The following is a 226,423-nucleotide window of genomic DNA, read 5'->3' as shown; positions in this document are numbered from 1 at the left end:
GGGCGATGCGCTTGACCGACAGGTTTTCGGTCAGCACGAAGGAGACCTTGTCGGCCCAGGTCAGCGCCAGGCGCGTGCATTGCTTGCCGGCTTCGATGTGGCGGCGGATGTCTTCCGCTTCCAGCGTATGGCGCACGTAGCGCACGGTGGCCTTGCTCTCGGCGGTGGAGCGCAGCTCGGTATCCTGGTCCACGGTAAAGCCGTTGGGCGCTTCGTCGCTGGCCAGCCAGTCGGTCATGGCCGCTGCCGGCGACATGACGGTACGCAGCGTTTCCAGCGGGAACTTGGGGATGGCCTTGAACAGCAGCTTCAGCACTTCCTCGGCCTTGGAGGGCGAGCCGGCGTCCACCAGCAGCCAGCCATTGACCGGATCGATCCAGACCCAGGTGCTGCGCACCACCGAGAAGGCGCGCGGCAGCAGCTCATCGGTGACCTGTTCCTTCAATTCCTTGGTCTGCTTGCGGCCGGGCGGGAAGCCTTGCTGTTCTTCCAGCTCGGCAGCACGGGCCTTGGTGACCTGGTTGATGACGGTCGAGGGCAGCAGTTTCTTCTCGGTATCGAGTTTCATCAGCAGCTGGCGGTTGACCACGTGCACCAGCTTTTCATTGTTGCGCGGCGGTACCCAGCCCTGGCTCTGCATGTCCAGGCTGGAGCAGGCGGTGAAGGCCTGCGGTGCGAGATGGGATTCGAGTTCGTCGGCGCTGATGGCCCACGGTGCGGGCAGACGATAGATCTGTAGATTCTTAAACCACATAAGCTTCCGGGGCAGGGTGCAAAAAGGGAGATTCTACACGTCCGCCCCTGTGCAAGCGATGTCGGATTGTCCATGCCGGGACTTAAATTTTTCACTCCTGCAGTGTGGCAACTTGCTCAGGAAGCAAAGGGCAGTTCCGCCTGCACAGCATGGCTTGCGGCGGCCAGCGCATCCTTCTTCGACAGCGCGCCCACGCGCACGCCCAGCAGGCGCAGTTTCTTGTCCAGCGGTACGCGCTTGAGGCATTCGCCTGCGGCCTGCCGGATGACGGCGGCGTCGCCCGTGGGCGAGGGCAGGGTGACATCGCGGGTGACGCCACGGAAGTCGGCGTACTTGAGCTTGATGCCGATGGTGCGTCCGACATAGCCCTTGCGGTCCAGGTCGGCGGCCAGCTTTACGCACAGCGCGGTAAAGATTTCCGACAGTTGCGCCCGGTCAGTACGTGCATGCAGGTCGCGCTCGAAGGTGGTCTCGCGGCTGATGGACTTGGGTTCGGAATAGGTCTGCACGGGCCGGTCATCGACGCCCTGCGCCACGCGGCCCAGCCATTCGGCATAGCTGCGGCCAAAGTGGGCGCGCAGCATGTCCGGCGCTGCACGCGCCAGGTCGGCCACGGTGTCGATGCCCAGCGCGCTGAGCTTCTCGGCGGCCTTGGGGCCGATGCCATTGATCTTGCGCACCGGCAGCGGCCAGATGCGGCGCTCGATGTCGGCGGGGGTGAGGATGGTCAGGCCGTTGGGCTTGTCCAGCTCGGAAGAGATCTTGGCCAGCATCTTGTTGGGCGCTACCCCGATGGAGCAGGTCAGCGAGGTGGCCGCATGCACGGCGTCCTTGATCTGCCGCGCCACCTCAGGGGCGGTGTCGGACCAGGCCGAGAGGTCGATGTAGATTTCATCGATGCCGCGGTCTTCGATCAGCGGTGCAATGTTGCGCACCGCTTCCTTGAACAGCCGTGAGTATTTGCGATAGGCCTCGAAGTCGGTCGGCAGCAGGATGGCGTCCGGCGCCAGCTGGGCCGCCTTCATGATGCCCATGGCCGAGAAGACGCCCAGGGCGCGCGCCTCATAGGTGGAGGTGGTCACCACGCCGCGCCCGGCATAGTCGCGCATGCGGAAATACTGGCGCGTGCCGTCGGGCAGCTCCACCGGACGCGTGGCCGAACCACCGCCGATGACCACCGCTTGCCCGCGCAGGTCGGGATAGCGCAGCAGTTCCACCGAGGCATAGAAGGCGTCCATGTCGAGGTGGGCGATGCGGCGGTCGTTAGCCATGGTCTTGCCGGGCGTGATGAGGACTTAGTAGTGGGGCGGCTTCTCGTTGGCCGCGGCGCGGTCCTGGCTGGTGTCGGACAATTCCTTGAAACGCTTGGCCAGCGCATGCAGCAGCATCTCCAGTTCCTCGATCTTCTTTTCCTGACGATAGACGGTGCGGTTCAGTTCTTCCACCAGGTCTTCCTGGTGGGCGATCTTCATCTCGATGTCGATGAGGCGGTCTTCTTGGTTCATGGTTGTCTTTCTTCTTGCGAGGCGTTCAGGCCAGCCTGTTGGCCCTCGGCCTTGAGCCATTGCACCACGCCATGGCCGGCGGCATGGCCGGTGGCGAAGCAGGCGGTGAGCAGGTAGCCGCCGGTGGGGGCTTCCCAGTCCAGCATTTCGCCGGCGCAGAATACGCCAGGCAGGGCGCGCAGCATCAGCGCATCGTCGAGGGCTTCGAAGCTGACGCCCCCCGCGCTGCTGATGGCCTCGGCAATCGGACGGGGGCGCAGGACCGTCAGCGGCAGCGCCTTGATGGCGCGGGCCAGCTTGTCCATGTCGGCGAACGTGTCCTTGTCCAGCAGCTCTCGCAGCAGCCCGGCCTTGACGCCCTTGAGATGCAGGCGGCTTTGCAGATGGCTGGAGAGCGAGCGCGCCCCGCGTGGATGAGACAGTTCGGCGCTGACCTTCTCCAGCGTCCAGTCCGGCAGCAGGTCCAGGTACAGGCGCGCCGATCCTTCGCTGGCGATGGTCTCGCGCAGCGCCGAAGACAAGGCATAGACCAGCCCGCCTTCGATCCCCTGCGCGGTGATGACGAATTCGCCGCGCCGGTTCTGCATGCCGCCGCTGGGCAGCGCCACGCTGGCCACCACCGGCTTGACCGGCGCGCCGGCAAAGCGCTCGCGGAAATGCTCGCTCCAGTCCAGCTCGAAGCCGCAGTTGGCCGGCAGCAGCGGCGCGACTTCGACCTGGCGCGCCTGCAGCAGCGGCACCCAGCTGCCATCCGAACCCAGGCGCGGCCAGCTGCCGCCGCCCAGGGCCAGCACGACTGCATCGGCGCGCACGCTGGTTTCACCGTCGGGATGGGCCAGGCGCAGTGTCCCGTCTTCCTGCCAGCCCAGCCAGCGATGGCGCATGTGCAGGCGTACGCCGGCTTCGCGCAGGCGGTGCAACCAGGCGCGCAGCAAGGGCGCGGCCTTCATCTCGCGCGGGAAGACGCGGCCGGAGCTGCCTACAAAGGTCTCGATACCCAGGTCATGGATCCATGCGCGCAGGCGGTCGGCATCGAAGCGGCGCACGAAGGGCGCGACCTGCTCGCGATGCTTGCCGTAGCGTGGCAGGAAATCCGGTTGCGGTTCGGAATGGGTGATGTTCATGCCGCCCTTGCCGGCCAGCAGGAACTTGCGGCCGGCCGAGGGCATGGCGTCATAGACGTCCACGGCCAGGCCATGGGCGGCCAGTACTTCGGCCGCCATCAGTCCGGCCGGGCCGGCGCCGATCACGGCCACGCGCGGGCAGCCGGTGGCGGAGGGAGTAGGGGTCTGCATCTGTGTCATGGGCGGGATGATACCGCCGGCCTGCGGTGAGCGCACGCGCCAGTTGCGGCCGCGTGCGCGGTGAGGGGATCAGCGGCGGTGCGGCGTGCTGTACTTGCTCTCCAGCCGGGCCACGACCAGCGCCAGGCAGATGGTCATGGAGAAATATAGCACGGAGATGGTGATATACGGTTCCCAGTAGCGCGCATAGGTGCCGGCCACGGTCCGCGCGGCATAGGCCAGTTCGGCCAGGCCGATGGCCGAGACCAGCGAGGAATCCTTCAACAGCGTGATGGCTTCGTTGCCCAGCGGCGGCAGCATGCGGCGGAAGGCCTGCGGCAGCACCACATAGCGCATCGTCAGGCCATAGTTCATGCCCAGGCTGGCGGCGGCATAGGATTGGCCGCGCTCGATGGACTGGATGCCGGCGCGGAAGATTTCAGAGATATATGCGCCCGCATTGAGCGACAGCGCCACGGTGCCGGAGAGGAAGGCGCCGTAGTCCTGCTTGATGGTGCGCGCCAGTTCGCCCGTGATCAGCAGGCCATGTTCCTGCTGCACCAGCACCGGCATGACCGCGAAGTGGATCAGCATGATCTGCACGAACAAGGGCGTGCCGCGGAAGAAGGCCACGTAGAAACCGGCCAGCCAGCGCATGCCCTTGAGCGGCCATTTCCAGGGACCATGCTGCACCTCGGCCAGTCGCAGCATTCCCACCAGCAGGCCGATCACGGTGCCGATCAGGATGCTGATCAGGGACACCTGCAAGGTCATGAGAACGCCCTTGGCGAACAACGGCGCATAGCCTTGGATGATGCTCCAGCGGAAATCCATGTCGGACTCGATTGGTGGGAGTGGGTGGAAAAATCAGTTTCTGCAAAGACAGGACGGCGGCATCCGCCGCCGTCCTGGTGTCATGCCGGGCGCATGGCTCGGCAAGCCTGGTGCCTGCCCATTTTCTGCTTGCTTGCCGGCTTACTTGCCGAAGTATTGTGCACTGATGGCGGCGAAGCTGCCATCGGCCTTCATCTCGGCCAGACCCTTGTTGATCTTGGCCAGCAGTTCCGGATCATCCTTGCGCACGGCGATGCCGTAGTCTTCCTTCGGGAAGCTGGGATCGGTGACGGTGCGCAGCTTGCTGTTGGGGTTGTTGGCGATGTAGTTCTTCACCACCGGCTCATCAGCCACGACGGCATCGACGCCGCCGCTTTCCAGTTCCTTCAGGGCCAGCGGGGTCGAATCAAAGCGCTTGATCTTGGCGCTGTTCTTGCCCAGCACCTGCTGCACCAGCTCGTCGCCGGAGGTGGCGCTCTGGGTGCCCACGGTCAGGGGCTTCAAGTCTTCCATCTTGCTGACCTTGGTGTCAGCGGCCGGCAGGGCGATGGTCTGGGTGGCCACGAAGTAGGGCTCGGAGAAGGCCACCGACTTCTTGCGCTCGTCGGTGATGGTGATGGCCGAGATCAGCAGGTCACGGTCGCCCTGCGCCAGGAAGTTGAAGAAGCCTTCGAACGGGGTCGGCACGAACTTGACTTCGATACCGATCTTCTTGGCCAGCGCCTTCATGATGTCGATGTCGAAACCGACCACGTCCTTCTGTTCGTTTTCCGAAGAGAAGGGGGCATAGGCCGACTCCACGCCGACCACGTAGACGCGTGCCGGTGCGGCGGCCTGCGGTGCGGCAGCGGCGGTGCTCTTGTCTTCCTGCTTGCCGCAGGCGGCCAGGCCCAGCATGCCGACGAAGCCGGCGGTCAGCGCCAGCGCGCGGGCGTGACGGGTGAACATCTTGATCATCTTGTGGATTTCCTTGTCTGGAATGGTTGGGCGGAACAGGCCTGGTCACGCGGCTTGTGTGGCGACCAATATTGCTCCGGTGAAACTCGGGGATTTTTTTGCAGGCCGCATTGTAAACCGCGATGCGGTCGGGGCGCGCATTTCGTGGTCAAATCGCACAATAAATGCGCGTGCAAGCCGTTTTTTTGCCACGGTGCGGCCCTTTGCGGCCGCTGCTGCTCAGTTTTCTTCCGCCGTCGGGCGCGGTTTCTGCAGTAGCGCCTTGAGATTGGCCAGGCGCGCCTGGGGCGTGATCTTCTCGCTTTCCTGCGGCACCGCCTCGCCTTCGTCCAGGCGCATCTCCTTGACGAAGCGTGAGATCTGGCATTCGATCACTTCCTTGGCGCGCTTGCGGCGCTTGCACCAGGACAGGTGCAGCGAGCGCTGCGCCCGGGTGATGCCCACATACATCAGGCGGCGCTCTTCTTCCACCCGCGCAGCCGCTTCCTCGGGCGGCGTATCGGGGTCGCCCTTGTGCGGCAGGATGCCTTCTTCCACGCCCACCAGGAACACATGCGGAAACTCCAGTCCCTTGGAGGCATGCAGGGTGGACATGCGCACCGCATCCTGCTCCTCGTCGCGGCCTTCGAGCATGCTCATCAGCGCCACCATCTGGGTGATTTCCAGCAGGTTCTTTTCTTCGCCGTCGCCATCGCGGCCACCGCAGGCGCGTTCCTTCAACCAGTTGATGAAGTCCACCACGTTCTGCCAGCGCGCCTGGGCGGCGCGTTCCTCGAAGCTGTCGTAGAGGTAGAACTCGTAGTTGATCGCTTCCATCATGTCGTCCAGCACCTTGCCGGCCTCGGCGCCGCTGCCGGACGGGCCGGGGCGGGTGGCGCGCGACTCCAGTGCGTTGATGAAGTCGCAGAACTTGCGTAGCGGCAGCAGCTGGCGGTCGGTCAGCTTGTCTTCCAGGCCGCCCTTGTAGACCGCCTCGAACAGCGAACACTGCCACTGCCCGGCCAGCGTGCCCAGCACTTCCAGGGTTGCCTGGCCCACGCCACGGCGCGGCGTGGTGACGGCGCGGATGAAGGCGGGGTCATCGTCCTGGTTGGCGATCAGGCGCAGGTAGGCAATGATGTCCTTGATCTCGGCGCGGTCGAAGTAGCTCTGGCCGCCCGACATCACGTAGGGAATACGTTCGCGCCGCAGCGATTTTTCCAGGATGCGCGCCTGGTGGTTGCCACGATAGAGGATGGCGTAATCGGCAAACTTGGCGCGCCGCTCGAAGCGGTGCGCCGAGAGGGTGATGGCGATCTGGTCGGCTTCGGCTTCCTCATCGTCCATGGCCATGACCGTGATCGGATCGCCCAGGCCGTGCTCGGACCACAGGGTCTTGTCGAACAGCTTGGGATTGTTGGAGATCACCGCGTTGGCCGCCTGCAGGATGCGCGTGCTGGAGCGGTAGTTCTGTTCCAGCTTGATCAGGTGCAGGTTGGGAAAATCCACGCCCAGGAGTTTCAGGTTCTCGATGGTCGCGCCGCGCCAGGCATAGATGGCCTGGTCGTCATCGCCCACGGCGGTGAACATGGGTTTCTTGCCGATGCCGGTGACCAGCAGCTTGACCAGTTCGTACTGGCAGGTGTTGGTGTCCTGGTATTCATCGATCAACAGGTAGCGCAGCTTGCGCTGCCAGCGGTCGCGCACTTCCTCGTTGCTGCGGAAGAGCTCCACCGGCAGGCGGATCAGGTCATCGAAATCGACCGCCTGGTACGCCTTCAAGGTCGCCACGTAGCTGCGATAGATGCGCGCGGCCTGGGCTTCGTCCTCGGTGCGGGCATTCCTTTCGGCCAGGTCGGGATCGACCAGACCGTTCTTCCATAGCGAAATGGCATTCTGGATGCCGCGGATGATGGCCTTGTCGGTCGTCACCGCCAGTTCTTGCACGAGGGAAAAACAATCGTCGCTGTCCATGATGGAAAAGCGGTCCTTGAGCCCCAGATGCTTGGACTCCTGCCGCAATATCTTCACGCCCAGCGAATGGAAGGTCGAGACCGTGAGGTGCTTGGCCTGCTTGGGGTCCTTGAGCAGCTTGGCGATGCGTTCCTGCATTTCCAGCGCGGCCTTGTTGGTGAAGGTCAGCGCGGCGATGTTGCGCGATTCGTAACCGCAGTTCTCGATCAGGTGGGCGATCTTCTGCGTGATCACGCGGGTCTTGCCCGAACCGGCGCCGGCCAGCACCAGGCAGGGCCCGGCCATGTAGTGGACGGCTTCGCTTTGCGGCTTGTTCAGGCCGAAGGAGGGGGCGGACATACGGATGGAATCGGCGGCGGCAGGGGAAGGAAAGAGGCGTCATTGTAGCAGCCCGGCTCCACCCACCGGACGTCCCTGTGGGACAATGCGCGCATGGGGCCGCCTGGGGCGGCCGGACTAAGCGAGTGCAATCATGAAATTCAATCACCTCATCCAGATCAACGATCCGCTGAACCCGCTGATCGATTCCCTGACCCGCGAACAACTGTGGCGCGGCCTGGTCATGCGCGCCGAGTCGCCGCGCCTGTTCATGCCGCACCTGGACGACTGCCGCCTGTCCGAGAAGAGCCTGGACAGCGTGCGCCGCGAACTGCGTTATGGCGAGCTGGTCATCATCGACAAGGTGACTTACCTGCCGCAGATCCAGGTGCTCTACGAAGTGCCGGCGCAGGGCGAGATTCCACCCTCGCGCATGAGCATGACCATCGAGGAGCCGCAGGCCGAGGTGTTGTTCGTGCGCTTCGAGTACGACGATGGGCAGCCCGAGGATGTCACCGGCGAAGAGGCCTTCTATGACAACTTCCGCCGCTCGGCCTACCAGGAAGCCGATATCGATACGGTGCGCATCATCCGGGAACTGACCCAGCGCGGCGAGTTGCATTGAGTCCGACAGGCGCTGTTCTCACGTAAAAAAGCGCGGGCCGTCTGGTCCGCGCTTTTTCGTTATGGATGGCGTATCAGGCCAGCAGACGTCCCAGCGCGCCATTGACCAGCGCACCACCCACCACCAGCCAGGCAAACAGTACCGCGCCCAGGATCATCGGCTTGATGCCGGCGCTGCGCAGCGCCGAGAGGTGGGTGGACAGGCCCAGCGCGGCCATGGCCATGGCCAGCATCAGGGTGTCGGCCTGCAGCAGCAGCTGGTTCAGCGCAGCGGGCAGGGGGAAGAAGGAGTTGAACACCACCACACCGATGAAGGCGAAGGCGAACCAGGGAATCGACAGCTTGTTGTGCTGGTGCTGGTGACCCGAGGTGGTGGGCGCGGCCTTCATCGACAACATCAGCAGGAAGGGTGCCAGCATCATCACGCGGACCATCTTGGTGATCACCGCCACGTCGGCCGTATGCTGGTCGATGGAGCGGGCTGCAGCCAGCACCTGGGCCACTTCGTGGACGGTGGAGCCGATATAGACGCCAAAGTCCGGCAGGCGCAGGCCCCAGGCCGGCTCGGCCTGCAGCGTATGCAGCAGTGGGTAGAGGAAGATCGCCAGCGAACCGAAGATGACCACCGTGGAGACCGCCACGGTGACCTGCTCGCTGCGCGCACGCAGCACCGGTTCGGTGGCCATCACCGCCGCTGCGCCGCAGATGGAGCTACCGGCCCCGATCAGCAGGGCGGCATCGCGGTCCAGCTTCAAGACCTTGGTGCCGACCAGCCAGGCCAGGCCGAAGGTCGACAGCAGCATGGCCGCGTCGATCACCACGCCCGCCAGGCCGACGTGGGCGATGTCCTGGAAGGTCAGGCGAAAACCATAGAGGATGATGCCGGCGCGTAGCAGGGTCTGCTTGGAAAAGCGCACGCCCTCGCCGCAGGAGGCGCCCAGGCGCGGGTAGATCGTATTGCCTAGGACGATGCCCAGCACGATGGCCACCGTCAGGGCCGAGAAGCCGTGGTCCTGCAGCCAGCCGATGTTGCCCAGGCTCATGGCCGCCCAGGCGACCGCGCCGGACAGGGCCAGGCCGGCCAGGGCCGGATGCAGGGGGGATGTTTGGGTTGCGGTGCGCATCTTGCTCTCCACGCGATGAGGTGCTGTCGATGGCTGCACTGTACGCGTGGCGGCTATAAAAGAAAAACGCGTTATTTTGCTAATATCTACCTGTTGAATTGGTAGATCGAGTTGTCTTCCCGGAGCGCAGGACATGAAAATCACATTGAGGCAGTTGCAGATCTTCCTGGCGGTGGCGCAGTCCGGCTCGACCACCGCGGCGGCGAACCTGGTGGCCTTGTCGCAGTCGGCGGCCAGTGCGGCGCTCAATGAGCTGGAGCATCTGCTGGGCGTGCAGTTGTTCGATCGCGTGGGCAAGCGCCTGGTGCTCAATGACAGCGGCCGCCAGCTGTTGCCGCAGGCGCGCCACATGCTCGACGCCGCGCAGACCATCGAGCGCCAGTTCAGTGATCCGGAGGCAGGCAGTGAATTGCATATCGGCGCCTCCACCACCATCGGCAGCTACATGCTGCCGGCCATGATCGCGGCCTACCGCAAGGATCACGCGGGTGCGCGGGTGCGCGCGCTGGTGGCCAATACGGCTGACATCGTCGATGCGGTGGTCAATTTCGAGGTCGATGCGGGTTTGATCGAGGGGCCTTGCCACGCCGATGATGTCGAGGTGGAGCCGTGGATGATGGATGAACTGATCGTCGTGGCGGCGCCCCGTCATCCGCTGGTGAAGTCGGGCCGCAAGATCACCCTGAAGCGGCTGCGCGAAGCCGAGTGGCTGCTGCGCGAGGCCGGTTCCGGCACGCGTGAGGCGGTCGAGCATGCGCTCATTCCCTACCTGCACCATCTGCCCTCGTCCTTCGAGTTCGGCAATTCCGAGGCGATCAAGCGCGCCACAGCCGAAGGCTTGGGGATCAGTTGCCTCTCGCGCGCGGTGGTCGAGGACATGATCGAGTCGCGCAAGCTGGTCGAGCTCGATACGCCGCTACCGACCTTGCGCCGGCATTTCTACATGGTGGTCAGCCGCCACCGTGCCCCTTCGCCCAGCCTGGGCGCGCTGCTGGGTTTTTGCCGCGCCTGGGCACAGCGCCAGCAGCCGGGTTGAGATGGCGTCGAGGCGCTCGTCAGAGCGGCTCGAACACGCCCGCGCTGCGGTTCTTGGCCACCTTGTTCCAGGCAAAGATGCGGCCATTCATCGCCACATAGACACCCTCAGGTAACACCTGCGCCACGCCGCAGGCGAAGCCGAAGTTGAACAGCGCATCCGAGTTGGCGATTTCATAGGGGATCATCGCACCGGTCAGTACCACCGTCTTGCCGCTCAGCGCCTGGCCCAGCACCTGGGCGGTCTGCTGCATGGTGTCGGTGCCGTGGACGATGACGATGGCTTGCTGTGAGGCGGCCTGGCAGGCTGCCAGCACACGCTGGCGGTCGCCGTCCTGCATTTCCAGCGAATCGAGCAGGGGCAGGATTTCCAGGGATACCTCCGCAGTGATGCGGGCGCGGGCGATGACGTCGGGCAGGTGGCTCTCGCCAAAGCCAAGCTGGCCTGCGATTTCGTCGTAGTGCTTGTCGAAGGTGCCGCCGGTGGCGATGATGCGCAGGCTCATGGGTTTCCTATCTTCCTACTGTAGATGCTGTAAAAAATGCACGACATGCGGGCGGCCCGAGATGCCAAGCGCGTAGCCTCCCCGCTGGGATAGCCGCTATCTTACACGCAGCGGTGGCGGTTTTCGGGGGGCGTGAGGCGGACGCCGGAGCGATTACGCAAGGACATTTATAATGGGCTGGATATGAAACCATTGGCACCCGGCACCGTCATCTTTCATCGCCATCGCGGCTATGGCGTGATCGTGCTCGTCAACTTGTTGACGGGGTGGATTTCTGCGCGCTTCGGTAGCGAAGTGCGTACCCTGGACCTGAACCTGTCCTCGGATGAAGTCCAGCACGCCGACGGTACACCTATCCTGTTCCGTCGCACGCCACCTGACCGCATGCCGCATGCACGCTTGATGGAGATGGTGCGCGAACTGCACCGGGCCGGTTACCAGAAACTTTACCTGTACAGTTGGCCCAAACCGTCCGGACTGCACTGGCGCTGGCATCTGTTTGGTGGTCCGCGCAACTGGATCGAGCGCCCGTGGCGCGAGGGCTGGTATGGCTCGGGCGCGGACTACAACTTCAATCCGGTCATGGGCTGGGGCGATGTGCCTTCCTCGTCGCCGCAGGAGCTGGCGCGTCTGCTGGCGCAGTTCGATCCGCAGGGACTGGCGCAGGCGCTGGGCGAAGACCAGGAGCACGCTAACTGGTTCGAACTGGTCTGCGCCACGCTGTTGCCCGACTATGCCTTCAGCCTGGGCTGGCACTACAACGGCGTCATGCCGGAGCACCTGCCGGTGATCCCGGTGCGGCGCAATGTGCCTGAATATGCCGGGCCGCCGCTACCCTGGCCGCCCGGATGGCGGCAGCTGTGGAAGGGCGCGGGGCCGATGCCCCAGCAGGCCTACAACCCGCCTGTGCGCACCATCCACCGCATCACCCCAGAGCCTCAGGATTGAGGACATTGGTGGGCGCGCCGGCCGCGTAGGCCGCGATGTTCTGGAAGGCGGCGCGGAAGTACAGCTCATAGCCATCCTTCTCCACATAGCCCAGGTGCGGGGTAGCCACCACGTTATCCATCTTCAATAGCGCCGACTCCACCGGCAGCGGTTCGCGCTCGTAGACGTCCAGCGCAGCCAGGCCGGGGCGGCCTGAGGTGAGTGCGGCTTCCAGGGCGTCAGGCTCGACCAGCTCGGCGCGGCTGGTGTTGACGAAGCAGGCGGTCGCTTTCATCCGCGCCAGGTCGCTGGCCTTGACGATGCCGCGGGTGGCGTCATTGAGCCGCAGATGCAGGCTCAGCACATCGGCCTGGGAGAAGAATTCGTCCTTGCTGGCGGCGGCCTGGTAGCCATCCTTGATGGCTTGCTCGCGGCTGGCGTCGCGTCCCCAGACCAGCACCTGCATGCCAAAGGCCCGGCCATAGCCAGCCACCAGCCGACCGATCTTGCCATAGCCCCAGATGCCCAGCGTACGGCCCTTGAGCGCCGTGCCGATCAGGTTGTGGTGGGGCGTGGGCGAGACCTGTTGCCAGGCGCCGGCGCGCAGGGCGCTGCAGTATTGCGGCACGCGCCGCATGGCCGCCATGATCAGCGCCCAGGTCAGTTCGGCCGGCGCCGTCGGGTCGCCCACGCCTTCGACGATGGCGATGCCGCGCTCGGTGCAGGCGGCTACGTCGACATGGCCGCTGACCTTGCCGGTCTGCGACACCAGCTTGAGCAGCGGCAGCTTTTCCAGCAAGGGACGGGTCAGGGCGGTGCGTTCGCGGATCAGCACCACGGCGTCGAAGGGTGACAGGCGCGCAGCCAGCTGGCCGACGCCGCGGATGGTGTTGTTGAATACCTTGACGTCGTGGCCGTCGAGCAGGCTGAAGCAATCGAGGTGACGCACTGCGTCCTGGTAGTCGTCGAGGATGGCGATCTTCATCTGGGTCTCCGTGGCGGGTAGGGGGCCGGGTGCCGTCCGGGTAGGCCGGCGGCGCATCGGCGTCATCATAAATCGATTGCGGACCGGCGGTGCGCCGGCCTCATGAAATGACATATCACTCGCATCTGTAGGAAGAGTGGAGGGCGACGAATGCGCCGCTCGCTGTCAGACGATGTCAGCAAAGTGACAACCCTTGTTGCTGAGCGGGTCAGATGAAAAATTCTGTTCGTTTTTTGTCTGTGATATTCATATGGTGAATGACAAAAACCCCGCTATCCCGCGCAGATCCACTATCAATGCGGTTTTCGCTGAAAATGCTGTTATGCGCCATGGTAATGAAAAAACAGATTTTTTTTGATTTGTAATTACCTACTACATAAGTCGGGTATTTTTCGCTACAAATTTTAGTAAATTCCCGGCAATGGGGGTACAATCCCTGCCACTTTCCTGCACTCTCGCCTGTCGAAGAGTGCGTAATGCCCGCCGCCAGCATCGGTGACGGGCAAGGCGGTCGGGCCTCTGCGAGGTCGCCGCTATCGACAAGACCGCCGTATTGCTGGCTGGTGGCGTGTTTTGCCCGCCGGTTCCGAGCAACGACGATCCTGCCGTGCCAACCGAATTCATCAACTTGTGGCATTGGAGGTAGCATATGAACCAACCCCTCATGGCAGGCATTCCCGCAGTGAATGCTCCCGCCCACGTCAAACACCAGAAACTGATCAACTGGGTTGCCGAAATCGCCGCGCTGACCAAGCCGGCTCGCATTTACTGGTGCGATGGTTCCCAAGAAGAATATGATCGCCTGTGCGCCGAGATGGTCGCCGCCGGCACCATGAAGAAGCTGAACCCGGAAAAGCGTCCCAACAGCTACCTGGCCTGCTCCGACCCGTCGGACGTGGCCCGTGTGGAAGACCGCACCTTCATCTGCTCGCAGAACAAGGAAGACGCCGGCCCGACCAACAACTGGACCGATCCGGCCGAGATGCGCCAGACCTTGAACGGCCTCTTCGACGGCTGCATGGCCGGCCGCACCCTGTACGTGGTGCCGTTCTCGATGGGGCCGCTGGGTTCGCCCATCGCCCACATCGGCGTGGAACTGTCGGATTCGCCTTATGTGGCGGTCAACATGCGCATCATGACCCGCATGGGCAAGGCCGTCTATGACGTGCTGGGCACTGATGGCGAGTTCGTGCCTTGCGTGCATACCGTGGGGGCACCGCTGTCCGCTGGCCAGAAGGATGTGGCCTGGCCGTGCAACGCCACCAAGTACATCGTCCACTATCCGGAAACCCGCGAGATCTGGTCCTATGGTTCCGGCTATGGCGGCAACGCACTGCTGGGCAAGAAGTGCTTCGCCCTGCGCATCGCCTCCACCATGGGCCGCGCCCAGGGCTGGCTGGCCGAGCACATGCTGATCCTCGGCGTGGAATCGCCCGAAGGCAAGAAGCACTACGTGGCAGCCGCCTTCCCCTCTGCCTGCGGCAAGACCAACTTCGCCATGCTGATCCCGCCCAAGGCTTTTGGCGGCTGGAAGGTCACCACCATCGGCGACGACATCGCCTGGATCAAGCCGGGCGCCGATGGCCGCCTGTACGCGATCAACCCGGAGGCCGGCTACTTCGGCGTGGCCCCGGGCACCAACGAGAAGAGCAACTACAACTGCATGGCCTCGGTCTCGGCCAACACCATCTTCACCAACGTGGCGCTGACCGATGATGGCGACGTCTGGTGGGAAGGCATGACCAAGGAAGCCCCGGCGCACCTGATCGACTGGCAGGGCAAGGACTGGACCCCGGAAATCGGCAAGGAAACCGGCCGCAAGGCAGCGCACCCGAACGCCCGCTTCACCGTGGCCGCGACCCAGAACCCGGTGATCGACCCGGCCTGGGATGATCCGGCTGGCGTGCCGATCTCGGCCTTCATCTTCGGCGGCCGCCGTTCCACCACCGTGCCGCTGGTGACCGAAGCCCGCAACTGGGTCGAAGGCGTCTACATGGCCGCCACCATGGGTTCGGAAACCACCGCTGCGGCCGTTGGCCAGCAGGGCGTGGTGCGCCGTGACCCGTTCGCCATGCTGCCCTTTGCCGGCTACAACATGAGCGAATACTTCCAGCACTGGCTGGACATCGGCAAGAAGATCGCCGCCTCGCCCGCCGAGCTGCCCAAGATCTACTGCGTGAACTGGTTCCGTACCGATGCCGATGGCAAGTTCGTCTGGCCTGGCTTCGGCGACAACATGCGCGTGCTCAAGTGGATGCTGGACCGCATCGAAGACCCGCAAGGCGTCAAGACCGGCGGTGTCGAGCACCTGTTCGGCATCACTCCGCGTTTCGAGGATCTGCAGTGGGAAGGCCTGGACTTCAGCGCCGACCAGTTCGCTACCATCACCTCCATCGACAAGGCCGCCTGGGCCAAGGAACTGGAGCTGCATGCCGAACTGTTCGACAAGCTCAAGCACAAGCTGCCGGCCGAACTGCAGGGCGTGAAGGACAAGCTGGAGAAGAAGCTGGCAGCCTAAGCTGACCGGCTCGGAGTAGACAGGAAGCGCCTGCCGCAGCGATGCGGCAGGCGCTTTCTTTTGCGCTACCGGTTGGGCCTCAACCCGGCATCAGCAGGGTCAGCGGCATGAGTGCCGCGCGCAGCGCTTCAGGCAGCGCCACCGGACGGCGGCTGGCGCGATCCACGTACACATGCACGAAATGGCCCCGCGCGGCAGCGCTCTCTTCCCCGGCCTTGAAGATGCCCAGCTCGTAGCGCACGCTGCTGCGCCCCAGATGCGCCACGCGCACGCCCACCTCGATGAGGTCGGGGAAGGCCACCGAGGCGAAATAGTTGCACTGCGTTTCGATGACCAGCCCGATCACTTCCCCATGCTCGATATCCAGCACGCCCTGCTGCACCAGGTAGTGGTTCACGGCGGTATCGAACCAGCTGTAGTAGACGACGTTGTTGACGTGGCCATAGACGTCGTTGTCCATCCAGCGCGTCGGGATCGCGTGGAAATGCAGGAAATCGGCGCGACGGCCGGGTTGGGGACGGGGTTCGCTCATCGGGTCATCGAGGTCAGGATGGATCGGCTTGTGCGACTGCACAAGAACGGCTTGCTTGCAGTAACATTGCTCCCACTTCCGATCGCGCCCGCCGTGGCGTGGCCGGAAGTGTTCCATCTTAAGCGATCACGGTCGGATGTTGGCCAGCGCCGTGCTTGCATCTGCGCCAGCCGGCGCCATGTATTCCGGGTGACCGCGCCGTTCTGCGATCACCGGCGCTGCCGATAGCCTGATCCTCAAGACCGATAGTTAAATCCAATCAAAAACATTGATTAAATAAAATTGATCTATTTTGTTTGGCGTTCTACTATTCAACCCATCGCTTCACTCAACCCCCCTTTTAAAGGAAATCGACAATGTCCCTGATCAACACCACTATCAAGCCGTTCAAGGCAACCGCTTACCACGATGGCAAGTTCGTCGACATCACCGAAGCCACCCTGAAGGGCAAGTGGTCCGTCTTCGTGTTCTACCCGGCCGACTTCACGTTCGTGTGCCCGACCGAGCTGGAAGATCTGGCCGACAACTACGCTGAATTCAAGAAGCTGGGCGTTGAGATCTACGGCGTGTCCACCGACACCCACTTCGCTCACAAGGCATGGCACGACACCTCGGAAGCCATCAAGAAGGTGCAATACCCGCTGGTGGGTGACCCGACTGCCACCCTGGCACGCAACTTCGAAGTGCTGATCGAAGAAGAAGGCCTGGCCCTGCGCGGCACCTTCGTGATCAATCCGGAAGGCGAAATCAAGGTCATGGAAGTGCATGACAACGGCATCGGCCGTGACGCTTCGGAACTGCTGCGCAAGGTCAAGGCAGCCCAGTACGTCGCATCGCACCCGGGTGAAGTCTGCCCCGCCAAATGGGAAGAAGGCGCCGCCACCCTGAAGCCGTCCCTGGACCTGGTCGGCAAGATCTAAGCCCGAGCAAGCAAGACGTCGCGCCGGCAACCCGGCGCGACTGCAACGATCCCCCTGTAGTACCCGTCCCGACCGGCTCTCCCCCGGGCAAGCGGCCGACCCTCACAAGGGCTAGGCCGTGGTCAGGACGACTTTGAATCTCTCAACGAGGAAGTAATCATCATGCTGGATGCCAATCTCAAGACCCAACTGAAGGCCTATCTGGAAAAGGTCAGCCACCCGATCGAGATCGTCGCGTCGCTCGATGATGGCGCCAAGTCCCGGGAGATGCAGGAACTTCTGCAAGACATCGTGCTGCTGTCGGACCGCATCAAGCTGGTCGAGCAACGCGGTGCCGATGCCCAGGGACGTACCCCGTCCTTCAAACTGAACCGCCCCGGGACCGATATCAGCGTCGAATTCGCCGCGATCCCGATGGGCCATGAGTTTACCTCCCTGGTGCTGGCGCTGCTGCAAGTGGGCGGGCACCCGGTCAAGCTCGACGACAAGGTCATCGAGCAGATCAAGAACCTGGACGGCGACTATCGCTTCGAGACCTACGTCTCGCTGACCTGCCAGAACTGCCCGGAAGTCGTGCAGGCGCTCAATGTGATGTCCATCATCAACCCGCGCATCCAGTCGGTGACCATCGATGGCGCGCTGTTCCAGGGCGAAGTCGAGCAACGCCAGATCATGGCCGTGCCGACCGTCTACATGAATGGCGAAGTGTTCGGCCAGGGCCGTACCGGCGTGGAAGAGATCCTCGCCAAGCTCGATACCGGCGCTGCTGCACGCAAGGGTGAGGAACTGAGCGCCAAGGAGCCGTATGACGTGCTCATCGTCGGCGGTGGCCCCGCCGGTGCAGCTGCTGCCATCTATGCAGCGCGCAAGGGTATTCGTACCGGCGTGGTGGCCGAGCGTTTCGGCGGCCAGGTGCTCGATACCCTGGCCATCGAGAACTTCATCTCGGTGCAGGAAACCGAAGGTCCGCAATTTGCTACCGCGCTGGAACAGCACGTCAAGGCCTATGACGTCGACATCATGAACGTGCAGCGCGCCGAAGCACTGGTGCCGGGCGACAAGCTGATCGAAGTGAAGCTGGCCAACGGCGGCGTGTTGAAGGGCAAGACCGTGATCCTGTCCACCGGTGCGCGCTGGCGCAATGTCAACGTCCCAGGCGAGCAGGAATACAAGAACAAGGGCGTGGCCTATTGCCCGCACTGCGACGGTCCGCTGTTCAAGGGCAAGCGCGTGTCGGTGATCGGTGGCGGCAACTCGGGCGTGGAAGCGGCCATCGACCTGGCCGGTATCGTCGCCCATGTGACCCTGATCGAGTTCGCCGCCGAACTGAAGGCCGATGCGGTGCTGGTGCGCAAGCTGAAGAGCCTGCCCAATGTGACCATCGTGACCTCGGCGCAGACTACCGAGATCACCGGCGACGGCCAGCGCGTCAATGGCATCAGCTACAAGGAACGCGAGACCGGCGAGATCAAGCACGTGCCGCTGGAAGGCGTGTTCGTCCAGATCGGCCTGGTGCCCAACACCGAATGGCTCAAGGGGACGCTGGCCTTGTCCAAGCATGGCGAGATCGAGATCGACGCCAGGGGGCAGACCTCGATTCCGGGTGTCTTCGCCGCTGGCGACGTGACCACCGTGCCTTACAAGCAGATCGTCATCGCCGTAGGTGCAGGTGCGACGGCGGCACTGTCGGCCTTCGATCACCTGATCCGCTCGTCGGCCGATGACGTGGCGCCGGCTGCGACCAAGGAAGCAGTGGCCGCCTGAGCCGTACATCAGCAGTATTAGCAGGCGCTAGCAGCGCTGGCAGCAAGAAGCGGAAACGCCACCGGTCTCATCAACCGGTGGCGTTTTTGTTTGTATCGTTTTCTTGTGCGGTGCTTGCCGCTGGCCAGGCAGGCCAAGCATCAAGCAGAGTCCATGAAAAAACGCCATCGGTGTTGATCCGATGGCGTTTTCCTTGAAGCCTTACTACGGAGCGGCTGGCGCTTACTTGAACATCAAGCGCAGCGAATCCCAGGCGCGTCCGATGAAGCCGGCCGGGCCGACGGACTCCAGCGCCACTACCGGCAGCTCGGTCACGGTCTTGTCGTCGATGGTCACCTTCAGGGTGCCGACCTTGGCGCCTTCGGCGATCGGGGCGATCAGCGGATCATTGCGGTCCAGCTTGGTCTTGACCTTGTCAGCCGTGCCCTTGGGGATGGTGATGTAGACGTCGTTCTTGAAGCCCACCTTGATCTTGCCCTGCGAACCCTTCCAGACATCAGGCGTATCGACCGGCTGGCCCTTGGCGTAGAGCTTGACGGCGTCGAAGTTCTGGAAGCCCCAGTTCAGCAGCTTCTGGCTTTCCTGCGTGCGGACCTGGTCGGACACGGTGCCGATCACCACCGAGATGAGGCGGCGCTCGCCGTTGGGCACCGGGCGGTGGGCCGAGGTGATCAGCGAGTAGCCGGCGCTGGAAGTGTGGCCGGTCTTCATGCCATCGACCGTCGGATCCAGCCACAGCAGGCGGTTGCGGTTGGGCTGGGTGATGTTGTTGTAGGTGAACTTCTTCACCGAGTAATAACGCTTGTAGTACTCGGGGAAATCGTTGATCAGGTTGCGGCACAGGATGGACAGGTCACGCGCGGTGGTATAGGTGTCCGGGCTGGGCAGGCCGTGCGGGTTGCTGAAGTGGGTGTTGGTGAGGCCCTGGCGCTGCGCTTCTCGGTTCATCAGCTGCACGAAGGCGTCTTCGGTACCCGAGACCGCTTCGGCCACGGCCACGGCAGCATCGTTGCCCGAGACCGAGATCAGGCCGTAGAGCAGGTTGTCGATGGAGACCGGCTTGTTGGGTTCGATGAACATCTTGGAGCTGCTCGGATCGACCTTCCAGGCATTGACCGAGACGCTGACTTCCTGCTCCAGGCTCAGGCGCTTGTCGCGCAGGGCGGCGAAGGCCAGGTAGGCCGTCATCAGCTTGGTCAGCGAGGCCGGTTCCACGCGCGTGTCAGGGTCGCTGGAGGCGATCACCTGGTTGGCCGAGGCATCGAGCAACAGCCAGCTCTTGGCGGCCACGGTCGGCGGCGGCAGGCTCTGGGCGGAAGCGGTGAGGGTGGAAATGGAAAGGACGGTTGCGGCGAGCGCCGCGAGAAGCTTTTTCATCGGTGCCTAAGAAAAATTGCCAGCACGGGGGAACATCGTTGCTGTGGGTTTGAAAAGAGATCGAGGCCGGGCGGGTCAGTCTGTGAGGACAGCGTGGCGTAGGCGCGCAAGGGGCCTGGCTGGCTGCTCGGACTGAATTATAAACGTGTACGGCTTCGTTCCCAATTGAATGGATCTTCACCCCAGGAAAATCCCCTCACGAAGCCTGCATGCCGGCGTTTGCATCGTTGCGCCGTCGGTTGCGGTGTTCAGGCCGGCAACTGGGCCGGGCGGCGATGCCAGCTTTGGACCACGACGTTCTTGATATGTTGCAGTTTGCGGTGGAAAAAGTGATCCGAGCCTGGGATCACCACCACCGGCAGCTCCTGGGGACGGGCCCAGTCGAGCACGGCGGTCAGCGGAATGGTGTCGTCCTGCTCGCCGTGGATCAGGATGGTATCGGCCGGGGCTGGCGGCATGGGCCACTTGCCGGCGGCCGTGCCCACCAGAACCAGGCGTTCGGCGGCGCTGGCGGGGTCCTGTTGCAGCAGGCGTTGTTGCAACTGGGCCTGCACGAAGGTGCCGAAGGAAAAACCGGCCAGCGCCAGCGGCAGGTCGGGATACTGGCTGCGCATGTGCTGCAGCAACAGGGCCATGTCGTCGGTCTCGCCGGCGCCATGATCATGCACGCCTTCGGACTTGCCCACGCCGCGGAAATTCATGCGTACCGCCACATAGCCCAGCGCCAGGAAGGTGCGGGCCAGGGTCTGGGCCACCTTGTTGTCCATGGTGCCGCCGAAGAGCGGATGCGGATGGGCCACCAGGGCCAGGCCGACGGGCGTGGAAAAGGTCTCGGGATCGGGCAGGTCGAGTGCGCATTCGAGCGCGCCGACGGCGCCGGTGATCATGAAATTCTGGGTGTGTGCATTCATGGCTTGCGAAACATGTACTGGGAAGAGGGGAGAAGCTGGAAACTCAGATCTTGAGGCGATCCACGACCTTGCCGCCGACGATGTGGCTGTCGATGATCTCGTCGATGTCTTCCTTGTCCACGTAGGTGTACCAGGTGCCTTGCGGGTAGATGACCACGACTGGGCCTTCCTCGCAGCGCTCCAGGCAGCCGGCCTTGTTGATACGGACCTTGCCGGGGGCGGACAGGCCCAGTTGCTTGATGCGTTTCTTGGCGTGTTCCTGGGCGGCCTGCGCGCCCTTGTCGGCGCAGCAGGTGCGCTCGCCCGGCTGGCGCTGGTTCAGGCAGAAGAAGACGTGGTGTTCGTAGTAGGGTTGATCGCTCATGGGGATGACCGGTGGAGGTTGGCGACACGCCGGCCGGGGCTGGCCGGCAAAGCGTCAATGATACACCCCGGTCAGCTTTGTTTCCGGTGCGCCGGATGGTAGAGCACCCAGAGTGCCAGGAAGGGCCAGATCACCGACAGGAACTGCGCGGCACCATCGAAGTTGAGGAACTTGCCCTGCACCCAGGTCTCCAGCGTGGAGAGGTAATAGGGATTGGCCGGCACCGCGTTGGTGACCACCAGGCTCAGGAACAGCGCCAGCCCGGCCACGTGCCGTTGCGCCGTGGGCGGCGCCCAGGACAGGCCGGCAATCATCATGGTCCCCAGCATGATGCCGCCCACGGCACTGGGCGAGATCCAGACGAAGGCATTCTGCGGAGCGAAGAAGAGCGCACAGGCCAGCGACTTGGCGGCGATGCAGGCCAGCAGGTAGAGCGCCACCAGCCGCCGGCGCGGCGCCTGGCGGCGCAGGAGCTGCAGCACCAGCAAGGCTGCACCGGTCAGGCCGCAGGCCGTGACGATGACGTCGGCCAGCCAGTATTGCTCGGCGCTCAACTGGGCATTGTTGAGCCAGGTCGTGGCCAGGTCGATGGGCGTGTCGAGCAGGTCCGAAAAGAATCCCGACAGCGGCGGCACCAGGTTGCCCAGCCCGAACAGGTGGTTCTGCGGATAGATCAGCGCCAGCGGCCACAGCCCGGCCACGGCCAGGCCACGGCTGGCTTCAGCGGGAAACCAGCGCTGCCGCACCAGCAGGAAGCGGCTCTCGTGCAGGAAGGTGCGGCTGCAGGCCGCGCCCAGCAAGGCGCCCAGCATCACGCCGGCGGCATTGGTGAGCAGGTCCAGGTTGGAGGGCACGCGCGTGGGCAGGTAGGTCTGGCCCGCCTCCATGCAGGCCGACAGCAGCACTCCGGCCAGCGTGGCCGGCAGCACCGCCCACCATGGGCGGATGTGCGGATGCATGGCCAGCACCAGCAGCAGGCCCAGCGGCGCATAGCCGGCCACATTGGTCCAGACGTCGAATCCAGTCCAGTAATAGGGCAGGTGCGCCCACAGATAGTCGAAGGGCTTGATGCCCAGGTCGCGCCAGCCGGAGAAGGGATACCAGCTGGCATAGACGATCAGCAGTGCATAGACCAGCAGGCTCACGCGCGCAAAGGCCGAGCCCGTGCTGGCGCCGGGCGGCGCGGCGGCAGGGACGGCGGTGGGGGAGTCTGGCGGGGCTGGCATGGGCCAGAGGGTAACCGATTTCGCTCATGGTTGCCGGTGGGCAGAGCGAACCTGATCCTCTCAAGCCGCCCGTAGCGCGCTGCCTGCCTTACAATGCGCGCTATGACCATGACTTCTCGCTCGCCCACCGGGCCGCTCCCGTCGCTGGACGACTTTGCCGCGATGGCCGATGAACATACCCCACTGGTGCGTCCCGAACGCATCGGCATGCTGCTGGCCGGTTCCGACAGCCAGGGCCAGCAACGCATCGATGTCGAGGCGGTGGCCTGCACCGGTTCCACCAACGTCGACCTGATGCAGCGCGTGACTTCGCTGACCCGTCCGCTGTTGCTGGTAGCCGACCGCCAGACTGCGGGCCGTGGTCGCGCCGGTCGTCCGTGGCGTGCTGCGCCCGAGGATTCGCTGACGTTTTCCCTGGCCTGGCGCTTCGAACGGCCCATGCATGCCCTGCTGGGCTTGCCGCTGGCAGTGGGCGTGGCGCTGGCCGAGGCGCTGGAAGTGTTCGGCGTGCGGCCCCAGCTGAAATGGCCCAACGATGTGCTGCGCGAGGGCGCCAAGCTGGCCGGTATCCTGATCGAGACGGCGTCCGATGGCCGTCGTGGCGATGCCACCTGGGCCGTGATCGGGATCGGGCTGAACCTGGGTGTGCCGGAAGGGCTGGAGCAGGAGCTGCAGCGCGCCATCGCCGCCGTCCCCGAACTGCGCAAGCCGCCGCGCGAGACCGTGCTGGCCATCATCGCCAGCGCGCTGGCCGAGGTATTGACCGAATTCGAACAGCGCGGCTTTGGCGCGTTCGTCCGCCGCTGGGAAACCTTCCATGCCTATGCCGGCCAGGCCGTGAAGATCGTCGACAACGGCCGTCTCTTGCATGAGGGGACGGCGGTGGGCGTGGACATGATGGGCCGCTTCCTGCTCGATACCGAGGCCGGGCAGGTCGCGGTGATGGTCGGCGACCTGTCCTTGCGCCTGCAGGACGGATGATGCTGCTCATCGATGCCGGCAACACCCGCATCAAGTGGGCTGTGCCGTCGGACCATCCGCAGCGCGAGGGCCGTTGGCGGCAACAGGGCGCGGTGGCGCGGGGAGAGGTGCAGTCCCTAGTGCAGGCCTGGGCCGCGCTGGACAGGCCGCAGCGCATCTGCGTTTCAAATGTAGCCGGGCCAGCCCTGCGGGAGAGCCTGCAGCAGCTCCTGCAGCAGGTCTTCGGTAGCGCCCCGGTGATCGAATGGTTCGCCTCCACCCTGGAGCGCGCCGGGGTGCGCAATGGCTATCGTGATCCTGCCCGCCTGGGCTGTGACCGCTTTGCCGCCGCCATCGGCGCCCGTACACTCTACCCGGATGAGGAACTGCTGGTCGCCACCTGCGGAACCGCCACCACCATCGACGTGGTCAGCGCCCAGGGTGTCTTCGAGGGCGGGATGATCCTGCCCGGGTTTGGCACCATGGCGACCTCGCTGGCGCTCAATACCGCCCAGTTGCCGCAGATCGATGAGGTCACGCCGCTGGCCGGGATCTTTGCCGACAATACGGTAGAGGCGATCGTCTCGGGCTGCATCGCCGCCCAGGTGGGCGCGATCGAACATGCGCTGGCGGCCCGTCAGCGCGCCCATCCTCATACTGCGCGCCGCTGCCTGCTGGCCGGAGGCGCGGGACTGGTGCTGGCGCCCTATCTGGTGCTGGGCGAAACGCCGCTGGAAAAAGTGGATAATCTGGTGCTCATCGGCTTGCATACGGCCATGAACCATGCGGGCTGACGCAGGTCCATCGATGCAAGAGAGTCAACACAGGCAAGGAAAGACAAGGCGCGGATGAAGCTGAAACTGCTTTTTTGGCTGTTGCTGGTGGGCAATGTGATCCTGTTCGGATTGCCGCGCGGCTATTTTGGCGCCAATGCCACCGAGCGCCGCGAACCGCAGCGCCTGGCCGAGCAATTGCATCCGGAACTGCTCAGCGTGCTGCCGGCCAATAGCGAGAAGCTAGCCTCACAGACGCGCTCGCAGGCGCCCGCATCTGCGCCGACTACCCCAACTGCCGCTCCCGCCGCTGGCGAGCCGGCTGCCGCGGCCAACGCCGCTGCCCCGGCGACCCAGCTGCCCGCCGCCCAGGTGGCGGCGGTCACCCCTTCCTGTACGGAAGTGGGTAATTTCACCGTCGCCGATGCCAAGCGCTTCTCGGAACAACTGGCCAGCCTCAATCTGGGCGACCGTGTGGCGCAGAAGCTGACCCAGGATGTGACCAGCCATATGGTCTACATCCCTCCCCAGGATGGCCGCGAGGGCGCCGAGCGGCGCATTGCCGAACTGCGCCGGCTGGGTATCGGTGATTTCTACGTCATTCCTGACAGTTTCCCCAATCCGGCGCTGCGTTCCGGCGTCTCGCTGGGCATCTTCCGTACCGAAGAGGCGGCCAAGGCCTACGTGGGGCAGTTGATCTCGCGCGGGGTGCGCAGCGCGCGCATCATTGCGCGCCGTTCTGGCGCTGGCAAGCAGGTGTTCCAGCTGCGCGACCTGAGCCCGGAAGCGCGCACCGCCCTGGACAACATCAAGAGCGCCTTCCCCGATCAGGAAATCCGCGCCTGCAGCGCCTGAGCGGGCCGACGTTGCCTGGATCGCACACGCTGCATGTTGCGCTGCGAAGCCGGGCGGCTTTCCATGTAAAATCCCGTCCCTAAACGCATCCCCATCCCATCGACCCACAGGACATTGCCATGACCACCGACCTGACCCACGTAGCCCCCCAGATCAAAGCCGAAATCCTGGCCGAGGCGCTGCCGTATATCCGCAAATTCCACGGCAAGACCATCGTGGTCAAGTACGGTGGCAACGCGATGACCGAGGAAAGCCTCAAGCACGGCTTCGCCCGTGACGTGATCCTGTTGAAATTGGTGGGCATGAACCCGGTGGTGGTCCACGGTGGCGGCCCGCAGATCGACGCCGCGCTCAAGAAGATCGGCAAGCAGGGGACCTTCGTGCAGGGCATGCGCATTACCGATGAAGAAACCATGGAAGTGGTCGAATGGGTGCTGGGCGGTGAAGTGCAGCAGGACATCGTGATGCTGATCAACCATTATGGCGGCCAGGCGGTGGGCCTGACCGGCAAGGATGGCGGCCTGATCCGCGCGCGCAAGATGCAGATGCCGGACAAGGAACATCCGGGCGCCTTCCTGGATATCGGCTACGTGGGCGAGATCGAGGCGATCAACCCGGCGGTGGTCAAGGCGCTGCAGGACGACGCCTTCATCCCCATCATCTCGCCCATCGGCTTTGGTGACGACGGCCAGGCCTACAACATCAATGCCGACGTGGTGGCCGGCAAGATCGCCGAGATCCTGCATGCCGAAAAGCTGATCATGATGACCAACATCGCCGGCGTGCAAGACAAGGCAGGCAAGCTGCTGACCGACCTGTCGGCGCGCGAGATCGACGAGATGTTCGCCGACGGCACCATCTCCGGCGGCATGCTGCCCAAGATCTCCTCGGCGCTGGACGCCGCCAAGTCGGGCGTGAACACGGTGCACATCATCGATGGCCGCATCGAGCACTCGCTGCTGCTGGAAGTGCTGACCGAGCAGGCCTTCGGGACCATGATTCGTTCGCACTGATCCACCAAGGACCAGGCAGGACAAGCAAAAAGGGATGAGCGCGCTCATCCCTTTTTGCATTGGTGTAGCGCACGCTTAGCGCATGCTGGCGCGACCGATCAGTAAAGTTGCCGGATCTGCAAGCCTTGTTTGGCCAGCAAGGCCGGTACGCTGTCGGGGCCGGTCAGATGCAGGATCCCGATGCCGGCCACCGCCTTGTCCTGCCGGCGCAGCAGGGCGGCAATGCCGGTGGCCAAGCCCGGGTTGCGATCCTGCAGCAGGTTCTTCAGCGTGAAACGGCTGGTGAAGCTGTCGTCTTCCTGCAGCTCGCGCAGCGCGCCGGCCAGGCCGGCGCTGTCGGCATGCCGCCAGGCGTCTACCAGGGTATCGATGCGGCGGTTCAGTTGGCTGTCCTGCAGCTCTTGCACGGTATCGTCCAAGAACTGCACCTGCTGGGCGTCGCTGAGCTGGCTGAACAGGTGCATCTGACGCTCTGCGCTCTCCAGTTCCACTATCTGGCCGCCATGGGCGCGTACGCTGGCGGCCAGGTGGCTGTCCACCGCCAGTGCGCTCTGGTAGCCGTGGCGGGCATATTCCTGAACGGTCAGAGCCAGGGCCAGCATCCACGGACGCAAGTTCTGCACGCCTTGCTCCGGCAGACCCAGGCGCTGCAGGGTCGCCATGGTGCGCTGGCGCAGCGGTGGCGCCAGCTGGTCCAGCAGATGCTGGCCGGGCGGATAGAGGCCATGGCGCTGGACCGCTTCCTGCATGGCCGCGGTATTCTGCGGATCCAGCTCCAGCGCCAGCACCGGGGCGGCGGCCAGCGCCTGGCGCAGCCGCGGTTCGAGCGGATAGAAATCGGGCGCGCCCACATGGATGGTGCCGAACAGCAGCAGCGTGTGGCGGCCGTCGGAGACTTCATAGAGCGCTCCGCGGGGCGGGGCATCGGTGGCGGTCTCGCCAGCCTGCGCCGGAGAAAGCCAGTTCAGGCAGGACAGCCAGGTCAAACTCACTATAATCAGTCGTTGCATCAATCCGGTCACTGCTGGCCTTTCATTCATTCCTTGCTTGCTCATGCGCCCACGGACAGATCCGCTGTGTGCACCCTCGATTTATGGCGTCCAATACTACACCGCTCTGGCTGTTCGACCTCGACAATACCCTGCACAACGCCTCCCACGCGATCTTTCCGGCCATCAACGCCAACATGAACCGCATCATCCAGCGCGTGCTGGAGAAGGATGGACTGCCCAGCGACGAGGCAGCGGTCAACCATATGCGGCGGCACTACTGGAAACTCTATGGCGCGACCCTGCTGGGATTGGTGCGTCATCACGGCGTGGGCGTGGATGAATTCCTGCATGAGGCGCACCTGTTCGACGATCTGACCGGCATGGTGCGCGCCGAGCGCGGCATCGGCCGGTGGCTGGAGCGCTTGCCGGGCCAGAAGATCCTGCTGACCAATGCACCGCGCCGCTACTCCCGCGAGCTGGTCCGCCACCTGGGATTGCACAGGCATTTCTCGCATCACATCTCCATCGAATCCATGCATGTGCATCGCCAGTTGCGGCCCAAGCCCTCGCGCCTGATGCTGCGCAAGCTGCTGGCGCGCCACAAGGCCACGCCACGCCGTTGCATCCTGGTCGAGGATACGGTGGACAACCTGAAGACCGCACGGGAGCTGGGGGTGCGCACGGCCTGGGTCACGCAATATCTGCGCGGCAGCCAGGCCTTGCTGGGCCATATCGGCGGGCAGCGCGTGCTGAGCCGCCGGCCTGCGTTCGTCGATGTGAAGGTGCGCTCGGTGCGGCAGTTGCCGCGCCGGCTGGCGGCGCTCGGCGCGGGAAGTTAAGCGTTTAGTCAGCGCAGTCGGCGCACCAGCCCTTGATGGTTAGTTCCACCTCGTGGCTCTGGAAGCCCTTGCCCAGCGTCCTGCGCAGCGCCGACTGCAACTGGGCGGCAGTGGAGTGGTGGCCTTCGGCGGGGGGAAGGACGGTGGCCAGGAAGTCGGTACCGTCGCTGGCATCCAGGCAGAACACGCGGTTGCAGCGGGTGCATTTGAAATGGCCGTGCTGGTGCTGCTTGCCATGGCTGTGATCATGCAGGCCATGCTCGGCATGGTCGGTGCCGGCGCTGTAGCGGAAGATGCGGTCGTCGCTGGAGATCTTGTGCGCCAGTCCGGCTTCGGTCAGGCAGTCCAGGGCGCGATAGAGGGTCACCCGGTCCATGTCGGCAAAACGGTCCTGGATGTCCTGGTGCGAGGCCGCGCTGCGCGTTTCCAGCAAGGCCCCCAGCACATTGACCCGCGCCTGGGTCACGCGCACGCCGGCTTCCCGCAGTTGCGCCTCGGCCAGGGCGGCCATGGCGGCGGCCTGGGCATTGCTGCTGGCGGGAGTGGCGGTGGCTTTGACTTTCATGATGGGCATGGGCAGGGACATTCACGGGGGGAAGGGCGGTGGCTTGCGCTTCCTAGGATAGCGGAACGCCCTATTTTAGCCCATGCCGCCCTTGCTTTCGCGCCGCGCTTGCCCAGGCCCCCCTATCCTATTTGCCGCCGTTCTTGCGCGCCCGCGGATGGGCCTGGTCGTAGACCTGGGCCAGGCGCTGGAAATCCAGCGCCGTATAGACCTGGGTGGCGGTGATGGAGGCGTGGCCCAGCATTTCCTGCACGGCGCGCAGGTCGCCCGAGCTTTGCAGTACATGCGAGGCAAAAGAGTGGCGCAGCATATGGGGATGGACGTCGCTGGCCATTTCCAGCGCCCGGCCGTGGGCCTTGAGCCGCAACTGCGCCACCCGCGACGAGATGCGCGCGCCGCGTTCATTGAGGAACAGGGCGTGGCCGTCGGGGCCGCCATCGGCCTTGCGCAGCCTGGCGCGCAAGGGCAGCCAGTCGGCCAGGGCAGCGCGGGCGGCCTGGCCTACCGGGACCTTGCGCTTCTTGCCGCCCTTGCCGGTCACGGTCACTTCTGCTTCTTCCAGGTCGACCCAGCCGGCTGATTCGTAGGCGTCCTCGCGCACATCGGCCACATCGATCCCCACCAGCTCCGAGACCCGCAGGCCACTCGAATACAGCAGTTCGAACATGGCCCGGTTGCAGGCCGCCAGGGTGGAAGCGGGATCGCGCACGGGATCAGGCTGGGAGACCAGCCGGATAGCGTCATCGGCAGCCAGGGCCTTGGGCAGGGGTTTGCTTTTCTTGGGGGCCTTGACGCCATCGACCGGGTTGGCCGGCAGGTCCATCTGCATCGACAGCCAGCCGAAAAATCCACGCCAGGCCGACAGCTTGCGCGCAATGGAGCGTGCATTGAGGCCACGCGCATGCAGGCGGGCGGCGCATTTGCGGATCTGTACCTGGGTCGTCTTGCGCAGGTCGACGTCGGCATGTTCCTCACCGGCCGGGGCCAGCAGGGTGCGCAGCTCCTGCAGGTCGCGCCCGTAGTGTTCGACGGTATGGTCCGAGAGCTTGCGCTGCGTGCGCAGGAAGGAGAGATATTGCCCGATCAGGCCGGTGGTCGCATTTTCCACGTTGTGCTCCATGAGACGGGACGCGGGCAGCGAGGACGGGCCTGGGCGCGTTTCAGCGCAACAGGCAGGCCAGCGCCGCGCTGCCAGTTTCGCCGATGCGGGTCAGGAAGTCGGTGCCCATGTCGGAGGTGAAGCGGTTGGGATCGGGGGAGCCCAGCACCAGCAGGCCGAAGGCTTCCGGTGCAGCGCCCACGCGCAGCGGCAGCATGGCTACCGACTTGACGGTGGCGGCGTCGTCCAGCCAGGTAGCCGCCTCGAAATCCTTGTTGGGACCGCAGAAGGGTGCCGACAGGCCATTGGCGAAGATGCGGGCGTCGTCCGTGACTTCCTGCACGGCCCAGTTGTCCGCATGGGCAGCGCCCAGGTTCCAGAGGCGCACCGTCACTTGCGGGACGTGGAAGATATCCTGCAATTGCTTCACCAGCACGGCCGGCAGGTCCTCGGCATCGCGCGTCAGCAGCAGGGCGCGGCTCCAGGCCTGGAACTTGTTGGTGATTTCGTCGTTTTCCTGGGCGATGCGCATCAGCTCTGCCATGCGCAGTTCCTGCACGCGGATCTTCTCGCGCAGAATTTCCATCTGCCGTTCCTGTAGGGAGACGGCGCGGCCCATGACCGGGCTGGTCAACTTGACGGTCGAAAGCAGTTCTGCGTGTTCCTCGAAGAAGTGAGGGTGTTCCAGCAGGTATTCGGCGATCAGGTCGGAATCCAGTTCGGTGTTCATCGTGAATTTGTCGAGGGCAAAAGGACGGGCCGGCACAGCGCCTGGCTGGCAGGCCGGAAGTTGGGCGAGATTATCCTCGCTATCGGACAGGCTGACAATCGCTGTTGCAGTCCGGAAAGAGAAACGGGCTTGCATAATTGCTCATGCAAGCCCGAATCGGTTCAATTCAGGTTGTGGCCGGTATTTGTATACCGGCTTCAGGTCCTGGAATTAGAACTTGTGACGAACGCCAACGGTGACAGCGGTTTGGCTGGCATCGTTGCCGGTGGTGTCGCCAGCGACGCCAGGGTTCTTCATGTCGGTAGCACGCAGGTTCGACACGAATGCGTACAGGTCGGTGCGCTTGGACAGGAAGTAGTCAGCACCCAGGTTGTACTGGGTCAGCTTGCCCTTGCCATCCAGGCCAGCGAAGTCAGCACGGGTGTACTGAACCGAACCCAGCAGCTTCAGGGACGGGCTCAGGGAGTAGGCGGTACCCAGTTCGTACATGTCAGCCTTTTGCGACAGGGCCAGGGTAGCAGCGGTGGTGCGGGTAGCAGCGGTCAGGCCGGTTGCAGCAGCGGTGTTCAGGTCTTGCTTGACGCGCGACCAGTTACCGTACACGCGGGCCGGGCCGAACTGGTAGGAAGCAACCACGTTCAGGACCTTAGCAGCGGTGTTGCCGGTGGAAGCAGCCACGCCTTGGCCAGTGGTGCCAACCAGCAGGCTGGTGTCAGCCGGGGTCGAGCCTTGCTTGGACTGGTAGTAGTTGATGCCCAGACCCAGAGGACCGTTGTCGTACTTACCACCCAGACCGAAGGCTTGGCCGCCGGAGGTCTTGCCAGCTTCTTCGCCGAAACCGTACATCAGGTTACCGGTGAAGCCGCTCAGGTTAGCGGTGGTGTAGCTGACCGAGTTGTTGGTACGGGTGCCTTGCAGACGGTTCAGAGCCGAACCGGAGTTCTGCACAACGCCACCGAAGTCAGCGACGGAGGTGTAAGCGGAGATGGTGTCAGCGAAGTCGGTTTGACGACCCAGCAGGACGGTACCGAAGCCACCAGCAAGACCGACCACGGACTTGCGGCGGAACAGGGTGTTGGTGCTCTTGGAGTCATCCAGAGCGCCGGTGTCGTTCTTGAAACCGGCTTCCAGGTTGAACACTGCGGACAGGCCGCCACCCAGATCTTCAACGCCCTTGAAACCAATACGCGAACCTTGGATCACGCCGGAGTTCATGGCGAACTTGCTGCCGGTGTTGGTGCCGCCAGCTGGGGTTTGTGCCTTGCTGGTGTAGGTAACACCGGTATCAACGATACCGTAGATAGTAACGGAGCTTTGTGCTTGAGCAGCACCTGCGAACGCGCCGAGGACGGCCAGTGCCAGCAGAGATTTTTTCATTTGACATCCTTCTATAAAAATAGTCTTGAGGATCCGTACTTCTGGTCGGATGGTGAGACATTAAGGGTTCTCATTTGGCGTGGCCGCAGATTGGTCACGTGGAGGCGGGAAATTTGGTTGAAAGCGTCAAACAGCACGGCTAGTGTTGTTTTTTTCAAACGTTTTCGAGGGCGCATCGGTCCCCGACGGGAAATCAGGCTTGCAACCCGTCACTTATTATCGGCCACAAGTGCAGAAACTTGATCCGGCACGTCTCGTCAATGCGCCTGTTGTTAAAACGATGCATTTCGTTGGATTTCGAGACAATTTTAAAAAAATGTCGATTGTGGGGCATAATTTTGGCTTTCTGACCGATCGTGGAGAGCTGATGGCCAATCGCGAAGACCTCGCAATCATCCGCGCCGCGCGCGCCGGACAAGCCGCCGCGCAACTCACCCTGGGCAAGCGTTACCTGTTTGGCGGCAATGGTTTGCCGCAAAGCCTGAGCACGGCATTCCACTGGCTGGAGCGCGCCGCGCGCCAGGAATTGGCGGATGCCTGGATGCTTATTGCCGAGCATATTCCGTATGAAGTTGTCGTCACGCTGACCCGCCCGCAAGAAGCGGCGCAATGGTATGAGCGCGCTTTCGAGGGCGGCATGAACAAGGCGGGGCTGGTGTTTGCTCGCCTGGTGCTGGAAAGTGCAGGCGAGCCTGATGCCGAACTGAAATCCCGAGCGATACGTGTACTGCAGGTGGTGGCGCGCGAGGGCGATCCCGATGCGCAGTGGCTGCTGGCGCGCCAGGGCAGCCAGCCTGCCGATCCCTCCGCCGGCGTGGCTCCGGTGGAGTCCGCGCCGCAGGCGCCAGCCGAGGATCTGCGGCAATGGACACAGAAGGCCGCTGACGCAGGGATCGAGCAGGCGCAACATGCGCTGGCCGACGCCGCCTGGCAGCAGGCCGACCTGGTGCAGTTCCGGCAGCGCGCGCAACCGCTGGCCGACAAGCTGCTGCGCCAATACGAAGCGCTGGTAGCGCAACTGAACGGGCCGGCCGAGTCGCTGGCCAATGTGCTTGGGCCGCAGAATATCGTCCTGCTGCGCCGCCTGGCCCAGGTCCATCTGGGCGAGAAGCGCGCCGACCTGCAACAGGCCCAGCAATTGCTGGAATTGGCCGCGCTGGCCTGCGACCGCGATGCGCAACTGGCGCTGGGCCTGTTGTATGGACGCCTGGACGAGCAGGGCGTGCGCTGCTTCCCCGGCCTGGGTTCGGCCAATTACAAGAAGGCCATCCGCTGGCTGACCCTGGCCGGTGAGCAGGGGATGGCGGCGGCCTGGTACGTACTTTCGCGCATCTATCTCAAGCCCGAGTTTTCCCAGCGCAATCTGGCCGATGTGCAGCATTACCTGGAACGGGCGGCCGAGATGGGCCATGTCGCCGCCCAGCTGGAATGCGGCATCGGCGCCTGGCGCAATCGCCGGGACGATGCCGGCAATGATGTGCGCGCCTTGTACTGGTTGCAGAAGGCCGCCAGCCAGGGTGACGAGCAGGCGCAGGCCTTGCTGGACAAGGTGGCCGACCGCCCGCAGGCGGCTGCCTGGGCGGTGCTGGCGCGTGCCCAGCTCACCCGCGAACAGGTCAATGCCCATCCCTTCCTGGCTGCGCGCATCGAACTGGCGACACTGTTCGGGCTCACGCGTCCCGAGGCTCTGCTGATCGACCTCAAGCAGGCCGATCGCGGTCATTGCCTGATGGTGGATATCCGCAGCCAGTACGCACGCAGCAAGCGTCGCCTGATCATGGTCGAGAATGGCGAGCAGCGCGGTGCCCTCAATCGCATCGGCCGCCTGTTCGAAGACGTGGACTGCGGGCCCAGCGGCCCCGAAGGCAACTACCGGCAGCGCTTGTATCGCCTCAAGACGGTCCTGCCGCAGTCGGCCGAGGAAGATGAACGCGAAGAGCCGCAGGATCTGGCCGCCTGAGTTCGAGGGCTCCGGAAAGAAAAACGGCTTGCTGGGTCATCCGACCAGCAAGCCGTTTCTTATTGCGCTTGCAAGAGGGCGCTTCAGAGCTGATCGGGCAGCTCGATCTCGCCTTCATACACCGAGACCGCCGGGCCGGTCATCATGACCGCTTCGCCGGGGCCGGACCAGGCGATGTTCAGTACGCCGCCATGGGTCTGTACGGCCACGGGGGAGTCCAGCAGGCCACGACGGATGCCCGCCACCACGGCGGCGCAGGCGCCGGTGCCGCAGGCCAGGGTTTCGCCCGCGCCGCGTTCATAGACCCGCAGGTTCACATGGTGGCGATCCACCACCTGCATGAAACCGGCGTTGACGCGCTTGGGAAAGCGTTCATGACGCTCGATCAGCGGCCCCTCGGTCAGCACCGGGGCTGCCTCGCTGTCCTCCACCACCTGTACTGCGTGCGGGTTGCCCATCGAGACGACCGAGATCCAGGTGGTCTTGCCGCCTACCTCGAGCGGCCACAGCGTGTCCTCGGCTTCGTTGCGGTGTTGCAGGCCGTGGCTGTCGAAGGGAACGTCGGCCGGGGTGAGGATGGGAGCGCCCATGTCCACCGTGATCTGGCCATCGTCTTCCAGGCGCGGTTCGATCACGCCTGACATGGTTTCCACGCGGATGGCGCGCTTGCTGGTCAAGCCCTTGTCGGTGACGAACTTGACGAAGGCGCGGGCGCCATTGCCGCACTGTTCCACTTCGCCGCCATCGGCGTTATAGATGCGATAACGGAAATCGACCCCCTCGCCATGCGCCTTCTCCACCACCAGCATCTGGTCGGCGCCAATGCCGAAGCGGCGGTCCGCAATGAATTGCCATTGCGCCGGGCTGAGGGAGATCGATTGGTTGATGGCGTCGAGGACGACAAAGTCGTTGCCCGCGCCATGCATCTTGGTGAATTTGATTTTCATGGACACATTATAAGAGAGGGCGGAGAGGGCGCCAGGCCCACGCTCAGGCGTCGTTGCGGCCGTAGACGTCGGGTTCGCCGGGCGGGCGCGTCTTGAAGCGCTTGTGCGCCCAGAAGTACTCTGCCGGATGTTCGCGCACGCGGTCTTCGATGAAGGCATTCATGCGCCGGGTCGCGGCGACGATGTCCTCGCCCGGATAGTCGGTCCAGGCCGGGTAGTAGGTGGCCTTCCAGCCTTTGTAGTCGGGCAGGAAAGTGCACACCACCGGCACCACGGCAGCTCCGGTGGCCGCGGCAATGCGGGCGGTGGCGGTGAGCGTGGCGGCAGGTACGCCGAAGAAGGGGACGAACTCGGCATCGCGGATGCCGAAGTCCATGTCGGGCAGCATCAGGAAAGGCAGGCCCTTGCGCATGGCGCGGATGATGGGCTTGACGCCTTGCTCGCGCGCCAGCAGCGTTGCCGGGCGGAAACGCAGGCGGCCTTTGAGCAGGGCGCGGTCAATGACGTCGTTGCGCTGCTTGGTATAGATGGTGCAGGCTGAATATTCCGAAAACACGCCCAGGGTCGCTCCGGGAATTTCCAGGCAGACGAAGTGCGGGGCCAGCAGAATGGTGGGTCCCTTGGCAAAGGTGTCCAGCGGCATGCCCGGTTCGACCTGGATCAGCCGGCGCAGGCGCGAGACCGGCGCCCACCAGAGGATGCCGCGTTCCAGGGCGCTGCGGGCGAACAGGCGGAAGTGCTCGCGGGCAATGCGTACGCGCTCTTCTTCGGTCTTCTCGGGGAAGCATAGCCGCAGGTTGGTCAGCGTGATGTGACGCCGGGGCCGCATATAGAGATAGAGCAGCGAACCGATGCCTTCTCCCAGTCGGCCCAGAATGGGCAGGGGCAGCCAGTGCAGCAGCCACATGATGGCCAGCAGGAATCTCATGCCGAGGCCTCCCCGGGACGGCTGACCCCGGGCGGAGTCTTGTAGCGGTTGTAGCTCCAGATGTACTGGGCCGGACAGCGCGCGATCAGGGCTTCCATGGCGGCGTTGATGGCCTGGGCCTGTTGCTCGGGCGTACCTTCCAGCGTTCCCTCGAAGGGCACGTAGTGGATGGCATAGCCGCGGCCCCAGGACAGCCGTTGCGCATAGGTCAGCAGGAGGGGCGCGCCGCTCATCTGCTGCAGCTTGGCCGACAGCGTCATGGTGTAGGCCGGCTTGTCGAAGAAGTCGGCCCAGACGCCTTCGCCATTCTGCGGCACCTGGTCGGGCAACAGGCCGATGGCCTGGCCGGTTTTGAGGGCTTTCAACAGGATGCGCACGCCCGCCAGGTTGGCCGGGGCCAGATGCAGGTTGGCGCGCGCGCGGGCGCCTTCGATCAGGGGCTTGAGGGCGGCCTTGCGGGGCGGACGGTAGAGCACGCTCAGGCTGGTGTGGCGGGCCACGACCTGGGCCGCGATCTCGAAGCAACCCAGATGGGGTGTCAGCAAGATGACCCCGGTCTTGGCTTCCAGCGCTTGCTGGACCAGCTCCCAATTGACGATGCGCGCAGTGCGCAGCACCCGGCGGGGACTTGCACACCAGATGAAGGGCAGCTCGAACATGCCCTTGCCCGCCTCGCCTACGGCCCGGTACAGGCTGGCACCATGCCCGGCCTGCGTGATGTTGCTGCGCAGACGGCGGCGATAGGAAGGCGAGAGCAGGAACACCAGCCAGCCCACCACCACGCCGATGGCATGCAAGGCTGGCAAGGGCAGGAAAGAGAGCAGGCGGAATAAAGAAACGAGCATACTTGCCGATAACGGTTGGGCGGGGTGCGTCCGCCGCCAAATTGCAGAAAATTGCAAGAGGCGTAAAATAGCACAAGCCGTCGAGTTAATGACAACTTGCGAGACGGGGTACAAATATCGCTAAAGCGTCGCAGGCACGACTAACGATGGGCCGCGACATGTTGCTAAATCGTTTTCAGTCAGAGGCTTGCAATGTCCAACGAATATCTCTTCACCTCCGAATCCGTCTCCGAAGGCCATCCCGACAAGGTTGCCGACCAGATCTCGGACGCCATTCTGGATGCCATCCTCACCCAGGACCCCCAATCCCGCGTCGCCGCCGAAACCCTGTGCAACACCGGTCTGGTGGTGCTGGCCGGTGAAATCACCACCCGCGCCAATGTCGACTACATCGATGTGGCCCGCGAGACCATCAAGCGCATCGGCTATGACAATGCCGACTTCGGCATCGACCACAAGAGCTGCGCCGTGCTGGTGGCCTACGACAAGCAATCCCCGGACATCGCCCAGGGCGTGGATGAAGGCCGTGGCGTGGACCTCGAACAAGGCGCCGGCGACCAGGGCCTGATGTTCGGCTACGCCTGCAATGAAACCCCGGAACTGATGCCGGCCGCGATCTACTACGCGCACCGCATCGTCGAGCGCCAGTCGCAACTGCGCAAGGATGGCCGCCTGCCCTGGCTGCGTCCGGACGCCAAGTCGCAGGTCACGCTGAAGTATGTGGATGGCAAGCCGGTGGCCATTGATACCGTGGTGCTGTCGACCCAGCACTCGCCCGAGATGGAGCAGAAGGCCATCCATGAGGCCGCCATCGAGGAAATCATCAAGCCGGTGCTGCCGGCCGAGTGGCTCAAGAACACCCGTTTCCTGATCAACCCCACCGGTCGCTTCGTCATCGGCGGCCCGCAGGGCGACTGCGGCCTGACTGGCCGCAAGATCATCGTCGATACCTATGGCGGCGCAGCGCCCCACGGCGGTGGCGCCTTCTCCGGCAAGGACCCGTCCAAGGTCGACCGTTCGGCCGCCTACGCCGGTCGTTACGTGGCCAAGAACATCGTCGCCGCCGGCCTGGCCGAGCGTTGCCAGATCCAGGTGTCCTACGCCATCGGCATCGCCAAGCCGACCTCGGTCATGGTGACCACCTTCGGCACCGGCAAGATCAGCGATGAAAAGCTGGCGCAACTGGTGCAGGAACACTTCGACCTGCGCCCCAAGGGCATCGTCCAGATGCTGGACCTGCTGCGTCCGATCTACGCCAAGACCGCCGCCTACGGCCACTTCGGCCGCGAAGAGCCGGAATTTACCTGGGAGCGTACCGACAAGGTCGCCGCCCTGCGCGCTTCGGCCGGTCTGTAATCAAGGCCATCCGGCGCGGGCCGGGTGATGGGCGGGGGGAACCCGATTTCCCAGCCTGTTCGGAGGATTGACTAACGCCCGTCCCGCGCTACAATGCTGTTCCCGTGGCTTCAGGGCCACGAACCGTACCGACGTTGGCATTGCGTCTGGCACGTGAATCTCACAATGCCTCACCGCTGCAAGGAGCGTTGCGACAGGGACATCCCCTGCCAGGCTTGAAGCGGTGAACAGGCGCACGTCGCCTGGCAACTGCGCTCACGTTACTTTTTTTCTGGCTTTTTCATGAAAGGAGGGCGTGAACAGCGCCATTGCCATGACTACTCAAACGAATCAACAAGACTACATCGTCGCCGACATCAAGCTGGCCGACTGGGGCCACAAGGAAATCAAGATCGCCGAAACCGAAATGCCGGGCCTGATGGCGATCCGCGAGGAATTCGCCGCCTCCCAGCCGCTCAAGGGCGCGCGCATCACCGGTTCGCTGCACATGACCATCCAGACCGCCGTGCTGATCCAGACCCTGGAAGCACTGGGCGCGCAAGTGCGTTGGGCTTCCTGCAACATCTACTCGACCCAGGACCACGCTGCTGCCGCGATTGCCTCCAACGGCACTCCGGTCTTCGCCATCAAGGGCGAGACTCTGGATGAATACTGGGAATACACCCACCGCATCTTCGAATGGACCGACGGTGGCTATTCCAACATGATCCTGGATGACGGCGGCGACGCCACCCTGCTGCTGCACCTGGGTTCGCGTGCCGAGGCCGATATCTCGGTGCTGGACAAGCCCGACTCCGAAGAAGCCGTGTGCCTCTTCAACGCCATCAAGCGCTATCTGGCCAAGGACGCCAACTGGTACTCCAAGCGCCTCAAGGAAATCAAGGGCGTGACCGAAGAGACCACCACCGGCGTGCACCGCCTGTACCAGATGCACAAGGAAGGCAAGCTGGCCTTCCCGGCCATCAACGTCAACGACTCGGTCACCAAGTCCAAGTTCGATAACCTCTACGGCTGCCGCGAATCCCTGGTGGATGGCATCAAGCGCGCCACTGACGTGATGATCGCTGGCAAGGTCGCCATCGTGGCTGGCTACGGTGACGTCGGCAAGGGCTCGGCCCAGGCCCTGCGCGCGCTGTCGGCGCAGGTATGGGTCACCGAGATCGACCCGATCTGCGCCCTGCAGGCCGCCATGGAAGGCTACCGCGTGGTGACCATGGATTACGCCGCCGAACACGGCGACATCTTCGTCACCTGCACCGGCAACTACCATGTGATCACCCACGAGCACATGAAGAAGATGAAGGACCAGGCCATCGTCTGCAACATCGGCCACTTCGACAATGAAATCGAAGTCGCCGCCCTGAAGCAGTACACCTGGGAAAACATCAAGCCGCAGGTCGATCACGTGATCTTCCCCGATGGCAAGCGCATCATCCTGCTGGCCGAAGGCCGCCTGGTCAACCTGGGTTGCGCCACCGGCCACCCGTCCTACGTGATGAGCTCGTCCTTCGCCAACCAGACCATCGCGCAGATCGAACTGTTCGTCAACACCAAGGACTACCCGGTCGGCGTCTACACGCTGCCCAAGCACCTGGACGAAAAGGTCGCCCGTCTGCAACTGAAGAAGCTCAACGCGCAACTGAGCGAACTGACCGCAGAACAGGCTGCCTACATCGGCGTGAAGGTCGAAGGCCCCTACAAGCCTGAGCATTACCGTTACTGATCCCTGTGCGGGCCGGCCCTGTGTCGGCCCGGCAGTTTCAGCATCGTCTGCCGCCCGTGCACTTGCATTGCCGTTGCCGGTGATGCAAGCTCTGCGGGTGGCGTCATCATTCCCCGACGGGGTCGAAAGGATTTTCCGTGCGTCTGCTGCTGACCTGGCTCATCAATGCCCTGGCCTTGCTGGCCGTTCCCTACCTGATGCACTCGGTGCAGGTCGACAGCTTCGGCTCGGCCCTGTTGGCCGCGCTCATCCTGGGTTTCGTCAATACCATCGTGCGCCCGGTGCTGGTCGTGCTGACCCTGCCGGTGACGGTGGTGACGCTGGGCCTGTTCATCCTGGTCATCAATGGCCTGATGTTCTGGGTAGTCGCGCAACTGGTGGGCGGTTTCCATGTGGCCGGATTCTGGTCGGCTGTAGGCGGCGCGCTGCTCTATAGCATCGTCTCCTGGGCGCTCTCGACGCTGTTGCTGAAATCGGGTCCGAATCAATGAGTACAAGTACACATAATTTCAGTATCGAATTCTTCCCGCCCAAGACCGCCGAAGGCGCGGAAAAACTGCGCGCCACCCGGGCCCGGCTGGCCGCGCTGCAACCCAAGTATTTCTCGGTGACCTTCGGCGCGGGTGGTTCCACCCAGCAGGGCACGCGCGACACCGTGCTGGAAATCGTCAGCGAAGGCCATGAAGCCGCGCCGCACCTGTCCTGCATCGGCAGCTCCCGCGCCAGCCTGCGCGCCATCCTGGAAGACTATCGCGCCAATGGCATCAAGCGCCTGGTGGCGCTGCGCGGCGACCTGCCCAGCGGTTATGGCGCGATGGACCAGGCCTCCAGCGAATTCCGCTATGCCAACGAGCTGGTCGAGTTCGTCCGCGCCGAGACCGGCGACTGGTTCCACATCGAAGTGGCGGCCTACCCGGAAATGCACCCGCAGGCGCGCTCGCCCCAGGACGATGCGCAGAATTTCGCGCGCAAGGTCAAGGCCGGCGCCAACTCCGCCATCACCCAGTATTTCTACAATGCCGACGCCTACTTCCGCTTCGTGGACGAGGCTGCCAAACTGGGGGCGAACGTGCCGGTGATCGCGGGCATCATGCCCATCACCAACTATTCGCAGCTGATGCGTTTCTCGGACATGTGCGGCACCGAGATTCCGCGCTGGATCCGCCTGAAGCTGGCCAGCTATGGCGACGATACCGAATCGATCCGCGCCTTTGGCCTGGACGTGGTCACCCAACTGTGCGAGCGGCTGCTGGCCGGCGGCGCACCGGGCCTGCATTTCTATTCACTCAACCAGTCCGGGCCGACCCAGGCCATCTGGCAGCAACTGGTGGAGTAAAGAGACAGGGCAGGCAAGCCTCCAGGAAGCCGGACACCCACGTGGTCCGGCTTTTTTTATTGTTCAGTCAGCATCGGTCAGGATGGCCTCCATCGGCATGTCATGCGCCTGCGGCTCAAAGGCCGCCAGGCCGAAGCTGTAGCACACACCCACCGCCCGGGGGCGGGGCAGGCCCGCCAGGGTACGGTCATAGAAGCCGCCGCCATACCCCAGCCGGAAACCGGCGGCATTGAAACCTACGCAAGGAATCAGCAGGGCTTGCGGCTGGACCTCCGGCGCCGAGGGCAGGGGCGTCAAGGTACCCAGCGCATCCTTTTGCAGCGCATCGCCTGGCTGCCAGGCGCGAAACAGCAGCGGCGCGTCCTTGTCCACCACCACCGGCAGGCACAGGTGCACGCCACGCGCGGCCAGCGCGTTATAGGCGGCAGCCAGGTCGGGCTCGCCCCGGATCGGTTGATAGACCGCCAGACTGCTCACGCCGGCCCGCATCGTCCAGTCCAGCACGCGCTGGCTGATGCGGGCATCGGCACGCTCGCGCTCTCGGACGTCCAGCGTTTTGCGGCACGCCAGCAGCGCTGTGCGCAACTGCTGCTTGTGCAGCACAAGACTGGCTGTTTCCGACGACGGGGCTGGGGTGTCGCGTGCTATGCTTGGGTTCATTATCTGTTTCATCAATCTGTATGAAGAAGCTTGCATGAGTATGCGTCCGAAGAATCATCCGTTCAAGCAGCGCCTGCGCGCGCTGGCCGCCTCCGTGGCGCTCCCCCTGGCCCTGGCAGGCGTGGCCGCGTTCGCCGTTGCACCGGCCGCCCAGGCGCAGAAGCGTCTGGCCCCGGACGCCGCACCCGACGACATCTTCCTGGCCCTGCGCCAGGCCGCCGCCACCGACAATGCGGCGCTGGCGCAAGACCTGGCGTCGCGCCTGTCGGGCTATGAACTGGCGTCCTATGTCGATTACTACCGCCTCAAGCCGCGCGTGCGCGACTACAGCGCCAGCGAGCAGGAAATCCGTGATTTCCTGGCCCGCTGGGACGGCCAGGCCATTGTCGATCGCCTGCGCAATGACTGGCTGCTGGCCTTGGGCAAGACCGGCAACTGGGCCGTCTTCGATGAGCAATATCCCAAGTTCGTGCTCAACGACGATACCCAGGTCAAATGCTTCGCGCTGAATTCGCGCGCCCTCAAGGGCGAGAACGTGGCCGAGGAAGCGCGCGCCCTGCTCACCAATCCCAAGGATTACGGCCAGGGCTGCAGCGACCTCATCGCCACCCTGGCGCAGAACGGGCAGTTCAGCCAGGCCGATGTCTGGTTCCAGATCCGCCAGGCCGCCGAGAACGGCAACGCCACCGTGGCCCGCCGCGCTGCCGTGCTGGTTGACAGCGGCGATGTCAGCGTGACCCAGGTGATGGACCGTCCGGCGCTGATGCTGGCCAAGGGACCGGGCAAGGGCGTGGCCAACCACCAGCTCTACATCATCGCACTGGGCCGCATCGCCAAGAGCAATCCGGCCCAGGCCGCCACCTATCTCAATGACGCCGGACGCAACCTCACCGCGCAGGAAGCCACGCAGGCGTGGGCGCAGATCGCCCTGGCCGCATCCTACAAGCTGGCGCCGGAAGCCTCGGATTACTGGCGCCGCGCCAAGGATACGCCGCTCACGCAAGACGCCATGCAGTGGAAGGTCCGCATGGCCCTGCGCGATGGCGACTGGAAGACCGTGCGCAAGACCATCGAAGCCATGCCCGCGCCGCTGCGCAGCGATACCGCCTGGGTCTACTGGCTGGGCCGCGCGCTCAAGGAAGACGGCCAGCATGAAGCCGCCCGTCGCCTGTTCGAATCCATCGCGCCCAACTTCAGCTTCTATGGCCAGCTGGCGCTGGAAGAGCTGGGCCAGAAGATCACCATTCCACCCGGCCCGACCCCGCCCGGTGCGGGCGAAGTGGCCCTGTATTCGCAGAATGCCGGCTTCAAGCGCTCGCTCAAGTTCTACCAGCTGAACCTGCGCTTCGAAGCCATCCGCGAATGGAACTGGGAACTGCGCAACATGACCGACCGCCAGTTGCTGGCTGCTGCCGAATACGCCCGCCAGAACGACGTGCTGGACCGCATGGTCAACACCTCCGACCGCACCAAGAGCGAGTTCGATTTCACCCAGCGCTTCCCCGCGCCGCACCTGCCGGAGATGAACGCCGCCACCAAGCCCCTGGGCATGGAGAACGCCTGGGTCTATGGCCTGATCCGCCAGGAATCGCGCTTCATCAAGTCGGCCCGCTCGCATGTGGGCGCGTCCGGCCTGATGCAGTTGATGCCGGCCACTGCCAAGTTCGTCGCCCGCAAGATCGGCATGAGCGAATTCACCGCCGACCAGGTCAACGACATCAATACCAACCTGCTGCTGGGCACCAGCTATCTCGATATGGTGCTGAACAACCTGGAAGGTTCGGAGACCCTGGCCACGGCCGGCTACAATGCCGGCCCCGGCCGCCCGCGCACCTGGCGCGCGACCTTGCCCAGGCCGGTGGAAGGAGCGATCTTCGCAGAGATCATTCCTTTCAATGAAACCCGGGGCTATGTCAAGAACGTGATGTCCAATGCGACTTACTATGCGGCCATGTTCGAGAACCGTCCGCAATCGCTGAAGCAACGCATGGGGACCGTGGCGCCCAATTCCAACGTGGCCACCGACCTGCCCTGATTCCCATGCCCGCCTGGCCGCGCTCCTCGCATGGCGACCAGGCGGAAATCGGAGAGTGACAAATGGCATTCAAGAAGATCCTCGTCATCGGTGGCTCCGGCTTCATCGGCACACGCCTGGTGGAGCTGCTGGGCAGCAGCACCGATTACCGTGTCATGGTCCCCACGCGCCGCTACGAGCGCGCCAAGCACCTGCTGGTGTCGCCCGTGGTCACGGTGGTGCAGGCCAATATCCATGACGATGCAGTCCTGGCGCGACTGGTCGCCGAAGCCGATGTGGTCATCAACCTGGTCGGCATCCTGCAATCGCGTCCGGCACGCGGCGGCGCAGCCTATGGTCCCGATTTCGAGCGCCAGCATGTGCTGCTGCCGCGCCGCATCGTCGCCGCCTGCGTAGAGCAGGGTGTGAAGCGTTACCTGCACATGAGCGCGCTGTGCGCCGATGCCAAGGGACCGTCGATGTACCTGCGCTCCAAGGCGGCCGGTGAGCAGGAAGCCTTGTCGGCGCCGTCGCTGGATGTGGCCATCTTCCGGCCCTCGGTGGTGTTCGGCGAGGGCGACAATTTCCTCAACATGTTCGCCGGCCTGAACCGCATGTTCCCGGTGATCCCGCTGGGCAGCCCCGATGCGCGCTTCCAGCCGGTCTACGTGGGCGACGTGGCGCAGGCCTTCGTCAATGCCCTGGCGCTGCCGCGCCTGGGTGGCAAGGTCTTCGAGCTGGGCGGTCCCAAGCAGTACACGCTGCGTGAACTGGTGCGCCTGTCAGGATGGTACAGCGGGCATCCGCGTCCCATCGTCGGCCTGCCTGATGCGCTGGGCTGGCTGCAGGCCTTCGCCCTGGAACACCTGCCGGGCAAGCTGATGAGCCGCGACAACGTCGCTTCCATGCAGGTGGACAATGTGCTGCACGCGCCCCTGGCCGCCGAACTGCGGCTCACGCCCAAGTCGGTGGAAGAGGTGGTGCCTGGCTATCTCTGTCCGCGCAGTCCGCAACAGCAGTTTGATCTCTTCCGCAGCACGGCGCGGCGCTGACGGCGATGTCCTTCGCCGCGCCTTCCGATCCTCAAGAAACGAGCCCACATGCAAGATACTGAACTTGATCCGGTATTGTCCGAAACGCTGCAAAAAGCCGGCCGCCATCTACCCACGCTGGTGATCGCCAACAAGAATTACTCGTCCTGGTCCATGCGTCCGTGGGTCGCCATGGTAGCCTTCGACATTCCCTTCAAGGAAGTGCGACTGCTGCTGGACCAGCCCGAGACTGCCGCCGAGATCGCCCGCTACACCGGTTCGGGCCGGGTGCCCGTGCTGCTCGATGGCGACATCGCCATCTGGGATTCGCTGTCCATCTGCGAATACCTGGCCGAGCAATTCCCCGACCGCCACCTGTGGCCGGCGCGCACCGATGCGCGCGCCATCGCACGCAGCATCTGCGCCGAGATGCACTCCGGCTTCAGCGGCCTGCGCAGCGCCATGAGCATGGATATCCGTGGCCGCTACCCGGGCCAGGGCCGTACCGCTGCAGCCCAGGCCGATATCGCCCGCGTTTGCGAGATCTGGGAAGAATGCCTCTCGCAATTCGGCCACCATGATTTCCTCTTCGGTGATTTCTCCATCGCCGACGCCTTCTACGCCCCGGTGGTGATGCGCTTCATCAGCTACCAGGTGCCACTGGCCCCGGCGCTGCAAGCCTATGCCGACCGCGTGCGCGAACACCCGGCCGTGGCGCGCTGGATCGCCGAAGCGCTGGCCGAGAAGGAAATCCTTCCGGACCACAAGTGAGGCGCAGCCGATGAAGACCTACACCGTCGGCGGCGCAGTGCGCGACGGCTTGCTGGGCCTGCCGGTGAAGGACCGCGACCACGTGGTGGTGGGTGCGACGCCGGAGCAGTTGCTGGCGCTGGGTTTCCGCCCGGTGGGCAAGGATTTTCCGGTGTTCCTGCATCCGCACACCCAGGAGGAATATGCCCTGGCCCGTACCGAGCGCAAGACCGCGCCCGGTTACAAGGGCTTCGCCTTCCATGCTGCACCCGATGTGACGTTGGAAGACGACCTCGCGCGCCGCGACCTGACCATCAACGCCATTGCGCAGGATGAAGATGGCACGCTGGTCGATCCCTATCATGGACGCGCCGATATCGCCGCGCGCGTGTTCCGCCATGTCTCCGAGGCCTTCATCGAGGACCCGGTGCGCATCCTGCGCGTGGCCCGCTTTGCGGCGCGCTTCGCCGATTTCACGGTGGCCCCCGAGACCAATGCGCTCATGCAGCGCATGGTCGAGCAAGGTGAAGTCGATGCCTTGGTGCCGGAGCGCGTCTGGCAAGAGCTCTCGCGCGGCCTGATGGAGCAGAAGCCTTCGCGCATGTTCGAGGTCTTGCGCGTCTGTGGCGCATTGCAGCGCATCCTGCCTGAGCTGGATGCGCTATGGGGCGTACCGCAGCCGGAGCAGTGGCATCCGGAAATCGATACCGGCATCCACGTGATGCTGGTGGTGGACTGGGCGGCGGCGCAGGGCTTTGCCTTGCCGGTCCGTTTTGCCGCCTTGCTGCATGATCTGGGCAAGGGGACCACGCCACCCGAGATGTGGCCGCGTCACCATGGCCACGAAGCGCGCAGCGAGCGCCTGGCCGAACAGGTCTGTACGCGCCTGAAGGTGCCCGGCGAATGTCGCGATCTCGCGCTGATGACGGCCCGCGAGCATGGCAACGTCGGCCGCGCCTTCGAGATGCGCCCGGATACGCTGGTCAAGTTCTTCTCGCGCTGCGACGCCTTCCGCAAGCCGCAGCGCTTCATCGACATGCTGCGTGCGGCCGAGTGCGATCATCGCGGTCGCACCGGCCTGGAGCAGCAGCCCTTCCCGCAGGCTGCCTACCTCGAAGGCGCGCTGCAGGCAGCGCAGCAGATCGATGCCGGCGCGATCGCCCAGGCGCAGTCGCAGCCGCAACGCATTCCCGAGGCCATCCAGGCAGCGCGTACCGAGCAGGTGGCGGCCTTCGTCGTTCAGCACGGTGCGCAAGCCATGAGCAAGGAGCGACGATGAGCAATCCTCTGGCCCGGCTGATCCGGCGCCTGCGCGGCGGCAAAGCGGAGCAGGACGCACGACAGGAAAAGCCGCACGTGTTCGTCAAGGAACTGTCGCCGCGCTCGCGCCGCCACCTGCTGCGCCACTTCCTGGCGCTGGAAGAAAAGGATCGTCTGCTGCGCTTCGGCTCCAAGCTGTCCGACGACATGGTCACGCGCTACGTCGAGGGTATCAATTTCGAGCGCGATACCGTCTTTGGCGTCTACGACCGTCGCCTGCGCCTCTTGGGCGTAGGACATCTGGCCTTTGCGCCCAAGGAAGCCACGCGCATCAGCGGCGCGACCATCAAGCCGGTGGTGGCCGAGTTCGGCGTATCGGTCTCGGCGGCGGCGCGCGGACTGGGTGTAGGCACGCGCCTGTTCATGCGCGCCTCGATGCACTGTCGCAATGCCGATGTCGATACGCTGTACATGCACTGCCTCTCGTCCAACAAGGTGATGATGCACATCGCCAAGAAGGCCGGCATGGAAATCCACCGCGACTATGGCGAGGCCGACGCCTACCTCAAGATCAAGCCCGCCAATTCGGCCACGGTCTTCCAGGAAGCCCTGGAAGAGCAGGTCGCCATGCTGGACTACATCGTCAAGGCCAACTTCAAGGCCTTGCTCAAATGGGGCGCACGCGTGACCGGCCTCGGCGCCAGGAAGAAGGACGACGGCGCACCGCCTCCGGCCGCCTGACGCGCTTCTTGCGCAAGCGCACATGACCATCCGGGCGAGGGGGCGCATAATATGCGCCTCACTTTGATAACGGGTATGCCATGAGCACCAATCCCAACACCGATGATTTCTTCGCCACCGTCGCCACCAAGTCCGATAGCGGAGCCTTGCGCGGCGACTACAGCCAGGCCGACGCCAACTACGTCGTGGCCCAGAACTGGGAAGGCTACACGCCGGCCCAGCACGCGCTGTGGCGACGCCTCTACGAGCGCCAGGCCAGGCTGATTCCCGGCCGCGCCTGCGATGTCTTCATCGATAGCCTGAAGGCCCTCGACGTCTCGCAAGGCATCCCGCGCTTCGATCGCACCACCGACGCCCTCTACAAGGCCACTGGTTGGGAGTTGGTGGCCGTGCCGGGTCTGGTGCCGGACCAGACCTTCTTCGAACACCTGGCCAACCGCCGTTTCCCGGTCACGGTATGGTTGCGGGAGGAGCATGAGTTCGACTATATCGTCGAACCCGATCTCTTCCACGACTTCTTCGGCCACGTGCCGCTGTTGTTCAATCCGGTCTTCGCCAATCACCTGCAGGAATACGGCAAGGGCGGCCTGAAGGCCCTCAAGCTCGACGGCCTGGCCTATCTGGCGCGCTTGTACTGGTACACCATCGAGTTTGGCCTGATCCAGAGCGAGGCCGGCTTGCGCATCTACGGCGCGGGCATCCTGTCGTCCGGTGGCGAGGTGGAATATTGCCTCTCCAGCGACACGCCGCGCCGCGTGCCTTTCCAGGTCGAACGCATCATGCGCACGCTCTACAAGATCGATACCTACCAGGAAACCTACTTCGTCATTCGCGACTTCGAGCAACTCTTCAACGATACCGCGCCCGACTTCACGCCCTTCTATGAGCGCTTGAAACAGCAGGAGCCCTTACCGGCCCATACCTTGCTGCCAGGCGAACCGAATCTGGGGCCTAAGCGCTCGGCCTGAACGCGCAATCCTTGGCGCCTGCATCGAATCATCGCTATGTTTGTGGTCAGTTTGCTGACTGATGGCGACATGGGTGATGCAAGTCAAGAGGGCCCCACCTGGTCTGCGGACAATGAAACGCTTCATTGTCCGCCACCTAGGAGCCCGCCATGTCATGCCAGCCCATCCTGAGCATCCTGTTGCTCGCCGCCAGTACCCAGTTCATCCTGCCCGCCAATGCAGCCGGCCAGGAGCCGATTATCCCCATCCAGCCGGCCCGGGTCAGCAATCCCGCCATGGTGGAACTGGGCAAGCAGCTGTTTTTTGATCCGCGCCTGTCCAGATCCGGTTTCATCTCCTGCAACTCCTGCCATAACCTTTCCATGGGGGGGACGGATAACCTGAAGAGCTCCATCGGCCACAACTGGCAGCAAGGTCCGATCAATTCGCCGACGGTGCTCAATGCGAAATTCAATGCCGCCCAGTTCTGGGATGGACGCGCTGCCGATCTGAAGGCCCAGGCCGGTGGTCCGGTCGCCAATCCCAAGGAGATGGCGTTTTCGCATGCGCTGGCGGTGGAAGTATTGCAGTCCATTCCGGGCTATGTCGCCGCGTTCAAGCAAGCCTTTGGCAACGACAGGCTGGGCATGGACGAAGTGACGCAGGCCATTGCGTCCTTCGAGGAAACCCTGGTCACGCCCGATTCCCGCTTCGACAAATGGCTCAAGGGCGACCGGCGCGCGCTCACGCGCAAGGAGCTGGAAGGCTACCGGCTCTTCAAGGAGTCCGGTTGCGTCGCCTGTCACAATGGCGCTGCCGTGGGCGGAAATTCCTTCCAGAAGATGGGCCTGGTGGCGCCCTACCAGACCAGCAATCCGGCGCAGGGGCGCGCCGACGTGACAGGCAAGGAGGCCGATCGCTTCCACTTCAAGGTGCCGACCCTGCGTAACGTCGAGCTGACCTATCCGTATTTCCATGATGGCGCCGCTGCCACTCTGTCCGAAGCGGTCGATACCATGGCGCGCATCCAGTTGGGCAGGCAGTTCAGCGCCGAGGAGAACGCCAAGGTGGTCGCCTTCCTCAAGACCCTGACTGGCGAGCAGCCGCGCTTGCAGTTGCCGGTCTTGCCGCCCTCGGCCGAGAACACACCGCGTCCGCAACCCTTTGGTCATCCTTGAAACGCAATCGGCGAAAAAAAAGCGGATCTGACAGGGGGAGCCAGATCCGCGAGCTAGTGGTGCTTTCAACACTAGAGGGGAGGAACCTTGCACAGTAACGGATACCAATCAATCGCTGTTCAAGTGAGGCCTATTAAACGTCAGCGTCGAAGCGGGTCCAATGGCTTTTACTGGATGTTACATTCGCGTCTTGCTTGTAACACTTGAGCTGGCTGCAGCTCTTTTTTTTCAGCCGGAAATATTGTTGTTTTTGTCTTTCCGGCATTTTCTTCTCTGCCCGGGCATAAACGCCGCAGGACTTGCGGAAAGTGTTTCCTGCATGCCAAAAACGCCCGGAAACCCTGCTGCGGCGCGCGTAGCGGGTGGCCCACCCTTGTGCTAACTTGAAGTACAACCTGAAGAAGACCCGGCCCACAAGGCTGAGGTGTTCCCCATCCCGACAGGAAAGTCTGCCGGGAGCATGTGCAGGCAAAAACAAGATTTTTGGCACGGAGACCACATGAACGCACCCCTACCCGCCGGGCAGCGCCTGCTGCTGGACGATGTATCCCTGGACGACAAGTACACCCTCGAACGCGGCCGCGTCTTCATGACCGGCATCCAGGCGCTGGTGCGCCTGCCGATGTTGCAGCGGCAATATGACGAGCGCGCCGGCCTCAACACCGCCGGCTTCATCACCGGCTATCGCGGCTCACCCCTGGGCGCGGTCGACCAGACCGCCGAAAAGGCGCGCAAATACCTGGAAGCCAAGCAGATCAGGTTCCACCCCGGCATGAACGAAGACCTGGCCGCCACCAGCGTATGGGGCACGCAGCAGGTCAATCTCTTCAAGGGCGCGCAATACGATGGCGTGTTCTCGCTATGGTATGGCAAGGGTCCCGGCGTGGACCGCTGCGGCGATGTCTTCAAACACGCCAACATGGCCGGCACCTCCAGGCATGGCGGCGTGCTGGTGATCGCCGGCGATGATCATGCCGCCAAGTCGTCCACCGCGGCGCACCAGAGCGAACACATCCTCAAGGCCTGCGGCATTCCGGTGCTCTATCCGTCCTCGGTGCAGGAGTATCTCGACTACGGCCTGCATGGCTGGGCCATGAGCCGTTATACCGGCTTGTGGGTGGCGATGAAATGCGTGACCGACCTGGTCGAGTCGGGCATGTCGGTGATGATCGATCCGGAGCGCGTGCAGATCCAGCTGCCGCAGGATTTCGAACTGCCGCCCGATGGCCTCAACATCCGCCAACCGGATACCGTGCTAGGGCAGGAAGCACGGATGATCAACTACAAGTGGTACGCTGCGCTGGCCTATGCCCGCGCCAACAAACTGAACCGCATCATCTGGGACAGTCCGCGCGCACGCATCGGCATCATCACCGCCGGCAAGTCCTACCTCGATACGCGCCAGGCGCTGGAAGACCTGGGCATCGATGAACAGGCCGCACGCGACATCGGCATCCGCCTCTACAAGGTCGGCATGACCTGGCCGCTGGAAGCCGAGGGCGTGCGCGAATTCGCCCAGGGCCTGGATGAAATCCTGGTGGTCGAGGAGAAGCGCCAGATCCTCGAATACCAGTTGAAGGAAGAACTCTACAACTGGCGCGACGACGTGCGTCCACGCGTGGTCGGCAAGTTCGATGACACTGGCGAGTGGAGCGGTTCGCAGCGCGAAGGCCACGGCAACTGGCTGCTGCCCGCGACCTATGAATTGAATCCGGCGCAGATCGCCCGCGCCATCGCCACCCGCATTTCGCGCTACTTTGCAGGCCACCCCGTGGAGCAGCAGGTGCGCGCCCGCGTGGCCTACCTGGAAGCCAAGGAAGCCACGCTCAACATCAGCAGCAAGCCTGATCCCGACAAGGACCGCATCCCGCATTTCTGCTCCGGCTGCCCGCACAATACCTCGACCAAATTGCCCGAGGGCAGCCGTGGCCTGGCCGGCATCGGTTGCCACTACATGGTGACCTGGATGGATCGCGAGACCAATCTGTTCACCCACATGGGCGGCGAAGGTGTGACCTGGGTCGGCCAGGCGCCATTCACGGATGAAAAGCATGTCTTCGCCAACCTGGGCGATGGCACCTACTTCCACTCGGGTCTGCTGGCGGTGCGCGCTTCAGTCGCAGCCAAGGTCAACATCACCTACAAGATCCTCTACAACGACGCCGTGGCGATGACTGGCGGGCAGGAGTTCGATGGGCCGCTCGACCCGGCCATGATCTCGCGCCAGCTGGCGGCGGAAAACGTGCGCCCCATCATCGTGGTCACCGACGAGCCGGACAAGTATCCGGCGGGGACCCAATGGGCCGAAGGCGTCACCATCCGCCATCGCAGCGAACTCGACGCCGTGCAGCGCGAGCTGCGCGAACAGCCGGGCGTGTCAGCCATGATCTATGACCAGACCTGCGCCTCCGAAAAGCGCCGTCGCCGCAAACGCAATGCCTATCCCGATCCCGCCAAGCGCGCCGTCATCAATGAGGCCGTCTGCGAAGGCTGCGGCGATTGCAGCGTGCAATCGAACTGCCTGTCGGTAGAACCGCTGGAAACCGAATTCGGCCGCAAGCGCCAGATCAACCAGTCGTCCTGCAACAAGGATTATTCCTGCGTCAATGGTTTCTGCCCCAGCTTCGTGACGGTGGAAGGCGGGCAACTGAAGAAGCCGGCCCGCGCCAAGGCTGACGCTGGCCCGACCCTGCCCAGCCTGCCCGAGCCGGTGCTGCCGGGCTTGGCGCAGCCCTATGGCATCCTGGTCACTGGTGTCGGCGGTACCGGTGTCATCACCATCGGCCAGATCATCGCCATGGCGGCGCACGTCGAAGGACGCGCCTGTTCGGTGCTGGATATGAGCGGCCTGGCGCAGAAGGGCGGCCCGGTGATGTCGCACGTGCGCGTGGCCGAGGATGCGGCGCACATCCATTCGACCCGGGTGGGAACCGGCATGGCCGATCTGGTCATCGGTTGCGACGTGATCGTCACCGCCAGCCGCGATGCCCTCTCGCGCATGGGCGAAGGACGTACGCACGCAGCCGTCAATTCGACCCAGATGCCGACGGCGGCCTTCGTGCGCAATCCCGACTGGCAATTCCCCACCGCCTCCAGCGAGGGCGAGATTGCGCGCGCCTGCGGGCGTGACAACCTGTCGCTGGTCGATGCTGGGCGCATCGCCACGGCCTTGATGGGCGACGCCATCGCGACCAACATGTTCATGCTGGGCTATGCCTGGCAAAAGGGCTGGGTGCCGCTGTCGGAAGCGGCGCTGCTGCGGGCCATCGAACGCAACGCCTTGCAGGTCGAGTTCAACAAGCAGGCCTTCGCCTGGGGACGGACCGCCGCCCATGATGTGGCGTTCGTGCTGGCCGCAGCTGGCCGCAATGGCATGAGCGCGCAGGTGATCGAGTTCAAGCGCACGCCTAGCCTGGATGAACTGGTGGAGCGCCGCGTGGCCGTCCTGACGGACTACCAGAACGCCGCCTATGCGCGCAGCTATCGCGATTTCGTCGAGCAGGTGCGTGCCCGGGAAAGCGCCTTGGGCGAAGCGGGACGTGCTCTCAAGCTCAGTCGTGCCGTGGCGAACTATCTCTTCAAGCTCATGGCCTACAAGGATGAATACGAAGTCGCGCGCCTGCATGCCGATCCGGCCTTCCGGGCCAAGATCGCCGGCATGTTCGAAGGTGACTACAAGTTACGCTTCCACCTTGCTCCACCGCTATTGGCCAAGCGCGATGACAAGGGCCATCTGCGCAAGCAAGCCTTCGGCAGCTGGATGATGCCGGTCTTCGGCGTGCTGGCCAGGCTGCGCTTCCTGCGCGGCACGGCCTTCGATCCCTTTGCTTATACCGAGGAGCGTCGGCAGGAGCGTGCGCTGATCACCGAGTATCGTGCGACGCTCTCGCGCTTGCTGGATCGGCTCACGCCGGAGAACCTGGAGCAGGTCACCGCCGTGGCCCGCATTCCGGAAGAGATCCGTGGCTATGGTCACGTCAAGGAACGCCACCTGAAGGCCGCCATGGAAAAGCAGGCGGCCCTGCTGGCGCAACTCGGCCAGGGAACGGCACAAGCTCAGCCGCAATCACCGCCAGGAGGCGGCCAGCAAGCTGCCTGAGCGTAGCCGGTGGCTCAGCCCAGGCGGGCGCCGCTGACCCGCTCGATGCCGGCCAAGTCGCGCCAGCTTTGCACTTCGCGCCAGCCGCTGCCGGTGAGCAGGGCACGTACGGCGGCGGCCTGGTCGTAGCCGTGCTCCATCAGCAGCCAGCCGCCGGCCTTGAGATGGGCCGGTGCGCCTTCGATGATGGTGCGCAGGTCGGACAGGCCATCGGCGTGATCGGTGAGCGCATCGACGGGTTCGAAGCGCAGGTCGCCTTGCGAGAGGTGGATATCGCCGGCGACGATGTAGGGTGGGTTGGAGACGATCAGGTCGAATGGCTGGGCTTCTTCCAGCGCGCCATACCAGTCACTTTCGAGCAGCCGCACGCGCACCTGATGCGTGCTGGCGTTTTCTCTTGCGATGGCCAAGGCGGCGGGGCTGGCGTCCAGCGCCGTGACCTGGGCGTCCGGGCGCGTATGGGCGATTGCCACGGCGATGGCGCCGGAGCCGGTCCCCATATCGAGGGCGCTGCCGCCCTGGGGCAGCCGTTCCAGCGCCAGCTCCACCAGCAGTTCGGTATCCGGGCGCGGGATCAGCACGTCCGGCGAGACGCGCAAATCCAGTCCATAGAATTCACGCTGTCCGACGATGTAGGCGATGGGCTCGCCGCGCAGACGCCGCGCCAGCAGCGCTGCGAGCGTCTCGGCTTCGGCGGCGCTGAGCTGGCGCTCGGACTGGGTGATGAGCTGCACCCGCGTCAGGCGCAGGGCGTGGCATAGCAGGATGCGGTTTTCCAGCGGATCCAGCGGTGCGGTCTTCAGTACCGTGGCCAGCGTGCAGCCCGCATAGGAGGGCAGGATGGGCATTACTTCCAGATCGTGGTGCGTGGCGCCGGGCGCAGCATCTGCACGATCAGCACCAGCGCCAGCACCACAAACCAGATCAGCGACCAGGTCGGGATCTGCAATCCGAAGACCGGCGGCCAGGGCGCCGAGCAAAAGCCGTCAGCGGTAAACATCTGCGGCCACAGCTTGGCCGTGGGCAGCTGGTTCAGCGCTGTTTCCAGCGGATCGGTGGTGCAGGAGACGCCCGGATGCGCCTTCACATACAGATGCCAGATCGCCGTGCCTGCGCCACCCAGCGCCGCCAGGGCGGCCAGCGCCGCGCTGGCGCGCCGCGCCGCTTCCGGCAGGAAGGCGCCGATCAGCGCGAAGGCTGCGACCAGCACGAACATGTAGCGCTGGATCACGCACAGCGGGCAGGGCTGCATTTCTTCCACGATCTGCAGGTACATGGCAAAGCCCAGCAGGGCGATGCAGACCAGGGCGACCAGCAGGAAAACCGGTTTGGATGATTTCATGTTCTTTCTCTGTCTTTTTCGTCAATGGGAATAGCCCCGACCGCCAGTCAGGCCGTGACGGGATTGTAGTAGACACCCGTCCCGGCTGCATCTTGCCCCCTCAGGCAGTACCGCTGGGTCCGCGTACGAGTCTCTGAACCGCTGTGCCGGCCTTGGTTCCTGGCTTCAGTCGTCGCCCAGTTGCGCCAGCAGCTCGGCCTGGTGCTCGGTGATGAGGGCATTGGTCAGTTCATCGAGGTCGCCGTCCATGATGAAGTCCAGCTTGTAGAGCGTCAGGTTGATGCGGTGATCGGTCATGCGTCCCTGCGGGAAATTGTAGGTGCGGATGCGCTCGCTGCGGTCGCCCGAGCCGATCAGCGACTTGCGCGTGGCCGCTTCCTCGGATTGCTGTTGACGCAATTGTACGTCCTTGATGCGCGCGGCCAGCACCTTCATGGCCTGGGCCTTGTTCTTGTGCTGGCTGCGGTCATCCTGGCATTCCACCACGATGCCGGTGGGCAGGTGGGTGATGCGCACGGCCGAATCGGTCTTGTTGATGTGTTGCCCGCCGGCCCCGGAGGCGCGGTAGGTATCGATGCGGATGTCGGCCGGGTTGATCTCCACGTCACCGACCTCGTCGGCCTCGGGCATCACCGCCACCGTGCAGGCCGAGGTATGGATGCGGCCCTGGGTTTCGGTAGCCGGCACGCGCTGCACGCGATGCCCGCCCGACTCGAACTTCAGGCGCGAGTACGCACCCAGGCCGACGATGCGGGCAATCACTTCCTTGTAGCCGCCCAGTTCGGATTCGGATGCGGAGACGATCTCGACCTGCCAGCGCTGGCGCTCGGCGTAGCGGGTGTACATGCGCAGCAGATCGCCGGCGAACAGCGCCGACTCGTCGCCGCCCGTGCCCGCGCGGATTTCAAGGAAGATGTTGCGCTCGTCGTTGGGGTCCTTGGGCAGCAGCATCTTCTGCAGGTCCAGCTCCAGGCCCTCCATGCGCGCCTTGGCGCCGTCGATCTCTTCCTGGGCGAAGGCCTTCATGTCGGGATCGGCCAGCAGTTCCTGGGCCGTGCGGATGTCGTCGGCGGCCTGCACATATTCGTGATACAGCGCCACCAGCGGGCCGAGTTCGGCATGTTCACGGGTCATCTTGCGGAAGTTGTCCATGCTGGCAGTGGCGTCTTCCTGGGCCAGCAGGCTGTTGAGCTCTTCCAGCCGCTCGGCGAGCTGGTCGAGTTTGGCGAGCATCGATGGTTTCATGGGTATTCGAATCCGGTAGCAAGGGGAGAACAAGGGAGGACGACGGCGGCCGGCAAGTTGCGGCGCAGGGGGCCGGCCACGCGCGGTGGCCGACGAGAGGGGAACCGCTAACGCTTGGCGCGGAACAGCTGCGGCAGCAGCGCCGCCAGCTGGCTGCGCTGTTCGCCCTGGGCGTGGTGCAGGGCCTGTTGCGGGCCGTGCAGGAACTTGGCGGTCAGGCCGCGCGAGAGCGCATCCAGCACCGCTTCCACATCCTCGCCCTTGGCCAGCATGCGGCGGGCGCGTTCCAGTTCGGCCAGGCGCAGGGCCTCGCCGGTTTCGTTGAGGTCCTGGATCAGCGGCACCATGGCGCGGCTGTCGATCCAGTGCATGAAGGACTGCACCCGGGTCTCGATGATGGCTTCGGCCTGGGCCACCGCCGCCTGGCGGTTTTCCACACCGGTCTGCACCACCGAAGCCAGATCGTCCACGGTATAGAGGAAGACGTCGTCCAGACGGCCGACTTCGGCCTCGATGTCGCGCGGCACCGCCAGGTCCACCATGAAGATGGGTTTGTGGCGACGCGCCTTCACCGCCCGTTCCACCAGCCCCAGGCCGATGATGGGCAGCGACGAGGCCGTACAGGAGACCACGATGTCGAACTGCGCCAGCTGCGCCGGCAGGTCGGCCAGGCGGATGGCCTTGCCGTTGAAGCGATGGGCCAGGGTTTCGCCGCGCTCCATGGTGCGGTTGGCCACCGTCAGGGTCTTGGGATTCTGCGCCGCGAAGTGGGTCGCGCACAGCTCGATCATTTCGCCCGCGCCGATGAAGAGCACGTGCTGGCCCGAGATCGTATCGAAGATGCGTTGCGACAGCCGCACCGCCGCCGCCGCCATGGACACGCTGTGCGCGCCGATCTCGGTGGTGCTGCGCACTTCCTTGGCCACCGCGAAGGTGCGCTGGAACAGCTGGTGCAGGTAGGTGCCCAGGCCGCCAGCGGCATCGGCCTGGCGCACGGCATCCTTCATCTGGCCCAGGATCTGCGGCTCGCCCAGCACCATCGAGTCCAGTCCGGAGGCCACGCGGAAGGCGTGGCGCACGGCGTTGTCCTGGGGCAGGGAATACAGGTAGGGACGCAGATCGGCGTAGGGGATGTGGTGATAATCGGCCAGGAACTGCGCAGTGCGGTCGATGGCGAACTCCACGCCATCCTTGCCGGCCGCCGCGGCTGCATACAGCTCGGTGCGGTTGCAGGTGGACAGGATGGCGGCTTCGCCCGAGGCCACGATCTTGTCGTGGCCGCCAAACCATGCGCGCGCCGACGCCACCGCCTGGCCGATCTGGTCAGCGGGGAACGCCACTTTCTCGCGCAGCGAGACCGGCGCGGTAGTGTGGTTGAGTCCGACGGCAAGCAAATGCATGGAGTACGCGGCAGCAGGGCCGTTGAGCAGGGATGGTGCAGATTCGGGCGGAAAAATGGACAGATTCAGCCCCGGTTTTGGGAACAATTATACTCTTTGCCCGATTCCCGGTTGGGGCCGGTGCGGGAGAAAGCATCGTTGTCCCTGATATGGATCAGTGTTGCGCCCCGCGTCATGGCGCTGCTGCAACACCCTGCGGGGCGTCAGTCCAGCCGTTCCAGCTGGTAGCCATAGCCATAGACGGTCGCCAGCCGGTAGCCGTGGCCGGGTTGCAGGCCCAGCTTGGTGCGCACCCGCGAGACATGGGTGTCGATGGTGCGGGTGGGCAGTTCGGGCTCGGCGCCCCACACCTTTTCCTGCAGGAAGGCGCGTGACAAGGGCCGGCCCAGGTTCTGCAGGAACAGCAGCGCCAGCTCGGCCTCTTTGCGGGTCAGGCTGGCCTCCAGTTCAGGGCGCTGCGGATGGGTTACGCGCAGTCGCGCCAGGTCAACCAGGAAGCCGCCCGCGGCGATCACCCTCACTAGCGCCTCTTCCGGCTGGGCTGCACGCAGCAGCAGGTCCATCCTCAAGGCCAAGTCCTGGCGCCGCACTGGCTTGACCAGCACCTCATCCGCGCCCGCCTGGCGCAGCGCCCATAGCCAGTCCTGGTGCGCCGGGGTTGCCAGCAGCAGCACGGCCTGCGCTGGCCGCGTCGCCAGCGGCCGGCGCAGGCGGTGCACCAGCTCGACCAGTGCGTCGGCCTGCGGCAGCAGGTCATCCAGGTCCAGCACCAGCAATTGCGCCCCTGCGGCGCTCAGCGAGGTCAGATCTTCCAGGCTGGCGCAGCGCGTGCAGTCATGCGGATAGCCTAACTGGCTGACCAGGCTCACGGTATCGGCATCGGAACTGAACAGGCCTATCTTCATGGCGGCAAGCGCGGGCAAGGGAGAGCGGAAATAACGGAAATAGGGGGAATAACGTCAATAGCGGCAGACAAAGCAAAGGGCAGCCGGGGCTGCCCTTGCCGAGAGATCAGGCCACCGCGCAGGCGGCCTCAGGCGGCCGGGACGTCGCTGTCAGGCAGCACCACGTTCACGTCCAGCACCTCCAGGTTGCCCTGGCGGTCCAGCGAGATCTTGATGTCGTCGGCGTTGACCTTGGTGTACTTGGAGATCACCTCGATGAGTTCCTTGTGCAGCGCCGGCAGGAAGTCCGGCCCCTGGCGGCCATTGGATCGTTCGCGGGCGATGATGATCTGCAGCCGCTCCTTCGCCGCCACCGCGCTCTTGGGCTTGCTGGGGAACAGGAAAGAAAGCAGGGACATGTCACTTACCTCCGAAGATGCGCTGCAAGAGACCCGGCTTTTCGTAGGTGGTGAAACGCAGTTCGACGGTCTCGCCGAGGAAGCGCGACACCACGTCCTGGTAGGCCTGGGCCACGTCGGAATCCTTCAGGTGGATGGCGGGAGAGCCTTGGTTGGACGCCTGCAGCACCGATTCCGACTCCGGGATGATGCCGATGAGGGGAATGCGCAGGATTTCCTGGACGTCGGTATAGGACAGCATCTCGCCGTCTTCCACGCGCTTGGGCGAGTAGCGGGTAATGAGCAGGTGTTCCTTGACTGGCTCGCCGCCGGCGGAAGCGCGGCGCGACTTGGCCTGGATGATGCCGAGGATGCGGTCGGAGTCGCGCACCGAGGACACTTCCGGATTGGTCACCACCACCGCTTCGTCAGCAAAGGTCAGGGCCATCACGGCACCGTGCTCGATGCCGGCGGGGGAGTCGCAGATGATGTATTCGAAGTCCATCTTGGACAGGTCGTTCAGGACACGCTCCACGCCTTCTTCGGTCAGGGCGTCCTTGTCGCGGGTCTGCGAGGCCGGCAGGATGAACAGGTTGTCGCAGTGCTTGTCCTTGATCAGGGCCTGGTTCAGCGTGGCTTCCTTGTTGATCACGTTGATCAGGTCGTAGACCACGCGGCGTTCGCAGCCCATGATCAGGTCCAGGTTGCGCAGACCGACATCGAAGTCGATCACGGCCGTCTTGTGGCCGCGCATGGCCAGGCCCGATGCGAAACTGGCGCTGGACGTCGTTTTGCCGACGCCGCCCTTACCCGAAGTCACAACGATGATTTTTGCCACGAAAAACTCCTTAAGAAGAACAGTACGCCGGCTTGGTCCGGCTGGATTCGTTTAAATGCTTTAAATGATTTACACCGAGGCTTACCACGACGACATCGGCAGCACGTCGATACGTTCGCCTTGCAGGCGCACCTGCACCTGCTTGCCTGCCAGCTCCGGAGCATGACCGTTCTCGAAGGTCCGATAGACCCCGGCAATGGAAACCAGTTCCGCTTCCAGTGATGTGGCGAAGATGCGCGCCGCGGTATTGCCCGAAGCGCCGGCCAGCGCACGCCCGCGCAGCGGCGCGTAGACGTGGATGCAGCCGTCGGCGATCAGTTCGGCGCCATTGTTGACCACCGCCAACACCACCAGGTCAGCGCCGCGCGCATAGATGCGCTGGCCGGCGCGCACCGGGGTGTCGATGACCACCGTATTGGCGGCCGGTGCAGCAGCAGCGGGCTGGGCCGCCGCAGTGGCAGGGGCGGGCGTCGGGGCGGCGGCCTGGACCGGCGCCGGTTCAGCTTCCTGGGCGGCGGCTTCTTGCGCGCGGGCATTGGCCGCGCCCGCACCCGCTACAGCCGAGGTATCGATGGCCAGGCCATGGGCGACGATGCCCTCGTGCAACTCCTGCGGAGCATTGCGCACGGCCACGGTATTCAAGCGGAAGCGCTTGAACAGCGCCACCACGGCGCTCCAGTCGATGCCTGCGGCAGCGTCGGCCTCCAGCGTGCCGATGTCGAGCACGGCGAATTCGTCCTCGAAGAAATCCGCCACCCCGCCCGTCATTTCCTTCAGGGCCTGTTCCAGCGAAGTCGGATCGGTTTCATGCAGAATTGCCGAAATGGCAACCACTGTGGAAATTTTTATGTCGATCGGTTTGCGCGCTTTTTGCATAAATCCTGTAGTTCAATGCGGCGGAAAGTGAACGAAAACGCCATTTCTCCGCCCGGTTTGGCTGTGCATTATACAGGCAGGATGCGGCTGTGATAGCGCTGGAGCGGGGTTTTCGGCGGTGGATGGTGGAGTAGCAGAAACGTGAGATGAAGCAATACATCGTGTTGCCAAATGGCAAATCAGGGGCGTTGGCGCACAGATCAGCGGGAAGGCTATCTGCAGGATCTTTTTGACATGGATGCAGCGTGCAGGGCTGTCCTGAGCACAACAAAAAACCGCCGACGCTGCAACGCGCCGGCGGTCTTCAAGCAACATCCATCCATGCATCAGGCGCGCCAAGCCGCGCCTGCAAGCAGCCGGGGATCAGCCCGGCACCTTGCCATCCACGCCCTCGACGTAGAACTTGATGCCATGCAGGAAGCCGTCATCCGCCACGGCGTCCTTGCCCAGCACTTCCTTGCCGGCGTTGTCCTTGATCGGACCCTTCCAGATCGGCGCGGAGCCATCGATGATGCCCTTCTTGCGCTCTTCCACCAGGGTCTTCACATCAGCCGGCAGTTCCGGATTGAAGGCGCCCAGATCGATGCCGTTTTCCTTCAGACCGATCCAGCTGGTGCTGGTCTTCCAGGAGCCATCGAGCACGGCTTGCACGCGGGCGTTGTAGTACACGCTCCAGTTGATCATGGAAGCGGCCAGGTGGGCCTTGGGGCCGAAGCTGGTCATGTCGCTGTCCCAGCCGAAGGCGTAGACACCCTTTTCCTGCGCGGTCTGCACCACGGCGGCCGAGTCGGTGTTCTGCATCAGCACGTCCACGCCCTGGCCGATCAGGGTGGTGGCGGCTTCACGTTCCTTGCCCGGATCGAACCACTTGTTGACCCACACCACGGCAGTGGTGGCCTTGGGGTTGACCGAACGCGCGCCCAGGGTGAAGGAGTCGATGTTGCGGATCACTTCAGGAATCGGTACCGAGGCCACCACGCCCAGCTTGCCGGACTTGCTCATCTTGCCCGCGACCACGCCGGCCAGGTATGCGCCTTCATAGGTGCGCACATCGTATTGCGCCAGGTTGTCGGCGGTCTTGAAGCCGGTGGCGTGTTCGAACTTCACGTCCGGGAATTCCTTGGCGACCTTGAGCATGGCTTCCATGTAGCCGAAGGTGGTGCCGAAGATCAGCTTGTTGCCATCGGTGGCCAACTGGCGGAAGACGCGCTCGGCATCGGCTGCCGACTCGGGGATGTTTTCCACGAAGGTGGTCTTGACCTTGTCGCCGAACTTTTCTTCGACTGCCTTGCGGCCCTTGTCATGCGCGAAGGTCCACCCAGCGTCACCAACCGGGCCGATGTAGACGAAGGCGACCTTCAGCGGATCGGCGGCAGGCGCAGCGGCAGCCGGCGCAGCAGCGGGCGCGGCGGCAGCAGGTTCTTCCTTCTTGCCGCAACCGATCAGGGTTGCAGCGGCCAGGGTAGCAAGCATCGTCAAGGATGCCCTGCGCGAAATCTTCATTGTGTTCTCCCTCAAGGTCAGTGGATAAATGCAAGTGCAGCTACAAAAACGGACTAAACGATATAAATGATATAAATAGTTCAGGAAGCGCCCGGACGGAACGGCTTGCCCAGCGAGGCCGGCATGTTCAGGCGGATCCAGTCGGGGTTGCGCGAGATCAGCGCCAGCACCACGATGGTGGCCAGATACGGCGCCATCGACAGGATCTGCGACGGCACCGTCACGCCCATGCCTTGCAGGTAGAACTGGGCGATGGTGACGCCGCCGAACAGCAGCGATCCCAGCAAGACCCGTGCCGGACGCCAGGTGGCGAAGGCGGTGAGGGCCAGCGCGATCCAGCCGCGTCCAGCCACCAGGCCCTCGACCCACATCGGGGTGTAGACCAGCGACATGTAGGCCCCCGCCAGGCCGCAGCAGGCGCCGCCGAACAGCAGCGCCAGATAGCGGATGCCGCGCACCGAATAGCCCAGCGCATGCGCTGATTCGGGCGACTCGCCCACCGCGCGCAAGACCAGCCCGGCGCGCGTGCGATACAGGAACCAGATGCTGGCCAGGCACAGCGCGAAGGCCACATAGCTCATCCAGTGCTGATGGAACAGCGCCTGGCCGAGGAAGGGAAGATCGCCCAGCAGCGGCACCGACGTGGCCTGCGCCGGCAGCGCCAGCCCGACGAAGCGCTGACCCACGAAGGCCGACAGGCCCGCACCGAAGATCGACAGCGCCAGCCCCGTGGCGACCTGGTTGGTGGCCAGGCGCAGCGCCAGCCAGGCGAAGAGCGTGGCCATGAGCATGCCGCAGACCGCGCCTGCCATGAAGCCCAGCAGCGGGCTCTTGGTCGTATAGCCGACCGCAAAGCCAGCGATGGCGGCCACCAGCATCATGCCCTCGGCGCCCAGGTTGAGCACGCCGGAGCGTTCATTGATCAACAGTCCGATGGCGGCCAGCAGCAAGGGGGTGCCGGCATTGATGGAGGCTGCGATGAGAGGAGCGAGTTGTTCCATGTCCTGTCCTGATTCCTTAGACTTTCTTGTTCCACACCAGGCGGTAATCGATGAGCGTATCGCAGGCCAGCAGCAGGAACAGCAGCATGCCCTGGAACACGCCCGTGATCGCCGAGGGCAGCCCCAGGCGCGACTGCGCCAGCTCGCCGCCCAGGTACAGCAGCGACATGATCAGTCCGCCCAGAATCGCGCCGATGGGATGCAGGCGGCCAATGAAGGCCACGATGATGGCCGCAAAACCATAGCCCGGCGACACCGAGGGCAACAACTGACCGATCGGACCGGCGATCTCGAAGGCTCCGGCCAGTCCGGCAAAAGCCCCCGAGATCAGCAGCGACACCCACAAGGCCGAGCGCGCCGAAAAGCCCGCGTAGCGCGCCGCATGCGGGGCCACGCCGCCGACCATGAGGGAGAAGCCGCGCAGGCTGCGCATCATGAAGATGGCCATCAGCACCGCCGCCACGATGGCCACCGCAAAGCCGATGTGCAGACGCGTGCCCGACATCAGCATGGGCAGCATGAACTCGCTGGAGAACACCTTGGACTGCGGGAAGTTCATGCCATTGGGATCCTTCAGCGGGCCATTGACGGCCCACATCAGCAGCAGTTGCGCCACGTAGGTCAGCATCAGCGAGACCAGGATTTCATTGGCGTTGAACTGGTCGCGCAGGAAGGCCGTGATGGCCGCCCACAGTGCGCCGCCGATCACGCCGGCCACGATCATCAGCACCAGCCCCATGCCGCCGGAGATGCCGTGCCCCGGCACATCCAGCCACACCAGCATGGCCCCCGAGCACAGCGCGCCGACGGTGAATTGACCCTCTGCGCCGATGTTCCAGATGCTGGCGCGGAAACACACCGCCAGCCCCAGCGCACAGAGGATCAGCGGCACCGATTTCAGCAGCAGTTCGCTGATGGCGCGCTTGCCATTGAAGGGATCGATCAGGAAGACTTTCAGCCCCGCCAGCGGGTCCTTGCCCAGCGCCAGGAACAGCAGTGCACCGAGCAACAGCGTGGCGACGATGGCGATCACCGGCGACAGATAGGTCATGGTCCGGGACGGCGCACCGCGCAGTTCCAGACGCAACGGGAAGCTCAAGCGCTCAGCCATTGCCCACCTCCGTCCCTTTGTCCAATGCCACCGGTTCGTCCCACAAGCCGCTCATCCACACGCCCACCTGCTCACGCGTGGCCTGCTCGATGGGAATGGAAGGAGACAGACGCCCCTTGGCGATGACGTGCAGGCGATCACATAATGCGAATAGTTCGTCAAGTTCTTCCGAGATCACCAGCACTGCACATCCTTCCTGTTTCAGTTTCAATATTTCGCCATGGATCTGGGCGGCTGCGCCCACGTCCACGCCCCAGGTCGGCTGGGCCACCACGAAGACAGCGGGTTTGCGTTCCATTTCGCGGCCAACGATGAATTTCTGCAGATTGCCGCCCGAGAGACTCTTGGCCGGCGCATCGGGACCAGCGGCCTTGACCTTGAAGCGCTCGATGATGGACGCCGCCGCACGACGGGTAAATCCGAAATCGATCATGCCGCGCTTCACATAAGGCGCCTTCTGGTGCGACAGCAGCATATTGGCGGTGAGCGACAGGGTCGGCACCGCACCGCGTCCCAGGCGTTCTTCCGGCACCAGGCCCAGGCCCGCCGCGCGGCGCGGGTTGGGCGAGAGGTCGCCCACGGCCTTGCCGCCCAGCATGATCATGTGAGGGGCGGCACGCTGGTCTTCCCCGGACAGCGCCGCCAGCAGTTCCTGCTGGCCATTGCCCGAGACGCCAGCGATGCCGACGATCTCACCGGCCCGCACTTCGCATTCGATGTCCTTGAGTTCGGTGGCAAACAGATGCGCCTTGGGCAGCGAGAGACGATTGACGTGCAGCTTGCGCTCATTGCGCATGGACTCCGGATTGCGTTCGCGTTGCAGGCGCACCAGTTCGTCGCCGATCATCATGCGCGAGAGGCTGGCGCTGCTTTCATTGCGCGGATCGCAGTTGCCGGTCACACGGCCACCGCGCATGACGGTGGCGCTGTGGCACAGCGCGCGGATCTCGTCGAGCTTGTGGCTGATGTAGAGAATGCTGCAGCCCTCGTCGGCCAGGCGACGCAGGGTGACGAAGAGTTTTTCCACCGCCTGTGGTGTCAGTACCGAGGTCGGTTCATCCAGGATCAGCAATTGCGGTTCGGTCAGCAGGGCGCGCACGATTTCCACGCGCTGGCGCTCGCCCACCGACAGCGTATGCACGTGGCGCTGCGGTTCCAGCTCCAGGCCGTATTTCTCGCCGGTGCGGGTGATGCGCTCGGCCAGTTCCTTCAGATCGGTCTTGGCGTCCAGGCCCAGGGCGATGTTTTCGGTCACGGTGAGCGTGTCGAACAGCGAGAAATGCTGGAACACCATGGCAATGCCCAGCTTGCGCGCCACCTGCGGGTTGGCGATCTGCACTGCCTCGCCGTTCCAGCGGAGTTCGCCCGCATCGGGCTTGACCGCGCCGAAGATGATCTTCATCAGGGTGGACTTGCCCGCGCCGTTCTCCCCGAGCACGGCGTGGATCTCGCCGGGCGCCACCGCCAGGCTGACATCGTCGTTGGCCAGCACGCCCGGATAGGCCTTGCGCACATGGCTGATTTCAAGACGGAGTGGAACTGCGCTCACGTGATTTCCCTGTGGTGTGATGTATCGTCATGTCGGATTGCAAGGCGGTCTGCGCTGGCGCTGGCCTGCCGCCAGAAGCGCGTCCCAGGCGGCTTGCACGCGCGACATGATAGTCAAATTGGGCTGCGCCGCATACCGCTTTTGCAGGGTTTTCCACCCGCACTGCGCCGCAAAGACCGATTTATCTCATTTTCCGCGGTGCGCCCAGCCGGTGGTGCGCTTCTCGATGATGGCGAAGAGCTCGTACATGGCCATGGCCATCGCACCGATCACCACCAGTCCGGCAAAGGCCAGCGGCATCTTCATCGAGGAACCGGCCGACACCAGCAGGTAGCCAATACCCTGGTTGGATGCATTCATCTCGGACACCGTCGACCCCACGAAGGCCAGCGTGATGGCCACTTTCAGCGAGGCAAAGAAATAGGGCATCGAACGCGGCAGGCCCACCTTGAGCAGGATATCCATGCGGCGCGCGCCCAGCACGCGCAGCACGTCTTCCAGTTCCGGCTCCAGCGTGGCCAGGCCGGTGGCGATGTTGACCATGATGGGGAAGAAGGAGATGAGGAAGGCCGTGAGGATCGCCGGCCCCGCGCCAATGCCGAACCAGACCACCAGCACCGGCACGAACGCCGCCTTGGGCAGGGCGTTGAAGGCCGTCATCAGCGGGTAGGCGGCGGCATACAGCATGGGCGACGAGCCGATCACGAAGCCCAGCGTCACCCCCACCACCACGGCAATGGCAAAGCCCACCATGGTGACCCAGAAGGTGGAGAGCGCATGTTCGGTGATCGGGCCGGCATAGTCCACCATGGCCTGCAGGATGGACGCCGGGCTGGGGAAGATGAAGTCCGAGACCTGCCACACGCTGCAGATGAATTGCCACACACCCAGGATCACCAGCAGCAGGAACCAGGGCGCCAGCGTGGTGGCAGCGCGGTTGAGTTTGCCTTGGAAGGGAGTTTTCATGAGTTTCCTTGATCGGGCTTGCGGTCGTCAGGTATTGCGCACGTGGCCGATGTGCTCGCGCAGTTCGTGCACCAGCGCATTGAAGCCGTCGGTATAGGTGGTTTCCAGCGGGCAGGGGCGCGGCAGCGGATTTTCCCGCCGCACCACGATGCGGCCGGGGCGCTTGCTCATCACGTAGATGGTGTCGGCCAGGAAAGCCGCCTCGCGCAGGTCGTGCGTGACCAGGATGACATTGAAGCGGCGCTCCGCCCACAGGTCGCGCAGCACGCACCACAGTTCTTCGCGGGTAAAGGCATCGAGCGCGCCGAAGGGCTCGTCCAGCAGCAGCATCTTGGGTTCGTGGATCAGTGCGCGGCAGATCGAGGCGCGCTGCTGCATGCCGCCCGAGAGTTGCCAGGGGAACTTGTCGGCATAGCCGTCCAGGCCCACGGTCTTCAAGAGACTGAGGGCGCGTTCGGTGTACTCGGCCTTCTTCTGCTTGAAGTCGCGCCGGTAGGGCTCGACGATTTCCAGCGGCAGCAGCACATTGTCCAGCGTCGTGCGCCAGGGCAGCAGGGTCGGCGCCTGGAAGGCCATACCGACGAACTTCAGCGGGCCGGTGACGGTCTGGCCGTCGATGACGACACTGCCGCGATTGGGCTGCTTCAAGCCCGTGGCCAGCTTCATGAAGGTGGACTTGCCGCAGCCGGACGGGCCGACGATGGCGATGAATTCGCCTGCGCGGGTCTGCAGGTCGATGTCTTCCACCGCAAACTCGGCGGCGTCATCATAGGCCAGGTAGACGTGGCGGAAATCGACGAAGGGTTCGCTCATGAATGCATTCAGGTTGGGGCTACCGGTCCCGGCTGGCCGCGCTGCTTCCGGCCTGCCGGGGATGGATAGGTATAAACGATATAAATGAAATAAAGGATTTACTTGGGGAACACGTCCAGCTCGGCCTTGGTCGGCAGGAAGCTGCCGTTCCAGATCTTGTCGGCATTCACGCGCGTCTTGGTGCCATAGGCGTCCGAGACCTGCGAGGCCATGAGCGTGAGGCGTGGACCGTAGACCTGGCCATAGCCTTCCGACCTGGCGTGGGGCGTGGCGATGGCGCTGGCGATGGCCAGCTTCAGGCGGCGCAGCTCCAGTTTCTCGTCGATGAGGCCGTCACGTTCCTTCAACACCTTGATGGCCGCTTCCGGATTGGCCATCACGTCGCGGCTGGCCTTGGCGAAGGCGCGCAGGAAGCCCTTGATGGCCTCCGGCTTGTTCTTGACCATGGTGTCGGAAGCGATGATGGTATTGCCGTACAGGCGCACGCCGTAGTCCGGATACATCATCACGTTGATGTCTTCATCCTTGATGCCGCGCGCATTGAGGTTCAAGAGCGAGGTGAAATAGAAGCCGGTGATGGCGTCCACATCGCCGCGCGCCAGCATGGTTTCGCGCAGCGGCGGGTCCATGCTGGTCCACTGCGCCTTGGAAGCATCCAGGCCATTGGCCTTGGCAAAGATGGGATAGGCGCGGCGGCCAGCGTCGAACACCGGCGCGCCCAGCTTCTTGCCGGCCAGGTCGGCCGGTTTCTTGATGCCGGATTTCTTGAGCGAGAACACCGCGGCCGGCGTGTCGTTGTAGACCATCATCACCGCCACCGGCTTGCCCGGTGCATCGGGATTGTTGGCCGTGAATTCCATGAGCGCGGCCATGTCGGCAAAGCCCATGTCATAGGTACCCGAGGCCACGCGATTGACCGCATTGCCCGAGCCATTGCCGGCATCGATGGTGACGTCCAGTTTTTCCTGGGCGAAGTAGCCCTTGGACTTGGCCACCAGGAAGAGGGCTGCCGGACCTTCGAAACGCCAGTCCAGCTGGAACTTGATGCGGGTGTCCTGGGCGAAGGTGGACGAAGCCGATACCAGGCCCAGCAGCAGTGCCGCCGAGCAGCCGAGGAAGCGGAAAGAACGCATGGGGAGATCTCCCGAAAAGCGATGTGATTTAAAAAGAGGGTGGAAACCGCAATGCGCACATGCCAGGCCGATGGCGCCATCACGCATGCGGCGCATTCCGGTAAGGCGGTTCCCACCGAACACAGACTCAAGACCACGTCCCGGCTAGAAGGAGTCGCCGGGCCGCGTACAGCGGGTGATGCAGACCGGCTACAGCAGCCGGTGCGCGGAGACCAGCGCCCAGATGGGCGCGCCGGACTCCGCTTGGGCGCTGGCCTGGGGGCGCAGCGCGCAAGCCGATCTCATGCAATCAGAAACGATGACGCATGCCCAGGCCGAAGGAAACGGCGTTGCTCTGGGTAGAGATCTTGTCGTTCATGACGATGGCGTACAGGTCGGTACGCTTGGACATGAAATAGTCATAGCCCACCGAAGTGGTATTGCGCGACACATCGCCACCGGCCAGCAGGTCGCCGCTGCGCTTGGTGCGGGCAAAGCCGGCCAGGATGGAGCCATTGCCCACCGGCGCCGACAGGCCCAGGCTGAACAGCTTGTCCTTGGCTTGCGGATTGCCGGCGGTGGTGTCCTTGCTGTTCTGGTAGGTGCCGTAGAGCTTGACCACCTGGAAGTCATAGGTCGCGCCCAGCATCCAGGTCTTCTGGCGGGTGATGCTGGAGAACGGCGAGGTGGCGTCGATGATGGCCGCGCCCGAGTTCGGGTTGCTGACCTGGGCGTCGAAGTACAGGCCGGTCAGGGCCAGGCCGCCGTTGAAGTAGAGGGCGTTGACGCCAATGTTCTTCTTGCCGCTCTGGCCGGCGACTTCGCCGAACTGGTAGTGGACGTTGGCTTGCAGGCCGCCGAACTTGGGTGTGGTGTAGACGACTTCATTGCTCCAGCCGCTGTCGGCGGCGTTGGCCTGGGTCCAGGTGCGCGAGCCGAAGCTGCCCGACGGGGTGTAGACGTGCAGCACCAGCGGCGAGAAGGTAAAGGAATCGCCGAAGGGGTTGAACAGCACGGTGGGCAGGAAGCTCGGCGCCAGGCCACGGCCCAGCGAGACGCGGCCGAAGTCACCGGCCAGGCCGACATTGGCGTCGCGCGAGAACAGGTTGTCACCGCCGAAGCGGCCATAGGCGCCGGTATCGGCCTGGAAGAACGAGGTCAGGGCGAATTCGGCCTTGAGGCCGCCGCCGAGGTCTTCAACACCCTTGAAGCCGATCCACGAGGTGGTCATGCCGCCGGAGCCGACCGAGGCCTTGCTACCGGTATCGCCGCTGTTCTTCATGCTGCCGACGTAGGCGTCCACCAGGCCGCTGACGGTGACCGACGATTGCGCCATTGCGCTGCCAGCCACCATACAGGACGCCAATGCCAGTGCCAAACGAGTTTTCTTCATTACGCTCCCCTTGTTGAAAAAAATGGGCGCCGGGCGGATTGCCCGGCGGTTTCACCATGTTTCGCATGGCTGGCGGTGTTGCTGCTCTCCCGTGCCGCTGGCCGTGCGAATTCAGGCAGCATGTTTAGCAGATATCGTGCCAATGCCATCCCGGCGAATAAATGGTTTTGTCCGCGTTGTTCCGTGGCGTGAGTGCGCAGGGTGGTCTGTTGGGCGCAGCGGTGCAGGCAAGGCCTGGCGCGGTTCTTCGGGATGCTGCGCAATGCCAGTGCTGGTGCGGCTTTGCGGGCGGCATGGGCGGTGCTGCCGGCTGGCGGTGGTAGCGGGTAATAGGGCGGGGCGGCAGGGCTTCGATAATCGAGGGGCGTTGCTTGTCGCCAACGTGATGTCATTTTGTTGACAATGATTTCTGCGCATTTGCGACAAGTTGGTGCTGGGCTGCACTGAATTGGCCGCCTGCACTAAAAGCGATGCCGGCCGGCGGGCCGTGCCAGTGGCGGCTTGTGGCTTATCTGGTCGGGCCACTGTCGGGTATCAGCGTTGGCGAATATTGTTGACAGGCTTTGTTGGTATTGTGCTCGATCGGCTGTGCGTGGCTGGCGAGCGTGCATGCGCAGAAGGAGCCTCGCCCGGCATCATTTATGCTAGAACCCGTTTCATCACCAGACAACAACCTAGAGGACGTATTTCGGACATGGAAGCCTATATTCTTGATTGGCTCAATTTGCTGCTGCGGTGGCTGCACGTCATCACGGCCATCGCCTGGATTGGCTCTTCCTTCTATTTCGTCTGGCTGGACAACAGCCTGGTGGCGCCCACCGATCCGGAGTTGAAGGAGAAGGGGGTGGGCGGGGAGTTGTGGGCGGTGCATGGCGGGGGCTTCTACAATCCGCAGAAGTACCTGCTGGCGCCCAAGGTCTTGCCGGAGCATCTGCACTGGTTCTATTGGGAATCCTATAGCACCTGGCTGTCGGGCTTTGCCTTGTTTTCGCTCTTGTATCTGTTCAATGCCAATGTGTTTCTGGTGGATCGCAATGTGTTCGATATGTCGGCGTCGATGGCGGGCGGGGCGGCGATTGCCTTCCTGATCTTCAACTGGCTGATCTATGACGCGATCTGCAGCACCATCGGCGATCGGCCGGGGGCGGATCGGTTGGTCAATCTGCTGGTGGGCTTGCAGGTGGTGGTGTCGGTGTGGGCGGCCTGTCATCTGTTTTCGGGGCGGGCGGCTTTCCTGATCAGCGGGGCGTCGCTGGCGACGATCATGAGCGCTAATGTGCTGGTGTGGATCATTCCTGGGCAGCGCAAGATGGTGGCGTCGATGCGGGCGGGGCAGGCGCCTGATCCGATTCATGGCAAGCGGGGCAAGCAGCGTAGTGTCCATAACACTTACTTTACGTTGCCGGTGCTCTTTGCGATGCTGTCCAATCACTACAGCATGACCTATAACGCGCCGCATAACTGGGTGGTGCTGTTGGTCATCATGGCGGCGGGGGCGTTGATCCGGCAGTTCTTTGTGTTGCGGCACAAGGGGGTCTATAACTGGTGGTATCCGGGGATTGCGGTGGGGTTGTTGCTGGGGGTGATTGTCTGGATGAGTCCTTTGATGCAGGCCAGGCCGGTGGTGGCTGCTGCTTCTTCTGTTTCCTCTTCTTCCTCCTCTGAGGGTGGGGCGTTTGCTCAGGTGCAGCAGGTTATTCAGGCGCGCTGCATTCAGTGTCATGCGGCTCAACCTACCTTGATGCCTGTGCCGGGTAAGGGCGTTCTGCTCGATTCGCCTGAACATATCTCTCAACATGCTCAGCAAATCTATCAACAGGCTGTTGTGCAGAGGGCTATGCCTCTAGGGAATATGACCCATATTACCGAGGAGGAACGGGCTGTTATCGGGAAATGGTTCGAGGCTGGGGCTGCTGTTAAATAATTATTTATCTAATTATTTTCTGGTCTGTTGTTTTGCCGGGGGCGGGCTATTTGGGCTTGGGTTTTTTTGTTGCGCTCCTGGGTAGTCTGCACGGAATTTCTTCCTGCGCTCTAGCTTAATTATTATCTTTCTCCGGTCGGGAGGACGCGCCGGGGGCGGCCCGGCAGCCGCTCACTTTTCTTGTCTCGCCAAGAAAAGTAAGCAAAAGAAGGCGACCCCTAAGATCCAGCCCTCCTTCGGAGGGTCCCCGCCGCAGTGAAGCGAAAAGTGGGAAAAATAGAGTCGCTTCGCTCCGACTATTTTTCTGATCCACTTTTCGCTCCACTGCGGCGGCTGGCTCTAAGGGGAAAAACCTGAACGGGCTCGCCTTCGGCCTCGCACTTCTCCTACTCGCCTTCGGCTTTGGCTTGGGACGGGGCGCCTTCGATACGTCGCTGCGCGACTACTCAGTCCGAACGGGGGGGAATTATTTAGAAGAAAAACAAAGGCAGGAGAGCGAAAGAGGAAGAGGAAGAGGAAGATAAAACTAAAAAGTACGGAAAGTATGTGATCGAAGAAAGCCGAAGCGCCAGCGAGCCCCCAGCGATGCCGAAGGCGAGCCGGACAAGCCGTCCGCTTCTGACCCGCCGCGTCAGCGCACATAAAAACGGATCAGAAAAATAGTCGGAGCGAAGCGACTCTATTTTTCCCGTTTTTATGTGCGCTGACGCGGGGACCCTCCGAAGGAGGGCGGGGCAGTAGCGGTCGCCTTCTTTTGTTTACTTTTCTTGGCGAGACAAGAAAAGTGAGCGGCTGCCGGGCCGCCCCCGGCGCGTTCTCCCGACCGGAGAAAGATAAGAATTAAGCTAGAGCGCAGGAAGAAATTCCGTGCAGACTACCCAAGGGAGCCCACCCCCATCTCCTACCGTAACCAAAAACAAAATCAGCGCTCCGAATAAGGATGCACCTTCCTCCAGTGCTCAGCGATATCAATGCGCCGACAGATCCAGACCCTGTCATGCGACTGCACATAATCGAGGAAGCGCTGCAAAGCCCGGAACCGCCCAGGCCGCCCCAGCAAGCGGCAGTGCATCCCGATGGAAAGCATCTTGGGCGCCTCTTCTCCCTCTTCGTACAGCACATCGAAGCTATCCTTCAGATACTGGAAGAAGTGCTCACTGGTATTGAACCCCTGTGGCGTAGCAAAGCGCATATCGTTGGAATCCAGCGTATAAGGCACCACCAGATGCGGCGCCTTCACCCCCGCCCCCGTTTCCACCTCCGTCCAGAACGGCAGATCATCCCCGTAGTAATCAGAGTCATAGGCAAAGCCGCCATGCTCCACCACCAGCTGCCGCGTATTGGGCGAATCCCGTCCCGTATACCAGCCCAGCGGCGCGCTCCCCGTCAGCTCACGGAAGATCTGCACCGCCTCGCGCATGTGTGCGCGCTCGGTCTCGATATCCATGCTCTGGTAGTGAATCCAGCGCAAGCCATGACAAGCGATCTCATGCCCCAGCTCCACAAACGCCTGGGTGACCTCGGGAGAGCGCTGCAACGCCATCGCCACACCAAACACCGTCAACGGCAAGCCACGCTTCTCGAACTCGCGCAGGATGCGCCACACACCCACGCGTGAACCATATTCGTAGATCGATTCCATCGACATGTGCCGCGCCGGATAGGCCGCTGCCCCCACGATCTCGGAAAGGAACTGCTCGGAAGCCGCATCGCCATGCAGCACGCAGTTCTCACCGCCTTCTTCATAGTTCAGGACAAACTGCAACGCCACCCTGGCCTGCCCGGGCCAGCGTGCGTGCGGAGGATTGCGGCCATAGCCGGCCAGGTCGCGTGGATAGGTCTGTTGCTGTGACATAGGGTCTTCAATAGCCTCAATAGGCCCAATAAACGGTCAAAAATGAAAAACGCAGCGCCTGCGCCCGGCGCTGCATCGGAAATCAACTGCGCGCAAACTCGCGCAGCAAGCCATGGTAAGCCTTTGGCAAAGGCCTTGCCAACTCGCCCCGCTTGGCCGTGCCCAACCCCAGCGCCACCAGCGATTCGGCCAGCTTGACCGCAGCGGTCACGCCATCGATCACCGGTGCGCCAATGTCGCGCCCAATCGCGGCACAGAGCTCGGCCATGCCAGCACAACCCAGTACGATGGCCTCGGCGCCATCCTCGGCCAGCGCGCGCCGGCATTCGTCGATGATGCGTGCGCGGGCGTCGGAGGCGGGGTCTTCCAGCTCCAGTACGGCAATCTCGCAAGCGCGTACATTGCGGCAGAAACGCTGCATCCCGTAACGCTCGGCCAGATGCCAGGCCATGCCGCTGGTGCGCGCCAGCGTGGTCACCACCGAGAAGGACGGTGCGATCAGGCTGGCCATGTGCATGGCCGCTTCGGCAATCCCGATCACCGGCCCCTGCGCCAGCTCCCGCGCGGCCGACAGGCCGGGGTCGCCGAAGCAGGCGATGACGTAGGCGTCGTAACCATCCCGCTCCCCACGTTCGATTTCCTGCAACAGGCCGGGAACGGCCAGCGCTTCGTCGTAGTGGCTTTCGATGGAGGCCGGCCCCATCTCGGGACTGACGCCGGTAATCTCGGTTCCCGCCGCTGCGACCTGGCGGGCGCAGGCGGTCATGGCCTCGGTCATGGACCAAGTGGTGTTGGGATTGATGAGCTTGATACGCATGTCTTTTCCTTCAATACGATGTCGCCGTGCTCAGCCTTAGCCTCAGCTTCAGCCCTTGCGCGCAAACATCAGATAGAACATCGCGCCCAGCGCTGCGCCGATGAACCACGAGAAGTCGGCAGCGGCGCGCAGCTGAGGCAGCATCACACAGGCCACGCAGACGGCGGCGGCCAGCACCAGCGCCTTGACCGCGTCGCGGTTGACGCCGTTGGTGTACCAGTAACGGCCTTCGGGACGCATGGTGTAGAGGTCTTCCACCTTGACCTCGCGGCGCTTGATCAGGTAGTAGTCGGCCAGCAAGATGCCATACAAGGGACCGATGAAGCCCCCCAGCACATCCAGCGTGTAGTGGATCACTTCGGGATTGCCGAACAGGTTCCAGGGCGTGATGAAGATCGAGGCGGTCGCGGCCATCATGCCACCGGCGCGCCAGCTGATGCGGCTGGGCGAGAGGTTGGAAAAGTCGAACGCGGCCGAGACGAAGTTGGCCACGATGTTGATGCCGATGGTGGCGGTCAGGAAGGTCAGCGCGCCGATCACCGCGGCAGTGGTGCTGTCGATGCGCGAGACCGTTTCCACCGGATCGGTGATCAGCTCACCAAAGACCGCAATGGTGGCCGAAGTGGTCACCACGGTGACGATCGAGAAGGCCAGGAAGTTGACCGGCAGGCCCCAGAAGTTGCCGCGCTTCACATCGGCAAAGGTGTGGCAGTAACGCGAGAAGTCGCCGAAGTTGAGCATCGGCCCGGAGAAGTAGGACACCACCAGCGAGATGGCCGTGATCATCACCGATACCGCTGCCCAGCCGCTGTACTTGATCTCGCCCAGGTTCAGGCCGACGTTCTGCCAGCCGGCCTTGTAGATCATCCAGCCGGCCAGGATGAACATGACCACGTAGACCGCAGGTCCGGCGAAGTCGATGAACTTCTTGATGGTCTCCATGCCGTTCCAGAACACCAGCGCCTGCAATACCCACAGCAGCAGGAAGCCGCCCCAGCCCAGCGTGGAGAGGCCCGCGAAGGAATGCACGTGGACATCGGCATAGGGCTTCAATTCAGGGAAGAACTTCAGCACCACCACCACGAAGGCCGCCGAGGCCAGGTAGGTCTGGATGCCATACCAGGCCACCGCGATGAGGCCGCGGATCATGGCCGGCACGTTCGCGCCCAGGACGCCAAAGGACAGCCGGCTCATCACCGGATAAGGCACGCCATGCGCCTGGCTGGGACGCGCCACCAGATTGCACAGCAGGTAGACGATGCTGATGCCGATCAGCAGCGAGATCAGCACCTGCCAGCTGGTCAGGCCCAGCGCGAACAGGCTGCCGGCGAAGACGTAGCCGCCCACGCTGTGCACGTCGGACATCCAGAAGGCAAAGATGTTGTAGGAACCCCAGGTCTGCTTCTTCAGCGGGGCGAGGTCTTCATTGGTGAGGCGGGCGTCATCGGCGCCGGCCAGGTAGCTGCTGGCTGCGGGGGAAGAGTCGGTAGTCATGGCCGGTCTCCATCAGAGAGAAAGGTTGGGTGAAGCGAACCGCATCCGGCGGCGGCCGGGCAGTTCGATGGACTTCCTGCATGCTCTTGGCGGCATGGTGGTGGTCACACGGTCGGTATTGCTGCGAGCCGCGCGACATGGCCCTTCTGTTTCCAGTTTCTTTCTATCTCCTGACTTTCCCGGTGGCGAAAAGTCAGCGTGCGCGCCGGCCTGTGGTTACAGTCCCTTGCCAAGCACGGCGCGCAGATCGAATTGGTCATCCGCATCCGGCCGTACCCGGTCCTCGCACAAATGCAAGTGGTGTGCCATATGCGCCTGGGCGGCCTTGATATCGCCTTTTTCCAGGGCTTCCAGCACGGTTTCGTGTTCGTCGAAGGAGCAGGCGTTGTGGCCCGGCGCCTCCGTCTTGGCGATCATCAGGGTGGTGCGCGAGACCAGCTTGCGCAGCGTCTCCACCAACAGGGCATTGCCGGTCAGCTCGGCCAGGGCCAGGTGGAACTGCGCGGACAGCCTGATCCAGCGCGGCCGGTCGCCATTGAGGTAGCAGTCCCGCTCTTCTTCCACCATGCGCCGCAAGCCCGCGATCTGGCGCGTACCGGCGGTGCGGCCCAGCTTCTCCAGCACCGCATGTTCGAGGATGTTGCGCAACTCGAACATGTCGCGCACCTCGGCCGGCGAGGGGCTGGCGATGAAGGCGCCGCGGTTGGCTTCCAGGTCCACCATGCCTTCGGCAGCCAGCCGCGCCAGCACCTTGCGCACGGTATGACGGGCCGTGTCGTAGATCTGGCACAGGGTCTGTTCGGTCAGCTTGGTACGCGGCGGCAGCCGGTGTTCCATGATGGCGTCATAGATGTCCTGATACATCCTTTCCTCCACCGCCACAGCGTTGTCGCGCTCGCGCGCAGGCGCGCGGGCAGGAGGGGCGGGGCGGCTGGCTTTGTTGGCTTTGTTCATGAGGCTCGTGCTCTACGGATTCAGGTTGGAAGAGGCATGACTGGTCAACAACCGACTGCAACGATCGTCAACAATCCGGAAAGCGATTTGCAACAAAATGGGGCTCATTCTGCACCAAAAAGACGGGGCGTGTCCCGCTTTGGGTCACCGTCTCACCAGGTTTCGGTGCTGCAATGCAGCGTCCTTCCTGGGGAATCGCCCGTTTTGCCAATAGACGGCAGGCTGTTGCGTTGCGTAATCTTAATTCCAGAAATTGTCGTCAATCTGCGCCGAGCTTTGTCGTCTTGCCCGGATGGGCGGCGCGTTGCCAATCCTGCCACTGCATCATGCAAGAAACGTGCTTGGGGATTGTTGACGGAAAAGTAAGACGCCCGGGCGGGCCGGGCGTCTTGGGTGCAGCGTATGGCCTGGAGCGGCTCAGTGCGCGGCCGCGTACTGCTCCAGCTCCTGATGCAGGGTGGCCTTCTCTTCATCGGCGAGGAAGCAGGCGTCGATGCCATTGCGGGCCAGTTGCAGCACCTGCTCGCGGGAGAGGTCCAGCGCACGGGCCACGGCGTGGTAGTTGGCGTTCATGTAGCCGCCGAAATAGGCCGGATCGTCGGAATTGACCGTGACGGCCAGGCCGGCGTCGAGCAGGCGGGCCAGGTTGTGCTCGGCCATGTCCTTGACCACGCACAGCTTGAGGTTGGACAGCGGGCACACCGTCAGGGGCGTGCGCTGTTGCGCCAGGCGCTGCATCAGGGCCGGGTCTTCCTCGCTGCGCACGCCGTGGTCGATGCGTTCCACGTGCAAGGTGTCGAGCGCCCCGATGACGTAGGCCGCCGGGCCTTCTTCACCGGCGTGGGCCACCAGGCGGAAGCCCAGTTCGCGGCAGCGGGCATAGACGCGCTCGAACTTTTCCGGCGGGTTGCCGCGTTCGGAGGAATCCAGGCCGATGCCCAGCCACAGGTCGGCATATTGCTCGCGCAGCGGCAGGGCCGCTTCCAGCGTGGCGAAGGCGTCTTCTTCGGAGAGATGGCGCAGGAAGGACATGATCATCACGCTGCCAAAGCCATCGCGGCGGCGCGCATCGCGCAGGGCAGCGGCGATGCCGGCGAACACGGTAGCCATCGGAATGCCGCGTTCGGTGTGGGTCTGCGGATCGAAGAAGATCTCGGCATGACGCACCTGGTCGGCTTGCGCGCGGGCGATGTAGGCGGCCGTCATGTCATAGAAGTCCTGCTCGGTGCGCAGCACATTGGCGCCGGCGTAGTAGAGGTCGAGGAAGGATTGCAGGTCGCTGAAGTTGTAGGCAGCGCGCAAGGCTTCCACCGAGGCGTAGGGCAGGGCGATCTGGTTGCGCTGGGCCAGCGCGAACATCAGTTCGGGCTCCAGCGTGCCTTCGATGTGCAGGTGCAATTCGGTCTTGGGCATGCCGGCGATGAAGGCATCCAGCGCAGCGCCGGATGCGGAAGAGGGAGTGACAGCAGTGTTCATGGCGACGACCCTTCAATATTGGCGAGAACGGTAAAGACAAGGGAGGCAGGCAGACCGCCTTGGCGCATCGCGCCCCTCCCGGACCCGGCATTATCCCGCAATTCGGGCCCGCCCCTCCAGCGCGTGCCGCCTGGCTGAACCATTGAGGCGCATTGTGCTCTGAGCTACAGCCCGGCCGGAGAGCATCCCGCCGGATGGGAGGAAGGTAAAGATTCGATGATTTTTCGCTTCTCGCCGCAAAGGCATGATTAAATGCCAAGCTTCTTGGGGGAAATACCATGCGCAAGACGATCAGGGTTTCAATGCAGTGGATGCTGGCGGCCGCCACGATGGTCAGCGCCGGTGGTTGTTCGATGATGCCGTGGAGCGAGCAGGAAGATCCCACGGTGATCCCGTTCAAGACCGTGCTCAGCGGTTCCTACCAGGGGTTCGTGAAGAACTGGGATGACCAGCGCCAGCCAGTCTTCTGCACCCTGATCCGCAGCCGCGCCGAGTGGGACGAGTGGATGCAGCCAGCCCCCACCATGGGCGACCGCCGCCCCACCGGTCCCTCGTCCGATCACTTCGAGCGCAAGCAATACCTGCTGGTAGCGCGCACCATGAGCGCCCCGGATGCCGCCGAACGTCCCCACGTCTTCACGCCGCTGTCGGTGCGCCTGCGCGATGGCACGCTGCGGCTGAACTACCTCTATCGCGCCCCGGCTTCGGGGGCTTCTTATCGGATCAAGGATTACCTGATGGTGTCCATTCCCAAGGATCGGTATACGACTGGGCCGGTGGTGTTCTATGAGAATGATCGGAAGGTGTGTGAGATAAATCGCTGATTATGGTTCCTGCTCGCGAAGGATTGCCGGCGCGTGCGTTCAGCATGGGGTTTCGTTGTTACCGAATTAGGGCGCGAGAGTATTCGAACTTTGCTGCAATTCGCTAGTTGGCGCACCTAATGTTTTCTTGGCCGTTCTTGCATTTAAGCTCTACCAGCGTTACTCAGCCGGCAATCCTCGCTCCCTATACCTTTTTCACGGTGCTGGAAGCTGTTGGCGTTGCAGTGCATCTTGTAGGGTTTCTCTGTCGGCGTGCCATTCCCAATATTGACCAGGGTATTCGGCTGCGTAAATAGCGCGTTTCTCTTTTTTACGGGCTAGATAAACTTCGGTGTTCATACCGTAGACTTCAATCATGACCGGGGGAGAGCAATCTTGTAGGATGAAGTCGGGAAATAGACGGTCATCAATGCTAGCTTCGGAGGAAAATGGCTTCTCATAATGGCGTCCTGCATTTACCAAGTGGTTGGCTAGTTGGTGTTCATAACTGGATTCAAATGGAATAAGTTGTGATGTCACAGGCATCGCAACCATCGAGCGAACCTTGGAGTAATAGGTATCGCTTTGTTCCTTTGAATCAGCCTTCATAACGCAGACTTCTGCGCGTCCAAAGACTACTACCTTGGCATTATCTTTGACTTGACTGCTGAAATTCGGAAACTGGTGCGTCAAGTTATTGTAAATATCCATCGCCTCTTCCTTATACACGCCGACCTTCACCTTGAATCGGTTGGTAGTGCCTCCGATCTTAGTGCTGTGACTGAAAACGTAAGGTTGCTTGGCCGCTAGAGTGACTAACATGGACTTGTATTCATCTCCATCAATAATGTCGATGTAAATTACATAGTGCTTGTTGATCGCGTTTTTCAGCGCGTACCAATTGCGGCCGCCCTGCTTATCGTCGTCAGAGAAATGCGGAAGCAAAAGCATCTTCGATAGCTCAAGTCCATGATTTAGCTTAAGGAACTTGGCCGCGCCGCGAATTGCTGACCAAGGTTCCTTGTTTAGGATGGTCGGTTCATGTGAGGTTAAGTTGGCACGAGCCCACAAAAGACGAAGGGCTCCGAGCTCCGTAACGCGATTAGAGATTTTCCGCGCGGTGGTGCATTTGCCATCATTCGATTTAAATGTGTGAGAGGTTTGAGTAAGTGAAGGAGCCGTCTGAGATCGTTTCAGCGGGACTGAGAGGCTGATAACCAGATTGTCATTATCATCGGTACGAATGGCCTCCAGCGAATAACCGAAAAAGGCAGCAGTCTCTGCATTTAGTGAGCGGTGTCGGCAGCCAATTTTATGCGTTTCTCCTGTTCCAGACGTTTTTCGCAGATAAAATTTTCCATTTCGATTGAAGGTGTGAAGTACGAGCTTTTCGGCCGGACGACATCCGCAATGAATTGTGCTCTTCTTCGTTTTGTCTTCATGATGCTTGCCCAACGTTCTTTGAATTTCACTGCCACTCAGTGTTGCAAAGTCTGCGGATTCCCCGTTGATGATGTATTTGGCCATCTCGAATGATTGGAAGTTTTGGAAATTGCGTAAAGTGCGCGACCTGTGAAATAGGCGGCACTGACTCCATGTGTAGCTTTAACTATATCGACGGTAAGCAAGCCTTGCAGAATAACCTACCGATTCCAGTCAATTCGATGAACCAAAAATCGAAAGAAGCCGGCTTTCCGTTTCTGAACTCACGCTCCCATGGCTGGTTGGTATAGGCGACCAGACCAAGAGAGACCAGATGCTCAATGTATGTATACAGCAAATCTGGCTGTGCCATTTCTTCAGGTTGAACGGCGACAGCAAGAAGAATTTCCGCTGCGGCATGGGCCAATTCGGATTGGCTAATGAGGTTTACTCGCTGGCTCTCCAGAAATACATTCGATCCCTTTTGAAGAGGGCGAAGGTACGCAGCAGGGCGATTTTTATGTGCTCCAATCTGACGTATCAAAACCGCCTCATCCGGTGCCAACTGTCCGATAATCTGCACGAAAGCAGGATGAGCTTCGCTTATCCTTTCTTTATCCATTGCGCGCGAAAGAAGATTCACAAACATCTGTCCAGCTAAGCTTGTGTCATCGTGGTACTTCAACTGCTCTACGATGGGGAGCGCAAGGGATTCGATGGGAGGAATGCGATTATCTTGTGGTACTTGCTCAATGGATTTCTTAAGATGTTTTGCCAGGCGGTCCTGTAGCGTAGCCGTGTACTGAGTTGGAAACAATACAAGCCGGACGGTCTTAATCACATCTTCGCCGAATTCTCCGAGCTGTTTAAATGCCGGAGATAGCGCATCTTTGTATGCCTCTTTCAATACCTCTGTGGGAATGAGCTTTGTGGTATTAATTGGGTCCATGTCGTGATCTGGCTAGGTAAAGGATAATTACGTGGTTATAGCGTGCTCCAGATTAAGCAGGATAGCTCTTTATATCCGACTAGGGGATATTTTCAAAGAGGCATAAATAGCGCCTTGCCGGGGTAATTGCCGTCATTAGATATAAAAACACCCCAGGCCCGGAAAATCTTCCAGACCTGGGGTGTCATCCCGCCATAGCACTACAGCATGACTGGACCGCAGTCAGCAGTAGCCTCAAGCCCCTTGCGTCATCCCAATGAACTGCTGCAATTCCGGCGTCTTGGGATTGCCGAACAGTTCTTCCGGCGGGCCGATCTCATGCACCTTGCCCTGGTGCATGAACACCAGCCGATTGCAGACCTCGCGGGCAAAACGCATTTCGTGGGTGACCATCAGGAGCGTCATGCCTTCCTTGGCCAGCCCGCGCATGACGGTCAGCACTTCGTTGACCAGCTCAGGGTCCAGCGCCGAGGTGATCTCGTCGCACAGCAATGCCTGCGGACTCATCGACAGCGCGCGGGCGATGGCCACGCGCTGCTGCTGGCCGCCGGAGAGCTGGTCGGGATAGGCGTCGAACTTGTGGCCCAGGCCGACTTTTTCCAGGTTGGCCTTGGCCGTCTTCATGGCCTCGGCTTCGCTGACGCCCTTGACGATCATCGGCGCGACCATCACGTTGCGTCCCACCGAGAGATGCGGGAACAGGTTGAACTGCTGGAAGATCATGCCGACCTTCAGGCGCAGGTTGCGCAGTTCCAGTTCGCTGGCGCCCAGCTTGGCGCCGGCCACGCTGATGTTGCCTTCGTCGATGCTCTCCAGGCCGTTGATGCAGCGTAGCAGCGTGGACTTGCCCGAGCCGCTCTTGCCGATGATGGCGATCACTTCACCGGGTTCGACGTCCAGGCTGATGCCCTTGAGGACTTCGTTGTCGCCGAAGCGTTTCTTGACGTTGTCAATGGCGATGAGCGGCATTGTATTTCCTTTCTAGAGACTGGCTGTACTTGGACAGCGGCCAGCAAAGCACGAAGTAGAAGGCGCCCACGATGGCGAACACCGTGAAGGGGCGGAAGGTGGCGTTGGTGATGACGGTGCCGGCCTTGGACAATTCGATGAAGCCGATGATGGAGGTCACGGCGGTGGACTTGATGATCTGCACGCCAAATCCCACCGTCGGTGCGATGGCGATACGCAAAGCCTGCGGCAGCACGATGTAACGCATCTGCTGGAAGTAACCCATGGCCAGCACCGAGGAGGCTTCCCACTGCCCCTTGGGAATGGCTTCCACGCAGCCGCGCCAGATCTCGGCCAGGTAGGAGGCGCTCCAGCACATCAGCGCCAGGCCTGCCGCCAGCCACGCCGGCACTTCGATGCCGAACAGCGCAATGCCGAAGAAGACCAGGAACAATTGCATCAGCAAGGGCGTGCCCTGGAACAGTTCGATATACAGGCGCGCTACCTGGCGCAGCCAGTTCTGGCGCGAGGTGCGCATGAACAGGATGACCAGGCCGAGCGCGCCGCCGAGCACGAAGGTGACCAGCGACAGGACGATGGTCCAGCGCCAGGCCAGCATGAGGTTGCGGACGATGTCCCAGGTGGTGAAGGTGATCATGCGGTCCTCCGGGCGGTGATGAAGTAGTGGCCGATCAGGCGCAGCACCTGGCGCAGCAGGATGGCCAGCACCAGGTAGATGGCGGTGGCGACGATGTAGGCTTCGAAGGCGCGGAAGTTGCGGCCCTGGATGAAGTTGGCGGCGAAGGACAGTTCTTCCACGGCGATCTGCGAACACACCGCCGAACCCAGCATGACGATGACCACCTGCGAAGACAGCGCCGGCCAGATCTTCTGCAGCGCCGGGCGCAGGATGATGTGGCGGAAGATCTGCATGCGCGACATCGACAGCGATTGCGCGGCCTCGATCTGCCCGCGCGGAATGGCTTGCACGCCGGCGCGGATGATCTCGGTGCTGTAGGCGCCCAGGTTGATCACCATGGCGAAGATGGCGGCGGTGATCTCGCTGATGTGGATGTTCAGCGAGGGCAGGCCGAAGAAGATGAAGAACAACTGCACCAGGAAGGGCGTATTGCGGATGATCTCCACATAGCCGCTCACCACCGGCTTGAGCCAGCCCGGCCCCTGGGTGCGCGCCCAGGCGCCGAAGATGCCCACGGCCACGCCGAGCACGCCGCCGATGGCGATGAGCTCGATGGTGGTCGCTACCCCTTTGACGATGACGTCGGTGTAGTCGAAGGTGGAAAGGAAATCGAATTGATAAGCCATGATGTCGTGTCTGCCCTGCCTTGGAAATGCTGCGTTTGCCGGGTGTCCGCCTGCGTGCCGCCTTGGTGAAACCGTATTGCTGCTGTATTGCTACTGTATTGGTGCTGTAGTGCCAGTGGTCGATGTCAGCTTGATACTGTATTGGAATACACCTGCCACTGTATTGCCGCACACCCTTGCAGGTGTGCGGTCACTGCAGCAATTTACAGGCCAGCCGGCAGCGGCATGCCCAGCCACTTCTGCGAGATGGCGCTGAGGCTGCCATCCTTCTTGGATTCGGCCAGGATGGCGTCGACCTTGTCCTGCAGCTTCTTCTCGCCCTTGTTCAGGCCGATGAAGCAGGGCGAATCCTTGATGAGGAACTTGGTCTCGGGCTTCTTGGGCGGGTTGCGGGCGATGATGGCGGCTGCCACCACGTTGCCGGTGGCGACCAGTTGCACCTGGCCGGAGAGGAAGGAGCTGATGGTGCTGTTGTTGTCTTCATAGCGCTTCACGGTGGCCGAGGCCGGGACGATCTTGCTCAGTTCCAGGTCTTCCACCGAGCCACGGGTCACCGCAATGGTCTTGCCGGCCAGATCGGCGGCGCTCTTGACCGACAGGTCAGCCGGACCGAACACGCCATTGAAGAAGGGCGCATAGGCGGCGGAGAAGTCGATCACCTTTTCACGCTCGGCGTTCTTGCCCATGCTGGAGATGACCAGGTCGACCTTCTTGGTGCTCAGGTAGGGGATGCGGTTGGCGCTGGAGACCGGGATCAGTTCCACCTTCACGCCCAGCTTCTTGGCGATCAAGGTGGCCACGTCGATGTCCAGGCCCTGGGGCTTCAGGTCGGCATCCACCGAGCCGAACGGCGGGAAGTCCGCCGGCACCGCCACGCGCAGCGTGCCGTGCTTCTGGATATCGTCCAGGGCGTCGGCGCGGGCGACCGAAGCAGAGAACATCATGGCGCCGGCCATCAGGCCGAGCAGGAGTTTGGTCAGTTTCATAGCAGTTTCCCTAGGGTTGACGACGTTGATGAGTGGGCTTGCGCATGCTGCCGGCGCTTACAACGGCCCTTTGCCAGGCGGGCGCACGGTCTTGGCGTCGCTCGCAGCCCCCTGCAGCGATACCGAGGCCAGCGCCTGTCGCAGCGGTTCCAGCGGATCGCTGCTGCGCACCTGGTTGAGCCCTGATTCCACATGTTGCAGGTGGTCATGCATCAGTTGCTCTGCCTGTTCCAGATCGCCGCGTTCCAGCGCCTCGACGATCAGGACATGTTCCGAACAAGAATCCTCTGCCTGCTCCGAGGACTGGTGCAGCATCGCCGTGAGCGTGGTGCGCGCGGTCAGGTCGCGCAGCGTCTCGGCCAGCAGCGAGTTGCCCAGGCATTCGGCCAGGCAGACATGGAAGTCGCCCAGCAGATAGCTGCGCACCCCCACATCGGCCCCGGCGATGGCCGCTTCTTCGCGGGCGATGTGCTGGCGCAACTGGCCGATGGCGGTATCGCCCACCGGACGCAGGCGGGCCTGGCGCAACAGCCCCAGCTCGATCACCCGGCGCGCCTCGAAGGCTTCGCGCGCCTGCGCCGGCGTGGGTTCGATGACGAACCAGCCGCGCCGCGCGCTGACGGTGACGATGCCGCGCGCCATCAGGTGCGTCAGGGCTTCGCGCACCTGGGTGCGCGAGACCTTGAAGAGATCGGCCAGCTGCTGCTCGCCCAGGCGGGTTCCCGGCGCCAATTGCTTGGCGAGGATGGCCTCGGTGATGCGCACGGCGATCTGCGACGACGACTTGGGGGAAGGATGGGTGCTCATGGCCTCTCATCAGCAAGTTGTGTGCCACGCTGATATACAAGATTGGCATACAACATCTGGCAACGATTATTGGCGGCCCAGGCCTTGTCTGGCAAGGCTTGCGCACGCCAGGCGGCGGGCGCAGGGTGCGGGTGCCACGCGCATGCGGCGCAGCAAACGGGCGGCTGGCCCCGGGCTGGGGCGCTGCCTGTGGCCTTTTGGTGCAGACCAGGGCGGACGTTCATGCACCTGTTTTGTGCGAAGGATGAAAAATTGTGGTCAGATGCCGACACCGGGCCGGTTCATTACGGTGAATTGTTTGTTATTGTTTTATTAACTATATAAGCTCACGCTAACTCACGCTAACTCACGCGAGCTCACTTTAACTCACTAAAAGTTGTCAGAATGTGCAAAAAATTGGGCAAAGGAAAACTTTACCCAGTGAATCTCGTTAGAATTTGATACAAATTGCTAACACTTCTCTTTAAGCGGCATCTGGCCTGTTTTTTCCTCTTTCTTTTGCCAGGGGAACGCCGGATACCGGTCCTGCAGGCCCTGTGGTTTCATGCGGCTTGGCGATCAGTCATCTAGGAGCGCGCATGGCGGCGGCGATGGGCAACAAGAAAACAGTCATCCGGCCAAGCTCGGCCTGGCGCATGGTGCGCACTTTCGTCTGGACCCTGGCGGCGGCGGCCGCGGCACTGCTGACCGGCTCGGCCCCTGCCCAGGGCACGGCGGGGACAGCGAGCGCGCCCACCTCGGTGGCTTTCTATTACGGCGTCAATCCGCCGCTGGCCGACTTGCAGGCGTTCGACGTGGCCGTGGTGGAACCGGAGTTCGTCCGCAATCCCGCTGCGCGTACGCGTTCGGCGGCCGATGGCATGCACCAGCTGTTCGCCTATGTGTCGTTGGGGGAAGTCCAGCCCTCCCGCCCTTATTACAAGCAACTGCCGCCGGGCCTGCTGCGCGGCGACAATGCCGCCTGGGGCAGCCGGGTGATCGACCAGAACGCCCCGGGCTGGCGTGATTTCTTCCTCGACAAGATCATTGCCCCGCTGTGGGCGCAGGGCTGGCGCGGCTTCTTCCTCGATACCCTGGATTCCTACCAGCTCTTTGCCAAGACCGACGCCGAACGCGCCGTGCAGACCCAGGCCATGATCGCGACCCTGCGCGAGTTCAAGCGCCGTTATCCCGAGGCCAAGCTGATCCTCAATCGCGGCTTCGAGCTCCTGCCCGAGATCGCGCCGCTGACCTATGCGGTGGCGGCCGAATCCCTGTATCGCGGCTATGACGCCGGCCGCCGCAGCTATGGCCCGGTCAAGGACAATGACCGCGCCTGGCTGATGGGCCAGATGCAGACAGCGCGTGACCGCTATCACCTCCCGGTCATCGCCATCGACTACGTCGATCCGCAGCAGAGCGGTGCGCGTACGCTGGCTCGCGAGACGGCGCAGAAGATCAGCGCCGACGGTTTCATTCCCTGGGTGGCCGATGGCGGCCTGGTCTCCATGGGCGTCTCCAGCGTCGAACTGGTGCCGCGTAATGTGCTGGTGCTGCTGGACGTGGCCGAGGGCGACGACTTGCATACCACCGAGGCGCAGCGCTTCCTGGGCATCCAGCTCAATCACCTGGGCCTGCGCTACGAGTTCCGCGATGTCGGCCGCGAAGGCCTGCCCACCGAGCCGCTGGCCGGACGTTACGCGGGGGTGGTGACCTGGTTCCGCAGCGGCACCAACCATCAGCCGCTGGGGCCATGGATAGGCCAGCGCATCAAGGAGGGCGTGCCGGTGGCCATCTTCAGCGCCTTCGGTTTCCAGATGACCAAGCTCAGCGCGGGCATGCTGGGCCTGACCAGTTTTGCCGCGCCGGTTCCGGAGCAACTGGATGTGACCCACTACGATCCCGAATTGATGGGTTTCGAGACGCGTCCGCGCGTGGACCGCACCCAGTTGGAAAACGTGCGCCTGAGCGATCCCGCCGCGCCGGTCCTGCTGCGCATGAAGGATGGCCGCGACAACACCTATGACGCCGCCGCCATCACTCCCTGGGGCGGCTTTGCGCTGGCGCCCTTCGCCATCACGACGGCCCCGGTGATCGATCCGCCGCGCTGGGTGCTGCAGCCCATGCTCTTCCTCAAGCGCGCGCTGCGCCTGCCCGATATTGCCGTCCCCGATGTCACCACCGAAGGCGGCCGTCGCATCCAGACCAGCCACCTTGATGGCGATGGCTTCCCCTCCAAGGCCGAATATCCGGGCTCGCCCTTCGCGGTGGAAGTCCTGCAACGCGAGATCTGGGACCGTTACCGCTTCCCCGTCACGGTCTCGGTGGTGGAGGGTGAGCTGAGCCCGCAGGGCGTCTATCCGCAACTGTCGGCGCAGACCACGGCGCTGGCGCGCAAGATGTTCACGCTGCCCTATATCGAACCGGCCAGCCATTCCTTCTCGCATCCGTTCAACTGGGCCGATGCCATGCATGACACCCGCACCGCCGACATCACCCAGATGGATGGCGATGCCTCGCGTACGCTGGAAATTCCGAACTACAAGTTCAATCTGCAGCGCGAGATCAAGGGCTCGATGGACTACATCAACAACACCCTGCTGCCGCCGGGCAAGAAGGCCGAAGTCTTCCTGTGGACCGGCAACTGCGTGCCGCCGCCCGAGGCCATCGCCCAGACCTATCTGGACGGTTATCTGAACATGAACGGCGGCGACACCATGATCACCAAGAGTCGCAACACCTGGACCGACATCGCCGCCCAGGGCGTGCGCAAGCAGGGCTGGTACCAGGTGTTCGCGCCCAACCAGGACGAGAACGTCTATACCGGCAACTGGACCGGCCCCTTCTACGGCTTCGAGCGCGCCATCGAAAGCTATGAACTGACCGGTGAGCCGGTCCGCTTCAAGGCGGTCGATATCTACTATCACTTCTACGCCGGCACCAAGCCCGCCTCGGTGGCGGCGCTGCACAAGATCCATCGCTGGGCGCAGGCGCAGCCGTTCACGCGGCTGTATGTCTCGCAATACATCCGCAAGGTGATCGATTTCGAAAACACCAGCATCGCCCGCACCGCTGACGGCGCCCTGGTCTATCGCACCGGCGCGCATCTGCGCACCTTGCGCCTGCCGCCTGGCACGCCCGACTATGACCTCAGTGCGCCCGGCATCGCCGGCATCGCCCCGGGGCCGAGCGGACGCTACCTGATCACCTCGGCCGCCGAAGTGCGCCTCAAGCCGCCTGCGCAGCCTGCCGCGCAGGCCTTGCCGATGCTGCTGGAAGCCGGCGGCCAGGTCGGCGACTTCCAGCGCAGCGTCAATGGCAACAAGGTCGAGCTGCGCTTCAGCCTGCTGGCCAATGGGCCGTCCACCTTCAGCGTGGCCGGCGCGCGCAGCTGCAGCGCCTCGGCCGATGGCGCGGCGCTGCCTGCGGGCAAGTCGGTCAGCATCACTGGGCAATCCTGGTTCAAGAATTTCACCGCAAAGTCTGCAGTTCACCAATATGACATCGGCTCCTCAACCGCCAAACTCGCGACAACACGGCACCTGGTACTCGTTCAATGCACCTTATGAACGGCTGAGGCTGTTTTCGCCGTGGACGATCGCCGGTTTTGCGCTGGCGGTCGGGACCGTGTTCGCCCTGGTCTATCCGAAGGTGTCGCTGCAGCAGCGCCTGGAAGTGGCCAATGCCAGCGGACGCGGCGACCAGTTGACCATCGAGTACCTGAAGGTCTTCCTCAAGGCCAAGCCGGGCAATACCGTGCTGCGCGCCGAACTGGTCAAGCAGATGATCGACCTGGGCCAGTTCGCCGAGGCGCGCCAGCAACTGGCCTTCCTGCAGATGGGGACCGAGCCGGCTGCACGGCTGGCGGCGGCCTGGCTGGAATACCGCATCCGCCAGCAGGAAGCCTTTGCCCTGCCGGCGACGTCGCCCGAGCGCACGCGCCTGCTGGCCGAGCTGCGCATCCAGTTGCAGCAGCTCATGACCTATCCCCTGAGCGCACAGCAGTGGCTGGGTCTGTCCCAGGACGCCCTGGCGCTGGGTGACGTGGAGGCCGCGCGGGTAGCGTTTGAGCGCCTGCTGGCCGAGCGCTCCACCCGCGACTTGCCCTATGGCGAGGCCGTGCGCCTGGGCCAGCAGAGCCTGGGCATGGGCGATTACCGCAGCAGCGCCTCCTTCTACCTGCTGGCGATGCAGCATGCCGGCTCGCTGGAAGCGCGCCGCGACAATTTCATCACCGCCTTGCGCAACCTGCAGGCCGGTGGCCTGTACCAGGAAGCGCTGGAGGTGGCCGACGCCAACCTGGGCCCCTTGGCCAACGACAAGGCCACGCTGCTGTTCCTGACCCGGCTGGCGCAGGCGGCCAACCGCCCCGAGGCCGCCGAGCGCTATGTGCGCCAGCTGCTGCAGTTGTCCATGGGACGCGCCGCCGCCACGCTGGCGCGGGCAGGGCAGGGGAGCGGCGCGCTGGCGACGGTGCATTTCCAGCAGCTGCGTGAATTCACCCGCTCGCTACGCCTGACCCAGGCCTTGCTGCTCCAGCCGCAGCAGCCGCACCAATTGCACCAATTGCAGCAGCCGCACCAATTGCACCAATTGCAGCAGCGCATGCAGATGGCGATGCGCCAGGCGCGCGTCATCCGCGTGGCCGGCGCCGATCCCTCGCAGCCGCCAGCGGCAGAGGTCAACGCCAGCCGCGAACTGGCGCACCTGCCCTTCGATGACGAGATCTACACCCTGGCCTACAACGTCTTCCTGGGTAATCGCAACCTCACCGATGCACGTCTGCTGGCGCAATCGGCGGTGCGCCAGCGTCCCGATGACCCGGTCTGGCGCAAGCGCCTGGCCGAGGTGTCGGAATGGAGCGGCGTGCCGGAACAGGCCACCCCGCACTGGCTGGCCTATGCGCGCCTGACCAATGACGAGGGCGCCTGGGATAACGTCATGCGCATCGCCGCGGGCACCTTCGAACAGGACATCCTCACCGAAGCCTTGCAGCACAAGATGCAGGTGGAGCCGGGCGACCCCAAGTGGGTCAACCTGCTGGTGGCGCAGTACGAAAACGTCGGCCAGCCCGAGCGCGCCGCCGCACTGCTGGAAGCGCGCCTGCGCCAGAGCCGGCCAGCCGACGCCAACGCCAACGCCAACGCCAACGCCAACGCCAACGCCAACGCCAACGCCAACGCCAACGCCGCCACCGAACGCAATGGCGAGATGGATGCACTGGCCAAGCTCTACCTGCGCATGGGCCGCGATGATGAGGCCAACGCCGTTTTGGTCCGCCAGCGCCAGGAATTCGGCCCCTCGGCCGCCAATGCCCTGATGGCCGCCAACCTGCTCTACCTGCGCGGGCGCGGCGAGCAGGCGCTGGAACTGCTGCGCCAGGCCGCGCCGGTGGCGCCGCCCGGCAACGCCGACTTCTGGCGCACCTATGCAGAACTGGCGCGCTACCTGGGCCTGGATGAGGAAGCGCGCCGGGGCTATGACCAGCTCCTGGCCACCAACCAGGCCGCCGAAGGCGACATGAGCAACCTGATGGTGGTGATCCAGGAGCACGAACCGCGCGCCGCCGCTGAGCTGGCCGAGTTCGGCTTCCGCCGTACCGGCGTGGCCAACTTCGCCGTGCAGGCGCTGACCTACCGCATGCGCCTCAATGACCTGGACGGTGGCCAGCGCTTCCTCGACAGCATCACCCCGCAGCAGAATGCGGCGCTGGAAAAGTACGTCCCTTACCTGAGCGTGCGCTCGGCCTTCCGCCAGATGAAGCACGACTACGCCGGCGCGCGTGCCGACATGCGCCTGGCCTTGTCGCTCAGTCCGCGCTCGGCCGAGGTGCGCGCCGAAATGATCTGGATCCTCATCGCCACCCGCGATACCGAACTGCTCAACCGCGCGCTGACCCTGTGGGCCGCCGATGCCGAGACCGCGCCGCAACTATGGGGGCCGTTTGCTGCGGCCAACATCTCGCTGAACCGCCAGAACGTGGCGCTGCACTGGTTCCGCAAGTCGGGCTTTCCTCAGAACGATTACCTGTGGCTGCTCAGCTATGCCGAGGCGCTGGACGCCAGTGGCCAGCCTGACCTGGCGTGGCGCATCCGCCGCCGCGCCTGGATCGAGTTGCGCGATCCGGCGCGGCTGCGCAATATTCCGCCGGCCCAGCTGCGCGAATGGCGCGATCGCCTGGCCGCGCTGGCGCCCCTGTTCATGCCGGCCGACGCCAGCAACAAGGTCTTGCGCGCCCTGCTCGACAGCGATGTCACGCGCCTGGTGCGTTCCGATGCAGTGGCGCCGCCGGCCGACGGCCCGGCCCTGCTCAAGGTCATGCAGGCCGCCGCTCGCAGCGACGCCAGCCAGCGCGCCCAGGACCAGGACTTGTCGGCGCGCCTCACGGGCGGACCGGCGGGGCTGTTCGCCCCCACTGCCGACACCGGCCAGCGTCCGCGCGACGATGCCCGGCTCTCGGCCAGTGCGCGCGAGCTGGCCTTGGCCTATGCGATGAACCAAGGGAACTCCGACCTGGCGCGCACCTGGCTGGCCACGCGCTTTGCGACGCAGCTGGACAAGCCCTTGTGGGGCGAGCTGGCCATGGCCCTGGGCAATGATGACCGCCAGGGCCTGAATCGCCTGCTCGACAACCTGGCCGACTGGCTGCCCATGTATGACCGCATCGAAGCCGCCCGCGTGGCTGGCCGGGTGCCGCTGGCGCAGACGCTGGCCTTCGACCAGCTGCAACGCCTGCCGGGCGACGACGAGTTGCATGCCCGCCTCACGGGCCTGGTCACCGATGACCCGGCCAAGTTCAGCGCCGGCTACACCGCCACCCGCGAGTTCCCGCTGGCCAGCAAGCTCTTTACGCTCAGCAGTGGCGTGAACCTCACGCCTGGCACGCGCTTTGACTTCGGCTATATCGAACGGCGCCAGAGCGTCGACGACAGCACCTTGCTGGGCGATGTGCCGGCGGTGGATCGGCTGTATTCCTTTACCCTGCGTCGTCGCATCGAGGATGGCTTCGTCAGCGCCGCCTTGCAGCATCGCCAGGCGATGACCAGCTTCAACGGCCTGCGCCTGGAATTCTCGCGCCAGCTCACGCCCAAGCTGACGTTGTCGGGCAATGGCGGTATCAACCTGAGCGCGACCGACTCGGCCTTCATGCGCGTGGGCGCCAAGCGCGATGGCGGTGAACTCAACCTGAACGTGCAACTGAGCCGCACCGAATACCTGCGCCTGGGCGGTGGTCTGCAACACTACGCCAGCCAGTCCGGCACCTCCCTGGGCCGGGGCCGCACCCTCAATGCCGAGGTCGGCACCCACTTCCGGGTGGAGTATCCCAACCTGACCCTGCGCGCTTTCGTCAACGACGCCAAGTTCACCGACTACGGCAACAGCGACAGCCTGATCGCGCGGCTGGTGCCGGTGGGAACGGACCCGGCAAGTTTTCGCTACATGCCGCTGGATTCGCGCTCCTGGGGTGCTGCGCTGGGCGCGGGCACGGTGGTGGAAAACGCCTATACGCGGGCCTGGCGTCCCTATGCCGAGTTCGGCATGACGCGCACCTCCGACATCGGCTGGGGCCGCAACCTGCGCGCCGGCATCGCCGGCAGCGTGGTCGGCCAGGATGTGTTGTCCATTGGCGCGCAGAGCACCGCCGCCACGCCCAACAATCCGCAGCGCGGGTTTGAATTGAATGTGCTGTACCGATGGTTCTACTAGCCTCCAACATGAATCGCAGCAAGACCTCTTTACCTTATCGCTAACCATTGCATGACACGGTGACCAAGATGAAAAAACTGACCTTCTCCCGCCTGCTGCGCCTGGGCGCGGCTGCCCTCCTGGCCCTGGGCCTGGCCGCCTGCTCCACCACCGACATCGGCAACGCCCCCACGCTGCCGGCCAATGCGCGCTGGGGCCTGCTACCCTTCGCCAATCACACCGAGACGCCGCAGGCCGGCCTGCGCGCCGAGGCAATTTCCGAAACCATCCTGCGCACCAATGGCATGACCGAGCTGCAGCACTATCCGGCCTCGCTGAACAATGAAACCCTGTTCGAGCCGATGGACCGCAAGCAGCTCGACGCCGCCCTGCAATGGGCGCGCAGCGAAAACATCGCCTATGCCCTCACCGGCAGCGTCGATGAATGGCGCTACAAGGTCGGTATCGATGGCGAGCCGGCAGTGGGCATGACCTTGCAATTGATCGAAGTGGCCACCGGCAAGGTGGTGTGGGCCGCCGCTGGCGCCAAGAGCGGCTGGAGCCGCGAGGCGCTCTCGGCGGTTGCGCAGAAGCTGGCGCGCACGCTGCTGGCGCCGCTGAGTTCTACGATCTCCGATACCACGCCGGCCGTCCCGGCGACCGGTGCGCCCTCGGCGTTCAACGGCGGGGCCTGATAGGCCAGCGATGAGGATGATGACGTGAGCGATACTCCAAGGCAGGGCCGCGGCGCCACGCCCCAGCGCCCCTGGGCCGCTGGCATGAGCACCACCCTGACGGCCGGCCAGAAGCGGCAGAAATTCTGGTCGCGCTTTTTCACGCGCTTCGATACCGACAGCGGCTCCCCGCGCAAGGCCGCCTTGCGCATCGTCGAGACCGTAGCGCTGGTGGTGGCCGCGCTGGTGTTCGCCCATTGGGTGGCGCCCGAGGATCCCCTGGGCATTCGCGCCCAGTTTCCCTGGCTGTGGCTGGTACCGGCCATCCTGGCCATGCGCTATGGCAGCACCCTCGGGGTGGTCGCGGTGGCGACCATGATGGCGGGCTGGTATCTGCTGGTGCATGGCCACCAGAGCAGCGAAGCCGACGCCGTGGCGGCCGCCGCCCAGGCCTTCCCGCAATCCTATTTCCTGGGCGGGCTGGTGCTGACCCTGCTGTGCGGCCAGTTTGCCGAAGTCTGGAACGCCCGCAGCCGGCGCTTGCGCGCCATCAATGCCTACCTGGATGAGCGCCTGAGCATGCTCACCAAGAACCACTTCCTGCTGCGCCTGTCGCACGAGCGGCTGGAGCAGGATCTGCTGTCCAAGCCGCTGACCCTGCGCGAATCGCTGGACCGCATGCGTGCGCTCACGCTCACGCAGATCCTGCTGGACCCGTCGCGCATGCCCGCGCCGGACGCCTTCCTGCAGCTGCTGGCGCAAAGCTGCCAGGTCGCCTCGGCAGCGGTCTATGTGTGCGACGCCGCCGGCCACATCACCCCTGAGCCGGCCGCCAGCGTGGGCAAGGTCAGCGAACTGGCCGCCGACGATGCACTGGTGCGGTACTGCCTGGCGCAGCGCAAGCTCGGGCATATCCAGACCGAGAGCCTGAACCAGAACCTGCGCAACCAGAGCCGCTACCTGGTGTGCGCGCCGCTGCTCAATTTCGATGGCCGCCTGTTCGGCCTGGTGGTGGTGGAGCAACTGCCTTTCATGGCGCTCAACGAAGATACGCTGCAGCTCATGTCGGTGCTCATCGACTACTACGCCGACGGCATCGAGGTCGGCGGCACCGCCCGTTCCATCCTGCAGCAACTGCCGACCTGCCCGTCGGAACTGGCGGTGGACGTGGTGCGTCTGCATCGCTTGAAGCGCAGCACCGACATCGATTCGTCCCTGGTGGCGCTGGTGTTTGGCGACGACGAACTCTCGCGCGACATGTTCGACCAGATCCGTCGCCTCAAGCGCGCCGCCGATGTGGTCTGGACCTACAAGGCCGGTGGCCGCAATGTGTTGATGACGCTTCTGCCGCTGGCCGGCGCGGCCGCCGTGGACGGATATCTGATGCGGGTGGAGGCGGCCTCGCAGGCGCAGTTCGGCGCCAAGTCGCTGGCCAACTATGCGGCCATCCATACCGCAGCCATTGGCGGTGAAGAGCCGTCGCGATTGCTGCCCAACCTGGTGGAACGCTGTGCTGCTTAAATTCTCCCTTGCCGGCCTGAGCTTCGAGGTCGCCTCCATTGCCTTGCTGCTCGATGGCGGCAACGGCCTGGCCGTGCTGGGCGGCTATCTGCTGCTGCACATGGCCTCTTCGGCCCTGTTCGCGCTGGCCATCGCGCTGGTGGCGCCGCAGCGCTACCAGCGGCCTCGCGCGGGCTTGCTGGGCTATCTGTTCTGCTTCAATTTCTTCATTCCGGTCGGCGGTGCGCTGTGCATGCTCTCGGCCTTGCTGGTGGCCATGTTCTGGCCCAAGGACCAGACCGAGGATTACTTCGACACCGCCGAAGCGCCCGCCTTCGTGACCGCGCGCCGGCGCGAGGGCAGCGGCTTTTCCGGCAATCGCGTGCGCGCCCAGCTGGGCAATGTGGCCACGCCCCTGGACAAGCGCCTCAATGCCCTGGTGGCCATCCAGAGCACGCCCACGCGCGCCAGCGGTGCGTCCCTGCGCAGCCTGCTGGGCGATCCGGCCGATGACGTGCGCCTGCTGGCCTATGGCATCCTGGACAACAAGGAAAAGAAGATCACCCAGCGCATCGTCGATATCCGCCATCATCTCAAGACCGTCTCCGATCCCGAGACCCTGGCTGTGCTGCACCAGCAAGTGGCCGAGCTGTATCAGGAACTGATCTACCAGAATCTGGTGCAGGGCGACCTGTTGCAGTATTCCTGCACGCAGATGCGTGAGCACGCGCGCGCTGCGCTGGCCATCGATGAAGGGCAGCCGGGCCTGTGGTTCATGCTGGTGCGGCTGGAGCTGATGAGCGGCAATGCACCCGGCGCAGCCGAGGCCTTGCGGCAGGCCTACGAGCATGGCTTCTCGCGCGTGCGTCTGCTGCCCTACCTGGCCGAGCTCAGTTTCCTGGAGCATGACTACGACCAGGTGCGCAAGCTCTTCATCGAGATGCAGTACGACCCCAGTGTTTCTTCGCAGCCGCAACTGCACCGCTATTGGCGGCATGGCCGGCGCACCATTGCCAATCGGCCCGATTCCTTGCCGCGAGCCCGTTCATGAGCCAAGTCACTTCTTCTTCCCCGTCCCAGGCCGATGCCGATCGCTACCAGCGCCGCGCCGACTCCTGCGATGTCATGCTGCTGCTCGAAGGCACGTTTCCGTATGTCAGCGGCGGCGTCTCCAGCTGGGTCAACCAGATCATCCGTGGTTTCCCGCACCTCCGCTTTGGCCTCTGCTTCATCGGTAGCCGGCGCCAGGACTATGGCGCGCCCAAGTATGCGTTGCCGGACAATGTGGTGCATCTGGAGACCCATTACATCCACGAGAACCTGTCTGCCACGCAGGTCGTGCGCTCACGCGGCGACGCCCAGGCCTTCGCCATGATGGGCCAGCTGCACAGCATGTTCCGCGCCTATGACCGCAGCGACAGTACTTCGCATTCGGCACTGGCGGCCCAGCTGGCCGAGCTGATCCCGATGATGGCCGACGGCGGCAAGCTGGACCAGGACGCCTTCCTGTTCAGCAAGCAATCGTGGGACTACCTGACCGCGCAATACCGCATCTTCTGCACCGACCCGTCCTTCGTCGATTATTTCTGGACCGTGCGCATCATGCACCAGCCTGTCTGGACGCTGGCGCGGGTGGCGCGCAATCTCATTCCGGCGCGCTGCTATCACACGGTCTCGACCGGTTATGCGGGCTTTCTGGGTAGTCTCATGAAGATGCAGACGGGCCGTCCGCTGATCCTCTCCGAGCACGGCATCTATACCAAGGAACGCAAGATCGACCTGTTCCAGAGCGAGTGGATTCGCGACAACCGCAATGTCTTTGAAAAGGACGCTTCGCAGATTCCCTACTTCCGCGAAATGTGGATACGCTTCTTCGAGGCCCTGGGACGGATGTGCTACCAGGCCTCCAACCAGATCGTGGCGCTCTACGAGACCAACCGCCTGCGCCAGATCTTCGACGGCGCGCCGCCGGAGCGTACCCGCAATATTCCCAATGGCATCGACCTGCCGCGCCTGTCGGCGCTGCGCGCGCAGCGCAGCGAGAAGATCCCGCCGGTCCTTTGTCTGCTGGGTCGGGTGGTGCCGATCAAGGATGTGAAGACCTTCATCCGCGCCATGCGCACGGTGGTCAACCAATATCCCGAAGCCGAAGCCTGGATCGCCGGCCCCGAGGATGAAGATACCGCCTATGCAGAGGAATGCCACGCCATTGCCGAGGGACTGGGCCTGGTCGACAAGGTCAAGTTCCTGGGCTACCAGAAGATCGATGAGTTGATGCCCAAGATCGGCCTGGTTGTGCTCTCCAGCATCAGTGAGGCGCTGCCGCTGGTGCTGCTGGAGGGATTTGCCGCGGGCGTGCCGGGTGTGGCCACCGATGTCGGTTCCTGCCGCCAGTTGATCTACGGCCTGTCCGAAGAAGACCAGGCGCTGGGCGCGGCGGGCGACGTGGTGGGCATCGCCGAACCGCAGGCGCTGGCGCAGGCGGCCCTGAAGCTGCTGACCGATCCGCAGCGCTGGTACGCCGCGCAGGCCGCCGGCATCGCCCGGGTGGAGCGCTACTACACCCAGGAGATGATGTTCGGCGCCTACCGCGAACTGTATGACAACGCACTGGCAGAGCAGGGCGCGGCGGCGGCGGGTGCTGCTGCCACCGCGCTGCGTTGCCCGGTGCAGCACTGAGCACTGACAAGGAAGAACATGGCCGGTATCGGTTTCGAACTGCGCAAGATATTGAAGCGCGACAGCCTGCTTTCGTTGATGCAGGCCTATTCCTATGCGGCGCTGATCAGCTCGGGACCATGGATCATGTCCATCGTCGGCATCCTGGTCATCGGCATGCTGAGCTATACGGTGATCACGCCCAAGAATGTGATCGTGCAGTTCCAGGTCAGCATCACCTATGTGATTTCGCTGTCGCTGATCTTCACCGGCGTGTTCCAGCTGGCGCTGACCCGGTTTGCCGCCGACCGTCTGTTCGTCAAGGACAACCATGCCATCCTGCCCAACTTCCATGCCGTCTCGCTGACCGTGACGGTGGTCGGCGGCGTGCTGGGGCTGGCGGCGGTGGCCTTCCTGTTCCCGCACCAGAGCGCCCTGTACCGGTTGTTGCTGCTGGCGGCCTTCATCATCATGTGCAATATCTGGATTGCCACCATCTTCCTCTCGGGGATGAAGCAATACCAGGCCATCTTCTGGATCTATGCACTGGGCTATACCATCACCGTGGCAGCGGCGCTGCTGTTGCGCCCGCTGGGGCTGGAAGGCCTGATGGGCGGTTTCGTGATCGGGCAGGCGGTGCTGCTCATGGCGATGATGGCGCTGATCCTGCGCAATTTTCCCTCGGACCGTTTCATCTCCTACGAATTCTTCGACCGCCGCAAGCTCTATCCTTCGCTCATGGCCATCGGCCTGCTCTACAACCTGGCGATCTGGATCGACAAGGCCATGTTCTGGTACACCGCCGAGACCAGCCAGGCCATCATCGGTCCGCTGCGCGCCTCGGTGATCTATGACTTGCCGGTGTTCCTGGCCTACCTGTCGATCATTCCGGGGATGGCGATCTTCCTCTTGCGCATGGAGACCGACTTCGTCGAAGACTATGACGCCTTCTACGAAGCGGTGCGCAGCGGCGCTTCGCTGGAAACCATCGAGAAGCATCGCAACGGCATGGTGGAAACGGTGCGCCTGGGCCTGTTCGAGATCATCAAGATCCAGGCCATCGCCACCCTGGTGGTGATGGTGGCCGGCGAATCACTGCTCAAGTGGCTGGGTATTTCCACGCTATACCTGCCGCTGCTGTACATCGACGTCATCGCCGCCAGCCTGCAGGTGGTGCTGCTGGGCGTGCTCAATGTGTTCTTCTACCTGGACAAGCGCCGCATCGTACTGGGCCTGTGCACGGCCTTCGTGGTGCTCAACGTCGCCTTCACCGCTATCTCGCTGCAACTGGGGCCGACCTTCTACGGTTTCGGGTTCGCGCTGGCGGTGTTCGTGGTGGTGCTGGCGGGCTGCGTGCTGCTCTCGCGCAAGCTGGAATTGCTCGAATACGAGACCTTCATGCTGCAGTGAGCGCCGCCGCGCCGGCGGCCCTCTCCTGTCTTGTCCAGCCTTGCCCTGCCTTATCGGGGCAGTTCCTGCGCCTGCCATTTCTTCCACAGGCGCCGCGTATGCGCATGGCCATCGCGCGTCTGTCCCGCCAGGAAGCCGCGCACCCAGGCGATGCTGGCGGCGTGCCGCGTCTGTCCCTGCTGGAGCTGCTGCAGCAGTGCATCGGCCACCACCAGATCGTTCTGCTGGCCCAGATGATCCTGCAGGCGGGCCAGCGCCTTGAGGTAGGCGCGGCTGTTCTTCTCTCCATACAGGGCCTGGAAGAACTCGACGTCGTAGCGCATCTTCTTGGCGGCGATGCGGGTGCGATGGCGGGCGCGGTCACTCTCTTCCAGATGGGCGCCGCGCTTGCTCAGGCGCTTCTGGTCCCGTTGCAGCATCTGGCGGGCAAAGCGCGCCAGTGGCTGCGTCAGCGCTGGCTGGTCGGCCTGGTCCTGGCCCTGGCCTTCGCGCCATCCGCTCTGCAGCAGCCAGCGATTGAATTGCAGCACCAGCACGGTATAACGCGGTGATGCTACTGCATGCACCGCCAGCGCATGTTCCTTGCCGGCCTGGATCAGGGCGGCCTTGCGTACAGCCTCCAGATCAACGCCGGCTGCTGCCGGCATGTTCAACTGCGGCAAGGTCTCTGCGGCCAGCACATCCCAGTCGCGCGCCGTGCCGATGGCTTCGGCGATCCATTCGAATTCGCTCTCCAGCGCAGCGGGCAGGGCGATCACCTGGCCAAACAGGGCAAAGGCCGAACGCAGACGGCGCAGACCCACGCGCATCTGGTGCAGACGCTCGATGTCGCCGCTGTCCTGGTCGGCGATGTCGTTGGCCTGGATCTGCGCAACGCAGTTGCCGATGACGGCCAGGAAGGCTTGCTCCACCGGCATCTTGCGGGTCAGCTGCAGGGGCTGGGCGCGCGTGGCCGAAGAGCTCGCTGCCGCGTCGCCCTGGCGCGCCTGGTGGAACAGCGTGTAGCCGCGCTGGGCCTTGCTCTGGATGCCGATGCGCAGGGGCAGGTCCTGCAGCAGCCGCAAGGCGAAGCCAAACAGCGAGGTGGCCTCGCCGCTCTTGAGTTCCAGCTCGATCTCGCAGACCTCCGTCTGCAAGGCGCCGTGCTCCACCGTTCCCTGGTCCAGCACGCACTCCACTTCAGCGCCGTCATCCAGCTTCAGGTCCCACACCATGCGCTGGATGCGGGTGCTGAAGATGGGCGTGAGGCGGGCGGCGGTCTGTCTGGAAAACACCTTCCTGGCCCAGGGCGCGTCACTGTCGACCAGCTCGCGCAGTACCGCCAGGTCAGGCTGTTCGCCTTCCACCAGCGACTCCCATTCATTGCGCTGGTGCAGGCCGCCGGTGACACCGCCGCCGGCCTTGAGGGTCTGGATGAATTCCTTGCCGGTGCGGCGCACCCGCAGGCCGGCATCGTTACAGCGCAAGAGTAGGTCGGGCGTGTCGAAGTAGGTGCCGGTCTGGTCCTTGATGCGCGGTGCGGCCAGCGCATAGCGCTTGATCAGCGGATGGCGGATGAAGGCCTTGGTGTGGGCCGGGGCGATCAGCAGTTTCAGTTCGGTTTCCATGAGGCGTGCCGTGTCGGTTGGAAGTAGGGCGCCGCTGCGCGGGCAGGCGGCGTGGACGGGGAATGAGCCGCAGGCGAGGCCTGCCGTTGCGCCCGCCGTTGTGCCATATAGCGCGCGGGCGGCTTGCCCAGGGTCTTCCTGAACATGGTGATGAAGGCGCTGACCGAGTCATAGCCCAGGTCTTGCGAGACGCGCTGCACCGAACTGCCCGAGGCCAGCCGCTGCAGCGCCAGCATCAGGTGGATCTGACGCCGCCAGCGGCCGAAGCTCATGCCGGTCTCGGCCTGCACGAAGCGGGCAAAGCTGCGTTCGCTCATCGCATGGCGCTGCCCCCATTCTGCCACCGTGCTGCGATCAGCGGGATGCTCGGCCAGGTGGCGCGCGATGGCGCGCAGGCGCGAATGCTGCGGCGCCGGTAGGTGTAAGGGCAGGGCGTGGCGCTGGCTGTGTTCCAGTTCCTCCACCAGTACCGCCGCCAGCCGCGCGGTGCGTTCGTGCGGGGCGTAGTCCTGGCGCTGCTCGGCCAGGTGGCAGATCATCTGCACCAGCAGCGGCGACAGCGCCAGGGTGCAGCACTGCTCCGGCATGCAGGCCGCCTGCGGGGCGATGAAGAGGAAGCACAACTGGCCATCCAGCGTGACGCGGTTGCTGTGCGGCACTCCCGGCGGAATCCACACTGCTGACTGCGGCGGCACGATCCACATGCCTTGCGCCGTCTCGCAGGTGACCGCGCCGTGCAAGGCCACCACCAGCTGGCCCTTGCGATGGCTGTGCAAGGGCGTTTCGCGCTCGTCCTGGCTGGTGTGGACGCGCAGGGCCGTGACCGCGGCGTCGAGGCGGTCCGGATCGTGTTCGACCAGGCTGGCGTAGAGGGTGGCCATAGGGGCGTCCGGGTTGACCGTTTTTAGCAATATCCTGGCATTGTAGCCAAATACGCGCAGGCCGCGACTGGCTAAGCTGAGGGCTTATCGTCCCAGATCAAACTTCGCCCAGATGACGCTTCCCACGCCCGCCACCCACCCCCATGAGGTCCGCCCTGTTCATCGCAGCCTCTGGCTGATCGTCGGCATCCTGCTCATTGCCGCCAACCTGCGCGCCCCGGTCACCGCCGTGGGCCCGGTGATGGGCTTGCTGCAACAGACCTTTGCATTGTCGGCCGGCGCGGCCGGACTGATGCTGACCTTGCCGCTGCTGTGCTTCGCGCTGGTCTCGCCGCTGGCCGCGCGCACGGCCCGCAGCCTGGGGCTGGAGCGCACCTTGTTGCTGGCCCTGCTGTTGATCGGCGCGGGCATCCTGTTGCGTTCTTCCGGCACGGTGGCGGGCTTGCTGGCAGGGACCTGCATCATCGGCTGCGGTATCGCCGGCGGCAATGTGCTGTTGCCCAGCCTGCTCAAGCGCGACTTTGCCGACGACCTCACCCGCATGACAGCCATTTACGCCCTGACCATGAACAGCGTGTCGGCCCTGGGATCGGTCTGCGCCGTGCCCCTGGCGGCCCGCCTGGGCTGGGCCTGGGCGTTGGCGGCCTTTATCGCCCTGCCGCTGGTGGCGCTGCTGGCCTGGTTGCCGCAGTTGCAGCGTGATACCCGTCCAGCCACCGTTCCTGCGCGGGCGGCGTCGATTTGGCGGCAGCCGCTGGCCTGGCAGGTGACCTTCTTTCTCGGCACCAATTCACTGGTGTACTACGTGGTCACGGCCTGGCTGCCTTCCATCCTCGCGGCCAATGGCTACAGCGCAGTGCAGGCCGGCAACCTGCATGGCTTGATGCAATTGGCTTCGGCCTTGCCGGGCCTGCTGCTGGTGCCGCTGGGTCCGCGCATCCGCGACCATCGACCAGTCGCGGTCAGCATGTCGGCCGCCACCGTGCTGAGCCTGATCGGCTTGATCGCCTGGCCGCAGGCATCTCTCGTGTGGGTGCCGTTGTTTGGCTTTGGCACCGGCGCGGTGCTGATCCTGGGCCTGGCCTTCGTCGGCACGCGCGTGTCGACGCCGCCGCAGGCGGCCGCGCTGTCGGCCATGGCGCAGAGCGTGGGATATCTGCTGGCCGCTACCGGGCCCATCGTGATGGGACGGCTGCATGACGTCAGCGGGGGATGGACGTTGGTGCTGGCCTTGTGCGCCGGCGGGGCGGTGTTGATGGGACTGCTGGGATGGCTGGCGGGGCGGCCAGGGAGGGTGATCGGGGCGCCGCCGAAGTGAAGTGATCATCGTGTGCCGCTATCTCCGCTGAACAGTCGCAGCTTGGGCAGTCGAGGGGCGCGGCAGTGCTGGTAAAAAAGGCCGGGCTGTCGGATCATGGGAGGCTGTTTCCGCCACCCTTGACCATACCTTGACCGCCCATCATGAATGACTCGCTGTTCGTCCCCGTGGATCTCTACTGCGAACGGCTCAGCCCCGCGTTCTGGGCTGAGCCCGTCAATGCCTTGTCGAACCTGGGGTTCATTGTCGCGGCCTATTGCGTATGGCGTCTGCTGAAGTCGCGGGGAATGCGGACTTCTTCGATGGCCGGGATCCTGGCGCTGATGATCGCCGTGATCGGCATCGGCAGTTTCCTCTTCCACACCGTGGCCGTGCGCTGGGCATTGCTGGCCGATGTCATTCCGATTTCCATCTACCAGGTGCTGTTCCTGGCGTTCTATCTGCGCCAGGTGGCGCGGCTGTCCTTGGCGGTGGTGGGGGCGTGGCTCCTGGCCTTCTTTGCGACCTCGTACGGGATGGGCATGCTGCCCGATCAATGGCTCAATGGTTCGTTGTCGTCATACGGCTCGGCCTGGCTGTTCATCGCCGGCCTTGGGGTGTATCACTGGCGCCAAGGCAAGCACGAGCCGATGACATTATTGCTGGCCTTGGGCGTGTTCACGCTCTCGCTGGCGTTCCGCTCGGCGGATATGGCGGTGTGCCACTATGTCAGTATCGGCACGCACATGTTCTGGCATCTTGCCAACAGTATCGTGCTCTATCTCACCACGCGGGCGTTCATCGTGAATCTGCAGCCGTTGCAGCCGTTCGGCGGCGAGAAAGAATGACGCCCCTGCCGCGTCATGGCGTGCTGGACTTGCCGGTCCGCATGCGCGCCCCGCGCGCGCCTTCGAGCGTGCCGCCCTTGTAAGGCACCCGTCCGGACGGCACCACCACGGCTGCCTTCTGCACATGACCTTCCTGGTCATCAAAGAACATGTGCGCCCCGAAGGCCTGCAGCACCTCGGCCTTGTTCAGACCACCCAGGAAGAAGGCCTCATCGACCGTCACATTCCAGGTCCGCAATGTATGGATCACACGCTGGTGCGCCGGGCTGTTGCGCGCCGTGACGATGGCAATGCGCACCGGACATTGCGCCGGCGGAAACTGTTTCTGGATCGCCGACAAGGCCAGCAGCAGCTTGGCGAACGGGCCTTCCTTCATGGCCTTCTTGCGGTGGCGCTGTTCGTGGCGGGCAAACGCTTCCAGCCCCTTCTCCGCAAAGATGCGCTCGGACTCCGCCGAGAACAGCACGGCGTCGCCGTCGAAGGCGATGCGGATCTGCTTGTCCGGCGCGCTGTAGTCCAGCGGGGCGGCGTACAGCTGCGCAGCGGCCACGCCGGCGTCAATGGCTTCCTGCACGTCGCCGGTATCGCGCGAGAGGAACAGGTCGATCTTGAAGGCTTGCAGATAGGGCGCGGTGGGCCCGCCACCGGTGAAGGCGGCGCGGCTGATGTCGAGCTTGTGGGCGGCAATGGCGTTGAAGGCGCGCAGCCCGGTGTCGGGCGTGTTGCGCGAGATCACCACCACTTCCACCAGGCGGCGATCCGCAATCAGTTCATTCAACTGCAGCAGCGCCTTGACCAGCGGAAAGGCCGTGCCGGGCTGCAGCGGATCGTTCTCGTGGTCGCGCTGGTATTGCGCATACGCGTCCACGCCTTGCTGGTCGTAGATGGCGTTTTCGACTTCGAGGTCGAACAGGGCGCGGGAAGAAATCCCGATGACCAGCTTGTCGGAGAGATCGTAGGGCATGCGGCACATCCATGGCGGGAAAGCCATGATTGTAGAGCCCCCGGCACGCTGGCGCAGCCTTGCCGCAGATATTCGCATTCTTGATGTCTGGAGCGAATTGCGCCATATATCATTCCAAATGTCTTCATCTGCTTCCAATTTTCATCAAATGAGGCTGTTACTCCGCGTAAAGACAAAAAATCGGATTGCCGGCCTCAAAATAAATTTGTATGATGACCGGATAACTTTACGATAACGACCGCGAGACAGCATGTTTCAGAAGATCCCCGCACAGGCGCTCAGCGACACTGTAGCCAGGCAATTGCTGGAGAACATCGATGCCGGTGCTTTCCCCCGAGGCAGCAAGCTTCCCACCGAAGCGGTGCTGGCCCAGCAATTCGGAGTGAGCCGCACGGTAGTGCGCGAAGCCATCGCCCGACTGAAGCATGAAGGCGTGGTCGAACCGCGCCAGGGCAGCGGTGTGTTCGTGACCGAGCAGGCAGGCATCAAGCCTTTGCGCATCGATTACACCGAGGTCAGTTCACCCGAGGCCGTGTTGCAGATCGTCGAGCTGCGTCGCGCCATCGAAGCCGAAGTCGCGGCGCAGGCGGCCAAGCGCCGCAGCGCTGAAGACCTGCAGGCCATCGAGGCGGCGCTGGCGCAGATCGGTGTGGATGTCGCGGCAGGCGGGGATGGAGTGGCGGCCGATGTGGCCTTCCACCGCGCATTGGCCCAGGCTACGCGCAATCCCTACTTCATCAAGACGCTGGAGTTTCTTTCCCAGTATCTGGAGGCGGCCACGGCGGTCACGCGCGGCAATGAAGCGCGCTATGAGGATTTCTCGCGCCAGGTGCGCGAAGAACATGAGGCCATCGTCCAGGCCATCCGCGCCGGTGATGAGATGGCTGCGCGCAATGCAGCGCAGACGCACATGTTCAATGCAGCGCGGCGTTTGAGCCAGGGGCAATCCTGAACAGGATCGGCCCAGGCTTGAATGGCAGTAAATGATCTAAATGATTTATCGGATTTAGAAGATTTAAAAGATTTAAGCGATTTACGTAACTTGAAATTCCGACGCCGGCCCCTGCCGGCGTTGCATCATCAACCCGGCGCAAGGTCCTGCCATCACCATCGGGCAGCGGCGCCATCAATGCGGAGGCAATTATGTCCAGGAATGTAGGTGTGATCGGTTTGGGTGCCATGGGTTATGGCGTGGCCAGCTCGCTGTTGCGTGCCGGCTTCAACGTGCATGCCTGCGATGTGCGCAAGGAAGTCCTGGACAAGTTCGCCGCCGCCGGTGGCGTGGCCTGCGCCAATCCGGCCGAACTGGCCGGCAAGGTCGATGTGGTGATCACCCTGGTGGTCAACGCCGCCCAGACCGAGACGGTGCTCTTCGGTGACAACGGTGCGGTGTCTGCGATGCAGCCTGGCAGCGTCGTGATCTCCAGCGCCACCGTGGCGCCGGACTTCGCCATCGAACTGGGCAAGCGCCTGGCCGAGAAGGGCCTGCTGCTGCTGGATGCACCGGTCTCCGGTGGCGCCGCCCGCGCCGCTTCCGGCGAGATGACCATGATGACCTCCGGCCCCGCCGAGGTCTACGCCAAGATCGAAGACGTGTTGGCTGGCATGGCCGGCAAGGTCTATCGCCTGGGCGACACCCACGGCATCGGCTCCAAGGTCAAGATCATCAACCAACTGCTGGCCGGTGTGCACATCGCCGCTTCCGCCGAAGCCATGGCCCTGGGCCTGCGCGAAGGCGTCAATCCGGATGCGCTCTACGAGGTCATCACCCACAGCGCCGGCAACTCCTGGATGTTCGAGAACCGCGTGCCGCACATCCTCAATGGCGACTACACCCCGCTGTCGGCCGTGGACATCTTCGTCAAGGACCTGGGCCTGGTGCTCGATACCGCCCGCCGCAGCAAGTTCCCGCTGCCGCTGTCGGCGGCTGCCCATCAGATGTTCATGATGGCGTCCACCGCCGGTCATGGCGGCGAGGATGATTCGGCCGTCATCAAGATATTCCCTGGCATCGACCTGCCGCCGGCCAAGGCAAAGTAACCAGCGTCGTCCCTGCATCTGAATCGAGGAGTTTCCATGTCCACATCCCGTCCCTTGCTCGGCTGTATCGCCGACGACTTTACCGGCGCGACCGACCTGGCCAATATGCTGGTGCGCGGCGGCATGCGCACCGTCCAGACCATCGGCGTACCGGCTGAAATGCCCGCCGTGGCCGCCGATGCGCTGGTGATCGCACTGAAGTCGCGCACCATTCCCGCTGCAGAGGCCATCGAGCAATCGCTGGCCGCGCTGCGCTGGCTGCAACAGCAGGGCTGCACGCAGTTCTTCTTCAAGTACTGCTCCACCTTCGATTCCACCGACGCCGGCAACATCGGTCCGGTCACCGATGCGTTGATGAAGGAACTGGGCGTGGACTTCACCATCGCCTGCCCGGCCTTCCCGGAAAACGACCGCACCCTCTATCGCGGCTACCTGTTCGTGGCCGATGCGCTGTTGAACGAATCGGGCATGGAAAACCATCCGCTCACGCCCATGACCGACGCCAACCTGGTGCGCGTGCTGCAACGCCAGACCGAGTCCAAGGTCGGCCTGGTGCGCTATGACACCGTGGCGCGCGGCGCTGCCGCTACGCAGGAGCGTTTCACCGCGCTGCGTAGCGAAGGCGTGAAGATGGCCATCGCCGACGCCGTCTCCGACAAGGACCTGTTCACCTTGGGCGAGGCCTGCGCAGAAATGAAGCTCATCACCGGCGGTTCCGGCGTGGCCTTGGGCCTGCCGGAGAACTTCCGCCGCGCCGGCCTGCTCACCGCCGTGGGTGAAGCCGCGCAACTGCCCAAGGTCGACGGCCTCTCGGTGGTGCTGGCCGGTTCCGCCTCCAAGGCCACCAATGCCCAGGTGGCCGAATGGAAGGCCAAGCGTCCTGCCTTCCGCATCGACCCGTTGGCGCTGGCCCGTGGCGAAGATGTGGTGGCGCAGGCGCTGGCCTTTGCCGATGAACGCATCAAGAACGAACCGGTGCTGATCTACGCCACCGCCACCCCCGATGAAGTCAAGGCGGTGCAAAAGGAATTGGGCGTGGCCAAGGCTGGCCATCTGGTCGAACAGGCCCTGGCATCGATTGCCGCAGGTCTGAAGCAACGCGGCGTGCGCCAGTTCGTGGTGGCCGGCGGCGAGACCTCCGGTGCGGTGGTGCAGGCGCTGGATGTGCGCGCACTGCGCATCGGTCCGCAGATCGATCCGGGCGTGCCGGCAACCGCCACCCTGGATGACCAGCCGGTCGCCTTGGCGCTGAAGTCGGGCAACTTCGGCAGCGTGGACTTCTTCGAGAAGGCGCTGCGCACTCTCGACGGGAAGACCGCATGAGCCGCCACACCAACGAAAGCGCATTGCGCGAAGAGATCTGCCGCATCGGCGCCTCGCTCTACCAGCGCGGCTACACGGTCGGTTCGGCGGGCAACATCAGCGCCCGTCTGGAGGATGGCTGGCTGATCACGCCGACGGACGCCTGCCTCGGTTTCCTCGATCCGGCCGCCATCGCCAAGGTCGATGCAGCCGGTGAATGGGTCTCGGGCGACAAGCCCTCCAAGACACTGGTCCTGCATCGCGCCATCTACGACAACAATCCCGAGATGCATGCGGTGGTGCATACGCACTCCACGCATCTGGTGTCCTTGACCATCAATGGCGTCTACAGCGAGCAGGACGTGTTACCGCCAATTACGCCCTATTACGTGATGAAGGTTGGCCACATCCCGCTGATCCGCTATGCCCGCCCGGGCGCACCGGAAGTGGCCGAGCAGGTAGCCAAGATCGCCACCCAGGTGCGTGGCGTACTGCTGGAGCGGCTCGGCCCGGTGGTGTGGGAAAGCTCGGTCTCCAAGGCCGCCTTTGCACTGGAAGAGCTGGAAGAAACCGCCAAGCTCTGGCACCTCGCCGGTGGCCGCGCCACGCCCCTGGAAGAGCCCGCGCTGCAGGACTTGCGCGCTACCTTCAAGGCGCGCTGGTAAGGACAGCAGCAGTCTCAGGCAGCCTCAGCAACCCTTAGCAACAACGCGTCATGGCGGTCGCATTCAGACCGCCATGCCCCGCTTGCGCCCAACGGAAGGTGGTGGGCGCAGGCGGTACCCAAGCCGGCAGCAGACCGGCCCGTCAATGCCCTGCGTTCGCCTCTTCCAGGAAAAGGCGCGGACGCTGCGATTGAATCCACAAATTGCCCGTCAGACCACGGGCGCCAAGCAACCAGTGGCTGCACCAACAGCCGCGCCACTCTTAGGGAGATGTAACACCATGACCACCGCAAGCACTACCGGCGTCGGCCTCGACGTCAACGACAAATCCAAGGACGGGCTGTACAAGAAAGTCTTCTGGCGCATCATGCCCTTCCTGATGCTGTGCTATGTGATCGCTTATCTGGATCGCGTCAACGTCGGCTTCGCCAAGCTGCAGATGTCGCAGGACCTGGGCTTTTCCGAGACCGTTTTCGGTCTGGGCGCGGGTCTGTTCTTCATCGGCTACTTCCTCTTCGAAGTGCCCAGCAACATCCTGATGCACAAGGTCGGCGCGCGCATCTGGATCGCCCGCATCATGATCACCTGGGGCATCCTCTCGGCGGCCTTCATGTTCGTGCAGAACGCCACCCAGTTCTACATCCTGCGTTTCCTGCTGGGCCTGGCGGAAGCCGGTTTCTATCCCGGCATCATCCTCTACCTGACCTACTGGTTCCCCTCGCACCGCCGTGCCAAGGTGATCGCGGTCTTCATGTCCGGCATTCCGGTGGCCGGCATCCTGGGCAACCCGCTGTCGGGCTGGATCATGGATGCGTTCCACAACAATGGCGGCCTGGAAGGCTGGCAGTGGATGTTCCTGATCGAAGCCATTCCTGCTGTCCTGATCGGTCTGGCCACCATCATGTACCTGGACAACGACGTCAAGAGCGCCAAGTGGCTCTCTGACGAAGAAAAGGCCAGCCTGCAAGCCGACATCGACGGCGACGCCAAGGGCAAGGAAAGCAAGCACGGCTTTGGCGCCATCGTGAAGGATGCGCGTGTCTGGCTGATGTGCCTGATCTACTTCTCCTTCGTCATGGGCCAGTACGGTCTGACGCTGTGGATGCCGACCCTGGTCAAGGCCACCGGCGTGAAGGGCAATCTGGAAATCGGCCTGCTGTCGGCCATCCCGTTCGGCTGCGCCATCATCGCCATGAACCTGATCGGCCGCAGCGCCGACCGCATGCGTGAGCGCCGCTGGCACCTGGTGATCCCGGCCCTGATGGGCGGCGTGGGCTTCGTCGGTGCGGCGCTGTTTGCCGACAACACCGCCATCTCGATCGCTTCGCTGTCGCTGGCCGCCGCTGGCGTGCTGACCTGCGCACCGCTGTTCTGGTCGCTGCCCACCGCCTTCCTCTCGGGTGCGGCTGCTGCCGTCGGTATTGCCGCCATCAACTCGGTGGGCAACCTGGCCGGTTTCGTCAGCCCCTACCTGATCGGCTACCTCAAGGACCTGACCCACAACAACGCCACCGGCATGTACATGCTGGCGGTGATGCTGGTGGTGGGTTCCATCGCCACGCTGGCGACCAAGCCCGGCATGGTCAACAAGTAAGTCGATGTCTCGTCCAAAGCCCGCATGCCTGTGCCTGCGGGCTTTGACGTTTTCTGCACCATGGCCGGTGTGGACGCGCCCGAGCGGGTTCGCGCTACACTGGTCCCTTCGTTACCAAGGAGAACCCGATGCTGCGTTTTGCCGCTAACCTGAGCATGATGTATGTGGAACACGATTTCCTGGACCGCTTCGCCGCCGCCGCCAAGGATGGCTTCCCTGGCGTCGAGTTCCTGTTCCCTTACGACTATCAGCCTGAAGAGATCAAGTCGCGCCTGGAGGCCAACGGCCTGACCCAGGCGCTGTTCAACGCACCCCCGGGCGACTGGGCCGCCGGTGAGCGTGGTATCGCATCGCTGCCGGGCCGCCAGGACGAATTCAAGCGCAGCATCGAGACCGCGCTGAAGTACGCCGCGGTGATCGGCAACCAGACCTTGCACGTGATGGCCGGCCTGATCAAGCCGGGCCAGGATCGCGCCCAGCATCGCGCGGTCTATCTGGACAACCTGTCCTATGCCGCCCACCAGGCCGAGTCCGCTGGCCTGACCGTGGTGATCGAGCCGATCAATACCCGCAACATTCCCGGCTTCTTCCTCAATCGCCAGGATGATGCGCAAGCCATCTGTGCCGAAGTGGGCGCGCCCAACCTGAAGGTGCAATTCGATTGCTACCACTGCCAGATCGTCGAAGGCGATGTGGCCGTGAAGCTCAAGCGCGACATGCCCGGCATTGGTCACATCCAGATCGCCGGTGTGCCCGAGCGCCATGAGCCGGACGTGGGTGAGCTGAACTATCCGTATCTGTTGAAGCTGATCGATACCCTGGGTTACCAGGGATGGATCGGTTGCGAGTACAACCCGGCCGGAGCGACCTCGGCTGGGCTGGGGTGGTTGAAGGCGCTGGCGGAGCAGGGTTTGACCAAGCTCAGCACCTGAAGACAGCGAGCCCCATCTCGTATCAGCGCCAAGATAAAAAAGCGGAGCACGTTTGATGTGCTCCGCTTTTTTTCGTTGTTCGATTCAAATCAGAACAGATCAATCTCCCCACCCACCGGCTTGGCCTGCAGCTTGGAAGCATATTCACGCTCACGGCTGGCCAGGTCGGCGCCGGCCTCCTTGAGCTTCTTGACCAGTACCTTGCCGGTGCGCGGGAAGAAGTGCACCTTGCGCGGCCAGATGTCGTTGAGGTCTTCGGCCACCACACGGATCTTCTCTGCCGAGAGGAAGCTCCTCACGAAGGCGGCATTGCGCTCGCCCACGTTCATTGCATTCATCCCGCGCAGCACCGCGCCGCCGCCAAAGACCTTGCATTCCAGGTTCTCGCGTCGTGCGCCGGCCTTCAGGACATCGTTGATCAGCACTTCCATCGCATAGGTGCCATAGCGCATCGAGGCCGAGACCGGACTGTCGGCCTCGCCGCCGCCGTCGGGCAGCATGAAGTGGTTCATCCCGCCCACGCCGCTGACGCGGTCGCGCAGGCAGGCCGAGACGCAGGAGCCCAGCACGGTGACGATCATCATGTCTTCGCCGGTATAGAAATACTCGCCCGGCAGGATCTTGGCGGTCGCGCAGTCGAAGGCCCGGTCGTGATAGACGTAGGATGCGAAGTTTTCCGGCTTGTTGACAACGGTCTGCATGGTGCGCCCCTGACGGTTCTGGTCTGCGTCCCTGTGAGAGACGGTGATTGTTATGTTCAGGGGGCATTGTCAGCCCGCCATCGCTTTGTGCCTATCGGGGAATTCCCTAGCCGGAAACAGGCGCGCGGGCAGGCGTGAATGAGGGATATCCGCAATCGTCAGCGGTATCGGCGCATGGTACGCTGCGCCCCCTCGACATGACCCGATCCCGGTCCGCTCTGACGGAGACGATTTGTACAGGCATTCCCCAAATGCCGGAGACAGGTATCGGACAGGCAGTTGAATCCGGCAGGCATGGCCCAGGCAGATGACCTGGCCTGTGCGCCGTGGCCCCGCGCGGCCACGCCCGGTCGTCCTTGTTGCGCTTGTTGCGCGCAGGCAAGGCACGCGGCGTCTCGTCTCGCGTCTGCTCTCCACCAGCAGGCGTGGTCCGATGCGTCTCGCACCGGTTGTCCGACTCCCCGCTGATGCAGGGGAGGCAGCCCTCTCTCCACCACAAACGGATTAGACAATGTTGAAAAAATCCTTCCTGGCCTTGCTGGGATTCGTAGTTGCGCTGGCCACTGCGCCAGCCTCGCAGGCGGCCGACGTCAAGAAGGTCGACGTGCTGCTGGTCGGCGGCGGCATCATGAGCACCACCCTGGCCGTCTGGCTCAATGAGCTGGAGCCGGGCTGGTCGATGGAAATGATCGAACGCCTCGATGGCGTGGCCGAAGAAAGCTCCAATGGCTGGAACAACGCCGGCACCGGCCACTCCGCCCTGGCCGAGCTGAACTACACCCCCGAAGACAAGGACGGCAAGATCCAGATCGCCAAGGCCATCGAGATCAACGAAGCCTTCCAGATCTCGCGCCAGTTCTGGTCGTGGCAAGTCAAGAGCGGCGTGCTGAAGAACCCGCGCTCCTTCATCAACACCACCCCGCACATGAGCTTCATCTGGGGCGATGACAATGTCACCTACCTGAAGAAGCGCTACGAAGCCCTGCAAGCCAGCCCGCTGTTCGCCGGCATGCAGTATTCGGAAGACCATGAGCAGATCAAGAAGTGGGTGCCGCTGATGATGGAAGGCCGCGACCCCAATCAGAAGCTGGCCGCCACCTGGACCCCGCTGGGCACCGACGTCAACTTCGGCGAGATCACCCGCCAGTTCGCCGCCTACCTGCAAGGTCGTCCCAACTTCGCGCTCAAGCTCTCCAGCGAAGTGCGCGAGATCACCCGCAACGCTGACGGCACCTGGCGCATCGGCTACAAGAACCTCAAGGATGGCAGCACCACCGAGACCGACGCCAAGTTCGTCTTCATCGGCGCGGGCGGTGGCGCCCTCAAGCTGCTGCAGAAGTCCGGCATCCCCGAGGCGCGCGACTACGCGGCCTTCCCGGTCGGCGGTTCCTTCCTGATCACCGACAATCCCGCCATCGCCGAGCGCCACCTGGCCAAGGCCTATGGCAAGGCCTCCGTGGGCGCGCCGCCGATGTCGGTGCCGCACCTCGACACCCGCGTGCTGGACGGCAAGCGCGTGATCCTGTTCGGCCCCTTCGCGACCTTCTCGACCAAGTTCTTGAAGCAAGGCTCACTGTGGGACCTGTTCTCGGCCACCACCACCCATAACGTCTGGCCGATGGCCCGCGTCGGTATCGATGAATACCCGCTGGTGGAATATCTGGCCGGCCAGCTGATGCTGTCCGACGACGAGCGCTTCGCGGCCCTGAAGGAATACTTCCCCAATGCCAAGAAGGAAGACTGGCGCCTGTGGCAAGCCGGCCAGCGGGTGCAGATCATCAAGCGTGACGACGTCAAGGGCGGCGTGCTGAAGCTGGGTACCGAGATCGTTGCCTCTGCCGACGGCAGCATGGCTGGCCTGCTGGGTGCATCGCCGGGCGCGTCGACGGCTGCACCCATCATGCTGTCGGTGCTGCAGAAGGTCTTCAAGGACAAGCTGGCCACACCCGAATGGCAGCAGAAGGTGCGCCAGATCGTGCCCAGCTATGGCACCAAGTTGAATGACCATCCCGACCAGGTCGCCAAGGAATGGGCCTATACCAGCGAAGTGCTGCAACTGGCCCCGCCGCCGGTGATCGCACCCAAGGCGACCGGCAAGGACGCCGCCAAGGGCAGCATGGAAAAGCCCAAGGCCAACGCATCGGCCGATATGGCGCTGTAAGCAGCAGCCCCGCGCAGCAAGCCACAAGTGGCTTGCAAGCGATCAGAACGCCAGGTCTCGCGCCTGGCGTTTTTTTTCGTGTTTTCACATTTTGATGCGGACAGGCCTTCCGGCCGAGGCCGATGCTGTGGTCTTTCTGATAATCTTCATCCTTCGCCAGCGCGCAAGGCGCAGGTTCTGACAAAGGGGATGGGATGTTGCAGATCGGAATGGAGGCGGGAGCACGTCATGGATAGATCGATTTTGGGTTTCCTGCTGCCGCAATGGCAAGCCGCAGGAGAAGGCGGCCTGCAGTTGGTGTTCGCGCTGCTGTTCGTGCTGGCGCTGATCCTCATGCCCTGGCTGGTGCGCCGCGCAGCGACACCGGCGCAATGGCAACAGCGATTGGCCGGCGTGAGCGAGGATCCGCAAAGCCTGCCCTCACTGATCACTCCCGAAAAATTGAGCCAGATCGTGGCCACCGCCCCCGAACGCTGGGCGCAGGTGGTGCCGGGGTTGTTGCTCATGGTCGGCCTGCTGGGGACCTTCATCGGTCTGGGGCTGGCGCTGGGCGAAGCTTCCGGCGCACTCGATGGCGCCCAGGCGCCCACGGTGCTGGCCGCCGTGCTCGACACGCTGGGAGCCAAGTTCCGCATTGCCGCCTGGGGCATTCTCAGTTACCTGATCCTCAGGCTCTGGTGGGCGGCCAGCGCGCATGAGCAGGCCAGGCTGGCCTGGAGCGCCGCCGCCTTGGGCGCCCTGGCCGCGCAGGCGGCGCAGCGCCAGGTGCAGCACGAGCAGGCGCAGCAGCAGCGCCTGATCGACGCCATCAGCCACAACGGCCAGGCCTTGCTGGCGGCGCAACAGGCCGAGGCGCAACGCGCCCACGTGCGTCATGCAGAGCTGGTGGATGCCTTGCAGCGGCAGGTCGCGCCATGAAGGATGCGCATGGCGAATGGGTGGTCGTGGCCAACCTGATGGCCGCCGTGGCGGCCGTGCTGACGGTGTTGCTGGTGGTCGCCCGGGCAGGTGGTCCGGCTGCTGTGCAAGCGGGCGCAGCCCAGGCGCGGCCCCAGGCTGCCGCAGCCGCCCCGGTTCCGGCGCCGCCGCCGTTGCCACCGGCTGCGGTCGCGGCCGCACCTGCGCGCGCGCCTGCCCCGGCTGTATCAGCGCCGCAGGAGAGCACACAGGGACCGGGCCTGACGGTGGTGTTGCGCCAGGTGCAGACGGTGTTTGCGCAACAGGGGGCTGCCAGTCTGGTGGCGGTGGATACCGAGGCCGGCAAGATCACGTTGAAGGAAGGCGCGTTCCGGCGCGGCAGCGCCTGTGTCGAACCCGAGGCCAAGGCCGCCTTTGCCCAGGTCGAGGAGCGCATTGCCGAGTATCTGCAACAGAATCCGGCCGGTCGCATCTACGTCGAAGGCCATACCGACGACAAGCCCGTCAAGGCCCCGGTCACGGACATACGCGCCTTCTGCACGGTCTACGACGACAACATCACCTTATCCGCTGCCCGCGCCCGTCAGGCGCGTCTGCTGCTGGTGGGCCGCAGCAGCCCGGAGGCGGCGCGCCGCGTGATCGTGGCCGGCTATGGCGATTCGCAGCCCTTGCCGGGGCTCGCTGCCAGTGATGAGCGTAATCGGCGGGTGGAGGTGAGGTTTGTCAGCGGTGCGCAGAAACCCTAGCGCTTACGCGTCCGGCGATCCTCATCGCCAGTGAAACACCCAAAAAAAACGCCAACCCGAGGGTTGGCGTTTTCGTGACTGCCGCAGATGTTGCTGATTCAACTGGCCAGGCCCAGCGCTTGCGCTTCTGCTTCCTGCTCCAGGTAGACCCAGTCGACGATTTCATCGGAGGGCGTATAGCCGGTGACCAGCTTCTCCATCATCAGGCGGATGACTCCTACGTCATTCACATTCAGCGCCATTTCCAGCGCACTGAGCTTGGCTTCCAGCTCGGCCCAGGGAATGAACTCCTCATGCGCCTTCATGATCCGCGAGTGCGAGGTGGGCTTGGGGTTGTCGCCGATCAGCAGTTCTTCGTACAGTTTTTCACCCGGGCGCAATCCGGTGATCTCGATGGCGATATCGCCTTCCGGATTGAGCTCATCCTTGACCGTCAGGCCGGACAGCTCGATCATGCGCCGCGCCAGGTCCATGATCCTGACCGACTGGCCCATGTCCAGCACAAAGACGTCGCCGCCCTTGGCCATCGCACCGGCCTGGATTACCAGTTGCGACGCCTCGGGGATGGTCATGAAGTAGCGCGTGATGTCGGCGTGGGTCAGCGTGATCGGACCGCCATCACGGATCTGCTGCCGGAACTTGGGCACCACCGAACCGGAAGAGCCCAGCACGTTGCCGAAGCGCACCATGCTGAACTTGGTGCCGGGACTGGTGGCCGCGATGGCCTGCAGCACCATCTCGGCCAGGCGCTTGCTGGCACCCATGATATTGGTGGGGCGCACCGCCTTGTCGGTGCTGATGAGCACGAAGTCGGCCACGCCGTTCTCGGTGGCGGCCTGGGCCGTGCGCAGTGTTCCGAGGACATTGTTCTTGATGCCTTCGGCCGGGTTGTGCTCCACCAGGGGAACGTGCTTGTAGGCTGCGGCGTGATAGACGGTATCCGGATGCCAGGTCGACATGATCTCGCGGATGCGTTCGCTGTCCTGCACCGACGCCAGCAGGGGAACCAGCACGATGTCACGGTCGGCCAGTTTTTCTTCGAGCTGCTGGTGGATGGCGTAGAGCGCGAACTCGCTCTGCTCGATCAGCAGCAGCTTGCTCGGACCCACCGCCAGGATCTGGCGGCACAGCTCGCTGCCGATGGAGCCGCCTGCACCGGTGACCATGACCACCTTGCTGCGTACGTTCATGGCCAGCAGGATGTGGTTGGGCATGACGGGTTCGCGGCCGAGGAGGTCATCGATATCCAGCTCGCGCAGATCGGAGACGCTCACGCGCCCTTGGGCCAGGTCGGTGACGCTGGGCAGCGTGCGCACGGCCACTCGGGCGGTGCGGATCTGCGCCAGGATTTCATTGCGGCGCTTGCGGCTCAGGCTGGGCATGGCCAGCAACACGTTGCTGATGCTCAGGGTGGAGGCCAGGCTGGACAGGTCGGCCGGGTTGTAGATGGGCTGTCCATTGAGGACATGGCCGTGTAGCCTGTCGTCATCATCGAGGAAGCCGACCACCTGCATCTCGTGGCTGCTGGCCATGGCGGCGACCAGCTGGCGTCCGGTACTACCAGCGCCGTAGATAAGCACCTTGGGGCGGCTGGCCTGCTTGAGGATGCTCAGGTACTGGTCTCCCAGCCACACGCGCGCCAGCGCGCGCGACGCACCCACGAACAGCAACAGCAGGATAGGCTGGATGATGCCTACCGTGCGCGGCACACCTGGCACGCTGATGGAGGTGAAGATGGAGGCATACAGCAGGCCGTAGATGCCCACCGCCCGCGCCACTGCCAGCAGGGCTGGCCAGCCGCTGTAGCGGAAGATGGCCCGGTACAGCCCGGAGACGATGAAGATGGGCAAGGCCAGCATGACCGAGGCGCCGGTTGCCCACAGAGCAGTGCCTGACAGCGCCACGAATTCGCCCAGCCGGAGGTAGTAGGCCAGCCAGACGGTCAGCACGCACAGGCCCATATCTACTGATACGGCAACCAAGCGCTTTGTGGCCCGAGGCAATGCCAGTATGGGTATGGCCAGTTTGAAGAGAGGTTGTTTCATGGCATGCTGTTCACAGAGTCCTGAGCCGTCGAATTTGTCGTCTATTTTTTTAATGTGACACACCTTGCCGTGCCAATACTTTCACGGCTGTCATCCAGAGAATCTTCAGGTCGAACAGAAACGACCGTCGCTGGAGATATTCGGCATCGAGCTGCACTTTATCCGGGATGGGCAACTCATCGCGGCCATTGATCTGCGCCCAGCCAGTCAGTCCTGGAACCAGTTCGTGCACACCTTTGCTGGTTCTCAACGTGATCAGATCGTCTTGATTAAATAATGCTGGACGAGGACCGACCAGGCTCATGTCGCCGCAGAGGATGCTCCACAATTGGGGCAGCTCATCCAGGCTTGACTTGCGCAGGAATGAGCCGATCGGTGTCAGCCATTGCTCTGGATCCTGAAGCAGGTGGGTCGCCACGGCCGGCGTATCAATGCGCATACTGCGGAACTTCGGCATCTTGAATATGCGGTTGTGGCGCCCGACGCGCTCACTCCAGTATAGCGCCGGACCTGGGGAGGTCAGGCGCACAGCCAACATCACCATGACAATGGGAATGGCAAGCAATACTGAGGCAACCAGGGCCACTGCAAAGTCGAACAGACGTTTCATCTTTGAATCCCCGGTGCCAGAGGGCTGCGTTTGCAGCCGCCTTTCCTATCGCTCAGCAGGGAACTGGTTGCAAAGGAACTCATGGTTCAGGAAGGCTTGCGCCAGACAGTGCGATTGACGTAGTCGGTATAGCTGAGCACGATACGCAGAATCTTCTTCGATACCGCCAGCGCTTCGTAGTCCTCGACGGCAGCAACCACGCGCGTACCGCGCTGGTACTGTGCGATGATCACGGCTACGGCATCCAGAACGCGCTCTTTCTTGAGGCCAGCCATGATCAGGGTGCCAACGTCCATGCCTTCCGGGCGCTCATGTGCGTTGCGGATAGTGACGGCGGGAAGGTTCAGCAGGGAACCTTCTTCAGTGATGGTGCCGCTGTCTGAAACGACACACAGAGCTTCCATCTGCAGCTTGACGTAATCGCAGAATCCGAATGGTTTGAGGAACTGGATGCGGCTATCCAGATTGCCGATATTGAGCGCATCCAGACGCTTTTGGGTGCGCGGGTGCGTGGAAACGATGACCGGCACCTGGTATTGCTGTGCCAGGGCGTTGAGGGTCTCCACCATGTCGGTGAGATTCTCGGGCGTGTCCACGTTTTCTTCCCGGTGAGCGCTGACGATGAAGTAGCGGCCCTGTTCCAGTCCCATGCGCGACAGGACGTCAGAGGACTGGATCTTCGGCATGTAGTGGTCCAGCACTTCACGCATGTGCGAGCCGGTCTTGATGATGGTCTCGGGGCGGATACCTTCGGCAATCAAGTAACGGCGAGCATGTTCGGTCAGTACCAGGTTGATGTCGCTGAGATGGTCCAGGACCTTGCGATTGAGCTCTTCCGGAACGCGCTGGTCGAAGCAGCGATTGCCCGCTTCCATGTGGAATACGGGGATCTTGCGCCGTTTCGCAGAGATGACCGCCAAGCATGAATTGGTGTCTCCATACAGCAGCACTGCGTCTGGCTTTTCTTTTTCCATGACTTCATCGGCTTTTTCGATGACGCGGGCAATGGTCTGCGCTGCATTATCGCCCACAGCTTCCAGGAAATGATCAGGCTTGCGGATCGCCAGATCTTCAAAGAACAGCTGATTGAGTTCATAGTCGTAGTTTTGTCCGGTATGAACCAGGATATGCTGGGTGTGCTGGTCCAGTTCCGCGATCACTCTGCTCATCTTGATGAGTTCAGGGCGCGTTCCAACAATGGTCATGACTTTAAGCATTGAGTTCTTCCTTGATAAATTCCAGCCCCAGTAACAGTTGCTTGATTTGTTCTACATTGAGGCGGCGGGTGTTGTGCGAAGTGTAGTCATCAAACAAGGAAATATCCTGATCTCCCTCGCTGAAATACTTCGCATAGTTGAGGTCTCGGTTGTCGGCGGGTATACGGTAGTAGTCGCCCATATCCTGCGCATGTGCCATTTCTTCGCGGGAGATGAGTGATTCGTAAAGCTTCTCTCCGTGGCGTGTGCCAATGGTCTTGACCACGGTATCGCTGGAAAACAGTTCCTTGAGCGCCGATGCCAAATCTGCCACAGTGGATGCGGGCGCTTTCTGCACGAAGATATCTCCCTGCTGGCCGTGCTGGAACGCATATAACACCAGGTCTACCGAATCTTCCAGCGACATGAGGAAGCGCGTCATGTTCGGATCGGTGATCGTGATGGGCTTCTCAGCCTTGATCTGTGAGACGAAGAGGGGAATGACCGAACCGCGAGAAGCCATGACGTTGCCGTAACGGGTGGCGCAAAATACAGTCTCGCCTTGCCGCTGCGTTCGTGCCGCTGCGACCATGACCTTTTCAGCCATGGCCTTTGAGATTCCCATGGCATTGATCGGATAGACCGCCTTGTCGGTGCTCAACACCACGACCCTTCGTACTCCGCATTCAGAGGAGACCCTAAGTACGTTTTCAGTACCGATCACGTTGGTCTTGACCGCCTCCATGGGATAGAACTCACACGACGGCACCTGTTTCAGCGCAGCTGCGTGGAAAACATAATCAACCCCCTTCATGGCCGCACGGAGGCTGTCCGGGTCGCGGACATCGCCGATATAGAAGCGCAGTTTCTCGTTGTTGAGGGCGATGCGGAGGTCTTCTTGTTTTTTCTCGTCGCGGCTGAATACGCGAATTTCACGGACGCCAGTGTTCAGGAAACGATTAAGCACGGTCTGTCCAAAGGAGCCGGTGCCCCCGGTGATCATCAAAACACTGTCGTCAAACATGGGATTGCTTCCTGGAAGTGTGGTCTTTGTACATTGCCTCTATCAGTACCGGCCAGGCCGGCGCCCGATATCCCGTCGCCGCCGCAAACTTGTCGGCATTCAGGCTCCGGTCAATCCGGAACTCTTCATCGACGGTGATGGCAATGTCCCTCTTGTAAATGCGTGCGATTGTCTGTAGCAGGCTGAGTTTATCGATGGGGCTGGCGCCGACATGATATAGCCCCTTCAGTGAGGAGTCGGGGATGACGATATCCCTTACCACGCGCGCGAATTCTACCGATGGCAATCCTGAGAAGATGGCATGCCGGAATCCCTTGCACCGGGTCTGGGCCAGGAACCATTCCAGCAGGCCGAATTGGGTGCCATGCTCGTGTCCGATGGTGGAAGTGCGCAGGGTGAGGGCATTGCCGCCTGTCACTTCGCCCAGTGCTTTGGTCCTGCCATATACGTCAGTGGCGTCGGTTGCGTCCTGCTCCTTGTAGTTGCCGGCGTCGCCTGAAAATACGCAGTCCGTGCTCACGTGGATCAGCCGCGCATTGGCAATGTCGCACAGTTGCGCAAGGCGATGCGGGAGCAAGGCATTCATGGTAAGGGCTGGGATGTGGGCATTGCCCTCGGGCAAATGCTTTGTCAGGCCTGCGCAGTTCACCACGACATCCGGGCGCACCTGGGCAAAGAGACGTTCCATATGATCTTGGTTGATCAGGTCGATGCCTGTCACAACCTGTGCCCCAGCCTCGAATGTTTTTGCGCGCACGGTTGCATAGACTTCCCATCCGGGACGTTGCGACAGGACGTGGAACATGGTGCGGCCGATCATGCCGCTGGCGCCGAGAACCAGTACTTTCATTTGTTTACTTTCATCATCTTGGTCAAATGACCAATTAAGTCATCCACTAATTGTTCATGGTCGAAATTCTGACGGTAGTATTGCTTGCCGTTCTCGCCAAGTTGATCACGATCAGCTTGAGACATCGCATGCAGTCTCAGGACCGCGTCCGCCATAGCGGCCCCGTCTTCGGCTGCAACCGCGATTCCCGCGTTGGCTTCCTGCACAATCCTTGCTCCCTCTCCGTTCATCGATGCGATGATCGGACGACCCACGGCCATATATGCCTGGATCTTGTTGGGAACGGTTTGAGCAAAAATCTTCCGGTCGGCCAGCGTGACCAGCAGGGCGTCGGCACGGGACAACAGGTTGGGCATCGCCTGGACAGGGAAGCGCCCGGCCAGGAACAGATTGTCCAGTTCCCGCTCTTCGATCTGGGTACGCATCCACTCGAGCTCACTTCCCGAACCTAGCACCACCAGCCGGATATCGCGATGTTGCTTCAGTCGTTGCGCCGCATCGACGATGACGTGTACCGCCTGTGCGGCGCCCACATTGCCTGCGAAGATCACGCAGAAGCCTTCATCCAGGGCGGGAACATCCGGTTTGAGTCCGCTTTGTGGGTCGCAGAAGGAAGCATCCACAGAGTTGGGATAATAAACAATCTCCGCCGAAGGTGAAAATCGTTGTATGGAGTCTTTGAACGGTCGCGAAGATACCAGAATCAGATCGGAGCGGCGATAGATCAGCTTCACCACCCACTCGACCATGCGGATGGCAAGCCGGTTGCGGACATAGCCCGTGGCCTCCAGGCTTTCCGGCCATAGGTCCTGAACGTAGAGCACCACCGGGATGCGTTTGAACCAGCCGATGAGCAAGGCCGGGAGCGCTTGCAGCAGCGGGGAAGGGGCGTATACGAAGATGACGTCGCTCTTGATACGGCGAAGTTGCCAGGTGCCTGCGATTGCGGCCGAGAAGATGAACGACAGATAGTTGAGGGCCAGGCGCATTGCGCTTCTGAAACCACGTGGAAACAACGGAACCCGGAAAATATTGGCGCCTTGCCAGGATTCCCGTACGCAGCCACCGGCCTTATATCCTTCGTATATCTTGCCTTCGGGATAATTGGGTTTGCCGGTCAGCACATCGACATCAATGCCGTGTTGGACGAGCGACTCTGCCAGCTCGTTGATGCGAAAGCCTTCAGGCCAGAAATATTGAGAGACGATCAGTACACGCATAACTGTTTTACTGCTTTCTTTCGTCTTTTGATCGCAGTCGCCGATAAATCGCCATCATGGTGCTGGCACTGCTTTCAATGGAAAAATTACTGATCGCCCAGTCGCGCGCCTGGCGGCCCAGTGTCTGACGCAAGACGTGGTCCTCGGCTAGCCGTTGCAGTGCATCGGCAATCAGCTCGGGTTCGGGAGAGGGGATGGCAAGACCGGTATGTTCGTGCAACACGGCGTCAGGCAACGGGTCTTTGACGGCTACCACGCTGGGAATGGAATAGAACGCGGCCTCGAAGACGGGACGGCCTGCCGCATCCAGGTGCGACGGGAAGCAAAGGATATCCAGCGTCGGATAAAGGGAGCGAACGTCCTTGACGAATCCGAGCAGCTGGACGTGTTCTTCCAAACCGTAGTCGCGGATCATTTGTTCAAGGTCCGCCCTTACATTTCTTGCAAAACCGAGCTTGCGCAGGACCCAGGCGCGCAGGCCTCGCAGGTTTCGCGCATTTTCTCCAGCGATGATGCACTCGATGGCGACCCCCCGACTCTTCATGATACGCATTGCCTCAAGCAGTTCGTAAATTCCCTTAAGGGCGATCAGAACGCCCATGAACCCCACCCTGACCGGGCCGCGCGCTTCTTGCGCTGCTCTCTGGAGGTGCTTGCCGGCATCCACACGCAAACCGTTGTGAACGATCTCCAAGGGCAGATCGCGGCCAAGTGTTGCCGCCACGGTATGATCGATTGGAACGATCACGTCGGCATGACGTGCTAACCAGCTGTTGACGAGACGCGTACGCCAGTTACCGGGCGGGACGCATTGCAGCGAGCGCACATGTATCACCATCGGCAGTCTGAAGATCTTCTTGGCGATGATTCCCAGAGGCAGCAGGGTTATCTCATTGACATGAATGACATCGAACTGCTCCTTTCGCATGCGCCATAGCGTCCACAGCGATCCTGGCAGGAACAGCAGCTCGCGCAAGAGGATGATCCAGCGCAAACGGCGGTAATGCCCGTAACGAGTATTGTCAAACTGGCTTAGGCCGCGAACCGGAACCACTGACATGCCGGCATCGGCGAATGCACTGGCTGCGCTGCCGCCGGGAGTCAGTACAGTGCCGTCAATCCCGGATTGACGCATCAGGCTGAACAGCTCGATGAGGCTCTTGGAGGCGCCGCCATAGGCGCCCGCGGGGTGGAGATAAAGAACGCGCAAGGAAAACCCTAAGCAAAGAGACCTAGTTCAGGCCTTTATACCAACGAATGAAATTGATCCAGCGCCACACTTGCCAGGTGTAGGGACGTTTGCCGGCGAGGATCTGCTCGAAGTGTTCGCATATTGCCGCTTGATCAAGAAAAGGCAATCCCGTGTCGTCGGCCAGCCACTGGCGGACGGTGCTTGCCATACTGAACATCCAGGCTTTTTCGGGAGTGGCAAAACCGATCTTGTCCCGGCGGTCCAGCACTGCATCAGGAACGATGCCCCGCATTGATGCACGTAACAGCGCCTTGGTTTCTCCACTGGGCGAGACCAGATATTCTTCTGGTTGGCGTAGCATGAATTCAACCAGTCCAGTCGTCAGGAACGGGACGCGACTTTCGACGGAGAAACGCATCGAATTGCGGTCACCGTGCCTTAGAAGTCCCAGCAGTCCACGCTCGGTCAAGGATTGCGCCAGGAACGCCATCATCCTGCGCCCTTGATTGGGCGTAATTGGCTGCGCTTGCGGGTAGCTCAGGTGTACACCTGCTTCGCGCAATGGCCCGGGGCGTATCCAGTCAGGGGTGTTCTGCATTCCGTTGAGTCGACGCAGGATGCTGTTAAATCGCCCCGAACTACCTGCGCCAACAAGGCGTTTGAGGCCTTCGATCGGGCTTCTTCCCGGCCAGGCTGCCCAATTGCGCAGGAACGTCAATGCCTGGACATAAGCACCTTTATCCAGCAGGCTCAGCAGTCGCTGTCCTGGATAGCCGTTATAGCCGCCCATCATCTCATCGGCCCCCTGACCGTCCAGCGTGACGGTGACACCGTTCTGTTGTGCCAGCTTGAAGACGCGGTATTGCGCATAGATGCTGGTGCTGCCGAAGGGCTCGCCCTGGGTGTCGATGAGACTCTCCAGGTCATGGGCAAGCTCTTCTGGTGTCACGTGTACTTTGTGCGCTATTGCACCAACATGCTTATTGACCAGGTCCACCCAGTGTTCTTCGGATACGGCGCTCTCGCTGGCGACGAAGCTGAACGTATGGATGGGCAGATCAGGTTCGATCTCTCGCATGGCGCACACGATTACCGAGGAATCAATACCGCCCGATAATGCGGCGCCCAAAGGCACATCGCTGCGCAGATGAAGTTTCACACTCTCCAGCAGCAGCTCGCGCAACTGCATGCTGGCTTCGTCGAAGGAGCTTGTGGAGTCCTTGGCGATTGAGGGTTTCCACCAGCATCGCGGTAACATTGCACGAGTCTGGTCCAGAGCCACTTCGATCAGGTGTCCGGGACTGAGACTGGAGAATTCGTTGAAGAACGTTTCGTTGCCGAAATCGTATTCACCGTGCACCAGATAATCGTAGGCACGCTGCCAGTTCAGGGTTGGCGAGCTTGGGGCCAGCGCACGCATGGCGCGGGTGTCCGACGCAAAGTAGAATCCCTCTCCCGTGGATGCGTAAAACAATGGCTTGATGCCGAATGCATCGCGCACGAGCGTACAGGTCCGGAGCTGGAAGTCGAACACGGCAAAGGCGAACATGCCGGTAAGACGTCGTAGTGTCGCCTGTCCCCATGCTTCCCATGCAGCAAGCAGGACTTCGGTGTCGGACTGAGTGTGGAAATTCCTGCCGTAACGCGCCAGTTCTTCCCGCAATTCAATGTAGTTGTATATTTCGCCGTTGAAGATCAGCCCGTAGCGGCCGTCTGGCGAGTACATCGGCTGGCTTGCCTGTTCCGACAGATCGATGACCGACAGGCGAGTCTGGCCAAGCAGGGCGCTACCGCCAGCGATATCGTGACGGCGGTAATCCTGGTGATTGGGGCCGCGCTCCCGCATGATCTGCAAGGCGCGCTCCATCCTGATGTTGGATTGGAGGTCGGAGCTTTTCCAGTAACTGCCAGCTATGCCGCACATAAATAATCGAGTTCAGTTGTTTTCGCGGGCCGCAATTATCCGGTATTTCCGAAGAGCATGCGGATGATCAGCATGGCGACCCATACACCTACCAGCCAGACGAGGGTGCGTCCACGTATCAGTGTTGGATTGACGAAGATAATAAAAGGTGAGAACAACGAAATAAAAACGCGCTTATCGACTGTCTGTTCAATTGAACCGTACATGATCAGTATCCCAATCGCACCCATCCACAGGCGAGGAATATAGGTGTGCCGGTATTGCGTCCAACGCAACGCCAATGTCATCTGTGCGAAGACAAGGAACATGCAGAACGAGCCAGATATCGTCAGGCAGGCTTCCAGATAACTTCCGTTGTTGAGATGAAAATTCAGGCTTGCCAGCGGATTGATATTGGCTAGGGTGATCAGCGTGAGAGGGGTGCTTGTTTTTATTAAATGAATATTGCCCTCTGATAACGCCATGTCGATTCCTGGATGCTCAGCCGCATACAAATGGCGCATGAACAGGAAGAAATACGCCACCAATATGACCGAGATCCTAAGCGGGAAAAAGAGCAGCAGTGCCTGGGGACGAATCAGTACGAGCGGAAGCTGGGCGAGATACCTGCGAATCAGGCTGCCTGAATCAGCACAGGAGACCGCCAGCAGGACAAAAAGGAAAATCAGGCCATCGCGTAAAAAATGCCCGTTCAGAAAGCTGAAGGCGAGATAGAGGAGTACAAAGGGCCGATATCCATACTTTCGCACCAACATGGGTTGGAAGAGCAGGAATGCTGCCAGAGAGAGCGACTTGTGGAGCACCGCCACCCAGAATGGATCGCTCACAATGAGGAAGTAGATCCGGACCAGCAGTGAGAACAGACCGTACCTCAGTTCCGACATGATGGCGCCGCGTGCGCCATAGGAAAGATACAGTCCCTCGTCATTGCCAAAAAGCGCGGAGGAGGGATCCCGGATGGGTAGGGACGAATAGAAGGCGTACGCCAGGCCGAGTGTGGCCAGACATAACATCAGCCAGCCATCTTTTTTGCGCTGCTCAAACACGTAACGCTCCGATGATATGTTCTAGCCCAGAGCCTGTTCTGAAGTGCGTCTCAGCAAAGTCGCGGCGAAAGTGAGAGCCGGAGCGGATTTCGTCAAGTTGGGAGAGCGCGTGCTTGATCGTCTCTTGTAAGCGCTGCACATTCTGTTCGAATGAGTCGCCCAGTTCCGTGCTGATGCCCAGGCGGGCATCTTGCTTCAAAAACGCGTAGGGAGGAAGCTCACTGTAGAGTGGCATCGAGCCAAGCGCCAGCGTTTCCAGGATGGTATTGGACAAGCCGTCATAGTCCGGTACGCTGATGCATAGATCGGCTTGGGCTATTTTCGTCCACAACAGATTCTGCGGCGGAGCTTCCAGAACCTCGTCTGCGGCACTAAGGTCGTCCAGCGCAAAGGTTGGATTGAAACGTACGTAGATAAAGCGGAAGCGTTGACCTTCCTTCTTGAGTCTGGCTACAGCGGCGAAAATGACCTGAATATTGTATTCGCGCTGTGTTGCGCGCGGGGAAATGAGGATAGGCTCTGCCTGGCGCGGCGGGAAAGGAACGTCGAACAGTTCCTCTTTAAGACCCCAGTTCACGATTACACAGCGCTCGGGTTGAGCTTCGCCTAGCTCGACAGCGAGCTTGCGTTGAGCCTCATTGCGGCAGACCACCAGCGCGGAGCGCCGCAAGATAAGTGTAATGAGGCGAGCGCGCAGTCCGGTGAAGTCGACATTGAGTTCGGAGCCTTGCAGGATGGAAACCACGTGTACTCTGCGCAGCAGCAGCAGCAACCACAGTACGGGACTGTAAGCGCCATGCAGGAGAATCTTTGCTGGCGCAGGAGATAGCAGGACCTTGATCATCAGGCAGGCGCAGGCAATCAGGAATCGCAGCGTATCAATCCGTTTGCGACGACCGGTATCAAGCACCGTATGGGACGGCTGGCCGAGCAACTCCTGAACACGGGCCACTCGCTGGCGAAACAGGACGGAGTCGAGATTGCCGACATAGATAAGACGCTGACGCCGAGAGGTCACAACGCTTCCTTCACGTCAGCGCCTGCCTGTTGAGTGCGGAACCATAGCTCCAGCCAGAGCAGCAGCCAAAGCCGCGTCGCTTCCTTACCACTCTGGCGGTGCCGAGCCAGCGTGGTTTCAAATATCCCGGGGGCCACATATCCGGACGTAACTGCCACGCTGTGTTCGAACAGACTGGCGCCGTACTCCCCCAGCTCCCCTTTGAACCATTTGTCCAGAGGGCTTGCGAAACCCATCTTTGGGCGATAGACGACATCCCTTGGTACGTGCCGGGCGGCGATTTCCTTGAGCAAGGCTTTGCGGTTTCCCCACTTCAGCTTGGTGCGATCGGGCAGACTCCAGGCGAATTCCAGCAGGCGCGGGGTGAGGAAGGGTTCGCGTACTTCCAGCGATGCCGCCATGCTGGCGACATCCACTTTTGTCAGCAGGGCATCGGGGAACTGAATCTGGATATCATCGTAAAGCAGGCGTTGCACGATGCTGGCCTCGGGACGATTTGTCGCCTTGCCTACTCGTGCGGCGACCAGTTTCTCCATGTCGAGGGCCGGCAACAGGCTCGGACCTGCGACCTGCTGGAGATGATTGAACCAGCTTTCCGAATTCGTATATCCCGATCCGGCTTCGGCCAGGGACAAGGTGTTCATCGCGTCCAGGCGCTGTCCGAGCCGGCCTAGACGCGAAGCCACGGCCGGCACGGCATGGCGCCTCAGCCACGCGGGAACCAAGGCGCCATAACGCGCGGCATAGACGCCTGCCTGCAGGCGCCAGTAGCCTCCGAACAGTTCATCGCCGCCATCGCCACTGAGGCAGACCTTTGCATGTTGGCGCGCCAGCCGCGATACCAGATAGGTCGGTAATGCCGATGCATCGCCGAAAGGTTGCCCATATTGGCGGACCAGATGAGGCAAGGCGTCGATGATATCGTCGCAAGTGACGATATGGACGTGCTGCTCGATACCCAGATGCTTTGCGACGGCCTCCGAGTAAGGCAACTCGTTGTACTGGACTTCAGCGAATCCAATCGAAAATGCCTTGACCCGCTTGTTGTGCCGAGCGGCCAGGGCAGCGATCAGTGATGAATCGACGCCGCCGCTGAGGAATACGCCGACCTCGACATCGGCGTCCAAAGTGCGCTGGACACTGTCGTCCAGAATAGACTCGACTTCGGATAGCGCATCTGCCCAGGCGATCGGCTTGGGCGATGTCCGGGGGAAATCCCAGTAGCGGCGCTCTTCGATGCGTCCATCAGCATGCGCCAGCAGCCAGGTGGCCGGAGCAAGCACACGCAGGCCGGCCCAGCCTGTATGCGTGGCCGGTATGAAGGTGTGAGAAAGATGGCAGGCGATACCCATCGGATCGAGCGGCAATGGCCCCGTTGCGTGCAGGACGGCTGATGGCGAGGAGCTGAAGGCCAACCCTTGGTCAGTCCGGGCATAGTACAGCGGCTTCTCGCCCATGCGATCACGCGCCAGGAACAAGCTGCCTGCCTGGTCATCCCAGACCGCGAGGGCGAACATGCCCTCCAGCCTGGCTATTACGTCGGTTCCCCAAGCGTTATAAGCCTGTAGCACTACTTCCGTGTCGGACTGACTATGGAACACCTGTCCCATGGACTCGAGTTCAGCACGCAGTTCGCGCCAATTGTAGATTTCGCCGTTGAAGACCAAGGTATAACGACCATCGGCGGTGCTCATGGGGCAGTGGCCGGCAGAACTGAGGTCGCGGATTGACAGACGCCGATGCACCAGGCCAATGGATGGTGCGACGTGAATGCCTTCGTCGTCCGGGCCACGGAATGCCATGGAGGCAGCCATGGCGCGCAGTACCGATACGTCGGGCAACGCAGCCTGGTTCATCAGGATGCCTGCTATTCCACACATAAGTGAATCTCTCTCATACTTGTTGATTGTTAGGCGCGTTCACCGTGGTTAAGCCGCGATCAGATCAAGCCATTGACGGGCAAGTCCGCGGCCGTTGTAGCTATCGAACCAACCTAGTCCTTCTTCTCCTAGCCTCGAGCGCAACGAGGGGCTGTCGCCAAGTTGCAGTAGCCAGCGCGCCAGATCTTCCTGGGTGCGTACGCCACACATTGGTGGTGGTGCAGAGCTGTAAAGAGACTGGAATTCACCGTCGTCAAAAACAAAGCCCTGCACCAGCGGTTTTGCACATGCCAGGATCTCGAGGGCTGTGCCGCCCCAGATCATGCGAGGCATGGAATAAAATTCTCCGATTCCTACATCACAGGCATTGATGACTTCCAGCAGTTGCATGCGCGGCATACGTTCTATCCACAGCACGTTATCCGAGATTCCCAATTCCTGGCAAAGCAGTCTGGACTTGGGCGCGTCGGTACCATAGTCAAGCAAGACCAGTACTGAGCGCACATGCGGACGCTGTCGCCGGAACTGCGCGAAGGCATGGATGATCCAGTTGTTATGCTTCGAGTACCTGAATTCCCACTCGTCATCCGGGAAATCGCCGGTATTGCACCAGCGATGTCGGGCATGCGAGATGAAGCGCAGGTCGTAATGACTCAATTGCTCCAATAGTGCAGAAAGTTGCGGAGGGTAAGTGGCCGGCGACGCTTCCTTGTAGAGCATCGGCAATTGCATGAGAAGGGGGGAAATCCCCATCTCTGCAAAGACGTTGGCCGTGTAGCCGATGTCGCTGGAAACGACATGCCTGGAGGCCCGTATGCCAGCGATCTGTTTGTCGCGCACGCGGAGAGCGCCGGCGCGCTTGAGCCGGTCTTGACCCTTCATCAATGCAGTCACGTCGGGGTCGCCGACCCATTCGACACCAGAAGAATATGGGTAGAACACGTCCAGGCGGCGCCCGGCCGACATCAGCAACGCAGGTGCTATCCCGGAGCCGACTAGGCGCTCGTAGGGGCGCAGCGATCTGCGCAGCCGGGAAGGAGAGAGCGGGCGGGTTAGTGCGGGGTGGGAATTGCCGCGCGCCACGGACAGTACGTGCTTCGCCCAGAACATGAGGTTCCAGGGAAACTCGTTTCCGATTGCCGAGATGAACCGGTTGGGAGCGTCAAGCTGTCGAATGCGCGCAGCCCAGCGGCTGAGGTCCCAGGTGTCGCTTTCAGGTGAAAAATGTGCCAGGGCGCCGATCCCATCATCGGCCATGAGCAGCAACTCAGCGTCTGCACCCAGATCCAGCAGATGGCGCAACAACGCGAAGTTGTTATTGTTCATGTTTCCAATAAGACCGATTTTCATTCGGAGGGATGTACTTTACTAGATGGAGTTTTATTTGTCGGCGCGTGACAGCATGGAGGCGATGCGCATCTTTGCCGAAGAGCTCAGTTGCCTGCGCCAAAAGTAGACACACAACGCCGTGCTGGCAAGCAGGTAGAGCGGCGCGACACTCCACGATCCTATCCATCTTGCCAGGACGCCGTGCGCGAGAAGGCCGGTGACAAATGTACAGGCAACCACTTTGACGACCCAGCCATAGATCCAGGGCAGCGGATAGACGCGCTGTGCCAGCCAGCTGGCTGTAACGGAGCGCAGGATTTGCGCCACCATCATTGACAGCGCTGCACCGGCCAATCCTAGCAATGGAATCAGAAGTAACATTGCGCCAGCGATGGCGGCGATATAGATCAAGTGGGGATATACGCTACGGGAGGTCCGCTTCGACAGCCCGATGCCGATCTCCGTCACCCAGCTGATTGACTGTACTGCGGTTGCCATGGCCAGTGGAAACACCACCACGGTAGCGCCAGCATAACGTTGCGAGGCCAGCAGGGTCAGCAGGGGTGTGGCCACGCTATCAAGCATCATGGTCAAGACGCAGACCAGCAGCGAGAAGAAACCCAGGACGAGGTTGTAGGTCTGTGCGGCATCCTGCTCGCGATGAATCGCTGTTGAGAAAGGGGCCCAGGCCGTCTGGAAGGAGCCAATGACGAGGGTCAGCAACATCGCCAGTTTGGAGCCGGCCGCATACAGTCCAAGTCCTTCCACACCCAGCAGCTTTTCCACCGATTGACGTTCCAGCATGGGAACCGCTGCACCCAGCATGCAGATGATGCCGATAGGAAGCGCGAAGCGTAGCAAATCCCTGGCAAGATACAGACTCCTTGGCCGCACCAGCCAAGTGCGGACCATGAACAACCCTAGCACGCCAAATAGCATGTTGGTGATCAGGTTGACTACCAATACCGTCTCCGTGCTGACATCGAACAGGAAGACGGCGATCGCCAGGCCACTTGCCTGCGCCGCCGAATATCCGATCGACATGATCAGGAAAGCGCGCCGCGAAAAAGTCCACTTCAACAGGTTTTGGGCGAAGTTGATCGCCAACGTGAATGGCACCTGCGCGAGGACGATATTGAAGTAGCGTGTTGAGCCGTCGGCAGTCGAGACCAGTGTCGCGACCCGACCGGACAGCAAGAATAGGAGCACGACGGCGCCGAGACAGACGACAGCCTGGATCACCAGGGATTGCGAGATGACCTGCTTGCGCTGCTCCAAGTCTTCATAGTCGTAGAAAAAACGTCCGACCGCCGAATCCTGTCCGAAGATCAGTGTGGTTACCAGGAAGCCCGCGAGCACAAGAAACAGGTCCAGCGTGCCATATTCGGCCACCGACAAGTGGCGCGCAACCAAAGGAAACGTGATCAGGGAGAACGCGCGACTGACGGCCATGGCTCCGCCATAGACGACGGAATCCTTGAACAGGAAGGAGAGACGTTCGTGTTGGGCAAGCTTGGCGGGATTGATGATTTTCAAGGGGGGGATGCTCAGACAACGAAGATGCCGGCGCGGGCAGGCCGGCAACACCGTTCAAGGACTGCGAGGATATGTTTCGTAATTCGTGTTGATGCCGAGAGCCGTCTTCAACAGTATCAGCGCGAATTGATGAGCTTGACGATATCGGCCGCGCTACGGATTTCGTTGGACTCCTGTTCGGAGAACTTGACGTTCAATTGTTCTTCGATCGTCAGCAGCACCGTAAATACATCGAGAGAATCAATGCCGTTCTGCTTGAACGTTTTTTCGGGATCAAAGGCGGAAATATCCTGGGCCAGGCCCGACTCTTTGATGATGTTGATGATGGTTTCAGTGGTTACCATGAGTTTTCTCCGTTCTTTGACAAATGCAGCTGGCCCACGACAGGCCTACGCCGAAACCGCACAGCAGGATGCGTTGTGCGCTGGTGTTATGCAATTCTTTAGCTAATAGCAAGGGAATCGATGACGATACCGTATTACCGGTGTCGCTGATGTCGATGCGGACCTTTGCCGGATCCAGTTTGAGTCGCTTGGTCAGTGTTTCAACAATGTAGCGACTGCCTTGATGGAATAGATAGACGTCGATATCTTCACGGTCCAGCCCCGCCTTCTCAAGTGTGGCCGTCACGCTCCCCGGGACCACAGTTGCAGCGAAGTTGAATACGTCGCGGCCATTCATGTGCAGGCGGCCGTCGCGCTCGTGAAGTGCCCCGGTGGCGTCGCCTTGTGATCCGAAGTCGAACGAGGCTGGGACCAGCACCGGGTCGGCTCCCACCAAGGTAGCGGTGGCGGCGTCGCCAAAAAGCAGGACGGTGTTCTTGTCTTCGGGGTCGACGATCTTGCTGTAGGGATCGCAGGTGATCAGCACACCCTTCTCCAGTCCGTTGGCTTGCATGAACGAGGTCAATACGGAAAGACCATAGACATATCCGGAGCAGCCAAGCGAAAGGTCGAAGGTCGCGCACTGTTTTGGCAGCGCTGCACGCGCATGCAGCAAGCCAGAGACGTGGGGCAGGCGGGAATCTGGATTCTGGGTCACGACGATCATGACCTGGATTTCATCGCGCACTACCTTGCCTTGGCGCAGCAACTGTTCCAGGGCCTCAAAGGCCATGTCGCTGGTTTCTTGACCCGGCGAGCGCGTCGTACGATGGACCACACCGATCTTGTTGGCGAGGAAATCTTCTGTTACGTCGAACCGGCTTGCAAGATCGAGATTGGATTCCCGTCCGGAAGGCAGATATGCCGCGATGTCCTTGATTCCGATAGCCATGGCGTCACACGATGCTGAAGTAGATTTCACCAACCTTGACGCCATCGCGCATTGCTTCGCAACGGGTCAGTTTATTGTTGAAGTTGGACTTGAATGCCAGTGTGCGAAAACCTTTTGCATCCGGGGCATAGTGCTCGAAGCGGGCGCGGACGAATAGCCATTTGCCGTTGAGTTCTGGAAAGAGCGCTTTGTGCAGCGCCTTGGTCATGGAGACCCACAGCTCCATGTCCGTAAAAGGCAGATCAATGTCGAGAGCACAGGTCCGCTGGTCAGTATCAATACTCATCCGCTCGATGATGTCTTCTTCAGGATAAGGATGGCGCTCGACAATCTCTGTCCCTGTCTCGACCACGAAAGCCTGGCGGCGTACGCCGTCGATACTGTACTGACATATCGCCACAGGATCCATGGCGCTCCCCTGATCGTCATTGATCAGTTCCACTGCGTGACGGGCCAGTCGATGAAACGCGACATCAATCTGCGCAACTCGGGTCGTTTCCGCACCTGCGCACAGCGCTTGAATTACCGCGTCGAATATATCGGGTCCCTGAATATAATCACGCTCACCTTTGAAGGACAGCGTGAGAGGGTATCGTTGGATGCTCATTAGCGTCCCCATTTGAAATTGTGTACGAATTGCGCCAGCTTCTGCAACCTGATCGCTGGTAGCGTAGCGACTGTCTGGCCCGGAAGTACATCATGATTGACGAGAGCCCCCATGCCTACGGTTGCGCCGGCTCCGATACGTACTCCGTCCTTGAGCGTGCAGTTCGCCCATAGCTTAGCCTCATCTTCGATAACGACGCTTCCACTCAAGTGGCTGCGCCCAGCGATCTGGCAACGCACGCCGATCACGCTGTTGTGCCCGATATTGACCTGCGGACCGATATGGGTGTTGTTGCCGATGACAGTATCGTCTATGGTGCCACGTCCCACTGCGCACAAGGCGCCGATCTCCACGTCATCGCCAATGCGCACATTGCCCAGATGGCGCACATTGCGCAATTGTCCATCGGCCGTCTCGAAACTGCCCAAGCCTTCATTGCCGATCACGGTGCGGGCGCCGATGCGGCTGCGGGCCCCGATACGTGAGCCACGGCCAATTAATGCTCCGGTCTCGATACGCGTGTTCTCACCGATCTGCACGTCATCTTCGATGATGACGCCCTCGCCTATGCTTACTCCTGGAGCGATGGTCACCGAGTTTCCTATCAGCGCGCTTGATGCGATGCCGGGCACAGTTGGCGCCAGCAGTTGCTCCACGATGTGCGCATAGGCCTGGCGCGGATGGGGAGTGATGATGACACTGAGCCCCTCTGCCTCGCCAGAAGGCGTTGCGGACGCCAGTATCAATATCGGACGGGGTAGATGTCGAGCATCCCAATCGCTGATACGGAAGCTGAGGGTGCCGGCACGAGGATTTGACAGGGACGATACGCCCCTGATGACCAGATCCGGCCCGCTCAGTGCGGCGCCGAGAGCGCGGGCAATATCAGACGCGCGCAATTCATTCATAGAAGTGCTTGTCGAAATAGGTGTCGGAGTGAATCAGCAGATAAATCAGTGGAGGCCGCTCGGTAACATGTTCGCCGAAGCTGCGACGGTCGCCGTCCCGGAGAATTCCGTTCTCATAACATTTCCAGCGCGTCCATTCAGAGTCGCTGATATAAAGTGATCGATTGAAAAGATTGAATCGTTCACCGTTGTCGTAGGCTTCGTACTTCAGGCTAAACTCATCGGGTATGTGATTTTTCCAGAAATCGAGGTTGTTCAGCCCGGTCATCCCACCGTGGCTGGCGACGCCTTGAATGTCGATGTCCAGCATGCGATTGAGGATATCGATATCACGCCGCAGGCACGCCGATGCGTCTTCATTCCAGATGGCCGACTGATCTACGATTTCGCTGTGGTAGCCGATTTCGTGGCCGCTATCACGGATCGCCTTGAGTACGCGGTAGTTTTCAAAGGAGAATGGATTGTATTCGGGCGCATGCAGGCGAACAAAGAACGAGGCCTTTATACCAAGACGGTCATATATATCCCTAAGACGATCCGCCTTTTTCGCCGAAAAATCGATGTCTACTCTATTGACCACTGTCAGTGGAGGAAGCAAGTCCTTTTCGCGGGCATATTGCTCACAAGTGAGGAATGCATAGCCAGCATCGAGAGCTTGCCGGTATTGGGCTTCGAGCTTGGCAAATGTAAATTCGAATTCCGCCTTCATGCCAGGGTAGCCTCTAGCTCTTTTGTTTCGGGGAAATGCACCAGGATGCCATTCCCCTGCTTCTGGTAAACCACCATACTGCCAAGTGCCACGGCAGACGCCCCAGCTTGCTTGACCACCTTGCCGATATCGGCGAGGCTGCCGGCTCCACCATGCGCGATCACAGGAATGCTGACCGCATCGGTGACTTTCTTGACCAGTTCCATGTCAAAACCGGACCACGTTCCCTCGCGGTCAATGGCTGTCAAAAAGAGTTCGCCAGCGCCCAGCCGTTCGGCTTCCTGCGCCCAAGCGACGGGGTCGCGCCCGGTATTATGCCGCCCGCTGTGGCTACGCACCGTCTGGCCCCCGAGCACGCCCCCCTTTACATCGACGGATACGACCACGGCCTGACTGCCGTATTCGGTTGCGATCTCGCTGATAAGGCTCGGATTTTCCAGGGCGTGGGTATTCACCACCACTTTCTCGAACCCGATACTGAAGACTGAACGAGCATCTTCCAGGCTCCGGATCCCTCCGCCATAACCGAGCGGCATGAAACATTCATTGGCAATATCAGCCAGCAGTTGAAGGTTTGGCCCTTTCTTTTCGCGCGAAGCTGCGATGTCGAGGAAAAAGAGTTCGTCTACTTCGAGCTCGTTAAAGATTCGGACCGTGTTGCAGGGGTCTCCCACATAATCAAACGTAGAAAACCTCTGGGTCTTCACTAGACTCTCATGTTGCAACAGCAGCGCTGGAATAACTCGGGTACGCAGCATATTCAGAGCTCCGCGAAATTCTGTAGGATTTTCATGCCAAAGCGATGGCTCTTTTCCGGGTGAAATTGCGCGCCATAAATATTGTCACGGCCAATCGCCGAATCGAACTCGACTCCATACTGCGTACGCATCAGCGAATGCACCGGATTGTCGACCTTCACGAAATAAGAGTGCACGAAGTAGTAGCGTGGCTCGATGCCTATATCGTTGGTGAGCGCACTTGGCGTGGCGGGATGCGCTACATTCCAGCCCATATGGGGTACTTTGAGACCATCAATTCGCGGGAAGCGTATAGCCTCCCCGTCAATCCAGCCAAGGCCGGGCAACTTGCCTTCCTCGCTGGAGCGGGTGAGCAACTGCATCCCCAGGCAAACGCCGATCACAGGAACACACTCTATCAGCGCTTTGTGGTCCAGTGCTGCACGCAGCCCTGGAGTCTCATTTATTCTATGCATGGCCGCATCAAAGGCGCCGACGCCTGGGAGCACAAGCTTCTCTGCATCCCGGACGGCCTCGGGATCGGATTCGATACGTGCCTTGACCCCGATACGCTTGAACATGTTCAGCAAGGAACCAAGGTTTCCCATTCCGTAGTTGACGATGGTAATCATGTTGGAGCTTTGGCTGGGAAACAGTACTTGAGATAGAAGCTCATCGGGACGAGGTTCGCCTTGGCAAGCATGTAGAAGAGCGGTCGCAGGCGCTCGAACCGTTTCTTGTAGGTGGGATACTGTGTCCAGTTCTTGGCTGGCGCTTGCATGATCTGTTCATACATCTTATCGCTCAGGCCGAGACGTTTTTTGAAATAGCTGACCAGTTCATCTTCGACCAACGGGGGCGAGTTATATTCGGCCCATGCTTGCTCACGCGACATGTTGCCGTTTCGTGCACGCGCCGAAAGCGTATTGTTGCGCATGTCGCCACCGAATTTTTGCGGTAGGTAGACACCGTGATAGAAGGCGGTCATACGGTTCTCCAGATGATGTCCACCGTAGTAGCGCCATCCGAATGTTTCGGAGAGAAACTTCTTTGCGTCTTCCTTGGAGTAATTTAGATACCAAAGCGGCCGGATGAATTTCACCTGATTGAACAATGCAGACTTCAGGAAGCGCGAAAACGTCATCAGCGGATATGTCTTCATCGGCATGGATCCGAACTGCTGGTGAATAGCCTGAATATAGCGTCCGTCAAAATAGTTTCGTCCCAGAGGAGTGATGCCCTCTTCAACGAACGAGTGGCCCTCCAGGATGTACTTGATCGAATACTTGGCCGCCACCTTGCGCAGCAGATAGGCATAACCCAGGTCGGTTGATGCCTCAATTTCTGCGACGCCGGAGAGAAAGAACGACCGGAAGATGTCATCTGCCTCCTTGTTGGCCACCACGTGGGTATATAAATCCACACCCAGGCCGTCGAGGACCTTGTGGATATTCATGGTGGCAATGGCGGAGTTCCATGTATTGTCATAGTGCACCGCAAGCGGTCGCAAGCCCCATTGCTTGGCGAGGTGGACAAGGTAGGATGAGTCTGTACCACCGCTCACGCCGACGATGCAATCATATTGCTTGCCTCGCCCATCGCGGCGAATATCATCGAGAATGCGGGCAAACTCGGCTTCACCTTTCGGACGGCCCGTACCGTACTGATTGATCAGGCTCTCTACCTGGCGGCAATAGTTGCATACGCCTTGATCATCGAAGTGGATGGCAGGTACTCGCTCATCGTAGATGCAGCGAGAACAGATTTTAAGATCGACTTGGCTGATATCAGGATTTTGCAGCACGTTCAACTTTCTTCTGGATGAGGGACCGGCCCACGCAAGCGGGCCGGGCTGCCCCATGCCTTCATACCTGAGGGAATATCACGATTGACGAAGCTATTGGCGCCTATCACGCAACCGTCACCAATAGATACTCCTTTGCTGATGATTACGTTGGGGCCGATATAGCAGCGGTTTCCGATGCGAACAGTTGCGCGCTCAGGTCCCCGTTTCCCACCGCTGACAGCCCACTGTACAGTATCGTGGGTGTATATCTGTACCCCCGCGCTGACAGAGCAGTATGCCCCGATTTCCAGGCCACCTGATCCGTCAAGTACGGTAAATGGGCCAATCCAGGTATGGGCTCCTACCTTTACATTTCCCAGGATCAGCGCGCTGTCATAGACGCTGCTACCCTCACCGAATCCAAGAAGGCGGGCTTTTTCCCAGCGGTCTACGATATAGTCGGCGAAAGGCAGGGCCCGATTCCACTGGTTCCGTACTACCTCCATTTCGCGGGTGAACAAAGCCCGTAAATCAGAAATGAGATCTGACGGCTGGCCCATATCGGGAGCAGATGGCGTTGATGAGTCTGCGGGGGTGTTTGACGTGCTCATAAAGAGACCTTCATCCATTCATCCACGTTCAGTAGAGACCAGATCAGTAGTCTACGATTCTGCTCGCCCTTCAGATGCTGCTCGACCAAGGGCCTGACGGCGCCATAGTCAAGCACCCCATAGATATCGGAGTTCTCGTTGAGCAGTGTGCGTTTCACGAATTCAATGCTGTCGCCCTTGAACCAGCTGGCGTCTGGCGAGGAGAAACCTTGTTTCTCCGCCTTGGTGACGTCGTCGGGTATATAGCGAGCCATCATGTCCCGCAGCAGCTGCTTGCCGTCGTTGGTCTTCTGGAAGAAGGCCGTTTGCTTGTCGCCGACATCGTTTTCGTTGATGCGCAATACCTCTGCGAGGTTGTTGAGCTTGAGGTTCACAGGACATTGCATGGCAAAATCAACCAGATCGTTGTCCATGAATGGAACACGGCTCTCCAGCCCGTGCGCCATGGAAAGCTTGTCTTCCACCACGAACAGCCCGTGCAGGAATGTCTTCGCTTCGAAGTAGAGTGAATGATTGATATAGTCTTCGGGACGATCCAGCGCATTGTCGTGAGTGGCGAACACGTCACGGAAGATGTCGCGCGTCCATACTCCGTCGACCTGCTGCTTCACTGGAGCAAACATCTGCTTCAGGTGCCGGTTATCTACCAGCCTCTGCCAGTAAAGATAATACTGATCAACGTAATGTTCGAAGTCCTGGCTCATGGCAGCACGGTAATAGCGCCACGGATAGCCGCCGAAGAGCTCGTCCCCACCGCTACCAGACAAGACCACCTTGACGAACTTGCCAGCCAGTTTTGCCGCGTAGTAATTGGGATAGCTCTGTCCTACCCGCGGTTCCTCCAGGTGCCATGCAAGTCGTGGGAGACAGCGCTCCATATCGCCGGCCTTGAGCACCATCTCATAGTGCTCAGTCTTGAAGCGTGCAGACATGGCTTCGGCTTTGGTACGCTCATCAAAGGCCAGCTCGATGCCCGAGGCGGAACTGAGATCGAAGCCGCATGTGAAGGTCTTCAGATTCGGGAAGGACTTTGATGCGATGGCGGTGATCGATCCGCTGTCCATCCCACCGCTAAGATATGCGCCCAATTCGACGTCACTGACCAGTTGTCGGTTGACTGCCTGCTTGAAAAGGCGGTCCAGCTCCTCCAGGTAGGCTTGTTTATCAGCTGCAACCTCTGGTTCGCGGAACCGGTAGTCCCAATACCTGAATAGTTTCAGATCGTTCTGGCCTTGCTTGAGAACTGCATAATGGCCGGCGGGGAGGATGCGTACATCTTCCAGCAGCGTACGATCAGTGAAGATGTTCTGGAACGTGAAATACTCGAGCAGCGCCGGCAGATCCAGCTTGCGCTGGAAGGCTGGTACCGCGGTGATGGCTTTCTGTTCTGACCCGAAAGCCAGGCAGCCTGCCTGACGCGCATAGTAGAGCGGCTTGATACCATACCGATCTCGCGCCAACAGGAGCTCGCGCTCTTTGCGGTCCCAGAGCGCCAGGGCGAACATGCCATTAAAACGAAGCAGAGCGTCGCGTCCCCAGCACGCTAATGCATGCAGGACTACCTCTGTGTCGGTCTGCGAACGGAACCAGTAGCCCAAGGCTTCCAGTTCGGTGCGCAGCTCGCGATAGTTGTAGATTTCCCCGTTGTAGGTCAGCAGAAACCGATGATCGGTGCTGATCATCGGTTGATGCCCGGCCGAGGACAGGTCGATGATGGACAGCCTTCGATGCCCCAGCCCGACATTGCCCTCAATCCAATGTCCTTCGCCATCCGGTCCGCGATGCATGATCGCGTTGGTCATGCGCTTCAGTACCTCGGGCGCGACGGGGCTGCCGTCGAAATTGATCAGGCCAGTGATGCCGCACATCAGATTTGACGGCCCCGTACCTGCTCGATCACGAAGTCCTGTTCCGCCTGCGTCATGCCATGGAACAGGGGAAGCGAGATGCTGCAATCATTGGCAGCCCAGGCGTTGGGGAAATCAGCGGGCTTGAGTGCGTACTTCTCGCGATAGAAGGTCAACATGTGAACCGCGTGCGTTGCAGGTCGGGTCGAAATACCTGCTTGCTGAAGCGAATCCATCCAGGCATTGCGCGCGGCATTGATGCGTTCGATGGAATCGGCATTGACCGGTTCAGGCTGGAACAGGCACGGATAACTCTGGTAGCCATGTTCCAGGCCTTCCACATGCGCTGGCGTACGGAGCCAGGAGAGGTCTGCGAACGCTGCATCATAGCGCTCGGCCAGGCGGCGGCGCTCTGCGATGATGTCATCGGCCCGCTCCATCTGGGCTGCGCCCAGGGCTGCCTGGATATCAGTCATGCGCTGGTTGTAGCCGGCGTCAGGATGGTCTGCCAGCAGGTACGGGCGAGCGCCCAGATGCCGCTGGAGATCGGTCATGGCGGCGCCGTGGTCACGCAGGCGGCGCAGCTTCTCGGCCAGGGCGTCATTGTCGGTCGTGATCATGCCGCCTTCCCCGGTGGTGATGGCTTTACGAGGATGGAAGCTGAAGCATCCGGTGTCGCCTAGCACGCCGACGTGCTTGCCGTGGTAGCGGCTGCCGAAGCCGCATGCTGCGTCTTCCACGACCCACAGGCCATGCTGCTTGGCGACTTCGTTGATCTGATCCATTTCTGCAGCCAGGCCGAACAGGTGGACGGGCAGGATCGCCTTGGTGCGGGAGGTGATCTTCGTGCGCAAGGCTGCCACATCCAGATTGAACGTATTCAGATCAATGTCGCAGAACACAACCTTGCCGCCAAGGTGTTCGATCACATTGGCTGTCGCGATCCAGGTGAATGCCGGAACGATGGCCTCGTCTCCTGGACCAAAACCCAGTGCAGCCAGCGACAGGTGCAGAGCGGTGGTACAGGACGTGACTGCGATGGAATGGCGCGCACCGGTGAAGGCCGACCATTTTTCTTCGAATTCGCGGACCTTTGGTCCCTGGACCAGCCAACCGTTGGACAGCGGCGTCAATACACTCTGGATCTCGGCCTCGGTGAGACTGGTACGTGCGATAGGGACATTCATCTTGGTAGGAGTACTCATGCGGACAACCCCACTGCTTGGCGGCGTACGGCGACTTCTGCCTTGTGATTCGCACGCCACTCAATAAGACGTTTGAGGCCTTCGCGCAGGTCGATGGTAGCCGTGAAGCCAATTTCCGACGAGGCCTTCTTGGGGCAGCCGATGCGGTTACGCACAAGGGTGGCCTGGCTACGCGGGGCGAAAGTGATGGGCTTGTTGCAACCAGTGATTTCGAGGAGCAACTCGGCCAGTTCCTTGAGCGAGGTGCGCTTGCCGGTGCCGACGTTGTAATACTGGTCAGCAGTTTCAGCCTTCATGGCGCATACGTTGGCAAGGCCACAGTCTTCCACTGCGACGAAGTCGAACGCTTCCGAACCGTCACCCATGATGGTCGGGCTTTCTCCTTTGTCGATTGCGTCCAGCATTTTCATGATCACGGCGATGTAGGCGCCATGGTAATCCTGGCGTGGGCCATAGACATTCATGTAGCGCAGACCGACATAGTTCAGACCATAGCGATGATGGAACGAGCGCAGCATGGTCTCGCCGGCGATCTTGGTTGCGCCATAGAAGTTCTTGTTGTTGTACGGGTGGTCTTCGTCCATGGGTTCGCGTACTGCGTCGCCATAGACCGAGGCAGACGACGAGTAGACCAGTCGCTTGACGCCCTTGGCCACGCAGGCTTCCATGACATTGAAGGTGCCGCGGACGTTGACATCGAAAGCGCTGCGGGGGTATTCGTGGCATTGCAACAGCCAAAGCGCTGCAAGGTGGAAGACGCCGTCCGCGCCTTCCAGCGCGGATTGCAGGATGTCGGTCTGCATGATGTCACCGCCCACATCGTAGATCTTGACGCGCGGGTCTTTCAGCGCGTTCTGCAGATTTTCGCGGCTGCCGCGCAGGAAGTTGTCATAAATCAGGATTTCCTTGACATCTTCCTTTACCAGGTGATCCACCGTGTGGGAGCCGATGAGGCCTGCTCCGCCGATAACAACGATTTTCTTTCCAGTCAAATCCATTTGACGTATCCCTTCAATAAAGTGTGATCACGAAGTTGGCGCTACTCACAGCGCGCCAGAGAAGGCTGAACTGCATTCGGTCGAATTTATACGCTGCGCAGCGCAGCAACGATGGAATCTTGCGCGGTGTGCTCAAGGTCCGGTGACATCGGCAGCGACATTACCCGGGCGGCAAGTTGATCCGCTACTGGAGTCTGGTCGGGATCGCCGAGATGCCTGTACGCCGGTTGTCGGTTCAGCGGGACCGGGTAATGCACCGCGGTTGGAATGCCTGCACTCTGCAACGCTGCCTGCACTGCTTCACGATTGTCGAGCAGCACAGTGTATTGAGCAAATACGCTGTCGCGGTCCGGGCGCTGTTGGATGCGCGCGATTCCTGCCGCATCGAGGAGCGAATTGTAGCGGCTGCCCAGGGCAAGGCGTTGTTCAATCTCCCAGTCAAAACGTTCGAGTTTTGCTAGTACGATGGCACATTGCAGGGTATCCATGCGACCACCTACGCCAACGCGCGTATGGACGTAGCGCTGACTCTGCCCGTGGACGCGGATTTGACGGCAAGCGAGGGCGATTGCATCGTCATTGGTAAAAATCGCTCCGCCGTCTCCATAGCATCCCAACGGCTTGCTTGGGAAGAAACTGGTGCATCCTATGCTGGACAGATTCCCGCTCTTGCGTCCCTTGTAGGTCGCTCCGAAGCTCTGTGCGGCATCCTCGATGACGGGGAGATTGCCGTGGCGCGCCGCAATGGCGTTGATTTCGTCCATATCCGCAGCCTGGCCGTACAGGCTTACGGGCATGATTGCTTTTGTCTTGGAGGTGATCCTGGCTTCGATCAGGCGGACGTCGATATTGCCCGTATCCGGCTCCACGTCCACGAACACCGGCTTGGCGCCCAGCAGCACCATGACTTCGGCGGTGGCGACGAAGGTGAAAGGAGTGGTGATGATTTCATCACCGGGTTTGATGTCGAGCGCCATCAGGCTAATCAGGAGCGCCTCTGTACCGCTTGCTACGGTAATGCAATGTTTAGCGCCCGTATGCGCTTCCAGCGCAGCTTCCAGCTCTCGAACTTCTGGGCCCATGATGTACTGACCGTGATCCAGCACTTTCTGAATGCGAGAATCGATCGCATCCTTCAGGGCGCGATATTGGGATTTCAGGTCGATGAAGTCGATCTTTTGGCTCATAGTGGCTCGCAGGAGGAATCGCTGATTTGATATCGGGAGTTGCATTCGCTGCAGATGGCTACGTTCTCCGTAGTGGATAGACGTTCGCCGCAACGGCACATCCAGCCGATGCGGCGTGCAGGTGTTCCGACCATCAGTGCATAGGCTGGCACGTCACGCGTGACGACAGCTCCGGCGCCGATGAAGGCATATTCGCCTATCTCATGCCCGCAAACGATGGTGGCATTGGCGCCGATGGATGCCCCGCGCCTTACCAGTGTCCGGCGATACTCATGCTTGCGGCTGACTGCCGAGCGCGGATTGTTGACGTTGGTAAAGACCATGCTTGGCCCACAGAAGACGTCATCTTCCAGGGTGACTGCATCATAGATGGAGACGTTGTTCTGCACTTTGACATTGTTGCCGATCAGAACGTCATTGCCGACAAAGACGTTCTGGCCAAACGAACAACGCTCTCCGATACGGGCTCCAGAGCAGATGTGCGCCCAATGCCATATTCGTGTTGCGTCACCGATCTGCGCGCCCTCATCAACGAGCGCAGTTTCATGAGCTTGATAGGTCATAGATCAATATTCCAGTGGAAGGGATACCGTGGTTCCATCGCGCGCCGACAAATAAGCGGCGATGAGCAACTCCAGCGACTTTAGCCCTTCACGGCCGTCGGTTTCGGGGGCAGCCGATCCGCGCATGACGTCGATGACGTTCTTGTAATACAGAGGATGGCCGAACCCATAGACCGACGTGGTCTCGTAGTTCGCTTCCTGGATCTGATGATCATAGTCTCTGGGTTCTTCGAATTGCCACAGCTGGATGTCATTGACTGCCACGCCGCCCACCCGTACGGTACCTTTCTCGCCCAGGATGGTGATGCTGCCCTCAAGATTTTTTGGGTAGGTCAGCATGGTGACGCTCATGGAACCCAATGCGCCGTTACGCCATTTGACGTTGAGTACGCCTGTGTCCTCCACCTCGATGTCCCGGGTGGTGCTCATCATGGCCTGGACTTTCTCTACGGGGCCGATAAGCCAGTCCAGCAAGTCTACATAGTGGCTCGCCTGGTTCATGAACGCTCCGCCATCGAACTCCCAGGTTCCGCGCCAACCGTTGCCCTGGTCGTAATACGACTGCGGGCGTGTCCAGAAGACGTTCAGGTGGACCATATGAATCTTGCCGAAGCGCTTCTCGGTGACGGCGCGCTTGAGCAACTGAAGTGTCGTGTTGCGGCGGTTCTGTTTGACTACAAACAGGTGAACGCCGGCCTCATCACATGCCTTTACCATTCTCACGCCATCTTTCCAGCGCGTGGCCATGGGCTTTTCAGTCATGACGTGGATACGATGCTTGGCCGCCAGCACCGTTTGTTCCGGATGGCTTCCGCTGGGTGTACACAGTGCTACCAGATCGAGTTGCTCTTTTTCGAGCATTTCTTCCATGGTGCTATAGGCCGGCACATTGTATTTTTCCGCATGTTCGGCCAAGGTGATCGGATCGATATCGCAGATAGCAATCAACTCCATCTCATCAGCATGTTTCTCGATCGATCCAAAATGGTTCTTCGATATGCGACCGCAGCCGACGATACCGATCCTGATTTTTCGGCCTGTAATCTTGGGATAATTATTCATTAACTTTTTCTCCGCCTATCGGTTTTCTACGCCTTGATTGCGCAGTTGCTGTACGTACCAGTTCATGGATTCCTTCAGGCCACGGCCAATCCTGTGGCTGGGTTCATAGCCCAACAGGCGCCTGCCCTTGCCGATGTCGGCTAGGGAATGTCGGACGTCTCCTGCTCTGAACTCCCGGAAGATGGGCTGAGCGTCCCTGAGATGAGGGAAGGTGACACTGAGATTGTCTCGCAGGAACTCGTAGAGCTCCTTGAGCGTCGTGCGATCACCCACAGCCACGTTGTAGACTTGATTGGCCGCCTCATCCTGGAGGGTGCATGCGGCCAGCAGATTGGCCTGGATTGCATTGTCGACGTAGCAGAAATCCCGACTTGTTTCGCCGTCGCCGTTGATGTAAATCTGCTCACCCTTGATGGCTGAAGCGATCCACTTGGGAATCACCGCAGCGTAGGCTCCATCCGGGTTCTGTCGGCGTCCAAAAATATTGAAGTAACGCAGACCTATGGTTTGCAAGCCATAGGTCCGCGCGAACACGTCGGCGTAGAGCTCGTTGACGAACTTCGTAACCGCATACGGGGAGAGTGGTTTGCCGATCCGGTCTTCCACCTTGGGCAGGCCAGGGTGGTCACCGTAGGTCGAACTGCTGGCCGCGTACACGAAGCGTTTGACGCGCGCATCTCGCGCAGCAACCAGCATATTGAGGAAACCGTCGATATTGTTCTGATTGGTGGTGATCGGGTCTTCAATACTGCGCGGTACTGAACCTAGTGCAGCCTGGTGCAGTACATATTCAACGGTATTGCTGTCGAGGGCCTCGTGATGCATGGCCGCGCGGCAGTCGTCCAGCTTGCGAATGTCGCCCTCGATAAAGCGGAAATTCGCCCATTGCTCCGGAGTCACCAGCGCTTTGACTTCATCAAGGTTGTGTTGGAAACCGGTACTGAAGTTGTCGAGGCCAACGACGCGCTGGTTCAGCTTGAGCAGCGTCTCCAGCAGGTTGCTGCCGATGAATCCGGCCACACCCGTGACCAGCCAGGTTCGCGGGGCCAGGGGGAGTTCTTGCTGCAACGTCTCGTAAGCGCTTGTCATTACAGCCTCAAATCTGATTCAGTCGTGCTGAGCACATATTTCAGGTCGTATAAGACAGTGCTGGTCTTGCCGAGGGCGCGGATCGCTTGTGCTCCCATTTCCTTGAATTGTTGGTGAGCCACTGCAAGGATGATGGCATCGTAGCTACCGGGGTGAGGAGCAGCGATCGGAGTGATGCCGTACTCATGCTCGGCTTCTTCGGTGGTGACCCAAGGATCGTAGACGTCGACCTCACAGTTATAGTCCTTGAGTTCGGCAACAATATCCACGACTCTGGTGTTGCGCAGATCCGGACAGTTTTCCTTGAAGGTAAAGCCCATCACCAGCACCTTGGCGCCTTCGACCTGTATGCGCTTCTTGGTCATCGCCTTGACCAGTTGCGCTACGACATAGGTCCCCATGCTGTCGTTGAGTCGCCGTCCTGCGAGGATGATTTCGGGGTGATAGCCAATTGCCTGGGCTTTATGCGTGAGGTAATAGGGATCGACACCGATACAATGGCCGCCCACCAGGCCCGGGCGGAAAGGCAAGAAATTCCACTTGCTGCCTGCAGCCTTCAGAACGGCTTCTGTATCGATCCCCATCTTGTTGAAGATCAGGGCGAGTTCGTTGATGAGCGCGATGTTGAGATCGCGCTGGGTATTCTCGATGACCTTCGCAGCCTCCGCGACCCTGATGCTTTCGGCCTTGTGTGTGCCGGCGATAATAATTTCGTTATACAGGGCATCGACTATATCGGCGACGGTCGGCGTGGATCCCGATGTTACCTTCTTGATCGTGGTGACCCGATGCTCCTTGTCGCCGGGGTTGATGCGTTCGGGGCTGTATCCGCAGAAGAAGTCCTCATTGAACTTCAGGCCGGAGTGCTGTTCCAGTACCGGTACGCAGTCCTCTTCGGTACATCCGGGGTAAACGGTGGACTCGTAGATCACGATGTCCCCCTTTTTCAATACCTTGCCAACTGTTTCACTGGCCTTTATCAGGGGGGTCAGATCGGGACGCTTATATTCGTCAATAGGGGTTGGAACCGTGACGATGTAACAGCTGCATGTCCGCAAGTCCTCAAGACTGGTGGTAAAGGAAAGCTTTGTCGCCGCGGAGAGTTCTTCCGGGGTGGTTTCCAGAGTAAAGTCATTTCCGCTCTTTAATTCATCAATGCGGCGCTGATTGATGTCGAAGCCGATCACCGGGCGCTTTCGCCCGAACTCAACCGCAAGCGGGAGGCCAACGTAACCAAGGCCGATGACGGCCAACTTGATATTTGCAGAAGTCATGAGAACTGTCGTCTTTTTCAGTTCGAGAAAATCAAGCCCCGACGTCTCTAGGAGCGGCGCGGCCAGGCTTGAAAGGTCGAGATTGATGCGTAAGGGGCTCGTGAGGCTGTCATCTCGGCCAGCCTTTGCTCTTCGCTTTGCCAAACGGAGAGCGAGCTTCGGGGCGAGCAGGCTTTTGATTCGCCAGCGCGAGGAGAGTACCAGTGCTCCGGGCAGGCTACCGCCGTGCTGTGGTGCGGTCAGCAAGCGCGATGGGTGAGCCTCACAAGTAGGGCAGCGTTCCAATGGAAGCTGATCAAACGTAGTGTCTTTTGAGACGGGCTAAATTGTGCCACATTTGGTGCGGCTTTCAAAACTCACCCAATGAGAATTCATGTCCACTTGCAGCAGTTGACGCGCTTGCGCCTCGAATCCTCCATATTATTGGCCTCGAGGCATTACGCCAATCCCAATATTTGGGCGCCCAAAGCAAAAAAAGCCCGACCTCTTCAGGTCGGGCTTTCGGATCTTGGTGGCCCGGGGCGGAATCGAACCACCGACACAAGGATTTTCAATCCTCTGCTCTACCAACTGAGCTACCAGGCCAAGACGGACAAGTATAGACGCTTTGAAAAATTATGCAAGTCCTTTTTGAAAAATAGTTTTCGCCACCCCGTTTATAATCGCCAGCATGACTACCCACGCACACCCCAATTCCTCTTCGTCGGCCGGGGCCGGCACTGATATCTGCATCGTCGGCGACGGCGCGGTCGGCAAGACGGCGGCGCTTGGGCTGGCGCAGGCTGGCTTCAAGGTGACGCTGCTGGCGCCGCCGCCCAAGGCTGCGCCGCCCGATACGGCCAGCTGGGATGTGCGCGTCTACGCCCTGAACCATACCGCCCAGCGGCTGCTGTCGTCGGTGCGGGTCTGGGATGCCATGGAGGGCGAACGTATTGCTGCGGTCGACAACATGACCGTCCACGGCGACGGTGTGCCCGACAAGGCCCGCCCAGGCCTGCTCAGTTTCGATGCCTATGCGGCGCGCACCGATGCCCTGGCCTGGATCGTCGAGGATCGCAACCTCGACCAGGCCCTGGACGCGGCGCTGCGCTTCGCGCCCAACATCCGCGTGGTCCAGGGCCGCGCCACCGCGCTGGCGGTGCTGGGTGAAACCGCGACCCTGACGCTGGAATCCGGCCAGTCGCTGTCGGCCTCCCTGGTGATCGGGGCCGATGGCGCCAATTCCTGGGTGCGCGGCCAATGCGATATCGGCCTGGATTACCGCGCCTACGGCCAGAACGCCATCGTCACCAATTTCTCCTGCGAATTGCCCCATCGGGGCGTGGCCTATCAATGGTTCAGCCCGACCGAAGGGGTGATCGCGCTCTTGCCGCTGCCGGGCAATCGCGTCTCCCTGGTCTGGTCGGCGCCGCAGGCGCTGGCGGATCAACTGCTCAAGCTCCCGCTCTCGGCCCTGGCCGAGCGCCTGGCCCAGTGGGCCGCGCCGGTGCTGGGCGCGCTCACGCCGCTGCAGCCGGAGGTGGCCAAGGCCTTCCCGCTGCGGCTGATCAAGCCGCATGCAATGATCGCGTCGCGTGTGGCCTTGATCGGCGATGCTGCCCATGTGGTCCACCCGATGGCCGGCCATGGCATGAACCTGGGCTTTGGGGATGTGGCCGCGCTCATCGATATCCTGCTCAAGCGCGAGCCCCAGTACGACTGCGGCGATGAGCGCGTGCTGCGCCGCTACGCCCGCGCCCGCAAGGAAGAAGTGCTGCTCATGCAGATCGCCACCGATGGCCTGCACCGGATCTTCTCGACCGAGGCCGAGCCGGTGCGCCTGGTGCGTAATCTCGGGATGAGCCTGCTCAACCGCCTGCCCGTCCTGAAACGCCGACTGATTGCCCATGCGTTGGGGCAGTAAGCAGCGGCGATTTCAGGTAAGGTAGGGCCCCTGGCCAAGCAAGAGGGCACCGGGATGGCATCGATGCCCTGCTTGGCCGGAAAACACCTCCCCCTACATTGTTGAAAGACATCTGCAAGTCCAGTGCTGGCGCGGCTTTGCGGTCGATGCCCGAAAGATTGGATGCGCGTTTGATTTGAATCAGGACGAGTATGAAAAATTTTTTGACCGCAGGTGCGAGCTCCTTGCGCCATCTGAGCATGGCGGCATTGCTGCTGGCCTCCACCGTCGTGGGCGTGAGCGCCCATGCGCAGGCCGAGGCCGCTGACAGCACCGAGGCCACCATCAAGAAGCTGATCGAGCCGCGCCTGGGCAAGGATGCCAAGGTCGACGCCGTCACCAAGACGCCCTATGCCGGCCTCTATGAAATCCAGATCGATGGCGACGTCATCTATACCGATGCCAAGGCGCAGTATCTCTTCATCGGCCGCGTGGTCGATTCGCAGACCTACCGCGACTACACCAAGGAAAAGATCGAGTCGCTGAACCAGATCCCGTTCTCGGGGCTGCCGCTGGACAAGGCCATCAAGACCGTCAAGGGCAATGGCAAGCGGGTGATCGCCATCTTCGAGGATCCCAACTGCATCTATTGCAAGCGCCTGCACAAGACCCTGCAGGAAGTGGACAACATCACCTATTACACCTTCCAGTACAACATCCTCTCGCCGGACTCCATCGTGAAGTCGCGCAACATCTGGTGCGCGCCCAATCCAAGCCGTGCGTGGAACGAGTGGATGGTCAACGGCAAGGAAGCGCCGGCTGCCGCCACCTCCTGCAATGCGCCGCATGAAGACGTGCTGGCGCTGGGCAAGAAGCTCAAGGTCACTGGCACGCCGACCATCTTCTTCACCGATGGCTCGCGTATCCCGGGGGCGGTCGACGCCAAGTCGCTGGAACAGAAGCTGTCTTCGCTGAAGTAAGCAGATCAAGAAAAAAGGCGCTCGCGTTGCGGGCGCCCTTCGTCTATCTGCGTGAGCGCAGTGGGTAGGTACTCACTTTCCGGTATGCAGTTCCATCATGGCCTGTTCGAACTTGCCTTGCACCAGCAGTGGAATGACGTTGAGGCTCTGGTCCAGTGCTTCGTTGATCAGGGCTTGTTCTTCCTTGCGCGGCCGGTGCAGCACGAAGTCGGCCACGGGCTGCTGCAAGCCCAGCGTGCGTGGATGGCCGATGCCCAGGCGCAGGCGCCAGTAGTCCTGGGTGCCGAGGGCGGCGGTGATGTCCTTCAAGCCATTGTGGCCGCCCGAGGAGCCGCCTTTCTTGATCTTGGCCGCACCCGGAGGCAGGTCCAGTTCGTCATGCACCACCAGCACTTCGTCCGGATTGATCTTGTAGAAGCGCGCCAGCGCGCCCACCGACTGGCCGGAGCGGTTCATGTAGGTCTGGGGTTCGAGCAACCAGACTTCGCTGCCGGCAATGCTGGTCTTGCCGGCCAATGCATTGAAGCGCTGCTCGCGCGTCAGGCGCACCGGGCCGGCGAGGTTGTCGACCAGCCAGAAGCCGGCGTTGTGGCGGGTTTGTTCGTATTCGGGACCGGGATTGCCGAGGCCGACGATGAGACGGATGGACATATTGCAACAATGAGGGGACGCGTGAGGTCGAAGCGGCGATTATCGCGGCTTTGACGGCTGCCGTCCAATCCCCGCCGGGCCCGATGGCGCCCGCTATGGCGGCCTTCCCGTGTAATCTGGCAATGTCAAGATTGGCGCGGGTGGCCGAATTGCGTATCATCCATCGCTTGTTTTTCCTCACCGCATCACTGCGTAATTGCGTAATTGCTTAACTGTTGACTGGGTTTCACCATGCTGCCTTCTATCGAACAACGACTCGCCCTTGAACTCGCCGCCAAGCCGGTTCAGGTCGCTGCCGCCATCGCCTTGCTGGACGAAGGTGCCACCGTTCCCTTCATCGCCCGCTACCGCAAGGAAGTCACCGGCGGCCTCGACGATGTCCAACTGCGCCTGCTGGAAGAACGCCTGCGTTACCTGCGCGAGCTGGAAAGTCGCCGCGCTGCGATCATCGCCTCCATCGAAGAGCAGGGCAAGATGACGCCCGTGCTGCTGGACGCCATCACCCACGCGGAAGACAAGACCCGCCTGGAAGACCTCTACCTGCCCTACAAGCCCAAGCGCCGCACCAAGGCCCAGATCGCCGCCGAAGCCGGCCTGACCGAACTGGCCGACGCGCTCTTGAACGATCCAACCCTGAACCCGGAAGAAGAAGCGGCCAAGTTCATCAAGCCCGCCTTCACCACCGACAACGGCGACAACCCCGGCGTGCCCGATACCAAGGCCGCGCTGGACGGCGCCCGCCAGATCCTCATGGAGCGCTTCTCGGAAGACGCCGAACTGCTGCAGAGCCTGCGCGAATACATCACCGAGCATGGCGTGGTCGAATCCAAGGTAATCGAGGGCAAGCAGGATGCCGGTGAGAAGTTCGCCGACTACTTCGATTACTCCGAGACCTACTCCACCATCCCCTCGCACCGCGCCCTGGCACTGTTCCGTGGCCGTCGCGAAGAGATGCTCAACGTCATCCTGCGTCTGGACAGCGAAGAAGAGAAGCCCAAGTGGGACGCCCCGCACAACCCCTGCGAAGGCCGCATCGCCTCGCGCTTTGGGGTGTCCAACAAGGGCCGTGCCGCCGACAAGTGGCTCTCCGACACCGTGCGCTGGGCCTGGCGCGTGAAGGTCTTCATGCACCTGGAAACGGAGCTGATGACCAACCTGCGCGAGAAGGCCGAAGCCGAGGCCATCAACGTCTTCGCCCGCAACCTGAAGGACCTGCTGCTGGCCGCACCGGCCGGCCCGCGCGCCACCATGGGCCTGGACCCGGGGCTGCGTACGGGTGTGAAGGTCGCCATCGTCGATGCGACCGGCAAGGTCGTGGCCACCGACACCATCTATCCGCACCAGCCGCGCAATGACTGGAACGGTTCGTTGCACACCCTGTCGCAACTGGCCGAGAAGCACAATGTCTCGCTGATCTCGATCGGCAACGGCACCGCCTCGCGTGAAACCGACAAGCTGGCGCAAGACCTGATCAAGCTGCGTCCGGAATTGAAGCTCACCAAGATCGTGGTCTCCGAGGCAGGTGCGTCGGTGTATTCGGCCTCCGAATTCGCTTCCAAGGAATTGCCGGACCTGGACGTGTCGCTGCGTGGCGCAGTCTCGATTGCGCGCCGCCTGCAGGATCCGCTGGCCGAGTTGGTCAAGATCGATCCCAAGTCCATTGGCGTGGGCCAGTACCAGCACGATGTGAGCCAGTCGCAACTGGCGCGTTCGCTCGACGCCGTCGTCGAAGACTGCGTCAACGCCGTGGGCGTGGATGTCAACACCGCTTCCGCGCCGCTGCTGGCGCGCGTGTCGGGTCTGAACGCGAGCGTGGCGCAGAGTATCGTGTCTTACCGCGACATGAAGGGCATGTTCAATTCGCGCGCTGCGCTGCGCGAGGTGCCGCGCCTGGGCGAGAAGACCTTCGAGCAGGCTGCTGGCTTCCTGCGCGTGATGAATGGCGAGAACCCGCTGGATGCATCGGCGGTCCACCCCGAATCCTATCCGCTGGTGGAAAAGATCCTGGCCGACATCAAGAAGGACGTCAAGAGCGTGCTGGGCCAGACCTCGCTGTTGAAGGGCCTGTCGCCGGCCAAGTATGCCGATGAGAAGTTCGGCGTGCCCACCGTCACCGACATCCTCAAGGAACTGGACAAGCCGGGCCGCGACCCACGTCCTGAATTCACCACCGCCACCTTCAAGGAAGGCGTGGAAGAGATCAAGGACCTGCGCCCCGACATGATCCTCGAAGGCGTGGTCACCAACGTGGCGGCCTTTGGCGCCTTCGTCGATATCGGTGTCCACCAGGATGGCCTGGTGCACATCTCGGCGCTGTCCAACACCTACGTGAAGGATCCGCACACGGTGGTCAAGGCCGGTCAGGTGGTCAAGGTCAAGGTGCTGGAAGTGGACGAGAAGCGCAAGCGTATCGCCCTGACCATGCGCCTGAACGACACCGCCCCGGCGCCGGGCGCGCGCAACGAACAGCGTGGCGACCGCACTGATTCGCGTCGCCTGTCGCAGCACCAGAACCAGCGCGGCCGCGAGCAGGCTCCGGCCAACAATGCGATGGCGGCGGCGTTTGCCAAGCTGCGTGGCTGATATGATCGCTTGATCGTGTTATCCGCCGCATTCGCTTTTGTTGGGGCGGATGCTGAAAGAGCTGAAAAGTGAAAATGGCTGCCCCTTGCAGGGGCAGCCATTTTTTTACGCGGTTCGTAATTGAGATCGCGGAAGTGTTGCGTCTCCAATTATTTTTATTTGTGGAACTTAAACCATCGCGTTTATGAGCGCTTGCATTGCTTTTAATTACTATGGCTGCCCTCGTGTCTGTGCTTGGTGAAGAGTTGAGGTCTCGCTCCACTCCTTTTGCGGGCCGGCGATTCAAGGTCATGGAAAGGAAATTGCGATGCGCTTTCAGACGGAATACAAACTCAACTACCCGGCCCTGCTCTTGGGATGTCTCGGCGTGTCAATAGCGTTGCAGTTCGTGTCTGTGGCCTATTGGTCGAATAGCTACGACTCGGACGATAGGTGGCTAACGCTGATCATTGCAAGTATTCCTAATATCACACTTATCCTTCATTACCGATTTCCGACCCGCAGAGGCGCCATTGTTCTTCAGGTGTTCACTGTGCTCTTGGGGTTGTTCTCCCTTGCTCAAGGTGCGATGGGGTACCTCTTCGTCTCGAACTCGGCGCATATCCAACTGCTGATTCAAATAATTGCCATGACCCTGGGTGTGTTGCTCTTCCATGTGCTGCTTTTCCAAGCCTTGCGTGTCACACGAGTGATATAGCAAGCGTCATCGAAGAGATGAGCTGCCGTGGTCAGACTGCGCGAGACACCAGCACAGATGCACACCATCATCCCCGAGGCCAGCGATGGCAATGGCCACGTTAATCGCCTGCTTCAATTTATATCAAGGAGTGTGACTTGGAATCAAAGCCCGTGTATCAACTTGATCATCCCCGCCGGCTGAAGGCTTTGGTCGTGCTCATTGCTTTCTCGACGCTCAGTTCAATCATGGGTTTGATTCGAAAGCCATATGAGCCATGGATCGGTATTAATTTTCTGGTGCTGATGGTGACGGGGGTCGTACCCTGGATTCATTATCTGGAACCTAGCCGTATCGGCGAGGTTGTAATGAAGATTCTTTGCGTCGTCCAGGCACTGGCGAGCGCGGTGTATTTCTTCTTTGTCTTCGAGCCCGAGTTTTATGTTTCCAGTGGTCCGGGAAAATGGTTACTCCTTTTCTTGGCGCAGATACTTTCACTGGTTTATCACTGGCTGTTGTTTAAGGCGGTCAGCGTGCATGCGGAGAACAGCGATGTTCATGAGACGGTGCAATGACTTTAGCGCACCGGAAAGATAGATAGATAAAAGAAACGGTCGCCTGTTGGCGACCGTCAAGGATCTGTTTCTCAACGTGCACTGCCGGCGGTCAAGCTCTTGTACTGATTCGCGTCTGGCTGACCGATATCGAAACACTTACCGTCGTCTCGCTGGCCACCACGGTGCCACCCTGGCCATCGTTCTGGCCCTGGCCTTCTTCCGTATCCGGCTTGGCGCCCTTGACCTTGTTGATGAAGTCGTTCAGGGACTTCTGCACCAGGTCATAGGTCTTGTCGATGTTGCCGGCGATATCGCCTTGCAGCACGCTCAAGCTCTCCAGGATGCCGCGCGCTTCCTTGAAGCCTTGATCGACGCCCTTGAAGATGAGCTTCATGTAGTCGTCGATGTTGCTGCTGTCGTCCTTGTCCGGATTGCTTTTCTTGAACAGGTCGAACATGTTGGTGATGAAGGAGACGATGCGGCCCGCCGTCGCCTCAGGGGTATTGTCCTGCGAGGCAGTATTCTGGATGGCATTGTCGCCCAGTTGCGGGCGCAGCACATCGTTGATGTTCTCGATGGCGGTCTTGTAGACCAGCGAGAGCGGATCATTCTGTGTCTGCAGCGAGACCTCCAGCGAGGCCTGCACGATGGACAGGTTGAACTGCGCTTTGGCGCCGGCTTCGGTGAGCAGGTTGGCCTTCCTGGCCTCGGCGATCTTGTCGCTCACGGCCGGGCTGCCTGCATTGCCGGTCTGCTTGCCGGACTCGCCGGTAGAGCCTGCGCTGACGCTGGGGAGGTTGTTGCTGGTGCTGGGCAGCAGGGACTTGGTGTCCACGCCGTTGGTGTTGCCGATAGCCATGACGATCTCCTGGAAAGAAAGAGGACCCTGGCAGCAAAAGGGGGAAGAAGGGTCCGCTGGCGCGGCAGCGTCGCATGACGTTCGCGCCATTCCTGCATTACGGCGGCTGCGAAGCCGACTTGATATTGACAGAAATTTACATCTGCCAGTTTCGCCGGGGAGTGTCTTGCCGTCTTGGCATTGCATCCGCGCAATCTGCTGCAAAGCCTTTTCCGGAAAGGCTTTGCGGCGATCCGGTGCGGGCCGTCTCGCGTCTGGTCACGAGAAAATAATTTGCAGAAAAAATGTAACGAAATGTCTGTCCGGCGAAGGATGAGCTCATTTCCTTTTATTTCATTGCATGCCTGCAACGAAAGCGGCTTGCGGAAAACGCAGCGTATCGGAACGCTGCGTTCAGTGCGGCCGGCAGAGCTGGCGCACGCGGCGGCTCATTCCATCACGAACAAGCGACGGTGCTCGCGGATGGCGTAGCGGTCGGTCATGCCGGCGATGTAGTCGGCCACCTTGCGCGCCTGCTTGTCCTGGCGCAGGGCGTCGTCGGCGATGCCGTGGACCTGGTAGTCCGGCGGCAGCAGGTTGGGCTGGCCGACGAAGGCCTCGAACATCTCGGCGATGATGCGGCGCGCCTTGGCCGTCATGCGGTTGACCTGATAGTGACGGTAGAGCTTTTCGCGCAGGAATTTCTTCAGGACGGCCGCCTCTGCCGCCATCGGATCGGAGAAGGCGATGAGCTGCGGTGCATTGCGTACATCCTCGATATCGCGCGGGGCGATTTCGGCAATGCGGCTGCGCGAAGTCTGGATCAGGTCGACGATGAGTGCATTGATCATGCGTCGGACCGTCTCATGGATGACGCGACGACCGGTGATGCCGGGATAGGCTTGCTCCACCTCGCGCAGATGGCGCGCAAAGAAATCCACCTCGCTCATCAGTTCCATGGTCAGCAGTCCCGAGCGCAGGCCATCGTCGATGTCGTGGTTGTTGTAGGCGATCTCGTCGGCCAGGTTGGCCAACTGGGCTTCCAGCGAGGGCTGCTTCTTCTCCAGGAAGCGCAGGCCGATCTCGCCCAACTGGCGGGCGTTGTGCAGCGAGCAGTGCTTGAGGATGCCTTCGCGTGTCTCGAAGCTCAGGTTCAGGCCATCGAACGCGCCGTAGTGCTGTTCCAGCTCATCGACCACGCGCAGGCTCTGCAGGTTGTGTTCGAAGCCGCCGTGATGCTTCATGCAGTGGTTCAGCTCATCCTGGCCGGCGTGGCCGAAGGGCGTGTGGCCGAGGTCATGGGCCAGCGAGATGGCTTCGACCAGGTCTTCGTTCAATTGCAGGTTGCGCGCGCAGGAACGGGCGATCTGCGCGACTTCGATGCTGTGGGTGAGGCGGGTGCGGAACAGGTCGCCTTCGTGATTGACGAAGACCTGGGTCTTGTATTCGAGCCGGCGGAAGGCGGTGGAATGGACGATGCGGTCGCGGTCGCGCTGGAATTCGCTGCGCGATCCGGGTGGGGTTTCACTGAAGCGCCGGCCCCGCGAACTTGCCGAGTGGGCGGCATAGGGAGCGAGATGGTCGGGCGCTTCAGTGTGCATGTCATTCTCCGGTGCAGGCCGCCAGGGTTTGCAATAGCAAGTCCTGCGGCACGTTGGTGATCAGGGGGCTGCCCAGCGGCCGGATCAGGATGAACTTGATCTGGCCACCTTCGTTCTTCTTGTCTACTTCCATCAGTTCCAGCCAGCGCGCCACGCCCAGGTCCGGCGCCACGGTGGGCAGGCCGGCCGCAGCCGTCAGCGCACGCACGCGATCCCGCGCGCCGGCGTCGATGTAGCCCAGGCGATGCGACAGGTCGGCCGCCATCACCATGCCACAGCCGACGGCTTCGCCGTGCAGCCATTGGCCATAGCCCAGGCCGTTCTCGATGGCGTGGCCGAAGGTGTGGCCGAAGTTGAGGATGGCGCGCAGGCCGCCTTCGCGCTCGTCCTGGCGCACCACCTCGGCCTTGATCTCGCAGGAGCGCTGGATGGCGTAGGCCAGGGCGGCGTCATCCTTGGAGACCAACTGGGCGATATTGGTTTCGATCCAGTCGAAGAAGGGTGCATCGATGATGGCGCCGTGCTTGATCACTTCGGCGATACCGGCCGACAGCTCGCGCGGCGGTAGGGTGTGCAGGGTGGCGGTATCGGCGATGACGGCCTGCGGCTGGTAGAACGCGCCGATCATGTTCTTGCCCAGCGGATGATTGATGCCGGTCTTGCCGCCCACCGACGAATCCACCTGCGACAGCAGGGTCGTGGGGACTTGCACAAAGGGCACGCCGCGCATGTAGGAGGCCGCCGCAAAGCCGGTCAGGTCGCCGATGACGCCGCCGCCCAGGGCGATGAGCGTGGTCTTGCGATCACACTTGTCGGCCAGCAGGCGATCGAAGATCTTCATCAGGCTGGCCCAGTTCTTTTCTTCTTCGCCATCGGGCAGCACGATCTCGGTCACCAGCTTGCCGGCGGCGCGCAGCGGCTGGGCGACCTTGTCCAGATAGAGCGGACCGACCTTGTCATTGGTGACGATGGCCACGCGCTTGCCCTTGACGTATTGCGGCAGCAGGCCGGCGTCGTCCAGCAGGCCGCGGCCGATGTGGATGGGATAGCTGCGCTCGCCCAGATCGACGTTGAGGGTGATGGGCGCGGGAGCGGAAGCGGTGTTCTGGTTCATGCGGGCAAGAGTCGGTTCGGCGCTGGCCGCGCCATGGAAAGTCTGGGAGGAATGGCTGGTCGATACCACCACCGCGCCATCGGCGGCGCTGGTCACCAGTGCGCTGCTGCGTTCGATGACGATGGTTTCGTCGGCGGCCGGCGCGCTCTGCCAGCTGCTGTCCGGAGGCGACAGCTCCAGATGGCTGATGATGGTCTGCACCAGGAATTGCACGTTGGGCCGGTTGGTCTCGATGACGAAGTCCGCCACATCGCGGTACAGCGGGTCGCGCTGGCGGGAGAGTTCTTCGAGCTTGCGGCGCGGATCGGCAGTCTGCAGCAGCGGGCGGTTCTTGTCGCGACCGGTGCGCTGCAGGATCTGGTTGATGCTGGCGCGCAGGTAGACGACCGTGCCGCCCTTCTTGAGATTGTCGCGATTCTCGGCACGCAGGATCGCGCCACCGCCAGTGGCCAGCACGATATCGGGCAGGGCGGTCAGTTCGCGGATCACCTCGGCCTCGCGGCGGCGGAAGTTGTCCTCGCCCTCGATCTCGAAGATCACCGGAATGGTCGCCCCGGTGCGTGCTTCGATCTCGTGGTCCGAGTCGATGAAACGCTTGTTCAGCTTCTTGGCCAGGGCCCGGCCTATGGTGGTCTTGCCGGCTCCCATCAGGCCGACAAGGAAGATGCTTCCAGTCATATCTCAGAATTGTGCGCTGTGCGCCACTGGCAAATGTCCATGGTGCTGCGCATCTGCCGGCGCAGTCACCCGAGCCCGGCGGGCGAGGTCCGGGCCGCTGGCCGGCGGACTTGCCGCCCGCCGGCACTGGCCTGGAACAGCGATTTTACCGTCCTTGCCCGGCTGCCGGGGAAAAAATCCCGGCCGCCCCCCCGCGCGGGCTCAATATGGGCGCGGCGGGGCGACGATGCGCGGGGTGAGGAAGATCAGCAGTTCGGTCTTGTCGCGCACCTTGTTGCGGCTGCGGAAGAGCGCTCCCAAGAGGGGAATCTCGCCCAGCAGCGGCACCCGGGTCTCATGCTCGTTGTCGGTCTGGGTATAGATGCCGCCGATGACCACCGTGCCGCCGTCTTCCACCTGCACCTTGGTCTTGATGTGCTTGGTATTGATGGCCAGCCCGCCCGGCGTGGCGCTGCCACGGCTGTCCTTGTTGACATCGACGTCCAGGATCACGTTGCCGTCGGGGGTGATCTGGGGTGTGACTTCCAGTTTCAGGTTGGCCTTCTTGAAGGCGGTGGCGGTTGCGCCGCTGCCTATCGATTGCTGGTAGGGAATTTCCTCGCCCTGCTCGATCAGGGCGGCCTGCTGGTCGGCCGTGACCAGGCGCGGGCTGGAGACGATCTTGCCGCGTCCCTCCGCTTCCAGCGCAGACAGTTCGATATTGAGGAAGCGCTGGGCGGCAGCGTTGAAGAGGGTGAAGGCGAAGCTGCCCGGCGCGCTGCCGGCAAGGGCGCTCGCGCCCAGGCCCAGCGCCGGTTCGCGCAGGTAGGTGCCGGTCGCTGGCGGGGTCTGTCCGCTCAGTTCGCCTACGCTCGCATAGCTGTTGCCGAGCGCCGCGCCCTGGGTGCGGGCGGCCAGCCCCAGCTTGACGCCCAGGTTGCGGGCAAAGCTGTCGTCGGCCTCGACGATGCGCGCCTCGATCATGACCTGGCGGGCGGCGATGTCGATACGCTCGATCAGCTTGCGCACATTGGCCAGTGCGGCCAGTGTATCGGTGACCAGCAACTGGTTGGTGTGGCTGTCGATCATGGCGCTGCCGCGCCGCGACAGCAGCGAAGCACGCCGGTTGGCCTGGGGCGTGCCATCTTCGCCCAGACCGAGGGCGCGGCGCAGGTTGTCGGCGCGCTGGTAGTTGAGCTGGAAGGTCTCGGCATGCAGGGGTTCGAGGTCGGCCAGCAGCGCCTTCTGTTCCAGTTCCTGGCGTTCGCGCGCGGCCATCTCTTCACGCGGAGCGATCCACAAGACCCCGCCACTGCGCTGCAGCGCCAGTCCGCGCGCCTGCAGGATCATTTCCAGCGCCTGCTCCCAGGGTACATCCTTCAGACGCAGGCTCAACTGCCCGGTCACGGCGTCGCTGGCGATGATGTTCAGTCCCGTGAAATCGGCCAGCACCTGCAGGGCGGTGCGCACCTCGATGTTCTGGAAGTTCAGCGACAGCCTGGCGCCCTGGTAGTCCTTGTCCGGCGAGACTCGGTGTGGATCGGCGCTGACCGGCAGCACATCGATGCGCAACTGCTGCCCGCGCTGGTAGGCCTGGTAGCGCCACAGGCCTTGCGCGTGGATGGCCAGTCGCACGCCATTTTCGTAGGGATAGGCCTGGTACTGCGTTACCGGTGTGGCGAAATCTCCCACCTCGACCTGGCGGGCTGAGCCGGTGGGCAAGGTGGTTCCGCCGATGTCGACGATCAGCCGTTGCCCTTGCTGGCGGACCTGGACCACCGGGGCGGTGCTGCCCAGGTCCACGTCCAGCCGGCCTTCCCCGGCGCTGCCGCGCTGGAAACCGATGCCGCCCAGCGCCGTGGGCGCTTGCTGCGGCAGCGGCGACAGCACTACCCTCACTTGCTCATCCTGCACCTGCAACTGGTAATGCAGCGGTCGCTTCAGCGTGGCCAGCAGGCGCAGACGCTCACCATCGCTGGCCAGGGTGACACGTTTGAGCAGGCCGCTGGCGGCAAACTGGCGGGCCATGCCCGCGGCCAGCGTGGTGTCGGGCAGGTCCAGCACCAGTTGCGGCGGGTCGAGCAGCTGGAAATGATGAATCTGCGATAGCGGAAGTGTCTGGTCCAGGCGCAGGGTGAGGGTGGCGGCTTCGTCGCGCGCCTCGATGTCCAGCGCATGCAGGCGGGGACCGGCGAGGGCGGGGGCGCTCAGTATCAGCGCGCCCATCAGGAGCAGGTGGCTTCTCATCGTCTCGCTCCACGCCGTGGCGCGCCGCGTCTGGTGGGTAAGGGCTCCAGCTGTGGCGCCGGGCTTTCCAGCGAGAGAGTCTGCCTGGTTCCCTGGGGATCGGCGATCTCGATATGTGTCTCGCTGATGGTCAGCAGCTGGCCCTGTCCGTCGGGCAGTTGCTGGCCGGCCTGCAGGCGGTGGGTGGCGCCGCCGATGTCGATCAAGGCCAGCATCAGGTCTTGCTGGCGTAGCGTACCCAGCAACCTCGGCAAGGGCGCGGTGGGCTGGGGCGAGGGGACGGGCTCATCGTCTTCCTCCTCGCTGGCGTCCTGGCGCACGCGCTGTGGCGGGCGCTCGACAGCGGCGGCCGGCGGCGCGGGCTCGCCTTGTCGTAGCCGGAAGGGATCGACGATCTCCGCGTCGGGCAGTGGCGTGGCGGGCGTCTCGCTGGCGGCTTGGACCACTGACGCTGGCGGGGAGGAAGCGCCAGCCTGGCTGCTCAACTGGCGCGCACCGGCCAGCCATTGACGGGTACTCGCCAGTTCATCGGGCAGGGGCCGCAGGAGGTAAGCGAGGCCCAGCGCGGCCAGGATCAGGAGGGGCAGGAGCAGCGACAGCAGTGTCATGAGGGTTCTCCTTGTAGGGGATGGCAGGGGGGAGGAAGACCTGGGCGCTCATCCTGAGCGCCGTATCGCCGGGGCGGGCATCGATGACGATCTCCAGGCTTTCCAGCAGCAAGGGCAACGGCGGCTGGCTGACCAGTTCGACGAAGCACAGCAGTCCTGCGTACTGGCCGCGCAGGCTGATGGCGGCGCGTTGCCGGTCGGGATTGGGCTGGAAGCTTTCCAGCGCCAGCGCGCATTCGGCGGCGCGGCGCGCCAGCTTGGCGTGCAGCAGGTCGCCCTCGGCCTGGGCGGCGCTCCAGCCTTGTTCCTGGCCCTGGTGCAGTTGCATCTCCAGCGTACGCTGCTGGGCGATCAGGCCGGCCAGTTGGGCCGACTGCCGCAGCGCCGCCTGCAACTGGATGCGCAGGGCCTGCTGGCGCTGGCGTTCTTGCTGGCGTAGGTCTTCCAGATCCTGGACGGCCAGCAGCAGGCCGCTGCCGGCGCACAGCAGGGTGATTGCCAGCAATAGCAGCACCTGGGCCCACTGCGGCCAGTGTGCCGGATGCCCGCGTAACAGGGCCCGCCTCATGGGGGCGTCGCCGCGCCGGCAGCCAGCAGCGGAATGGACAGGCTCCAGGAATAGCCCTCGGCGGCCGTGCCGGCCTGGGTGCGCAGGTCCAGCAGATGCGCCCCCTCCAGGCCGGCGGCGGCCAGCGCCCGCTGCAGCTCCTGGATCGCCGCCATGCTGTCGGCCTGGCCGCGCAGTTCGGCGTGATCCTTGTGCAGCTTCAACCGTTCCAGCTGGATTGAGGCGATGCGGGCTTGGGCGACGCCCCTTAGCAGCAGGGCCGCCTGGGTGCGGCGGCGCGCCAGCTGCTGCTGTTGCGCCAGTCGTTGCTGCAATCCGCTGATGCGTGTCTGCAGTTCCGCCGCCTGTCTGGTGGCCGACGCCAGGGCTTGCGATTCCTGCAGCAGCAAGGCGTTGGCCGCTGCCAGCCGGCCCTGATGCAGATGGATGCGCAGACCCGGCGCCATCGCCAGCAGCGCGCCCAGCAGGGCGGCGGCGCACAGCCAGCAATGGAAGCGCTGTTCGCGCCTGCGCCGACGCAGCGCCGGTGGATGGGCAAAGTCGATCACGCTGCTCATGCCAGCCCTCTCCAGGCCAGCGCAAGGGCCAGGTGGAAGCTGTCCAGTGCGTTTGCCTCTGGCGGTCGCGCCGATGGCGCCAGGATCAGGTCAGCCGGGAGCGCTGCAGGCAGGGCGCGCAAGCCGGCATAGCGTGCGAATGCAGCGCGCAGCATGGGCAGGGCGGGATGGGCCGGGAGCGCGGCAGGATGGCAGTCCAGCAGCAGCCGTTGCGGCTTGGGCCTGAGCAAGGGGGCGAGTTCGGCGAGCAGCGCAGTCGGGCCGGCGGCGGCAGGACGCCAGCGTAATCCCTGGGCGGGTGTGTCGCCGTAGAGCAGCCAGCTGTCATCGCGATCCAGATGCAGCAGGGCGTCGTGGGCTGCGCTGGCGGCTGGCCGCAGGAAGTCGCCCAGGCATTCGTCCTCGGGCGGCAGCGCGGCCAGTGGCCGGTGCAGCGCTGCGGCCAGCGCCAGCCGGTCTTCCACCGCCAGCGAGGAGGCGGCCCAGGCCCATAGGCTCACATCCTGGCCGGCCCGCGCAGTGGCGACGCGATAGTCCATCACGTGATCGGCGGCGTCCAGGCCGTAGGCGCTCATTTCGGCGCGGACCTGCGCCAGCCTTTCCCAGTCGCTCGAGCCGGCGGGCAGGATCAGCCGCTGCACGCGCAGGCAGGTGCGCGGCATGCCCAGCACCAGCGCTGCCTGGGCGGGGCATGCTGGGTCCAGCAGCGCACGGCAGGCTTGCGCCAGCGCGTCCAGATCGGTGATCTGGCCGTCCTGCAGCAATCCATCCGGCAACGCAGCCTGCGCCAGCCGCAGCACTTCGCGCTGACGTCCACGGCGGTGCGCCAGCGCCAGCCGCAGCTGCTGCGGGGCCAGGTCGAGGCCGATGCACAAGCGCGGGCGCAAGCAGCGAAGGGGATTCCAGGCCATGCGCTGACCTCATCGTGGGAAGGAAGGGGGATTGTCAGATGGGCAAGCCGATGCGGGAATCGCCAAAACTTGAGAAAACTGGAGAAAGCGGCCCAAATCACGGCAGTACGGCCTATTCCGCCAGGGTGGCCCGGAACCCGGCCCGATCGGGTTTGGTCTATTTGCAACACCCGTCCACGCGGCCCACAGGGGCGAGCCGCTATAATGCGGGCTTGTTTCTTCCAATCCGGCTCCGGCCTGCTTTAACGCTTATTTCGAATGTCTTCACCTTCCAACGGCGGCGGTCCACGCAAACCGGGCCCGGCTGCCAAATCCCAAGCCGATTCCGCGGCCGATTCCCCGGTCGATAAGGCAGCCCAGAAAGCACCGCGCAAGCGCATGCACTGGTCGCTGCGCATCCTCCTGGGCTTCATCGGCACGATCTTCGGCCTGGCCGTGATGGTGCTGCTGGGCGTGACCTTCGTCGTCGCCCTGACCTATCCCAAGCTGCCCGACCTCGACACCCTGACCGACTATCGTCCCAAGATCCCGCTGCGCATCTTCTCTGCCGATGGCGTGCTCATCGGCGAGTTCGGCGAGGAACGGCGCAACCTGGTGCATTTCAAGGACATTCCCGAGATCATGAAGAAGGCCGTGCTGGCCATCGAGGATGACCGTTTCTATGAACACGGCGGCGTCGACTACCAGGGTATCGCCCGTGCCACCTTCTCCAACCTCTCCGGCGGCGGCGGCGGTGCGTCGACCATCACGCAGCAGGTGGCGCGCAACTTCTTCCTGACCAGCAACGAGCCGACCTTCCTGCAGAAGGCCACGCGCAAGTTCTTCTATGAAATCCCGCTGGCCTGGAAGATCGAGAACAACCTCACCAAGGACCAGATCCTCGAGGTCTACATGAACCAGATCTATCTGGGCCAGCGCGCCTATGGCTTTGCCTCGGCCGCCCAGATCTATTTCGGCAAGCAGTTGAAGGACCTCACCATCGCCGAGGCGGCGATGCTGGCCGGCCTGCCCAAGGCGCCCTCGGCCTACAACCCGGTAGTCAATCCCAAGCGGGCGCACGCGCGCCAGCAGTACATCCTCTTGCGCATGCGCCAGTTGGGTTACATCACCGACGCGCAATACCAGGCCGCCAAGGATGAGGAACTGCGGGTCAAGGGCGACAGCTCGGCCTTCGGCATGCATGCCGAATACGTGGCTGAAATGGCGCGCCAGCTGGTCTATGCACAGTACAAGGACGAGACCTATACCCGTGGCCTGAACGTCTTCACCACCATCACCAAGACCGACCAGGATGCGGCCTACATCGCCCTGCGTCGCGGCATCATCGACTACGAGCGCCGGCACGGCTATCGCGGGCCGGAAGGCTACATGGACCTGCCCGAGAACGCCACCAAGGAAGCGGTGGAAGACGCGGTCGAAGTGGAGCTGGCCGATCACCCCGACAGCGACGATATGGTCTCGGCCGTGGTGCTGGAAGCCAAGCCCAAGGAAATCACCGCCATGCTCTCCACCGGCGAAGAGATCAGCATTTCCGGCGCTGGTCTGGGCTTTGGCGCCAACCTGCTCTCCGACAAGGCGCCGCCGCAGAAGAAGATCCGTCGCGGCGCCATCATCCGCGTATTCCAGGATGGCAACAACTGGATCATCACCCAGATGCCTGAAGTGGAATCGGCCTTCGTCTCGGTGAACTCGCAGGATGGCGCGATCCGCTCGCTGGTGGGCGGCTTCGACTTCAACCGCAACAAGTTCAACCACGTCACGCAGGCCTGGCGCCAGCCGGGTTCGTCCTTCAAGCCCTTCATCTATTCGTCTTCGCTGGAAAAGGGATTGTCCCCGGCCACCATCATCAATGATGCGCCGCTGACCTTCACCCAGACTGGCGGCCAGGTCTGGCAGCCCAAGAACTACGGCGGCAAGTTCGAAGGTCCGATCTCGATGCGCCGGGCCTTGCAGAAGTCGATCAACCTGGTCTCCATCCGCATCCTGGAGCGCGTGGGCGTGAAGTATGCGCAGGAATACATCACCCGCTTCGGTTTCGATGCCGACAAGAATCCGCCCTACCTGACCCTGGCGCTGGGTGCGGGCAACGTCACGCCCTTGCAGATGGTGGGCGCGTACTCGGTGTTTGCCAACGGCGGCTACAAGATCAATCCCTACCTGATCACCAAGGTCACCGATAGCAATGGCGAGCTGCTCTCCCAGGCCAAGCCGGCCACTGCCGCCGATGAATCCAACCGGGTCATCGATGCCCGCAATGCCTTCATCATGGACAGCATGCTGCGCGACGTGGTGCGCCATGGCACGGCGGTCAAGGCGCTGTCCCTGAAGCGTACCGACCTGGCCGGCAAGACCGGCACCACCAACGATTCCATGGATGCCTGGTTCGCCGGCTACCAGCCGGGTCTCACTGCCATCGCCTGGATCGGCTACGACCAGCCCAAGAGCCTGGGCGATCGCGAAACCGGTGGCGGCCTGGCCCTGCCGGTGTGGATCAGCTACATGTCCAAGGCGCTCAAGGATGTGCCCAATGTGGATCGCAAGGTGCCGGACGGCCTGATCGAGTCGGGCGGTGAATACTATTATGCCGAGTATCCGCCCAGCGCCATGGTGCGCGACCTGGGCATGGGCGACCGCAGCGGCTTGTCTCCAGAGGAAGAGAAGGCCAAGACGCAGATGAAGAACGAGCTGTTCTGATTTGATCTGATCAGATCAGATCAGATTTGAGCTGACATGGCCGACCGGCCGCCAGAAAGGAAACGATTTATATCATTTCCGTCTGCGTGCACTCCAGGAAAAAACCGCCGCTTGCAAGACCGGCGGTTTTTTCTTGGGCGCGGCGTACGCGCCAGCGCGATTCAGTTCTTTCTCGCCACGTAGTGGCTGATGCTGCGCATGGCCAGCATGGTCAGCACTTCGTCCTGCTCCACGCCGTAGTCGCTCAGCTTGACGATGACCGTGCGCGTGGCCGGGTTGACGTAGATGTACTGGCCGAACACGCCGATGGCCGAGAAGTCGCGGTCATCGGCATTGCCCGGAGGAATCCACCAGCCGTCGCGGTAGTCCAGTACCTCGCCATGGTTGACCGGCTGGCGCGGCTCGTTAGCCCATGAGGGGCTGACGACCTGCTGGTCGCCGATGCGTCCGCCGTCCAGATACAGCAAGCCCAGGCGGGCGAAGTCGCGGGCAGTGGTGTTGAGGCAGCAGAAGGCCTTTTCCACGCCGTGCTGGCCGCTGTCGATGCTCCAGCTGGCATCCTGTTCCATGCCCAGCGGCTCCCACAGCGCCTGCTGGGCGAAGTCGGACAGGCGCATGCCGGTGGCGCGCGCCAGTACGCGCGAGAGCACCAGCGTATCGACGCTGCGGTATTCGAAGCGCGAGCCCGGCGCAAAGCGCAGGCCGCTGCTGCGGGCGATGAAGCGGTGCAGGTCGGTGCTGACGAACATGCGCACCACTGGCGAGGCGAGCGAGCCGCCGTAGTTTTCATCGACATCGATGCCCGAGCGCATGTCCAGCAACTGGCCGATGGTGATGCCGGCATAGTCCGGCGCGATCTCGTCGGGTCTGAGATAGCGGCCAATGGGGTCGTCAAGTGATGTGATCTTGCCCTGTTGCAGGGCCACGCCGGTCAGTGCGGAGACGAAGGATTTGGCTACCGAAAACGAGGTGAAGCGTGAATTGGCGTCGTAGCCATCGATGTAGCGCTCGTAGATCACGCTGCCATCCTGGATCACCACGAAGGCATGGGCGGCGGTGGTCTTGATGAAATCGCTCAGGGGCAGGCGCTGGCCATCCTTCCACGGCACCTCGATATCCAGCGGGCGCAGCGCCGTGGGCAGGGGGCGCGGATGCGAGGACCGCGCAATCGGATTGGCCTCGAACACCCTGTAGCTCTGGCTGCGCGGCGTGATGTCGAACTGCAGGTCGACCAGCGCCGGCAGGCTGGGCATGTCGGCGATGCGCCGGCCGATCTCGGCGCCGGCCAGCAGCACCAGCAGCGCGGCGGCGCTGCGGGTGAGCAGGGTGGTGGTGCGGGCGTGGGGCATGAGGCTCGTTCTTGTCGTGGTGAGCCTATTGTGCCCGATTAGACGGGGCTTTTGCGCGCTGCGTATTGTTGATAGCCACGGGCGCGCAGTTCGCAGGCGGGGCACTTCCCGCAGCCGTGTCCCCAGTCGTGCAGTGCGCCGCGCTCACCCAGGTAGCAGGTATGCGTGTCGGTGAGGATCAGCTCCACCAGTGGCGCCCCGCCCAGCGATTCGGCCAGTGCCCAGGTATCGGCCTTGTCGATCCACATCAGTGGCGTCTCCACCTTCAACTGGGTGGCCATGCCCAGGTTCAGCGCCACCTGCAGGGCCTTCATGGTGTCATCGCGGCAATCCGGGTAACCGGAAAAGTCGGTTTCGCACATGCCCCCCACCAGCACGTTCAGGCCGCGCCGATAGGCCAGGGTGGCGGCGACCGTCATGAACAGCAGGTTGCGGCCTGGCACGAAGGTATTGGGCAGGCCGTTGTCCTGCATGGCGATCTCGACATCGCGGGTGAGGGCGGTGTCGGAAATCTTGCCGATCAGCGACAGGTCGATCATGTGGTCCTCACCCAGGCGGGTCTGCCAGTCGGGAGAGAAGGCGCGCATCCGTTCCAGCAGGGCCGGGCGCACCGCCAGTTCAATGGCGTGGCGCTGGCCGTAGTCGAAGCCGATGGTCTCCACCCGCTGGTAGCGCGACAAGGCCCAGGCCAGGCAGGTGGTGGAATCCTGGCCGCCGGAAAACAGCACCAGGGCGCTCTGCGTGTTCAGGGTAGGGGCCAGCGAAGGGGATGGGGAGGAGGTGGACATGGCGGCAAAGAGAAGAACAGTGAACCAGAAGGGCAAGCGCACGGGGCCTGGACGGCATCGCTACCGTCCAGGCCCCGTGCGGGCTGTTGGCAAGCTTAGTTGGTTTTCTTGAGCGAATCCAGCGTCTGCTCGATATAGTCGCCATCAGGATCGGTGAACTTCAGGCGCACCGGATACCACTCCATCTTCGGCGCCAGCCAGATATCGAGCTTCTGGCCCTGGTCGTCCGGCGGCGGGGCGCGGAAGATGTGCAGCGCTTCGGTCTCGCCCTGGGGTGTGCGGATCTTTTCGCGGCCCACCACCTTGAAGGTCCACTGCTCGGCGTCGCGCTGGCCGGCCACGAAGAAATTCCACTCCGAACCCGGTTTCATCTTGGCCGCGTTGGCGCGGGCGATGGCCACGAATTGCCAGGTGATGCTGGTGCGGTCCTGCTCGCCGCCCTGCAGCGGATAGCTCTCGGCGGACTGGGTGAAGGTGATCTTGTTCTGTTCGCGGTTGAAGGTGGTGGTGGAGGGCTCGCGGCGCAGGCGTTTTTCCACAAAGCGGTCCGGCGCCAGGCCGTAGGCATCCACCGCGCCTTCGCTGGTGGCTTCCAGGATCTTGCCCAGCAGCATCGCCCGGGTCTCGCTGGTGACGCTGTAGCTGGTCTTGCTCTGGGTCCACTTCACCAGGCCCTGGCCCTTGACGTCCAGGCCGCTCTGCTTGGCCTGGATGGAATAGTTCAGTTCAGCCGAAGGCGGCAGGTTGTAGGGGCGCTTGTCTACCGGATGCGGTCCATCGGTGGCCCAGGCGGGCGCGCAGGCAGTCAGCGTGGCCAGCGCCAGCGCGGGAAGGGAAGCAAGGGAGAAGCGGTTCATGGCGGTCTTTTTTAAAAGTCTCTGTGGATAAGTTGAGGCAGCCATCTCGGTGCCATATTGCTGGTACGACAAGTGCTCGGCCCGGCGGTTCTGCTGCGTACGCACATAATTGTGCGTAATTGTTTCCGATTTTGACAGCGCCTGCCAGATACGGCAGGCCTCACCGGCGCAGTTCCGACAGGCTCAGTTCCGTGACATCGCCATTGGGCCTGGGATCGGTATAGCGCAGCCGCGCCGGATACCACTCATGCTGGGGCGCCAGCCAGATATCGATGCGGTCTTCGTAGGCGCCGGGCTTGGGTACGCGTACCACGTGCCAGGTCTGCAAGGTGCCGATGGGAAGCTTGACGGCTTCCTCGCCGATGACCTGCATGCGCCAGACCTCGCCATCACGCACGCCCGCCACGAACAGGTCGATCGCCGCCCCAGGCCGGAATTGCGCCGGATCGCCTCGGCCAATGGCCGCCAATTGCCAGATCAGGCTGCCGCGGTCCTGTTCGCCGCCACGGCGGGGATAGCGTGTCTCGGAGGCGGAAAAGCTGATGCTGTCCCCGTTGCGGTTGAAGTGGGTATTGGTGGCCGAGCGGAATTTCTTCTTCTCCGTGTAGAGCGTGGGTGAAACGCCCCAGGCATCCAGCTCTCCCTCGCTGGAGAACTTCAGCCAGGTGACCCAGATGGCGGTGACTTCGCCCTCCAGCCGGTAATGCTGGCCGCTGTTGCGCCAGTCCAGGCTGGCCGATCCATAGCTGGCCTTCTGGTCGATGGTGCCGGTGACGTCGTAGTCCAGCACGGCGCTGGGTGGCGCGTCGGTGCGGTATTGCTTGCCATTGGTATCGGTGGGAACAGGTTCGCTCTTGTCGGCAGCGCTGGCGCGAGCAGCCTCGCCTGCTGCGCCTGCCTCGCCAGCGCCGCCGGGCGCGGCTGGCATGGCATGCGAAGCCTCGGGGGCGGCGGTGTAGAGGGGTTCGACGGTCTCGCGGATGGGTTCGTCGGGCGGGGCTATGCTCGGCTCGGCGGCGCGCCGTGGTGCGCGTACAGGACGTGCGCGCGGTGCTGGCGTCTTGGCCGGTGGGGGCGGGGCAGGAAGCGCCACCGGCTCCACCGGCGGGGGCGGCGTCTGGAGTTGCACCGTGAGGACGTTTTCCGACGCGGGGGTGTGCATGGCGATGATGTGCCGCCGCCCCCAGCCCACCAGCAGGGCGTGCAGCAGCAGGGTCAGTGTGATCAGGACCAGCAGGCGCGGCCAGCGCCGGGGTGGGCGGGAAACATCGGTCATGCCGGCAGTGTATCGGATCAATCCGGCAGTGTGGCGTGGCCGCGCGTACCGGGCCGGGTTTTCAAACAACGTACAATGCGGATTTTGTGCTGCACCTGCTGACGCAACGATGAAATTACGCCTGTCCTCCCGTCTTCTGTCCCTGGCTCTTGCCATCGCGCTGCCCCTCGCGCTGTCACCGGCCCGCGCCGCTGCGCCTCTGGCGCCGATCCGCATCGGCATGATCGATGGCCTCTCCGGCCCCTTCGCCAATGCCGGCGAAGCCGTGGTGCGCAACATCAGCTATGCCATCGAGCGCGTCAACGCACGCGGCGGCGTGACGCTGCCTGATGGCAAGCACTTGCTGCAACTCTCCACCTTCGATAACAAGTTGGGCGTGGAAGACTCGCTGGTGCAGTTCCGCCAGCTCACCGATGAGCGCATCCCTTTCCTGATCGAGGGCAACAGTTCGGCGGTTGCCGCCGCGCTCATCGATGCCGTCAACAAGCACAACCAGCGCGAGCCGGATCGCCGCGTGCTGTTCCTGAACTATTCGGCAGTGGACCCGACGCTGACCAATGAGAAGTGCAGCTTCTGGCACTTCCGCTTCGACGCCAGCGCCGACATGCGCATGCAGGCGCTGACCGAATCGATCAAGGCCGATCCCGCCACCAGGAAGGTTTACCTGATCGACCAGGACTACAGCTTCGGCCGCCAGGTCGCCAAGGCGGCGCGCGAGCAACTGGCGGTCAAGCGCCCCGACATCGCCATCGTCGGTGACGAATTGCATCCGATCGGCAAGATCAAGGACTTCGCTCCCTACATCGCCAAGATGCGCAGTGCCGGGGCCGACGCCGTCATCACCGGCAACTGGGGCAATGACCTGACGCTGCTGGTGAAGGCCGCCCGCGATGCGGGCTTCAAGGTCAAGTTCTACACCTTCTATGCCAACAGCCTAGGAGCGCCAGCCGCCATCGGTGAGGCCGGCGTGGGCGTGGTGCGGGCGGTGGCCGAATGGCATCCCAATGCGGGCGGCAATCCGGGCTCGCCCAGCGATGCCTATTACCAGGCATTCCGCCAGCGCTATCCCCAGCCCAAGGACGATTATCTCTACCTGCGCATGCAGGTCATGATCGACATGCTGGCCAAGGCTATCGAAAAAGCCGGCAGCGTCGATCCCAAGGCGGTTGCATATGCCCTGGAAGGCGCGCAATATCAGAGCACCTTCCACTCGGCCACGATGCGCGCCCAGGATCACCAGCTGATCCAGCCGCTCTACCTGATGCAGATGCAGCGCGCCGACAGCGGCGGCATCCGCTTCGACAACGAAGGCAGCGGCTACGGTTTCCGCACCGAGCGCTTCATCCCGGCCGAGCAGACTGCGCTGCCCAGCAGTTGCCGGATGCAGCGGCCGCCGCGCTGAGGGCCGGCGCACAGATTTGCAGGACACAACAACAGGAGCGATCAATGCTGAACCAGGACAAGATGCCGGGCGCAGGCTCGGTGGGCGACACCCTCGAATTCATGAAGAACATGTGGAGCAGCATGGGCGCACCTGCCATGGCCACGCCCTCGTTGTCGGTGGAGGACATCAACAAGAAGATCGGCGATCTCAAGACGGTGGCCTCCTGGCTGGAGCTGAACCTGAACATGCTCAAGGCCACCATCCAGACGCTGGAGGTGCAAAGCGCGACCTTGTCCACCCTGCAAGCCATGAGCGCCATCATGGCCAGCCAGCAGGCCCCGGCTGACGAGGCCGCCCCGGAGGAGGGCAAGGCCGCGTCGCCCTTCCCGTTCGGCTTCCCGATGTGGCCGGGGGCAGGAGAGCCGCAGGCGGCCACCGAGGAACCGGCTGACGCTCCTGATGTTGCTGAGGAGCAAGAAGAGCCGCCGGAAGAGGCCGCCGCGCCAGCCGCAGAGGCCGATGCGCCCGACCTGCAGGCCGCCATGGCCAATCCCAATGCCTGGTGGAATCTCCTGCAGGACCAGTTCAAGCAGGCCGTCGGCAATGCCCTGGCCGGCGGCCAGCCTGAGCAGGAACCGTTGCTCAAGCCCGCCAAGCCGCCCAAGGCCCCCAAGCGTAGCGAAAATAAGACAGTCGCCGCCAAGCCCAAGGCCGCGCCGAAAGTCAGACCAGCAGGCGCTCCCAAGGCAGGCAAGGCAGCCAAGCCGGTGCCGAAGAAGCCACCGGTCAAGAAAGCGCCGCGCAGCGCCGCAAATACGAGCGCGCCGGGCCGGACGGCTGTTGTACAATCCCGGCAAAACAAGAAGCCAGCCTCCCGCAAGCCAACCTCCCCCTGATCATCGCCACGGCAGAGCCTGGCCCCCCGGGCGCGTTCGCGCCGGGGTCTTGTCACACTGCCGAAACCTGGCGGTTTTAGGATAGTCAGGGAAAATCTTGTTAAAATCAGATACTTAACGCATATAGGCCCATACAGAGATGCTGTACCCAGAATTGTTCAAATCGCTAGAGCAGGTCCGTTGGAATATGGATAAGGATATTCCCTGGGACAAGTTCGACGCTTCCTTGCTCACCGACGAACAGGCCCAGACCATTCGCATGAACGCGATCACGGAATGGTCCGCGCTGCCGGCGACCGAGATGTTCCTGCGCGACAACCGCGGGGACAGCGATTTTTCGGCATTCATGTCGGTATGGTTCTTCGAAGAGCAGAAGCACTCGCTGGTGCTGATGGAATACCTGCGCCGCTTCCGCCCGGACATGTGCCCGACCGAAGAAGAGCTGCATAACGTGCGCTTCGAGTTCGATCCGGCGCCGCCGCTGGAAACCCTGATGCTGCACTTCTGCGGCGAAATCCGCCTGAACCACTGGTACCGTTGTGCCGCTGACTGGCACACCGAGCCGGTCATCAAGCAGATCTACAAGATCATCAGCCAGGATGAAGCCCGCCACGGCGGCGCTTACCTGCGCTACATGAAGAAGGCCTTGAATGAAATGGGCGACAAGGCCCGCGCCGCCTTCGCCAAGATCGGCGTGCTGATGGCCTCGGCGCGTCGCACCGAAAAGCCGCTGCATCCGACCAACCTGCACGTGAACCAGGCGCTGTTCCCCAACGACACCGTGCAAAGCCGCCTGCCCGATCCGGAATGGCTGGAGCGCTGGCTGGACAACCAGATCAAGTTCGATGGCGAGTGGGAAAAGAAGGTTGTCGACCGCATCCTGCACAATATGTCGCTGCTGTTCGAACGCACCTTCAGCAACGTCCAGGAACTGAACCGCTACCGCAAGGAAGTGACCCAGCGCATCCTGCCGTCGGGCACCGCCGCAGCCTGAGAAGGAAAGGTCCTTCACCGGCAGCAAGGCAGCAAGGCAGTACAATGGCAAAAGCCGCAACCTCAGGTTGCGGCTTTTTTCATCCTGCAATTCCCCGTTCACCCGACCCGATCCCGATCAAGATGGCCGACTTCGAATCCAAACTCTGCACCCGCGACGAACTCCAGCAGCGCGTGGCCCAACTGCCCAAGCCGGTAGTGATGACCAATGGCGTGTTCGATATCCTGCATCGCGGCCACGTGACCTACCTAGCGCAGGCCCGCGCCCAGGGCGCTTCGCTGGTGGTGGCGGTCAATACCGACGCTTCCGTCAAGCGCCTGGGCAAGGGCGACGACCGTCCCATCAATACCTGCGAAGACCGCATGGCGGTGCTGGCGGCGCTGGAATCGGTGGCGCTGGTGGTCCCCTTCGATGAAGATACGGCGTTGGAAGCCGTGCAGCAGGCGCGCCCCGAGATCTACGTCAAGGGCGGCGACTACGACATGCACGCCATCCCCGAAGGCCAGGCCGTGGCGGCCTATGGCGGCCAGGTGCTGTCGATCGCCTTCGAGCATGATCGCTCCACCACCAAGCTGCTGGCCAAGGTGCGCAAGCTGGCCGGCTGATCGCAGGACGCAGGGGGCCGCAAAGAACAAGGCCGGCAGGAGCATCGCTCGCTGCCGGCCTTGGCGTTTCAGGAACCGGCTGTGGCAGCCGGGCCTGTTCAGTGGTGCATATGCTCCTTCATGTCCTTCATGCCATCCTTGCCGGCGGCAGCCGCCTTGCCGTCTTCGACGTTGAAGGTTACCTCGACCTTGCCAGCCTTCTCGAAGGTCAGCGTGGCCGGGACCTTGTCGCCCGCCTGCAGCGGCTTGGACAGGCCCATGAGCATGATGTGGTAGCCATTGCCCGGCTGCATGGCGATCTTCTGGCCGGGTTTGACCTCGAGGCCGCCATCGACTTCGCGCATCTTCATCACATTGCCTTCCATGGCCATGGTGTGGATTTCACCGGACTTGGCCGCCGGCGAGGACACGCCCACCAGGCGATCGGCCGTGGTCCCCTTGTTTTCGATGCTCAGGTAGGCCCCGGCAGCCGGCTGGCCGGGCACGGTGGCGCGTGCGTAGGGATGGCCGATTTCCAGCTGGCCCAGCTTGTATTCATGCGCCTGCGACAGGGGCGCGGCCGCCAGCAGGGCGGTGGCCAGGGCGGCGCCGGCAGCGCGTTGGAAGACATGTTGCAGTTTCATCTTTTGTATCCTTTTTGGTGCGGGTGCAGCGACCCGTGCTGATCGTTCAGGCCGGGATGGCCAGTATGCGGAGGGAGTGGCGCAACAGGATCAGGCCGGCGGCGCGCGCGCCCGCGCACTGCCCGGGGCAAGGCTGGCCGAGCGCAGCGGCCCGGCGGAGCGCACCAGCGGATAGCTGGTCCCATCCGTCACGGCGGCCAGGCGCGCCTGCGAGGCATCGCTGGCGACACCCACGCCCAGGCTGCCGCAGCACAGGGGACAGTGGCCGCCGGCCAGATGCACCGGCGCATTGCCCGGCAAGCCATTGCCCACGCTGCAGATGACCATGGCCGGAACGTCGCGCAGCGTGCGCGCCAGCGCCTGCTGCCACCAGGGCGCGGCGGCCATGGCCAGCATCAGCGACAGGCCCAGCCACACCTGCAGCCAGGGGCGGCGGACGGTACGGCGGCGCAGGGAAGGGCGGGAAGACATGGGGCCTGATTATAGCAACCGGGATCGTCAGGCTCATTGACCTGCCTCCCTGCTCAGTATGGTGACAAATGCGAGCGTCCCGCCAAACCGTCCTTGCGTTCCGGAAAGCCGCACCGGCGCTCGCCATCGGCTTGCCCGGGAATGGCGCCATGCAAATTGATTGTTCAGGAGCGCTAGGCTAGACTTAGCGTCTTTTCGGGTATTCCATTCATTTTTTCCAAGGGAGAAGACTGCATGTCCTACAACAATAAGCTGACACTGCGCGCCATGGTGGCCGCCCTGTCCCTGGCAGCTGTCTGCTCCGCCCCGGCCATGGCTGCGGACAAGTCGGTCGCGGTGACCGCCATCGTTGAACATCCGGCCCTGGACGCAGTGCGGGATGGCGTCAAGGACGAGTTGAAGGAAGAAGGCTTCGAAGCCGGCAAGAACCTGAAGTGGGAATACCAGAGCGCCCAGGGCAATACCGGCACCGCGGCCCAGATCGCCCGCAAGTTCGTGGGTGACAAGCCCGACGCCATCGTGGCCATCGCCACTCCCTCGGCCCAGGCCCTGGTGGCCGCCACCAAGAGCATCCCGGTGGTCTACTCCGGCGTGACCGATCCGGTCGCCGCCCAACTGGTGAAGGACTGGAAGGCTTCCGGCACCAACGTCACCGGCGTGTCGGACCTGCTGGAGCTGGACAAGCAGGTGGACCTGATCAAGCGCGTGGTCCCCAACGCCAAGCGCGTGGGCATGGTCTACAACCCGGGTGAAGCCAACTCCGCCGTGGTGGTCAAGGCCTTGAAGGAACTGCTGGCCAAGTCCAACATGACCCTGGTGGAGGCTGCCGCTCCCCGTTCTGTGGACGTCGGTTCGGCCGCCAAGAGCCTGATCGGCAAGGTCGACGTGATCTACACCAATACCGACAACAACGTGGTTTCGGCCTATGAAGCGCTGGTCAAGGTCGGCAACGACGCCAAGATCCCGCTGGTGGCCTCCGACACCGACAGCGTCAAGCGTGGCGCCATCGCCGCCCTGGGCGTGAACTACTACGACCTGGGCCGCCAGACCGGCAAGGTGGTCGGCCGCATCCTCAAGGGTGAAAAGCCGGGCGACATCCCCTCGGCCACCAGCAGCAAGCTGGAGCTGTTCGTCAACACCGCCGCCGCCCAGAAGCAGGGCGTGACCCTGTCGCCGGAACTGGTGAATTCGGCCAAGACCGTCATCAAGCAGTAAGCAATCCCCGCGTCGATCCCGCTTTCAGGCGGGATCGACGCATCTGGCGCCGCCCCCAGCGCGCCCACTATAAACAGGTTGCCCGGCGATCATCAGGCCGAGGCGCCGACCACCCATGAATGAGGAGATGAACATGCTGGCCCTATCCAAATCCCTGCGCGCCATCGCCGGTGCGCTGGCGCTGAGCGCTGTGTGCGCCTCGGCGCTGGCCGCCGAGAAGGTGGTCGCAGTGACATCCTACGTCGAGCATCCTGCGCTGGACGCGGTGCGCGACGGCACCAAGGATGAACTGGTCGCCGCCGGCTTCGAGCCGGGCAAGAACCTGAAGTGGGAATTCCAGAGCGCCCAGGCCAATGCGGGCACCGCCGGCCAGATCGCCAAGAAGTTCGTGGGCGACAATCCCGACGTGATCGTCGCCATCGGCACCCCGTCGGCCCAGCCCATGGTGGCGGCGACCAAGACCATCCCCATCGTCTATTCGGCCATCGCCGATCCGATGGCCGCCCAGCTGGTCAAGGACTGGAAACCGTCCGGCACCAACGTGACCGGCATGTCGCACATGCTGGACCCGGTCAAGCAGGTCGAGGTCATCAAGCGCGTCGTGCCTGAGGCCAAGCGGGTCGGAGTGGTTTACAATCCGGGCGAAGCCAATTCCGTGTCGGCCCTGAACAACCTCAAGGGCGAGCTGCAGAAGGCTGGCCTGACCCTGGTGGAAGCTGCCGCTCCCCGTTCGGTGGACGTGGCTCCGGCCGCCAAGAGCCTGATCGGCAAGATCGATGTGATGTACACCACCACCGACAACAACGTGGTCTCGGTCTTCGAATCGCTGGCCAAGGTCTGCAACGATGCCAAGCTCCCGCTGATCGCTTCCGATACCGGCAGCGTCAAGCGTGGCGCGGTCGCAGCCCTGGGGGTGAACTTCTACGACATGGGCCGCCAGACCGGCAAGCTGGTGGTGCGTATCCTGAAGGGCGAGAAGGCCGGCGATATCCCTTCCTCGCCGGTCAAGAACCTGGAACTGTACGTCAACACGTCGGCCGCGCAGAAGCAGGGCGTGACGCTCTCGCCTGAATTCCTGAAGTCGGCGACCAAGGTCCTCAACTAAGGCCTGGGTCGCCCCGGCAGACGTGCACCGCCGACGGTCCCATCACCCGTGGGATGGCCGGCGCAACGCAGAAGACATTCGGCATTGGCGTACCGCGCCGTGCCGAATGTGTTTTTTAAGAAAGTCCTTTTATGTCGCTGTATACCCTCTTGGGCGCCCTGGAAATCGGCCTGATTTTCAGCCTGGTAGCCCTCGGAGTGCTGATCTCCTTCCGCATTCTGGTCTTCCCTGACTTGACCGTCGATGGCAGCTTCCCGCTCGGCGGCGCAGTCGCCGCGACCATGATCGCCGCTGGCTACAATCCCTTCCTGTCCACCTTCATCGCCTTGCTGGCGGGCGCCCTGGCCGGTTTCACCACCGCCTGGCTGAACGTGCGCCTGAAGATCATGGACCTGCTGGCCAGTATCCTGATGATGATCGCGCTGTACTCGATCAACCTGCGCGTCATGGGCAAGCCCAACGTGCCGCTGATCTCGGAGCCGACCATCTTCACCATCCTGCAGCCCGACGCGATCCCCGACTACGTGGCCCGGCCGTTGATCCTGCTGGTGGTGGTGATTGGCGCCAAGCTGCTGCTGGACTGGTTCTTCTCCTCCGAGATCGGCCTGGCCATGCGCGCCACCGGCGCTAACGCCCGCATGGCGCGCGCCCAGGGCATCGCCACCGGCCGCGCCACCCTGGCCGGCATGGCCCTGGCCAATTCGCTGGTGGCCCTGGCCGGTGCGCTGTTTGCGCAGACCCAGGGCGGTTCCGACATCTCCATGGGCATCGGCACCATCGTCATCGGCCTGGCTGCCGTCATCATCGGCGAGAACATCCTGCCGGCGCGTCGCCTGGTGTGGACCACGCTGGCGGTGATCCTGGGTGCGATCCTGTATCGCTTCTTCATTGCCCTGGCGCTCAACAGCGACTTCATCGGCCTGCAGGCGCAGGATCTGAACCTGGTCACCGCCGTGCTGGTGATGCTGGCGCTGGTGCTGCCCATGGGCAAGCGCAAGCTGAAACTGCTGAAGAAGGGAGCCTGAGATGTTGAAAGCCACTGATCTCAAGATCACCTTCAATCCCGGCACCCCCATCGAGAACCCGGCCCTGCGCGGCCTCTCGCTGGAAATCCCGACCGGCCAGTTCGTGGCCGTGATCGGCTCCAACGGTGCGGGCAAGTCCACCTTCCTCAACGCCATCTCCGGTGACCTGCTGGTCGATACCGGCAAGATCGAGATCGACGGCACCGACGTCACCCGCAAGCAGGCCTGGGATCGCGCGGGCATGGTGGCCCGTGTGTTCCAGGATCCGATGGCCGGCACCTGCGAGGCGCTGACCATCGAAGAGAACATGGCGCTGGCGATGGCGCGGGGCCGTCGTCGCGGCTTCAATTTCGCCATTCGCGGCAAGATGCGCGAGCTGTTCCGCGAGAAGCTCTCCATCCTCAACCTGGGGCTGGAAAACCGCCTCACCGACCGCATCGGCCTGCTCTCCGGCGGCCAGCGCCAGGCGGTGAGCCTGTTGATGGCCTCGCTGCAGCCTTCGCGCATCCTGCTGCTCGATGAACATACGGCCGCGCTGGACCCGAAGACGGCCGCCTTCGTGCTGGAACTGACGGCCAAGATCGTCTCCGAGGCCAAGCTGACCACCATGATGGTGACCCACAGCATGCGCCAGGCGCTGGACTATGGCGACCGCACCGTGATGCTGCACCAGGGCCGCGTGGTGCTGGATGTGTCCGGCCCGGAACGCGCCGGGCTGGATGTGCCGGACCTGCTCAAGATGTTCGAGCAGACGCGGGGTGAGAAACTCTCGGACGACGCCCTGCTGCTGGGCTGATCGGCCTTGCCAACGAAAACGGCTCCCTCGGGAGCCGTTTTTTCATGGGCGCAGCGGCAGATCAGTTGCCACCCTCATAGCCATTCTGCCGCCACGCCTCATACACCACCACCGCCACCGTATTGGAGAGGTTGATGCTGCGATTGCCCGGCCGCATCGGCAGGCGGATGCGCTGTGCAGTGGGGAAGGATTCACGCCGCTCCGGGGCCAGGCCGCGTGTCTCGGAGCCGAACACGAAGGTATCGCCCGGCCGGAAGGCCAGGCCCGCAAAGGGCGTGGAGCCATGCGTGGTCATGGCGAACATGCGCGCTTCATCGAAGAGCGGATCCTGGCGGCGGTGCGCCAGGAACTGCTCCCAGTCCTTGTGCACCTGCATGTTGGCGTATTCGTGATAATCCAGTCCGGCGCGCCGCATCTTGGCGTCATCCAGCGGAAAGCCGAGCGGCTCCACCAGATGCAGTTGCGCGCCGGTATTGGCGCACAGGCGGATGATGTTGCCGGTATTGGGAGGGATCTCCGGCTCGACCAGGACGACGTGGAACAAAAAAATCTCCTGCAGAAAAAGGATGGCCGGTCCGACTCAGACCGGCAGGGTGCGCGCAAAGACCAGGTTGGTCACGCGCCGGGCGCCGTGCCGCTTGAGCACGATCGCCACTTCATTCAAGGTGGCGCCGGTGGTCATGACGTCATCGACGATGCCCACATGCAGGCCGCGCACCTGGTCCATGGTCGCGAAGGGCAGGGCAAAGGCGGCGCGCACGTTGCGGGCGCGCGCGCCCACCGGCAGGGCTGATTGCGCTTCGGTTTCCTTCTTGCGCTCCAGCAGTTGTGGTTGCAAGGGCAGGCCCATCAGTTGCGACAGCGGCTTGGCGATTTCCAGGGCCTGGTTGAAGCCGCGCTCCTGCAAGCGCGTGCGGCCCAACGGCACCGGGGCCAGCAGGCTGGGCATGGGCAGCGTCACATCGCTGCCCGGAACGGGGTTGCGGCGCGAGGCATCGTGGATCAGCCGAGCCAGCAAGGGCGCCAGCCGCAGGTCGCCCGCAAACTTGAGCGCCAGCGCCAGCTGGTCGGAAGGGGCGAAATAATCGGTGGCGACGATGGTGGCGTCGAAGGCCGGGCGGTCCTTGAGACAAGCGCCGCAGCGCAATTCCTTGCCGGTGACCGGCATGGGCATGGCGCACTGGATGCAGCGGCGGTGCTGGCGGGTATAAAAACGCTTGTGGCAGGGCGCGCAGAGGATCTCGCGGCCTTCGGCCCCGCACAGTGCGCAGGCGCTCGGCAGCAAGGGCGGCACGCGCGCCAGCAGGCGCTTTAGCCAGTTGGGGCCGCTGTTCTTCTTGGGCGCAGGCGCGGCTGCGCGGCGATAGCCTGGGCTGCTGGCTCCTTTGGCCGGGGCCGCGGTGGCAGGCTTGGCCGGCGAAGTGGCCCGTGACGTGGCCGGTTTCGGCGATGTGCGATCCATGCGTGGTGCGCCCGGTAAAAATGGATTTCGACTAAACTACGCGCATTATCGCATCAGCTCCGGTGGAGTTGCTGCACATTAGCCCCAAACGAGTCCCAAACCAGCCTCAAACGGTCCCGATCCGTCTTTCTACCCGTCTGTCTCCCATGTCCCTGCCGCCGTCTTCCGCCAGCGCCAAGCTGAGCGCCCCCATCGACCTGCCCCTGGTTCGCCGCCGCTTCGGTCATCCGCAGCGCGTGGCCGAGTCCGATTTCCTGCGGCGCGAGGTGTCGGCGCGCATGCAGGAGCGGTTGGCGCTGGTGAAGATCAATCCGCGTGAAGTGCTCGACGCCGGCTGTGGCGAAGGAGCGGACCTGCCGGTCTTGCAGAAGCGCTATCCGGAAGCCCAGGTGATCGGCCTGGATGGCGCCTATGGCATGCTGGCCGTGGCCGCCGAGCATCAGCGCGGGGCGCAGACGGCGATGAACCGCTTGTTCGGCTCGATCAACAAGTGGCTGGGTTCCGGCCCCGCCCTGAGCGGTCCTGAGCTGGCCTGCGCCGACTTTGCGCGGCTGCCGCTGGCGGCCAATGCGCTGGACCTGGTCTGGTCCAACCTGGCCCTGCACTGGCACCCCCAGCCTGACCGTGTGTTCGCTGAATGGCGTCGTGTCTTGCGGGTAGAGGGCTTGCTGATGTTTTCCTGCTTCGGTCCCGATACGCTGCGCGAAGTACGCAGCGCTTTCGAGCGCATCGATCTTGCACCGCACACCTTGCCCTTCGTGGACATGCACGACTTCGGCGACATGCTGGTCAATGCCGGCTTCTCCACGCCAGTCATGGACATGGAGACCATCACCGTCACCTACGACACCCCGCAAAGGCTGCTGGAGGATGTGCGCGCCTGGGGCGGCAACCCGCTGGAGACACGGCGGCGCAGCATGATGAGCCGCGACCAGCACCAGCGCCTGTTGGCCGCCTTCGACGCCATGCGCAAGCCCGATGGCAAGATTCCGCTGACCTTCGAGATCATCTATGGCCATGCCTTCCGTCCGGTGCCCAAGACCACGGCGGCTGGCGAGAGCATCATCCGCTTCGATCGTCCGCCACGATAGTCAGATGGTCAGGAAGCTGACCAGCCCGCCCTGGCGTTGCGTCATCGTGACGCCCCTCGGCCACCCCGCGCCACCCCGCGCGCCTCGCAAGGCCGCTCCCCTGGCCGCTGATGGACTCCAGCGGACCGCCAGGGGCAGCTCTGCCCACACCTCTATGGGCAATGCGGCGGTGCGTGCTTGATCCATGGCGACGTTAGCCCTTATACTCAAATCAGGAAAAAAAATTCACTGCAAGAAATTCCAGCAAGAACAAATAGCAAGAATAAATAAAAACCGCAAAACGGATAGCCACGGATAGCGCCCCTGTCGGGCAGATCGAGCCAGCCGTACAGGACCGATTGCCGCATCCAGTGAATCCCGCTGCGGATCGAAAGAGAGACACGCTCGACCCAATCCAGGTGGCGAGGTGCTATGGAGACGCGGGAATGGATATTGAAGCGCAATTGTTCGATTGCGCCACGCCAGCTGGCGTGGGTCTTCGCAATCCTTTGTACGGTTTCACTGACAGTCGCACTGGGCTTCACGCTGCACGGCGCCTGGATCATTCTGGTTTTTTCATTCATTGAGTCAACGGCGGTGGGCGCGGCCATGCTGGTCTACGCCCGTCACGCCACGGATCGCGAAGTGGTAAGGCTGGCCGACGAGGGCCTGGTCGTCGAGGTGACGCAGGGCAGCCGGTCCAGTCGCAGCACGCTGCAGTGGCAGGGCATGCGCATTGACTATCCTGTGGGCCGCCAGGCGCTGGTGGCCCTGGAGAGCCGGGGGCAGCGCGTGGAAGTGGGGCGGTTCATGAACGAAGGCCAGCGCCGCGAGTTCGCCCGCGAACTCCAGCGCGAACTCTCGGCCAGGGCCGGCGGGATGGCTGCACTCTCATTCTTATAATTTTGGGCTTTAGAGGAAATCCATGAAACTTGCGAAGCGCCTTCAATCCTTGATCCTTGGTGCCTCGCTGCTGGCGGCCGGCTTGCCGGCCTGGGCAGTGGTGGACAGTCCGGGGGGACCGGCCGTGTTGCAGATGAATTTCCAGCCTCCGGTGACCAAGATCGCCGAGCAGATCTATGACCTGCACATCCTCATGCTCATCATCTGCCTGGTCATCTTCGTGGCCGTGTTCGGCGTGATGTTCTACTCCATCATCAAGCACCGCAAGTCGGTCGGCCACAAGGCCTCCACCTTCCACGAAAGCACGGCCGTCGAGATCGCCTGGACCGTGGTGCCTTTCCTGATCGTCATCGGCATGGCCCTGCCGGCCACCAAGACGGTGGTGGCGATGAAGGACACCTCCAATGCCGACCTCACCATCAAGGTCACCGGCATGCAGTGGAAGTGGGGCTATGACTATCTCAAGGGCGAAGGCGAGGGCATCTCCTTCCTCTCCAACCTGGCCACGCCGCGCGAACAGGTTACCGATCCTTCGCTGAAGAAGAACGACAACTACCTCATCGAAGTGGATAACCCGGTGGTCGTACCGGTTAACAAGAAGGTACGCATTGTTACCACCGCCAATGACGTCATCCACTCTTGGACCATCCCTGCCTTCGGCGTGAAGCAGGACGCCATCCCCGGCTTCGTGCGCGACACCTGGTTCCGCGCCGAGAAGATCGGCACCTATCGCGGTCAGTGCGTGGAGCTGTGCGGCAAGGACCACGCCTTCATGCCCATCGTGGTCAACGTGGTCAGCGAAGACGATTACAAGCAGTGGGTCGATGGCAAGAAAAAGGAAATGGCCGCCAAGGCCGATGATCCCAACAAGACCTGGACCGTGGACGAGTTGAAGCAACGCGGCGAGAAGGTCTATGCCGCTAACTGCGTGACCTGCCACCAGGCCACTGGCAAGGGCGTGCCGGGCGCATTCCCGGCGCTGGACGGTAGCCCCGTGGTCAACGGCCCCAAGGATGGCCAGATCCATATTCTGCTCAACGGCAAGAATGGCATGCCGCCCTGGAAGGGCGTGTTGAACGATACCGAAATCGCCGCCGTGATCACCTACACGCGCAACAGCTGGTCCAACAAGGCCCAGGAAAACATCGTGCAGCCCGCCGAAGTGCTGGCCGCCCGCAAGTAATCGTTTGGAGAACCGGACATGACTACCACTGTCGATCACGCCCCCGATCATTCCCACGATCACGGGCATGGGCACGCTCACGATGACCACGCGCACGACCATCCGCACGGCTGGCGCCGCTGGCTCTTCGCCACCAACCACAAGGACATCGGCACGCTCTACCTGTGGTTCTCGTTCACCATGCTGCTCTCGGGCGGCGTGCTGGCGCTGTTGATCCGGGCCGAGCTGTTCCAGCCGGGCCTGCAGTTCTTCCGTCCTGAATTCTTCAACCAGTTGACCACCATGCACGGCCTGGTGATGGTGTTCGGCGCGATCATGCCGGCCTTCGTGGGCTTCGCCAACTGGATGATCCCGCTGCAGATCGGCGCCTCCGACATGGCCTTTGCGCGCATGAACAACTTCTCGTTCTGGCTGCTGCCACCGGCCGCGTTGCTGCTGGCCGGCTCCTTCCTGGTGCCGGGCGGCGCCACTGCCGCCGGCTGGACGCTGTATGCACCGCTGTCCACCCAGATGGGCACGGGCATGGACATGGGCATCTTCGCCATGCACATCATGGGCGCATCGTCCATCATGGGCTCGATCAACATCATCGTCACCATCTTGAACATGCGCGCCCCTGGCATGACGCTGATGAAGATGCCCATGTTCTGCTGGACCTGGCTCATCACCGCCTATCTGCTCATCGCCGTGATGCCGGTGCTGGCCGGCGCCATCACCATGACGCTGACCGACCGCCACTTCGGCACCTCCTTCTTCAACGCTGCCGGCGGCGGGGACCCGGTGATGTACCAGCACATCTTCTGGTTCTTCGGCCACCCCGAGGTCTACATCATGATCCTGCCGGCCTTCGGCATCGTCTCGCAGATCATCCCGGCCTTCGCGCGCAAGCCGCTGTTCGGCTATGCATCGATGGTGTACGCCACCGCCTCGATTGCGATCCTGTCCTTCATCGTCTGGGCGCACCACATGTTCACCACTGGCATGCCGGTGACCGCGCAGCTGTTCTTCATGTACGCCACCATGTTGATTGCGGTGCCGACCGGCGTGAAGATCTTCAACTGGATCGCCACCATGTGGCGCGGCTCCATGACCTTCGAGACGCCGATGCTGTTCTCGGTGGGCTTCATCTTCGTCTTCACCATGGGCGGCTTTACCGGCCTGATCCTGGCCGTCACCCCCATCGACATCCAGATGCAGGATACCTACTACGTGGTGGCCCACTTTCACTACGTGCTGGTGGCCGGCTCCCTGTTTGCGCTCTTCGCGGGTTACTACTACTGGGGCCCGAAGTGGACCGGTTTCATGTACAACGAATGGCGCGGCAAGTTCCACTTCTGGGCTTCGCTGATCACCTTCAACATCACCTTCTTCCCGATGCACTTCCTGGGTCTGGCGGGCATGCCGCGCCGCTATGCGGACTACCCGGCGCAGTTCACCGACTTCAACATGATCGCCTCCGTCGGCGCCTTCGGGTTCGGGCTGTCGCAGGTGTACTTCCTGTTCTTCGTCGTGATCCCGTCGATCAAGGGCGGCAAGCAGGCCGAGGCCAAGCCCTGGGAAGGCGCCGAAGGCCTGGAATGGACCGTGCCCAGCCCGGCCCCCTTCCACACCTTCGAAGAACCGCCGGTGGTGAAGTGATCCGCTGTGGATAAGATAGACAAGCAAGCACTCGTGAAGCAAAGGCCGACGCCATGACTGCACGCAAGAAACCCAACAACCTGCGCACCGGCCTGCTGCTGGGGCTGGTGGCGCTGGCCTTCTTCATCGGCATCTTCATCAACCGCATCTGGTTTGCCCAATGAGCCAACACGATGATCCACTGCAGGACCAGGAAGAACGCGGCCTGAACCGCGTGATGCTGCGCAAGCTGCTGGTGGTGGCGGTGTTGATGTTCGGCTTTGGCTACGCGCTCATCCCGGTCTATCGCAAGATCTGCGAAGTGACCGGCGTGAACTTCCTCACGCCCAAGGACGTAACGGTGGAAGCGCCCACCAATACCCAGATCGACAAGTCGCGCACCATCACCGTGGAGTTCGACGGCAATGCCCAGGGGCCGTGGCGTTTCCGTCCCACGGTGACGAGCATGCAGGTCCATCCCGGCGAGATGACCCAGGTGACCTACGAAGTGGTCAACACGCAATCGCGCAACGTCGATGCCCAGGCCATTCCGAGCTACGCGCCGCAGCAATCGGCGGCGTTCTTCAAGAAGGTGGAGTGCTTCTGCTTTACCCAGCAGACGCTGGGGCCCAACCAGGCCAAGCAGATGCCGGTGGTGTTCTATATCGATCCGAAGCTGCCCAAGGACGTGACCACCATCACGCTGTCCTATACCTTCTTCGAGATCAATGGCAAGGACAAGACCGCAGGCTGAGCAGCAGTGCTCTGCAAGGAGGCAGTTTGACAGATGAACTGAAGCAGGCCGCGCAGCGCAAGGCCTCGTTCGGGGCGACGATGAAGGCGGTGTTCTGGTCCTTCTTCGGCGTGCGCAAGCGCAAGGATTATGAATCGGATGCGGCCAGGTTGAATCCGGTCCACGTGATCATCGCCGGCATCCTGGGCGCTGCCTTGTTCGTGGCGGTGCTGGTGATCATCGTCAAGCTGGTGGTGGGCAGTGCGACAGGGCAATGATCGGCGCGCTTGGCCGGGTAGATGATCAGCTTGATCGAGTAGCAATTTATTTAGTCATTGAAGACCTGGAAGTTAGTTTTGTCTTTCCAAAAACTAAGGAAAGCCAAAGCGTGCAGGACCAGGCCACAACCATCGGATTTCGTACCGGGAGAAGAACATGAGTTCTCAGCAAGCCAAGGCGCCCCACTATTTCGTTCCAGGCCCGTCACGCTGGCCGATGATGGCGGGCATTTCCATGCTTATCACCATGATCGGGGCCTCGGCCTGGGTCAATGGTGTGTCGTGGGCCCCTTATGTCAACATCCTCGGCATCCTGATGGTGCTGGTGGTCTTGTACTACTGGTTCGGCGACGCCATCCGCGAGTCCGAGTCCGGCCTCTACAGCGAGCGCATCGATCTGTCCTATCGCTGGAGCATGAGCTGGTTCATCTTCTCGGAGGTGATGTTCTTCGCCGCCTTCTTCGGCGCGCTGTTCTACGCCCGCAGCATCACCATGCCCTGGCTGGCCGATCTCGACCACAAGCTGATCTGGCCGGACTTCGCTGGCCAGTGGGGCAATGTCGGCCCGGCCGGCACGGTGGAGAACTTCACCACCATGGGACCGTTCCCCATCCCCACCATCAACACACTGCTGCTGCTGACCTCGGGCGTGACGCTGACCATTTCGCACCACGCCATGCGCGCCGGCCATCGCACGCAGACAGCGGTGTGGCTGTTCCTGACCATCCTGCTGGGGGCGGTCTTCATGGGCTTCCAGGCCTATGAATATATCCATGCCTACAGCGAGCTGAACCTCAAGTTGAGTTCCGGCATCTATGGCTCGACCTTCTTCATGCTGACGGGCTTTCACGGCTTCCATGTGACCATGGGCGCGATCATGCTGTCGGTGGTGCTCTATCGCGTGCTGCGCGGTCACTTCACGCCCACCCATCACTTCGCCTTCGAAGGCGCGGCTTGGTACTGGCACTTCGTGGACGTGGTGTGGCTGGGCCTGTATGTGGTGGTGTACTGGCTGTAAGGCTGCCGCTGCCGGCGTTGCTGTCCCGCGAAAAAGCCGCACCGAGGTGCGGCTTTTTCATGCGGCCTGGCCGGGGAGGGGGTTCAGCGGATGCCGGTGGGCTGTATCCAGCCCAGCTTGTAGCTCAGCAGGATGAACAGGAACAGCGCCACCGAAAAGCCTACCCGCAAGGTCAGCGCCTGTACGGTGCGGTTGCTCTTGCCCTTGTCGCGCATGAGGAAGATCAGCGCCGAGGCCAGGCTGGCCAGGATCAGGATGAAGGCGATGGCGACGACGATTTTCATGGCGGCAGATTTCCTGTCTCGGTAGCGCAGCTTGCGGTATGCTGCGGTGGATTGCCTGGATTTCTTAGTTTTTGTAGTGCGTTTTCTTAGTTCATTGTAAGTCCAAACTAACTAATGCCAACCAGATTCCGTTTCCGGATCATTCCTTTCTGCGCCATGTTCATCGTGGCCGCCGCCGGCATCGCACTGGGGCAATGGCAGACCCATCGCGCGCAGGAAAAGCAGGCCCTGCAAGCGCGCATGCAAGCCCGCGCCGCCGAGGCGCCCTTGTCTGCGCTGCCTCCTGATGATCAATCGCTGCAGGATGAATTCCGCCAGGTCAGCTTGCGTGGTCAGTTCATCCCGCAATGGACGCTCTATCTGGAAAATCGTCCCCACCAGGGAGCCGTCGGCTTCCATGTCCTGACCCTGTTCAAGCCGGAGGGCAGCGCGCAGGCCGTGGTAGTGGCGCGTGGATGGGCGCCGCGTGACGCCGTTGATCGCACCCGGGTGCCACAGTCGCCGCCGCCGCAGGGGACGACCGAAGTGCAAGGCCTGCTGCGCCGGGATGCCGGACATGTCCTGCAACTGGGACAGGCCGATGCACCCAGGCCCGGCGCCATCCTGCAGAATCTCGACCTGGCGGCCTTGGCGCAGGCGTCCGGGATGCCGCTGTCGGGCTTTGTGATCGAGCAGGGCGGGGACGTGAGCGACGGGCTGCTGCGCGACTGGCCCGCGCCCTCGCTGGGCATCGACCGGCACCGAGGCTATGCCGTGCAGTGGTATGCACTGGCGGCGATGGCTGTTCTCTTTTTCATCGTGACAGGATTCAGACGTGGCCGTAATGACAAAACCTGATGCCCCCAGCAAGACCGATCCGGGCGAGGCCGCTCGCCGCCGCCGCATGGGGCGCTGGAAGATGCTGGCCGTGGTGGCGGTCTGCGCCGCGCCGATGATCGCGTCCTATCTCACCTATTACGTCATCAAGCCGCAGAGCCGCAACAACTATGGCGCGCTGATCGATCCGCGCCAGTATCCGATCCCCGACCTGGGCAGCCGCGCCATCGATGGCAGCCCGGCCACGCTGGCCGATTACCGGGGCAAGTGGGTGATGCTGCAGGTCGATGGCGGTGACTGTGCTGAACCCTGTCGGCAGAAACTGTTCACCCTGCGCCAGCTGCGGCTGATGCAAGGTAAGGAGATGGAGCGCATCGAGCGGGTCTGGCTGGTGACGGATCGCCAGCCCATCGAGACGCTGCTCCTGCGCGAATACGACGGAACCGATATCCTTAGGGTCGATGCCGGCAAGCTCAGGTCCTGGTTGCCGGTGGATGCCGGGACCTCGGTAGAGGACCATATCTACCTGATCGATCCACTGGGCAACCTGATGATGCGTTTCCCCAAGGACCCTGATCCCGGCAAGATGAAGAAGGACATTTCCAAGCTGCTGCGGGCCTCGTCGATAGGCTGAGGGCCGCAGCGGGCGCTGTGCGATGACGTAAGTTTGATTCAAGATGACTGCAACGATGCTGATACAACTGGGCCTGACCGGGCTCGTGGTGGCCCTCATTCCGCTGGCCGTGGTGTGGCGCGCCCAGGGCGCGGCCAACAAATACCGCAAGCTGGTGTGGGTGACGCTGTTCTTTACTTTCGACCTGATCATGTTCGGCGCTTTCACGCGCCTGACCGACTCCGGCCTGGGCTGTCCCGACTGGCCGGGCTGCTACAGCCACGCCAATCCCCTGCTGGCGCATGAACACATCAATGCCGCCCAGGAAGCCATGCCCACCGGGCCGGTCACCTGGGCCAAGGCCTGGATCGAAATGACCCACCGCTATTTCGCCATGGCCGTGGGCTTCCTGATCATCGTGCTGATGGTGGCGGCGTGGTGGCGTTGGATCAGATCGGGCAAGACCGAGTTGCAGTTCCGGCCCTGGTTCCCGACAGCGCTGCTGGGCTTCGTTTGCCTGCAGGGCGCGTTTGGCGCGTGGACCGTGACGATGAAGCTGCAGCCCATCATCGTCACGCTGCATCTGCTGCTGGGCCTGAACCTGCTGGCCATGCTGACCTGGCTGGCCGCGCGGCAGGAGCAGCACCTGCCGGTGTCCCCGGCCGGTCGGGCGCTGATCGTGCCGGCCACCGTGGGCGCTGCGCTGCTGGGCTTGCAGATCGCGCTGGGCGGCTGGGTCAGCACCAATTACGCCGCGCTGGCCTGTACCGACTTTCCCTTGTGCGACGGCAAGCTGGTGCCGGACATGGATTTTGCGCACGGCTTTACGCTCTGGCGCCACCTGGGCATGACTTCCGGCGGCGACTACCTGCCTTTCCAGGCGCTGACGGCGATCCACTGGGTGCATCGCAGCTTTGCCTTTGTCGTCATCTTGTATGTTGTATGGCTGGCACACGGCGCCCTGCGTGAAGAAGGGCTGCGCAAGACCGGCCGCTGGCTCCTGACCGTGCTGGGTTTGCAGCTCTGTACTGGGCTGGCGACCATCTATCTGAACTGGCCCCTGGCCATTGCCGTGGTCCACAACGGCGGCGCGGCGCTGCTGGTGATCCTGATGGTCATGTTAAACTACAAGGTCCGTTACGCACCCTCCGGCCAGGCCATCGCTGCTCCACCAGCCACCGCCCGGCCCGTCACGCCATGACCACATTGACCGCCCAACCCAACCGCATCGCCCAGTACTGGGCACTGACCAAGCCGCGCGTGACGCAGCTGGCGGTGTTCTGTGCCGTGATCGGCATGTTCCTTTCCACGCCTGATCTGCCGGACTGGCACAAGGTCATCTTCGGCACGCTGGGCATCTGGTTGCTAGCCGGCGCGGCCTTCGCCATCAACTGCCTGGTCGAGCGCGAGATCGATTCGCGCATGGCCCGTACCGCCCGCCGCCCCATGGCGCGGGGCGAGATCACGGTAGGCCAGACCCTGGTGTTCTCGGGTGTGCTCGGTGGCCTGGGCATGTGGGTGCTGTACAACCTGGTCAACCCGCTGACCATGTGGCTGACCTTCGCCACCTTCGTCGGCTACGCCATCATCTACACCATCGTCCTCAAGCCCGCCACCTCGCAGAACATCGTCATCGGCGGCCTGGCCGGCGCGATGCCGCCGGCGCTGGGCTGGGCGGCGATGGCCAACGACGTGCCCATGCAAGCCTGGGTGCTGGTGATGATCATCTTCATCTGGACCCCGCCGCACTTCTGGGCGCTGGCCATGTATCGCCGCGATGACTACGCCAAGTCCGGCCTGCCCATGCTGCCCATCACCCATGGCATGGACGTGACCAAGCTGCACGTGCTCATGTACACCATCGCGCTCTTCGCGGTGAGCCTGCTGCCCTTTGCCATCGGCATGAGCGGGCTGATCTATCTGGGCACGGCGGTCGTGCTGGGAGCGATCTTCTTCTGGTATTCGTGGCAGATGTACCGTCGCTACACCGACCTGATCGCGCGCAAGGCCTTTGCCTATTCCATCGTCTACCTGTCCATCCTGTTCGCGGTGCTGCTGGTGGATCACTATTTCCTGTTCCGTAGCTTCTGAAACTGAACCCATGAAAAGATTCTTCTCGGCCCTGCTGCTGGCCGGATGCGCGACCTTGCTGGCCGCCTGCGGGCCGTCCAAGCCTGAGCTGAAGTTCAACAATACCGATGTCACCGGGCTGGACTATGCCAAGGACTTCGCCCTGACCGACCACACCGGCAAGCCGCGCACCCTGGCCGATTTCAAGGGCAAGGTGGTGGTGATGTTCTTCGGCTACACGCAATGCCCGGATGTCTGCCCGACCACCATGGTCGAGATGTCCAATGTGATGAAGGAACTGGGGCCGGATGCGGACAAGGTACAGGTGCTGTTCGTGACCGTCGACCCCGAGCGCGATACCCAGGAAGTGCTGTCGCAATACGTCCCAGCCTTCGACAAGCGTTTCCTCGGCCTGCGCGGCGACCAGCAGCAGACCGAGAAGGTCGCCAAGGAATTCAAGGTGTTCTACCAGAAGGTGCCGGGCAAGCAGCGGGGCAGCTATACCATGGACCACACCGCGGGCAGCTACGTGTTCGATCCGCAGGGTCGTATCCGCCTCTTCGTCAAGCACGGCCAGGGGCCGCAGACGCTGGCGCATGACATCAAGCTGTTGCTGTCCTGATGGCTTGAAACGATATCAATCGTCTGGTTGGTCTGGATAACAAGAAAGGCGCCCGAGGGCGCCTTTCTTGTTGGTACTGCCGACTCGTACTGAGCAGCCAGGAGCCGATCAGGAATAGGCCTGCAGCGAGGTCTTCATCTTCTTCAGCGCCACCGCCTCGATCTGGCGGATACGCTCGGCCGAGACGCCGAACTCGTCAGCCAGCTCGTGCAGCGTCGCCCCCGACCCATCGTCATTGGCCAGCCAGCGGGCCTCGACAATGCGGCGCGAGCGCTCATCCAGCTTGGACAGTGCGGCTTCCAGGCCTTCGGACTGCAGGCGGTCGTACTGCTTGGCCTCGATCACGCGGGTCGGCTCCGAATTGTCCGAAGACAGGTAGGCGATGGGCGCGAACTTGTCATCCTCATCATCGGTGGGCGATTCCAGGGCGATGTCGCGACCGGACAGACGGGTTTCCATCTCGATCACTTCCTCGCGCTTGACGTCCAGGGTCTTGGCCAGGGCCTCGACCTGGGCCGGCGTCATCGCGTCCAGACCTTCCTTGTGGCTGCGCAGGTTGAAGAACAGCTTGCGCTGGGCCTTGGTGGTCGCCACCTTGACCAGGCGCCAGTTCTTCAGGATGTACTCGTGGATCTCGGCCTTGATCCAATGCATGGCATAGGACACCAGGCGCACGTTCTGGGCCGGGTCGAAGCGCTTGACGGCTTTCATCAGGCCGATATTGCCTTCCTGGATCAGGTCGGCGTGCGGCAGGCCGTAGCCCAGATAGCCACGGGCGATCGACACCACCAGGCGCAGGTGCGACAACACCATCTTCTGGGCGGCGCCCAGATCGTTCTTTTCGCGCAGGTCGCGGGCCAGCTTGACCTCTTCCTCGTGGGTCAGCATGGGCAGGCGGTTCACTGCCGAGATATACGCGTCGATGTTGCCCAGGCTGCCGGAAAAACCCAGCGCGAGTGCATTGGACTCGGCAGGCATGAGTGCAGTTTGTGCAGACGCAGTTTTCATGGATTCTCCTTGGTTCCTAACGGAAACAGTATGAAGCAGTAGAGTCGCGCACCAGAGCCAGACTGGTCCGTGCGGCGACGCGATTTGATGCATGGCCCCAAAAGTGGAGCATTTCGATAAGGTATTCTAGCACTCGTCACCCGGGAGTGCTAATAGCATGAAAGTGAAGGTTCAATAGTTATTGGCTATTGCTCTTCCGATGATCATTGCATTCATTCCCCTCCATATTAGTCGTGTTCGGGCGACAAAAGTTGCGATCCGGGTCAACTGCGGCCCAGAAACTTGTAACAAATTTTGTGGCAAAAAAGGAAGGGCGGGGATGAGGGGCGGGAAGGCCATGTCTGCAGCCCACAGTCAGCAAACAGACTCGTCAACAGACGAGAATATCCCTGCGAAGAAGACGGTCGGGCAGGGGAATTATTGTTGTAGCTCAGTTCGAACGCTAAAATTTCCCGCCAGAAAGTCCAAAGCCCGCTGCTGCGGGCTTTGTCCTCAATTTACAGGGGCACGACCGGTTGCCCGGAAAACCCCTGTCTCTATGCGTCGAAGTATAGCACTCTGCGTTTTGCGCTTTCAACCCATATGCAGAAACACTTCTCGGCGCCGCGTCTGGCGGCCATCGATCGCTTCTTTCTCACCACTTCGCACCGCGACGCGCTGGGATGCTATGCCTGGAACCAGGCGGTCAGCGCTGGCTTTCTGCCTCTTCTGGCTGATGTCGAGGTTTCTCTGCGAAACGCTTTGCATCGCGCTTTATCCCAGTATTTTCATGCGGTCGATTCATCAGACTGGATGATGCCCCGGCCCAATCCGGCCCACGGCATCAATCCTGCGGCTCCTGTTCAGTTGCCACCTGTCCACAAGCTCACGCCCAAGTCGCGCGAAGACGTGGTGTCGGCAATGGGGAAGGTCAAGGCTCGCAAGCCGGCTGGCTACCTCGTGAGCCCGGATGATGTCGTCGCCGCCTTGCCCTTTGGTTTCTGGGAAGTGCTGATCGCCGGGCTGGCCCATCGTTCCCAGCCGCCTGGTTTGCAGGCGGCGATTCTGGCCGCGGCTTTTCCTTACGCGCCTGATACGGCGACTACCCCCTACGGCAGCCAGGATTTCAGGACGAGGTTGGTCAATCTGCTCAAGAGAATCCGCGACGTCCGCAACCGCATCGGTCATCACGAGGCATTGTGGAGCACACCGGAGTTCAATGTGTTCGGTGCACTGGGACACATCCCCCGCCGGCCCCGGCACACCCTGAACAGCCTGCGCAAGCTTGCGGAAAAGCTCTCCTGGTTTGGCGGCTGGATCGATCCGGCCATCTCGGCATATATGCAAAACGGTGATCACTGGTGGTCACTGCAGGTCCTGCTTCAACGGCAGGCGCTGGCAACTTATCGTGTGCTTGGGGGCGCAGTTGGCACTTACCGCCGTCTCCTGGAGGCGACCCGCCCACCGGCCAACCGGACCATGGCTACCCTGAGCGCTTTGCGCGCACGGCAAAAACGGCGAATTATCGACCGCTACTATTTCTGAGGGGATGCAGGTAGTTGCACTCAAGCCCCACGCGCCAACTGCCTGCGCACCGACAACATGGCCCCGAACAAGCCCAGCAAGGCGCTCACCGCCAGCAGCAGTCCGATGGCCATCGGGCTGGGCAGGGCCAGCTGGAATTCGGAGGCATACAGATGGGCGAAATCCAGGATGGCCGCATTGAGCGGCTGCTGTGCCGCCACCACCAGCCCCAGCGCCACCAGCCCGGCGCACACGCCCAGCAGGGCACCGGTGTAGTAGAAGGGACGATAGATGAAGGAATTGGTTGCTCCGAACAGGCGCGAGACTTCGATCTCATCGCGTTGCGTCATCACCTGCAGGCGGATGGTGTTGAATACCACCGCCACCACCACCGCACCCAGCGTGATGCCCAGGAACAGCAGCACCAGCCGCAGGATGCGCAGCAGCGCCGCCAGCCGCTTGACCCATTCGGAATCGATCTGCACCGTATCCACCCCGGCCTGCTTCTGCAACTGCTGGGCGATCTGGTCCACCCGGCCGGCATCCATGGCGTTCTGGAAGCCCGGCAGGCGCAGCACATAGCTGTCCGGCAGCGGGTTGCTGCCCAGCGTGTTGAGCACATCGGCCAGCCCGGTCTTGCTCTTCAAGGCCTCGAAGGCCTTTTCGCGCGGGATGAATTCGACCTTGCCTACGGTGTTGCTGTCCTTGAGCACCTGGCTGATGGTCTTGCCCAGGGCCTGCGCGGCTTCGCGGCTGGCGTCGGGCTTCATGAAGATGCTGATCTCGGGTTCCACCGACATCTGGTCCGAGATCGGACGCACATTCTCCAACGCCGACAGCCCGGCAAAGGGCAGGGCCAGCGCAATCGACACCACCAGCACGTTCAGCAGGAAATTGCCGGGCGAGCGCAGCAGGTGGCGCAGGGCGTCGCCGATGGCGGCGAAATGCTGTCGGAGCCAGTTCATGGCGACACCTCCACGGGATTGGCCACGCCGTTGTGCCAGCCATCGACGATGCGGCCACGGTCCAGGTAGATGATGCGATCAGCGCCGGTCAGGAATTGTTCGTCATGGGTGGAGATGAGGCAGGTCACGCCTACGCCATGGAAGGATTTCAAGGCCGCCAGCACCTTGTTGGCATTGGCCCGGTCCAGGTTGGCGGTGGGCTCGTCGGCCAGGATGATCTGCGGACGGTTGACGATGGCGCGGGCGATGGCCACGCGCTGCTGTTCGCCGCCGGACAGTTCCATCGGCTCGCACATGGCCTTGCCCAGCAGGTCCACCTTGTCCAGCGCGGCGCGGGCGCGCCTTTCGGCGTCCTGGCGCGAGGAACCGGTGACGATCAGCGGCAGCATCACGTTGGCCAGAAGATTGCGATCCAGCAAGAGTTTCTGCTGCTGGAAGATCAGCCCCAGGTTGCGCCGCAGGTAGGGCAGGCCGGAGGCCTTGAGTCCGCCGATGTCGGTGCCGTTCACCGCCAGCTTGCCCGCGCTCGGGCGCTCGATGGCTGCGATCATCTTCAGCAGCGTCGATTTACCCGCGCCCGAGGGGCCGGCCAGGAAGATCAGTTCGCCCTTCCTGACCGACAGCGTGATGTCGCGCAGGGCATAGACCTCGCGCGCGTATTGCTTGGAAACCCGGGTAAATTCAATCATCGTTTCAACTCAGCAGGGCGTCGACGAATTCGGTGGCGTTGAAGGCTTGCAGGTCTTCGATCTGTTCACCCACGCCGATGAAGTACAGCGGCACCGGACGGGTCTTGGCGATGGCGGCCAGGATGCCGCCCTTGGCGGTGCCGTCCAGCTTGGTCACCACCAGGCCGGTCAGTCCCAGCGCATCGTCGAAGGCCTTGACCTGGGCCAGGGCATTCTGGCCGGTGTTGCCGTCGATGACCAGCAGCACTTCGTGGGGCGCTGAGTTCATCGCCTTGCCAATGACCCGTTTGATCTTCTTGAGTTCATCCATCAGGTGCAATTGCGTGGGCAGGCGGCCGGCGGTATCGACCATCACCACATGGGTACCGCGCGCCTGCGCCGAATGCACCGAGTCATAGGCCACCGCAGCCGGGTCACCGGACTCCTGGGCAATCACCTGGACATTGTTGCGTTCGCCCCAGACCGCCAGCTGTTCGCGGGCGGCGGCGCGGAAGGTGTCGCCGGCAGCCAGCAGCACCGACTGGCCATGCGCCTGCAGATGCAGCGCCAGCTTGCCGATGGTGGTGGTCTTGCCGGCGCCGTTGACGCCGGCGATCATCATCACCAGCGGCTTGTCGCGGCCCAGCACCAGCGGACGCTGCAGCGGCTGCAGCAGTTCGATGAGCAGGGTGCGCAGGGCCGTGCGGACCTGGGCCGCTTCAGTCAGGCGTTCGGCCTTGACCTTCTTCTTCAGTTCGTCCAGCAGCCACTGGGTGGCCTCGACGCCTGCATCGGAGACCAGCAGGGCCGACTCCAGCTCTTCGTAGAGATCGTCGTCGATGCGCGCGCCGACGAAGAGCGTGGTCAGGTTGCTGGAGGTCTTGGACAGACCCGCCTTCAGGCGCGACAGCCAGGAACGCTTGGCTTCGGGCGCCGGGGCGGGCGCCGGGACGATCTCGGCTTCCTCGGTCTCCTCGGCCACCTCGGCCACAGGCTCGACGGCGGCGACCGGAGCAACCGGAGCAGCAGGTGCAGGAGCAACAGGCGCGGCAGGCGTCACCGCCGGTGCGGCAGCAGCAGGGGCCGGTGCAGCCGGGGCGGCAGGTTCGGGCGCAGCTGGCGGCGCCGGTTCGGATTGGGGCGGCAGCGCGGGCTGCGCTTCCGGTTTGGGTTTTCTCTTGAAGAAACTGAACATCGGGTGGCGATAGGCTGGATTCGGGCTGCGGCCGGGCGGAAAGGCGGGATGGGGGCGGGCGTGGCTACCCTGACAACCGCAGGGGACAGGTTACAATGCCCCATCCCCAAGACCCGCGCGTGGCCGCCAGGGTCAATGAATCCAGCATTTTATCAGAGCACAGCCCATGAAATTGAAGATCAGAGCCCTCCTGGCCAGCGCGCTGCTGGGCCTTTTCGCCAGCAGCCCGATGCTGGCCCAGGCCGAGCCGGCGCGCCAGTTCGTGCTGGGCAATGGCATGAAGGTGATCGTCAAGGAAGACCGGCGCGCCCCCACGGCGGTACAGATGGTCTGGTACAAGGTGGGCGGCATCGATGAAGTCAACGGTCTCACCGGCGTGTCCCACGCGCTGGAGCACATGATGTTCAAGGGCACCCGGAACCACAAGGTCGGCGAGTTCAGCCGCCTGGTGGCCGAACTGGGCGGCCAGGAAAACGCCTTCACGGCCAATGACTTCACCGCCTACTTCCAGCAGATCGAGAAGAGCCACCTGGAAAAGGTGATGGCGCTGGAAGCCGACCGCATGGCCAACCTGCAGTTCGACGCCGCCGAGTTCGCCAAGGAAATCCGCGTCATCATGGAAGAGCGCCGCTGGCGCACCGACGACCAGCCCATGGGCCTGTTGAACGAAGCCCTGAACGCCGCCGCCTGGACCGCCCATCCCTACCACCACCCGGTCGTGGGCTGGATGGACGACCTGCAGCACATGAGCGTGCAGGACATCGCCGCCTGGTACCGTCAATGGTACGCCCCCAACAACGCCACCCTGGTCGTGGCCGGCGACGTCGACGCCCAGCGCGTGCTGGCGCTGGCGCGCAAGTATTTCGGCAAGATTCCCGCCCGCAGCTTGCCCGCCGGCAAGCCCCAGAACGAGCCGCAGCAGCTGGGCATGCGCCGCGTCACCGTCAAGGCCCCGGCCGAGAATCCCTATGTGGTGATGGCCTGGAAGACGCCGGCCCTGCGCCAGGTCGAGCAGGACCAGGACGTCTACGCCCTGGACGTGCTCTCGGCCGTGCTGGACGGCTATGACAATGCCCGCCTGAGCGCCAGCCTGGTGCGCACCGGCGGCAAGGCCACTGCGGTGGGCGCCAGCTACAGCGGCGTGGCGCGCGGGCCGGTGCTGTTCACGCTGGAAGGCAGTCCCGCCGAGGGCGTCACGACCGCGCAGCTCGAAGGCCTGCTGCGCGGCGAGGTCGAGCGCATCGCCCGCGAAGGCGTGTCCGAGCAGGAGCTGCAGCGGGTGAAGACGCAACTGATCGCCTCCCAGGTCTACAAGCGCGACTCGGTCTTCGGCCAAGCCATGGAAATCGGCATGATGGAAACTGCCGGCCTGGGCCAGCAGAACATCGACCGCATCATCGAACGCTTGAAGAGCGTCACGGCAGCCCAGGTGCAGGCCGTCGCGCAACAGTATTTCCAGGACGACACCCTCACCGTCGCCACCCTGGTGCCGCTGCCGCTGGCGGGCAAGAAGCCCGCACCGCCGCCGGCTGGGCTGCTGCATTAACGTTTCCGGAGAGAACCATGCCTGTCATCGTCATCGCCAACCCCAAAGGGGGCGTGGGCAAGACCACCCTGGCCACCAACCTGGCCGGTTACTTCGCCAGCCAGGGCCACGGCGCGCTGCTGGGTGATATCGACCGCCAGCAGTCCTCGCGCGCCTGGCTGTCCATCCGCCCCGAGCAGGCGCGCCCCATCGCCACCTGGGACATCAACGAAGACTACGTCGCCAAGCCCCCCAAGGGCAGCACCCACATCGTCCTCGATACCCCCGCCGGCCTGCACGGCTGGCGGCTCAACGACGCCCTCAAGATGGCCGACAAGATCCTGGTGCCGCTGCAACCCTCCATCTTCGACATCCTCGCCACCCAGGATTTCCTGCGCCGCCTGGCCGATGAAAAGGCCGTGCGCGCCGGCGAGATCGATGTGGGCATCGTCGGCATGCGCGTGGATGCGCGCACCCGTTCGGCCGAACAGCTGCAGCGTTTCATCGAGGGCCTCAAGCTGCCGGTGCTGGGTTACCTGCGCGATACGCAGAACTACGTGCAACTGGCCGCGCATGGCCTCACGCTCTGGGACGTCGCCCCATCGCGCGTGCAGCGCGACCTCGACCAATGGCAGCCGGTGCTGGACTGGGTGGGCCAGACCAAGGGCGGCCCCAAGGCTGACTCCAAGGGCGACTGAAGCGCCCGTCCAATCCTCGATCTCCATGAAAAAATTCCTCTGTCTCCTGATCCTGCCCCTGGGCCTGCTGGCCAGCCTGCCGGCGGTCGCCGCCCTGGCCATCCAGTCCTGGACCCAGCCCGACGGTGCGCGCGTGCTGTTCGTCCCCAACCACGCCATCCCCATGCTGGATGTGAGCGTGCAGTTCGACGCCGGCCGGCGCCGCGATCCGGCCGGCAAGGCCGGCCTGGCCGAATTGACGGTCGCCAGCCTCACCCGTGGCGTGACCGATGCCAGCGGTACCCTGACCGAGGCGCAGATTCTGGACGGCTTTGCCGACGTGGCCGCCCAGCAGCACGACGGTGCCGGGCAGGACCGCGCCGGCGTGAGCCTGCGCACGCTGTCTTCGCCGGCCGAGCGGGAGGCCGCCTTGACGCTGCTGGCGCGCATGCTGGCCCATCCCAGCTTCCCGCAGGCCAGCCTGGAGCGCGACCGCGCGCTGGCCATTGCCAATATCAAGGAAGAACTGACCAAGCCTGAAGTCATCGCCGAAAAGGCCTTCATGCATGCCGCCTACGGCAGCCACCCGTATGCGATGGACGCCAGCGAAGCCAGCATGCAGGCCATCACCCGCGAGGATCTGCAGGCCTTCCACCGGGCGCACTACGTGGCCAATCGCGCGGTCATCGCCCTGATCGGTGATATCAATCTCGAGCAGGCGCGCGCCATCGCCAGCGCCCTCACGCGCGAGCTGCCGCAAGGCGCGGCCTTGCCCGCGCTACCGCCGGTGGCAGCGCCCAAGAGCAGCGAACAACGCATTGCCCATCCCGCCTCGCAATCGCACATCCTCATCGGCGCGCCGGCCATCCAGCGCGGCGACCCGGATTTCTTCGCGCTCACGGTGGGCAACTACGTGCTGGGTGGCGGGGGTTTCGTCTCGCGCCTGACCGATGAAGTGCGGGAAAAACGCGGCCTGAGCTACAGCGTCTACAGCGGCTTCTCGCCACTGGCCCAGCCCGGGCCCTTCCAGATCGGCCTGCAGACCAAGAAGGAACAGACCGCCGAAGCCCTGCGCGTGACCCGCGCCACGCTGGACAAATTCATGCAGGAAGGCCCCACTGCCGCCGAGCTCAAGGCGGCCAAGGACAACCTGGCCGGCGGCTTCGCCCTGCGCATCGACAGCAACGCCAAGCTGTTGGAGAACCTCTCGGTGATCGGCTTCTATGGCCTGCCGCTGGATTACCTGGACCACTGGATCGAACGCATCCGCGCCGTGAGCGTGCAGGAAGTGCGCGCAGCCTTCCGCAAGCATGTGCATCCGGAAGAATTGTCCACCATCATCGTCGGCGAAAGCGCCCCCTAGTTCCACCCAGTTGCAAGCAGCAAGGAATTCCATGAGCAAGAGCAGTCCCTCCCGTCCCGGCGGCAAGCCGGCCAAGCCCGGCAAGCCCAGCAAGCCCGCCAATGGCGGCCCGCACCAGGTGCGCATCATCGGCGGCCAGTGGAAGCGCACCCCCTTGCCGGTGCTGGACGCCGAAGGCCTGCGGCCCACGCCTGACCGGGTGCGCGAGACCGTCTTCAACTGGATCACCCATCTCATCGATGGCCACTGGGAAGAGGTGTCCTGTCTGGACCTCTTTGCCGGTTCCGGTGCACTCGGCTTCGAAGCCGCCAGCCGGGGCGCGCGCCGCGTGGTCATGGTCGAGCACAGCGGCCCCGCCGTGCGCCAGCTCGAAGCCAACCGCGACAAGCTCAAGGCCGCCACCCTGGCCATCCTGCGCGGCGACGCCTTGGCGGCGGCGCAGAACGCAGCACAACGCGAGCCGGGCGGTTTCCAGCTGGTCTTCATCGATCCTCCCTATCACCAGGGCTGGCTGGAAAAGGTGCTGCCGGCCTGCCAGCAACTGCTGGCGCCAGCAGGCCTGGTCTATGCCGAGGCCGAGTTTCCCCTCGACGGTCCCGAGGCGCCCGACTGGATGCAAGCCTGGGAAGTGGTGCGCGCCGACAAGGCCGGCATGGTCTTCTATCATTTATTGCAACGCAAAAGCGGCGCACGAATTGAGGCATAATGCGGCTTCTGATTCAATAGCCGGTGAGGAGACACCATGGTCACAGCTGTATATCCGGGGACCTTCGATCCGTTGACGCGTGGGCATGAGGACTTGGTCCGCCGCGCTTCCGGATTGTTCGACAAGCTGGTCGTGGGCGTAGCCGACAGCAAGAACAAGAAGCCTTTCTTTTCGCTCGAAGAGCGCCTGTCCATCGCCAACGAAGTGCTGGGTCACTATCCCAATGTCCAGGTGGAGAGCTTTTCCGGCCTGTTGAAGGACTTCGTGCGCCAGAACAATGCCCGCGTCATCGTGCGCGGCCTGCGCGCCGTGTCCGACTTCGAATACGAATTCCAGATGGCCGGCATGAACCGCTATCTGTTGCCGGACGTGGAGACGCTGTTCCTGACCCCGTCCGACCAGTATCAATTCATCTCGGGCACCATCGTGCGCGAAATCGCCCAACTGGGCGGCGATGTGTCCAAGTTCGTGTTTCCCTCGGTCGAGAAGTGGCTGAAGGAAAAAATCGCCAAGCAGTGAGGCCAGGCGGAAAACATGATGTTTCAAGCAAGTGAGGGTGGCGTATGGCGCTGATGATTACCGACGATTGCATCAACTGCGACGTCTGCGAGCCGGAATGCCCCAACGAGGCCATCTACATGGGGCCGCAGATCTACGAGATCGATCCTGACAAGTGCACCGAGTGCGTCGGCCACTTCGACGAGCCCCAGTGCCAGCAGGTCTGTCCGGTGGCCTGCATCCCCTTCAACCCGGCCTGGCGCGAAAGCCGCGAGCAGTTGATGGAAAAGTACGAACGCCTGCAAGCCGAGGCCAAGCGCTCTTGAGGCCGGTTCGGCCACATCCTGTCCCGATGCCGTCCGGCGCCCTGCCGGACGGCATCTTGCATTTGTAACGGAAGAACATGCAAGCCCTGCCCAAGTCCGCTGTCGCCGCATTGCTCGTCAACACCACCATCTGGGGCCTTTCCTGGACCGCTACCCGCGCCTTGGAAGGCATGGGCCTGCATCCGGTCTGGACCACGGCGGCCATCTTCGGCCTGTGCACCCTGCTGCTGGTGGCGCTGCGCTACCGCGACCTGCCGCAACTGTGGCGGCATCCGGCGTTGCTGTGGGTGGGACTGGCCACGGGCCTGACCAACTCCACCTTCAACGTCGCGGTCGCCTATGGCGATGTGGTGCGGGTGATCCTGCTGTTCTACCTGATGCCGGTCTGGACCGTGATCCTGGCGCGCCTGGTCTTGCACGAAGCCATCACGCCGCGTTCGCTCACGCGCGTAGCGCTGGGCTTGAGCGGCGCCTTCATCGTGCTCTACCAGCCTCGGCTGGGGCTGCCGCTGCCGCAGAGCCTGCCGGACTGGATGGCCGTGGCCGCCGGGCTGCTCTTTGCCATCACCAATGTCTTGCTGCGCCGCTTGCAGGGCCTCTCCGACAGCGCCCGCGCCGTCGCCATGCTGGCCGGCAGCGGCTTGTTGGCGGGCGTCCTGGGAGTGATGCTGGCGTTGACCGGAGCGATTGCCTGGCCGCTGCATGTGCCGGCCACGGCCTGGCCGCTGGTGGGGGTGTGGGCCTTGCTGTTCCTGGTGTCCAACCTGTGCCTGCAATATGGCGTGGCGCGTCTGCCGGCCACCATCACCTCGGTGATCATGCTGGCCGAGATCCTGGTGGCCAGCCTGTCGGCGTGGTGGTTCGGCGCGGCTGAACTGCGACCGCAGGACCTCATCGGCGGCATCCTCATCATCGCCGCGCCCTGGCTGGTGCGCGACGCCCGACCGCTGGCGCAGAGCGCCTAGTCGCTCGCAGCCAGCATCACCCGGTTGCGGCCGGCTTCCTTGGCCTGGTACAGCGCCTGGTCGGCGGCCTTGAGCATGGCCTGCTTGACCTCGGCCGCAGGACGGCTGCGGTCGGGCGGGGTGAGCGCGGCCGCGCCAATGGAGGCGGTGATCCTGAGCGGATCGCGCGAGCCCTCGATCATCACCCCCCGGCTGCAGACGCCAGCGCGAATGCGCTCGGCGATGCGGGCCGCATCCTCGCGGGTGGCGTGGGTGAGCAGCACCACGAATTCTTCTCCGCCAAAGCGCCCCAGCGCATCCGACAGGCGCAGTTCCTTCTTGATGCGCGCAGCCACTTCGCGCAGCACGTCGTCACCGCTCTGGTGGCCGAACTGGTCGTTGACGCGCTTGAAGTGGTCGATGTCGATGAACAGGCAAGACAGCGCCGAGCGATCGCGCTGGCTGCGCGCCACTTCTTCCTGCATGCGCTGCTCGATGTAGCGACGGTTGTTCACGCCGGTGAGCGGATCGGTCAGGCCGATGTGCTTGAGGCGCTCGTTGTTGATGACGTTTTCCAGGCAGACCGCCGCGATGGTCGCCAGGCGTTCGATGAAATCGGTGGCCAGGCTGCGCGTGAAGCGCTCGCCATAGGCGCTGCCCAGCGCCAGATAGCCCAGCAGCCGATGCTGGCGCACCAGCGGCAGCACCGCCACGCTCACCGGTTCGTAATGCGGGAACAGCGGGCCGTGCAAGGCCGGGACATACGGCCCCAGGCGCGGCTTTTCATCGGCCCGCGGCAGGTCGTCGTCGGGGAAGGCCAGCGCCTGCTTGAGGAAGAGCAGCTTGGGAAATTCATTGATGCCGATCTGCAGGTCGCGCAGGATGCGCTGGATGGCGTAGTCGCCATCGATGAGCGAGAGCGTCACCGTCTCCAGGCTGAACACCCCCGGCATGACGGTGAGCATGACCTCGATAAGTTCGCGGAATTCGCTTGCGCCGATCAGCTTGAGGTCAAAGGCCTGGTGGCGTTCGATGATGGACTGGTTGATATGGGCCTGCTGCAGCAGCTCCTGCAATTCGGCGCGTAGCTGCTCGTTGTCGGCAATCAGTGCTTCACTATCGATGGCGGATCTCATGTGTCTTGTGCATTTTCCGGCGGATGGCCGGCCCCTCGCCCAAACCGGTGGTCCCGGTCTCCTTGCGGTTGCGTCTTGCTCAGGCGCAACCGGACTGCAATGCGACTATATCGGCAGCAATGGCGCGAGCTTGAAGCCGCTCGTCCTGCGTGTGTGCCTGCCATGTTCCGTGCAAGAAACGTTCCCAGCCCCGAGGATGCGCCTCAGGCGGCCTGCGAGGCAAAGAAGCGTTGGCCCATTTCTTCCAGCCCCAGCGTGCGCAACACTTCCTGCAGACGCTCGGCCGGACGGCGGCGCGGCAGGTCGCGGTATTGTGCAATGATCAACTCGTTCTTCATCGAATGTTCCCAGCCCACCAGCTCGGTCACGCTGACCTTGTAGCCATGCGCTTCCAGTTGCAGGCAGCGCAGCACATTGGTGACCTGGCTGCCGAATTCACGCGTGTGCAGCGGATGACGCCAGATCTCGGTGAGCGAGTTGGCCAGCGACTTGCCCTTGTTGCGGTTCAGCACCGAAGCGACCTCGGCCTGGCAGCATGGCACCAGGACGATGAAGCGCGCCTCCTTGGCCAGGGCGAAATGGATGGCGTCATCGGTGGCGGTGTCGCACGCATGCAGGGCGGTGACCACATCGATCTTTTCCGGCAGGCTGGGCGAGCTGATCGAATCGGCCACCGACAGATTGAGGAAGGACATGCCGCCAAAGCCCAGGCGCGAGGCCAGTTCCTCGGACTTGCGCACCAGCTCTTCGCGGGTTTCGATGCCATAGATGTGCGGCGCACCGGGCAGTCCCTTGAAGAACAGGTCGTAGAGGATGAAGCCCAGATAGGACTTGCCCGCGCCATGGTCCACCAGGCTCACATCGGGATGATCGACGAGCACTTCCTGCAGCAGCGGTTCGATGAACTGGTAGAGGTGGTAGACCTGCTTCAACTTGCGGCGGCTGTCCTGATTGAGCTTGCCATCGCGGGTGAGGATGTGCAGTTCCTTCAACAATTCGATGGACTGGCCCGGACGGATCTCATGCGCCTGCGGGGCGCTCTCTGCGGCGGGTTTGCCCCGGTTCGGCTGACGGCCGGGGGCGCTGGGGGCTTGCTTGCTCATGGTGCTGCACTGGCGAAGGGCCGGCGCTAAAGGCCGGCGGGTTGGTATCGGGGCAAGATCGGCCTCCATCGGTCCGAACGGTCTCTTGATGCGGAAATGAACGATGGAAAGCGGAGCGAGCCGTGGCCGGGCATTTTACCCGATCCCGATGTCAATCTCGTGAAGTGCCGCCGCCGTGCAGGGCTTGTTGCAAGGCTGCAAAGATCCGGGCCGCCAGCCCGGATGGCGAGCGTGATTCAGCGGCCGCTGAAGACCGCCGCGCGTTTTTCCTGGAAGGCCGTGATGCCCTCCTGGCGATCGGCGCTTGCGGCCATCAGGGAAAAGGACTTGCGTTCGAACAGCAGGCCCGCTTCTAGCCCCAGTTCGAAGGATTGCAGCATGGCTTCCTTGGCCAGACGCACCGCCAGCGGTGATTTCTGGGCGATGCTGTGGGCCAGCGCCAGCGTGCGTTCCAGGGTGGCGTCATCGTCCACCACCTCGGCCACCAGGCCGGCCTGCAGGGCCTGGTCGGCACTGATGAATTCACCGGAGAGCAGCATTTTCATCGCCAGCGGCTTGCCCACCGTGCGGATGAGACGCTGCGTGCCGCCCGCGCCGGGAAGGGTGCCCACATTGATTTCCGGCTGGCCGATCTTGGCGCCGCGAGCGGCGATGGCGATGTCGGCATGCATGAGCAACTCGCAGCCCGCGCCCAGCGCATAGCCATTCACCGCCGCCAGGATGGGTTTGGGGAAGCGGGCAATGGCGCGCCAGTACTGCGCACGCACATCGAGCTGGGTGGCGATGGCGTCCTTGTGGATCATCTCGTTGAGATCGGCCCCGGCGGCAAAGGCTTTCTCGTTGCCGCTGATGACGACCACGCGCACGCTGTCATCTTCCTCTGCGCGCGCGAGCTCCGCCACGATCTCGCGCAGGCTCTGGTTGCGCAAGGCATTGCGCAGCGCCGGACGGTTCAGGGTGAGATGCAGCACATGCTCGCCATGCCGCGCCGTCAGCAGGTCTTCGTAAGCCACGGTGTCCTGCATCACGCCACCCGCTCGATCACCAGCGCAATGCCCTGGCCCACGCCGATGCACATGGTGCACAGCGCATAGCGCCCACCGCTACGCTCGAGCTGGTTGATGGCCGTGGTCACCAGCCGCGCACCGGAAGCGCCCAGCGGATGACCGATGGCAATCGCACCGCCATTCGGATTGACGTGCGCCGCATCGTCGGGCAAGCCGAGATCGCGCATGACGGCCAGGCCTTGCGCGGCAAAGGCTTCGTTCAGTTCGATCACATCCATCTGCGCCAGCGTCAGGCCGACCTGGGCCAGCACCTTGCGCACTGCCGGTGCGGGGCCGAAGCCCATGATGCGCGGCGCCACGCCGGCCGTGGCCATGCCCAGCACGCGCGCCCGAGGCTTCAGGCGATACAGGTCGGCCGCCTTGGGCGAGGCCAGCAGCAGTGCGCACGCGCCGTCATTGACGCCGGAAGCATTGCCCGCCGTCACCGTGCCATCGGGGCGCACCACGCCCTTGAGCCTGGAGAGCGTTGCGAGCGTGGTATCGGGACGCGGATGTTCGTCGGTGCTGACGATGAGGGGATCGCCTTTTTTCTGCGGAATCATCAGCGGCGCGATCTCGCCCGCAAAGAATCCCTCGGCCTGGGCTTTCGCCCAGCGCTGCTGGCTGCGCAGGGCGAAGGCGTCCTGGTCGGCGCGGTTGATCTGGAAATCGGTGGCCACGTTCTCGGCCGTCTCCGGCATGGAGTCGATGCCGTACTGCGCCTTCATCAGCGGATTGACGAAGCGCCAGCCGATGGTGGTGTCGAAGATGGCGGCGCTGCGCGCGAAGGCCGATTCGGCCTTGCCCATCACGAAGGGCGCGCGCGTCATGCTCTCTACCCCGCCGGCAATCATCAGTTGCACTTCGCCGGACTTGATGGCGCGTGCGGCCATGCCCACTGCGTCCAGGCTGGAGCCGCACAGGCGATTGAGGGTAGTGCCCGGCACGGCGATGGGCAGGCCCGCCAGCAGGCCGGCCATGCGCGCCACGTTGCGGTTGTCCTCGCCGGCCTGGTTGGCGCAGCCATAGAGGATGTCCTCCACGCAGCTCCAGTCCACGCCGGGATTGCGCTCCATCAGGCTGCGGATGGGCGCGGCGGCCAGGTCGTCGGCGCGCACCGCGCCCAGTGCGCCGCCGTAGCGGCCAAAGGGGGTGCGGATGGCGTCACAGATCAATGCTTCCATGTGCGGTCTTTCTGTCGTGGTGGAGGAGAGGGCTCAGGCGGGAAGGGCGGCATGGCTGCCGGCCTCGGCCTTCTTGCGGTGGTCGATCACGCGCTTGGCCTTGCCCACCGAGGTGCGCTCGATCATGCCCGCCGGCACCACCGTGACCTTGGTGGAAATGCCCACATAGGTCTTGATGCTGTGTTGCAGCTCCTTCTCCAGCGCCTCCACGTGCTCATTGGAGACATCCTCGCGCAACTCGGCAAAGACGCACATGCTGTCCATGTGGCCGTGGCGTTCGATCTGCAACTGGTATTGCGGCGCCAGCTGCGGCAGCTTCAGGATCAGTTCCTCGATCTGGGTCGGGAACACATTCACGCCGCGGATGATGAGCATGTCGTCCGAGCGCCCGGTGATCTTGCCGATACGGCGCATGCAGCGCGAGGTCGGCGGCAACAGGCGGGTGAGATCGCGGGTGCGGTAGCGGATCATCGGCAGCGCTTCCTTGGACAGCGAAGTAAAGACCAGTTCGCCTTCCGCGCCATCGGGCAGCACTTCGCCGGTATCTGGATCGATGATCTCGGGATAGAAATGGTCTTCCCAGATCACCGGACCATCCTTGCTCTCGATGCACTCGCTGGCCACGCCCGGCCCCATCACTTCGGACAGGCCGTAGATGTCCACCGCATCGATGCCGGCGCGCTGCTGGATTTCGCGGCGCATCGCATCGGTCCATGGTTCTGCGCCGAAGATGCCGACCTTCAGCGAACTGGAGGCCGGGTCCATGCCCTGGCGCTGGAATTCCTCGATGATGTTGAGCATGTAGGAGGGTGTGACCATGATGATGCTGGGCTGGAAATCACGAATGAGCTGCACCTGCTTCTCAGTCTGGCCGCCTGACATCGGCACGACGGTGCAGCCCAGCTTTTCGGCGCCATAGTGCGCACCCAGTCCGCCCGTGAAGAGCCCATAGCCATAGGAAATCTGCACGATGTCACCGCGCCGTCCGCCGGCTGCGCGAATGGAGCGCGCCACCACGGTAGCCCAGGTATCGATATCGTTCTGCGTATAGCCCACCACGGTCGGCTTGCCAGTGGTGCCGCTGGACGCATGCACCCGCACCACCTGTTCGCGCGGCACGGCAAACATGCCGAAGGGATAGTGATCGCGCAGGTCCTTCTTGGTGGTGAAGGGGAAGCGGGACAGGTCCGACAGGCTCTTGAGGTCATCGGGATGCACGCCCGCCTGGTCGAAGGCATTGCGGTAGTGCGGCACATTGTCATAGGCGTGCTTGAGCGACCATTTCAGCCGTTGCAGTTGCAGGGCTTGCAGTTCATCGCGGCTGGCGGTCTCGATGGGTTCCAGGTCGCCGGGTTGGGGAATGCGGATGGTCATGGTGTCTCCAGTCTCTGTTGATGTTGGTGTTGTTGTTATTGCGTGAGGCTCACTGCGCGGCCTGCAGGCCGCTGATCACCTCGCCTCTGATGCGATAGGACTTGCCCCGGAACAGCGCGATGGTCTTGCCATCCTGATTGCTCACGGTAATGTCGTACACCCCGGTGCGCCCGGCCAGCGAGCGCTCCTGCGCGTCGGCGATGAGCATGTCATTGCGCAGGGCGGGGGCGACGTACTCGATGCTGCAACCCGACGCCACAGTGTTGAGATTACGGCTGTTGCAGGCAAATGCAAATGTACTGTCGGCCAAGGCGAAGATGAATCCGCCATGGCAGGTGGCGTGGCCATTGAGCATGTCGCTGCGCACCAGCATGCTCATGCGCGCGCGGCCCGGCGCAATCTCCAGGATCTTCATCCCCAGCGCCTGGGAAGCGTTGTCGCGCGGGTACATCGCCTGCACCGTGGCCTCGGCCAGGGTCTGTGGGTCCATCTCGGTCGATGGGAATGACAATGCGGTCTCACTCATGGAATTTCCTCCCGGAAGCGTACAGACGTCGGAGCAGGGGCGAGACGCGATAACGGTCTTCGCCATAGGCGGTGCAGAGGTGGTGCAGCACGTGGGTGACCGTGTCGATGCCGATGTCATTGGCCCAGGCCAGCGGGCCGCGCGGATAATTGACGCCCTTGCGCATGGCCATGTCGGCGTCGGCGGCGCTGCATACACCCTGATTGACCGCATCGGCGGCCTCATTGACCAGCATGCAGACGGTGCGCATGACCATCATGCCCGGCACATCCTGCATCGGCGAGAGATCAAGGCCGCAGGCCTGCAGCACGCCCGCCACTTCTGCATAGCGCTGGGGGCGGCACTGATCGGCCTTGGCCAGGGCCAGGCGGGTCGCATCGGCGTAATCCAGCGCCAGGTCGGCCAGCACCGAGTCGGGCTCCTGGTGCTCCCAGGCGCGCTGGGTGGCGGTGCGACCGTCGGTGATGGCCAGGCATGCTACGCCCACCTTCATCAGCAAATGGTCGGGACGCGCCGGATGGCGTTGCACCTGGCCTGGATAGCGCGTATGAATCATCTCCACCAGCGGATGATCACCAAACAGTTGCGGCGGGGCCGCCGGCTTCGGGTAGTCGCGTTCGGTATCGGGCCGTGGCGTCCCGGCGGCTGTGTCGTAGCGATAGAAACCACGCCCGCTCTTGCGGCCCAGATAACCGGCATGCACCAGCTCCTGCTGGATCAGCGAGGGCGTGAAGCGCGGATCATTGAAGTAGGCGTGGAACACCGATTGGGTGACGGCAAAGTTGACGTCATGCCCGATCAGGTCCATCAGCTCGAACGGTCCCATCCGGAAGCCACCCGCCTCGCGCATGACCGCATCGATCGTGGCCGGCTGTGCGCCGCCCTCGTGGAGCACGCGCAAGCTCTCGGCGTAATAGGGGCGGGCCAACCGGTTGACGATGAAGCCCGGCGTGGAACGCGCCATCACCGGCGTCTTGCCCCAGGCCAGTGCGGTGTCATGCAGGCACTGCGCCAGCGCGGCGTCGCTGGCCAGGCCCTTGATGATTTCCACCAGGGCCATCATCGGCACCGGGTTGAAGAAATGCATGCCCACCACGCGCTCAGGGTGTTGCAGTGGCGCCGCGATATGGGTGATGGAAAGCGACGAGGTATTGCTGGCCAGGATGCAGCGCGTATCGACGATGGCTTCCAGCTTGCCGAACAATTCCTGCTTGGCCGCCAACTGCTCGACGATGGCTTCGATCACCAGGTCCGCCCGGTGCAATTGCTCCAGTGACTGCGCCACCGAGATGCGCTCGCTGGCCGCCTGCGCCAGTGCCGGCGTGAGCTGGTCCTTGCTGACCAGCTTGTCGAGGTGGGTGCAGATGGCGCCAATGGCCTTGCCCGCCGCGCCTTCGCGGCTGTCGTAGAGCAGCACCGGATGGCCGGCCACGGCTGCCACCTGGGCAATGCCTGCGCCCATGGTGCCGCCGCCGATGATGGCCACGATGGCGTTGCGGGGCAGGGCGTGCGGATGCTTGCGGTTGTTCATGTCATTGTCCGGTGAACTGTGGCGCGCGCTTTTCCAGGAAGGCCGTCACGCCCTCGCGGTAATCGCGGCTGCGGCCCAGGGCGCGCATGGTGTCGCGTTCGAGGTCCAGCTGTTCGGGCAGGGTGTGCGCCGGGCTGGCATACAGCGTGGCCTTGGTAGCGGCCAGTCCCTTGGTGGGAGCACGGGCGAAATGGGCGGCCATCGCGTGGGCTTCTTCCATTAGCTGGTCGTCGTCGATGCACTTCCAGATCAGGCCCCAGCGTTCCGCCTGTTCGGCGCTGATCTTCTCGCCCAGCAGCGCCATGCCCATGGCGCGCGCAGTGCCCACCAGGCGCGGCAGGAAGTAGGTGCCGCCGGTGTCAGGAATCAGCCCCAGCTTGCAGAACACTTCCACGAAACTGGCCGAGCGCGCCGCCAGCACGATGTCGCAGGCCAGCGGCAGATTGGCCCCGGCGCCAGCGGCCACGCCATTGACTGCGCAGATCACCGGGAAGGGCAGCGCGCGCAGCGACTTCACCAGCGGGCCATAGTATTTGTCGATGGACTCGCCCAGATCGACGGCGTCGTCGCCGGGTTTGACGGCCCGGTCGCCCAGGTCCTGGCCCGCGCAAAAGCCGCGCCCGGCGCCGGTGAGCAGCAGCACCCGCACGGTGGGGTCGGCCTGCAGCGTGGCGATGGCTTCGCGCAATTCCAGGTGCATGGTCACGGTGAAGCTGTTGAGCTTGTCGGGGCGGTTCAGGGTGATGACGGCGATGCCGTCACGGTTCTCTAGGAGGATGGATGGGGAACTCATGTCAGGAGATATCGGGAGGTCAGGGGATCAGGCAGTTGTGGTGGAGGCGACCGGTTCGCGGGTCTGCACGACGCGGTAGCGTGCGGCGACGAAATCGGCATCGGCCAGCGCGCAGTTGGCCGCAGGATTGGCGCCGGTGCCGTGGTAATCGCTGAAGGCCGCCGACTGATTCACCAGCACGCCGCCGGTCAGGTTCAGCGACAGCGCCACACCGGCATCGGCGGCAGCGTCTAGCAGCACTTGCCGGAGGGAGGCGTCGGTGGTGTAGGCCGACAGGGTTAGCGCCCCCTCTTCGGTGGCGATGCGCTGGGCCAGTGCGATGGCGGTGGCGGTGTCATCGACCGGCACGATGAAGCTGATGGGGCCGAAGTATTCTTCGCTGATGGCTTCATTGCGGTGCGCCAGCATCAGCAGCGGCGTGCGGATGCGCGCTTGGGGGAACTGCGGATGCACCAGCGCCATGCTCTCCAGCAGCACCTGCCCCTTGCTGCGGGCCAGCGCGATACGCTGCAGGACGGCCTCGTTCTGGATCGCGCCCAGCAATTCCACGGCCTTGGCGCTGTCGGTGGTCAGGTGCGCCACGGCCTGCACGATGGCCTGGCTCACTTCCACGAAGCTGCGCTGGCCTTGCGGCGTGCGCACGCCCTCCCTGGGGATGTAGATGTTCTGCGGCGTGGTGCACATCTGCCCCGAATACAGCGCCAGCGACAGCGCGATGTTCTGCGCCATGCCGGCCAGGTTGTCGGTGCTGTCGATGATGATCTGGTTGATGCCGGATTTCTCGGTGAACACCCGGGCCTGGCGCGCCCGTTCTTCCAGCCAGTTGCCGTTGGCGCTGCTGCCGGTGAAATCGATCAGCCCGATCTCGTGGCGCAAGGCCAGCGTGCGCGCCAGGCTGGTATCGCTCGCATCATGCGCGGCCAGCGTGACCACGTCGGGTGCAAAGCCGGCCTCGACCAGCACTTCACGCGCCACCTGCACCGTGATGGCCAGCGGCAGGATCGCGCCCGGATGCGGCTTGACGATGACTGCGTTGCCCGTGGCCAGATTGGCGAACAGGCCGGGATAGCTGTTCCAGGTCGGGAAGGTGCAGCATCCGATCACCAGGCCGATGCCGCGCGGCACGATGCGCCAGGACTTGCGCATCACCAGTGGCGCATGCTTGCCCTGCGGTTTTTCCCATTGCGCCTCGGCGGGAATGAGTTGCAGCTGCTGCCAGGCGCAGGCGATGGCTTCCAGAGCACGGTCCTGCGCATGCGGGCCGCCGGCCTGGAAGGCCATCATGAAGGCTTGGCCGGTGGTGTGCTGGACCGCATGCGCGATTTCGAAGCTGCGCGCATTGAGCCGTTGCACAATCTCCAGCGCCACGCCCGCCCACACCTGCGGGCCAGCCTCGCGCCAGCTGGCAGCGGCAAGCTGCATCGATGGCAACAGGCGGTCCAGGTCCGGTGCGGGATAGCGAATGCCCAGCGCGGGTCCATAGGGAGACACTTCCGCGCCGACGAAGCGGTCGCTGCCGGCCTGCTCGGTGGTGAAGACGAAGGGGCGCTCCAGCCTGGCTTCATAGGCGGCGCGTCCGGCTTCGGCTGCACCTTCGCCATAGAAGCGCGGGCTCGGTGATTCGCTGTAGGGGCTCCAGTAGCCGCGCTGCTGCAGGGCGCTGACGGCCTGCTCCAGCGTGGCGCGATGGCGGTTGAAGAAATCGGTTTGCATATGTTCTCCCTGGTGCGGCGGCTCAGTTGTCTTGGTCAAAGTCCAGCAGCAGCTTGTCGCTGACCGGGAAGGACTGGCAGCTCAGCACGAAACCGCGTGCGATCTCGTAGTCTTCCAGCGCGTAGTTGGCATCCATGTCCACCTTGCCGTCCACCACCTTGCAGCGGCAGGTGGCGCAGACGCCGCCCTTGCAGGAGTAACGCAGGTCGATGCCATGTTTGAGGCCAGCCTCCAGCACCGATTCCTTTTCCTTGTCCATGGTGAAGACGTTGTGATAGCCATCGACGATGACGGTGACTTCGCATTCCTGCTTGCCCACCACTGGACGCGCGGCGTGCGTGCGCGGCGGCGTGCTGGCGGCGAACAGTTCGGTCTTGATCTGCGCCTTGGGCAAGCCATGCGCCTGCAGGGATGCGGCCACGGCCTGCACCATGTCTTCAGGACCGCAGAGGAAGGCGGCGTCCACATCCTTCAGGTCGATCCAGGAGGCGAGGAAGGCGTCGCACTTGGCGCGGTCGATGCGGCCATTGAACAGTTCCACATCCTGCTGCTCGCGGCTCATCACGTAGACCACATTGAAGCGTTCCAGATAGGCGTCCTTGAGGTCGGTCAGCTCTTCCTTGAAGATCACCGAGGACGAGGCGCGGTTGGCGTAGACCAGCGTGAAATGGCTGTGCGGCTCGCTCAAGAGCGTAGTCTTGATGATCGACATCATCGGCGTGATGCCGCTGCCCGCTGCAAAGGCCAGGTAGTGCTTGCGGTTGCCGGCCTCCAGCGGCACGTTGAAATGGCCCATGGGCGGCATCACCTCGATGCGTTGTCCTGGGACAAAGGATTCATTGGCCCAGTTCGAAAACAGCCCGCCGGGTGCGCGCTTGATGGCCACGCGCAACTGCCGCTCCTGCACGGCCGAACAGATCGAGTAGGAGCGACGCAGGTCTTCGCCATTGATCTCGGAACGCAGCGTCAAGTGCTGTCCCTGCTGGTAGGAAAAGGTGTCTTGCAGCTCGGCCGGTACGGCAAAGGAGACCACGATGGTGTCGCGCGTTTCCTGCTTCACGTCCGAGATGGTCAGTGGATAGAATTTGCTCATGATGTTGTGCCTTTTTTCGGGGTCATCGAGCCGGGCTCAATGGCCAATGTCCAATGTCCGATGTCAATGCGCCTTGAAATAATCGAAGGGTTCGCGGCAGTCCTTGCACTGGTACAGCGCCTTGCAGGAGGTGGAGCCGAACTGGCTCACGCAGACCGTATGGGAGGAACCGCAGTGCGGGCAGTCCACCTGGGCCGCAGCATGGCGCTTGGGCTGGATGCCGCGGATGTCGACGACCTGCTGGGCCGGCGGTGCAATGCCGTACTGGCGCAGGTTGTGGCGGCCCTTTTCGCTCATCCAGTCGGTGTTCCACGCCGGCGCGAGCTGGATGCGGATGGCCACCTGCGCCAAGCCCTTTTCCTGCAGCACGGTGGTGATGTCCTCGGCGATCACGCCCATGGCGGGGCAGCCCGAATAGGTCGGGGTGATCACCACGGTGCAGCAGGCATCCACAGCGGCGCCAGCCTCGATCTCGACCTCGCGCACGATGCCCAGGTCCACCACCGAGACCACCGGAATCTCGGGATCGGGCACGGCCTCCAGCCAGTCCCAGATGCGCGCCTTGAGCGCCTCCGGTCCGGCCTGCAGGGCCAGTTGCGCCTCGCTCACCACTGCGCTCCCGGATAGGCGCGCTGCAGGAATTGCATCTCCGCCAGCAGATAGCCCAGGTGTTCGGTATGCCGGCCGGCCTTGCCGCCGCTCTGCATCCACAGTCCCGCAGGCGGGACTTTCAAGGTCGCTTCCAGCAGCACGTCGGTGACATGCTGGGTCCACTTCTGCTGCACTTCGCCCAGCGCAGTGGCCACACCCTGCTCTTGCATGGCCTGGTCCAGCGCATCGGCGACGAAGAGTTCACCGGTGTACATCCACAGCGCGTCGATGGCGGCCTGCATGCGGCGATGGCTCTCCTCGGTGCCATCGCCCAGGCGGATCATCAGGTCGGTGCTACGGCGCACGTGATAGGTCACTTCCTTGAAGCATTTCTGCGCGATCTCGGCAATGCGCGCGTCACTGCTGTCGCACAGGCCCTCGAGCACGAAGTAGTGCCACGCGTCGAAGAGGAACTGGCGCGCCAGCGTGTCGGCGTAACTGCCATTGGGCAGTTCCACCAGCAGCAGGTTGTGGAACTGGTGGGCGTCGCGCAGGAAGGCCAGCTGGTCTTCGTTGCGGCCCTGTCCTTCCAGCTCGGCGGCGTAGGAGAGCCACAGGCGCGCCTGGCCGATCAGGTCCAGCGAGACATTGATCAGAGCCATGTCTTCTTCCAGCGCAGGGCCCTTGCCGCACCATTCGGTGAGGCGTTGCGAGAGCACCAGGACGTTGTCGCCCAGGCGTCGCACGTAATCGGTTTTCTGTGTCATGACAATCTTCCCCTTACAGGTTCTTCAGCTCGGCCGGCATGGGGAAGAAGGTCGGGTGGCGATACACCTTGCTGTTGGACGGCTCGAACAGCGGGGCCTTGTCGCCCGGGCTGGAAGAGACGATGTCGGCGGCGCGCACCACCCAGATGCCCACGCCTTCATTGCGGCGGGTATAGACGTCGCGGGCATTGTTGATGGCCATTTCGCCATCGGGGGCGTGCAGGCTGCCGACGTGTTTGTGGGCCAGACCGTGCTGGCTGCGGATGAAGACTTCCCAGAGAGGCCATTCCTTGCTCATGATGGTGTTCCTTGTTGGCGGGCCGCCATGCTGCGGCCACTGGCATTGTTGTGAGATGAAGCGGTTCGGAAATTGCGGTTCGGCCTTCAGGCCGCCTTGCGCGTGGCGCGCTTGTCGGCATGCGCCACCAGCGCATCGCGGAACCAGGCGCCGTCGTCGTAGGCCTTCTTGCGCGTGGCCAGGCGCTCGCGATTGCAGGGGCCATTGCCGCGCAGGACGTTGTGGAATTCGTCCCAGTTGATTTCGCCGAAGTCATAGCGGCCACGTTCTTCGTTCCACTTGAGATCGGGGTCCGGCACGGTCAGGCCCAGGTATTCGATCTGCGGGATGGTCTGGTCCACCATGCGCTGGCGCAGTTCATCATTGGAAAACAGCTTGATGCGCCATTGCATCGATTGCGCGCTGTTGACCGATTCGGCATCGGAGGGGCCGAACATCATCAGCGCCGGCCACCACCAGCGGTTCAGCGCATCCTGCGCCATCTGCTTCTGCTCGGGCGTGCCGCGGCACAGCGCCAGCATGATGTCGTAGCCCTGGCGGGCGTGGAAGGATTCCTCCTTGCAGACCCGCACCATGGCGCGCGAATAGGGACCATAGGAGCAGCGGCACAGCGGGATCTGGTTGATGATGGCCGAGCCATCCACCAGCCAGCCGATGGCGCCCATGTCGGCCCAGCTCAGGGCGGGATAGTTGAAGATGCTGGAATACTTGGCGCGGCCGGCGTGCAGTTCGTCCAGCAGGTCGTCGCGCGACACGCCCAGGGTTTCGGCGGCGCTGTAGAGATACAGGCCATGGCCGGCCTCGTCCTGGATCTTGGCCATCAGGATGGCCTTGCGCTGCAGTGTCGGTGCACGCGTGACCCAGTTGCCCTCGGGCAGCTGGCCGACGATTTCCGAGTGGGCGTGTTGCGAGATCTGGCGCACCAGCGTCTTGCGATACGCCTCCGGCATCCAGTCCTTGGGTTCGATCTTCACGCCTGCCTCGATGCGGGCCTGGAAGGCGCGTTCTTCGGGCGACATGTCGTCCAGGCCGCGCACCTTGGACAGGCCGGTTTCTACCATTTGTGCGTACATGCTGCTTCTCCATCAAAGGGTTGCACGCTGAGCGACGGGCGAACGAGGTCCTGGCCGCATTGGCCCGCTTCAGGTGGGTGTATCCAAAAACTAAAAGACGTATCGGCGGCCTGGCCCGCTAGGCCCGCCGCGCCGCAATCAGCGGTTCGACGAAGGGGGCGGCCAGCGCTGGCCGGTTCTCTTCGATCTGGGACAAAGGGCTGACTTCGCGCAGGCTCGCCAGGCAACGCACGGTCAGGTCCTGGTAGATGCGGGTGCCGGCTTGCTTCCATGCCATCTCATCGGCCGTCAGCTCGCGCACTACCTTGGCCGGCAGGCCCGCGGCCAGCGTGCGCGGCGGCACCTGCATGCCGGCGCGCACGAAGGCGCAGGCCGCCACGATGGCCTGTTCGCCCACCACGGCTTCATCCATGACCACCGCGTTCATGCCCACCAGCGCATCGCGCCGCACCGTGCAGCTGTGCAGCACGGCGCCATGGCCGATGTGGCCGTTTTCTTCCACCACGGTGTCATGGCCGGGGAAACCGTGGATCACGCAGGTGTCCTGCACATTGGCGCCACGCTGCAGCACGATGCGGCCGAAGTCGCCGCGCAGGCAGGCCGTCGGCCCGACATAGCAGTCCGGTCCGATGATGACGTCGCCGATCAGCACCGCCGTGGGATGAACGTAGGCGCTCGGGTCCACCACCGGGATCACGCCTTCTATCGAGTAACAAGGCACCGCGTCTCCTTTTGCAGGCCCGCCCGGTGGGCGGCCTGCCTTGTCGTTGGCAACGTTGCAGGGGCTGCTTTTGGTCGGATAAGTCCGGAAAAAAAGCATTTGCCTGTCGCTGTTTTTTAGGGAATAATAATTTCGACCGACCGGTTGGTCAATAATGTTTTCGAAGTTTTTTCTGACCGTGTCAAAGATGCATCGCAAAAAGAGCAGGACAGAGCAGGGCGGCTGTAACGGACAGAGAGGGCCGATGTTTCTTAAGAGTTTTGATTTGCGGCACAATCATGACTTTGCAGAAATATCGAAGAGGACGTGCATATGCCCAGGAAGCGTGCGGCGGGATACGACAACCAGCGCGAGACCATCGTCGAACAGGCCGCGGCCTTGTTCGCCCGCAATGGTTTCGTGGGCACCTCGATGAACGAGGTGGCCCTGGCCTGCGGCCTGTCCAAGGCCTCGCTGTATCACTATTTTGCCGACAAGCATCAGTTGCTGGTGCATATCTGCGAAGACCACATCGACCGTCTGTGTGCGCTGGTCGATGAGGTGGCGCAGCAGGATCTGGCGCCGGAGCCGCGCTTGCGGCTGCTGGTGCAGCGTTTCGTGGAGGAGTACCGCGACGCGCAGAACGAGCATCGGGTGCTTACCGAAGACGTGCGCTTCCTGGAACCGGGAGACCAGAAGCGCATCCTCAACGGCGAGCGCAAGGTGGTCAAGGCCGTGGCCGACGCCATGAGCGCGGTGCGGCCCGAGCTGGATCGCAGCCGTATGGCCAAGCCGTTGGCGATGCTGCTGTTCGGCATGATCAACTGGATGTTCATGTGGTTGAAGCCCGATGGCGAGCTCACCCATGAACGCATGGCGGTGGTCGTGTCCGATCTGTTGTTCGGTGGTATCGGCGCCGTGGGCCTGGACGGCGCGGGAAAGAAGAAACGATGACGTGAGCCCTTGATCGGTAGCGTCATTGCAGGCATGCAGCACCACAATGACAACATCATCAAGGAGACCTCCATGCAGTTTGCTCGCCCCTTGCTCGCGCTGGCACTGGCCGGCTGCGCGCTTGCCGCACGCGCTGACATCAATGTCGGCGTCACCGTTTCCACCACCGGTCCGGCGGCTTCGCTGGGCATCCCCGAGAAGAACACCATCGCACTGCTGCCCGCGACCATCGCCGGGCAGAAGATCAACTACATCATCCTCGACGACGCTTCCGACACTACGCAGGCGGTCAAGAATGCGCGCCGCTTCGTGTCCGAAAACAATGTGGACGTCATCATCGGCTCCTCGGTGAGCCCCAACTCGATCTCCATGACCGAAGTGGCCGCCGACGCGCAGACCCCGATGATCTCGCTGGCCGCTGCCGCGCGTATCGTCGAGCCCATGGATGCGAAAAAGAAATGGGTCTTCAAGACGCCGCAGAACGACATCATGATGTCGCTGGCGATCGCCCGCGACATGGTGGCGCGCGGCTACAAGCGCATCGCCTTCATTGGCTATTCCAATGCCTATGGCGAAGGCTGGTACGAGGAATTCAAGAAGGCCGCCGGCTTGAAGAAGCTGGAACTGGTGGCCAATGAACGCTTCGCCCCCACCGACAGTTCGACCACTGCGCAAGCGTTGAAGCTGGTCTCGGCCAAGCCCGACGCCATCCTCATCGCCGCCTCCGGCACGCCCGCGGTGGTGCCGCAGCGCGCCCTGAAGGACCGCGGCTTCAAGGGCCAGATCTACCAGACCCACGGCGTGGCCAATGCCGACTTCCTGCGCGTGGGCGGCAAGATGCTCGACGGCACGCTGCTGCCTGCCGGCCCGGTGCTGGTCGCTGCGCAGCTGCCGGCCTCCAATCCTATCCGCAAGGTGGCGCTGGACTACACCGCCAAGTATGAAGCGGCACATGGCAAGGGTAGCGTCTCGCTCTTCGGCGGCTACGCCTGGGACGCCGGCGTGCTGTTGCAATCGGCCATCCCCGTGGCCTTGAAGGGCGCCAAGCCGGGCACGCCGGAATTCCGCGCCGCCCTGCGCGATGCACTGGAAGCGACCAAGGAAGTCACGGGCGTGCATGGCGTCTACACCATGTCCTCCACCGATCACCTGGGGCTGGACCAGCGCGCTGCGGTGATGGTCAAGATCGTTGATGGGGCTTGGCAATACCAGCCCTGACCACCCAAAACGAATACGCTCGCGCACCGCAAACCGTTCGACCCGAGTAGGCCCTATGGGCCGTATCGAAGGCGCTGCGGAGGTCACACGCCGGAGCGCCCCTTCGACGGGCTCAGGACAGGCTTCGATACGCGGCTACGCCGCTACTCAGGTCGAACGGCCGGTGGTGACGGATGTAATAGCCGCGGCGCTTCATTGAACCATTCCTATGTTGCGGGTCGCAGCTGCCGCTGCCCAATTTTGTAAAGCTCATCCACTATGCAAATCAGGAGTCCCCGATGACCGCCCGTCTCCCTCTGCTCCAGAGTTTCATCGCCGGCCGCTGGTTCGGTGAAAGCCCGGCCCAGGCTCTGCACAGCGCAGTCAATGGCCACACCGTCGCCAGCATCCACCAGGAATCCATCGACTTCGGCGAAGCGCTGGAACACGCCCGCAAGACGGGCCTGCCTGCGCTCATGGCGCTGGACTTCCAGCAACGCGCCGCGATCCTCAAGGCCCTGGCCAAGTACCTGATGGAGCACAAGGAAGTCCTGTACGCGGTCTCTGCCCATACCGGCGCGACCCGCGCCGACAGCTGGATCGATATCGAAGGCGGCAGCGGCACGCTGTTCACCTATGCGAGCATAGGCGCCAATGAATTTCCTTCGTCCAACCTGGTCCACGAAGGCCCGGCCATGCCGCTGGGCAAGCAGGGCCGCTTTGCCGGCACCCACATCCTGGTGCCGCGCGGCGGCGTGGCGGTCCACATCAATGCCTTCAATTTCCCGGTCTGGGGCATGCTGGAAAAATTCGCCCCCACCTTCCTGGCCGGCATGCCATGCATCGTCAAGCCCGCCACCGCCACCAGCTACCTGGCCGAGGCAGCGGTACAGCTGATCCAGCAATCGGGCCTGCTGCCCGAAGGCAGCCTGCAACTGGTCATCGGCAGCACCGGCGATCTGCTGGATCGCCTGCAGGCCCAGGACGTGGTGACCTTCACCGGCTCGGCCGATACCGCAGCCAAGCTGCGCGCGCACCCCAACCTGATCGCCAACTCTATCCCCTTCAATGCCGAAGCCGATTCGCTGAACTGCGCCATCCTCGGCCCCGATCTCACCGCCGACGATGAAGAGTTCGATCTCTTCGTCAAGGAAGTGGCGCGCGAGATGACCACCAAGGCCGGCCAGAAGTGCACGGCCATCCGCCGCGCCATCGTGCCGCGCCGGCACATCGATGCGGTCGCCGAAAGACTGGCCGCTCGCCTCTCGAAGATCGTGGTCGGCGATCCCGCACTGGAAGCGGTGCGCATGGGGCCGCTGGCCTCGCGCGCACAGCAGCGCGATGTGGAAGAACGTGTGGCCTTGCTCAAGCACAGCGCCGATGTCATCCTCGGCGCCGGCAGCGCCTTCGCACCGCAAGGTCAGGGCGTGGGCGAGGGCGCTTTCTTCGCGCCCACGCTGCTGCTGGCCCGTGATACCGCGGCGGGCAGCCCGGTGCATGAAGTGGAAGCCTTCGGTCCGGTCAGCACGCTCATGCCCTATGACGATCTCGACGAAGCCCTGGCCCTGGCCGCACGCGGACGCGGCAGCCTGGTGGCCAGCCTGGTCACGCGCACGCCAGCGGTGGCCGCGCGCGCCATTCCGGTGGCCGCTGCCTGGCATGGTCGCCTGCTGGTGCTGGACCGCGAAGCCGCACCGGAATCCACCGGCCACGGTTCGCCCTTGCCGCAACTCAAGCACGGCGGCCCTGGCCGCGCCGGCGGCGGCGAGGAACTGGGCGGCTCGCGCGCCGTGAAGCACTACCTGCAACGCACGGCCGTGCAGGGTTCGCCGACCATGCTGGCCGCCGTCGTGGGCGAGCACGTGCGTGGCGCACAGGTGCGCGAATCAGGCATCCATCCCTTCCGTCATTACTTCGAAGACCTGCAGATCGGTGACTCGCTGAGCACCCATCGCCGCACCGTCACCGAAGCCGACATCGTCAATTTCGGCTGCCTCTCGGGCGACCATTTCTACATGCACTTCGACGAGATCGCCGCCCGCCAGTCGCCCTTCGGCAAGCGCATCGCGCATGGCTACTTCGTGCTCTCGGCGGCCGCCGGCCTGTTCGTCTCGCCCGCGCCGGGCCCGGTGCTGGCCAACTATGGACTGGATACGCTGCGCTTCGTCAAGCCGGTGGGCATCGGCGACACCATCTCGGCGCGCCTGACCTGCAAGCGCAAGATCGACCGCAACAAGAAGGATGCCAATGGCCAGGGCCAGGGCGTGGTGGCCTGGGATGTGGAGGTGAGCAACCAGGACGGCGATCTGGTGGCCTCCTACGACATCCTCACGTTGGTGGCCAAGAAGCCCCTGGACTGAATGCTGTGGGCCGGATCATGCGCCAAATGATCTAAAAAATATAAAAGGTTCAGCAAGGACCAACGACATCCACGGCCAGCCGCAGCACAGACTGCGGCAGCCGGAACGAACAGGAGGAGACATGGATACAAGCATTTTGACCGTGCTGATCCAGGACGGCATCACGACCGGCGCGATCTATGCGCTGCTGTCGCTGGCGCTGGTGCTGGTGTTTTCAGTCACGCGGGTGATTTTCCTGCCGCAGGGCGAATTCGTCGCCTTCGGCGCATTGACGCTGGCGGCCATCCAGAACGGACAGGCGCCCGGCACGGCGCTGCTGCTGCTGGCCCTGGGCGCCGTGACCCTGGCCGTCGAGACCGGCAGCGCGCTGCGCCTGGCGCAGACGCGTGCGCGCCTGCTGCGCCGCCTGCCGCTGCTGCTGGCCACGCACCTCGGCTTGCCCTTGGCGATCCTTGCCTTGACGCGCTATCTCGACCTGCAGACGCTGGCCATGCCATGGCAGATCCTGCTGGCGCTGTTGATCGTGGTGCCGATGGGGCCGATGATCTACCGCGTGGCCTATCAGCCGCTGGCGCACTCCAGCGTGCTGGTGCTGCTGATCGTCTCGCTGGGCGTGCACTTGGCCATGGTCGGCCTGGGCCTGCTGATGTTCGGTCCCGAAGGAACCAACACCAGGCCGTTCACCGAGATGCAGTTCAATCTCGGCGAGAGTCCAGTCTCGGGCCAGAGCGTGATCGTGCTGATCACGGTGGCCGCACTCATTGCCGTGATCTATCTCTTCTTCGAACGTACGCTGACCGGCAAGGCCCTGCGCGCCACCGCCGTCAACCGGCTCGGGGCGCGCCTGGTCGGGGTAGGCATCAACCAGGCCGGCAAGCTCTCCTTCGGGATGGCGGCGGGGATCGGGGCGCTGTGCGGCATCCTGATTGCGCCCTTTACCATCGTCAACTACGAGTCCGGTTTCATCATCGCGCTCAAGGGCTTTGTCGGTGCGATCTTTGGCGGACTGGCCAGCTATCCGATTGCGGCGCTGGGGTCGGTATCGGTCGGCCTGATCGAAAGCTTCTCTTCCTTCTGGGCCAGCGCCTACAAGGAATTGATCGTCTTCACCGTCATCATCCCCATCCTGCTGTGGCGCTCGCTGACCAGCCACCATATCGACGAAGAAGCCTGAGGACGCCGCCATGACTGCATTCACATCGCATCGCGCCGCGCTGCCGGCCTTGTTTTTCGCCATCGTGCTGGCCCTGCCGCAACTGGGCCTGCCGCCCTTCTGGGTGACGCTGCTGTCCTACGTCGGCCTGTATGCCATCGTCGCGCTCGGCCTGGTGCTGCTCACCGGCGTGGCCGGGCTGATCTCGTTCGGCCAGGCGGCCTTCGTCGGCATTGGCGCCTACACCACTGCCTATCTCACGACGCAGTTCGGACTCTCGCCCTGGATCGGCCTGCTGGCCGGCATTGCGCTGACCGCATGCTCGGCCTTCCTGATCGGCTCGCTCACCATGCGCATTTCCGGCCACTACCTGCCGCTGTCCACGATCGCCTGGGGCC

At 62.8% G+C, this 226,423-nt stretch carries 210 protein-coding genes, 1 tRNA gene and 1 riboswitch (2 of these 212 cut by a window edge); of the genes, 85 read left to right on the top strand and 126 right to left on the bottom strand.

Annotated elements, in window-relative coordinates:
- From BGK68_RS02070 to BGK68_RS02040, 7 genes are all read right to left on the bottom strand, one after another.
- Nucleotides 1-754, bottom strand: partial view of a recombination-associated protein RdgC gene (locus BGK68_RS02070; RefSeq protein ID WP_075255716.1) — the 5' portion only. 173 nt of this gene lie to the left of the window's left edge; only the first 754 of its 927 coding nucleotides appear in the window; the start codon lies at nt 752-754; its stop codon lies off the left edge, out of view.
- A 116-nt stretch (nt 755-870) separates the two neighbouring features.
- Nucleotides 871-2,025: a DNA polymerase IV gene (gene dinB / locus BGK68_RS02065; RefSeq protein ID WP_075255715.1), complete on the bottom strand. Its 1,155-nt coding sequence runs from the start codon at nt 2,023-2,025 to the stop codon at nt 871-873.
- Between the two features lie 24 nt (nt 2,026-2,049).
- Nucleotides 2,050-2,259 (bottom strand): SlyX family protein, encoded by a 210-nt coding sequence (locus tag BGK68_RS02060; RefSeq protein WP_041311309.1) that lies wholly within the window; start codon nt 2,257-2,259, stop codon nt 2,050-2,052.
- Entirely contained in the window at nt 2,256-3,554 is a 1,299-nt protein-coding gene (locus tag BGK68_RS02055) for a TIGR03862 family flavoprotein (RefSeq protein WP_075255714.1), read from the bottom strand. Before BGK68_RS02055 ends, BGK68_RS02060 begins: the two co-directional genes overlap by 4 nt.
- Before the next feature lie 78 nt (nt 3,555-3,632).
- On the bottom strand, nt 3,633-4,376 hold the full coding sequence (locus tag BGK68_RS02050; protein WP_075255713.1) for an amino acid ABC transporter permease: 744 nt from the start codon (nt 4,374-4,376) through the stop codon (nt 3,633-3,635).
- Between the two features lie 141 nt (nt 4,377-4,517).
- The gene (locus BGK68_RS02045) at nt 4,518-5,333 is read right to left on the bottom strand and encodes a basic amino acid ABC transporter substrate-binding protein (protein WP_075255712.1); all 816 of its coding nucleotides are present in this window, start codon (nt 5,331-5,333) and stop codon (nt 4,518-4,520) included.
- A 219-nt stretch (nt 5,334-5,552) separates the two neighbouring features.
- On the bottom strand, nt 5,553-7,625 hold the full coding sequence (locus tag BGK68_RS02040) for a UvrD-helicase domain-containing protein (protein WP_075255711.1): 2,073 nt from the start codon (nt 7,623-7,625) through the stop codon (nt 5,553-5,555).
- A gap of 133 nt (nt 7,626-7,758) precedes the next feature.
- Between BGK68_RS02040 and BGK68_RS02035 the strand changes: the two genes are divergently transcribed.
- On the top strand, nt 7,759-8,229 hold the full coding sequence (locus BGK68_RS02035; RefSeq protein ID WP_075255710.1) for an SRPBCC family protein: 471 nt from the start codon (nt 7,759-7,761) through the stop codon (nt 8,227-8,229).
- A 73-nt stretch (nt 8,230-8,302) separates the two neighbouring features.
- Here the strand turns inward: BGK68_RS02035 and BGK68_RS02030 are convergent, their stop codons facing one another.
- Nucleotides 8,303-9,352, bottom strand: coding sequence for a YeiH family protein (locus tag BGK68_RS02030; RefSeq protein ID WP_075255709.1), 1,050 nt, complete (start codon nt 9,350-9,352; stop codon nt 8,303-8,305).
- Nucleotides 9,353-9,485: 133 nt separating this feature from the next.
- On the opposite strand from BGK68_RS02030, the gene BGK68_RS02025 reads away from it, so the two are divergent.
- On the top strand, nt 9,486-10,388 hold the full coding sequence (locus BGK68_RS02025) for a LysR family transcriptional regulator (protein WP_075255708.1): 903 nt from the start codon (nt 9,486-9,488) through the stop codon (nt 10,386-10,388).
- A gap of 19 nt (nt 10,389-10,407) precedes the next feature.
- Here the strand turns inward: BGK68_RS02025 and BGK68_RS02020 are convergent, their stop codons facing one another.
- Entirely contained in the window at nt 10,408-10,893 is a 486-nt protein-coding gene (locus BGK68_RS02020) for an asparaginase domain-containing protein (RefSeq protein ID WP_075255707.1), read from the bottom strand.
- A 183-nt stretch (nt 10,894-11,076) separates the two neighbouring features.
- On the opposite strand from BGK68_RS02020, the gene BGK68_RS02015 reads away from it, so the two are divergent.
- Complete coding sequence (locus BGK68_RS02015) at nt 11,077-11,841, top strand: L-asparaginase (RefSeq protein WP_075255706.1); 765 nt, start codon at nt 11,077-11,079, stop codon at nt 11,839-11,841.
- Here the strand turns inward: BGK68_RS02015 and BGK68_RS02010 are convergent.
- Both BGK68_RS02010 and BGK68_RS27265 read right to left on the bottom strand, forming a co-directional pair.
- The gene (locus tag BGK68_RS02010; RefSeq protein ID WP_075255705.1) at nt 11,819-12,805 is read right to left on the bottom strand and encodes a D-2-hydroxyacid dehydrogenase family protein; all 987 of its coding nucleotides are present in this window, start codon (nt 12,803-12,805) and stop codon (nt 11,819-11,821) included. The genes BGK68_RS02015 and BGK68_RS02010 overlap by 23 nt on opposite strands.
- A 208-nt stretch (nt 12,806-13,013) precedes the next feature.
- Nucleotides 13,014-13,442, bottom strand: a complete 429-nt coding sequence (locus tag BGK68_RS27265) for a hypothetical protein (protein WP_143432930.1) — start codon at nt 13,440-13,442, stop codon at nt 13,014-13,016.
- A gap of 12 nt (nt 13,443-13,454) precedes the next feature.
- Between BGK68_RS27265 and BGK68_RS02005 the strand changes: the two genes are divergently transcribed.
- A complete protein-coding gene (locus BGK68_RS02005; protein ID WP_075255704.1) occupies nt 13,455-15,323 on the top strand; it encodes a phosphoenolpyruvate carboxykinase (GTP) in 1,869 nt (622 codons plus the stop codon).
- Nucleotides 15,324-15,402: 79 nt separating this feature from the next.
- On the opposite strand, the gene BGK68_RS02000 is transcribed toward BGK68_RS02005, so the two are convergent.
- Nucleotides 15,403-15,855 carry an acyl-CoA thioesterase gene (locus BGK68_RS02000; RefSeq protein WP_075259651.1) on the bottom strand — a complete coding sequence of 151 codons (453 nt, stop codon included), beginning with the start codon at nt 15,853-15,855 and terminating at the stop codon, nt 15,403-15,405.
- A gap of 356 nt (nt 15,856-16,211) precedes the next feature.
- Between BGK68_RS02000 and ahpC the strand changes: the two genes are divergently transcribed.
- Together ahpC and ahpF are read left to right on the top strand one after the other, a co-directional pair.
- Complete coding sequence (gene ahpC, locus BGK68_RS01995; protein WP_008332872.1) at nt 16,212-16,775, top strand: alkyl hydroperoxide reductase subunit C; 564 nt, start codon at nt 16,212-16,214, stop codon at nt 16,773-16,775.
- 162 nt (nt 16,776-16,937) lie between these two features.
- Nucleotides 16,938-18,539 (top strand): alkyl hydroperoxide reductase subunit F, encoded by a 1,602-nt coding sequence (gene ahpF, locus BGK68_RS01990; protein WP_075255703.1) that lies wholly within the window; start codon nt 16,938-16,940, stop codon nt 18,537-18,539.
- A gap of 222 nt (nt 18,540-18,761) precedes the next feature.
- Here ahpF and BGK68_RS01985 read toward each other — a convergent pair whose 3' ends face one another.
- The 4 genes from BGK68_RS01985 to BGK68_RS01970 all read right to left on the bottom strand — a co-directional run bounded on the left by BGK68_RS01985 (nt 18,762) and on the right by BGK68_RS01970 (nt 22,417).
- Nucleotides 18,762-19,916, bottom strand: a complete 1,155-nt coding sequence (locus BGK68_RS01985; protein ID WP_013236233.1) for a D-alanyl-D-alanine carboxypeptidase family protein — start codon at nt 19,914-19,916, stop codon at nt 18,762-18,764.
- A 248-nt stretch (nt 19,917-20,164) separates the two neighbouring features.
- Nucleotides 20,165-20,827: an alpha/beta hydrolase gene (locus BGK68_RS01980; protein ID WP_075255702.1), complete on the bottom strand. Its 663-nt coding sequence runs from the start codon at nt 20,825-20,827 to the stop codon at nt 20,165-20,167.
- Between the two features lie 43 nt (nt 20,828-20,870).
- The gene (locus tag BGK68_RS01975) at nt 20,871-21,191 is read right to left on the bottom strand and encodes a (2Fe-2S) ferredoxin domain-containing protein (protein ID WP_013236231.1); all 321 of its coding nucleotides are present in this window, start codon (nt 21,189-21,191) and stop codon (nt 20,871-20,873) included.
- A 71-nt stretch (nt 21,192-21,262) separates the two neighbouring features.
- Nucleotides 21,263-22,417: a VanZ family protein gene (locus BGK68_RS01970; RefSeq protein ID WP_075255701.1), complete on the bottom strand. Its 1,155-nt coding sequence runs from the start codon at nt 22,415-22,417 to the stop codon at nt 21,263-21,265.
- 93 nt (nt 22,418-22,510) lie between these two features.
- On the opposite strand from BGK68_RS01970, the gene BGK68_RS01965 reads away from it, so the two are divergent.
- The 4 genes from BGK68_RS01965 (at nt 22,511) to argB (ending at nt 26,018) form a co-directional block, all read left to right on the top strand.
- On the top strand, nt 22,511-23,398 hold the full coding sequence (locus BGK68_RS01965; protein WP_075255700.1) for a biotin--[acetyl-CoA-carboxylase] ligase: 888 nt from the start codon (nt 22,511-22,513) through the stop codon (nt 23,396-23,398).
- The gene (locus tag BGK68_RS01960) at nt 23,395-24,171 is read left to right on the top strand and encodes a type III pantothenate kinase (protein ID WP_075255699.1); all 777 of its coding nucleotides are present in this window, start codon (nt 23,395-23,397) and stop codon (nt 24,169-24,171) included. Before BGK68_RS01965 ends, BGK68_RS01960 begins: the two co-directional genes overlap by 4 nt.
- 54 nt (nt 24,172-24,225) lie before the next feature.
- A complete protein-coding gene (locus BGK68_RS01955; RefSeq protein WP_075255698.1) occupies nt 24,226-25,005 on the top strand; it encodes a hypothetical protein in 780 nt (259 codons plus the stop codon).
- Between the two features lie 119 nt (nt 25,006-25,124).
- Nucleotides 25,125-26,018 carry an acetylglutamate kinase gene (argB, locus tag BGK68_RS01950; protein WP_075255697.1) on the top strand — a complete coding sequence of 298 codons (894 nt, stop codon included), beginning with the start codon at nt 25,125-25,127 and terminating at the stop codon, nt 26,016-26,018.
- Between the two features lie 98 nt (nt 26,019-26,116).
- On the opposite strand, the gene BGK68_RS01945 is transcribed toward argB, so the two are convergent.
- Nucleotides 26,117-27,028 carry a TraB/GumN family protein gene (locus tag BGK68_RS01945; protein WP_075255696.1) on the bottom strand — a complete coding sequence of 304 codons (912 nt, stop codon included), beginning with the start codon at nt 27,026-27,028 and terminating at the stop codon, nt 26,117-26,119.
- Nucleotides 27,029-27,111: 83 nt separating this feature from the next.
- Between BGK68_RS01945 and BGK68_RS01940 the strand changes: the two genes are divergently transcribed.
- Nucleotides 27,112-27,849, top strand: coding sequence for an HAD-IA family hydrolase (locus BGK68_RS01940; protein ID WP_075255695.1), 738 nt, complete (start codon nt 27,112-27,114; stop codon nt 27,847-27,849).
- A gap of 4 nt (nt 27,850-27,853) precedes the next feature.
- On the opposite strand, the gene BGK68_RS01935 is transcribed toward BGK68_RS01940, so the two are convergent.
- From BGK68_RS01935 to BGK68_RS01920, 4 genes are all read right to left on the bottom strand, one after another.
- Nucleotides 27,854-28,423: a Fur family transcriptional regulator gene (locus tag BGK68_RS01935; RefSeq protein WP_407645617.1), complete on the bottom strand. Its 570-nt coding sequence runs from the start codon at nt 28,421-28,423 to the stop codon at nt 27,854-27,856.
- A gap of 118 nt (nt 28,424-28,541) precedes the next feature.
- A complete protein-coding gene (locus BGK68_RS01930) occupies nt 28,542-29,534 on the bottom strand; it encodes a tyrosine recombinase XerC (protein WP_075255693.1) in 993 nt (330 codons plus the stop codon).
- 40 nt (nt 29,535-29,574) lie between these two features.
- Nucleotides 29,575-30,243 (bottom strand): DUF484 family protein, encoded by a 669-nt coding sequence (locus tag BGK68_RS01925; protein ID WP_075255692.1) that lies wholly within the window; start codon nt 30,241-30,243, stop codon nt 29,575-29,577.
- Between the two features lie 210 nt (nt 30,244-30,453).
- Entirely contained in the window at nt 30,454-31,620 is a 1,167-nt protein-coding gene (locus BGK68_RS01920) for a porin (RefSeq protein WP_075255691.1), read from the bottom strand.
- 367 nt (nt 31,621-31,987) lie between these two features.
- Between BGK68_RS01920 and BGK68_RS01915 the strand changes: the two genes are divergently transcribed.
- The gene (locus BGK68_RS01915; protein WP_075255690.1) at nt 31,988-33,580 is read left to right on the top strand and encodes a tetratricopeptide repeat protein; all 1,593 of its coding nucleotides are present in this window, start codon (nt 31,988-31,990) and stop codon (nt 33,578-33,580) included.
- 83 nt (nt 33,581-33,663) lie between these two features.
- Here BGK68_RS01915 and dapF read toward each other — a convergent pair whose 3' ends face one another.
- From dapF to BGK68_RS01900, 3 genes are read right to left on the bottom strand one after another with little or no spacing between them, the layout of a single operon-like run.
- Entirely contained in the window at nt 33,664-34,527 is an 864-nt protein-coding gene (gene dapF, locus BGK68_RS01910; protein ID WP_075255689.1) for a diaminopimelate epimerase, read from the bottom strand.
- A gap of 43 nt (nt 34,528-34,570) precedes the next feature.
- Complete coding sequence (locus tag BGK68_RS01905) at nt 34,571-35,455, bottom strand: LpxL/LpxP family acyltransferase (protein WP_075255688.1); 885 nt, start codon at nt 35,453-35,455, stop codon at nt 34,571-34,573.
- Nucleotides 35,452-36,300 carry a lysophospholipid acyltransferase family protein gene (locus BGK68_RS01900; RefSeq protein WP_075255687.1) on the bottom strand — a complete coding sequence of 283 codons (849 nt, stop codon included), beginning with the start codon at nt 36,298-36,300 and terminating at the stop codon, nt 35,452-35,454. Before BGK68_RS01900 ends, BGK68_RS01905 begins: the two co-directional genes overlap by 4 nt.
- Nucleotides 36,301-36,492: 192 nt before the next feature.
- Here BGK68_RS01900 and metK point away from each other — a divergent pair, with 192 nt between their 5' ends.
- From metK to metF, 4 genes are all read left to right on the top strand, one after another.
- The gene (metK, locus tag BGK68_RS01895; RefSeq protein WP_075255686.1) at nt 36,493-37,656 is read left to right on the top strand and encodes a methionine adenosyltransferase; all 1,164 of its coding nucleotides are present in this window, start codon (nt 36,493-36,495) and stop codon (nt 37,654-37,656) included.
- A gap of 174 nt (nt 37,657-37,830) precedes the next feature.
- A riboswitch (S-adenosyl-L-homocysteine riboswitch) is annotated at nt 37,831-37,920 on the top strand.
- A 49-nt stretch (nt 37,921-37,969) separates the two neighbouring features.
- A complete protein-coding gene (ahcY, locus tag BGK68_RS01890) occupies nt 37,970-39,379 on the top strand; it encodes an adenosylhomocysteinase (RefSeq protein ID WP_407645616.1) in 1,410 nt (469 codons plus the stop codon).
- 137 nt (nt 39,380-39,516) lie between these two features.
- Complete coding sequence (locus BGK68_RS01885) at nt 39,517-39,870, top strand: phage holin family protein (RefSeq protein WP_013236213.1); 354 nt, start codon at nt 39,517-39,519, stop codon at nt 39,868-39,870.
- Nucleotides 39,867-40,715, top strand: a complete 849-nt coding sequence (metF, locus tag BGK68_RS01880; protein WP_075255684.1) for a methylenetetrahydrofolate reductase [NAD(P)H] — start codon at nt 39,867-39,869, stop codon at nt 40,713-40,715. Before BGK68_RS01885 ends, metF begins: the two co-directional genes overlap by 4 nt.
- Nucleotides 40,716-40,778: 63 nt before the next feature.
- Here metF and BGK68_RS01875 read toward each other — a convergent pair whose 3' ends face one another.
- Entirely contained in the window at nt 40,779-41,375 is a 597-nt protein-coding gene (locus tag BGK68_RS01875; RefSeq protein ID WP_233149219.1) for a 5-formyltetrahydrofolate cyclo-ligase, read from the bottom strand.
- A gap of 34 nt (nt 41,376-41,409) precedes the next feature.
- Between BGK68_RS01875 and BGK68_RS01870 the strand changes: the two genes are divergently transcribed.
- From BGK68_RS01870 to BGK68_RS01835, 8 genes are all read left to right on the top strand, one after another.
- Nucleotides 41,410-43,410, top strand: coding sequence for a lytic transglycosylase domain-containing protein (locus BGK68_RS01870; RefSeq protein ID WP_075255682.1), 2,001 nt, complete (start codon nt 41,410-41,412; stop codon nt 43,408-43,410).
- A 62-nt stretch (nt 43,411-43,472) separates the two neighbouring features.
- Nucleotides 43,473-44,441 (top strand): complex I NDUFA9 subunit family protein, encoded by a 969-nt coding sequence (locus BGK68_RS01865; protein ID WP_075255681.1) that lies wholly within the window; start codon nt 43,473-43,475, stop codon nt 44,439-44,441.
- A 48-nt stretch (nt 44,442-44,489) separates the two neighbouring features.
- On the top strand, nt 44,490-45,191 hold the full coding sequence (locus BGK68_RS01860; RefSeq protein WP_075255680.1) for a glutathione S-transferase family protein: 702 nt from the start codon (nt 44,490-44,492) through the stop codon (nt 45,189-45,191).
- A 10-nt stretch (nt 45,192-45,201) separates the two neighbouring features.
- Nucleotides 45,202-46,449: a multifunctional CCA addition/repair protein gene (locus tag BGK68_RS01855; RefSeq protein ID WP_075255679.1), complete on the top strand. Its 1,248-nt coding sequence runs from the start codon at nt 45,202-45,204 to the stop codon at nt 46,447-46,449.
- Nucleotides 46,446-47,171, top strand: a complete 726-nt coding sequence (locus BGK68_RS01850) for a GNAT family N-acetyltransferase (RefSeq protein ID WP_075255678.1) — start codon at nt 46,446-46,448, stop codon at nt 47,169-47,171. Before BGK68_RS01855 ends, BGK68_RS01850 begins: the two co-directional genes overlap by 4 nt.
- 80 nt (nt 47,172-47,251) lie before the next feature.
- Nucleotides 47,252-48,139 (top strand): phenylalanine 4-monooxygenase, encoded by an 888-nt coding sequence (gene phhA, locus BGK68_RS01845; RefSeq protein WP_075255677.1) that lies wholly within the window; start codon nt 47,252-47,254, stop codon nt 48,137-48,139.
- A gap of 149 nt (nt 48,140-48,288) precedes the next feature.
- The gene (locus BGK68_RS01840) at nt 48,289-49,296 is read left to right on the top strand and encodes a cytochrome-c peroxidase (protein ID WP_075255676.1); all 1,008 of its coding nucleotides are present in this window, start codon (nt 48,289-48,291) and stop codon (nt 49,294-49,296) included.
- A 499-nt stretch (nt 49,297-49,795) separates the two neighbouring features.
- Nucleotides 49,796-53,395, top strand: coding sequence for an indolepyruvate ferredoxin oxidoreductase family protein (locus BGK68_RS01835; protein ID WP_075255675.1), 3,600 nt, complete (start codon nt 49,796-49,798; stop codon nt 53,393-53,395).
- 14 nt (nt 53,396-53,409) lie between these two features.
- Here the strand turns inward: BGK68_RS01835 and prmC are convergent, their stop codons facing one another.
- The 16 genes from prmC to BGK68_RS01755 all read right to left on the bottom strand — a co-directional run bounded on the left by prmC (nt 53,410) and on the right by BGK68_RS01755 (nt 69,826).
- Nucleotides 53,410-54,243 carry a peptide chain release factor N(5)-glutamine methyltransferase gene (prmC, locus tag BGK68_RS01830; protein ID WP_075255674.1) on the bottom strand — a complete coding sequence of 278 codons (834 nt, stop codon included), beginning with the start codon at nt 54,241-54,243 and terminating at the stop codon, nt 53,410-53,412.
- On the bottom strand, nt 54,243-54,737 hold the full coding sequence (locus BGK68_RS01825) for a disulfide bond formation protein B (protein WP_075255673.1): 495 nt from the start codon (nt 54,735-54,737) through the stop codon (nt 54,243-54,245). The genes prmC and BGK68_RS01825 overlap by 1 nt, the downstream gene beginning before the upstream one ends.
- A gap of 165 nt (nt 54,738-54,902) precedes the next feature.
- Nucleotides 54,903-55,982 (bottom strand): peptide chain release factor 1, encoded by a 1,080-nt coding sequence (gene prfA, locus BGK68_RS01820; RefSeq protein ID WP_083657703.1) that lies wholly within the window; start codon nt 55,980-55,982, stop codon nt 54,903-54,905.
- A 107-nt stretch (nt 55,983-56,089) separates the two neighbouring features.
- A complete protein-coding gene (hemA, locus tag BGK68_RS01815; RefSeq protein WP_075255671.1) occupies nt 56,090-57,382 on the bottom strand; it encodes a glutamyl-tRNA reductase in 1,293 nt (430 codons plus the stop codon).
- Nucleotides 57,383-57,585: 203 nt separating this feature from the next.
- Nucleotides 57,586-58,287: a response regulator transcription factor gene (locus tag BGK68_RS01810; RefSeq protein ID WP_075255670.1), complete on the bottom strand. Its 702-nt coding sequence runs from the start codon at nt 58,285-58,287 to the stop codon at nt 57,586-57,588.
- A gap of 128 nt (nt 58,288-58,415) precedes the next feature.
- The gene (gene minE, locus BGK68_RS01805; RefSeq protein ID WP_006465131.1) at nt 58,416-58,685 is read right to left on the bottom strand and encodes a cell division topological specificity factor MinE; all 270 of its coding nucleotides are present in this window, start codon (nt 58,683-58,685) and stop codon (nt 58,416-58,418) included.
- A gap of 1 nt (nt 58,686) precedes the next feature.
- Nucleotides 58,687-59,502, bottom strand: coding sequence for a septum site-determining protein MinD (gene minD / locus BGK68_RS01800; RefSeq protein ID WP_075255669.1), 816 nt, complete (start codon nt 59,500-59,502; stop codon nt 58,687-58,689).
- A gap of 81 nt (nt 59,503-59,583) precedes the next feature.
- Nucleotides 59,584-60,378: a septum site-determining protein MinC gene (gene minC, locus BGK68_RS01795; protein WP_075255668.1), complete on the bottom strand. Its 795-nt coding sequence runs from the start codon at nt 60,376-60,378 to the stop codon at nt 59,584-59,586.
- Between the two features lie 363 nt (nt 60,379-60,741).
- Complete coding sequence (locus tag BGK68_RS01790; RefSeq protein WP_075255667.1) at nt 60,742-61,881, bottom strand: BMP family ABC transporter substrate-binding protein; 1,140 nt, start codon at nt 61,879-61,881, stop codon at nt 60,742-60,744.
- An 80-nt stretch (nt 61,882-61,961) separates the two neighbouring features.
- Nucleotides 61,962-62,882, bottom strand: coding sequence for an ABC transporter permease (locus tag BGK68_RS01785; protein WP_075255666.1), 921 nt, complete (start codon nt 62,880-62,882; stop codon nt 61,962-61,964).
- A 16-nt stretch (nt 62,883-62,898) separates the two neighbouring features.
- Nucleotides 62,899-63,993 (bottom strand): ABC transporter permease, encoded by a 1,095-nt coding sequence (locus tag BGK68_RS01780; RefSeq protein WP_075255665.1) that lies wholly within the window; start codon nt 63,991-63,993, stop codon nt 62,899-62,901.
- Nucleotides 63,986-65,542: an ABC transporter ATP-binding protein gene (locus BGK68_RS01775; protein ID WP_075255664.1), complete on the bottom strand. Its 1,557-nt coding sequence runs from the start codon at nt 65,540-65,542 to the stop codon at nt 63,986-63,988. Before BGK68_RS01775 ends, BGK68_RS01780 begins: the two co-directional genes overlap by 8 nt.
- A gap of 186 nt (nt 65,543-65,728) precedes the next feature.
- Nucleotides 65,729-66,508 (bottom strand): ABC transporter permease, encoded by a 780-nt coding sequence (locus BGK68_RS01770; RefSeq protein ID WP_075255663.1) that lies wholly within the window; start codon nt 66,506-66,508, stop codon nt 65,729-65,731.
- Between the two features lie 27 nt (nt 66,509-66,535).
- Entirely contained in the window at nt 66,536-67,321 is a 786-nt protein-coding gene (locus BGK68_RS01765; protein WP_075255662.1) for an ABC transporter ATP-binding protein, read from the bottom strand.
- 98 nt (nt 67,322-67,419) lie between these two features.
- Nucleotides 67,420-68,454, bottom strand: coding sequence for an ABC transporter substrate-binding protein (locus BGK68_RS01760; protein ID WP_075255661.1), 1,035 nt, complete (start codon nt 68,452-68,454; stop codon nt 67,420-67,422).
- 289 nt (nt 68,455-68,743) lie between these two features.
- Nucleotides 68,744-69,826: a porin gene (locus BGK68_RS01755; protein ID WP_075255660.1), complete on the bottom strand. Its 1,083-nt coding sequence runs from the start codon at nt 69,824-69,826 to the stop codon at nt 68,744-68,746.
- 694 nt (nt 69,827-70,520) lie between these two features.
- Here BGK68_RS01755 and BGK68_RS01750 point away from each other — a divergent pair.
- Complete coding sequence (locus tag BGK68_RS01750) at nt 70,521-71,750, top strand: urate hydroxylase PuuD (protein WP_075255659.1); 1,230 nt, start codon at nt 70,521-70,523, stop codon at nt 71,748-71,750.
- A gap of 922 nt (nt 71,751-72,672) precedes the next feature.
- On the opposite strand, the gene puuE is transcribed toward BGK68_RS01750, so the two are convergent.
- From puuE to BGK68_RS01730, 4 genes are all read right to left on the bottom strand, one after another.
- Nucleotides 72,673-73,605, bottom strand: a complete 933-nt coding sequence (gene puuE / locus BGK68_RS01745; protein WP_075255658.1) for an allantoinase PuuE — start codon at nt 73,603-73,605, stop codon at nt 72,673-72,675.
- Nucleotides 73,606-73,687: 82 nt separating this feature from the next.
- Entirely contained in the window at nt 73,688-74,422 is a 735-nt protein-coding gene (locus BGK68_RS01740) for an aspartate/glutamate racemase family protein (RefSeq protein WP_075255657.1), read from the bottom strand.
- 48 nt (nt 74,423-74,470) lie between these two features.
- Nucleotides 74,471-75,916, bottom strand: coding sequence for an NCS1 family nucleobase:cation symporter-1 (locus BGK68_RS01735; RefSeq protein WP_075255656.1), 1,446 nt, complete (start codon nt 75,914-75,916; stop codon nt 74,471-74,473).
- Between the two features lie 216 nt (nt 75,917-76,132).
- Nucleotides 76,133-76,870 carry a GntR family transcriptional regulator gene (locus BGK68_RS01730; RefSeq protein WP_075255655.1) on the bottom strand — a complete coding sequence of 246 codons (738 nt, stop codon included), beginning with the start codon at nt 76,868-76,870 and terminating at the stop codon, nt 76,133-76,135.
- Between the two features lie 36 nt (nt 76,871-76,906).
- Between BGK68_RS01730 and BGK68_RS27260 the strand changes: the two genes are divergently transcribed.
- Nucleotides 76,907-77,236 carry a hypothetical protein gene (locus BGK68_RS27260; RefSeq protein WP_143432929.1) on the top strand — a complete coding sequence of 110 codons (330 nt, stop codon included), beginning with the start codon at nt 76,907-76,909 and terminating at the stop codon, nt 77,234-77,236.
- Nucleotides 77,237-77,287: 51 nt separating this feature from the next.
- Here BGK68_RS27260 and BGK68_RS01725 read toward each other — a convergent pair whose 3' ends face one another.
- On the bottom strand, nt 77,288-78,346 hold the full coding sequence (locus BGK68_RS01725; protein ID WP_075255654.1) for an adenosine deaminase: 1,059 nt from the start codon (nt 78,344-78,346) through the stop codon (nt 77,288-77,290).
- 278 nt (nt 78,347-78,624) lie between these two features.
- Here BGK68_RS01725 and BGK68_RS01720 point away from each other — a divergent pair, with 278 nt between their 5' ends.
- Nucleotides 78,625-79,170, top strand: coding sequence for a hypothetical protein (locus BGK68_RS01720; RefSeq protein ID WP_075255653.1), 546 nt, complete (start codon nt 78,625-78,627; stop codon nt 79,168-79,170).
- A 195-nt stretch (nt 79,171-79,365) separates the two neighbouring features.
- On the opposite strand, the gene BGK68_RS01715 is transcribed toward BGK68_RS01720, so the two are convergent.
- From BGK68_RS01715 to BGK68_RS01685, 7 genes are all read right to left on the bottom strand, one after another.
- Complete coding sequence (locus BGK68_RS01715; RefSeq protein WP_075255652.1) at nt 79,366-80,676, bottom strand: DUF1173 family protein; 1,311 nt, start codon at nt 80,674-80,676, stop codon at nt 79,366-79,368.
- An 82-nt stretch (nt 80,677-80,758) separates the two neighbouring features.
- Nucleotides 80,759-81,520 (bottom strand): DUF4393 domain-containing protein, encoded by a 762-nt coding sequence (locus BGK68_RS01710; protein ID WP_075255651.1) that lies wholly within the window; start codon nt 81,518-81,520, stop codon nt 80,759-80,761.
- 234 nt (nt 81,521-81,754) lie between these two features.
- The gene (locus BGK68_RS01705; protein WP_075255650.1) at nt 81,755-82,489 is read right to left on the bottom strand and encodes an amino acid ABC transporter ATP-binding protein; all 735 of its coding nucleotides are present in this window, start codon (nt 82,487-82,489) and stop codon (nt 81,755-81,757) included.
- Nucleotides 82,470-83,126, bottom strand: coding sequence for an amino acid ABC transporter permease (locus BGK68_RS01700; RefSeq protein ID WP_075255649.1), 657 nt, complete (start codon nt 83,124-83,126; stop codon nt 82,470-82,472). Before BGK68_RS01700 ends, BGK68_RS01705 begins: the two co-directional genes overlap by 20 nt.
- A complete protein-coding gene (locus BGK68_RS01695) occupies nt 83,123-83,794 on the bottom strand; it encodes an amino acid ABC transporter permease (RefSeq protein ID WP_075255648.1) in 672 nt (223 codons plus the stop codon). The genes BGK68_RS01700 and BGK68_RS01695 overlap by 4 nt, the downstream gene beginning before the upstream one ends.
- 203 nt (nt 83,795-83,997) lie before the next feature.
- Nucleotides 83,998-84,780, bottom strand: coding sequence for a transporter substrate-binding domain-containing protein (locus BGK68_RS01690; RefSeq protein WP_075255647.1), 783 nt, complete (start codon nt 84,778-84,780; stop codon nt 83,998-84,000).
- Nucleotides 84,781-84,837: 57 nt separating this feature from the next.
- Nucleotides 84,838-85,587, bottom strand: coding sequence for a GntR family transcriptional regulator (locus tag BGK68_RS01685; RefSeq protein ID WP_075255646.1), 750 nt, complete (start codon nt 85,585-85,587; stop codon nt 84,838-84,840).
- 578 nt (nt 85,588-86,165) lie between these two features.
- On the opposite strand from BGK68_RS01685, the gene BGK68_RS01680 reads away from it, so the two are divergent.
- From BGK68_RS01680 to pelG, 7 genes are all read left to right on the top strand, one after another.
- Complete coding sequence (locus tag BGK68_RS01680; protein ID WP_075255645.1) at nt 86,166-89,135, top strand: bifunctional glycoside hydrolase 114/ polysaccharide deacetylase family protein; 2,970 nt, start codon at nt 86,166-86,168, stop codon at nt 89,133-89,135.
- On the top strand, nt 89,065-93,273 hold the full coding sequence (locus BGK68_RS01675; protein ID WP_233149218.1) for a tetratricopeptide repeat protein: 4,209 nt from the start codon (nt 89,065-89,067) through the stop codon (nt 93,271-93,273). Before BGK68_RS01680 ends, BGK68_RS01675 begins: the two co-directional genes overlap by 71 nt.
- 68 nt (nt 93,274-93,341) lie before the next feature.
- On the top strand, nt 93,342-93,947 hold the full coding sequence (locus BGK68_RS01670; RefSeq protein ID WP_075259649.1) for a penicillin-binding protein activator LpoB: 606 nt from the start codon (nt 93,342-93,344) through the stop codon (nt 93,945-93,947).
- Between the two features lie 24 nt (nt 93,948-93,971).
- The gene (locus BGK68_RS01665; protein WP_075255644.1) at nt 93,972-95,447 is read left to right on the top strand and encodes a PelD GGDEF domain-containing protein; all 1,476 of its coding nucleotides are present in this window, start codon (nt 93,972-93,974) and stop codon (nt 95,445-95,447) included.
- Nucleotides 95,437-96,477 (top strand): tetratricopeptide repeat protein, encoded by a 1,041-nt coding sequence (locus tag BGK68_RS01660; RefSeq protein WP_075255643.1) that lies wholly within the window; start codon nt 95,437-95,439, stop codon nt 96,475-96,477. The genes BGK68_RS01665 and BGK68_RS01660 overlap by 11 nt, the downstream gene beginning before the upstream one ends.
- Nucleotides 96,474-98,105, top strand: coding sequence for a GT4 family glycosyltransferase PelF (gene pelF / locus BGK68_RS01655; RefSeq protein WP_075255642.1), 1,632 nt, complete (start codon nt 96,474-96,476; stop codon nt 98,103-98,105). Before BGK68_RS01660 ends, pelF begins: the two co-directional genes overlap by 4 nt.
- Before the next feature lie 18 nt (nt 98,106-98,123).
- Complete coding sequence (gene pelG / locus BGK68_RS01650; RefSeq protein ID WP_013236168.1) at nt 98,124-99,494, top strand: exopolysaccharide Pel transporter PelG; 1,371 nt, start codon at nt 98,124-98,126, stop codon at nt 99,492-99,494.
- Nucleotides 99,495-99,544: 50 nt separating this feature from the next.
- Here pelG and BGK68_RS01645 read toward each other — a convergent pair whose 3' ends face one another.
- Together BGK68_RS01645 and BGK68_RS01640 are read right to left on the bottom strand one after the other, a co-directional pair.
- The gene (locus BGK68_RS01645; protein ID WP_075255641.1) at nt 99,545-101,101 is read right to left on the bottom strand and encodes a CYTH and CHAD domain-containing protein; all 1,557 of its coding nucleotides are present in this window, start codon (nt 101,099-101,101) and stop codon (nt 99,545-99,547) included.
- Nucleotides 101,086-101,982, bottom strand: coding sequence for an AraC family transcriptional regulator (locus BGK68_RS01640; protein WP_075255640.1), 897 nt, complete (start codon nt 101,980-101,982; stop codon nt 101,086-101,088). The genes BGK68_RS01645 and BGK68_RS01640 overlap by 16 nt, the downstream gene beginning before the upstream one ends.
- Nucleotides 101,983-102,094: 112 nt before the next feature.
- On the opposite strand from BGK68_RS01640, the gene BGK68_RS01635 reads away from it, so the two are divergent.
- Together BGK68_RS01635 and BGK68_RS01630 are read left to right on the top strand one after the other, a co-directional pair.
- A complete protein-coding gene (locus BGK68_RS01635) occupies nt 102,095-103,300 on the top strand; it encodes an MFS transporter (RefSeq protein WP_075255639.1) in 1,206 nt (401 codons plus the stop codon).
- Between the two features lie 143 nt (nt 103,301-103,443).
- Nucleotides 103,444-104,127, top strand: a complete 684-nt coding sequence (locus BGK68_RS01630; protein WP_075255638.1) for a ceramidase domain-containing protein — start codon at nt 103,444-103,446, stop codon at nt 104,125-104,127.
- 13 nt (nt 104,128-104,140) lie between these two features.
- On the opposite strand, the gene BGK68_RS01625 is transcribed toward BGK68_RS01630, so the two are convergent.
- Nucleotides 104,141-105,091 (bottom strand): 5'-nucleotidase, encoded by a 951-nt coding sequence (locus BGK68_RS01625; RefSeq protein ID WP_075255637.1) that lies wholly within the window; start codon nt 105,089-105,091, stop codon nt 104,141-104,143.
- Nucleotides 105,092-105,341: 250 nt separating this feature from the next.
- Between BGK68_RS01625 and BGK68_RS01620 the strand changes: the two genes are divergently transcribed.
- The 6 genes from BGK68_RS01620 to otnI all read left to right on the top strand — a co-directional run bounded on the left by BGK68_RS01620 (nt 105,342) and on the right by otnI (nt 111,624).
- Nucleotides 105,342-106,043 (top strand): FadR/GntR family transcriptional regulator, encoded by a 702-nt coding sequence (locus tag BGK68_RS01620; protein ID WP_075255636.1) that lies wholly within the window; start codon nt 105,342-105,344, stop codon nt 106,041-106,043.
- A 188-nt stretch (nt 106,044-106,231) separates the two neighbouring features.
- A complete protein-coding gene (gene ltnD, locus BGK68_RS01615) occupies nt 106,232-107,131 on the top strand; it encodes an L-threonate dehydrogenase (protein ID WP_267889735.1) in 900 nt (299 codons plus the stop codon).
- A 36-nt stretch (nt 107,132-107,167) separates the two neighbouring features.
- Nucleotides 107,168-108,454, top strand: a complete 1,287-nt coding sequence (gene otnK / locus BGK68_RS01610; protein WP_075255634.1) for a 3-oxo-tetronate kinase — start codon at nt 107,168-107,170, stop codon at nt 108,452-108,454.
- Nucleotides 108,451-109,098 carry a 3-oxo-tetronate 4-phosphate decarboxylase gene (gene otnC, locus BGK68_RS01605; RefSeq protein ID WP_075255633.1) on the top strand — a complete coding sequence of 216 codons (648 nt, stop codon included), beginning with the start codon at nt 108,451-108,453 and terminating at the stop codon, nt 109,096-109,098. The genes otnK and otnC overlap by 4 nt, the downstream gene beginning before the upstream one ends.
- A gap of 280 nt (nt 109,099-109,378) precedes the next feature.
- Nucleotides 109,379-110,692, top strand: a complete 1,314-nt coding sequence (locus BGK68_RS01600; RefSeq protein ID WP_075255632.1) for an MFS transporter — start codon at nt 109,379-109,381, stop codon at nt 110,690-110,692.
- A gap of 128 nt (nt 110,693-110,820) precedes the next feature.
- A complete protein-coding gene (otnI, locus tag BGK68_RS01595; protein WP_075255631.1) occupies nt 110,821-111,624 on the top strand; it encodes a 2-oxo-tetronate isomerase in 804 nt (267 codons plus the stop codon).
- 89 nt (nt 111,625-111,713) lie between these two features.
- Here the strand turns inward: otnI and cheD are convergent, their stop codons facing one another.
- Nucleotides 111,714-112,325, bottom strand: coding sequence for a chemoreceptor glutamine deamidase CheD (gene cheD / locus BGK68_RS01590; RefSeq protein ID WP_075255630.1), 612 nt, complete (start codon nt 112,323-112,325; stop codon nt 111,714-111,716).
- A gap of 511 nt (nt 112,326-112,836) precedes the next feature.
- On the opposite strand from cheD, the gene mqo reads away from it, so the two are divergent.
- The 3 genes from mqo to BGK68_RS01575 all read left to right on the top strand — a co-directional run bounded on the left by mqo (nt 112,837) and on the right by BGK68_RS01575 (nt 116,150).
- Nucleotides 112,837-114,486, top strand: a complete 1,650-nt coding sequence (mqo, locus tag BGK68_RS01585; protein WP_075255629.1) for a malate dehydrogenase (quinone) — start codon at nt 112,837-112,839, stop codon at nt 114,484-114,486.
- 228 nt (nt 114,487-114,714) lie between these two features.
- Nucleotides 114,715-115,404, top strand: a complete 690-nt coding sequence (locus BGK68_RS01580) for a hypothetical protein (RefSeq protein ID WP_075255628.1) — start codon at nt 114,715-114,717, stop codon at nt 115,402-115,404.
- On the top strand, nt 115,401-116,150 hold the full coding sequence (locus BGK68_RS01575) for an OmpA/MotB family protein (protein WP_075255627.1): 750 nt from the start codon (nt 115,401-115,403) through the stop codon (nt 116,148-116,150). The genes BGK68_RS01580 and BGK68_RS01575 overlap by 4 nt, the downstream gene beginning before the upstream one ends.
- 98 nt (nt 116,151-116,248) lie before the next feature.
- Here the strand turns inward: BGK68_RS01575 and BGK68_RS01570 are convergent, their stop codons facing one another.
- From BGK68_RS01570 to BGK68_RS01420, 31 genes are all read right to left on the bottom strand, one after another.
- Nucleotides 116,249-118,195: a polysaccharide biosynthesis protein gene (locus BGK68_RS01570; RefSeq protein WP_075255626.1), complete on the bottom strand. Its 1,947-nt coding sequence runs from the start codon at nt 118,193-118,195 to the stop codon at nt 116,249-116,251.
- Between the two features lie 49 nt (nt 118,196-118,244).
- A complete protein-coding gene (locus BGK68_RS01565) occupies nt 118,245-118,805 on the bottom strand; it encodes a sugar transferase (RefSeq protein WP_075255625.1) in 561 nt (186 codons plus the stop codon).
- Between the two features lie 86 nt (nt 118,806-118,891).
- Nucleotides 118,892-120,022, bottom strand: coding sequence for a non-hydrolyzing UDP-N-acetylglucosamine 2-epimerase (wecB, locus tag BGK68_RS01560; RefSeq protein ID WP_075255624.1), 1,131 nt, complete (start codon nt 120,020-120,022; stop codon nt 118,892-118,894).
- Nucleotides 120,015-121,025 (bottom strand): polysaccharide biosynthesis protein, encoded by a 1,011-nt coding sequence (locus BGK68_RS01555; RefSeq protein WP_075255623.1) that lies wholly within the window; start codon nt 121,023-121,025, stop codon nt 120,015-120,017. The genes wecB and BGK68_RS01555 overlap by 8 nt, the downstream gene beginning before the upstream one ends.
- Nucleotides 121,018-121,875, bottom strand: coding sequence for a dTDP-4-dehydrorhamnose reductase family protein (locus BGK68_RS01550; RefSeq protein ID WP_075255622.1), 858 nt, complete (start codon nt 121,873-121,875; stop codon nt 121,018-121,020). The genes BGK68_RS01555 and BGK68_RS01550 overlap by 8 nt, the downstream gene beginning before the upstream one ends.
- On the bottom strand, nt 121,872-123,095 hold the full coding sequence (locus tag BGK68_RS01545; protein ID WP_075255621.1) for a glycosyltransferase family 4 protein: 1,224 nt from the start codon (nt 123,093-123,095) through the stop codon (nt 121,872-121,874). The genes BGK68_RS01550 and BGK68_RS01545 overlap by 4 nt, the downstream gene beginning before the upstream one ends.
- A gap of 7 nt (nt 123,096-123,102) precedes the next feature.
- Complete coding sequence (locus BGK68_RS01540; RefSeq protein ID WP_075255620.1) at nt 123,103-124,305, bottom strand: glycosyltransferase family 4 protein; 1,203 nt, start codon at nt 124,303-124,305, stop codon at nt 123,103-123,105.
- Nucleotides 124,306-124,327: 22 nt separating this feature from the next.
- Entirely contained in the window at nt 124,328-126,211 is a 1,884-nt protein-coding gene (gene asnB, locus BGK68_RS01535; RefSeq protein WP_075255619.1) for an asparagine synthase (glutamine-hydrolyzing), read from the bottom strand.
- A gap of 35 nt (nt 126,212-126,246) precedes the next feature.
- Nucleotides 126,247-127,257, bottom strand: coding sequence for a hypothetical protein (locus BGK68_RS01530; protein ID WP_075255618.1), 1,011 nt, complete (start codon nt 127,255-127,257; stop codon nt 126,247-126,249).
- A complete protein-coding gene (locus tag BGK68_RS01525) occupies nt 127,250-128,275 on the bottom strand; it encodes a glycosyltransferase (protein WP_075255617.1) in 1,026 nt (341 codons plus the stop codon). Before BGK68_RS01525 ends, BGK68_RS01530 begins: the two co-directional genes overlap by 8 nt.
- Nucleotides 128,272-130,155: an asparagine synthase (glutamine-hydrolyzing) gene (asnB, locus tag BGK68_RS01520; protein WP_075255616.1), complete on the bottom strand. Its 1,884-nt coding sequence runs from the start codon at nt 130,153-130,155 to the stop codon at nt 128,272-128,274. Before asnB (BGK68_RS01520) ends, BGK68_RS01525 begins: the two co-directional genes overlap by 4 nt.
- Nucleotides 130,156-130,203: 48 nt before the next feature.
- On the bottom strand, nt 130,204-131,481 hold the full coding sequence (locus BGK68_RS01515; RefSeq protein ID WP_075255615.1) for a glycosyltransferase: 1,278 nt from the start codon (nt 131,479-131,481) through the stop codon (nt 130,204-130,206).
- A gap of 54 nt (nt 131,482-131,535) precedes the next feature.
- Complete coding sequence (locus BGK68_RS01510; RefSeq protein ID WP_075255614.1) at nt 131,536-133,020, bottom strand: lipopolysaccharide biosynthesis protein; 1,485 nt, start codon at nt 133,018-133,020, stop codon at nt 131,536-131,538.
- A 116-nt stretch (nt 133,021-133,136) separates the two neighbouring features.
- A complete protein-coding gene (locus tag BGK68_RS01505) occupies nt 133,137-133,364 on the bottom strand; it encodes an acyl carrier protein (RefSeq protein ID WP_013236135.1) in 228 nt (75 codons plus the stop codon).
- Nucleotides 133,351-134,295 (bottom strand): ketoacyl-ACP synthase III, encoded by a 945-nt coding sequence (locus BGK68_RS01500; RefSeq protein WP_075255613.1) that lies wholly within the window; start codon nt 134,293-134,295, stop codon nt 133,351-133,353. Before BGK68_RS01500 ends, BGK68_RS01505 begins: the two co-directional genes overlap by 14 nt.
- Before the next feature lie 4 nt (nt 134,296-134,299).
- Entirely contained in the window at nt 134,300-134,902 is a 603-nt protein-coding gene (locus tag BGK68_RS01495; RefSeq protein ID WP_143432927.1) for a hypothetical protein, read from the bottom strand.
- Entirely contained in the window at nt 134,902-135,810 is a 909-nt protein-coding gene (locus tag BGK68_RS01490) for a DapH/DapD/GlmU-related protein (RefSeq protein WP_083657701.1), read from the bottom strand. The genes BGK68_RS01495 and BGK68_RS01490 overlap by 1 nt, the downstream gene beginning before the upstream one ends.
- Nucleotides 135,803-136,519 carry a hypothetical protein gene (locus tag BGK68_RS01485; protein ID WP_075255610.1) on the bottom strand — a complete coding sequence of 239 codons (717 nt, stop codon included), beginning with the start codon at nt 136,517-136,519 and terminating at the stop codon, nt 135,803-135,805. Before BGK68_RS01485 ends, BGK68_RS01490 begins: the two co-directional genes overlap by 8 nt.
- A complete protein-coding gene (locus BGK68_RS01480) occupies nt 136,516-137,277 on the bottom strand; it encodes an AglZ/HisF2 family acetamidino modification protein (protein ID WP_075255609.1) in 762 nt (253 codons plus the stop codon). The genes BGK68_RS01485 and BGK68_RS01480 overlap by 4 nt, the downstream gene beginning before the upstream one ends.
- A gap of 2 nt (nt 137,278-137,279) precedes the next feature.
- Nucleotides 137,280-137,888, bottom strand: a complete 609-nt coding sequence (hisH, locus tag BGK68_RS01475) for an imidazole glycerol phosphate synthase subunit HisH (RefSeq protein ID WP_075255608.1) — start codon at nt 137,886-137,888, stop codon at nt 137,280-137,282.
- A complete protein-coding gene (locus tag BGK68_RS01470; RefSeq protein WP_075255607.1) occupies nt 137,885-139,060 on the bottom strand; it encodes an N-acetyl sugar amidotransferase in 1,176 nt (391 codons plus the stop codon). The genes hisH and BGK68_RS01470 overlap by 4 nt, the downstream gene beginning before the upstream one ends.
- Before the next feature lie 2 nt (nt 139,061-139,062).
- Nucleotides 139,063-139,671 (bottom strand): acyltransferase, encoded by a 609-nt coding sequence (locus tag BGK68_RS01465; protein WP_198937151.1) that lies wholly within the window; start codon nt 139,669-139,671, stop codon nt 139,063-139,065.
- Entirely contained in the window at nt 139,650-141,521 is a 1,872-nt protein-coding gene (gene asnB / locus BGK68_RS01460) for an asparagine synthase (glutamine-hydrolyzing) (protein ID WP_075255606.1), read from the bottom strand. Before asnB (BGK68_RS01460) ends, BGK68_RS01465 begins: the two co-directional genes overlap by 22 nt.
- The gene (locus BGK68_RS01455) at nt 141,521-142,705 is read right to left on the bottom strand and encodes a DegT/DnrJ/EryC1/StrS family aminotransferase (protein WP_233149217.1); all 1,185 of its coding nucleotides are present in this window, start codon (nt 142,703-142,705) and stop codon (nt 141,521-141,523) included. The genes asnB (BGK68_RS01460) and BGK68_RS01455 overlap by 1 nt, the downstream gene beginning before the upstream one ends.
- Nucleotides 142,702-143,703, bottom strand: a complete 1,002-nt coding sequence (locus BGK68_RS01450) for an NAD-dependent epimerase/dehydratase family protein (RefSeq protein ID WP_075255604.1) — start codon at nt 143,701-143,703, stop codon at nt 142,702-142,704. The genes BGK68_RS01455 and BGK68_RS01450 overlap by 4 nt, the downstream gene beginning before the upstream one ends.
- Before the next feature lie 86 nt (nt 143,704-143,789).
- Nucleotides 143,790-144,878, bottom strand: a complete 1,089-nt coding sequence (locus BGK68_RS01445) for a DegT/DnrJ/EryC1/StrS family aminotransferase (RefSeq protein WP_075259648.1) — start codon at nt 144,876-144,878, stop codon at nt 143,790-143,792.
- Between the two features lie 8 nt (nt 144,879-144,886).
- Nucleotides 144,887-145,453, bottom strand: a complete 567-nt coding sequence (locus BGK68_RS01440) for an acyltransferase (protein ID WP_075255603.1) — start codon at nt 145,451-145,453, stop codon at nt 144,887-144,889.
- A gap of 3 nt (nt 145,454-145,456) precedes the next feature.
- Nucleotides 145,457-146,515 (bottom strand): Gfo/Idh/MocA family protein, encoded by a 1,059-nt coding sequence (locus BGK68_RS01435; RefSeq protein ID WP_075255602.1) that lies wholly within the window; start codon nt 146,513-146,515, stop codon nt 145,457-145,459.
- Between the two features lie 15 nt (nt 146,516-146,530).
- Nucleotides 146,531-147,604: an NAD-dependent epimerase/dehydratase family protein gene (locus tag BGK68_RS01430; protein WP_075255601.1), complete on the bottom strand. Its 1,074-nt coding sequence runs from the start codon at nt 147,602-147,604 to the stop codon at nt 146,531-146,533.
- The gene (gene tviB, locus BGK68_RS01425) at nt 147,604-148,878 is read right to left on the bottom strand and encodes a Vi polysaccharide biosynthesis UDP-N-acetylglucosamine C-6 dehydrogenase TviB (protein ID WP_075259647.1); all 1,275 of its coding nucleotides are present in this window, start codon (nt 148,876-148,878) and stop codon (nt 147,604-147,606) included. Before tviB ends, BGK68_RS01430 begins: the two co-directional genes overlap by 1 nt.
- A 509-nt stretch (nt 148,879-149,387) precedes the next feature.
- A tRNA-Phe gene (locus BGK68_RS01420) sits at nt 149,388-149,463 on the bottom strand.
- Nucleotides 149,464-149,548: 85 nt separating this feature from the next.
- On the opposite strand from BGK68_RS01420, the gene BGK68_RS01415 reads away from it, so the two are divergent.
- Together BGK68_RS01415 and BGK68_RS01410 are read left to right on the top strand one after the other, a co-directional pair.
- A complete protein-coding gene (locus BGK68_RS01415; RefSeq protein WP_075255600.1) occupies nt 149,549-150,781 on the top strand; it encodes a UbiH/UbiF family hydroxylase in 1,233 nt (410 codons plus the stop codon).
- A gap of 191 nt (nt 150,782-150,972) precedes the next feature.
- Complete coding sequence (locus tag BGK68_RS01410; protein ID WP_075255599.1) at nt 150,973-151,740, top strand: DsbC family protein; 768 nt, start codon at nt 150,973-150,975, stop codon at nt 151,738-151,740.
- A 72-nt stretch (nt 151,741-151,812) separates the two neighbouring features.
- Here the strand turns inward: BGK68_RS01410 and pth are convergent, their stop codons facing one another.
- Nucleotides 151,813-152,391: an aminoacyl-tRNA hydrolase gene (pth, locus tag BGK68_RS01405; protein WP_075255598.1), complete on the bottom strand. Its 579-nt coding sequence runs from the start codon at nt 152,389-152,391 to the stop codon at nt 151,813-151,815.
- A 231-nt stretch (nt 152,392-152,622) separates the two neighbouring features.
- Here pth and BGK68_RS01400 point away from each other — a divergent pair, with 231 nt between their 5' ends.
- The 3 genes from BGK68_RS01400 to BGK68_RS01390 all read left to right on the top strand — a co-directional run bounded on the left by BGK68_RS01400 (nt 152,623) and on the right by BGK68_RS01390 (nt 156,225).
- Nucleotides 152,623-154,974, top strand: a complete 2,352-nt coding sequence (locus tag BGK68_RS01400) for a Tex family protein (RefSeq protein WP_075255597.1) — start codon at nt 152,623-152,625, stop codon at nt 154,972-154,974.
- 307 nt (nt 154,975-155,281) lie between these two features.
- Nucleotides 155,282-155,671 carry a hypothetical protein gene (locus tag BGK68_RS01395; RefSeq protein WP_075255596.1) on the top strand — a complete coding sequence of 130 codons (390 nt, stop codon included), beginning with the start codon at nt 155,282-155,284 and terminating at the stop codon, nt 155,669-155,671.
- 137 nt (nt 155,672-155,808) lie between these two features.
- The gene (locus tag BGK68_RS01390; RefSeq protein ID WP_075255595.1) at nt 155,809-156,225 is read left to right on the top strand and encodes a hypothetical protein; all 417 of its coding nucleotides are present in this window, start codon (nt 155,809-155,811) and stop codon (nt 156,223-156,225) included.
- 91 nt (nt 156,226-156,316) lie between these two features.
- Here the strand turns inward: BGK68_RS01390 and BGK68_RS01385 are convergent, their stop codons facing one another.
- From BGK68_RS01385 to pilM, 8 genes are all read right to left on the bottom strand, one after another.
- Complete coding sequence (locus tag BGK68_RS01385; protein WP_075255594.1) at nt 156,317-157,066, bottom strand: DUF5610 domain-containing protein; 750 nt, start codon at nt 157,064-157,066, stop codon at nt 156,317-156,319.
- A gap of 428 nt (nt 157,067-157,494) precedes the next feature.
- The gene (locus BGK68_RS01380; RefSeq protein ID WP_075255593.1) at nt 157,495-158,646 is read right to left on the bottom strand and encodes a deoxyguanosinetriphosphate triphosphohydrolase; all 1,152 of its coding nucleotides are present in this window, start codon (nt 158,644-158,646) and stop codon (nt 157,495-157,497) included.
- Between the two features lies 1 nt (nt 158,647).
- The gene (gene aroKB, locus BGK68_RS01375; protein ID WP_075255592.1) at nt 158,648-160,438 is read right to left on the bottom strand and encodes a bifunctional shikimate kinase/3-dehydroquinate synthase AroKB; all 1,791 of its coding nucleotides are present in this window, start codon (nt 160,436-160,438) and stop codon (nt 158,648-158,650) included.
- 201 nt (nt 160,439-160,639) lie between these two features.
- Nucleotides 160,640-162,664 carry a type IV pilus secretin PilQ gene (pilQ, locus tag BGK68_RS01370; RefSeq protein WP_075255591.1) on the bottom strand — a complete coding sequence of 675 codons (2,025 nt, stop codon included), beginning with the start codon at nt 162,662-162,664 and terminating at the stop codon, nt 160,640-160,642.
- Entirely contained in the window at nt 162,661-163,272 is a 612-nt protein-coding gene (locus BGK68_RS01365; RefSeq protein WP_075255590.1) for a hypothetical protein, read from the bottom strand. The genes pilQ and BGK68_RS01365 overlap by 4 nt, the downstream gene beginning before the upstream one ends.
- The gene (locus tag BGK68_RS01360) at nt 163,190-163,786 is read right to left on the bottom strand and encodes a hypothetical protein (RefSeq protein ID WP_407645724.1); all 597 of its coding nucleotides are present in this window, start codon (nt 163,784-163,786) and stop codon (nt 163,190-163,192) included. Before BGK68_RS01360 ends, BGK68_RS01365 begins: the two co-directional genes overlap by 83 nt.
- A gap of 50 nt (nt 163,787-163,836) precedes the next feature.
- A complete protein-coding gene (locus tag BGK68_RS01355) occupies nt 163,837-164,397 on the bottom strand; it encodes a hypothetical protein (RefSeq protein WP_075255588.1) in 561 nt (186 codons plus the stop codon).
- Nucleotides 164,394-165,308 carry a pilus assembly protein PilM gene (pilM, locus tag BGK68_RS01350; protein ID WP_075255587.1) on the bottom strand — a complete coding sequence of 305 codons (915 nt, stop codon included), beginning with the start codon at nt 165,306-165,308 and terminating at the stop codon, nt 164,394-164,396. Before pilM ends, BGK68_RS01355 begins: the two co-directional genes overlap by 4 nt.
- 378 nt (nt 165,309-165,686) lie before the next feature.
- Here pilM and BGK68_RS01345 point away from each other — a divergent pair, with 378 nt between their 5' ends.
- Nucleotides 165,687-168,002 (top strand): penicillin-binding protein 1A, encoded by a 2,316-nt coding sequence (locus BGK68_RS01345; protein ID WP_075259646.1) that lies wholly within the window; start codon nt 165,687-165,689, stop codon nt 168,000-168,002.
- 161 nt (nt 168,003-168,163) lie between these two features.
- On the opposite strand, the gene BGK68_RS01340 is transcribed toward BGK68_RS01345, so the two are convergent.
- From BGK68_RS01340 to BGK68_RS01325, 4 genes are all read right to left on the bottom strand, one after another.
- Nucleotides 168,164-169,351: a serine hydrolase domain-containing protein gene (locus BGK68_RS01340; RefSeq protein WP_075255586.1), complete on the bottom strand. Its 1,188-nt coding sequence runs from the start codon at nt 169,349-169,351 to the stop codon at nt 168,164-168,166.
- Nucleotides 169,352-169,389: 38 nt separating this feature from the next.
- Nucleotides 169,390-170,139 carry a 7-cyano-7-deazaguanine synthase QueC gene (gene queC / locus BGK68_RS01335; RefSeq protein WP_075255585.1) on the bottom strand — a complete coding sequence of 250 codons (750 nt, stop codon included), beginning with the start codon at nt 170,137-170,139 and terminating at the stop codon, nt 169,390-169,392.
- 95 nt (nt 170,140-170,234) lie between these two features.
- Nucleotides 170,235-170,996, bottom strand: a complete 762-nt coding sequence (locus BGK68_RS01330; protein ID WP_075255584.1) for a DUF3108 domain-containing protein — start codon at nt 170,994-170,996, stop codon at nt 170,235-170,237.
- A 160-nt stretch (nt 170,997-171,156) separates the two neighbouring features.
- Nucleotides 171,157-172,272: a DUF3108 domain-containing protein gene (locus tag BGK68_RS01325; protein WP_075255583.1), complete on the bottom strand. Its 1,116-nt coding sequence runs from the start codon at nt 172,270-172,272 to the stop codon at nt 171,157-171,159.
- Nucleotides 172,273-172,381: 109 nt separating this feature from the next.
- Between BGK68_RS01325 and BGK68_RS01320 the strand changes: the two genes are divergently transcribed.
- The 4 genes from BGK68_RS01320 to rfaE2 all read left to right on the top strand — a co-directional run bounded on the left by BGK68_RS01320 (nt 172,382) and on the right by rfaE2 (nt 176,151).
- A complete protein-coding gene (locus BGK68_RS01320) occupies nt 172,382-173,674 on the top strand; it encodes a branched-chain amino acid ABC transporter substrate-binding protein (RefSeq protein WP_083657699.1) in 1,293 nt (430 codons plus the stop codon).
- Nucleotides 173,675-173,718: 44 nt separating this feature from the next.
- Entirely contained in the window at nt 173,719-174,552 is an 834-nt protein-coding gene (locus tag BGK68_RS01315; protein ID WP_075255582.1) for a PhaM family polyhydroxyalkanoate granule multifunctional regulatory protein, read from the top strand.
- A 139-nt stretch (nt 174,553-174,691) separates the two neighbouring features.
- Complete coding sequence (locus BGK68_RS01310; protein ID WP_075255581.1) at nt 174,692-175,546, top strand: diiron oxygenase; 855 nt, start codon at nt 174,692-174,694, stop codon at nt 175,544-175,546.
- A gap of 122 nt (nt 175,547-175,668) precedes the next feature.
- Complete coding sequence (rfaE2, locus tag BGK68_RS01305; RefSeq protein ID WP_075255580.1) at nt 175,669-176,151, top strand: D-glycero-beta-D-manno-heptose 1-phosphate adenylyltransferase; 483 nt, start codon at nt 175,669-175,671, stop codon at nt 176,149-176,151.
- Between the two features lie 98 nt (nt 176,152-176,249).
- Here rfaE2 and BGK68_RS01300 read toward each other — a convergent pair whose 3' ends face one another.
- The gene (locus BGK68_RS01300) at nt 176,250-176,768 is read right to left on the bottom strand and encodes a copper chaperone PCu(A)C (protein WP_075259644.1); all 519 of its coding nucleotides are present in this window, start codon (nt 176,766-176,768) and stop codon (nt 176,250-176,252) included.
- 96 nt (nt 176,769-176,864) lie between these two features.
- Nucleotides 176,865-177,245 (bottom strand): DUF2946 family protein, encoded by a 381-nt coding sequence (locus BGK68_RS01295; RefSeq protein WP_075255579.1) that lies wholly within the window; start codon nt 177,243-177,245, stop codon nt 176,865-176,867.
- Nucleotides 177,246-177,479: 234 nt separating this feature from the next.
- Here BGK68_RS01295 and BGK68_RS01290 point away from each other — a divergent pair, with 234 nt between their 5' ends.
- The 4 genes from BGK68_RS01290 (at nt 177,480) to BGK68_RS01275 (ending at nt 181,386) form a co-directional block, all read left to right on the top strand.
- Nucleotides 177,480-178,460, top strand: coding sequence for an ABC transporter substrate-binding protein (locus BGK68_RS01290; protein ID WP_013236096.1), 981 nt, complete (start codon nt 177,480-177,482; stop codon nt 178,458-178,460).
- Between the two features lie 133 nt (nt 178,461-178,593).
- Entirely contained in the window at nt 178,594-179,565 is a 972-nt protein-coding gene (locus tag BGK68_RS01285; protein WP_041312287.1) for an ABC transporter substrate-binding protein, read from the top strand.
- Nucleotides 179,566-179,696: 131 nt separating this feature from the next.
- Complete coding sequence (locus tag BGK68_RS01280; protein WP_013236094.1) at nt 179,697-180,590, top strand: ABC transporter permease; 894 nt, start codon at nt 179,697-179,699, stop codon at nt 180,588-180,590.
- Nucleotide 180,591: 1 nt separating this feature from the next.
- Nucleotides 180,592-181,386, top strand: a complete 795-nt coding sequence (locus BGK68_RS01275; RefSeq protein WP_075255578.1) for an ABC transporter ATP-binding protein — start codon at nt 180,592-180,594, stop codon at nt 181,384-181,386.
- 61 nt (nt 181,387-181,447) lie between these two features.
- Here BGK68_RS01275 and trmL read toward each other — a convergent pair whose 3' ends face one another.
- Entirely contained in the window at nt 181,448-181,930 is a 483-nt protein-coding gene (gene trmL, locus BGK68_RS01270; RefSeq protein WP_075255577.1) for a tRNA (uridine(34)/cytosine(34)/5-carboxymethylaminomethyluridine(34)-2'-O)-methyltransferase TrmL, read from the bottom strand.
- A 36-nt stretch (nt 181,931-181,966) separates the two neighbouring features.
- Complete coding sequence (locus BGK68_RS01265; protein ID WP_075255576.1) at nt 181,967-182,848, bottom strand: ComF family protein; 882 nt, start codon at nt 182,846-182,848, stop codon at nt 181,967-181,969.
- Nucleotides 182,849-182,994: 146 nt separating this feature from the next.
- On the opposite strand from BGK68_RS01265, the gene BGK68_RS01260 reads away from it, so the two are divergent.
- Nucleotides 182,995-183,939, top strand: coding sequence for a methyltransferase domain-containing protein (locus BGK68_RS01260; protein WP_075255575.1), 945 nt, complete (start codon nt 182,995-182,997; stop codon nt 183,937-183,939).
- Between the two features lie 206 nt (nt 183,940-184,145).
- Here the strand turns inward: BGK68_RS01260 and BGK68_RS28170 are convergent, their stop codons facing one another.
- The gene (locus tag BGK68_RS28170; RefSeq protein ID WP_233149479.1) at nt 184,146-184,529 is read right to left on the bottom strand and encodes a hypothetical protein; all 384 of its coding nucleotides are present in this window, start codon (nt 184,527-184,529) and stop codon (nt 184,146-184,148) included.
- Between BGK68_RS28170 and BGK68_RS01250 the strand changes: the two genes are divergently transcribed.
- The 7 genes from BGK68_RS01250 to BGK68_RS01225 all read left to right on the top strand — a co-directional run bounded on the left by BGK68_RS01250 (nt 184,423) and on the right by BGK68_RS01225 (nt 189,650).
- Complete coding sequence (locus BGK68_RS01250) at nt 184,423-184,821, top strand: DUF2244 domain-containing protein (RefSeq protein WP_233149434.1); 399 nt, start codon at nt 184,423-184,425, stop codon at nt 184,819-184,821. The genes BGK68_RS28170 and BGK68_RS01250 overlap by 107 nt on opposite strands.
- 22 nt (nt 184,822-184,843) lie before the next feature.
- A complete protein-coding gene (coxB, locus tag BGK68_RS01245; protein ID WP_075255572.1) occupies nt 184,844-186,004 on the top strand; it encodes a cytochrome c oxidase subunit II in 1,161 nt (386 codons plus the stop codon).
- Between the two features lie 18 nt (nt 186,005-186,022).
- Complete coding sequence (ctaD, locus tag BGK68_RS01240; RefSeq protein WP_075255571.1) at nt 186,023-187,642, top strand: cytochrome c oxidase subunit I; 1,620 nt, start codon at nt 186,023-186,025, stop codon at nt 187,640-187,642.
- Nucleotides 187,643-187,695: 53 nt separating this feature from the next.
- Nucleotides 187,696-187,806 carry a cytochrome oxidase small assembly protein gene (locus BGK68_RS28165; RefSeq protein WP_208857376.1) on the top strand — a complete coding sequence of 37 codons (111 nt, stop codon included), beginning with the start codon at nt 187,696-187,698 and terminating at the stop codon, nt 187,804-187,806.
- The gene (locus tag BGK68_RS01235; RefSeq protein WP_075255570.1) at nt 187,803-188,375 is read left to right on the top strand and encodes a cytochrome c oxidase assembly protein; all 573 of its coding nucleotides are present in this window, start codon (nt 187,803-187,805) and stop codon (nt 188,373-188,375) included. The genes BGK68_RS28165 and BGK68_RS01235 overlap by 4 nt, the downstream gene beginning before the upstream one ends.
- Before the next feature lie 80 nt (nt 188,376-188,455).
- On the top strand, nt 188,456-188,632 hold the full coding sequence (locus BGK68_RS01230; protein WP_048348747.1) for a DUF2970 domain-containing protein: 177 nt from the start codon (nt 188,456-188,458) through the stop codon (nt 188,630-188,632).
- 157 nt (nt 188,633-188,789) lie between these two features.
- The gene (locus tag BGK68_RS01225) at nt 188,790-189,650 is read left to right on the top strand and encodes a cytochrome c oxidase subunit 3 (protein WP_013236084.1); all 861 of its coding nucleotides are present in this window, start codon (nt 188,790-188,792) and stop codon (nt 189,648-189,650) included.
- Nucleotides 189,651-189,733: 83 nt separating this feature from the next.
- Here BGK68_RS01225 and BGK68_RS01220 read toward each other — a convergent pair whose 3' ends face one another.
- A complete protein-coding gene (locus tag BGK68_RS01220; protein ID WP_013236083.1) occupies nt 189,734-189,934 on the bottom strand; it encodes a twin transmembrane helix small protein in 201 nt (66 codons plus the stop codon).
- Between the two features lie 114 nt (nt 189,935-190,048).
- Between BGK68_RS01220 and BGK68_RS01215 the strand changes: the two genes are divergently transcribed.
- The 5 genes from BGK68_RS01215 to BGK68_RS01195 are packed head-to-tail and all read left to right on the top strand — an operon-like array spanning nt 190,049 to nt 194,055.
- The gene (locus tag BGK68_RS01215; RefSeq protein ID WP_075255569.1) at nt 190,049-190,771 is read left to right on the top strand and encodes an SURF1 family protein; all 723 of its coding nucleotides are present in this window, start codon (nt 190,049-190,051) and stop codon (nt 190,769-190,771) included.
- Nucleotides 190,758-191,384 carry an SCO family protein gene (locus BGK68_RS01210; protein WP_075255568.1) on the top strand — a complete coding sequence of 209 codons (627 nt, stop codon included), beginning with the start codon at nt 190,758-190,760 and terminating at the stop codon, nt 191,382-191,384. The genes BGK68_RS01215 and BGK68_RS01210 overlap by 14 nt, the downstream gene beginning before the upstream one ends.
- A gap of 43 nt (nt 191,385-191,427) precedes the next feature.
- The gene (locus BGK68_RS01205; protein ID WP_075255567.1) at nt 191,428-192,564 is read left to right on the top strand and encodes a COX15/CtaA family protein; all 1,137 of its coding nucleotides are present in this window, start codon (nt 191,428-191,430) and stop codon (nt 192,562-192,564) included.
- Entirely contained in the window at nt 192,561-193,454 is an 894-nt protein-coding gene (gene cyoE / locus BGK68_RS01200; RefSeq protein ID WP_013236079.1) for a heme o synthase, read from the top strand. Before BGK68_RS01205 ends, cyoE begins: the two co-directional genes overlap by 4 nt.
- 10 nt (nt 193,455-193,464) lie before the next feature.
- Nucleotides 193,465-194,055, top strand: a complete 591-nt coding sequence (locus BGK68_RS01195; protein WP_075255566.1) for an SCO family protein — start codon at nt 193,465-193,467, stop codon at nt 194,053-194,055.
- A 108-nt stretch (nt 194,056-194,163) separates the two neighbouring features.
- On the opposite strand, the gene rpoH is transcribed toward BGK68_RS01195, so the two are convergent.
- The gene (rpoH, locus tag BGK68_RS01190) at nt 194,164-195,063 is read right to left on the bottom strand and encodes an RNA polymerase sigma factor RpoH (RefSeq protein ID WP_013236077.1); all 900 of its coding nucleotides are present in this window, start codon (nt 195,061-195,063) and stop codon (nt 194,164-194,166) included.
- 582 nt (nt 195,064-195,645) lie between these two features.
- On the opposite strand from rpoH, the gene BGK68_RS01185 reads away from it, so the two are divergent.
- A complete protein-coding gene (locus BGK68_RS01185) occupies nt 195,646-196,587 on the top strand; it encodes an Abi family protein (RefSeq protein ID WP_075255565.1) in 942 nt (313 codons plus the stop codon).
- A gap of 20 nt (nt 196,588-196,607) precedes the next feature.
- Here BGK68_RS01185 and ftsX read toward each other — a convergent pair whose 3' ends face one another.
- Genes ftsX through ftsY form a run of 3 tightly spaced genes read right to left on the bottom strand, consistent with a single transcriptional unit; the run spans nt 196,608 to nt 199,394 of the window.
- The gene (ftsX, locus tag BGK68_RS01180) at nt 196,608-197,531 is read right to left on the bottom strand and encodes a permease-like cell division protein FtsX (RefSeq protein WP_069374967.1); all 924 of its coding nucleotides are present in this window, start codon (nt 197,529-197,531) and stop codon (nt 196,608-196,610) included.
- Complete coding sequence (locus tag BGK68_RS01175; protein WP_075255564.1) at nt 197,528-198,220, bottom strand: cell division ATP-binding protein FtsE; 693 nt, start codon at nt 198,218-198,220, stop codon at nt 197,528-197,530. Before BGK68_RS01175 ends, ftsX begins: the two co-directional genes overlap by 4 nt.
- Nucleotides 198,221-198,224: 4 nt before the next feature.
- Nucleotides 198,225-199,394, bottom strand: coding sequence for a signal recognition particle-docking protein FtsY (gene ftsY, locus BGK68_RS01170; protein WP_075255563.1), 1,170 nt, complete (start codon nt 199,392-199,394; stop codon nt 198,225-198,227).
- Between the two features lie 166 nt (nt 199,395-199,560).
- Between ftsY and BGK68_RS01165 the strand changes: the two genes are divergently transcribed.
- The 7 genes from BGK68_RS01165 to BGK68_RS01135 all read left to right on the top strand — a co-directional run bounded on the left by BGK68_RS01165 (nt 199,561) and on the right by BGK68_RS01135 (nt 205,454).
- Complete coding sequence (locus BGK68_RS01165) at nt 199,561-200,940, top strand: M16 family metallopeptidase (RefSeq protein WP_075255562.1); 1,380 nt, start codon at nt 199,561-199,563, stop codon at nt 200,938-200,940.
- 17 nt (nt 200,941-200,957) lie between these two features.
- Complete coding sequence (locus BGK68_RS01160; protein ID WP_075255561.1) at nt 200,958-201,617, top strand: ParA family protein; 660 nt, start codon at nt 200,958-200,960, stop codon at nt 201,615-201,617.
- 25 nt (nt 201,618-201,642) lie between these two features.
- Entirely contained in the window at nt 201,643-202,959 is a 1,317-nt protein-coding gene (locus BGK68_RS01155) for a M16 family metallopeptidase (RefSeq protein WP_075255560.1), read from the top strand.
- A gap of 31 nt (nt 202,960-202,990) precedes the next feature.
- Complete coding sequence (gene rsmD, locus BGK68_RS01150; protein ID WP_075255559.1) at nt 202,991-203,665, top strand: 16S rRNA (guanine(966)-N(2))-methyltransferase RsmD; 675 nt, start codon at nt 202,991-202,993, stop codon at nt 203,663-203,665.
- Nucleotides 203,666-203,701: 36 nt separating this feature from the next.
- The gene (coaD, locus tag BGK68_RS01145) at nt 203,702-204,184 is read left to right on the top strand and encodes a pantetheine-phosphate adenylyltransferase (RefSeq protein ID WP_006461533.1); all 483 of its coding nucleotides are present in this window, start codon (nt 203,702-203,704) and stop codon (nt 204,182-204,184) included.
- Between the two features lie 44 nt (nt 204,185-204,228).
- On the top strand, nt 204,229-204,489 hold the full coding sequence (locus BGK68_RS01140; RefSeq protein ID WP_075255558.1) for a YfhL family 4Fe-4S dicluster ferredoxin: 261 nt from the start codon (nt 204,229-204,231) through the stop codon (nt 204,487-204,489).
- Nucleotides 204,490-204,566: 77 nt separating this feature from the next.
- The gene (locus BGK68_RS01135) at nt 204,567-205,454 is read left to right on the top strand and encodes a DMT family transporter (RefSeq protein ID WP_075255557.1); all 888 of its coding nucleotides are present in this window, start codon (nt 204,567-204,569) and stop codon (nt 205,452-205,454) included.
- Here BGK68_RS01135 and BGK68_RS01130 read toward each other — a convergent pair.
- The 15 genes from BGK68_RS01130 to BGK68_RS01060 all read right to left on the bottom strand — a co-directional run bounded on the left by BGK68_RS01130 (nt 205,451) and on the right by BGK68_RS01060 (nt 220,382).
- Complete coding sequence (locus BGK68_RS01130) at nt 205,451-206,569, bottom strand: GGDEF domain-containing protein (protein WP_075255556.1); 1,119 nt, start codon at nt 206,567-206,569, stop codon at nt 205,451-205,453. The genes BGK68_RS01135 and BGK68_RS01130 overlap by 4 nt on opposite strands.
- Nucleotides 206,570-206,772: 203 nt before the next feature.
- Nucleotides 206,773-207,672 (bottom strand): class I SAM-dependent methyltransferase, encoded by a 900-nt coding sequence (locus BGK68_RS01125; RefSeq protein ID WP_075255555.1) that lies wholly within the window; start codon nt 207,670-207,672, stop codon nt 206,773-206,775.
- 236 nt (nt 207,673-207,908) lie between these two features.
- Nucleotides 207,909-208,697, bottom strand: coding sequence for an enoyl-CoA hydratase-related protein (locus BGK68_RS01120; RefSeq protein ID WP_075255554.1), 789 nt, complete (start codon nt 208,695-208,697; stop codon nt 207,909-207,911).
- Nucleotides 208,697-209,902 carry a 3-oxoadipyl-CoA thiolase gene (pcaF, locus tag BGK68_RS01115; protein WP_075255553.1) on the bottom strand — a complete coding sequence of 402 codons (1,206 nt, stop codon included), beginning with the start codon at nt 209,900-209,902 and terminating at the stop codon, nt 208,697-208,699. The genes BGK68_RS01120 and pcaF overlap by 1 nt, the downstream gene beginning before the upstream one ends.
- A 33-nt stretch (nt 209,903-209,935) precedes the next feature.
- A complete protein-coding gene (gene paaK / locus BGK68_RS01110; protein WP_075255552.1) occupies nt 209,936-211,276 on the bottom strand; it encodes a phenylacetate--CoA ligase PaaK in 1,341 nt (446 codons plus the stop codon).
- Between the two features lie 49 nt (nt 211,277-211,325).
- The gene (gene paaI / locus BGK68_RS01105) at nt 211,326-211,802 is read right to left on the bottom strand and encodes a hydroxyphenylacetyl-CoA thioesterase PaaI (RefSeq protein ID WP_075255551.1); all 477 of its coding nucleotides are present in this window, start codon (nt 211,800-211,802) and stop codon (nt 211,326-211,328) included.
- Complete coding sequence (locus BGK68_RS01100; protein ID WP_075255550.1) at nt 211,795-213,333, bottom strand: 3-hydroxyacyl-CoA dehydrogenase; 1,539 nt, start codon at nt 213,331-213,333, stop codon at nt 211,795-211,797. The genes paaI and BGK68_RS01100 overlap by 8 nt, the downstream gene beginning before the upstream one ends.
- Before the next feature lies 1 nt (nt 213,334).
- Nucleotides 213,335-214,126 carry a 2-(1,2-epoxy-1,2-dihydrophenyl)acetyl-CoA isomerase PaaG gene (gene paaG, locus BGK68_RS01095; RefSeq protein WP_075255549.1) on the bottom strand — a complete coding sequence of 264 codons (792 nt, stop codon included), beginning with the start codon at nt 214,124-214,126 and terminating at the stop codon, nt 213,335-213,337.
- A 27-nt stretch (nt 214,127-214,153) separates the two neighbouring features.
- Nucleotides 214,154-215,839, bottom strand: a complete 1,686-nt coding sequence (gene paaN, locus BGK68_RS01090) for a phenylacetic acid degradation protein PaaN (RefSeq protein WP_075255548.1) — start codon at nt 215,837-215,839, stop codon at nt 214,154-214,156.
- A 22-nt stretch (nt 215,840-215,861) separates the two neighbouring features.
- Nucleotides 215,862-216,932, bottom strand: a complete 1,071-nt coding sequence (paaE, locus tag BGK68_RS01085; protein WP_075255547.1) for a 1,2-phenylacetyl-CoA epoxidase subunit PaaE — start codon at nt 216,930-216,932, stop codon at nt 215,862-215,864.
- Between the two features lie 63 nt (nt 216,933-216,995).
- Nucleotides 216,996-217,541, bottom strand: a complete 546-nt coding sequence (gene paaD, locus BGK68_RS01080; protein ID WP_075259643.1) for a 1,2-phenylacetyl-CoA epoxidase subunit PaaD — start codon at nt 217,539-217,541, stop codon at nt 216,996-216,998.
- Nucleotides 217,538-218,290 (bottom strand): 1,2-phenylacetyl-CoA epoxidase subunit PaaC, encoded by a 753-nt coding sequence (gene paaC, locus BGK68_RS01075; protein ID WP_075255546.1) that lies wholly within the window; start codon nt 218,288-218,290, stop codon nt 217,538-217,540. The genes paaD and paaC overlap by 4 nt, the downstream gene beginning before the upstream one ends.
- A 13-nt stretch (nt 218,291-218,303) precedes the next feature.
- Entirely contained in the window at nt 218,304-218,588 is a 285-nt protein-coding gene (gene paaB, locus BGK68_RS01070; protein ID WP_006461548.1) for a 1,2-phenylacetyl-CoA epoxidase subunit PaaB, read from the bottom strand.
- A gap of 86 nt (nt 218,589-218,674) precedes the next feature.
- Entirely contained in the window at nt 218,675-219,661 is a 987-nt protein-coding gene (gene paaA / locus BGK68_RS01065) for a 1,2-phenylacetyl-CoA epoxidase subunit PaaA (protein ID WP_075255545.1), read from the bottom strand.
- 118 nt (nt 219,662-219,779) lie between these two features.
- Nucleotides 219,780-220,382 carry a phenylacetic acid degradation protein PaaY gene (locus tag BGK68_RS01060; RefSeq protein WP_075255544.1) on the bottom strand — a complete coding sequence of 201 codons (603 nt, stop codon included), beginning with the start codon at nt 220,380-220,382 and terminating at the stop codon, nt 219,780-219,782.
- Nucleotides 220,383-220,694: 312 nt separating this feature from the next.
- Between BGK68_RS01060 and BGK68_RS01055 the strand changes: the two genes are divergently transcribed.
- The 5 genes from BGK68_RS01055 to BGK68_RS01035 form a co-directional block, all read left to right on the top strand.
- Complete coding sequence (locus tag BGK68_RS01055) at nt 220,695-221,315, top strand: TetR/AcrR family transcriptional regulator (protein WP_075255543.1); 621 nt, start codon at nt 220,695-220,697, stop codon at nt 221,313-221,315.
- 72 nt (nt 221,316-221,387) lie between these two features.
- Nucleotides 221,388-222,533 (top strand): ABC transporter substrate-binding protein, encoded by a 1,146-nt coding sequence (locus tag BGK68_RS01050; RefSeq protein ID WP_075259642.1) that lies wholly within the window; start codon nt 221,388-221,390, stop codon nt 222,531-222,533.
- A 278-nt stretch (nt 222,534-222,811) separates the two neighbouring features.
- Nucleotides 222,812-224,872: a phenylacetic acid degradation bifunctional protein PaaZ gene (paaZ, locus tag BGK68_RS01045; RefSeq protein ID WP_075255542.1), complete on the top strand. Its 2,061-nt coding sequence runs from the start codon at nt 222,812-222,814 to the stop codon at nt 224,870-224,872.
- Between the two features lie 121 nt (nt 224,873-224,993).
- Entirely contained in the window at nt 224,994-226,046 is a 1,053-nt protein-coding gene (locus BGK68_RS01040; protein ID WP_075255541.1) for a branched-chain amino acid ABC transporter permease, read from the top strand.
- Between the two features lie 10 nt (nt 226,047-226,056).
- Nucleotides 226,057-226,423, top strand: partial view of a branched-chain amino acid ABC transporter ATP-binding protein/permease gene (locus BGK68_RS01035; RefSeq protein ID WP_075255540.1) — the 5' end (the start) only. 1,424 nt of this gene lie beyond the right edge of the window; the window shows 367 of its 1,791 coding nt (coding positions 1-367); the start codon lies at nt 226,057-226,059; its stop codon lies beyond the right edge, outside the window.

This window comes from Herbaspirillum camelliae (genome assembly GCF_001929405.1).
GTDB lineage: Bacteria > Pseudomonadota > Gammaproteobacteria > Burkholderiales > Burkholderiaceae_D > Herbaspirillum > Herbaspirillum seropedicae.
This window is presented reverse-complemented; position numbering and strand designations above follow the sequence as displayed.

Bases quoted from the DNA above. Each gene is read 5' to 3' on its own strand.
- dinB (WP_075255715.1), bottom strand. From the start codon at position 2,025: ATGGCTAACGACCGCCGCATCGCCCACCTCGACATGGACGCCTTCTAT.
- BGK68_RS02060 (WP_041311309.1), bottom strand. From the start codon at position 2,259: ATGAACCAAGAAGACCGCCTCATCGACATCGAGATGAAGATCGCCCAC.
- BGK68_RS02055 (WP_075255714.1), bottom strand. From the start codon at position 3,554: ATGCAGACCCCTACTCCCTCCGCCACCGGCTGCCCGCGCGTGGCCGTG.
- BGK68_RS02050 (WP_075255713.1), bottom strand. From the start codon at position 4,376: ATGGATTTCCGCTGGAGCATCATCCAAGGCTATGCGCCGTTGTTCGCC.
- BGK68_RS02045 (WP_075255712.1), bottom strand. From the start codon at position 5,333: ATGATCAAGATGTTCACCCGTCACGCCCGCGCGCTGGCGCTGACCGCC.
- BGK68_RS02040 (WP_075255711.1), bottom strand. From the start codon at position 7,625: ATGTCCGCCCCCTCCTTCGGCCTGAACAAGCCGCAAAGCGAAGCCGTC.
- BGK68_RS02035 (WP_075255710.1), top strand. From the start codon at position 7,759: ATGAAATTCAATCACCTCATCCAGATCAACGATCCGCTGAACCCGCTG.
- BGK68_RS02030 (WP_075255709.1), bottom strand. From the start codon at position 9,352: ATGCGCACCGCAACCCAAACATCCCCCCTGCATCCGGCCCTGGCCGGC.
- BGK68_RS02025 (WP_075255708.1), top strand. From the start codon at position 9,486: ATGAAAATCACATTGAGGCAGTTGCAGATCTTCCTGGCGGTGGCGCAG.
- BGK68_RS02020 (WP_075255707.1), bottom strand. From the start codon at position 10,893: ATGAGCCTGCGCATCATCGCCACCGGCGGCACCTTCGACAAGCACTAC.
- BGK68_RS02015 (WP_075255706.1), top strand. From the start codon at position 11,077: ATGAAACCATTGGCACCCGGCACCGTCATCTTTCATCGCCATCGCGGC.
- BGK68_RS02010 (WP_075255705.1), bottom strand. From the start codon at position 12,805: ATGAAGATCGCCATCCTCGACGACTACCAGGACGCAGTGCGTCACCTC.
- BGK68_RS27265 (WP_143432930.1), bottom strand. From the start codon at position 13,442: ATGCCACAAGTTGATGAATTCGGTTGGCACGGCAGGATCGTCGTTGCT.
- BGK68_RS02005 (WP_075255704.1), top strand. From the start codon at position 13,455: ATGAACCAACCCCTCATGGCAGGCATTCCCGCAGTGAATGCTCCCGCC.
- BGK68_RS02000 (WP_075259651.1), bottom strand. From the start codon at position 15,855: ATGAGCGAACCCCGTCCCCAACCCGGCCGTCGCGCCGATTTCCTGCAT.
- ahpC (WP_008332872.1), top strand. From the start codon at position 16,212: ATGTCCCTGATCAACACCACTATCAAGCCGTTCAAGGCAACCGCTTAC.
- ahpF (WP_075255703.1), top strand. From the start codon at position 16,938: ATGCTGGATGCCAATCTCAAGACCCAACTGAAGGCCTATCTGGAAAAG.
- BGK68_RS01985 (WP_013236233.1), bottom strand. From the start codon at position 19,916: ATGAAAAAGCTTCTCGCGGCGCTCGCCGCAACCGTCCTTTCCATTTCC.
- BGK68_RS01980 (WP_075255702.1), bottom strand. From the start codon at position 20,827: ATGAATGCACACACCCAGAATTTCATGATCACCGGCGCCGTCGGCGCG.
- BGK68_RS01975 (WP_013236231.1), bottom strand. From the start codon at position 21,191: ATGAGCGATCAACCCTACTACGAACACCACGTCTTCTTCTGCCTGAAC.
- BGK68_RS01970 (WP_075255701.1), bottom strand. From the start codon at position 22,417: ATGCCAGCCCCGCCAGACTCCCCCACCGCCGTCCCTGCCGCCGCGCCG.
- BGK68_RS01965 (WP_075255700.1), top strand. From the start codon at position 22,511: ATGCGCGCTATGACCATGACTTCTCGCTCGCCCACCGGGCCGCTCCCG.
- BGK68_RS01960 (WP_075255699.1), top strand. From the start codon at position 23,395: ATGATGCTGCTCATCGATGCCGGCAACACCCGCATCAAGTGGGCTGTG.
- BGK68_RS01955 (WP_075255698.1), top strand. From the start codon at position 24,226: ATGAAGCTGAAACTGCTTTTTTGGCTGTTGCTGGTGGGCAATGTGATC.
- argB (WP_075255697.1), top strand. From the start codon at position 25,125: ATGACCACCGACCTGACCCACGTAGCCCCCCAGATCAAAGCCGAAATC.
- BGK68_RS01945 (WP_075255696.1), bottom strand. From the start codon at position 27,028: ATGCAACGACTGATTATAGTGAGTTTGACCTGGCTGTCCTGCCTGAAC.
- BGK68_RS01940 (WP_075255695.1), top strand. From the start codon at position 27,112: ATGGCGTCCAATACTACACCGCTCTGGCTGTTCGACCTCGACAATACC.
- BGK68_RS01935 (WP_407645617.1), bottom strand. From the start codon at position 28,423: ATGCCCATCATGAAAGTCAAAGCCACCGCCACTCCCGCCAGCAGCAAT.
- BGK68_RS01930 (WP_075255693.1), bottom strand. From the start codon at position 29,534: ATGGAGCACAACGTGGAAAATGCGACCACCGGCCTGATCGGGCAATAT.
- BGK68_RS01925 (WP_075255692.1), bottom strand. From the start codon at position 30,243: ATGAACACCGAACTGGATTCCGACCTGATCGCCGAATACCTGCTGGAA.
- BGK68_RS01920 (WP_075255691.1), bottom strand. From the start codon at position 31,620: ATGAAAAAATCTCTGCTGGCACTGGCCGTCCTCGGCGCGTTCGCAGGT.
- BGK68_RS01915 (WP_075255690.1), top strand. From the start codon at position 31,988: ATGGCCAATCGCGAAGACCTCGCAATCATCCGCGCCGCGCGCGCCGGA.
- dapF (WP_075255689.1), bottom strand. From the start codon at position 34,527: ATGAAAATCAAATTCACCAAGATGCATGGCGCGGGCAACGACTTTGTC.
- BGK68_RS01905 (WP_075255688.1), bottom strand. From the start codon at position 35,455: ATGAGATTCCTGCTGGCCATCATGTGGCTGCTGCACTGGCTGCCCCTG.
- BGK68_RS01900 (WP_075255687.1), bottom strand. From the start codon at position 36,300: ATGCTCGTTTCTTTATTCCGCCTGCTCTCTTTCCTGCCCTTGCCAGCC.
- metK (WP_075255686.1), top strand. From the start codon at position 36,493: ATGTCCAACGAATATCTCTTCACCTCCGAATCCGTCTCCGAAGGCCAT.
- ahcY (WP_407645616.1), top strand. From the start codon at position 37,970: ATGACTACTCAAACGAATCAACAAGACTACATCGTCGCCGACATCAAG.
- metF (WP_075255684.1), top strand. From the start codon at position 39,867: ATGAGTACAAGTACACATAATTTCAGTATCGAATTCTTCCCGCCCAAG.
- BGK68_RS01875 (WP_233149219.1), bottom strand. From the start codon at position 41,375: ATGAACCCAAGCATAGCACGCGACACCCCAGCCCCGTCGTCGGAAACA.
- BGK68_RS01870 (WP_075255682.1), top strand. From the start codon at position 41,410: ATGAGTATGCGTCCGAAGAATCATCCGTTCAAGCAGCGCCTGCGCGCG.
- BGK68_RS01865 (WP_075255681.1), top strand. From the start codon at position 43,473: ATGGCATTCAAGAAGATCCTCGTCATCGGTGGCTCCGGCTTCATCGGC.
- BGK68_RS01860 (WP_075255680.1), top strand. From the start codon at position 44,490: ATGCAAGATACTGAACTTGATCCGGTATTGTCCGAAACGCTGCAAAAA.
- BGK68_RS01855 (WP_075255679.1), top strand. From the start codon at position 45,202: ATGAAGACCTACACCGTCGGCGGCGCAGTGCGCGACGGCTTGCTGGGC.
- BGK68_RS01850 (WP_075255678.1), top strand. From the start codon at position 46,446: ATGAGCAATCCTCTGGCCCGGCTGATCCGGCGCCTGCGCGGCGGCAAA.
- phhA (WP_075255677.1), top strand. From the start codon at position 47,252: ATGAGCACCAATCCCAACACCGATGATTTCTTCGCCACCGTCGCCACC.
- BGK68_RS01840 (WP_075255676.1), top strand. From the start codon at position 48,289: ATGTCATGCCAGCCCATCCTGAGCATCCTGTTGCTCGCCGCCAGTACC.
- BGK68_RS01835 (WP_075255675.1), top strand. From the start codon at position 49,796: ATGAACGCACCCCTACCCGCCGGGCAGCGCCTGCTGCTGGACGATGTA.
- prmC (WP_075255674.1), bottom strand. From the start codon at position 54,243: ATGCCCATCCTGCCCTCCTATGCGGGCTGCACGCTGGCCACGGTACTG.
- BGK68_RS01825 (WP_075255673.1), bottom strand. From the start codon at position 54,737: ATGAAATCATCCAAACCGGTTTTCCTGCTGGTCGCCCTGGTCTGCATC.
- prfA (WP_083657703.1), bottom strand. From the start codon at position 55,982: ATGAAACCATCGATGCTCGCCAAACTCGACCAGCTCGCCGAGCGGCTG.
- hemA (WP_075255671.1), bottom strand. From the start codon at position 57,382: ATGCATTTGCTTGCCGTCGGACTCAACCACACTACCGCGCCGGTCTCG.
- BGK68_RS01810 (WP_075255670.1), bottom strand. From the start codon at position 58,287: ATGAAGATAGGCCTGTTCAGTTCCGATGCCGATACCGTGAGCCTGGTC.
- minE (WP_006465131.1), bottom strand. From the start codon at position 58,685: ATGTCCCTGCTTTCTTTCCTGTTCCCCAGCAAGCCCAAGAGCGCGGTG.
- minC (WP_075255668.1), bottom strand. From the start codon at position 60,378: ATGCAAAAAGCGCGCAAACCGATCGACATAAAAATTTCCACAGTGGTT.
- BGK68_RS01790 (WP_075255667.1), bottom strand. From the start codon at position 61,881: ATGAAGATTTCGCGCAGGGCATCCTTGACGATGCTTGCTACCCTGGCC.
- BGK68_RS01785 (WP_075255666.1), bottom strand. From the start codon at position 62,882: ATGGAACAACTCGCTCCTCTCATCGCAGCCTCCATCAATGCCGGCACC.
- BGK68_RS01780 (WP_075255665.1), bottom strand. From the start codon at position 63,993: ATGGCTGAGCGCTTGAGCTTCCCGTTGCGTCTGGAACTGCGCGGTGCG.
- BGK68_RS01770 (WP_075255663.1), bottom strand. From the start codon at position 66,508: ATGAAAACTCCCTTCCAAGGCAAACTCAACCGCGCTGCCACCACGCTG.
- BGK68_RS01765 (WP_075255662.1), bottom strand. From the start codon at position 67,321: ATGAGCGAACCCTTCGTCGATTTCCGCCACGTCTACCTGGCCTATGAT.
- BGK68_RS01760 (WP_075255661.1), bottom strand. From the start codon at position 68,454: ATGCGTTCTTTCCGCTTCCTCGGCTGCTCGGCGGCACTGCTGCTGGGC.
- BGK68_RS01755 (WP_075255660.1), bottom strand. From the start codon at position 69,826: ATGAAGAAAACTCGTTTGGCACTGGCATTGGCGTCCTGTATGGTGGCT.
- BGK68_RS01750 (WP_075255659.1), top strand. From the start codon at position 70,521: ATGGAAGCCTATATTCTTGATTGGCTCAATTTGCTGCTGCGGTGGCTG.
- puuE (WP_075255658.1), bottom strand. From the start codon at position 73,605: ATGTCACAGCAACAGACCTATCCACGCGACCTGGCCGGCTATGGCCGC.
- BGK68_RS01740 (WP_075255657.1), bottom strand. From the start codon at position 74,422: ATGCGTATCAAGCTCATCAATCCCAACACCACTTGGTCCATGACCGAG.
- BGK68_RS01735 (WP_075255656.1), bottom strand. From the start codon at position 75,916: ATGACTACCGACTCTTCCCCCGCAGCCAGCAGCTACCTGGCCGGCGCC.
- BGK68_RS01730 (WP_075255655.1), bottom strand. From the start codon at position 76,870: ATGAACAAAGCCAACAAAGCCAGCCGCCCCGCCCCTCCTGCCCGCGCG.
- BGK68_RS27260 (WP_143432929.1), top strand. From the start codon at position 76,907: ATGACTGGTCAACAACCGACTGCAACGATCGTCAACAATCCGGAAAGC.
- BGK68_RS01725 (WP_075255654.1), bottom strand. From the start codon at position 78,346: ATGAACACTGCTGTCACTCCCTCTTCCGCATCCGGCGCTGCGCTGGAT.
- BGK68_RS01720 (WP_075255653.1), top strand. From the start codon at position 78,625: ATGCGCAAGACGATCAGGGTTTCAATGCAGTGGATGCTGGCGGCCGCC.
- BGK68_RS01715 (WP_075255652.1), bottom strand. From the start codon at position 80,676: ATGGCCAAATACATCATCAACGGGGAATCCGCAGACTTTGCAACACTG.
- BGK68_RS01710 (WP_075255651.1), bottom strand. From the start codon at position 81,520: ATGGACCCAATTAATACCACAAAGCTCATTCCCACAGAGGTATTGAAA.
- BGK68_RS01705 (WP_075255650.1), bottom strand. From the start codon at position 82,489: ATGCCGCTCATCGCCATTGACAACGTCAAGAAACGCTTCGGCGACAAC.
- BGK68_RS01700 (WP_075255649.1), bottom strand. From the start codon at position 83,126: ATGATCACCTTCACCACCTGGGACATCGTCCGCAACCTCATGCTGGCC.
- BGK68_RS01695 (WP_075255648.1), bottom strand. From the start codon at position 83,794: ATGGCTTATCAATTCGATTTCCTTTCCACCTTCGACTACACCGACGTC.
- BGK68_RS01690 (WP_075255647.1), bottom strand. From the start codon at position 84,780: ATGAAACTGACCAAACTCCTGCTCGGCCTGATGGCCGGCGCCATGATG.
- BGK68_RS01685 (WP_075255646.1), bottom strand. From the start codon at position 85,587: ATGAGCACCCATCCTTCCCCCAAGTCGTCGTCGCAGATCGCCGTGCGC.
- BGK68_RS01680 (WP_075255645.1), top strand. From the start codon at position 86,166: ATGGCGGCGGCGATGGGCAACAAGAAAACAGTCATCCGGCCAAGCTCG.
- BGK68_RS01675 (WP_233149218.1), top strand. From the start codon at position 89,065: ATGACATCGGCTCCTCAACCGCCAAACTCGCGACAACACGGCACCTGG.
- BGK68_RS01670 (WP_075259649.1), top strand. From the start codon at position 93,342: ATGAAAAAACTGACCTTCTCCCGCCTGCTGCGCCTGGGCGCGGCTGCC.
- pelF (WP_075255642.1), top strand. From the start codon at position 96,474: ATGAGCCAAGTCACTTCTTCTTCCCCGTCCCAGGCCGATGCCGATCGC.
- pelG (WP_013236168.1), top strand. From the start codon at position 98,124: ATGGCCGGTATCGGTTTCGAACTGCGCAAGATATTGAAGCGCGACAGC.
- BGK68_RS01645 (WP_075255641.1), bottom strand. From the start codon at position 101,101: ATGGAAACCGAACTGAAACTGCTGATCGCCCCGGCCCACACCAAGGCC.
- BGK68_RS01640 (WP_075255640.1), bottom strand. From the start codon at position 101,982: ATGGCCACCCTCTACGCCAGCCTGGTCGAACACGATCCGGACCGCCTC.
- BGK68_RS01635 (WP_075255639.1), top strand. From the start codon at position 102,095: ATGACGCTTCCCACGCCCGCCACCCACCCCCATGAGGTCCGCCCTGTT.
- BGK68_RS01630 (WP_075255638.1), top strand. From the start codon at position 103,444: ATGAATGACTCGCTGTTCGTCCCCGTGGATCTCTACTGCGAACGGCTC.
- BGK68_RS01625 (WP_075255637.1), bottom strand. From the start codon at position 105,091: ATGCCCTACGATCTCTCCGACAAGCTGGTCATCGGGATTTCTTCCCGC.
- BGK68_RS01620 (WP_075255636.1), top strand. From the start codon at position 105,342: ATGTTTCAGAAGATCCCCGCACAGGCGCTCAGCGACACTGTAGCCAGG.
- otnK (WP_075255634.1), top strand. From the start codon at position 107,168: ATGTCCACATCCCGTCCCTTGCTCGGCTGTATCGCCGACGACTTTACC.
- otnC (WP_075255633.1), top strand. From the start codon at position 108,451: ATGAGCCGCCACACCAACGAAAGCGCATTGCGCGAAGAGATCTGCCGC.
- BGK68_RS01600 (WP_075255632.1), top strand. From the start codon at position 109,379: ATGACCACCGCAAGCACTACCGGCGTCGGCCTCGACGTCAACGACAAA.
- otnI (WP_075255631.1), top strand. From the start codon at position 110,821: ATGCTGCGTTTTGCCGCTAACCTGAGCATGATGTATGTGGAACACGAT.
- cheD (WP_075255630.1), bottom strand. From the start codon at position 112,325: ATGCAGACCGTTGTCAACAAGCCGGAAAACTTCGCATCCTACGTCTAT.
- mqo (WP_075255629.1), top strand. From the start codon at position 112,837: ATGTTGAAAAAATCCTTCCTGGCCTTGCTGGGATTCGTAGTTGCGCTG.
- BGK68_RS01580 (WP_075255628.1), top strand. From the start codon at position 114,715: ATGGATAGATCGATTTTGGGTTTCCTGCTGCCGCAATGGCAAGCCGCA.
- BGK68_RS01575 (WP_075255627.1), top strand. From the start codon at position 115,401: ATGAAGGATGCGCATGGCGAATGGGTGGTCGTGGCCAACCTGATGGCC.
- BGK68_RS01570 (WP_075255626.1), bottom strand. From the start codon at position 118,195: ATGAAACAACCTCTCTTCAAACTGGCCATACCCATACTGGCATTGCCT.
- BGK68_RS01565 (WP_075255625.1), bottom strand. From the start codon at position 118,805: ATGAAACGTCTGTTCGACTTTGCAGTGGCCCTGGTTGCCTCAGTATTG.
- wecB (WP_075255624.1), bottom strand. From the start codon at position 120,022: ATGCTTAAAGTCATGACCATTGTTGGAACGCGCCCTGAACTCATCAAG.
- BGK68_RS01555 (WP_075255623.1), bottom strand. From the start codon at position 121,025: ATGTTTGACGACAGTGTTTTGATGATCACCGGGGGCACCGGCTCCTTT.
- BGK68_RS01550 (WP_075255622.1), bottom strand. From the start codon at position 121,875: ATGAAAGTACTGGTTCTCGGCGCCAGCGGCATGATCGGCCGCACCATG.
- BGK68_RS01545 (WP_075255621.1), bottom strand. From the start codon at position 123,095: ATGCGTGTACTGATCGTCTCTCAATATTTCTGGCCTGAAGGCTTTCGC.
- asnB (WP_075255619.1), bottom strand. From the start codon at position 126,211: ATGTGCGGCATAGCTGGCAGTTACTGGAAAAGCTCCGACCTCCAATCC.
- asnB (WP_075255616.1), bottom strand. From the start codon at position 130,155: ATGTGTGGAATAGCAGGCATCCTGATGAACCAGGCTGCGTTGCCCGAC.
- BGK68_RS01515 (WP_075255615.1), bottom strand. From the start codon at position 131,481: ATGAACAATAACAACTTCGCGTTGTTGCGCCATCTGCTGGATCTGGGT.
- BGK68_RS01505 (WP_013236135.1), bottom strand. From the start codon at position 133,364: ATGGTAACCACTGAAACCATCATCAACATCATCAAAGAGTCGGGCCTG.
- BGK68_RS01500 (WP_075255613.1), bottom strand. From the start codon at position 134,295: ATGGCTATCGGAATCAAGGACATCGCGGCATATCTGCCTTCCGGACGG.
- BGK68_RS01495 (WP_143432927.1), bottom strand. From the start codon at position 134,902: ATGAGCATCCAACGATACCCTCTCACGCTGTCCTTCAAAGGTGAGCGT.
- BGK68_RS01490 (WP_083657701.1), bottom strand. From the start codon at position 135,810: ATGAATGAATTGCGCGCGTCTGATATTGCCCGCGCTCTCGGCGCCGCA.
- BGK68_RS01485 (WP_075255610.1), bottom strand. From the start codon at position 136,519: ATGAAGGCGGAATTCGAATTTACATTTGCCAAGCTCGAAGCCCAATAC.
- BGK68_RS01480 (WP_075255609.1), bottom strand. From the start codon at position 137,277: ATGCTGCGTACCCGAGTTATTCCAGCGCTGCTGTTGCAACATGAGAGT.
- hisH (WP_075255608.1), bottom strand. From the start codon at position 137,888: ATGATTACCATCGTCAACTACGGAATGGGAAACCTTGGTTCCTTGCTG.
- BGK68_RS01465 (WP_198937151.1), bottom strand. From the start codon at position 139,671: ATGGATGAAGGTCTCTTTATGAGCACGTCAAACACCCCCGCAGACTCA.
- asnB (WP_075255606.1), bottom strand. From the start codon at position 141,521: ATGTGCGGCATCACTGGCCTGATCAATTTCGACGGCAGCCCCGTCGCG.
- BGK68_RS01455 (WP_233149217.1), bottom strand. From the start codon at position 142,705: ATGAGTACTCCTACCAAGATGAATGTCCCTATCGCACGTACCAGTCTC.
- BGK68_RS01450 (WP_075255604.1), bottom strand. From the start codon at position 143,703: ATGGATTTGACTGGAAAGAAAATCGTTGTTATCGGCGGAGCAGGCCTC.
- BGK68_RS01440 (WP_075255603.1), bottom strand. From the start codon at position 145,453: ATGACCTATCAAGCTCATGAAACTGCGCTCGTTGATGAGGGCGCGCAG.
- BGK68_RS01435 (WP_075255602.1), bottom strand. From the start codon at position 146,515: ATGAATAATTATCCCAAGATTACAGGCCGAAAAATCAGGATCGGTATC.
- BGK68_RS01430 (WP_075255601.1), bottom strand. From the start codon at position 147,604: ATGACAAGCGCTTACGAGACGTTGCAGCAAGAACTCCCCCTGGCCCCG.
- tviB (WP_075259647.1), bottom strand. From the start codon at position 148,878: ATGACTTCTGCAAATATCAAGTTGGCCGTCATCGGCCTTGGTTACGTT.
- BGK68_RS01415 (WP_075255600.1), top strand. From the start codon at position 149,549: ATGACTACCCACGCACACCCCAATTCCTCTTCGTCGGCCGGGGCCGGC.
- BGK68_RS01410 (WP_075255599.1), top strand. From the start codon at position 150,973: ATGAAAAATTTTTTGACCGCAGGTGCGAGCTCCTTGCGCCATCTGAGC.
- pth (WP_075255598.1), bottom strand. From the start codon at position 152,391: ATGTCCATCCGTCTCATCGTCGGCCTCGGCAATCCCGGTCCCGAATAC.
- BGK68_RS01400 (WP_075255597.1), top strand. From the start codon at position 152,623: ATGCTGCCTTCTATCGAACAACGACTCGCCCTTGAACTCGCCGCCAAG.
- BGK68_RS01395 (WP_075255596.1), top strand. From the start codon at position 155,282: ATGCGCTTTCAGACGGAATACAAACTCAACTACCCGGCCCTGCTCTTG.
- BGK68_RS01385 (WP_075255594.1), bottom strand. From the start codon at position 157,066: ATGGCTATCGGCAACACCAACGGCGTGGACACCAAGTCCCTGCTGCCC.
- BGK68_RS01380 (WP_075255593.1), bottom strand. From the start codon at position 158,646: ATGCACACTGAAGCGCCCGACCATCTCGCTCCCTATGCCGCCCACTCG.
- aroKB (WP_075255592.1), bottom strand. From the start codon at position 160,438: ATGACTGGAAGCATCTTCCTTGTCGGCCTGATGGGAGCCGGCAAGACC.
- pilQ (WP_075255591.1), bottom strand. From the start codon at position 162,664: ATGAGAAGCCACCTGCTCCTGATGGGCGCGCTGATACTGAGCGCCCCC.
- BGK68_RS01365 (WP_075255590.1), bottom strand. From the start codon at position 163,272: ATGACACTGCTGTCGCTGCTCCTGCCCCTCCTGATCCTGGCCGCGCTG.
- BGK68_RS01355 (WP_075255588.1), bottom strand. From the start codon at position 164,397: ATGAGCAGCGTGATCGACTTTGCCCATCCACCGGCGCTGCGTCGGCGC.
- pilM (WP_075255587.1), bottom strand. From the start codon at position 165,308: ATGGCCTGGAATCCCCTTCGCTGCTTGCGCCCGCGCTTGTGCATCGGC.
- BGK68_RS01345 (WP_075259646.1), top strand. From the start codon at position 165,687: ATGCACTGGTCGCTGCGCATCCTCCTGGGCTTCATCGGCACGATCTTC.
- BGK68_RS01340 (WP_075255586.1), bottom strand. From the start codon at position 169,351: ATGCCCCACGCCCGCACCACCACCCTGCTCACCCGCAGCGCCGCCGCG.
- queC (WP_075255585.1), bottom strand. From the start codon at position 170,139: ATGTCCACCTCCTCCCCATCCCCTTCGCTGGCCCCTACCCTGAACACG.
- BGK68_RS01330 (WP_075255584.1), bottom strand. From the start codon at position 170,996: ATGAACCGCTTCTCCCTTGCTTCCCTTCCCGCGCTGGCGCTGGCCACG.
- BGK68_RS01325 (WP_075255583.1), bottom strand. From the start codon at position 172,272: ATGACCGATGTTTCCCGCCCACCCCGGCGCTGGCCGCGCCTGCTGGTC.
- BGK68_RS01320 (WP_083657699.1), top strand. From the start codon at position 172,382: ATGAAATTACGCCTGTCCTCCCGTCTTCTGTCCCTGGCTCTTGCCATC.
- BGK68_RS01315 (WP_075255582.1), top strand. From the start codon at position 173,719: ATGCTGAACCAGGACAAGATGCCGGGCGCAGGCTCGGTGGGCGACACC.
- BGK68_RS01310 (WP_075255581.1), top strand. From the start codon at position 174,692: ATGCTGTACCCAGAATTGTTCAAATCGCTAGAGCAGGTCCGTTGGAAT.
- rfaE2 (WP_075255580.1), top strand. From the start codon at position 175,669: ATGGCCGACTTCGAATCCAAACTCTGCACCCGCGACGAACTCCAGCAG.
- BGK68_RS01295 (WP_075255579.1), bottom strand. From the start codon at position 177,245: ATGTCTTCCCGCCCTTCCCTGCGCCGCCGTACCGTCCGCCGCCCCTGG.
- BGK68_RS01290 (WP_013236096.1), top strand. From the start codon at position 177,480: ATGTCCTACAACAATAAGCTGACACTGCGCGCCATGGTGGCCGCCCTG.
- BGK68_RS01285 (WP_041312287.1), top strand. From the start codon at position 178,594: ATGCTGGCCCTATCCAAATCCCTGCGCGCCATCGCCGGTGCGCTGGCG.
- BGK68_RS01280 (WP_013236094.1), top strand. From the start codon at position 179,697: ATGTCGCTGTATACCCTCTTGGGCGCCCTGGAAATCGGCCTGATTTTC.
- BGK68_RS01275 (WP_075255578.1), top strand. From the start codon at position 180,592: ATGTTGAAAGCCACTGATCTCAAGATCACCTTCAATCCCGGCACCCCC.
- BGK68_RS01265 (WP_075255576.1), bottom strand. From the start codon at position 182,848: ATGGATCGCACATCGCCGAAACCGGCCACGTCACGGGCCACTTCGCCG.
- BGK68_RS01260 (WP_075255575.1), top strand. From the start codon at position 182,995: ATGTCCCTGCCGCCGTCTTCCGCCAGCGCCAAGCTGAGCGCCCCCATC.
- BGK68_RS28170 (WP_233149479.1), bottom strand. From the start codon at position 184,529: ATGGCCGCGCCCACCGCCGTTGACTCAATGAATGAAAAAACCAGAATG.
- coxB (WP_075255572.1), top strand. From the start codon at position 184,844: ATGAAACTTGCGAAGCGCCTTCAATCCTTGATCCTTGGTGCCTCGCTG.
- ctaD (WP_075255571.1), top strand. From the start codon at position 186,023: ATGACTACCACTGTCGATCACGCCCCCGATCATTCCCACGATCACGGG.
- BGK68_RS28165 (WP_208857376.1), top strand. From the start codon at position 187,696: ATGACTGCACGCAAGAAACCCAACAACCTGCGCACCGGCCTGCTGCTG.
- BGK68_RS01235 (WP_075255570.1), top strand. From the start codon at position 187,803: ATGAGCCAACACGATGATCCACTGCAGGACCAGGAAGAACGCGGCCTG.
- BGK68_RS01230 (WP_048348747.1), top strand. From the start codon at position 188,456: ATGAAGGCGGTGTTCTGGTCCTTCTTCGGCGTGCGCAAGCGCAAGGAT.
- BGK68_RS01225 (WP_013236084.1), top strand. From the start codon at position 188,790: ATGAGTTCTCAGCAAGCCAAGGCGCCCCACTATTTCGTTCCAGGCCCG.
- BGK68_RS01220 (WP_013236083.1), bottom strand. From the start codon at position 189,934: ATGAAAATCGTCGTCGCCATCGCCTTCATCCTGATCCTGGCCAGCCTG.
- BGK68_RS01215 (WP_075255569.1), top strand. From the start codon at position 190,049: ATGCCAACCAGATTCCGTTTCCGGATCATTCCTTTCTGCGCCATGTTC.
- BGK68_RS01210 (WP_075255568.1), top strand. From the start codon at position 190,758: ATGACAAAACCTGATGCCCCCAGCAAGACCGATCCGGGCGAGGCCGCT.
- BGK68_RS01205 (WP_075255567.1), top strand. From the start codon at position 191,428: ATGACTGCAACGATGCTGATACAACTGGGCCTGACCGGGCTCGTGGTG.
- cyoE (WP_013236079.1), top strand. From the start codon at position 192,561: ATGACCACATTGACCGCCCAACCCAACCGCATCGCCCAGTACTGGGCA.
- BGK68_RS01195 (WP_075255566.1), top strand. From the start codon at position 193,465: ATGAAAAGATTCTTCTCGGCCCTGCTGCTGGCCGGATGCGCGACCTTG.
- rpoH (WP_013236077.1), bottom strand. From the start codon at position 195,063: ATGAAAACTGCGTCTGCACAAACTGCACTCATGCCTGCCGAGTCCAAT.
- BGK68_RS01185 (WP_075255565.1), top strand. From the start codon at position 195,646: ATGCAGAAACACTTCTCGGCGCCGCGTCTGGCGGCCATCGATCGCTTC.
- ftsX (WP_069374967.1), bottom strand. From the start codon at position 197,531: ATGAACTGGCTCCGACAGCATTTCGCCGCCATCGGCGACGCCCTGCGC.
- BGK68_RS01175 (WP_075255564.1), bottom strand. From the start codon at position 198,220: ATGATTGAATTTACCCGGGTTTCCAAGCAATACGCGCGCGAGGTCTAT.
- ftsY (WP_075255563.1), bottom strand. From the start codon at position 199,394: ATGTTCAGTTTCTTCAAGAGAAAACCCAAACCGGAAGCGCAGCCCGCG.
- BGK68_RS01165 (WP_075255562.1), top strand. From the start codon at position 199,561: ATGAAATTGAAGATCAGAGCCCTCCTGGCCAGCGCGCTGCTGGGCCTT.
- BGK68_RS01160 (WP_075255561.1), top strand. From the start codon at position 200,958: ATGCCTGTCATCGTCATCGCCAACCCCAAAGGGGGCGTGGGCAAGACC.
- BGK68_RS01155 (WP_075255560.1), top strand. From the start codon at position 201,643: ATGAAAAAATTCCTCTGTCTCCTGATCCTGCCCCTGGGCCTGCTGGCC.
- rsmD (WP_075255559.1), top strand. From the start codon at position 202,991: ATGAGCAAGAGCAGTCCCTCCCGTCCCGGCGGCAAGCCGGCCAAGCCC.
- coaD (WP_006461533.1), top strand. From the start codon at position 203,702: ATGGTCACAGCTGTATATCCGGGGACCTTCGATCCGTTGACGCGTGGG.
- BGK68_RS01140 (WP_075255558.1), top strand. From the start codon at position 204,229: ATGGCGCTGATGATTACCGACGATTGCATCAACTGCGACGTCTGCGAG.
- BGK68_RS01135 (WP_075255557.1), top strand. From the start codon at position 204,567: ATGCAAGCCCTGCCCAAGTCCGCTGTCGCCGCATTGCTCGTCAACACC.
- BGK68_RS01130 (WP_075255556.1), bottom strand. From the start codon at position 206,569: ATGAGATCCGCCATCGATAGTGAAGCACTGATTGCCGACAACGAGCAG.
- BGK68_RS01125 (WP_075255555.1), bottom strand. From the start codon at position 207,672: ATGAGCAAGCAAGCCCCCAGCGCCCCCGGCCGTCAGCCGAACCGGGGC.
- BGK68_RS01120 (WP_075255554.1), bottom strand. From the start codon at position 208,697: ATGCAGGACACCGTGGCTTACGAAGACCTGCTGACGGCGCGGCATGGC.
- pcaF (WP_075255553.1), bottom strand. From the start codon at position 209,902: ATGGAAGCATTGATCTGTGACGCCATCCGCACCCCCTTTGGCCGCTAC.
- paaK (WP_075255552.1), bottom strand. From the start codon at position 211,276: ATGACCATCCGCATTCCCCAACCCGGCGACCTGGAACCCATCGAGACC.
- paaI (WP_075255551.1), bottom strand. From the start codon at position 211,802: ATGAGTGAGACCGCATTGTCATTCCCATCGACCGAGATGGACCCACAG.
- BGK68_RS01100 (WP_075255550.1), bottom strand. From the start codon at position 213,333: ATGAACAACCGCAAGCATCCGCACGCCCTGCCCCGCAACGCCATCGTG.
- paaG (WP_075255549.1), bottom strand. From the start codon at position 214,126: ATGAGTTCCCCATCCATCCTCCTAGAGAACCGTGACGGCATCGCCGTC.
- paaN (WP_075255548.1), bottom strand. From the start codon at position 215,839: ATGCAAACCGATTTCTTCAACCGCCATCGCGCCACGCTGGAGCAGGCC.
- paaE (WP_075255547.1), bottom strand. From the start codon at position 216,932: ATGAGCAAATTCTATCCACTGACCATCTCGGACGTGAAGCAGGAAACG.
- paaC (WP_075255546.1), bottom strand. From the start codon at position 218,290: ATGACACAGAAAACCGATTACGTGCGACGCCTGGGCGACAACGTCCTG.
- paaB (WP_006461548.1), bottom strand. From the start codon at position 218,588: ATGAGCAAGGAATGGCCTCTCTGGGAAGTCTTCATCCGCAGCCAGCAC.
- paaA (WP_075255545.1), bottom strand. From the start codon at position 219,661: ATGTACGCACAAATGGTAGAAACCGGCCTGTCCAAGGTGCGCGGCCTG.
- BGK68_RS01055 (WP_075255543.1), top strand. From the start codon at position 220,695: ATGCCCAGGAAGCGTGCGGCGGGATACGACAACCAGCGCGAGACCATC.
- BGK68_RS01050 (WP_075259642.1), top strand. From the start codon at position 221,388: ATGCAGTTTGCTCGCCCCTTGCTCGCGCTGGCACTGGCCGGCTGCGCG.
- paaZ (WP_075255542.1), top strand. From the start codon at position 222,812: ATGACCGCCCGTCTCCCTCTGCTCCAGAGTTTCATCGCCGGCCGCTGG.
- BGK68_RS01040 (WP_075255541.1), top strand. From the start codon at position 224,994: ATGGATACAAGCATTTTGACCGTGCTGATCCAGGACGGCATCACGACC.